The organism is Psychromarinibacter halotolerans (genome assembly GCF_029168315.1).
Classification (GTDB): Bacteria; Pseudomonadota; Alphaproteobacteria; order Rhodobacterales; family Rhodobacteraceae; genus Psychromarinibacter; species Psychromarinibacter halotolerans.
Genome location: NZ_JARGYD010000003.1, coordinates 1 through 222944, shown reverse-complemented (window position 1 = coordinate 222944; position 222944 = coordinate 1). Strand labels below are relative to the sequence as shown.

Annotated in this window: 221 protein-coding genes, 1 tRNA gene and 1 riboswitch (1 of these 223 running past the window's edge); of the genes, 98 read left to right on the top strand and 124 right to left on the bottom strand. The window is 65.8% G+C overall.

Annotated elements, in window-relative coordinates; translation table 11 throughout:
- Positions 1-376: the final stretch of an AbrB family transcriptional regulator gene (locus P1K30_RS09625; RefSeq protein WP_275632509.1), read on the top strand. 647 nt of this gene lie to the left of the window's left edge; the window shows 376 of its 1023 coding nt (coding positions 648-1023); its start codon lies off the left edge, out of view; the stop codon is at positions 374-376.
- A gap of 104 nt (positions 377-480) precedes the next feature.
- On the top strand, positions 481-660 hold the full coding sequence (locus P1K30_RS09620; protein WP_275632508.1) for a hypothetical protein: 180 nt from the start codon (positions 481-483) through the stop codon (positions 658-660).
- 360 nt (positions 661-1020) lie between these two features.
- Here P1K30_RS09620 and P1K30_RS09615 read toward each other — a convergent pair whose 3' ends face one another.
- The 7 genes from P1K30_RS09615 to P1K30_RS09585 form a co-directional block, all read right to left on the bottom strand.
- Positions 1021-1875, bottom strand: a complete 855-nt coding sequence (locus P1K30_RS09615) for an alpha/beta hydrolase (protein WP_275632507.1) — start codon at positions 1873-1875, stop codon at positions 1021-1023.
- A gap of 16 nt (positions 1876-1891) precedes the next feature.
- Entirely contained in the window at positions 1892-2602 is a 711-nt protein-coding gene (locus P1K30_RS09610) for a GntR family transcriptional regulator (protein WP_275632506.1), read from the bottom strand.
- Between the two features lies 1 nt (position 2603).
- Complete coding sequence (locus P1K30_RS09605) at positions 2604-3398, bottom strand: ABC transporter ATP-binding protein (protein WP_275632505.1); 795 nt, start codon at positions 3396-3398, stop codon at positions 2604-2606.
- Positions 3395-4096 carry a cysteine hydrolase family protein gene (locus P1K30_RS09600; protein ID WP_275632504.1) on the bottom strand — a complete coding sequence of 234 codons (702 nt, stop codon included), beginning with the start codon at positions 4094-4096 and terminating at the stop codon, positions 3395-3397. The genes P1K30_RS09605 and P1K30_RS09600 overlap by 4 nt, the downstream gene beginning before the upstream one ends.
- 9 nt (positions 4097-4105) lie before the next feature.
- Positions 4106-4945: an ABC transporter permease gene (locus tag P1K30_RS09595; RefSeq protein WP_275632503.1), complete on the bottom strand. Its 840-nt coding sequence runs from the start codon at positions 4943-4945 to the stop codon at positions 4106-4108.
- Between the two features lie 99 nt (positions 4946-5044).
- The gene (locus P1K30_RS09590) at positions 5045-6154 is read right to left on the bottom strand and encodes an ABC transporter substrate-binding protein (protein WP_275632502.1); all 1110 of its coding nucleotides are present in this window, start codon (positions 6152-6154) and stop codon (positions 5045-5047) included.
- 244 nt (positions 6155-6398) lie between these two features.
- Positions 6399-7055 (bottom strand): phosphoribosyltransferase, encoded by a 657-nt coding sequence (locus tag P1K30_RS09585; protein WP_275632501.1) that lies wholly within the window; start codon positions 7053-7055, stop codon positions 6399-6401.
- A 737-nt stretch (positions 7056-7792) separates the two neighbouring features.
- On the opposite strand from P1K30_RS09585, the gene P1K30_RS09580 reads away from it, so the two are divergent.
- The 3 genes from P1K30_RS09580 to P1K30_RS09570 are packed head-to-tail and all read left to right on the top strand — an operon-like array spanning position 7793 to position 10729.
- A complete protein-coding gene (locus P1K30_RS09580) occupies positions 7793-8845 on the top strand; it encodes a pyridoxal-phosphate dependent enzyme (RefSeq protein ID WP_275632500.1) in 1053 nt (350 codons plus the stop codon).
- On the top strand, positions 8838-10001 hold the full coding sequence (locus tag P1K30_RS09575; protein ID WP_275632499.1) for a M24 family metallopeptidase: 1164 nt from the start codon (positions 8838-8840) through the stop codon (positions 9999-10001). The genes P1K30_RS09580 and P1K30_RS09575 overlap by 8 nt, the downstream gene beginning before the upstream one ends.
- The gene (locus tag P1K30_RS09570) at positions 10001-10729 is read left to right on the top strand and encodes a maleate cis-trans isomerase family protein (RefSeq protein WP_275632498.1); all 729 of its coding nucleotides are present in this window, start codon (positions 10001-10003) and stop codon (positions 10727-10729) included. Before P1K30_RS09575 ends, P1K30_RS09570 begins: the two co-directional genes overlap by 1 nt.
- 43 nt (positions 10730-10772) lie before the next feature.
- Here the strand turns inward: P1K30_RS09570 and P1K30_RS09565 are convergent, their stop codons facing one another.
- Entirely contained in the window at positions 10773-11237 is a 465-nt protein-coding gene (locus P1K30_RS09565; protein WP_275632497.1) for a group III truncated hemoglobin, read from the bottom strand.
- Positions 11237-11842, bottom strand: coding sequence for a helix-turn-helix transcriptional regulator (locus tag P1K30_RS09560; RefSeq protein WP_275632496.1), 606 nt, complete (start codon positions 11840-11842; stop codon positions 11237-11239). The genes P1K30_RS09565 and P1K30_RS09560 overlap by 1 nt, the downstream gene beginning before the upstream one ends.
- Positions 11843-11993: 151 nt before the next feature.
- Here P1K30_RS09560 and P1K30_RS09555 point away from each other — a divergent pair, with 151 nt between their 5' ends.
- Positions 11994-12596, top strand: coding sequence for a superoxide dismutase (locus P1K30_RS09555; RefSeq protein ID WP_275632495.1), 603 nt, complete (start codon positions 11994-11996; stop codon positions 12594-12596).
- A 145-nt stretch (positions 12597-12741) separates the two neighbouring features.
- Here P1K30_RS09555 and P1K30_RS09550 read toward each other — a convergent pair whose 3' ends face one another.
- The 4 genes from P1K30_RS09550 to P1K30_RS09535 form a co-directional block, all read right to left on the bottom strand.
- Complete coding sequence (locus tag P1K30_RS09550; RefSeq protein ID WP_275632494.1) at positions 12742-14889, bottom strand: xanthine dehydrogenase family protein molybdopterin-binding subunit; 2148 nt, start codon at positions 14887-14889, stop codon at positions 12742-12744.
- 13 nt (positions 14890-14902) lie between these two features.
- The gene (locus P1K30_RS09545; RefSeq protein ID WP_275632493.1) at positions 14903-15349 is read right to left on the bottom strand and encodes a (2Fe-2S)-binding protein; all 447 of its coding nucleotides are present in this window, start codon (positions 15347-15349) and stop codon (positions 14903-14905) included.
- A 201-nt stretch (positions 15350-15550) separates the two neighbouring features.
- Positions 15551-16501, bottom strand: a complete 951-nt coding sequence (locus P1K30_RS09540; RefSeq protein WP_275632492.1) for an alpha/beta hydrolase — start codon at positions 16499-16501, stop codon at positions 15551-15553.
- 87 nt (positions 16502-16588) lie between these two features.
- Positions 16589-16939: a cyclophilin-like fold protein gene (locus tag P1K30_RS09535; protein WP_275632491.1), complete on the bottom strand. Its 351-nt coding sequence runs from the start codon at positions 16937-16939 to the stop codon at positions 16589-16591.
- 381 nt (positions 16940-17320) lie between these two features.
- Here P1K30_RS09535 and P1K30_RS09530 point away from each other — a divergent pair, with 381 nt between their 5' ends.
- The 12 genes from P1K30_RS09530 to P1K30_RS09475 all read left to right on the top strand — a co-directional run bounded on the left by P1K30_RS09530 (position 17321) and on the right by P1K30_RS09475 (position 28407).
- Positions 17321-17779, top strand: coding sequence for a (R)-mandelonitrile lyase (locus P1K30_RS09530; RefSeq protein ID WP_275632490.1), 459 nt, complete (start codon positions 17321-17323; stop codon positions 17777-17779).
- On the top strand, positions 17757-18782 hold the full coding sequence (locus P1K30_RS09525; protein WP_275632489.1) for a PQQ-dependent sugar dehydrogenase: 1026 nt from the start codon (positions 17757-17759) through the stop codon (positions 18780-18782). The genes P1K30_RS09530 and P1K30_RS09525 overlap by 23 nt, the downstream gene beginning before the upstream one ends.
- A gap of 88 nt (positions 18783-18870) precedes the next feature.
- Positions 18871-19767 carry a LysR family transcriptional regulator gene (locus P1K30_RS09520; protein ID WP_275632488.1) on the top strand — a complete coding sequence of 299 codons (897 nt, stop codon included), beginning with the start codon at positions 18871-18873 and terminating at the stop codon, positions 19765-19767.
- Between the two features lie 109 nt (positions 19768-19876).
- Complete coding sequence (locus P1K30_RS09515; RefSeq protein WP_275632487.1) at positions 19877-20638, top strand: carboxymuconolactone decarboxylase family protein; 762 nt, start codon at positions 19877-19879, stop codon at positions 20636-20638.
- Between the two features lie 103 nt (positions 20639-20741).
- Entirely contained in the window at positions 20742-22112 is a 1371-nt protein-coding gene (locus P1K30_RS09510; RefSeq protein ID WP_275632486.1) for an MFS transporter, read from the top strand.
- 152 nt (positions 22113-22264) lie between these two features.
- Positions 22265-22900: an NADPH-dependent F420 reductase gene (locus tag P1K30_RS09505; protein WP_275632485.1), complete on the top strand. Its 636-nt coding sequence runs from the start codon at positions 22265-22267 to the stop codon at positions 22898-22900.
- 25 nt (positions 22901-22925) lie between these two features.
- Entirely contained in the window at positions 22926-23321 is a 396-nt protein-coding gene (locus tag P1K30_RS09500) for a (R)-mandelonitrile lyase (protein WP_275632484.1), read from the top strand.
- Between the two features lie 262 nt (positions 23322-23583).
- Positions 23584-24351: an SDR family NAD(P)-dependent oxidoreductase gene (locus P1K30_RS09495; RefSeq protein ID WP_275632483.1), complete on the top strand. Its 768-nt coding sequence runs from the start codon at positions 23584-23586 to the stop codon at positions 24349-24351.
- A 174-nt stretch (positions 24352-24525) separates the two neighbouring features.
- Positions 24526-25386: an aldo/keto reductase gene (locus P1K30_RS09490; protein ID WP_275632482.1), complete on the top strand. Its 861-nt coding sequence runs from the start codon at positions 24526-24528 to the stop codon at positions 25384-25386.
- A gap of 314 nt (positions 25387-25700) precedes the next feature.
- Positions 25701-27197, top strand: a complete 1497-nt coding sequence (locus P1K30_RS09485) for an aminotransferase class V-fold PLP-dependent enzyme (RefSeq protein WP_275632481.1) — start codon at positions 25701-25703, stop codon at positions 27195-27197.
- A 17-nt stretch (positions 27198-27214) separates the two neighbouring features.
- Positions 27215-27784: a CMD domain protein gene (locus tag P1K30_RS09480; RefSeq protein ID WP_275632480.1), complete on the top strand. Its 570-nt coding sequence runs from the start codon at positions 27215-27217 to the stop codon at positions 27782-27784.
- Positions 27785-27798: 14 nt separating this feature from the next.
- Positions 27799-28407 (top strand): alkylhydroperoxidase domain protein, encoded by a 609-nt coding sequence (locus tag P1K30_RS09475; RefSeq protein WP_275632479.1) that lies wholly within the window; start codon positions 27799-27801, stop codon positions 28405-28407.
- A 63-nt stretch (positions 28408-28470) separates the two neighbouring features.
- Here the strand turns inward: P1K30_RS09475 and P1K30_RS09470 are convergent, their stop codons facing one another.
- On the bottom strand, positions 28471-29289 hold the full coding sequence (locus P1K30_RS09470) for an SDR family oxidoreductase (RefSeq protein ID WP_275632478.1): 819 nt from the start codon (positions 29287-29289) through the stop codon (positions 28471-28473).
- Between the two features lie 180 nt (positions 29290-29469).
- On the opposite strand from P1K30_RS09470, the gene P1K30_RS09465 reads away from it, so the two are divergent.
- Positions 29470-30195, top strand: coding sequence for a FadR/GntR family transcriptional regulator (locus tag P1K30_RS09465; RefSeq protein WP_275632477.1), 726 nt, complete (start codon positions 29470-29472; stop codon positions 30193-30195).
- A complete protein-coding gene (locus P1K30_RS09460) occupies positions 30195-30854 on the top strand; it encodes an RraA family protein (protein ID WP_275632476.1) in 660 nt (219 codons plus the stop codon). Before P1K30_RS09465 ends, P1K30_RS09460 begins: the two co-directional genes overlap by 1 nt.
- Before the next feature lie 34 nt (positions 30855-30888).
- On the opposite strand, the gene P1K30_RS09455 is transcribed toward P1K30_RS09460, so the two are convergent.
- On the bottom strand, positions 30889-31689 hold the full coding sequence (locus tag P1K30_RS09455) for an IclR family transcriptional regulator (RefSeq protein WP_275632475.1): 801 nt from the start codon (positions 31687-31689) through the stop codon (positions 30889-30891).
- Positions 31690-31833: 144 nt separating this feature from the next.
- On the bottom strand, positions 31834-32763 hold the full coding sequence (locus P1K30_RS09450) for a dihydrodipicolinate synthase family protein (RefSeq protein ID WP_275632474.1): 930 nt from the start codon (positions 32761-32763) through the stop codon (positions 31834-31836).
- Between the two features lie 288 nt (positions 32764-33051).
- On the opposite strand from P1K30_RS09450, the gene P1K30_RS09445 reads away from it, so the two are divergent.
- From P1K30_RS09445 to P1K30_RS09435, 3 genes are read left to right on the top strand one after another with little or no spacing between them, the layout of a single operon-like run.
- Positions 33052-34020, top strand: coding sequence for a tripartite tricarboxylate transporter substrate binding protein (locus P1K30_RS09445; RefSeq protein WP_275632473.1), 969 nt, complete (start codon positions 33052-33054; stop codon positions 34018-34020).
- A gap of 21 nt (positions 34021-34041) precedes the next feature.
- Entirely contained in the window at positions 34042-34530 is a 489-nt protein-coding gene (locus tag P1K30_RS09440) for a tripartite tricarboxylate transporter TctB family protein (RefSeq protein ID WP_275632472.1), read from the top strand.
- A gap of 3 nt (positions 34531-34533) precedes the next feature.
- Positions 34534-36042, top strand: coding sequence for a tripartite tricarboxylate transporter permease (locus tag P1K30_RS09435; RefSeq protein ID WP_275632471.1), 1509 nt, complete (start codon positions 34534-34536; stop codon positions 36040-36042).
- Between the two features lie 19 nt (positions 36043-36061).
- On the opposite strand, the gene P1K30_RS09430 is transcribed toward P1K30_RS09435, so the two are convergent.
- Genes P1K30_RS09430 through P1K30_RS09420 form a run of 3 tightly spaced genes read right to left on the bottom strand, consistent with a single transcriptional unit; the run spans position 36062 to position 38733 of the window.
- Entirely contained in the window at positions 36062-37564 is a 1503-nt protein-coding gene (locus tag P1K30_RS09430) for a tripartite tricarboxylate transporter permease (RefSeq protein WP_275632470.1), read from the bottom strand.
- Between the two features lie 3 nt (positions 37565-37567).
- Entirely contained in the window at positions 37568-38014 is a 447-nt protein-coding gene (locus P1K30_RS09425) for a tripartite tricarboxylate transporter TctB family protein (RefSeq protein WP_275632469.1), read from the bottom strand.
- The gene (locus P1K30_RS09420; RefSeq protein ID WP_275632468.1) at positions 38011-38733 is read right to left on the bottom strand and encodes an SDR family NAD(P)-dependent oxidoreductase; all 723 of its coding nucleotides are present in this window, start codon (positions 38731-38733) and stop codon (positions 38011-38013) included. Before P1K30_RS09420 ends, P1K30_RS09425 begins: the two co-directional genes overlap by 4 nt.
- Positions 38734-39036: 303 nt before the next feature.
- Between P1K30_RS09420 and P1K30_RS09415 the strand changes: the two genes are divergently transcribed.
- The 3 genes from P1K30_RS09415 (at position 39037) to P1K30_RS09405 (ending at position 41907) form a co-directional block, all read left to right on the top strand.
- Positions 39037-40485, top strand: a complete 1449-nt coding sequence (locus P1K30_RS09415; RefSeq protein WP_275632467.1) for an FAD-dependent oxidoreductase — start codon at positions 39037-39039, stop codon at positions 40483-40485.
- Entirely contained in the window at positions 40482-41435 is a 954-nt protein-coding gene (locus P1K30_RS09410) for a Bug family tripartite tricarboxylate transporter substrate binding protein (RefSeq protein ID WP_275632466.1), read from the top strand. Before P1K30_RS09415 ends, P1K30_RS09410 begins: the two co-directional genes overlap by 4 nt.
- 247 nt (positions 41436-41682) lie before the next feature.
- Positions 41683-41907 carry a hypothetical protein gene (locus P1K30_RS09405; protein ID WP_275632465.1) on the top strand — a complete coding sequence of 75 codons (225 nt, stop codon included), beginning with the start codon at positions 41683-41685 and terminating at the stop codon, positions 41905-41907.
- Between the two features lie 103 nt (positions 41908-42010).
- Here the strand turns inward: P1K30_RS09405 and P1K30_RS09400 are convergent, their stop codons facing one another.
- Together P1K30_RS09400 and P1K30_RS09395 are read right to left on the bottom strand one after the other, a co-directional pair.
- Positions 42011-42922, bottom strand: a complete 912-nt coding sequence (locus P1K30_RS09400; protein WP_275632464.1) for an isocitrate lyase/PEP mutase family protein — start codon at positions 42920-42922, stop codon at positions 42011-42013.
- Positions 42919-43599 carry a GntR family transcriptional regulator gene (locus tag P1K30_RS09395; RefSeq protein WP_275632463.1) on the bottom strand — a complete coding sequence of 227 codons (681 nt, stop codon included), beginning with the start codon at positions 43597-43599 and terminating at the stop codon, positions 42919-42921. Before P1K30_RS09395 ends, P1K30_RS09400 begins: the two co-directional genes overlap by 4 nt.
- Before the next feature lie 253 nt (positions 43600-43852).
- Between P1K30_RS09395 and acnA the strand changes: the two genes are divergently transcribed.
- From acnA to P1K30_RS09375, 4 genes are read left to right on the top strand one after another with little or no spacing between them, the layout of a single operon-like run.
- A complete protein-coding gene (gene acnA, locus P1K30_RS09390; RefSeq protein WP_275632462.1) occupies positions 43853-46459 on the top strand; it encodes an aconitate hydratase AcnA in 2607 nt (868 codons plus the stop codon).
- Positions 46456-46860 (top strand): nuclear transport factor 2 family protein, encoded by a 405-nt coding sequence (locus P1K30_RS09385; RefSeq protein ID WP_275632461.1) that lies wholly within the window; start codon positions 46456-46458, stop codon positions 46858-46860. Before acnA ends, P1K30_RS09385 begins: the two co-directional genes overlap by 4 nt.
- Entirely contained in the window at positions 46857-48221 is a 1365-nt protein-coding gene (locus P1K30_RS09380) for a dihydroorotase (RefSeq protein ID WP_275632460.1), read from the top strand. The genes P1K30_RS09385 and P1K30_RS09380 overlap by 4 nt, the downstream gene beginning before the upstream one ends.
- Before the next feature lie 27 nt (positions 48222-48248).
- Positions 48249-48962 (top strand): isochorismatase family protein, encoded by a 714-nt coding sequence (locus tag P1K30_RS09375; RefSeq protein ID WP_275632459.1) that lies wholly within the window; start codon positions 48249-48251, stop codon positions 48960-48962.
- A 79-nt stretch (positions 48963-49041) separates the two neighbouring features.
- Here P1K30_RS09375 and P1K30_RS09370 read toward each other — a convergent pair whose 3' ends face one another.
- On the bottom strand, positions 49042-50223 hold the full coding sequence (locus P1K30_RS09370; RefSeq protein ID WP_275632458.1) for a GAK system CofD-like protein: 1182 nt from the start codon (positions 50221-50223) through the stop codon (positions 49042-49044).
- A 240-nt stretch (positions 50224-50463) separates the two neighbouring features.
- On the opposite strand from P1K30_RS09370, the gene P1K30_RS09365 reads away from it, so the two are divergent.
- The 4 genes from P1K30_RS09365 (at position 50464) to P1K30_RS09350 (ending at position 55108) form a co-directional block, all read left to right on the top strand.
- Positions 50464-50787, top strand: coding sequence for an SH3 domain-containing protein (locus P1K30_RS09365; protein ID WP_275632457.1), 324 nt, complete (start codon positions 50464-50466; stop codon positions 50785-50787).
- 133 nt (positions 50788-50920) lie between these two features.
- Complete coding sequence (locus tag P1K30_RS09360) at positions 50921-53071, top strand: Wzz/FepE/Etk N-terminal domain-containing protein (protein ID WP_275632456.1); 2151 nt, start codon at positions 50921-50923, stop codon at positions 53069-53071.
- 177 nt (positions 53072-53248) lie between these two features.
- Positions 53249-54010: a WecB/TagA/CpsF family glycosyltransferase gene (locus tag P1K30_RS09355; RefSeq protein WP_275632455.1), complete on the top strand. Its 762-nt coding sequence runs from the start codon at positions 53249-53251 to the stop codon at positions 54008-54010.
- 3 nt (positions 54011-54013) lie between these two features.
- Positions 54014-55108, top strand: coding sequence for an acyltransferase family protein (locus P1K30_RS09350; RefSeq protein WP_275632454.1), 1095 nt, complete (start codon positions 54014-54016; stop codon positions 55106-55108).
- A gap of 16 nt (positions 55109-55124) precedes the next feature.
- On the opposite strand, the gene P1K30_RS09345 is transcribed toward P1K30_RS09350, so the two are convergent.
- From P1K30_RS09345 to P1K30_RS09330, 4 genes are all read right to left on the bottom strand, one after another.
- Positions 55125-56366 carry a hypothetical protein gene (locus P1K30_RS09345; RefSeq protein WP_275632453.1) on the bottom strand — a complete coding sequence of 414 codons (1242 nt, stop codon included), beginning with the start codon at positions 56364-56366 and terminating at the stop codon, positions 55125-55127.
- Positions 56360-57217: a sulfotransferase domain-containing protein gene (locus P1K30_RS09340; RefSeq protein WP_275632452.1), complete on the bottom strand. Its 858-nt coding sequence runs from the start codon at positions 57215-57217 to the stop codon at positions 56360-56362. The genes P1K30_RS09345 and P1K30_RS09340 overlap by 7 nt, the downstream gene beginning before the upstream one ends.
- A gap of 3 nt (positions 57218-57220) precedes the next feature.
- Positions 57221-58504 carry a lipopolysaccharide biosynthesis protein gene (locus P1K30_RS09335; RefSeq protein WP_275632451.1) on the bottom strand — a complete coding sequence of 428 codons (1284 nt, stop codon included), beginning with the start codon at positions 58502-58504 and terminating at the stop codon, positions 57221-57223.
- 136 nt (positions 58505-58640) lie between these two features.
- Positions 58641-60842: a right-handed parallel beta-helix repeat-containing protein gene (locus tag P1K30_RS09330; RefSeq protein ID WP_275632450.1), complete on the bottom strand. Its 2202-nt coding sequence runs from the start codon at positions 60840-60842 to the stop codon at positions 58641-58643.
- Between the two features lie 187 nt (positions 60843-61029).
- Here P1K30_RS09330 and P1K30_RS09325 point away from each other — a divergent pair, with 187 nt between their 5' ends.
- Positions 61030-61998 carry an endonuclease/exonuclease/phosphatase family protein gene (locus P1K30_RS09325; protein ID WP_275632449.1) on the top strand — a complete coding sequence of 323 codons (969 nt, stop codon included), beginning with the start codon at positions 61030-61032 and terminating at the stop codon, positions 61996-61998.
- 3 nt (positions 61999-62001) lie between these two features.
- Here the strand turns inward: P1K30_RS09325 and xylA are convergent, their stop codons facing one another.
- The 10 genes from xylA to P1K30_RS09275 form a co-directional block, all read right to left on the bottom strand.
- Positions 62002-63267 carry a xylose isomerase gene (gene xylA, locus P1K30_RS09320; protein ID WP_275632804.1) on the bottom strand — a complete coding sequence of 422 codons (1266 nt, stop codon included), beginning with the start codon at positions 63265-63267 and terminating at the stop codon, positions 62002-62004.
- A gap of 195 nt (positions 63268-63462) precedes the next feature.
- Entirely contained in the window at positions 63463-64308 is an 846-nt protein-coding gene (locus P1K30_RS09315) for a LysR family transcriptional regulator (RefSeq protein WP_275632448.1), read from the bottom strand.
- Between the two features lie 143 nt (positions 64309-64451).
- A complete protein-coding gene (locus tag P1K30_RS09310) occupies positions 64452-66056 on the bottom strand; it encodes a glycoside hydrolase family 43 protein (protein ID WP_275632447.1) in 1605 nt (534 codons plus the stop codon).
- A gap of 100 nt (positions 66057-66156) precedes the next feature.
- Positions 66157-67206, bottom strand: coding sequence for an L-glyceraldehyde 3-phosphate reductase (gene mgrA, locus P1K30_RS09305; protein WP_275632446.1), 1050 nt, complete (start codon positions 67204-67206; stop codon positions 66157-66159).
- A 4-nt stretch (positions 67207-67210) separates the two neighbouring features.
- Complete coding sequence (locus P1K30_RS09300) at positions 67211-68350, bottom strand: Gfo/Idh/MocA family protein (RefSeq protein ID WP_275632445.1); 1140 nt, start codon at positions 68348-68350, stop codon at positions 67211-67213.
- A 12-nt stretch (positions 68351-68362) separates the two neighbouring features.
- Positions 68363-69109: a sugar phosphate isomerase/epimerase family protein gene (locus tag P1K30_RS09295; RefSeq protein ID WP_275632444.1), complete on the bottom strand. Its 747-nt coding sequence runs from the start codon at positions 69107-69109 to the stop codon at positions 68363-68365.
- Positions 69110-69181: 72 nt separating this feature from the next.
- The gene (locus P1K30_RS09290; protein WP_275632443.1) at positions 69182-70261 is read right to left on the bottom strand and encodes an ABC transporter ATP-binding protein; all 1080 of its coding nucleotides are present in this window, start codon (positions 70259-70261) and stop codon (positions 69182-69184) included.
- Between the two features lie 124 nt (positions 70262-70385).
- Positions 70386-71297, bottom strand: a complete 912-nt coding sequence (locus P1K30_RS09285) for a carbohydrate ABC transporter permease (protein ID WP_275632803.1) — start codon at positions 71295-71297, stop codon at positions 70386-70388.
- Positions 71298-71319: 22 nt separating this feature from the next.
- On the bottom strand, positions 71320-72285 hold the full coding sequence (locus tag P1K30_RS09280; protein ID WP_275632442.1) for a carbohydrate ABC transporter permease: 966 nt from the start codon (positions 72283-72285) through the stop codon (positions 71320-71322).
- A gap of 88 nt (positions 72286-72373) precedes the next feature.
- Positions 72374-73603, bottom strand: a complete 1230-nt coding sequence (locus P1K30_RS09275) for an ABC transporter substrate-binding protein (protein WP_275632441.1) — start codon at positions 73601-73603, stop codon at positions 72374-72376.
- A 173-nt stretch (positions 73604-73776) separates the two neighbouring features.
- Here P1K30_RS09275 and P1K30_RS09270 point away from each other — a divergent pair, with 173 nt between their 5' ends.
- From P1K30_RS09270 to P1K30_RS09250, 5 genes are all read left to right on the top strand, one after another.
- Entirely contained in the window at positions 73777-74820 is a 1044-nt protein-coding gene (locus P1K30_RS09270; protein WP_275632440.1) for a LacI family transcriptional regulator, read from the top strand.
- Between the two features lie 78 nt (positions 74821-74898).
- Positions 74899-76227: a CapA family protein gene (locus tag P1K30_RS09265; RefSeq protein WP_275632439.1), complete on the top strand. Its 1329-nt coding sequence runs from the start codon at positions 74899-74901 to the stop codon at positions 76225-76227.
- 280 nt (positions 76228-76507) lie between these two features.
- Positions 76508-78379, top strand: a complete 1872-nt coding sequence (locus P1K30_RS09260; RefSeq protein WP_275632438.1) for an FAD-binding monooxygenase — start codon at positions 76508-76510, stop codon at positions 78377-78379.
- A 52-nt stretch (positions 78380-78431) separates the two neighbouring features.
- Positions 78432-79727 carry a DUF2254 domain-containing protein gene (locus P1K30_RS09255; protein ID WP_275632437.1) on the top strand — a complete coding sequence of 432 codons (1296 nt, stop codon included), beginning with the start codon at positions 78432-78434 and terminating at the stop codon, positions 79725-79727.
- Between the two features lie 150 nt (positions 79728-79877).
- The gene (locus tag P1K30_RS09250) at positions 79878-82094 is read left to right on the top strand and encodes a DEAD/DEAH box helicase (RefSeq protein ID WP_275632436.1); all 2217 of its coding nucleotides are present in this window, start codon (positions 79878-79880) and stop codon (positions 82092-82094) included.
- Between the two features lie 62 nt (positions 82095-82156).
- On the opposite strand, the gene gcvP is transcribed toward P1K30_RS09250, so the two are convergent.
- From gcvP to gcvT, 3 genes are all read right to left on the bottom strand, one after another.
- On the bottom strand, positions 82157-85006 hold the full coding sequence (gene gcvP, locus P1K30_RS09245) for an aminomethyl-transferring glycine dehydrogenase (RefSeq protein WP_275632435.1): 2850 nt from the start codon (positions 85004-85006) through the stop codon (positions 82157-82159).
- Positions 85007-85083: 77 nt separating this feature from the next.
- On the bottom strand, positions 85084-85443 hold the full coding sequence (gene gcvH, locus P1K30_RS09240) for a glycine cleavage system protein GcvH (RefSeq protein ID WP_275632434.1): 360 nt from the start codon (positions 85441-85443) through the stop codon (positions 85084-85086).
- 16 nt (positions 85444-85459) lie between these two features.
- Positions 85460-86590 (bottom strand): glycine cleavage system aminomethyltransferase GcvT, encoded by a 1131-nt coding sequence (gcvT, locus tag P1K30_RS09235; RefSeq protein ID WP_275632433.1) that lies wholly within the window; start codon positions 86588-86590, stop codon positions 85460-85462.
- Positions 86591-86732: 142 nt separating this feature from the next.
- Positions 86733-86820, bottom strand: a riboswitch (glycine riboswitch).
- Positions 86821-86893: 73 nt separating this feature from the next.
- On the opposite strand from gcvT, the gene P1K30_RS09230 reads away from it, so the two are divergent.
- On the top strand, positions 86894-87457 hold the full coding sequence (locus tag P1K30_RS09230) for a gamma-glutamylcyclotransferase family protein (RefSeq protein WP_275632432.1): 564 nt from the start codon (positions 86894-86896) through the stop codon (positions 87455-87457).
- Positions 87458-87622: 165 nt separating this feature from the next.
- Here P1K30_RS09230 and P1K30_RS09225 read toward each other — a convergent pair whose 3' ends face one another.
- The 3 genes from P1K30_RS09225 to carB form a co-directional block, all read right to left on the bottom strand.
- Positions 87623-88777 carry a DSD1 family PLP-dependent enzyme gene (locus P1K30_RS09225; RefSeq protein ID WP_275632431.1) on the bottom strand — a complete coding sequence of 385 codons (1155 nt, stop codon included), beginning with the start codon at positions 88775-88777 and terminating at the stop codon, positions 87623-87625.
- Between the two features lie 8 nt (positions 88778-88785).
- On the bottom strand, positions 88786-89181 hold the full coding sequence (gene lfb1, locus P1K30_RS09220; RefSeq protein ID WP_275632430.1) for an LIC10280 family protein: 396 nt from the start codon (positions 89179-89181) through the stop codon (positions 88786-88788).
- A 66-nt stretch (positions 89182-89247) separates the two neighbouring features.
- Positions 89248-92586, bottom strand: a complete 3339-nt coding sequence (gene carB, locus P1K30_RS09215) for a carbamoyl-phosphate synthase large subunit (protein ID WP_275632429.1) — start codon at positions 92584-92586, stop codon at positions 89248-89250.
- Positions 92587-92792: 206 nt separating this feature from the next.
- Here carB and P1K30_RS09210 point away from each other — a divergent pair, with 206 nt between their 5' ends.
- From P1K30_RS09210 to P1K30_RS09200, 3 genes are all read left to right on the top strand, one after another.
- Positions 92793-93536 (top strand): SDR family NAD(P)-dependent oxidoreductase, encoded by a 744-nt coding sequence (locus tag P1K30_RS09210; RefSeq protein WP_275632428.1) that lies wholly within the window; start codon positions 92793-92795, stop codon positions 93534-93536.
- Between the two features lie 87 nt (positions 93537-93623).
- Positions 93624-94655, top strand: a complete 1032-nt coding sequence (locus P1K30_RS09205; protein ID WP_275632427.1) for a four-carbon acid sugar kinase family protein — start codon at positions 93624-93626, stop codon at positions 94653-94655.
- 3 nt (positions 94656-94658) lie between these two features.
- Entirely contained in the window at positions 94659-95372 is a 714-nt protein-coding gene (locus tag P1K30_RS09200) for a FadR/GntR family transcriptional regulator (protein ID WP_275632426.1), read from the top strand.
- A 10-nt stretch (positions 95373-95382) separates the two neighbouring features.
- On the opposite strand, the gene P1K30_RS09195 is transcribed toward P1K30_RS09200, so the two are convergent.
- The 10 genes from P1K30_RS09195 to P1K30_RS09150 all read right to left on the bottom strand — a co-directional run bounded on the left by P1K30_RS09195 (position 95383) and on the right by P1K30_RS09150 (position 104459).
- Positions 95383-95922, bottom strand: coding sequence for a hypothetical protein (locus P1K30_RS09195; protein WP_275632425.1), 540 nt, complete (start codon positions 95920-95922; stop codon positions 95383-95385).
- A gap of 75 nt (positions 95923-95997) precedes the next feature.
- Entirely contained in the window at positions 95998-96789 is a 792-nt protein-coding gene (locus P1K30_RS09190) for a creatininase family protein (RefSeq protein ID WP_275632424.1), read from the bottom strand.
- On the bottom strand, positions 96786-97706 hold the full coding sequence (locus tag P1K30_RS09185) for an isopenicillin N synthase family dioxygenase (protein ID WP_275632423.1): 921 nt from the start codon (positions 97704-97706) through the stop codon (positions 96786-96788). Before P1K30_RS09185 ends, P1K30_RS09190 begins: the two co-directional genes overlap by 4 nt.
- A complete protein-coding gene (locus tag P1K30_RS09180) occupies positions 97703-98329 on the bottom strand; it encodes an NAD(P)H-dependent oxidoreductase (RefSeq protein WP_275632422.1) in 627 nt (208 codons plus the stop codon). Before P1K30_RS09180 ends, P1K30_RS09185 begins: the two co-directional genes overlap by 4 nt.
- 159 nt (positions 98330-98488) lie before the next feature.
- Positions 98489-99070, bottom strand: coding sequence for an NAD(P)H-dependent oxidoreductase (locus tag P1K30_RS09175; RefSeq protein WP_275632421.1), 582 nt, complete (start codon positions 99068-99070; stop codon positions 98489-98491).
- Between the two features lie 10 nt (positions 99071-99080).
- Positions 99081-100484, bottom strand: a complete 1404-nt coding sequence (locus P1K30_RS09170; RefSeq protein ID WP_338052356.1) for an FAD-binding oxidoreductase — start codon at positions 100482-100484, stop codon at positions 99081-99083.
- Positions 100481-101740, bottom strand: coding sequence for a cytosine deaminase (locus P1K30_RS09165; RefSeq protein WP_275632420.1), 1260 nt, complete (start codon positions 101738-101740; stop codon positions 100481-100483). Before P1K30_RS09165 ends, P1K30_RS09170 begins: the two co-directional genes overlap by 4 nt.
- On the bottom strand, positions 101740-102594 hold the full coding sequence (locus P1K30_RS09160) for an ABC transporter permease (RefSeq protein WP_275632419.1): 855 nt from the start codon (positions 102592-102594) through the stop codon (positions 101740-101742). The genes P1K30_RS09165 and P1K30_RS09160 overlap by 1 nt, the downstream gene beginning before the upstream one ends.
- On the bottom strand, positions 102591-103376 hold the full coding sequence (locus P1K30_RS09155; RefSeq protein ID WP_275632418.1) for an ABC transporter ATP-binding protein: 786 nt from the start codon (positions 103374-103376) through the stop codon (positions 102591-102593). The genes P1K30_RS09160 and P1K30_RS09155 overlap by 4 nt, the downstream gene beginning before the upstream one ends.
- Positions 103377-103463: 87 nt before the next feature.
- A complete protein-coding gene (locus P1K30_RS09150; RefSeq protein WP_275632417.1) occupies positions 103464-104459 on the bottom strand; it encodes an ABC transporter substrate-binding protein in 996 nt (331 codons plus the stop codon).
- 225 nt (positions 104460-104684) lie between these two features.
- On the opposite strand from P1K30_RS09150, the gene P1K30_RS09145 reads away from it, so the two are divergent.
- Positions 104685-105077 carry a RidA family protein gene (locus P1K30_RS09145; RefSeq protein WP_275632416.1) on the top strand — a complete coding sequence of 131 codons (393 nt, stop codon included), beginning with the start codon at positions 104685-104687 and terminating at the stop codon, positions 105075-105077.
- A 20-nt stretch (positions 105078-105097) separates the two neighbouring features.
- Here P1K30_RS09145 and P1K30_RS09140 read toward each other — a convergent pair whose 3' ends face one another.
- On the bottom strand, positions 105098-106492 hold the full coding sequence (locus P1K30_RS09140; RefSeq protein ID WP_275632415.1) for an amidohydrolase family protein: 1395 nt from the start codon (positions 106490-106492) through the stop codon (positions 105098-105100).
- Between the two features lie 288 nt (positions 106493-106780).
- On the opposite strand from P1K30_RS09140, the gene P1K30_RS09135 reads away from it, so the two are divergent.
- On the top strand, positions 106781-108076 hold the full coding sequence (locus P1K30_RS09135; protein ID WP_275632414.1) for a flavin-dependent oxidoreductase: 1296 nt from the start codon (positions 106781-106783) through the stop codon (positions 108074-108076).
- 9 nt (positions 108077-108085) lie between these two features.
- On the opposite strand, the gene P1K30_RS09130 is transcribed toward P1K30_RS09135, so the two are convergent.
- On the bottom strand, positions 108086-108262 hold the full coding sequence (locus P1K30_RS09130; RefSeq protein ID WP_275632413.1) for a hypothetical protein: 177 nt from the start codon (positions 108260-108262) through the stop codon (positions 108086-108088).
- Positions 108263-108342: 80 nt separating this feature from the next.
- On the opposite strand from P1K30_RS09130, the gene P1K30_RS09125 reads away from it, so the two are divergent.
- Entirely contained in the window at positions 108343-109065 is a 723-nt protein-coding gene (locus P1K30_RS09125; protein WP_275632412.1) for a GNAT family N-acetyltransferase, read from the top strand.
- 54 nt (positions 109066-109119) lie between these two features.
- On the opposite strand, the gene P1K30_RS09120 is transcribed toward P1K30_RS09125, so the two are convergent.
- Positions 109120-109596, bottom strand: a complete 477-nt coding sequence (locus tag P1K30_RS09120) for a hemerythrin domain-containing protein (RefSeq protein ID WP_275632411.1) — start codon at positions 109594-109596, stop codon at positions 109120-109122.
- A 66-nt stretch (positions 109597-109662) separates the two neighbouring features.
- Positions 109663-110382: a response regulator gene (locus P1K30_RS09115; protein WP_275632410.1), complete on the bottom strand. Its 720-nt coding sequence runs from the start codon at positions 110380-110382 to the stop codon at positions 109663-109665.
- Positions 110383-110596: 214 nt separating this feature from the next.
- Between P1K30_RS09115 and mce the strand changes: the two genes are divergently transcribed.
- On the top strand, positions 110597-111001 hold the full coding sequence (gene mce, locus P1K30_RS09110) for a methylmalonyl-CoA epimerase (protein ID WP_275632409.1): 405 nt from the start codon (positions 110597-110599) through the stop codon (positions 110999-111001).
- Positions 111001-111294: a DUF1467 family protein gene (locus P1K30_RS09105; RefSeq protein ID WP_275632408.1), complete on the top strand. Its 294-nt coding sequence runs from the start codon at positions 111001-111003 to the stop codon at positions 111292-111294. Before mce ends, P1K30_RS09105 begins: the two co-directional genes overlap by 1 nt.
- Here the strand turns inward: P1K30_RS09105 and P1K30_RS09100 are convergent.
- Genes P1K30_RS09100 through P1K30_RS09090 form a run of 3 tightly spaced genes read right to left on the bottom strand, consistent with a single transcriptional unit; the run spans position 111230 to position 113686 of the window.
- On the bottom strand, positions 111230-111949 hold the full coding sequence (locus P1K30_RS09100) for an EI24 domain-containing protein (RefSeq protein ID WP_275632407.1): 720 nt from the start codon (positions 111947-111949) through the stop codon (positions 111230-111232). The two genes, P1K30_RS09105 and P1K30_RS09100, sit on opposite strands and share 65 nt — an antisense overlap.
- Positions 111946-112524 (bottom strand): nitroreductase family protein, encoded by a 579-nt coding sequence (locus P1K30_RS09095; RefSeq protein WP_275632406.1) that lies wholly within the window; start codon positions 112522-112524, stop codon positions 111946-111948. The genes P1K30_RS09100 and P1K30_RS09095 overlap by 4 nt, the downstream gene beginning before the upstream one ends.
- A gap of 49 nt (positions 112525-112573) precedes the next feature.
- Positions 112574-113686, bottom strand: a complete 1113-nt coding sequence (locus P1K30_RS09090; RefSeq protein ID WP_275632405.1) for a class II histone deacetylase — start codon at positions 113684-113686, stop codon at positions 112574-112576.
- A 72-nt stretch (positions 113687-113758) separates the two neighbouring features.
- Between P1K30_RS09090 and P1K30_RS09085 the strand changes: the two genes are divergently transcribed.
- Positions 113759-114007: a DUF167 domain-containing protein gene (locus tag P1K30_RS09085; protein WP_275632404.1), complete on the top strand. Its 249-nt coding sequence runs from the start codon at positions 113759-113761 to the stop codon at positions 114005-114007.
- Between the two features lie 155 nt (positions 114008-114162).
- On the opposite strand, the gene P1K30_RS09080 is transcribed toward P1K30_RS09085, so the two are convergent.
- The 4 genes from P1K30_RS09080 to P1K30_RS09065 all read right to left on the bottom strand — a co-directional run bounded on the left by P1K30_RS09080 (position 114163) and on the right by P1K30_RS09065 (position 118699).
- Positions 114163-116508, bottom strand: a complete 2346-nt coding sequence (locus P1K30_RS09080) for an aldehyde dehydrogenase family protein (protein WP_275632403.1) — start codon at positions 116506-116508, stop codon at positions 114163-114165.
- A gap of 141 nt (positions 116509-116649) precedes the next feature.
- A complete protein-coding gene (deoC, locus tag P1K30_RS09075) occupies positions 116650-117642 on the bottom strand; it encodes a deoxyribose-phosphate aldolase (protein WP_275632801.1) in 993 nt (330 codons plus the stop codon).
- Between the two features lie 185 nt (positions 117643-117827).
- On the bottom strand, positions 117828-118322 hold the full coding sequence (locus tag P1K30_RS09070) for an SRPBCC domain-containing protein (RefSeq protein ID WP_275632402.1): 495 nt from the start codon (positions 118320-118322) through the stop codon (positions 117828-117830).
- Entirely contained in the window at positions 118319-118699 is a 381-nt protein-coding gene (locus P1K30_RS09065) for an ArsR/SmtB family transcription factor (protein WP_275632401.1), read from the bottom strand. Before P1K30_RS09065 ends, P1K30_RS09070 begins: the two co-directional genes overlap by 4 nt.
- A gap of 158 nt (positions 118700-118857) precedes the next feature.
- Here P1K30_RS09065 and P1K30_RS09060 point away from each other — a divergent pair, with 158 nt between their 5' ends.
- From P1K30_RS09060 to P1K30_RS09035, 6 genes are all read left to right on the top strand, one after another.
- Positions 118858-119496 carry an ATP-dependent Clp protease proteolytic subunit gene (locus tag P1K30_RS09060; protein WP_275632400.1) on the top strand — a complete coding sequence of 213 codons (639 nt, stop codon included), beginning with the start codon at positions 118858-118860 and terminating at the stop codon, positions 119494-119496.
- A gap of 141 nt (positions 119497-119637) precedes the next feature.
- On the top strand, positions 119638-120903 hold the full coding sequence (gene clpX / locus P1K30_RS09055) for an ATP-dependent Clp protease ATP-binding subunit ClpX (protein WP_275632399.1): 1266 nt from the start codon (positions 119638-119640) through the stop codon (positions 120901-120903).
- Positions 120900-121292, top strand: a complete 393-nt coding sequence (locus P1K30_RS09050; RefSeq protein WP_275632398.1) for a RidA family protein — start codon at positions 120900-120902, stop codon at positions 121290-121292. The genes clpX and P1K30_RS09050 overlap by 4 nt, the downstream gene beginning before the upstream one ends.
- Before the next feature lie 235 nt (positions 121293-121527).
- Entirely contained in the window at positions 121528-121911 is a 384-nt protein-coding gene (locus P1K30_RS09045; protein ID WP_275632397.1) for an NADH:ubiquinone oxidoreductase subunit NDUFA12, read from the top strand.
- Positions 121912-121914: 3 nt separating this feature from the next.
- The gene (mlaD, locus tag P1K30_RS09040; protein WP_275632396.1) at positions 121915-122385 is read left to right on the top strand and encodes an outer membrane lipid asymmetry maintenance protein MlaD; all 471 of its coding nucleotides are present in this window, start codon (positions 121915-121917) and stop codon (positions 122383-122385) included.
- Positions 122382-122918, top strand: a complete 537-nt coding sequence (locus tag P1K30_RS09035) for a DUF2155 domain-containing protein (RefSeq protein ID WP_275632395.1) — start codon at positions 122382-122384, stop codon at positions 122916-122918. The genes mlaD and P1K30_RS09035 overlap by 4 nt, the downstream gene beginning before the upstream one ends.
- On the opposite strand, the gene aat is transcribed toward P1K30_RS09035, so the two are convergent.
- From aat to accB, 3 genes are all read right to left on the bottom strand, one after another.
- Positions 122882-123532, bottom strand: a complete 651-nt coding sequence (gene aat, locus P1K30_RS09030) for a leucyl/phenylalanyl-tRNA--protein transferase (protein WP_275632394.1) — start codon at positions 123530-123532, stop codon at positions 122882-122884. The genes P1K30_RS09035 and aat overlap by 37 nt on opposite strands.
- Positions 123533-123664: 132 nt before the next feature.
- Positions 123665-125011 (bottom strand): acetyl-CoA carboxylase biotin carboxylase subunit, encoded by a 1347-nt coding sequence (gene accC / locus P1K30_RS09025; RefSeq protein ID WP_275632393.1) that lies wholly within the window; start codon positions 125009-125011, stop codon positions 123665-123667.
- Positions 125012-125013: 2 nt separating this feature from the next.
- On the bottom strand, positions 125014-125514 hold the full coding sequence (gene accB, locus P1K30_RS09020; RefSeq protein WP_275632392.1) for an acetyl-CoA carboxylase biotin carboxyl carrier protein: 501 nt from the start codon (positions 125512-125514) through the stop codon (positions 125014-125016).
- A gap of 239 nt (positions 125515-125753) precedes the next feature.
- Here accB and P1K30_RS09015 point away from each other — a divergent pair, with 239 nt between their 5' ends.
- Together P1K30_RS09015 and P1K30_RS09010 are read left to right on the top strand one after the other, a co-directional pair.
- Positions 125754-126587: a glycosyltransferase family 2 protein gene (locus P1K30_RS09015; RefSeq protein WP_275632391.1), complete on the top strand. Its 834-nt coding sequence runs from the start codon at positions 125754-125756 to the stop codon at positions 126585-126587.
- Between the two features lie 4 nt (positions 126588-126591).
- Entirely contained in the window at positions 126592-127404 is an 813-nt protein-coding gene (locus P1K30_RS09010) for a glycosyltransferase family 2 protein (RefSeq protein WP_275632390.1), read from the top strand.
- Between the two features lie 261 nt (positions 127405-127665).
- Here P1K30_RS09010 and P1K30_RS09005 read toward each other — a convergent pair whose 3' ends face one another.
- Both P1K30_RS09005 and P1K30_RS09000 read right to left on the bottom strand, forming a co-directional pair.
- Positions 127666-128199 (bottom strand): SPFH domain-containing protein, encoded by a 534-nt coding sequence (locus tag P1K30_RS09005; protein ID WP_275632389.1) that lies wholly within the window; start codon positions 128197-128199, stop codon positions 127666-127668.
- 94 nt (positions 128200-128293) lie between these two features.
- Complete coding sequence (locus P1K30_RS09000) at positions 128294-128908, bottom strand: TetR family transcriptional regulator C-terminal domain-containing protein (protein ID WP_275632388.1); 615 nt, start codon at positions 128906-128908, stop codon at positions 128294-128296.
- Between the two features lie 398 nt (positions 128909-129306).
- Here P1K30_RS09000 and P1K30_RS08995 point away from each other — a divergent pair, with 398 nt between their 5' ends.
- The 9 genes from P1K30_RS08995 to P1K30_RS08955 all read left to right on the top strand — a co-directional run bounded on the left by P1K30_RS08995 (position 129307) and on the right by P1K30_RS08955 (position 137028).
- Positions 129307-130557: a Zn-dependent hydrolase gene (locus P1K30_RS08995; protein ID WP_275632387.1), complete on the top strand. Its 1251-nt coding sequence runs from the start codon at positions 129307-129309 to the stop codon at positions 130555-130557.
- Complete coding sequence (locus P1K30_RS08990; RefSeq protein ID WP_275632386.1) at positions 130554-130850, top strand: hypothetical protein; 297 nt, start codon at positions 130554-130556, stop codon at positions 130848-130850. The genes P1K30_RS08995 and P1K30_RS08990 overlap by 4 nt, the downstream gene beginning before the upstream one ends.
- 280 nt (positions 130851-131130) lie before the next feature.
- Positions 131131-132585 (top strand): dihydropyrimidinase, encoded by a 1455-nt coding sequence (gene hydA / locus P1K30_RS08985; RefSeq protein WP_275632385.1) that lies wholly within the window; start codon positions 131131-131133, stop codon positions 132583-132585.
- A gap of 34 nt (positions 132586-132619) precedes the next feature.
- Positions 132620-133036 carry a hypothetical protein gene (locus tag P1K30_RS08980; RefSeq protein ID WP_275632384.1) on the top strand — a complete coding sequence of 139 codons (417 nt, stop codon included), beginning with the start codon at positions 132620-132622 and terminating at the stop codon, positions 133034-133036.
- The gene (locus P1K30_RS08975) at positions 133033-133809 is read left to right on the top strand and encodes an ABC transporter ATP-binding protein (RefSeq protein WP_275632383.1); all 777 of its coding nucleotides are present in this window, start codon (positions 133033-133035) and stop codon (positions 133807-133809) included. The genes P1K30_RS08980 and P1K30_RS08975 overlap by 4 nt, the downstream gene beginning before the upstream one ends.
- A gap of 240 nt (positions 133810-134049) precedes the next feature.
- Complete coding sequence (locus tag P1K30_RS08970; protein WP_275632382.1) at positions 134050-134262, top strand: hypothetical protein; 213 nt, start codon at positions 134050-134052, stop codon at positions 134260-134262.
- The gene (locus tag P1K30_RS08965; RefSeq protein WP_275632381.1) at positions 134255-135112 is read left to right on the top strand and encodes an ABC transporter permease; all 858 of its coding nucleotides are present in this window, start codon (positions 134255-134257) and stop codon (positions 135110-135112) included. The genes P1K30_RS08970 and P1K30_RS08965 overlap by 8 nt, the downstream gene beginning before the upstream one ends.
- A 46-nt stretch (positions 135113-135158) precedes the next feature.
- Positions 135159-136004 carry an ABC transporter permease gene (locus tag P1K30_RS08960; RefSeq protein WP_275632380.1) on the top strand — a complete coding sequence of 282 codons (846 nt, stop codon included), beginning with the start codon at positions 135159-135161 and terminating at the stop codon, positions 136002-136004.
- 31 nt (positions 136005-136035) lie between these two features.
- A complete protein-coding gene (locus P1K30_RS08955; protein ID WP_275632379.1) occupies positions 136036-137028 on the top strand; it encodes an ABC transporter substrate-binding protein in 993 nt (330 codons plus the stop codon).
- Positions 137029-137107: 79 nt separating this feature from the next.
- On the opposite strand, the gene P1K30_RS08950 is transcribed toward P1K30_RS08955, so the two are convergent.
- Both P1K30_RS08950 and P1K30_RS08945 read right to left on the bottom strand, forming a co-directional pair.
- Positions 137108-137476 (bottom strand): CBU_0592 family membrane protein, encoded by a 369-nt coding sequence (locus P1K30_RS08950; RefSeq protein WP_275632378.1) that lies wholly within the window; start codon positions 137474-137476, stop codon positions 137108-137110.
- Between the two features lie 132 nt (positions 137477-137608).
- Entirely contained in the window at positions 137609-139153 is a 1545-nt protein-coding gene (locus tag P1K30_RS08945; protein ID WP_275632377.1) for an acetolactate synthase large subunit, read from the bottom strand.
- A gap of 169 nt (positions 139154-139322) precedes the next feature.
- Here P1K30_RS08945 and P1K30_RS08940 point away from each other — a divergent pair, with 169 nt between their 5' ends.
- On the top strand, positions 139323-139454 hold the full coding sequence (locus P1K30_RS08940; RefSeq protein ID WP_275632376.1) for a hypothetical protein: 132 nt from the start codon (positions 139323-139325) through the stop codon (positions 139452-139454).
- A gap of 50 nt (positions 139455-139504) precedes the next feature.
- On the opposite strand, the gene P1K30_RS08935 is transcribed toward P1K30_RS08940, so the two are convergent.
- The 7 genes from P1K30_RS08935 to P1K30_RS08905 form a co-directional block, all read right to left on the bottom strand.
- A complete protein-coding gene (locus tag P1K30_RS08935) occupies positions 139505-140623 on the bottom strand; it encodes a FliM/FliN family flagellar motor switch protein (protein ID WP_275632375.1) in 1119 nt (372 codons plus the stop codon).
- 121 nt (positions 140624-140744) lie between these two features.
- Complete coding sequence (locus tag P1K30_RS08930) at positions 140745-143435, bottom strand: ATP-binding protein (protein ID WP_275632374.1); 2691 nt, start codon at positions 143433-143435, stop codon at positions 140745-140747.
- Entirely contained in the window at positions 143432-143698 is a 267-nt protein-coding gene (locus P1K30_RS08925) for a hypothetical protein (RefSeq protein ID WP_275632373.1), read from the bottom strand. Before P1K30_RS08925 ends, P1K30_RS08930 begins: the two co-directional genes overlap by 4 nt.
- 10 nt (positions 143699-143708) lie before the next feature.
- Positions 143709-144077, bottom strand: coding sequence for a response regulator transcription factor (locus tag P1K30_RS08920; RefSeq protein WP_275632372.1), 369 nt, complete (start codon positions 144075-144077; stop codon positions 143709-143711).
- A 194-nt stretch (positions 144078-144271) separates the two neighbouring features.
- A complete protein-coding gene (locus P1K30_RS08915) occupies positions 144272-146107 on the bottom strand; it encodes an FUSC family protein (protein ID WP_275632371.1) in 1836 nt (611 codons plus the stop codon).
- On the bottom strand, positions 146104-146532 hold the full coding sequence (locus P1K30_RS08910) for a MarR family winged helix-turn-helix transcriptional regulator (RefSeq protein WP_275632370.1): 429 nt from the start codon (positions 146530-146532) through the stop codon (positions 146104-146106). Before P1K30_RS08910 ends, P1K30_RS08915 begins: the two co-directional genes overlap by 4 nt.
- 132 nt (positions 146533-146664) lie before the next feature.
- Entirely contained in the window at positions 146665-147969 is a 1305-nt protein-coding gene (locus P1K30_RS08905) for a helix-turn-helix domain-containing protein (protein ID WP_275632369.1), read from the bottom strand.
- Positions 147970-148191: 222 nt separating this feature from the next.
- On the opposite strand from P1K30_RS08905, the gene P1K30_RS08900 reads away from it, so the two are divergent.
- From P1K30_RS08900 to acs, 6 genes are all read left to right on the top strand, one after another.
- On the top strand, positions 148192-149535 hold the full coding sequence (locus P1K30_RS08900; RefSeq protein WP_275632368.1) for a substrate-binding protein: 1344 nt from the start codon (positions 148192-148194) through the stop codon (positions 149533-149535).
- A gap of 113 nt (positions 149536-149648) precedes the next feature.
- Complete coding sequence (locus P1K30_RS08895; RefSeq protein ID WP_275632367.1) at positions 149649-150680, top strand: branched-chain amino acid ABC transporter permease; 1032 nt, start codon at positions 149649-149651, stop codon at positions 150678-150680.
- Positions 150681-150686: 6 nt separating this feature from the next.
- Positions 150687-151892: a branched-chain amino acid ABC transporter permease gene (locus tag P1K30_RS08890; protein WP_275632366.1), complete on the top strand. Its 1206-nt coding sequence runs from the start codon at positions 150687-150689 to the stop codon at positions 151890-151892.
- 15 nt (positions 151893-151907) lie between these two features.
- Positions 151908-152663, top strand: coding sequence for an ABC transporter ATP-binding protein (locus P1K30_RS08885; protein ID WP_275632365.1), 756 nt, complete (start codon positions 151908-151910; stop codon positions 152661-152663).
- Complete coding sequence (locus P1K30_RS08880) at positions 152663-153445, top strand: ABC transporter ATP-binding protein (RefSeq protein ID WP_275632364.1); 783 nt, start codon at positions 152663-152665, stop codon at positions 153443-153445. The genes P1K30_RS08885 and P1K30_RS08880 overlap by 1 nt, the downstream gene beginning before the upstream one ends.
- Positions 153446-153531: 86 nt before the next feature.
- Positions 153532-155487: an acetate--CoA ligase gene (gene acs / locus P1K30_RS08875; protein ID WP_275632363.1), complete on the top strand. Its 1956-nt coding sequence runs from the start codon at positions 153532-153534 to the stop codon at positions 155485-155487.
- A 55-nt stretch (positions 155488-155542) separates the two neighbouring features.
- On the opposite strand, the gene P1K30_RS08870 is transcribed toward acs, so the two are convergent.
- The 12 genes from P1K30_RS08870 to P1K30_RS08815 all read right to left on the bottom strand — a co-directional run bounded on the left by P1K30_RS08870 (position 155543) and on the right by P1K30_RS08815 (position 166602).
- Positions 155543-156031, bottom strand: coding sequence for a prepilin peptidase (locus tag P1K30_RS08870; protein ID WP_275632362.1), 489 nt, complete (start codon positions 156029-156031; stop codon positions 155543-155545).
- A gap of 43 nt (positions 156032-156074) precedes the next feature.
- On the bottom strand, positions 156075-156932 hold the full coding sequence (locus P1K30_RS08865; RefSeq protein WP_275632361.1) for a tetratricopeptide repeat protein: 858 nt from the start codon (positions 156930-156932) through the stop codon (positions 156075-156077).
- Between the two features lie 13 nt (positions 156933-156945).
- Positions 156946-157530 carry a tetratricopeptide repeat protein gene (locus P1K30_RS08860; RefSeq protein WP_275632360.1) on the bottom strand — a complete coding sequence of 195 codons (585 nt, stop codon included), beginning with the start codon at positions 157528-157530 and terminating at the stop codon, positions 156946-156948.
- 13 nt (positions 157531-157543) lie between these two features.
- Positions 157544-158506 carry a type II secretion system F family protein gene (locus tag P1K30_RS08855; RefSeq protein WP_275632359.1) on the bottom strand — a complete coding sequence of 321 codons (963 nt, stop codon included), beginning with the start codon at positions 158504-158506 and terminating at the stop codon, positions 157544-157546.
- 12 nt (positions 158507-158518) lie between these two features.
- Positions 158519-159487 (bottom strand): type II secretion system F family protein, encoded by a 969-nt coding sequence (locus tag P1K30_RS08850; protein WP_275632358.1) that lies wholly within the window; start codon positions 159485-159487, stop codon positions 158519-158521.
- 3 nt (positions 159488-159490) lie between these two features.
- Complete coding sequence (locus tag P1K30_RS08845) at positions 159491-160957, bottom strand: TadA family conjugal transfer-associated ATPase (RefSeq protein WP_275632357.1); 1467 nt, start codon at positions 160955-160957, stop codon at positions 159491-159493.
- Positions 160958-160984: 27 nt separating this feature from the next.
- The gene (locus tag P1K30_RS08840) at positions 160985-162232 is read right to left on the bottom strand and encodes a CpaE/TadZ family protein (protein ID WP_275632356.1); all 1248 of its coding nucleotides are present in this window, start codon (positions 162230-162232) and stop codon (positions 160985-160987) included.
- A 382-nt stretch (positions 162233-162614) separates the two neighbouring features.
- Positions 162615-163268 (bottom strand): OmpA family protein, encoded by a 654-nt coding sequence (locus tag P1K30_RS08835; protein WP_275632355.1) that lies wholly within the window; start codon positions 163266-163268, stop codon positions 162615-162617.
- Between the two features lie 6 nt (positions 163269-163274).
- Positions 163275-164681: a type II and III secretion system protein family protein gene (locus tag P1K30_RS08830; protein WP_275632354.1), complete on the bottom strand. Its 1407-nt coding sequence runs from the start codon at positions 164679-164681 to the stop codon at positions 163275-163277.
- Between the two features lie 207 nt (positions 164682-164888).
- On the bottom strand, positions 164889-165749 hold the full coding sequence (gene cpaB / locus P1K30_RS08825) for a Flp pilus assembly protein CpaB (RefSeq protein ID WP_275632353.1): 861 nt from the start codon (positions 165747-165749) through the stop codon (positions 164889-164891).
- A gap of 245 nt (positions 165750-165994) precedes the next feature.
- Positions 165995-166189, bottom strand: a complete 195-nt coding sequence (locus tag P1K30_RS08820; protein ID WP_275632352.1) for a Flp family type IVb pilin — start codon at positions 166187-166189, stop codon at positions 165995-165997.
- A 218-nt stretch (positions 166190-166407) separates the two neighbouring features.
- Positions 166408-166602 carry a Flp family type IVb pilin gene (locus tag P1K30_RS08815; protein ID WP_275632351.1) on the bottom strand — a complete coding sequence of 65 codons (195 nt, stop codon included), beginning with the start codon at positions 166600-166602 and terminating at the stop codon, positions 166408-166410.
- A gap of 354 nt (positions 166603-166956) precedes the next feature.
- Here P1K30_RS08815 and P1K30_RS08810 point away from each other — a divergent pair, with 354 nt between their 5' ends.
- Together P1K30_RS08810 and P1K30_RS08805 are read left to right on the top strand one after the other, a co-directional pair.
- A complete protein-coding gene (locus tag P1K30_RS08810; RefSeq protein WP_275632800.1) occupies positions 166957-167778 on the top strand; it encodes a lytic transglycosylase domain-containing protein in 822 nt (273 codons plus the stop codon).
- Positions 167771-169204 carry a UbiA family prenyltransferase gene (locus tag P1K30_RS08805; RefSeq protein WP_275632350.1) on the top strand — a complete coding sequence of 478 codons (1434 nt, stop codon included), beginning with the start codon at positions 167771-167773 and terminating at the stop codon, positions 169202-169204. Before P1K30_RS08810 ends, P1K30_RS08805 begins: the two co-directional genes overlap by 8 nt.
- A gap of 46 nt (positions 169205-169250) precedes the next feature.
- Here the strand turns inward: P1K30_RS08805 and rimM are convergent, their stop codons facing one another.
- The 9 genes from rimM to P1K30_RS08760 form a co-directional block, all read right to left on the bottom strand.
- The gene (gene rimM / locus P1K30_RS08800; RefSeq protein WP_275632349.1) at positions 169251-169766 is read right to left on the bottom strand and encodes a ribosome maturation factor RimM; all 516 of its coding nucleotides are present in this window, start codon (positions 169764-169766) and stop codon (positions 169251-169253) included.
- The gene (locus tag P1K30_RS08795; RefSeq protein WP_275632348.1) at positions 169763-169930 is read right to left on the bottom strand and encodes a hypothetical protein; all 168 of its coding nucleotides are present in this window, start codon (positions 169928-169930) and stop codon (positions 169763-169765) included. Before P1K30_RS08795 ends, rimM begins: the two co-directional genes overlap by 4 nt.
- A 15-nt stretch (positions 169931-169945) precedes the next feature.
- Positions 169946-170341 carry a 30S ribosomal protein S16 gene (rpsP, locus tag P1K30_RS08790; RefSeq protein WP_275632347.1) on the bottom strand — a complete coding sequence of 132 codons (396 nt, stop codon included), beginning with the start codon at positions 170339-170341 and terminating at the stop codon, positions 169946-169948.
- 47 nt (positions 170342-170388) lie between these two features.
- A complete protein-coding gene (locus P1K30_RS08785) occupies positions 170389-170685 on the bottom strand; it encodes a chorismate mutase (RefSeq protein ID WP_275632346.1) in 297 nt (98 codons plus the stop codon).
- Positions 170682-171266 (bottom strand): GNAT family N-acetyltransferase, encoded by a 585-nt coding sequence (locus tag P1K30_RS08780; protein ID WP_275632345.1) that lies wholly within the window; start codon positions 171264-171266, stop codon positions 170682-170684. Before P1K30_RS08780 ends, P1K30_RS08785 begins: the two co-directional genes overlap by 4 nt.
- Positions 171263-171832, bottom strand: coding sequence for a GNAT family N-acetyltransferase (locus P1K30_RS08775; protein ID WP_275632344.1), 570 nt, complete (start codon positions 171830-171832; stop codon positions 171263-171265). Before P1K30_RS08775 ends, P1K30_RS08780 begins: the two co-directional genes overlap by 4 nt.
- Positions 171829-172380, bottom strand: a complete 552-nt coding sequence (locus P1K30_RS08770) for a GNAT family N-acetyltransferase (protein WP_275632343.1) — start codon at positions 172378-172380, stop codon at positions 171829-171831. The genes P1K30_RS08775 and P1K30_RS08770 overlap by 4 nt, the downstream gene beginning before the upstream one ends.
- Positions 172377-173894: a signal recognition particle protein gene (gene ffh / locus P1K30_RS08765; RefSeq protein WP_275632342.1), complete on the bottom strand. Its 1518-nt coding sequence runs from the start codon at positions 173892-173894 to the stop codon at positions 172377-172379. Before ffh ends, P1K30_RS08770 begins: the two co-directional genes overlap by 4 nt.
- Positions 173895-174102: 208 nt before the next feature.
- Positions 174103-175908 carry an SLC13 family permease gene (locus P1K30_RS08760; protein WP_275632341.1) on the bottom strand — a complete coding sequence of 602 codons (1806 nt, stop codon included), beginning with the start codon at positions 175906-175908 and terminating at the stop codon, positions 174103-174105.
- Positions 175909-176049: 141 nt separating this feature from the next.
- On the opposite strand from P1K30_RS08760, the gene P1K30_RS08755 reads away from it, so the two are divergent.
- From P1K30_RS08755 to P1K30_RS08745, 3 genes are all read left to right on the top strand, one after another.
- On the top strand, positions 176050-176763 hold the full coding sequence (locus P1K30_RS08755; protein ID WP_275632340.1) for a class I SAM-dependent methyltransferase: 714 nt from the start codon (positions 176050-176052) through the stop codon (positions 176761-176763).
- Positions 176764-176777: 14 nt separating this feature from the next.
- Positions 176778-177533: a glycosyltransferase family protein gene (locus P1K30_RS08750; RefSeq protein ID WP_275632339.1), complete on the top strand. Its 756-nt coding sequence runs from the start codon at positions 176778-176780 to the stop codon at positions 177531-177533.
- A gap of 101 nt (positions 177534-177634) precedes the next feature.
- A complete protein-coding gene (locus P1K30_RS08745; protein ID WP_275632338.1) occupies positions 177635-178522 on the top strand; it encodes a LysR family transcriptional regulator in 888 nt (295 codons plus the stop codon).
- A 6-nt stretch (positions 178523-178528) separates the two neighbouring features.
- Here the strand turns inward: P1K30_RS08745 and P1K30_RS08740 are convergent, their stop codons facing one another.
- Positions 178529-180157, bottom strand: a complete 1629-nt coding sequence (locus P1K30_RS08740; RefSeq protein ID WP_275632337.1) for an AMP-binding protein — start codon at positions 180155-180157, stop codon at positions 178529-178531.
- 118 nt (positions 180158-180275) lie between these two features.
- Between P1K30_RS08740 and P1K30_RS08735 the strand changes: the two genes are divergently transcribed.
- Complete coding sequence (locus tag P1K30_RS08735; RefSeq protein WP_275632336.1) at positions 180276-180923, top strand: sulfotransferase family 2 domain-containing protein; 648 nt, start codon at positions 180276-180278, stop codon at positions 180921-180923.
- A 170-nt stretch (positions 180924-181093) separates the two neighbouring features.
- Positions 181094-181807, top strand: a complete 714-nt coding sequence (locus P1K30_RS08730) for a Hint domain-containing protein (RefSeq protein ID WP_275632335.1) — start codon at positions 181094-181096, stop codon at positions 181805-181807.
- A gap of 109 nt (positions 181808-181916) precedes the next feature.
- Here P1K30_RS08730 and P1K30_RS08725 read toward each other — a convergent pair whose 3' ends face one another.
- The 8 genes from P1K30_RS08725 to P1K30_RS08690 all read right to left on the bottom strand — a co-directional run bounded on the left by P1K30_RS08725 (position 181917) and on the right by P1K30_RS08690 (position 190414).
- Positions 181917-184124: a 3-hydroxyacyl-CoA dehydrogenase NAD-binding domain-containing protein gene (locus P1K30_RS08725; protein ID WP_275632334.1), complete on the bottom strand. Its 2208-nt coding sequence runs from the start codon at positions 184122-184124 to the stop codon at positions 181917-181919.
- Positions 184125-184136: 12 nt separating this feature from the next.
- Positions 184137-185348 (bottom strand): acetyl-CoA C-acetyltransferase, encoded by a 1212-nt coding sequence (locus tag P1K30_RS08720; protein WP_275632333.1) that lies wholly within the window; start codon positions 185346-185348, stop codon positions 184137-184139.
- Between the two features lie 20 nt (positions 185349-185368).
- Positions 185369-186004, bottom strand: coding sequence for a glutathione S-transferase family protein (locus P1K30_RS08715; RefSeq protein WP_275632332.1), 636 nt, complete (start codon positions 186002-186004; stop codon positions 185369-185371).
- Between the two features lie 286 nt (positions 186005-186290).
- Positions 186291-187445, bottom strand: a complete 1155-nt coding sequence (locus P1K30_RS08710; protein ID WP_275632331.1) for an acyl-CoA dehydrogenase family protein — start codon at positions 187443-187445, stop codon at positions 186291-186293.
- Between the two features lie 17 nt (positions 187446-187462).
- The gene (locus P1K30_RS08705; protein WP_275632330.1) at positions 187463-187675 is read right to left on the bottom strand and encodes a hypothetical protein; all 213 of its coding nucleotides are present in this window, start codon (positions 187673-187675) and stop codon (positions 187463-187465) included.
- Between the two features lie 48 nt (positions 187676-187723).
- On the bottom strand, positions 187724-189502 hold the full coding sequence (locus P1K30_RS08700; protein WP_275632329.1) for an acyl-CoA dehydrogenase C-terminal domain-containing protein: 1779 nt from the start codon (positions 189500-189502) through the stop codon (positions 187724-187726).
- 30 nt (positions 189503-189532) lie between these two features.
- The gene (locus P1K30_RS08695; RefSeq protein ID WP_275632328.1) at positions 189533-189931 is read right to left on the bottom strand and encodes a MerR family transcriptional regulator; all 399 of its coding nucleotides are present in this window, start codon (positions 189929-189931) and stop codon (positions 189533-189535) included.
- Between the two features lie 114 nt (positions 189932-190045).
- A complete protein-coding gene (locus P1K30_RS08690) occupies positions 190046-190414 on the bottom strand; it encodes a MerR family transcriptional regulator (RefSeq protein WP_275632327.1) in 369 nt (122 codons plus the stop codon).
- Between the two features lie 430 nt (positions 190415-190844).
- Here P1K30_RS08690 and P1K30_RS08685 point away from each other — a divergent pair, with 430 nt between their 5' ends.
- From P1K30_RS08685 to P1K30_RS08675, 3 genes are read left to right on the top strand one after another with little or no spacing between them, the layout of a single operon-like run.
- Positions 190845-191273 (top strand): PaaI family thioesterase, encoded by a 429-nt coding sequence (locus tag P1K30_RS08685; protein WP_275632326.1) that lies wholly within the window; start codon positions 190845-190847, stop codon positions 191271-191273.
- A complete protein-coding gene (locus tag P1K30_RS08680) occupies positions 191270-191782 on the top strand; it encodes a PaaI family thioesterase (RefSeq protein WP_275632325.1) in 513 nt (170 codons plus the stop codon). Before P1K30_RS08685 ends, P1K30_RS08680 begins: the two co-directional genes overlap by 4 nt.
- Positions 191779-193113: an MATE family efflux transporter gene (locus tag P1K30_RS08675; RefSeq protein ID WP_275632324.1), complete on the top strand. Its 1335-nt coding sequence runs from the start codon at positions 191779-191781 to the stop codon at positions 193111-193113. The genes P1K30_RS08680 and P1K30_RS08675 overlap by 4 nt, the downstream gene beginning before the upstream one ends.
- 44 nt (positions 193114-193157) lie before the next feature.
- Here the strand turns inward: P1K30_RS08675 and arsC are convergent, their stop codons facing one another.
- The 3 genes from arsC to P1K30_RS08660 are packed head-to-tail and all read right to left on the bottom strand — an operon-like array spanning position 193158 to position 194895.
- Complete coding sequence (gene arsC, locus P1K30_RS08670; protein WP_275632323.1) at positions 193158-193505, bottom strand: arsenate reductase (glutaredoxin); 348 nt, start codon at positions 193503-193505, stop codon at positions 193158-193160.
- Positions 193502-194560 carry a quinone-dependent dihydroorotate dehydrogenase gene (locus tag P1K30_RS08665; RefSeq protein ID WP_275632322.1) on the bottom strand — a complete coding sequence of 353 codons (1059 nt, stop codon included), beginning with the start codon at positions 194558-194560 and terminating at the stop codon, positions 193502-193504. The genes arsC and P1K30_RS08665 overlap by 4 nt, the downstream gene beginning before the upstream one ends.
- Entirely contained in the window at positions 194557-194895 is a 339-nt protein-coding gene (locus tag P1K30_RS08660; protein WP_275632321.1) for a DUF952 domain-containing protein, read from the bottom strand. The genes P1K30_RS08665 and P1K30_RS08660 overlap by 4 nt, the downstream gene beginning before the upstream one ends.
- 121 nt (positions 194896-195016) lie before the next feature.
- Here P1K30_RS08660 and P1K30_RS08655 point away from each other — a divergent pair, with 121 nt between their 5' ends.
- Positions 195017-196252, top strand: coding sequence for an Hsp70 family protein (locus P1K30_RS08655; protein WP_275632320.1), 1236 nt, complete (start codon positions 195017-195019; stop codon positions 196250-196252).
- A 57-nt stretch (positions 196253-196309) separates the two neighbouring features.
- Here P1K30_RS08655 and minE read toward each other — a convergent pair whose 3' ends face one another.
- The 5 genes from minE to P1K30_RS08630 all read right to left on the bottom strand — a co-directional run bounded on the left by minE (position 196310) and on the right by P1K30_RS08630 (position 200738).
- Positions 196310-196594, bottom strand: coding sequence for a cell division topological specificity factor MinE (minE, locus tag P1K30_RS08650; RefSeq protein ID WP_275632319.1), 285 nt, complete (start codon positions 196592-196594; stop codon positions 196310-196312).
- Positions 196591-197439: a septum site-determining protein MinD gene (gene minD / locus P1K30_RS08645; RefSeq protein WP_275632318.1), complete on the bottom strand. Its 849-nt coding sequence runs from the start codon at positions 197437-197439 to the stop codon at positions 196591-196593. The genes minE and minD overlap by 4 nt, the downstream gene beginning before the upstream one ends.
- Positions 197436-198182, bottom strand: a complete 747-nt coding sequence (minC, locus tag P1K30_RS08640) for a septum site-determining protein MinC (protein ID WP_275632317.1) — start codon at positions 198180-198182, stop codon at positions 197436-197438. The genes minD and minC overlap by 4 nt, the downstream gene beginning before the upstream one ends.
- Before the next feature lie 236 nt (positions 198183-198418).
- Positions 198419-199213: a glutathione S-transferase family protein gene (locus P1K30_RS08635; RefSeq protein ID WP_275632316.1), complete on the bottom strand. Its 795-nt coding sequence runs from the start codon at positions 199211-199213 to the stop codon at positions 198419-198421.
- A gap of 4 nt (positions 199214-199217) precedes the next feature.
- On the bottom strand, positions 199218-200738 hold the full coding sequence (locus P1K30_RS08630) for an MORN repeat-containing protein (protein ID WP_379561676.1): 1521 nt from the start codon (positions 200736-200738) through the stop codon (positions 199218-199220).
- A 139-nt stretch (positions 200739-200877) separates the two neighbouring features.
- On the opposite strand from P1K30_RS08630, the gene P1K30_RS08625 reads away from it, so the two are divergent.
- Positions 200878-202536 carry an NAD+ synthase gene (locus tag P1K30_RS08625; protein ID WP_275632315.1) on the top strand — a complete coding sequence of 553 codons (1659 nt, stop codon included), beginning with the start codon at positions 200878-200880 and terminating at the stop codon, positions 202534-202536.
- On the opposite strand, the gene P1K30_RS08620 is transcribed toward P1K30_RS08625, so the two are convergent.
- Complete coding sequence (locus P1K30_RS08620) at positions 202533-203297, bottom strand: alpha/beta fold hydrolase (RefSeq protein ID WP_275632314.1); 765 nt, start codon at positions 203295-203297, stop codon at positions 202533-202535. The genes P1K30_RS08625 and P1K30_RS08620 overlap by 4 nt on opposite strands.
- A gap of 269 nt (positions 203298-203566) precedes the next feature.
- On the opposite strand from P1K30_RS08620, the gene P1K30_RS08615 reads away from it, so the two are divergent.
- The gene (locus tag P1K30_RS08615) at positions 203567-204157 is read left to right on the top strand and encodes an NAD(P)H-dependent oxidoreductase (protein WP_275632313.1); all 591 of its coding nucleotides are present in this window, start codon (positions 203567-203569) and stop codon (positions 204155-204157) included.
- Positions 204158-204238: 81 nt separating this feature from the next.
- Here P1K30_RS08615 and P1K30_RS08610 read toward each other — a convergent pair whose 3' ends face one another.
- Together P1K30_RS08610 and P1K30_RS08605 are read right to left on the bottom strand one after the other, a co-directional pair.
- The gene (locus P1K30_RS08610) at positions 204239-205189 is read right to left on the bottom strand and encodes a 1-phosphofructokinase family hexose kinase (RefSeq protein ID WP_275632312.1); all 951 of its coding nucleotides are present in this window, start codon (positions 205187-205189) and stop codon (positions 204239-204241) included.
- 64 nt (positions 205190-205253) lie between these two features.
- On the bottom strand, positions 205254-205673 hold the full coding sequence (locus tag P1K30_RS08605) for a metallopeptidase family protein (protein WP_275632311.1): 420 nt from the start codon (positions 205671-205673) through the stop codon (positions 205254-205256).
- A 181-nt stretch (positions 205674-205854) separates the two neighbouring features.
- On the opposite strand from P1K30_RS08605, the gene P1K30_RS08600 reads away from it, so the two are divergent.
- Together P1K30_RS08600 and gltX are read left to right on the top strand one after the other, a co-directional pair.
- Complete coding sequence (locus P1K30_RS08600; protein WP_275632310.1) at positions 205855-206283, top strand: DUF1801 domain-containing protein; 429 nt, start codon at positions 205855-205857, stop codon at positions 206281-206283.
- Between the two features lie 119 nt (positions 206284-206402).
- Positions 206403-207731, top strand: a complete 1329-nt coding sequence (gene gltX, locus P1K30_RS08595; RefSeq protein WP_275632309.1) for a glutamate--tRNA ligase — start codon at positions 206403-206405, stop codon at positions 207729-207731.
- A gap of 48 nt (positions 207732-207779) precedes the next feature.
- On the opposite strand, the gene P1K30_RS08590 is transcribed toward gltX, so the two are convergent.
- The 6 genes from P1K30_RS08590 to P1K30_RS08565 form a co-directional block, all read right to left on the bottom strand.
- Positions 207780-209366, bottom strand: a complete 1587-nt coding sequence (locus P1K30_RS08590; RefSeq protein WP_275632308.1) for an alpha-glucosidase — start codon at positions 209364-209366, stop codon at positions 207780-207782.
- A 180-nt stretch (positions 209367-209546) separates the two neighbouring features.
- Positions 209547-210287 (bottom strand): ATP-binding cassette domain-containing protein, encoded by a 741-nt coding sequence (locus tag P1K30_RS08585; RefSeq protein WP_275632307.1) that lies wholly within the window; start codon positions 210285-210287, stop codon positions 209547-209549.
- Positions 210287-211309: an ABC transporter permease gene (locus P1K30_RS08580; protein ID WP_275632306.1), complete on the bottom strand. Its 1023-nt coding sequence runs from the start codon at positions 211307-211309 to the stop codon at positions 210287-210289. The genes P1K30_RS08585 and P1K30_RS08580 overlap by 1 nt, the downstream gene beginning before the upstream one ends.
- 76 nt (positions 211310-211385) lie before the next feature.
- Positions 211386-212315 (bottom strand): substrate-binding domain-containing protein, encoded by a 930-nt coding sequence (locus tag P1K30_RS08575; protein WP_275632305.1) that lies wholly within the window; start codon positions 212313-212315, stop codon positions 211386-211388.
- A gap of 258 nt (positions 212316-212573) precedes the next feature.
- Positions 212574-212649: transfer RNA gene (locus P1K30_RS08570), tRNA-Ala, on the bottom strand.
- Positions 212650-212732: 83 nt separating this feature from the next.
- Positions 212733-212948, bottom strand: coding sequence for a hypothetical protein (locus tag P1K30_RS08565; protein WP_275632304.1), 216 nt, complete (start codon positions 212946-212948; stop codon positions 212733-212735).
- A 260-nt stretch (positions 212949-213208) separates the two neighbouring features.
- On the opposite strand from P1K30_RS08565, the gene P1K30_RS08560 reads away from it, so the two are divergent.
- The 9 genes from P1K30_RS08560 (at position 213209) to P1K30_RS08520 (ending at position 222823) form a co-directional block, all read left to right on the top strand.
- Entirely contained in the window at positions 213209-213772 is a 564-nt protein-coding gene (locus tag P1K30_RS08560; protein ID WP_275632303.1) for a biliverdin-producing heme oxygenase, read from the top strand.
- Positions 213759-216320 (top strand): HWE histidine kinase domain-containing protein, encoded by a 2562-nt coding sequence (locus P1K30_RS08555; RefSeq protein ID WP_275632302.1) that lies wholly within the window; start codon positions 213759-213761, stop codon positions 216318-216320. The genes P1K30_RS08560 and P1K30_RS08555 overlap by 14 nt, the downstream gene beginning before the upstream one ends.
- Positions 216321-216584: 264 nt before the next feature.
- The gene (locus tag P1K30_RS08550) at positions 216585-217292 is read left to right on the top strand and encodes a FadR/GntR family transcriptional regulator (protein ID WP_275632301.1); all 708 of its coding nucleotides are present in this window, start codon (positions 216585-216587) and stop codon (positions 217290-217292) included.
- Complete coding sequence (locus tag P1K30_RS08545) at positions 217289-218437, top strand: aminotransferase class I/II-fold pyridoxal phosphate-dependent enzyme (RefSeq protein ID WP_275632300.1); 1149 nt, start codon at positions 217289-217291, stop codon at positions 218435-218437. The genes P1K30_RS08550 and P1K30_RS08545 overlap by 4 nt, the downstream gene beginning before the upstream one ends.
- A 68-nt stretch (positions 218438-218505) precedes the next feature.
- Positions 218506-219756, top strand: coding sequence for an ABC transporter substrate-binding protein (locus P1K30_RS08540; RefSeq protein WP_275632299.1), 1251 nt, complete (start codon positions 218506-218508; stop codon positions 219754-219756).
- On the top strand, positions 219753-220694 hold the full coding sequence (locus P1K30_RS08535; protein ID WP_275632298.1) for a carbohydrate ABC transporter permease: 942 nt from the start codon (positions 219753-219755) through the stop codon (positions 220692-220694). The genes P1K30_RS08540 and P1K30_RS08535 overlap by 4 nt, the downstream gene beginning before the upstream one ends.
- On the top strand, positions 220694-221536 hold the full coding sequence (locus P1K30_RS08530; RefSeq protein ID WP_275632297.1) for a carbohydrate ABC transporter permease: 843 nt from the start codon (positions 220694-220696) through the stop codon (positions 221534-221536). The genes P1K30_RS08535 and P1K30_RS08530 overlap by 1 nt, the downstream gene beginning before the upstream one ends.
- A gap of 4 nt (positions 221537-221540) precedes the next feature.
- On the top strand, positions 221541-222587 hold the full coding sequence (locus P1K30_RS08525; RefSeq protein ID WP_275632296.1) for an ABC transporter ATP-binding protein: 1047 nt from the start codon (positions 221541-221543) through the stop codon (positions 222585-222587).
- 113 nt (positions 222588-222700) lie between these two features.
- Positions 222701-222823 carry a hypothetical protein gene (locus P1K30_RS08520; RefSeq protein WP_275632295.1) on the top strand — a complete coding sequence of 41 codons (123 nt, stop codon included), beginning with the start codon at positions 222701-222703 and terminating at the stop codon, positions 222821-222823.
- The last annotated feature ends 121 nt before the right edge of the window (positions 222824-222944 follow it).

The following is a 222944-nucleotide window of genomic DNA, read 5'->3' as shown; positions in this document are numbered from 1 at the left end:
CCCGGTCCGTATTTCGAGCGTCCCGAGCGAGTTCGTGAATGTCGCACAGGTCATGATCGGTGTCGCGCTTGGCAGCCGCGTCGAACCCAAGATCCTGTTGCAGATGCGCAAATTCCTGCCCGCGACCGTCGGCGGCACGGTCTTCCTGATCCTTTTCAACGTGGTGCTTTCGTGGGGCGTAGCCGTGGCGACAGGGCTGGACTTCCAGACCCTCGCTCTTGCGACGTCGCCAGGCGGGGTGGCCGAGATGAGCATCACCGCCACCGCCCTGCATCTTTTGGCGCCGATGGTAACGGCATTTCATCTGGTGCGCATTCTGATCATCGTACTGATGAGTGCGCCACTATACCGTGCCTGCCGCAAGCTAGTCCGCTGAGCACTTCCCGAGGCCGCAATATGGGGGCGAACAGTCGAAGGCGCGTTCAACGCGGCGCAGAGACGGAAGACATCCTGCATTCGCTTGAACTTGTGCTGCGCGACATGCGCGAGCCGATCGAGAATGACGCGTCCGAAGAATGTTTCGCGGCTAACGTGCAGTTTGACGCGATCATGGTGTCGACGTGCCCGAACCGCAAATTGCGAGAGCGTGACGCCAATACGGCGCGCCACGCGTTCCGCAATCACATCCTTCGGGCCCGTCAGCGGATTGCTGAAAGCTAACGAAAGCTTGCCGGCAGTGTGCTGCGCAGGGGCGTCTCTTGGGCGTATGGTGTCTGACATCAGCGCCTACCGGACAGATTTAGGGGTTTGAGCAACGGAGGGGTTCTTGTTCGTCGAAGCCACTATGGAGCGAAGATGAACAAGAAACCCGAAACATCGAAGTATGCCGCTGACAAGCTGGTCAGGGGCATCAAGCGAAAGACGCGCGAACATTATTCGGCCGAAGAGAAGATCAGGATTGTCTTGGCCGGTCTGCGCGGCGAGGAGGGCGGGCGCTGGCTGCCGGGGCAGGTGGTGCTGGCCGATCTCGGCTTCAGGGTTCAGGCCGGCAACTTCCGTCCAGCAACCATGATTATGTTATCAAAGAAACTGGATCGCCCCGGCGACCTTGCCGAACAGCGCGCCCTTCGCGGTGGCGAACTCGTCCACAACGGAATAGTGGTTCCGGCCAGGTGCGGAATGCTCGGCAGCGTTGATCTCCTGTTCAGCACAGAAGTCCATCAGCGCGCGGTGCTGCCACTGGAAACCGGAAATCTCGTCACCGCCGACGATGGCCAGAAGATGCGACGGCGCGCGCTCGAACCTCTCCAGCGGTGACCATTCCAGAGCAGTTTCAGCGTCCAGCCCGATCTTGGCGTTGTAGATCGTGCCCATCACGGGCCGTAGGTCGTACAGCCCGCTGATCGGGAAGCAGCCCTTCACAAGATCCGGCTGACCGGCGTCGGCGGTCCAGTCACGGAACCCGAGGCTCAGCGCCAGGTGCCCGCCGGCGGAATGCCCGGCGACAGAGATCCGCGCCGGGTCGCCGCCGTGATCGGCGATGTTCGCATGGACCCACAGCAGCGCACGGCGGGCAGCCCGCACGATTTCCGGCATCCGCGCGTCGGGCGTCAGCGGGTAGGAAATCGCCACCACGGTTATCCCGGCCTGCACGTAGGGCGCGGCGACGAAGCTGAGCGACGATTTGTCGAGGAACTGGAACCAGCCGCCGTGGATGAACACAAGCACCGGCGCGTTCGGCACGGGGCTGGGAAAGATGTCCAGCCGTTCGCGCGGGCCGGGGCCATAGGCAAGATCCACCGCCGCGGCCATGTGCTTGCGCACGAAGGTCGCGTTGTCGAGCCACGCCTGCGAATAACGATAGTGGTCCGGCACGGCGAGCTGGTTGTTGTACGCCATTTCCATCGCGGCGGGGTCCAAGGGTTCGAGGGGCATGATCGTCTCCTGCGGTCTAGGACCGGCTTTTGGCGCGTTGCGCGATAACGCGCTCGACATGGATGCAAATCGCCTGCCCGATGCCTTCGAGATGGTCGCGCAGGGTCGCGACCGCGCCCTCGGTGTCACCCGCGCGGCACGCGGCCAGGATAGCGCGGTGTTCGGCATTGGTGTCGCGTTCGCGGTCGACGGCGCCCATGTGCAGCTGGACGTACCGCTGCGCATGGGTGTGCAGGCCCTGCAGCATCTGCAGCGACAGCTCGCGTTCCGACGGCGAATACAGCGTGGAATGGATCATCCAGTTGATCTGCCCCAGTTCAGCCGTGGGGGCGGTGTCGAACAGGTCGATCAGCCGCGCGGCCTCGTCCAGTGCGGCGGGGGTCATGACCGGCACGGCGGCGGCGATCAGGTCGGTTTCCAGCACGACGCGAAGCTGAAAGATCTCGCGGATCCGCTCGGCCCGCAGGTCGGTGACGAAGGCGCCGCGCCCCGGATGGGTAACGACAAAGCCTTCGCCCTCCAGTCGGGCCAGCGCCTCGCGCAATGGGATCTTGGAAATGCCGAACCGCTGGGCCAGCGGATCCTGCCGCAGCGCCATGTTCGGGGGAAGCTCACCGCTGACGATGGCATCCCGCAGAAGCCCGATGATCGTGTCCACCTTGGACTGCGGTCGCTGGTCCTCCCAGCGGGCGGCAAGGTCGGCAAAAGGATCGGGCGTGGACGTCATGTCAGCCTTTGTAGCCTTCTTCGATCTTGTCGCGAAGATCGGAAACCATCCGCACGAATTCGGGGTCCGTTTCGACATGGGCGTCGCGTGGGCGGGCGAAGGGCACGGTCACGTCATAGCAGATGGCCGAGGGCCGGCGGCTCATGACAAGGATGCGGTCCGACAGGAACACCGCCTCGCGGATCGAATGGGTGACGAACACGGCGGTCTTGTGGAACCTGTCCCAGATCGAGGCCAGCGCCACGTTCATCTCGTCGCGCGAAATGGCGTCGAGCGCGCTGAACGGTTCGTCCATCAGCAGGATGTCCGGATCGGTAATCAGCGCCCGGCAGATCGCCACGCGCTGGCGCATCCCGCCCGACAGCTGATCGGGCCGCTTGTCGCGGAACTCCCACAGGCCGACCATTTCCAGCAGTTCCCGCGCGCGGTCATGATAGGCGGATGTCTTGCCCTTCCGCAGTCGCACCGGGAACAGCACGTTGTTCAGCACGGAAAACCACGGCAGCAGCGTCGCGTCCTGAAACACATAGCCCATGTCGTCGCGCGGCTCGCGCACGGGGTCGCCGCCGATGGCGATCTGACCGGTGGTGGGGGTTTCCAGCCCGCCGATCATCGATAGCAGCGTGGATTTCCCGCAGCCCGACGGCCCGAGGATCGACACGAACTGGCCGGACGGAATGGTGAACGCGGCATGCTCGACGGCGTGCACCTCGGACCCGTTGGTCCGGTAGATCTTGCTGATGCCATTCAGCGTCAGGAAATCGGCGACGGCGGTGGTTGCGGCGGTTGCGGTCATGCCGCACCCCCTGCCCCGGCGGCACCAAGGGCTGCGACGACCTCGTCGGTGCTGGTGACCCAGCCCAGGAACTTCTCGATGTTATAGCACGTCGCGTAGAAGATCGTTTCGTCACCGGCCTGAAGCGTCGCGTCGGCGATCATCATGCAGAAGAATTCCTTGTGGAACCCGTCGCGAATGGTCGATTCCACGCAGACGTTGGTGTTCACGCCGGCCACCAGCAGGTGGGTGATGCCCCGCCCCCGCAGGATCGCTTCCAGCTGGGTCGAACAGAACGCGCTGTAGCGGGACTTGTGGATCACGATCTCGCCCGGCGCAGGTTTGATCGCGTCCACGAATTCATAATCCCAGCTGCCCTTGGTGATCAGCTTGCCGCGATAGTCGGGGTTCGCGCGCATGAACTTCAGCGGGTTCGACTTGTGATACACGGGCGAGCTTTCGGGCCCCGCCTGTGTCAGTTCGGGGTCGAAACCGTTCTGCATGTAGATGACCAGCATCCCCGCGGCGCGCGCAGCCTCGATCGTGCGCACGACCTGGTCGATCACGGGGCCCGAGCCGTCGACGCCGAAGCCGACAAGATCAAGATAGCCACCTTCCGACAGATAGGCGTGCTGCATGTCGATCACGATCAGCGCGGTCTTCGACAGGTCGCAGGTCAGCGGTTCGGGGCGGGCGGGAACGGGAACGATACCGGGCATGGTCACTCCTCAGGCGCCGAAACGGCGGCGCAGGTAGATTTCGGCAAGGGCGATGGCGCCGTAGAACACCAGCCCGAAGACGCACAGCACGGTGATCGATGCAAAGATCAGTTCTGTCTCGGCCTGCGCCGAGGCGAACAGCACCAGATAGCCAAGCCCCGCCTGGCTGGTGATGAACTCGCCCACGATCACCCCGATGATCGAAAACGTCGTGGCGATCTTCATGCCGCTGAAGACATAAGGCAGCGCGAAGGGCAGCCGCACGTCGCGGAACACCTGCCATTCGCTGGCTTTCAGCGCGCGGCACAACTTGATCAGTGACTTGTCGACGTTGTCGAGCCCGGCGAGCGTGGCGATCACCACGGGGAAGAAGCTGATGAACACCGCGAACGACAGCCGCGATTCCGCGCCGATGCCAAGCCAGACGATGAACAGCGGCGCCAGCGCGATCTTGGGGATCAGCTGAAAGAACACGACGTTGGGATACAGCGCCTCGCGCAGCAACCGTGACGAACTCAGCAGCCCGGCCAACGCGATGCCGACCACGGTGGATATGGCAAAGGCGATCAGGCTTTCCGTCATCGTCGGAATGGCGTGCCGCAGGATCAGCGGCAGGAACAGCTGTTCCAGCTTCACCCAAATGCCCGAGGGCGTGGGCAGCAGCACCGGCGGTATGTCCATCACCCGCACGACGATTTCCCACAGCAGCAACGCCAGCGCCGCGGTGCCCGTCGGCAGAAGGATCTGGCGCAGCGTCGCCATCCGCGCCGCCCGGCGGTCGCGTGCGATCTGGGGGTCGGCGGCCTGTTCGGGGGGCGCTATGGGCTTTGCGGCGGGGGTCATCGACATGGGGGCTTTCCTGAACTTCTAGGGCAGGGCCACGTGTGCGCCCCTGCCCCTTCTTTCCGCGGGCCGGCAGCGCCATGCGCCGCGCGGCCCGGATCGGTCTTAGCCAAAGTACTGCGCGTATTCCGCGTTGGCCGAGCGCACCGCGTCCCATTCCTCTGCGGACAGGGTCACGTTGCCGACGAACTCGTTGGTGATCAGCTGTTCCAGCGGCGGCACGACCGGGTTCTCGATGGTGCCCAGGTCCAGAACGCCCTGCATCATGCCCGGGATCTTTTCGAGATCAGAGTAGCCAAGCGCGTTTTCGATCGCCTCGGGACGGATCGCGACCAATTGCGCGATGCCTTGCGAGATCTTGGCGCTTGGCAGGCCGTTGGCGGTCAGGCCGACCTCGGGGACGATGCGGGCGAATTCGTTGATCGATTCCTCGGGGTTCTTCAGCGTATAGGCGAAGGACTGCAGCGTCGCGTCCACGACCTTTTGGCACAGGTCCGGGTTCGCCTCGTAGGTCTCGCGACGGGTGCAGATTTGTGCGGCGTATTGCTCGACGCCATATTCGCTCCACAGCATGAAACGCAGGTCCGCACCGGCGGCAACGATGTTCGGGATCGAGCTGGAGCCGATGGCGGTGATCGCGTCCACCTGCCCGTCGAGCAGTGCGCGTTCGATGACCTTGCTGTCCACCTGCACGATGTCGACCTTGTCGGTGTCGATCCCTGCAGCGGCGGCGAAGGCCGGGAAGAACGGCGCCTCGGCCGAGGTCGGGACCATGCCCAGCGTCTTGCCTTCAAGATCCTTCGGCGTGGCGATCGGGCTGTCGGCCAGCGTCGCGATCCCCATCGTCGCGTCATAATTCACGGTGCCCAGCACCATCAGGTCAAGCCCGCGCGCCTGCGCCAGCATGTTGCCGCTGGCAAAAACCACGCCGAAATCGAACTGGTCGTTCGCAACCGCCTGTGCCGCCGCGACAGAGCCGAAACCACGCGATACTTCGACGTCGATGCCGTTGTCGGCATAGATCCCCATCTCTTTGCCCAGCATCGGCCAGTAGTTCGAGCCGTTGGCGACCCACGGCAGCGTCAGTGCGACGCGGGTGGTCTCCTGCGCCCACAGCGGGCGGGTCTGCAAAGACAGCATCGGCGCCGCCAGCGCGCTACTGCCCAGGATCAGTGCCTGACGGCGCGATAGCTTGGAAGAAGTGGATTTGGTCATGTGTTTTACCCTGTTGTGTGTCCGCACGCTTGGTTCACGTCTGTTTCCTCTCCTCCCGAACGACCCATGCCGTGCCGTGTCCGGCCCGTGCAAAATCGTATACCGTATACGCGTTGAGGGAGCGGGCCGCAGGTTGTCCAGTGCGAAGGCCACGAAAATTGGACGGGACGCGCCCGCATCTGTGGGCAAGTCCAGCAATTCAGCAGTGGGTTGGCGCGGCTGCCCGGAATTTAAGCCGGTTCAGTCAGACGATGGATTCGGGGCTCCAGCCATCGGCTGTCCGCGTCAGGATCGGCGTGCGGAAGGCGCCCACGACGGGCCGGTCCACCGCATCTTCCCAGCGGGTGCCTTGCAGCATGGCCGCCCCAATCGCCACCGGGTCGACTTCGGCAAGGCGCAGCAGCTTCAGCACAGTGCCCATCGAGGCGCCCGACGACAGAACATCGTCCACGACCAGAACCCTCTTGTCCTGCAGCAGCGGCAGCATGTGCGGATCCATGTAAAGCCGCTTGCCGCCGCCCGGCGTGGTGATCGACGACAGCGGTAGCGATAGCGCCTCGTCGTACCAGAACTTGCGTGAATACCCCAACGGCACCAGCCGCGCATGCCCCAACCGCCGCGCGACGGCCTCGGCCAGCGGCAGGCCAAGGGTTGGCACGGCAATGACGACTTCGGGCGCATGGGGCGCGACGGCCTCGGCCAGCCGGTCGGCCAGCAGGTCGAGCACCGCGAACGACGCCTGATTCAAAATCAGCGAGACGACCGCCCGATCACCTTCGGGCAGGACACGGATCGGCAGCAGGATCTGAGTGTCACCGAAAGAAACGGCAAAGGTCTCTTGGTCCGGCTGCACTCCGGGTTGAAGATCCTCGTGCAGCGCCTGCCAGACGTCGAGTCGCATCCATCACTCTCCTTGGTTGTCCCGGAATTCACCCCCGGGACCGGGGTCGGGCGAATCGTGTTCTCGCAATAAGCCGGGGGCGTTGTAAATGCAGCTTGGCCAACAGGCGCGTTAGCCGTAGGTACTTTGCCTCAGTCTGCACGGCGCCCATGTCGTGGGGCTTCGTCGGCCGAAGAGGGCACTTTCGTCGTCAAAAGCGACGATTTTGGAGTTTCTGAACAATTCGGCCGGCAAGCCATTGAAAAGGAACGAGCGGATTTTTTGTTCATAGTACGAAAAAGGTTTTATTGCACAACGCTTTGGGCGCTCCTCCCAAGCGCGTCACTTTCCAAAACCTCTGAAACACCGCGAAAGCCCGCAGGCCTGTTTCGCTTCTTAAGCGGTGCCTTTAGCAACTTCGGTGCTTGGTTCGGACCCATCCGCCTCTGGTGTTCGCCCGACCGGTCGGTGTCGGTTTCTATCTGCCGGAGGTCCGCGTGACCCGGCAGGCGGCAAGTATCGCCAAGCATCTCAAGCTTGGTCAGTGGGGAAAGCTGACCTGTCCTTCCGCCGTCCTTGTCGATCCGCTGTCGTCTTAAATACGCAGGCGCATGTCCTGGTCCTTGCCGTTGTTGCGGGGCCAGGCGCCGACAAGGCGGTCCCGGCCTCCTTGGCCCGTAGCAGCCCGGCCACGACACTTGCGCGACAGGTTGATGTCGGTGCCTACTGTGCGTGATCCAAATCCAGCCAGGAGCAAGATGCCTGTTTCACTCGACAACCCGTGGCGCGGGGTGGGGCTTGACCCGGATGGGCTGATGCCCGTTGCCGATGCGTCAGGTGTCGCCGCTTTGCTCCGACTGTGTCCCGCAAATGAAGAGACGCCGCTGCGCGATGCACCGGGACTTGCGCGCCTTTCCGGAGTCGCGGCTGTCTGGGTGAAGGATGAACGCCAACGCATGGGGCTGGGCAGCTTCAAGGCGCTGGGTGCCACTCATGCGATCGCGCGTCTGGCGGCGGCGCGCGCGGGCCACGATCCACACGCCCTTCGACACGCCCTTGCCGGCCAGACCTTCGTCGCGGCCAGTGCCGGAAATCATGGGCTGTCGGTGGCGGCGGGCGCGCGGCTGTTTGGCGCGGCGGCGGTGATCTTCCTGTCCGAAGCCGTCCCTGACGCTTTTGCCAAACGGCTGGAATCCCACGGCGCACAGGTGGTCCGGGCTGGCGCGGACTATGAGGCGAGCATGACCGCCGCCGCCGAGGCCGCAGAGACCAACGGGTGGACGCTGCTGTCGGACAGTTCGTGGCCCGGGTACACCGAGCTGCCCCTGCGCGTCATGGAAGGCTACACGCAACTTGCCGCCGAGGCGGTCGCGCAGATGGATGCGCCGCCGACCCATGTGCTGTTGCAGGCCGGGGTCGGAGGATTGGCTGCCGCAGTCGCGGCTCATGTCCGGCTGGCATGGGGTGACGCTGTCACGATCGTGGTCGTGGAACCCGACGCGGCGCCCGCGTTGATCGACAGCATTCGCGCCGGACAACTCGTCACGTCAGAGGGGCCGGTTTCAAGCATGGGGCGGCTGGACTGCAAGACGCCGTCGATGATCGCGCTGGCCGGGCTTTCGCGGGACGCCGACCGTTTTGTCACCATCACCGAAGCCGAGGCGCGCTTTGGCACCGACACGCTGGCAGACCACGGCTTTGACACCACACCGTCCGGGGCCGCGGGTTTTGCCGCCTTGCTGGCGGGGCTTAACCTTGGGCCGGATGCCCGGGTGCTGGGGATCGTCAGCGAAGGCCCGGAGGATGGCTGAGCCGTCGCTTGTCTTTCCGGCGCAAGAGTTCCGCGGCCGCGTCGCGCGGTTACAGGGGGAAATGAAGACGCGCGGGTTGGACGCGCTGTTCCTGACGACGGCGGCGGACATCTTCTATGTCACGGGATTCCTCACGCGGTTCTGGGAAAGCCCGGCGCGTCCGTGGTTCCTGATCGTCCCGGCGGTGGGCAGCCCGGTCGTAGTGATCCCCAGTATCGGCGCCGCGTTAATGGGCCGGACGTGGATCGAAGAGATCCGGACTTGGGACGCGCCCCATCCCGAAGACGACGGTGTCAGTCTGCTGGTCGATACGATTTGCAGTCTGCTGCCGGAAACCGCGCGGATCGGGGTGCCGATGGGGCTGGAGACGCACGTGCGGATGCCCGCCGCCGACTATCAGCGGGTCGCGCAAGGCATCGCGCCGCGCGCCTTGGTCGATGGCACGGACGCTGTGCAGCGTGTCCGCGAGGTGAAAAGCGAAGCCGAGGTCGAGGCGATCCGCACTACCTGCGCAATTGCGGGACGTGCCTTTGCGCGGGTCGCAGAATTTGCATTTGCCGGTCAGCCGCTGGATCAGGTGTTCCGCGACTTTCAGACCGCGCTGCTGCAGGAGGGCGCGGACTGGGTCAGCTATGTTGCGGGCGGGGCAGGGCCCAGCGGTTACGCCGACGTGATCTCTCCTGCCGCAGCTGTCCCGTTGCAACGCGGTGACGTGCTGATGCTGGATACCGGTGCCGTCAGGAACGGATATTTCTGCGACTTCGACCGGAATTTTTCCATCGGCCCGCCGTCGGACACCGTGCGCAAGGCCCACGACGCGCTGTGGCAGGCGACCGAGGATACCCTTTCGACGCTGCGCCCCGGGATGCTGGCGCGTGACGCGCATCGCCTGCTGTCGGAAGCCTTGCACACGCACGGGGCGCGGCCCGCCGGGGGGCGGCTGGGGCACGGGCTGGGCATCACGCTGACTGAATGGCCGTCGTTCACACCGCTGGACACCACGCCGCTGCGCGAGGGCATGGTGTTGACGCTGGAGCCGGGCGCGGTGGTCGACGGCGACCGAATTCTTGTCCACGAGGAAAACATCGTCCTGCGGGCTGATGGCGTGGAACTTCTGTCCCCCCGCGCGCCGTCCGCACTGCCAGAGCTTTCCTGATGTCGTCCTTCCCGTATCACCTGCTTGAAAGCACGCTTCCCGCGATGGGGCTGATCGTGCTGCGGGTGGACGAGACGGTCGAAACGGACATCAGACGAGACGTGACGCCGGATCTTGCCCGGCTGCATGTCACCCGCGTCCCGTCCGGAGACGAACTGACCCCCGAAAGCATCGCTGGGATGGAACGCGAGCTGGTCGCCGCCGCGAGCCTTCTGCCACCGGCCTGTACGTTCGACGTTGTCGGATATGCCTGCACGTCCGGAGCGGCGCAGATCGGTCCGGACAGGGTTTGGACGCTGGTTGCGTCCGGTGCGAAGGCGCTGCAGGTGACCGATCCTTTGTCGGCCGCGCTTGCGGCGTTCGAACAGCTGGATATCGGGCGGGTCGGCATAGTTTCGCCCTACGTGTCCTCTGTCGCAGAGCCCATTCGGCGCGCCTTTGTGACCCACGGCGTTGCCGTGCCCGACATGCTGTCCTTCGGCGAAATGATCGAGGCCCGCGTTGCGCGCATCGATCCGCGTTCGATTGCAGAGGCCGCGCGCGCTTTGGCCGGTCGCTGCGCGCTGGACGCCGTATTCCTGTCGTGCACGAACCTGCGGACGTACGACATCCTGCCAGAGCTTGCGGACGATCTTCAGATGCCTGTCCTCAGCTCGAACCAAGTCCTTTCTTGGCACATGGCGGCTTTGGCGGGGCTATCTCCAGATCCGATTGGGCTGCGGCGCTGAATGTTCCCGGCCATCGCGCAGGTACAGCAGCCACCCGCGTCCCCTATGGATAGCTTTCCCGCTTTAGCGGCGGGTGGAACACAAGGTCTTCGCCGCGGTGCATCGCGATGTTGATGCGGAACGACGCCGCGATGCGTTCGGAACGGTCGATGAACAGTTGCGCCGTCACCGGGGGGCAGACGGTGCTGACCGTATGGCGGAACAGGGCCAGCCAGCGCATGAAGTGCGTGTCGTTCAGTTCCCTGATGGCAAGATGCTTCGGCATCGGCCGCCCCTCGTACCGGCGGGTGCCGAGAAGAGAGGCGGTCCAGAACGTTTCGATCTGATCAAGATGCGCGGCCCAATGGTCGTCGGGGACGCGATCGGGGAAGATCGGGCCGATCACATCGTCCTCTCGCGCCAGCGCATAGAATTGGTGGACGACCGTTCGGATCATCGCTTCGTCCAAACCTTCGGCGATGGCGTCCGCCGCCTTGGGGGACGTCGTTTCACGGGGATGCGCCGACATTATCCGGCCTCCGAAATGCGATAGGTGCAGCGGCGCCCGCCAGCGATGATGTGTTCCTCGCGCTCGACGCGGGCGCCCGGACCCAGCACGTTTTCGAACACGGCTTTCTCGGCGCGGCAGAAGCCTTGGCACAGGCTTGCGGCGGCGCAGATCGGGCAGTGGTTCTCGATCAGGAAGACAGAGCCGTCATCGGCCTCTTCGGCGGATGCCATGTAACCGTCTTCGGACCGAAGCTGGGCCAGCTTTTCGACCCGGTCCTTCAGGCTGGTGCAGTCCGACATGGCCGCCTGATACAGCGCCTGCGTGGCGCTTTCGCGGGCGCCGATGACCCGATCAAGCGCCTCGGGGCCCAGCAGGTCCCGCACGCTTTTCAGGATGTCGACGGTCAGCGCCGCGTGCGTGTCGGGAAAGCGGGCCTGCCCCTTTTCCGTCAGGTGCCAATACACCGACGGACGCCCGCGCCCGGCTGACCGCTTTTCTTCGCCGACAAGCCCGTCTTCGGACAGCCGGACAAGCTGCTGGCGCGCGGCCTCGCCGGTGATGCCCAGCTTTCCGCCCACCTGGGCCGACGTCTGCGCGCCGTGCATCTTCAGCGACAACAGCATGCGGTCAGAGGGCGCACGCGGCGACCAGCCATAATTTTCCAAGTCAGAGCTTGACATATTGCTCGGTTTATTTTTCAAAGCCATGGCTTGTTTAATTATCCGATCGCCTTGCGTTACGCAAGCGTCGGCTTCGAAGAGAAAGAGGAAAATCATGGCCTTCGAACTTCCCGCCCTGAACTATGACCACAGCGCGCTGGCCGCCCGCGGCATGAGCCAAGAGACGCTGGAACTGCACCACGACAAACACCACCAGACCTACGTGACCGCGCTGAACGGCTTCGTCGACGCCAACGCCGACCTTGCCGGCAAGTCGCTGGAAGAGATCATCGCCCTGACCTATGGCGACGACTCGCGTGCGCCGATCTTCAACAACGCGGGCCAGCACTGGAACCACATCCACTTCTGGAACGCGCTGTCGCCCACCGGCGGCAACATCCCCGGCACGCTGGAATCGAAAATCGTCGAAGATTTCGGCTCGGTCGGTCAGTTCAAGGATGCGTTCAAGGCGGCGGCCACCGGCCAGTTCGGGTCGGGCTGGGCTTGGCTGATCCAAGGCGCCGACGGCAAGCTGGCCGTGACCAAGACGCCGAACGGTGTAAACCCGCTGGCCACCGGCGAGGGCACGGCGCTGCTGGGGCTGGATGTGTGGGAGCACAGCTACTACGTCGATTTCCGCAACCGGCGCCCCGACTACGTGACCAACTTCCTCGACAAGCTGGCGAATTACGAGTTCGCCGAGTCGAACCTGGCCTGAGCCATATTAAACGGAAATGTCCGCCGCGGCCTTGGGCTGCGGCGGACATTTGTTTCGACCTACGGGCTCGGCCCGTTACGGCGCGGCGCGGGTTGGTTCCCATCCCGCGCGGGCCATGCTTCTGGCAACGAAGCCCGAAGGCGCCTTAACCGAAGTTGTGCTTCGACAGCGGCAGGCTGCGCACCCGCTGCCCGGTCAGCACCGCGACGGCGTTGACGATGGCAGGGCCCACGGCGGGCAGGCCGGGTTCGCCAACGCCACCCATGGCGGCACCGCTTTCAACGATATCGACGTGAACCTCGGGCATCTGGTCGGGCCGCAGGATCGGATACATGTCGAAGTTCCGCGCAGTGGGCTCGCCGTCTTCGTAGACCAGCTCTTCCACCAGCGTTTGCGACACGCCCAGCGCAACGGCGGACTGTACCTGTGCCTCGACCACCGCCGGGTTCACGATCTGGCCGGGGTCCAGTGCGACCCAGACCTGATGCACGCGCACTTCGCCGCCGTCGATCGAGACTTCGGCGATGGCCGCGGCCTCGGACCCGAAGGGCGACGCCATCGCCACGCCCCGCGCGCGGGTGGTGCCGTCGACCTCGTACGTGCCGGGTTGCCAGCCGCCCGACAACGCGCCGACGCGGGTCAGCAGGGTGTGCAGGCGGTCGTTGCCGGACAGCATTGACAGGCGCATCTCATAGGGGTCCAGACCCCCGGCGGCCGCGAGCTCGTCAAGGAAGCCTTCGTACATGAAATCATGCATCGAATGGCCGACGGCCCGCCAATAGCCGATCACCGCCGGGTTGGGCAGCGGCACCTGCTGGACCAGCGTGTTCTCGATCGCATAGCTCTTGCCCGAGATCCCTTCGCTGGCCGAGGCATCGTTGCCCGGAGGCGCGCCGTACCAGCGTTGCGTCGGGCCTTCGCCGATCACCGTGGCCTCCAGCGCGACAGGGCCTTCGGGGCCCATCGCGGCGCGGAAACGGGCAACGCCCAGCGGACGCGGAGCATCGCGAAGGAAGTCTTCCTCGCGGGTCCAGATCAATTTCACCGGCCGGCCCGTGGCCTGTGCCAGCGCGATGGCCTGCGGGAAGGGGTTCGCGGTGCGGTACAGGAAGTGACGCCCGAAGAACCCGCCCAGCGACTGGCTGTGGATGCGCACCTGAGCCGGCTCGAGCCCGGCGGCTTCCGCCGCAGCGGCCTGAAACTGGCCGGGCGACTGGTTCGGCATCCACAATTCAAGCGAACCATCGTCGTTGAACCGCGCGATGGTCGAGGGCGGCTCAAGCTGGCCGTGCACCACGAAGGGCGCGTCGTAGACGGCTTCGACCACGGTCCCAGCCTCGGCCAGCGCGGCGGCGGCGTCGCCTGTCGCCTCGATCTCGACCGCGTCGCCCGCGGCGTCTGCCAGCGTATCGCGGAATGCGGACGACGAGAAATCGGCCGGCATCGGCCATTCGGCGGTGCCTTCGGTCCATTCTACCTCGGCGGCTTCGACGGCGCGGCGGGCCTGCCAGAACTTGTCGGCCACCACGGCGACGGCCCCGTCCAGCAGGTGCACCGAATGCACCCCGCGCATCGCTTCGATGTCGGACTGGTTGGTGACAGAGGCCGGCGTCAGGCCAAGGCGCGGCGCGTGCTGAACGGCGGCCAGCAGCATGTTCTCGACCTCTTGGTCGATGGCGTATTTCGCGGCGCCGGTCGACTTGGCGCGCACGTCGATACGGGGCACCGAGGTCTTGATCCACCGGAACTCGGACGGATCGCGCAGGGTCATGTCGGTCGGCACCGGCAGGTCCATCGCGGCGGCGGCAAGGTCGCCGTAGGGCGCGCGGCGGCCGGTGGCATCGTGCAGCACCGCGCCGGGTTCGGTCGTCAGTTCTGCGACGTCGACGTCCCATTGTTGGGCGGCCGCTTCCATCAGCATGGCGCGAGCGGCAGCGCCAAGCTGGCGCATCGGTTCATAGCCGGACCGGGTCGAGGCGCTGCCGCCAGTCAGCGCGGCACCCGCGCCGGGGGCGGCGACTTCGACGGTGAACTGCTCGGGCGCAAGGTCCAGTTCCTCGCCCACGATCTGTGCCATCGCGGTGAAAATGCCCTGACCGCCTTCGACGAAAGGGCTGCGCAGCAGCGCGGTTCCGTCGGGCCGCAGTTCAAGCAGGGTTTGCACGGCAGGGGCTTCGGCACCCTGCGCCCGGACCATGCGGGCGGGCAGGGCGGTCGACAGCACCAAAGCGCCGGATCCGGCAAGAAAGCCGCGGCGCGAGACGTTCATGGGGCGGGAGGTCAGTTTCTGCATCAGGCCCATGGGGTCAGGCCTCCGACGCGCTGCGGACGGCGGCGCGGATCTTGTTGTAGGTGCCGCACCGGCACAGGTTCGACATCGCGCCCTCGATATCGGCGTCGGTGGGGTTCGGCGTTTCGGTCAGCAGAGCGGTGGCGGCAAGCACCTGACCGGACTGGCAATAGCCGCACTGCGGGACCTGATGGTCCACCCAAGCCTCGACCACTTTGCGGCCCGTTTCGGTTTCCTCGACGGTTTCGATGGTGCGGATCTCGGCGCCTTCGACGCTATCGGCGGGGGTCACGCAGGACCGGGTGGCGTAGCCGTCGACCAGCACGGTGCAGGCGCCGCAGGCCGCGATGCCGCAGCCGTACTTGGTGCCGGTCAGGCCCAGTTCCTCGCGGATCACCCACAGAAGCGGGGTGTCGGGCTCGACGTCCACGTCGCGTGTGGTTCCATTGACGGTCAGCTGCATTTCGGTGGCTCCTTGATCGCTGCGGCAGCCCAGCGGCGTGCGCGCGGCAGTGTGGCTTCTGCCACTAGGTAAGCGACCGGCCGGGGGCCAGACTATGCGGCGGGAACCCATAGTAAGCATGAGGCTGGCTCATCAATGCGGCCCCGGCCTTGGCGGGCCGGGAAAAGAGGGGGCCGGTCACGCGGCCCCCTCCCGATATTGTTACTTCAAAGCCTTGCCGAAGAAGTCCTCGAGCTTGGCAAAGGGGATCTTGTCCATCTTGTCGTACAGATCGACGTGGTTCGCGTTCTCTACGATGTACAGTTCCTTGGGCTCGGGCAGTTCCTTGAACACGTCTTCCGAGAAATAGCGCGAATGCGCGTCGTCACCCATCACCAGAAGGGTCGGGCGGCCGTCCAGCCAGTCGAGGTCGTTCAGCAGCGCGAAGTTCATCCACGACGCGGTGCTGGTCATGGTGAACTGCGTGATCGAACGCGGGTGATAGCCACGGGGGCGCGAGTAGAATTCACCAAACTCGGCGCCCACAGGGTTTTCGTCCGCGTTCCAGTCCAGCGGCGCACCGCGACCCGTCAGTGCCGGCTCTTCCGTTTCGAAGTCGGCCCAGCGTTGCTCGGCCAGCGTCTTCAGCAGATCCTTGCGGTCGCTATCGGTCATGCTGTCGCCGAAGCCCATCTTTTGCATCCGGCTGATGTCGTACATCGACACCGTGGCGACGGCCTTGATGCGCGGGTCGACCTTCGCGGCGGACAGGGCGAAGCCGCCCGAACCGCAGATGCCGATGGCGCCGATCTTCTCACGGTCGACGAAGGGGCGGGTGCCAAGAAAGTCGACCCCGGCCATGAAATCCTCGACCATCTGGTCGGGCGACGACAGGTGATGCGGATAGCCTTCCGACGCACCGTTGTAGGCCGGGTCGAAGGTCAGAACGACATAGCCCTTCTGGGCCAGTTCGTTGGCGTAGATGCCGGGGCCTTGTTCCTTCACGCCGCCATAGGGCGCGCCGACGATCAGCGCGGGATAGCTGGCGGTCTCGTCGAAATCGGCGGGGCGATACAGATCCGCCGAGATGCCGATGCCATAGCGGGTGTCGAAGGTGACCGGCGTGCGGGTCACGTTGTCGGAAAGGTCGAAGATATAGTTGTTGGTGGTCATGGGTCTTTCCTGTTTTCAGGCGCACAAGGCGGCCAGCCCGCCGCACGCAGGCAGCAGGATCGGTCGCGCGATGGCGCCGTGTTGGGGCTAGTCGGCCAGCTGGATGCGGACCGGCACGTCGCTGGCGCGGTCAAGCGCGTCGACGGGACCGTCGAACTGTCCCAGCCGGATCAACCCGGCAGAGGACTGGAACGGCTTGAGGAAGATCGCGAGATTGCTCCATGGGCGGTACTGGGTGATGTCACCCGCCTTTGGCTCGTAAGCCTTCGGCATACCGGAATTGTCGAGCTGGCGGCCAAGGTCGGCCACTTTCTCGATCCCGTGGAAGTCGGACAGCGACAACTCCAGCGGCAGCATCGCGGCAAAGTCGCGGGCCGGCGCGCTGTCGTCGAGCGTGGCGCTGAGCGTTTCGGTTTCGACAATGACGTCAATCTTCATCTTGCCATCCTCGTTCATGGTCTGGTCTTGGGCGGCCTGCGCCGCCGGTGCCAGGGTGAGACAAAGAGCCGTAAGCGCGGCTGCGGGGCGGTTCATGTCGCCGCCCGTGTCACGGCGTCTCTGCATTGCGGTCAAGACAGCATTTAACCGGCCCAGCCGCGCCGACTATCCCCGCATATGAACTGTCTCCCATGAGGCGGCTTCATCAATCCGGCCAGTCAACGCCGCATCAACCGGCAACATTGATGAGTCGCCCTCATCGGTGCCATCCGCTTTCCGGCCATTATAACACGTCGCCTTCGCCATAGGTCTGTCTCGCAGGTCGGGGATGTTCCCCGGCGCAGGCCCTCAGGCCGCCTCATCAAAAGGAGACGACCCGACATGAAACGTACGCTTACCGCACTCGCCTTGACCATTGCCGCCACCGGTGCATCCGCGCAGCAGATGGAACACACGACCGGCCTTGAACGCGGCGGCCAGATCGGTTCCGCCGAAACCTTCACCGGCACCGTGTTCGTCGCGCCGGTTTTCGGCGGGAACATGAACGACGTCAGCGCCGGTGAAGTGACCTTCATGCCCGGCGCGCGCTCTGCTTGGCATACGCATCCGATTGGCCAGTATCTCGTCGTGACCGCTGGCACCGGCTGGTATCAGGAAGAAGGCCAGCCGAAGCAGATCATGCGCACCGGCGACGTCGTTTTCGCGCCCGCCGACGTGAACCATTGGCACGGCGCGACCGACAGCACGTCGGTGACGCACTACGCCATTCAGGCGGCCGAGGACGGAAGCGCCGTGACATGGGGCGAGTTGGTCACCGATGAAGAGTACAACGGTGACTGATCGGGTTTCCCGACTGCGCGGCCTAGCTTTGGCCGCGCTTCTCCTGCCCGCCCCGGTGGCGGCGCAGGAGACCGTGCTGGACGGGCTCGACTATCCTTGGGACGTCGAGGCCGCGTCCGGCACGCTGTACGTCACGGAAAAAGCCGGGACGCTTGGAATTTTCGAATCCGGTGACTTCCGTCGCCTGCCGGTCGAGACCAGCGCGCCGATCCTGAACGACCGGGGCGGCGGGCTGATGGGGCTTGCGCTGACGCCGGACTTCGCCACCACGGGCCGGGTCGTTCTGTACCACCACACCGGCACACCCGACGCGCGCAGCAACCGCGTGATCGAGGCGGTGCTGGACGGCGACCGCTGGCGCGAGACGCGGGTGCTGCTGGACGGCATTCCGGGCCACCCGCTGTACAACGGCGGTCGGGTGGCGTTTGGCCCCGACGGGATGCTGTATGTCACAACCGGCTGGACCGAGAACCGCGCGCTGCCGCAGGACCTGAACAGCATTGCGGGCAAGATCCTGCGTCTGACGCCGGACGGTGCCATTCCGGCTGACAACCCGTTCCCGGACTCGCCGGTCTACTCGCTGGGCCACCGCAATCCGCAAGGGCTGGCGTGGGACGACGACGGCCAGCTGTTTGCTGCCGAGCACGGGCAGTCCGGCAATGACGAGGTGAACCGCATCGTCGCGGGCGGCAACTATGGCTGGCCACTGGTGCAAGGTGACGAGACGGGCGACGGCATGACGTCCCCGCTGGCGCATTCAGGCCGCAGCACTTGGGCGCCGTCCGGGCTGGCATGGGACGGTGACACGCTTTTGCTGGCCGCGATGCGGTCCGGTGCGGTGCTGGCGGTGACGCCGGATGGCGATGTCTCGACCGCGTTTGATGCAGGCGAACGTATTCGCGACGTGCTGGTCGTCGATGGAACGGTTTGGGCGATCACGACCAACCGGTCGCCGCGCCGGGATGGGCCGTCCAGCGACCGCCTTCTGCGCCTGAAACCGTGATCGTACAATCGTGGACGTCATGAGCGTCACGCATATATCGTAGGGGAGACCGCCCATGATACTGGAAAGACAGACGCAGGCCTCCCTTATGCTTCGCGAGAATATCAACGACCTCATCGCGCTGGCCGCCGTCGCGGAAGAGCGCAGCTTCACCAAGGCCGCCGCACGGCTGAACGTGTCGCAATCGGCCCTGAGCCATACGATCAAGGGGCTGGAAAAGCGCCTTGGCCTGCGGCTGCTGACCCGCACGACGCGGTCAGTCGCGCCGACGCTGGAAGGCGAGGACCTGCTGGCCACGCTGAATCCCTGCTTCGAAAAGATCGAGGCGCGGCTTCAGGCGCTGAACGATTCGCAGGACCAGCCCACGGGCACGGTGCGGATCGTCGGGGTGGAATACGCGATCGAGACGATCCTGTGGCCCAAGCTGTCGCCGGTGCTGAAGCAGTATCCCAGCGTGAATATCGAACTGGTGATGGACTATGGCTATACAGACCTTGCGTCGTCGCAATGCGATGCCGGGGTGCGGTACGGCGATCAGGTCAGCGACGGCATGATCTCGATGCGGATCGGGCCGGACGAACGGATGATCTGCGTTGGCGCGCCCGACTATTTCGACGTCGCGGGCGTTCCGCAGGCGCCGCAGGACCTGACCGACCATCGCTGCATCAACCTTCGTCTGTCGACGCACGGCGCGCTGTACGCGTGGGAGTTCGAGGATCAGGATGGCAACGAGATCAACGTGAAGGTGCAGGGGCAGGCGTGCTTCAACACCATCCATCCCGTGATGCGGGCGGCAGTGGACGGGCACGGGCTGGCGCTTGTTCCCGACCGGCTGGCCGCGCCCGAGATCGCGGCGGGGCGGTTGCGCACCTGTCTCGAGGATTACTCGCCAGCGTTTCCGGGGTTCCACCTGTACTATCCCAGCCGCCAGCGCCCGTCCTCGGCCTTTCAGGTCGTGCTGGACGCGCTTCGCCACAAGGACTGACGGGGCATTGATGAAGGGGAGTCATAGCTGGATTGGCGGGGGTCGGCATTAACCGGCGGGGCGCAGGGCCTAGATCCTAAGGCAGATGACACGCAACAGGGAGCACCCCATGAAGACCCGTCTCGCCGCATCCGCCTTCGCCCTTCTCGCCTCGGGCGCAGTGGCCCAAGACCTTGAAACCACCATCCCCTCTTCGGTCGGCGCGGTGGCCCCGGCCCTGCAGAACCACCTGAACGAGGACATCTTCGACGGCGTCTGGAACGACGAAGCCCTGTCGATGCGCGACCGCGCGCTGGTGACCTTCGCGGCTCTGATGACCCGGCACGAGGTGAACAACATCGAAAGCCACGTCGCGCTGGCGCTGGACGCCGGTGTGACCCCGGCCGAGATCTCGGAAACCATCACGCACCTCGCCTTCTACACCGGCATGGGCAACGCCATCGCCGCCGCCGAGGCGACCGCCCCGGTGTTCGAGGCTCGCGGCATCACCGCCGACGATCTGCCTCCCGTTGACCCCGAGCTTCTGCCGCTGAACGAGGAAGCCGAGGCCGCGCGCGAGGAAACCGTGCAAAGCAACTATGCCAACGTTTCGCCGGGCGTGGTCGATACCACGCGCGAGATCCTGTTCCTCGACCTGTGGCTGCGCCCTGATCTCGAGCCGCGCGACCGTTCGCTCGTCACCGTGGCCGCCCTGATCGCGGCGGGCCAGCCCGAGCAGATGACGTTCCACCTGAACCGCGCGATGGACAACGGCCTGACGCAGGAAGAAGCAGGCGCGATGCTGTCGCACCTTGCGTTCTATGCTGGCTGGCCGCGCGTCTTCTCGGCCATGCCGGTCGCGAAAGAGGTGTTCGAGTCGCGCGCCGAGTAATCGGGCGGACGACCGCACCAGAAAAGATAGTGCGGCGGGGGATCCTCCCCCGCCGCATCGCTGGCTGGCTGGCCGGCTTTAAAAAGATACTCAGAGACCCCAGATGGCTGACCCACGCCCCGCGACCCCGACAGATCTTCCGCTGATCATCGTGGCCATCGCGACCTGCCTCGCTCTGGTGGTCTTCACCGCCCCTCTCACGACACTGGACGCCATGACGGACGCGCTAGGGCTAAGCCCCGGCGCGCAGGCATGGATCATGAGTGGAATGCCCCTTGGCGCGGCGTGCGGGCTGCTGACCGCTGGCGCGCTGGGCGACACGCTGGGACGGCGCCGGACCTTCGTGGCCGGGCTTTGGCTGACGGCGGCGTCCTCGGTCGCCGCGGCGCTGTCCGTGAACGGGCTCATGCTGATCGTGATGCGGGTCGTGCAGGGACTGGGCAGTGCGGGGATCATGGCCTGCGGGCTGGGTCTTCTGGGGCAGGTCTACGATGGGCAGGCCCGGCGGCGGGCCGCAGCGGTTTGGGCCGCCGCGCTGGGCGCGGGTGTGGCGGTGGGACCGCTGATCGCCTCTGGCCTTCTGGCTGTGTCCGGCTGGACCGCAACGCACTGGGCGGTCGCGGCGGTCTCTGCCGCGTTGGCGGTCATGGCGATGTCGCGACTTCCCGAAAGCGACCGGACCGGCGACCGGGTCGACATTGGGGGCAGCGTTCTGCTGATCGCCGGGCTGGCCTGCCTGATGTCCGCTTTGATCGAGGTCCGTGTCGGCTCGACAGGGCTTGTCACCGCGCTGCTGATCGGGGCCGTGGTCCTGCTTGGCCTGTTTTGGCGCATCGAGCGAAGGACCGGGAACCCGATCCTCGCGCTTGAGCTGTTTCGCTATCCCGATTTCTCCGGCGCCACGCTTGCGGCCTTCGCCTCTGGCGCGGGCGTGCTGGCGCTGATGTCGATGGTGCCCACGGCGCTTGTCCGGGGAATGGGCCAAAGTCCGATGAGCGCCGCGGTGATCCTGCTGGCGTGGTCGGGTGTCACCGTGGTGGCCGCGCTGGCGTCTGGCCGTTTGCCCGAACGCCTGACACCGCGCCAGCGGGTCATCGGCGCCATCGCTGGCTGCGGCGTGGGACAAGCCCTGATGCTGGCCGCTGGCACCGGGACAAGCTGGGCGGTTGTGCTGCCGGGCCTGCTGATCGCGGGCGTGTCGAACGGGATCTTGAACGCATCGCTGGGACACGAGGCGGTGCAAACCGTGCCACCGGAACGCGCCGCGATGGGCTCTGCCGCCAACAACACGGCACGCTATCTTGGCTCTGCCCTTGGTATCGCGCTGATTTCCGTCCTGATCGCGCAGAAATCCGGTGCCGGGACCGATTTCTTTGACGCTTGGCACGCGGCTGTCATTGCCAGCACCGCGTTCAGCGTCCTTGGCGTGCTGGCCATGCTGGTGGTGTCGCGCCCGCGCGGAGTCGTCCGCTAATGTGGGACTGATGAGTTTGGTTCATGACTGGGGTGCTTTAAACTATCATTTACCTGGTCAGGCCCAAACCCACATCTGACTCATGACCGGCGACGGTCGAAGCATCGCGAATGCGGCTTCCTGCGCGTCGGCCCTTGAAAAAGGAGACCCACATGAAAATCGGCATCCTCGGTTCCGGACTGATGGGCGGCAAGCTTGGTACGCTTTGGGCCAAGTCGGGCCATGACGTCACCTTTTCTTTCGCCCGGACCGAGCAAAAGCTATCCCGTCTCGCGGAAGAGGCGGGCGCACGCTATGGCAGCGTTGCCGACGCGGTAAAGGACGCCGATGCCGTGCTTCTGGCGGTTCACTGGTCAAAGGTCGATGACGTGCTGGACCAAGCGGGCGATCTGGCGGGCACGGTCGTGCTGAACTGCTGCATCCCTTTGAACGACACCGACAGCGAACTGGTGCTGGGCCTGACCACGTCGGGCGCCGAGGAACTGGAAAAGATGCGCCCCGATGCCCGCTGGGTCGGGTGCTTCTCGACCACGCCGTCGGAAAGCTTCTTTCCCGTCTTCGACCGCAAGGGGCAGCCAACGCCGCCCCACGTCATGGCCTATGGCGATCACGACGATGCCAAGGACGTCGCCTTTTCCCTGATCCGCGACATCGGATTCGAGCCACAGGACACAGGCGGGCTGCGCAATGCCCGTTACGTCGAGCCCTTCGCCATGGCGACGGTCGAGCTTGCCTATGTCCAGCCGGGGCCCGCGTCGTGGACCTACCGTTTCGAAAAACTGCGCTAAGGCGCACCACAAAAGGAGAAATCCAATGAAAATCATCCGCGCAGGCAGCAATCCCTCTTCGCAGGGCCCCGAAGACTACTTCACCGGCACCGTGCGTCTGGACCCGATGTTCCAAGCTGACGAGCCCGGCCGCACCTCGGGCGCGCATGTCACGTTCGAACCGGGCGCGCGCACCGCGTGGCACACCCACCCGGCAGGGCAGACCATCATCATCACCTTCGGCCGCGGCCGCGTTCAGCGCGAAGGCGGCCCGGTGGAAGAGGTCACGTCCGGCGACGTGGTGTTCTTCCCCGCCGGTGAAAAGCACTGGCATGGCGCCGCGCCCGAGAACGCGATGAGCCATATCGCGATTCAGGAAAGCATCGACGGCAGCCCGGTGACGTGGATGGAAAAGGTCGCCGACGAAGACTACAACGGCTGATCCCAAAGACCTTTCCGGCGGCGATACATCGTCGATGGATGGGGCGGACGCGGAAACGCGCCCGCCCTTTTTCATCCTGCGTCCCGACACGCGGTGCAGCGGCCACGCCCCCCGTTCTTTGATGAAACTGCGTCATGAATGACGTGCAGCGCGGCGCCGTAGTCCGGCCCGGGGCCGTGGCTATCTGTGCTCAGAGCGGCGCGAACGCCGTGCCGCACGTTGCGAAACCAGACGCAACGATCTGGATAAGAAGGAAAAACCAATGAAACAGCTGCTAAGCGGAAAAACCGCGGTGATCACCGGGGCCAGCAAGGGCATCGGCTTCGCCATTGCCGAACTCTTCTCGGAAGAAGGGGCGAATGTCGTCCTGACGGCCCGCGGCAAGGACGGGCTCGACAAGGCGGTCGACGCGATCGAAGCCAAGGGCGGCAAGGCGATCGGTGTCGTGGCCGACAGTGCCGACCGCGATGCCCCTGCCAAGGTGTTCAAGCAAGCGATCGACGCCTTCGGGCAGATCGACATCATGGTGAACAACGCGGGCGTCGGCGAAATGTACGCGGTCGAGAAGACGACCGACGACCACTTCGACGACATCATGCAGATCAACCTTGCCGGTCCGTTCCGGTACTGCCGCGAGGCGATCAACCACATGATGCCGCGCAACGAGGGCCGGATCATCAACGTGTCGTCGGTCAACGGGACCAAGCCGATTTGCGGCGTGGCCTATACGACGACGAAGGGCGGCATCAACACGATGACGCTGAACATCGCGATCCGCCTGTCCGGCACCAACATCCGCTGCAACGCCATCGCGCCCGGCGTGACCGACACGGACGCCGCGCGTGCGTGGGCCGCTGGTGAGCAAGAGGGCGGCGGCGAGATGCTGGAATTCTCGGACAAGTACACCAACACCACCGTACCCTCGACCGAGCCGATCGATCAGGCCTATGCCGCGCTTTACCTTGCCTCCGATATGGGGCGCGCGGTCACCGGGCAGGTCATTCAGGTCGACAACGGTCAGTTCCTGTAAGATCGGGGCGCGCGTGGCCGAGTCTCATTGATGAGTACCGATCATGGGTGAGAGTGATTTTCCGGCGATTATCGCAGCCGGTCCGCGCGCCTATCTAGCAGGTCAGATGAACGGCACTGCTCGTTCCCACCTGTAACCCGGCTTTGAAAAGCCAGCAAAGAAAGGACGAACGTTATGATCCTTCAAGAGACTCAGACCCTGCCGAACGGCGTGGCCGTTCCGAAAATCGCCCTTGGCACCTGGATGATCGACGATGACAAGGTCGGCGAAGCCGTCGTTGCCGCGATCAAGCTGGGCTACCGCCACATCGACACCGCGCAGGCCTATGGCAACGAACGCGGCGTCGGCGAAGGCATCCGCAACAGCGGCGTCGCCCGCGAAGAGCTGTTCGTGCAGACCAAGCTTGCCGCCGAGGCGAAAGACTACGACTCGGCCAAGGCCGCCATCGAAGGCTCGCTGGAAACGATGGGCCTTGATTACATCGACCTGCTGATCATCCACAGCCCGACCCCGTGGGAAGACTTCGGCGGCGAAGACCGCTTCTTCGAAGGCAACCTTGCCGCGTGGAAAGCGATGGAAGAGGCGCTGGACGCTGGCAAGATCCGCGCCATCGGCGTGTCGAACTTCCAGAAGCAGGACCTTGATAACCTGCTGCAGAACGCCACGACCAAGCCGATGATCAATCAGGTGCTGGCCCACGTCGGCAACACGCCGTTCGAGCTGATCGACTATTCCAAAAGCAACGGCATGCTGGTCGAAGCCTATTCGCCCATCGGCCACGGCTCGATCCTTCAGAACGAAGAGATCGGCGAAATGGCGAAGAAATACGGCGTGAGCATTCCGCAGCTGTGCATCCGCTACATCCTGCAGCTCGACCTGCTGGCGCTTCCGAAGACCGCCAACCCCGAGCACATGAAGACCAACGCCGACGTCGATTTCGAGATCTCGGCCGAGGACATGGATGCGCTGAAGGCGATCAACGCCAGCGACTACGGCGACGCCAGCGCCTTCCCGGTTTTCAGCGGCGCGAAGTAACTTCGCGGTTCTGACGATCCGAAAATGGCCCCGGGCCTTTGGGCGCTTCCGCACTGCGGGAGCGCCCTTTTTCGTGCGCGGTGCCCTTAGTTGTCGGGCACGGACAACCGATTGTCGTAACCATATTGCACCGCCGGACGCCGTGGACATCTGCGCGGCAGTTTCCCGAACCGATTGTTGCGCGAAACGAATTTCGAAGCCGCGCGCGGCATGTGGATATGCGCGCCTGAAAATTCCGGTATGGAACCCAAGTACGCAAAAAATTTTCGCCAATATCCAGCTATGATGTATCGAGTATGTCGAGATTACCGGAAATGACGCAAAATCACACCACACCCACAGCGCAGCTCGCCGACCTGCCCAGCCTGCCGCGTTTCCTTAAGTCGGTTGCGGACCATCCCGACCCGATCCCGGACCTGCGCGCCGGCGTGATCGGCGACGGCGTCCTGTTCGATGCCGGATTCGGCCCGCAGTCCCTTCTGTATGCCGACTACACCGCATCGGGTCGCGCCCTGCGGCAAGTCGAAAGCTTCATGGCAGAGCAGGTGCTGCCATTCTATGCCAACACCCACACCGAGGCCTCGTTCTGCGGCGGTGTGATGACCCGCCTGCGCGAAGCAGGGCGGGCCGAGGTGGCGCGTCTGACTGGCGCGGGGCCTGACTGTCACGTCATCTTCACCGGCTCGGGTGCCACCGGGGGGCTGAACCGGATCGTGGCGGGGCTGGATCTTGCTGCGCGGGCCGCGCGGGGCGAACGCGTGGCCGTGCTGACCGGACCTTACGAACACCACTCTAACATCCTGCCGTGGCGCGAAAGCGGCGTCGAGGTGATCGAAATCCCCGAAGCCGCGACAGGCGGCCCGGACATGGCGGCGCTGCAAGATGCACTGGCGCGCGTTGCCGGATACGATCTTGTCATCGGCACCTTCGCGGCGGCGTCCAACGTGACCGGCATCCTGACCGACACCGACGCCGTGACGCGGGTTCTGAAGGCCGCAGGTGCCGTGGCGGTCTGGGACTATGCCGCCGCCGCCCCCTATATCCCCATCGACATGAGCAGCGGGGACGCGGCGAAGGACGCCATCGTCTTTTCGCCGCACAAGTTTCCCGGCGGGCCCGGGGCGACCGGCATCCTTGTGCTGCGCGATGGCATCGGCTGGCGCGAGACGCCGACCGCGCCCGGTGGCGGATCGGTTCGCTTCGTGTCGCCGTGGGATCACCTGTACTCGACCCGCATCGAGGCGCGCGAAGAAGCGGGCACGCCGAACGTGGTCGGCGACATTCGCGCGGCGCTGGCGCTGCTGGTGAAGGACGCAGTCGGCTGCGACCGGATCGCCGAGCGGGACGAGGCCTTCCGCCTGCGCGCGCTAGAGGCGTGGTCGAAGGTGCCCGAGATCGAAATCCTCGGCCAGCGGGCCGGGGCGCGGGCGCTGCCGGTGTTCTCGTTCCGGGTGCGCGACGGCAAAGGCGGGCTGGTGCATCACCAGCTGTTCACCCGGATGCTCAGCGACATGTACGGCATTCAGGTGCGCGGCGGCTGCGCCTGCGCTGGCCCCTATGCGCACCGGTTGCTGGACCTTGATCAGCCTGCCTCGCAGGCGGTCACGGCGCAGCTTGACGCCGGGTGCGAACTGGACAGGCCGGGCTGGGTGCGGCTGAATTTCAGCTACCTGTTCAGCGACGAGCAGGCCGACCGCGTGATCGCGGCGGTGGCAGAGCTTGCCCGCACCGCCTCTAGTGTCGCGGAACGATATGTCGGCGACCCGGCCACGGCGCGTTTCGCGCCCGCTGCGGCTGCCGTGGACGGTTGATAGATATAGAGGATGACATGACGGACGTGATCGACATGCTGGCGGGGCTTCCGTCGGATGCGGACCTGCGCGCGGCGCGGCCCACGGCGCGGGAATCCGCGCAGAAAAGCCACGAGGCGCTGTTCGTGACCGTGCGCGACGGGCTGATGCCGGTCGGCGAACGGCTGGCGGTGGCCTGTTTCGTGGCCGGGCTTCACGGCGACGCCCCGGCGATGGAGATGTACGCGGGCTTGCTGGCCGAAAGCGATGCGGCGGGCCTGTCGGATGCCATCGCCGCAGCGGTCAAGGCTGGGCGCACCGAAGGCCCCTATGGCGCGTTCCCCGAAGGCCCGCTGAGTGTCGAAGACACGCCCGGCATGACCTTCACGGCCGATGCCGATGCGCTTGGCGCGCGGCTGGCCGCCGCGTTCGATCATGCGCATCTGCTGGTGTTCCATCCGCGTGACGCGGGCCGCGATGCCATCGTGGCGCTGACCGAGGCCGGGTGGAACGCCACCGACATCGTGACGCTGTCGCAGTTGATTTCCTTCCTCAGCTTCCAGATCCGCGCCGGTGCCGGCTTGCGTGTTCTGGCGGCCACCCGCTGACCGGAGCCGCGCCGATGACCGAGACCGTGCTGACCCACGACAACCCCGACGAACCGAACGTCTTCACGCAGGACATGCTGGGCTGGGAGCCGTGGCTGCCGCCGATGGCAGAGGCCGACCTGACCGACCGCCACTGGGAGGCGCTGGTCCAGAAGGGCCGGTCCAAGATGCCCTATTTCATGCTGCTGGCCCGTGATCCGGATATTCTGGAATACCGGACGCGCACCGACATGGACATCTTCTATAACCCGGATGCGGGCCTGCCGCGCGCCGACCGCGAGATGGCTGCCGCGGCGACCTCGCGCTTCAACGGCTGCATCTATTGCGCCTCGGTACATTCGCGCTTCGCCACCCAGCATTCCAAGCGCAAGGACGAGGTCCAGACCTTGCTGGACGAGGGCGTCAGCGCCCGGATCGACCCGCGCTGGGATGCGATCACCGACGCGGCGGTCGCTTTGACCTCGATCCCGATGACCTTCGGTCCCGAACATGTCGAGGCGCTGCGCGCCACCGGGATGGACGATCAGGCGATTGCCGACGCGATCTACGCGATCTCGTTCTTCAACTGGGCAAACCGGCTGATGCTGTCGCTTGGGCCGACACTGCCGGGCGACAGCGCCTAGGCCCCAAACGAAAAGGCGCGGCGCCCGGGTCCGGGGGCCGCGCCGATGTTTCGCCGCCGTGGCTCACCAGGCGGTGAAGCCACCGTCCAGCACAAGGTTGGCGCCGGTCATGTAGGAAGAGGCGTCCGAGGCAAGGAACTGCACGATGGGGCCGAATTCCTCGATCTCGGCCTGACGGCCCATCGGGACGCGCTGCAGGAAGGCGTCGATGAATTCCTTGTCGAACGATCCGGTCTTTACGCCCCCGAAGGTGACAAGGTTCGTGCGCACGCCCTTTTTCGCCCAGTAGGTCGCAAGATAGCGGGTCATGTTCAGCAGCCCCGACTTCGACGCGGCATAGCTGATCGCCTTGACGAAGGGCTCGCCGTCGCGTTCCTCGCGGTAGGCGTACAGCGCCTGATTGGGCGACACCATGCCGTACATCGACCCGACCATGATGATCGACCCGCGCCCGGCCTCGGCCATGCGGCTACCGATCACCTGGCTGCACAGCATGCAGCCGGTCAGGTTCGTTTCGATCACGTCGTCCCAGTATTTCTTCGGGTAAACCTCGAACGGGCTGTTCTGATCCGCGTCGCCGTCCGGTTTGCTGTCGATCCCGGCGTTGTTCACCAGCACATGCGGCACGCCCCAGTCGGCGGTCACCTGATCCGTCGCGGCGATCAGGCTGTCCTTGTCCTTTACGTCGGCCTTGTAGACGCGGACGTTGTCGGACAGGCCGGGAAACTGCTCTTCGATTTCCTCTTTCGTGCGGGTGCGGCGGGCGAAGATCGCGACCTTCGCGCCGTTTTCGGCAAGCTGCTTGGTGAATTGCGTCCCAAGCTGTCCCAGCCCGCCTGTCACGATCGCGACCCGTCCTTCGATATTGAAAAAGTCCTGCATGCGCGTGGTTCCTCCCTGATCATTCCATTCCGCGAAGGGCGGCCCGGCGGTCGGGCGGCGCGCGCTTCGCTGGTCGCGGCAAGTGTTGACATATGACTTATGTCATGAGTAGGGATAACCACGGGCCGCCGGAGCGTCAACAGCAGGACGCACCGCCGGACGGCCGCAAAGGGGGGAGCGATGAGCGTCAGCAGGGGCAAACTGCACACGACCGTGTCGTCGGCACTCGAGGACCGAATCCTCGGGGGGGAACTGAAGGTCGGCGACAAGCTGGGTTCGGAAAGCGCGATCGCGGACGAATTCGGCGTTTCGACCCGCTCTGTCCGCGAAGCGATCCAGACGCTCGAAACCAAGGGCCTTGTCCGCCGCCGCCACGGGGGCCGCACCACCGTCGTGCGCGAGGACGTGCACGAATTCATCGACACGCTTGCCGTCACCGTCCGCCAGCAGCTTGCCGCCGATCCGGGGTACCTAGAGCAGCTGATGCAGGCACGGCGGATGATCGAGACCGAGACGATCGAATTGCTGATGACCCGCGACCCCAGCGTGACGCCGGATGTCGAGGCGGCGCTGGACCGGATGCGCATCGCGCGGGACGAGGGCGATTTCACCGGCTTCGTGGTGGCCGACGCGGCCTTTCACCTTGCGCTGGTGCATTCCTCCGGCAACCGCATCCTTGCGATCATGTACGACAATTTCGCCAACCTGATCGGCGAGATGATCCAGCTGTCCAGCCGGGTGCCGACCAAGTCGCTGGACGAAGCCTATGCCGAACACGCCGAGATTTTCGCCTGCATCCGAGACCGCGACGAAGCGGGGGCGCAGGCCCTGATGCGGGCCCAGATCGACCGCAGCGCGGACTATCTTCGCGTTGCCATCGCGAAAGCACAGCAAAAGGAAGACTGATGTTCGACTACGACTATTCGCCCGCAGAGAAGGACGCGATGACGCGCCTGTCCAAGTGGTACTCGGGCGACATCCACGACAGCATGGAGGCGCTGGGCCTGTGGGGACATCTTGAGGGGATCTCGTTGCTGGGATCGCTTGCCGACGGCGATGTGGTCTGCGGGCCCGCCGTCACCGTCCTGTTCGAACCGTCCGACCGCAAGGGCGAGCCGCAGGACGTGTATCACAACGCGATCGACAACGTGCCGCCGGGCGGCATCATGGTGGTCGATGCGTCCTGTGCGCCGGGGTCGTGCTCGGGCGAGCTGATGAGCACTGGCGCCAAGACCGCGGGCGCGGCGGCGACCATCGTCAACAGCACGGTCCGCGATCTCGCGCAGGTGCGGGCGCTTGGCTATCCGCTGTTCGGCACCGCGCCCAGCCCGGTCGGCGTGACCGGCAAGAAGGAACCGATGAAAAGCCAGGTGCCCGTCACCCTTGGCGGCACGACCGTGTCTCCGGGCGATTTGATCTTCGGGGATGTCGATGGCGTCGTGTGCATCCCGCGCGCGCATATGGTGGCGGTTGCCGATCAGGCCGACGCGCTGGGCCGGGACGAGGCGTCCGCTCGCGACCGGATCCTTGCGGGTGAAAAACTGCAAGCCGTCTGGCCGGCCTGATCCGATGGTCGTTTCCTGCCACGCCCCGGTGTCGTCAGCGGTTGTAGCCCAACCGCTGCGAGATCAGGTTGGCGTGGTAGGTGACCACTTGGCTGAAGTCTTCGATCCGCGTGCTGCCCAGTTCCCAGACCGGGGCGCTGACGCTGATCGCGGCGAAGACGCGGCCCGAGGCGTTGCGGATCGGCGCGCCGACGCAGCGCAGCGACGGCTGGTGTTCGCCATCGTCAAGGGAATACCCCCGCTCTCGCGTGGCGGCCAGATCGGCGCGCAGCGCGTCCGGATCGGTCAGCGTGGTGTCGGTCAGCGGTTTCAGTCCCAGCGCGATCACCCGGTCGACGGTCTCTTCGTCCTGGTGGGCAAGGATCGCCTTGCCGACGCTGGTGCAATAGGCGGGCGAATTCTCGACAAAGCTGCTGGGGGTCATCCCGTCCTTGCCGGATTCGGTCCGCTGGATCACCACCGCGCGCTGGCCGTCGAACACCGCAAGGTGGACGGTGCGGTTCGTCAGTTGGTGCAGCGCGTTGACGATCGCGCTGCCCTCGCGGTGCAGTTCAAGGTTCGCCAGAACGGTCGAGCCCAGTTCGAACAGGCGCAGCCCCAGCCGGTAGGCGTCGCGCTCGTGTTCCTGTTCCAGAAACCCGACCTCGCGCATCGAGGCGGCAAGCCTGTGGGTGGTCGAGCGGGGAAAGCCGGTGATCTCGCAGATCTCGGCCAGCGACAGCGAGCGCCGGTTCAGGTCGAAGCAATCCAGGATCTTCGCAACCTTGTTCAGCGACTTCAGGCTGTCCTCTCCCGACTTGCGGGGCGGTCTGGCGGATTGCGCGGGGCTGTCCATGCGGGCTGTCTCGTTTCCTTTCCTCGGCAGGGCGCGGGGGGCCTGTCCTTTCCCCGTATACCCGTCCGATACGCCGCGCGGCAATCCGCGGCTGGCGGACGCGGGTCCAAAGCCCCGCGCCGCGCCGTGACGTTACGCGCCGGATCAGGCCGCGCGGGCGGCTTCCGTCGCTTCCAGAACCGGGTCCAGCGCCGCGTCGATCAGGCGCTGCCGGTCGGCGTCGACCTTTTCCATCGGCGCGCGCGGGTGGAACAGGGGCAGACCCTGCCGCGACTGAACGTACTTCACGCAGGCCGGCAGCTGGTCGTGCGGCATCGCGTTCCACAGGGCGTTCAGCTTGAAGTGCAGGTCGCGCGCCACGGCGTCATCGCCACGCTGAACTGCGTCGAACATCGTGACGGTGGTGCCGGGAACGGCGCAGGTCAGCGCGCTGATCGCACCGTGCGCACCCATCGAGAACGCCGGGTACAGCAGGGCGTCGATACCGCTAAGAACAAGGTTCTCGGGCTTTGCGCGCAGCAGCAAGTCGGTGACGGATTTCAGGTCGCCCGAGCTTTGCTTCATGCCGACCACGCCGGGCACTTCGTCCATGATGGTGATCATGTCGTCGACGCTGAGATAGTTCCACGGGATCACGTTGTAGATCAGGATCGGGATCTGCGTGGCTTCCCAGATCTCGCGGAAGTGCTTGATCGTGGCCTTCAGGCTGGTCTTGAACAGGTAATAGACCGGGGTGACCTGCAGCGCGTCGATCTTGATGTCGCCCAGCATTTCGACGCGCTCGATCGCGTCACGGGTCGAGTTGACGATCAGGCCCGCCACGAACGGCACGCGGCCGGCGGTGGCGCTGTGGGCTTCGGTCATCGCGGTGACGAATTCGCTGTGCGACAGGGTGTGCCCCTCGCCGGTCGAGCCGCCGGCGACGACACCGCGCACGCCCGCGCCGACCATCATGTCGATCTGCGGACCGATGGCGTCGGCCACCAGCTTGCTGTCGTCGTCGAAGGGCATCGCCAGCGGCGGCAGAATGCCCGTCAGTGTGTTTCGGACCGAAAGAGCTACTTCGTTCGGCATGTTCCATCTCCTCCTTTGGGGGGTGGCGCGGGCTGGGTTGGCCAGCCGGCGCCGATGCACGGTGCTAATTCAAAATTCGAACTTGCATCCCGGAATGCGGAATGTAGATCTGGAATTCAGGAATAGGAGGGCTAGCTCGACTTGTCAAATGGCGATGTAGCATCGTCATTCTTAACTTTCTGTGCGGTAACGAATTAACTTTTGCCGGTTGAAAGTAAAAATATGGGATGTTAATCCCGCAATACGGAATGGCGTGGAGGCGCCGGATCGACCCTTAGGGAGGAACTCATGGGAATCTTGAAGAACGCGGCTCTCGCCGCAGCAACCGTCGTCGCCGGAGCGGGCGCCGCTTGGGCCGAATACCCCGAAAGCCCGATCACACTGATCGTGCCGTGGTCCGCCGGTGGCGGCACCGACGCAACGGGCCGCCTGATCGCTGGCCAGTTGGAAGAGACGCTGGGCCAGCCGGTCAACGTCGTGAACCGCACGGGCGGCGGCGGCATCGTCGGCCATACCGCGCTGGCCGAGGCAGAGCCGGACGGCTACACGCTGGGCATCATCACCACCGAACTGTCGATGTACAGCGCCGTCGGCTCGGCCGAGCTGACCTACGAAGACTACAGCCTTGTCGGCCTGTACAACGCCGACCCCTCGGCGATCTTCGTCAAGGCGGACTCGGAATTCGAAACGGTCGAGGATCTGGCCGAAGCTATCAAGGCGGACGTCAGCGCGCTTAGCACCAGCGGCGCGAACTTCGGCGGCCTGAACCACCTGTCGTGGATCAGCCTTGTGCAGGGTCTCGGCGGCGAGGCAAGCGCGGTGAACTGGGTGCCGACCGACGGCGGCGCACCGTCGCTGCAGCTGCTGGTCTCGGGCGCAATCGACGTGGTGGTCGCGCAGTTCCCCGAAGCCAAGGCGCTGATCGAGGCGGGCGAAATCCGTCCGCTGGCCTATCTGGGCAGCGAGCCCAACGAAGGCTTCCCGGACGTGCCGACGGTCAATGACGCGCTGGGCGTCGACTTTGCCATCGCCGGCTGGCGTGGTCTTGCCGGTCCTGCCGGTCTGCCCGACGACATCACCGCCACCCTCGTCGAGGCGCTGGACGGCATCGTGCAGTCTGAACCCTTCAACGAAGCGATGGGCAATCTGAACTACGGCGTTGTCTGGGAAGGCGGCGACGACTTCATGGAGTACCTCGCGCAGCGCGGCAAAGCCTTCGGCGATGCCATCTCGTCTGCCGGTCTGGACAACCAGTAAGTCCGGATAACGGGTGATAGCATGACAAAGGCCAATTCATACGGCGAACTCGTCATCGGGTTGGCCTTTGCCCTCGGCGGCGTGGGTATCTATATCCACGCCGCCGGATTGCGCTCGATGCCGGGCATGGCCGTCGGATCGGGACTGTTCCCGAAGATCACCGGCGTGCTCATGGTTCTGTTCGGGCTGATGCTGGCGGCGACCGCCGCCCGCGGCTTGCTGCGCGACAGCGGATCGCGGTCGGACAGCGGCGGCCCCGGCATTTCCCTGTCGGGCTATTCCATCATCGTCTTTCTCGGCCTGATCGTACTGACGGCGATCCTGCCGTCGATCGGCTTTCTGCTGGGGGGCATCGTCTTCACGGCGCTTGTGTGCCGGTTGGGCGGCGCGGGCTGGATCGGCAGTGCGCTGTTCGGCATCGGCATGACGGTCGCATTATACGCCGTTTTCGTTCACGGCCTTGGCGTTCAGCTTCCGCGCGGCGTGCTGGGCGGACTGCTGGGAGTCTAGACGATGATCGAATCCCTTCTTTCCGCCGCCGCACTGGTGTTCACCGCAGACACGCTGCTGGTGATCCTGCTGGCCTCGGCCTTCGGGCTGTTCGTGGGGTCGATGCCGGGACTGACCGCGACGATGGCCGCGGCGATCCTTGTGCCGATCACCTTCTACATGGACCCGGTCCCCGCCATCGCCGCGATCATCTCGTGTACCGCGATGGCGATCACGGCGGGCGATCTGCCGGGCACGCTGCTGCGCATCCCGGGCACGCCGGCTTCTGCCGCCTATGTCGAGGACGCCTACGGCATGACCAAGCGCGGCAAGGCCAGCCTTGCCATCGGCGTCGGCATCACTTCGGCGACCATCGGCGGCCTTGTCGGGTCGCTGCTGATCCTGTTCGCCGCGCCGTTCCTTGCGAAATTCGCGCTGGGCTTTTCGAGTTTCGAATATTTCTGGCTGGCGCTTCTGGGCCTTAGCTGCGCCGCGCTTGTTTCGGGCGGCGGTGTGGCGAAGGGCCTGTTGTCGCTGCTGCTGGGCCTGTTCATCGCGCAGGTCGGGCTGGACCCGTTGATGGCGCAGCCGCGGTTCACCTTCGGGTCGTCCGAACTGGCAGGCGGCATCAGCTTCATCCCCGCGATGATCGGGATGTTCGCGCTGGCCGAGATCCTGCGGAACGGCCGCTCTGGCGCCACGTTCAAGGATCAGGCGCGCGTCGGGAACCCGTTCAAGGGCGTCGGCGGCGTCCTGTTCAAGTTCCGCAAGAACCTGTTCCGCGGCGCGGGCATCGGTGCCGTCATCGGCGCGTTGCCGGGCGTCGGCGGCGACCTTGCCGCGTGGGTCACCTACGCGCTGGCCAAGCGGACGTCCAAGACGCCAGAGAAATTCGGCACCGGCCACCCCGAGGGGCTGGTCGAGGCGGGCGCAACCAACAACGCCGCGCTCAGTTCCGCGTGGATTCCCGCGATGGTCTTCGGCATCCCCGGCGACGCCGTGACCGCCATCGCGGTCGGCGTTCTGGTGATGAAGGGGATGGACCCCGGCCCGCAACTGCTGACCCTGAACCCGCAGAACTTCTACGCCGTGCTGTTGGTGTTCTTCCTTGCGAACCTGCTGCTGCTGCCGTTCGGCTTCGCGGCGGCCAAGGCGTCGCGCTACGTGTTCAGCGTTCCGCGCGCCTATCTCAACGCCGCGATCCTGCTGTTCTGCATCGTGGGGTCCTACGCCATCAACAATTCGATGTTCGGCGTCTGGGTGATGATCGTGCTTGGTCTGGTCGCCTACCTGCTCGAGGCGCACGGCTTCGCGGTCGCGCCCATCATCCTTGGCATCGTGCTGGGGCCATTGCTGGAAACCAACTTCACCACGTCGATGATGATCGCACGCGGTGATCTGCTGGCCTTCTTCGGGCGTCCGGTGGCGGCGGTGCTGGGGGTTGCGACGCTTGGGATCTGGGCGATGGTGATCACCTCGGCGGTCGTTCTGGCGCGCCGTCGCAAGCGCGAGACCGAAAGCCAGACCGCCTAGGCGGTCTGGCAGGTTCGTTTCAGTCCTCGGCCAGCCGCGCCCGGCGGCGGGCGATGTAGCCGGGGATCGCGATGCTGGCCACCAGCAGCAGCGTCAACACAAGGAACGCGGCCGAGATCGGACGGTCGATGAAGGTGGTGATGTCCCCGCGAGAGAACAGCAGCGCGCGGCGGAAATGCTGTTCCAGCATTGGCCCAAGGATGAAGCCCATCAGCATCGGCGCGGGCGGATAGCCATAGGCGTTCATCAGGTAGCCGACGATGCCGAACACGATCACCGTCATCACGTCGAACGGGCTGTTGGCGACCGAGTAGACACCGATGCAGATGAAGAACAGGATCGCCGGGAACAGCAGACGCTGCGGCACGGTCAGGATGCGGACCCAGAAGCCGATCAGCGGGATGTTCAGGATCAGCAGCATCAGGTTGCCGATCCAGAAGCTGACAACAAGACCCCAGAACAGGTCGGCGTTGGTGGTGAAGAACTCGGGGCGCGGGGTGATCCCGTGGATCATCATCGCACCCAGCAGCACCGCCATGCCCGCGTCGCCCGGAATGCCCAGCGACAGCGTCGGAATGAACGCGGCCTGCGTGGACGCGTTGTTGGCGGCCTCGGGGGCCGAGATGCCTTCGACAGCGCCTTGGCCGAATTTCTCGGGCGTGCGCGAGACGCGCTTTTCGAAGGCATAGGCAAGGAAGGCGGCCAGCGTCGGACCGGCGCCGGGCAGGATGCCGACGAACGACCCGATGATCGACCCGCGCACCGTGGGCTTCCACGTTTCCTTCATGTCCTTCTTGGTGGGCATCAGTTCCCGCAGACGCACCTTCTGCGGCGCAAGATCGCGCGGCTTGCCCGCGTTCTTCAGGATCTCGGCCACGCCGAACAGGCCCATCGCCATCGCAACAAGGCTTAGGCCGTCCTGCAGTTCCAGGATGCCAAACGTGTAGCGGATCGCGCCCGATGTCGGGTCCATCCCGACCGTGGACAGCAGCAGCCCCGCGACCACGCTGATCAGGCCCTTCACGGGCGAGCCCAGCGACATCGTCGCAGCGGCGACCAGACCCAAGAGCATGATCGAGAAATACTCGGCGGACGAAAACTTCAGCGCCATCTGCCCAAGCGCCGGCGCGAAGCTCATGACTAGCACGATGGCAAAACAGCCGCCGACGAACGAGGTGATCGTCGTGATGAACAGCGCGACACCGGCGCGGCCCTGCTTGGCCATCGGATAGCCGTCCAGCGCGGTGACGGCGGTGGTCGAGGTGCCCGGCAGGTTCAGCAGGATCGACGCGGTCGAGCCGCCGTATTGGGCGCCGTAGAAGATACCGGCAAGCATGATCAGCGCGCTCATCGGTTCAAGGTGGTACGTGATCGGCAGGGTCATCGCGACTGCGGCCAGCGGGCCGATGCCGGGCAGGACGCCGATGAACATGCCGACGGAAACGCCGATCAGGCAGAACAGCAGGGCCTCGCCGGTGATGGCGACATCAAGCCCAAGGGCGATACCGGACAAAAGATCCATGTGTCAGCTCCCGAAGACGGCGATCGGGATGCCGATGCCACGAATAAAGATGAGATAGCCGACCAGCGTGACGCCAGCGGCCAGCAGCACGGTTTCCAGCAGTGTGATTTCGCGCTCGGACTGGGCCGCGATGGCGACCAGCGCGAAGGTCGAGACGACAAAGCCCACGCGGTCGATCAGCAGCACCCAGATAACGATGGCGCCCATGATCAGCGCGAAGGGCCGGAACCGCAGGTCCAAAGTGACCTTGTCGGCCAGCCTCCCTTGCCACGCCGCGATCAGGCCCAGCAGCACCAGCATCACGCCAAGCGCGATGGGGACAAAGCCGGGGCCCATGCGGACGATCGTGCCGAAGGCGTAGTTCCCGGCGATGACGATGGCGGCAAGTCCGATGACGGCCCAGACAAGGGCTGCCGCGATTTCCTGCCGGTTGTGTTCGGGGCGCTTCATGTCGGCGACCTCTCTGACTGGGACGCGACGAGCGAGGCTCCGCCGCACTGGGTTATGGTCTGCCCGGTGATCGCGCCCGCGTCCACCGAGGTCAGGAAAGCGACCGTGGCCGCGACCTCTTCGGGGCGGATCACGCGGCCGAAGGGAAGCGGGCGCACCGGCGCGTCGGCACGGGCGGGGTCGCGAAGCTGCGGTGTGTCGGTGGCGGCGGGGGCCACCACGTTCACGGTGATGCCGCGCGCCACATGCTCTGCCGCAAGCGAACGTGCAAGCCCGTCCAGCGCCGCCTTGCTGGCGGCATAGTATCCACGTCCGGGCCTGCCTTGGGCGGCGCGGGACGACAGCAGCACGACGCGGCCGCGCCCGTCGGGCATGTCCGGGATCAGCATCCGTGACAGCCGGTGCGCCGCGCCGACGTGCAGGGTCCACAGCGCGGTGCCCGCGTCTGCATGGGTCTGCGCGTTGTCCGCGCGCATGATGCCTGCGGCGTGAACGAAAGCGTGGGCGGTCGTGCCGGCCAGTTGCGTCACGGCGTCTTCGATCCCTGCGACGGTGGCAAGATCGGCGCGGACGCAGCCGGTCAGGGGCGTGTCGGCGGGGGGCTCGGAAATGTCGACGCCAAGGACGGACCAGCCGTCAGAGGCAAGCCGATGTGCCACCGCGCGGCCAATTCCCGACGCAACGCCGGTCACCACGGCAAGGGGGGCGGAACCGCTCACGGGTTGAACCGGATGCGACGGTTGCACGGGGAAGGAAACGGACGTTGCGAGGGCATGGGCACCAGTCGTTACAGTTGTCTCTGGAATGGCAAGACCGGGCGCAACTGTCAACAGTATGAGCATCAGGTGCCCGTCGGGTCGGGGGGAAGTTGTCGGAATGGATAGCGATTTTCTTTCCTTATCGTGCGAAAATGCACTGCAATTGCGCGGAAACCTGTGCGCGAGGGCCAAATGCACCGTCTTTCACAGAAGGCGTTGACCTCCAGCGCGACTCTCCGCATAGTGTTGACACTTTGAAAAGGTATGACCGTGACCCTGACGACCGCTGCGACGCCGGAAACCCCTGATATCGAGGTCGACGTTCTTGTCGTCGGCGGCGGTGGCTGCGGTCTGGTTGCCGCGATTGCAGCCGATGCGGCGGGGGCCTCGGTCGCGGTGCTGGAAAAGCAGTCCCGGCTGGCCGGGAACACGGCGCTGTCCAGCGGTTCGATCCCCGGTGCGGGCACGCGGCTTCAGGCCGCTGCCGGTGTCACGGACGGGCCGGACGTGTTTCGCAACGACCTGATGCGCGTCAGCGGACCCCATGATGCAGACCACCTGACCGAGCGGCTGGCCGGACTTTCGGCAGAGCTTGTTGAATGGCTGATCGACGAGGCCCACGTCGGCCTGACGCTCGTCGCCGGATACAAACACGTCGGCCATTCCGTCACGCGTCTGCACGCGCCGCCCTCGCGCACGGGCGCGGAACTGATGGCGGATCTCGAGGCAGAGGCCGAGCGGCGCGGCATCCCCGTGGCACCCGGCCAGCCCGTGGTCGAACTGACCGTGGCCGATGGTCGCGTGACGGGCGCGATTGCCCGCGACCCGGATGGCCGCGAAAGCCGGATCGGCGCCAAGGCTGTGATCCTTGCGGCGAACGGCTTCGGCGGCGCGCGCGATCTGGTGGCAGAGCTGTGCCCAGGCGCGCAGGCGGCGACCTATGCGGGTGCGACCGGCTCGACCGGCGAGGCGCTTCGCTGGGGCAGGGCGCTGGGCGCCCGCACCGGAAATCTTGGGGCGTATCAAGGCCACGCCGGACTGGCCGCGCGCAGCGGCGTGCTGGTGACGTGGACCGTGGTCGAGCGTGGCGGCTTCGTCGTCGACGCAAGCGGTCAGCGCATCGGGGACGAGACGCTGGGCTATTCCGCCTTCGCCGGGGTCGAGCTTGCCGCCACCGGGCCGCTTTTCATGGTATATGATGCAAGGATCGAGGCCGACGTGGCCGCCGGTCAGCCCGAGTTCGCCGAGATCGCGCGGATGGGCGATGCGGTGGCCGGGGCGACGGCGGGCGAACTGGCACAGGCCATCGGCGTGCCGGGCGATGCGCTGACCGCGACCATCGACGCCGCGGCCGCCGCCGCCGCCGGGCAGGCCGATGCCTTCGGCCGGACGGCGTGGGGTCTTGGCGCGCTACAGGCGCCGTACCGGGCGACACGGATCACCCCGGCGCTGTTCCACACCCAGGGCGGCCTTGCCGTGGACCGGGACGCCCGCGTGATCGGCGCGGACGGTGCACCGATCCCCGGTCTGTATGCCGGGGGTGGTGCTGCCACGGGGATCAGCGGCCGCGATGGCGGCAATGGATATGTTTCGGGCAACGGGCTGCTTTCGGCGCTCGGGCTCGGGCTTATAGCCGGACGAAGCGCGGTGGCGGATGCCGCTGTGCCGGACGGCGAACCGAACCTTAAAGTTCAACAAGGAGTAACGACATGAACACCAAACTCACCGGCCTTCTCGCCGGCGCCGCGCTGGCGCTGGGCGTGACCGCGGCCGCTGCGCAGGACTATCCGACGCGTGCGATCACGATCATCGTGCCCTATTCGCCGGGTTCGACCGACACCATGGCCCGCACGCTGGCCGAAAGCATGTCGCAGGAACTGGGCCAGCCCGTCGTGGTCGAGACCCGTCCCGGCGCCGGTGGCACCGTTGGCGGCGCTGCCGTCGCGAATGCCGATGCCGACGGCTACACCCTGCTGTTCGCGGTTTCGTCGGTTCAGACCGTTGCGCCGCACCAGCGTGACCTGCCCTACGGCTTCGACGATCTGGCGCCGGTGGCGCGGGTCGCTGTCGGTCCGAACATGATGGCCGCCCGCAACGGCGCGCCGTTCTCGACGATCGAAGAACTGGTGGCCTACGCCAAGGAAAACCCGGGCGCGGTCAGCTACGGTTCCGCCGGCACCGGCGGCGCGACCCACATCGCGGCCGAAGCCTTTGCCCGCGCCGCCGGGATCGAGCTGTTCCACATTCCCTTCGACGGCGTGACCCCGGCGGTCGCTTCGACCGTTGCCGGTGACGTGGATCTGGTTCTTGGCTTTGCCTCGGCGATCCTGCCGCAGGCCGAAGGCGGCAACCTTGTCGCGCTGGCCCAGCTGAGCGAAGAACGTACCGCCGTCGCGCCCGACACGCCGACCCTGATCGAAGGTGGCGTCGAACTGGCCCTGCCGCCCAACACGGGCCTGTGGGCGCCGGCCGGCACTCCCGAAGACGTGATCGCCACGCTGTCGGCCGCTGTCGAGGTTGCCGCGTCCAGCGAAAGCTTCACCACCTTCACCACCAGCGGTCTGACCGCCGTCGACTATGCCGACTCGGCCGAGTTCACCGAGGTTCTTAAGGCCGAAGACGCGTTCTTCGCGGACCTTCTGCCGACGCTGAACATCGAGTAATCGGCCCACGCGTTTCTCTTCCCGCGTAGACGGCCGAGGGGGCGGACAGCAATGTCCGCCCCTTTTTCTCGTGTGCGTTTCGGTTCCCAGAGGGCAGGGGCCGCGGGCCACTAAGCTTGACAAAACGCGGTCGATGGGGCGGATTCCGGGCGTGCGGTACGTTCCGGCCTTGGGCGATGCGCCCGGCCAACACCGCACCGCGCCGAAGCCGACCGCTTCGCGTGACGCCAGAATAGGGAAGAATGCGATGCTTCGTCTTTCATCGGTCTTGATCGGGTTGACCGTGGCCCTTGCCGGGTGCGGCGGGACCGTGTCCTACAGCCCGGACGAAGGCATCCCGGTCCCCGGCGTGCGGTTCACCGGCACTGCCGTAATGGGCGTGTCCGGCGGGTCCGACCGGCCGACGCGGTTCCTGTCGGGCTTGAAGCGCAACAAGCGCGAGATCGAGGGCAGCGGATACAGCGGCCCCTGACGGCGGTACGACCGCCCGACCACAGTTCCGTTCCACGAAAAAGGGGGCACACGGTCAATCCGCGTGCCCCTTTTTTCACCGTGAGTGGTGTGCGTGGCGGACCTTAGTCCGCCGGAATTTCCACGCCGTCCAGATCGTTGAAGCGCGCCTCCAGATCGCGGAATTCGTTGAAGCCCATCAGGCCCCAGATGTCGTCGATCGACGCCATCAGGTCGGGGCGGTCGACCACCTCGCCGGTGGGGATCGCTTCCTTCAGGGTGGCCAGCACCGTTTCCATCGCCTTCAGCGCGGCGGCGGGCAGCATCCGGGGCAGGGTGACCCGGCGCACGCCCAGTTCCTTCATCCGCGCGATCGGGATCAGCGGCGTCGTGGGGCGCGACCGCAGGCCGAAGCCCATGTTGACCGACACGGGGATGTCCACCGCGTCGACCAGCGCCTTGATCTGGTCCTCGCCCTTGATGGCGTCGGCAAAGATCAGGTCGGCGCCCGCCTTCTCGTACAGCTTGGCGCGCTTGATGGCGCCTTCCAGCCCTTCCAGCGCGATCGCGTCGGTGCGGGCGAGGATGACAAAGTCGTCGTCACGGCGCGCGTCGCAGGCGGCCTCGATCTTGCGCGCCATCTCGCGCATGTCGATGACGTCCTTGCCCGCCATGTGACCGCACCGCTTCGGCGATACCTGGTCCTCGATGTTGATGCCGGCGACGCCGGTGTCCTCGAACCGGCGGGTGGCGTGCCACACGGTGGCGGGGTTGCCATAGCCGGTATCGGCATCGGCCATGACCGGGATCGACACGCTGTCCGCGATCATGCGGCAGGCGTCGAGGTTGTCGGTCAGGCCCATGATGCCGACGTCCTCCATTCCCATGCGCGAGTTGGCAAGCCCCGCGCCGGTGGTGCAGGCCGTCTTGAAGCCCATCTTCTCGACAAGGCGCACGCTGTAGCCGTCGTAGACGCCGGGCGAGACAAGGATGTCGTCTCCGGCAAGAAGTTCGCGAATGCGCTTGGTGGGTTTCACGCGTGGGTGTCCTTTCTTCGCCGCCCCGTGGCGCCCTTTGTCGGGGGCTGGGCGGGTTCTGTATCCAGAAGGCGCTGCAGCGCCTCGGTGGCGCGGGCGATGTGCGCCCGCATGAGCGACTCGGCCAGTTCGGCATCGCGCGCTTTCATGGCGCGCAGGATCTGCCAGTGTTCTGCCGAGGCGTTGTCGTGCCGCCCCGGTGTCGAGCCCGAGCGGGCGCGATACAGGCGCAGCAGGTAATAAAGTTCGTCGCACAGAAGCGACTGGATGCGGCTGTTGCCGCTTTCCTCGGCGATGCGGACGTGCAGGTCCAGCACACGGCCGTTGCCGCCCGCCTGTTCGAAATCGTCCAGCAGCCGCTGCATTGAATCGTCGCTCATCGCGCGCGTGGCCAGCTTAACGCTCATGCCCTCAACGCTTTCGCGAAGCTGAAAGATCTCTATCATGTCGTGGACAGACAGATCGACGACTCGCGCTTTGAAGTACGGTTCCTTGGTGACAAGGCCGCGCCCCTGAAGCGCCTTGACGGCCTCGCGCACGGGGCCGCGGCTGACGCCGAAACGGTCAGCAAGAGACGCCTCGTTCACGACGCCCCCAAGCGGGATCTCACCGCTTAGGATCAACTGGAAGATGGCATCGAATACAGTGTCGACGCGCGTGCGCTGTTGGCCGGTCATTCCTTCCCCATTCTGTCAACACTTTTGGGAAACTTACCGTGTTCAACGCGAAAGTAAACGAGAAGATCGCTCGGCACAAGGTTCGAGAGGCAATACTGTTGACACTTTTTGGTTCGCCGCCTATCCAGATCACATGCAGCACACGCAGCCTAAAGATTCCGCAGTGATCGGTCTGACCGATCTTCGGGTGAACGGGGCCCCGGGGGGCCGCTTCATCGACGTGTCCTCTTTGCTTTCGCACCGGGATCGGCCCTTGCCGAAATCGTTGCGCGTGGTGCTAGAGAACCTTGCCTATCAGTCGCTGGATGGCCGCGATGTCGCGTCCGAGATCGCCGCGCTGTGCGACTGGTCCGCGCAAACGGCAGAGATCGCGGTGCCGCTGGCGGTGTCGCGGGTGATGCTGCCCGACAGTTCCGGCCTGCCGGCGCTGATGGATCTTGCCGCCGCGCGGGACGCACTGGTGGAACGCGGGATGGACCCCGGCGGCGTCGAGCCTGCGGTGCCGGTGACGCTGGTGATCGACCACTCGCTGATCGTGGACGTCGCGGGGCACCCGAACGCTCGCGCCCGCAACATCGCCAGCGAATACCGGCGCAACGCCGAACGGTACGCCTTTTTCAAATGGGCCGAACAGGCGTTCGACCGTCTGAAAGTCGTCCCGCCGGGATCCGGCATCATCCATCAGGTCCACCTTGAAAGCATCGCGCAGGTCGCGGCAAAGCGGCCGCTGGCCGATGGGCCGGTGACCACGACCGAGTTCGTGCTGGGCTGCGACAGCCACACGACGATGGTCGGTGGGATCGGGATGATGGCGTGGGGCGTCGGCGGGATCGACGGCGAGGCCGCCGCGCTTGGCCTGCCGTATCAAGTGCGCATTCCCCGCGTCGTGGGCGTGCAACTGACCGGGGAAATGCCGGCCGGTTCCACCACGACGGACTTGGTTCTGACGGTGACCGAACGCCTGCGGCAAGTGGGCGTCGTCGGCGCCTTCGTCGAATTCTGCGGCCCGGGCGCCGCCAGCCTGTCCGTGCCGGACCGGGCGACGATCGCCAACATGGCGCCCGAATACGGCGCGACCTGTGCGTTCTTCCCGATCGACGCGCGGACCATCGATTACCTGTCCGCCTCGGGGCGCGACGCCGATCACGTGGCCGGGGTTAAGGCTTATGCCCGCGCCAGCGGCATGTGGGCCGAGCCCGACGATCCGCTGCCCGAAGTGACAGAGATGGTCGAAATCGACCTGTCCGCCATCGTGCCCAGCGTCGCCGGTCCCAAGCGCCCGCAGGACCGGGTGCCGCTGGACCGCGTCGCCCCCGCCTTCCGAGAGGCGCTGACCGCGCCGGTGGGTCCGGGCGGATTCGGCCTGTCCGACGATGCCCTGTCCGCCGAGGCGCAGGTCACGGTCGACGGCGCGCCGGTCACCCTGCGCCACGGCAGCTTGACCATCGCCGCGATCACGTCGTGCACCAACACCTCGAACCCGACGGTGATGCTGGCGGCCGGACTGTTGGCCCGCAACGCCGTCGCGCGGGGGCTGGACGTGCCGCCGCAGGTCAAGACCTCGCTTGCGCCGGGGTCCCGGCTGGTCGAGGACTATCTGGCCGACGCCGGTCTGATGGCGCCGCTGGAACAACTGGGCTTCCACGTCGTCGGCATCGGCTGCACCACCTGCTCCGGCAAGTCCGGGCCGTTGGCGCCGGGGATTTCCGAGGCCGTTGCGGAAAACGATCTTGTCTGCGCGGCGGTGCTGTCGGGCAACCGCAACTTCGAAGGCCGCATCCACAAATCGGCCCGTGCATCCTATCTGGCGTCGCCGCCGCTGGTCGTGGCTTTCGCACTGGCGGGACGTGTCGACATCGACTTTGCCACGGAACCGCTTGGCACGGATGCGGATGGCCGCCCGGTGATGCTGTCCGATATCTGGCCCGACCGCGACGAGGTCGCCGCGCTGGAACGCGACAGCCAGACGCCGGGTCGCTTCCGCAAGGTCTATCGCACGCTGTTCGATGGCGCGACGCTTTGGGACGAACTGGGCAACCCGCGCGGGCCGGTCTTTGCGTGGGACCCGTCGTCGACCTACATCAAGCGCCCGCCGTTCATCGAACTGGGCAGCGACGGGATGCCGGACGCGCTGGACGACGCCCGCGCGCTGGTCGTGGCCGGGGACTCGCTGACCACCGACTTCGTGACCCCGTCCGGTGAAATTCTGCCGGACACGCAGGCCGGGCAATACCTGATCGACGCGGGCGTGAAGCCTGCCGACTTCAACGCGGTGACGCAGCGGCGCGGCAACCACGAATTCATGGCCCGCGTGACCTTTGCCAACCAGCGGATGAAGAACCGTCTTGCCGGCGGGATTGAGGGCGGGTTCACCCGCCGCGCCCCCGACGGCGAGGTGCAGACGATCTTCGACGCCGCGCAATCGATGCGCGCCGAGGGGCAGCTGCCGGTGGTTCTGGCGGGCAAGGACTATGGCATGGGCTCCAGCCGCGACTGGGCCGCGAAGGGTCCGAAGCTGCTGGGCGTCGCTGCGGTGCTGGCCGAAAGCTTCGAACGTATCCACCGCGCCAACCTGATCGGCATGGGCATCGTTCCGCTGGTGTTCCAGCCGGGGGACAGTGTCGAAAGCCTTGGTCTGACCGGGTTCGAACGCTTCCGCTTCACCGGTCTGCACGCGGCCGTCACCGATGGCGCGCCCGTCTCGGTCCGGGCCGAAAGCACCGACGGAACGGTGACGGCGTTCGACGTGCGCCTTGACGTCGCCAGCAAGCACGAAACCGACCTGCTGCGCGAAGGCGGCATCTTCGGCGAAATCATGAAGGCCGCCCTTGGCGCCAAGCAGGAAAGGCAATCGGCATGAACATCCGTGGCTCTGCCATCGACCGTGCCGTCGCCTATCTGGCGGCGATGCAGGACAGGGATCTTGACCTTGCCCGCCGCTACGTCGCCGACACCGGCCTGACGCTGGTCTTCCCAGGGGGGCGCCGGTTCTCTCGGCTGGAAGACATCCGCAGCAACTCTGCCGGGCGTTATGAGATTGTGAAGAAACATATCCTCGACTGTCACGCGTGGGAACACGAGGGCGCCGAACGGGTGATGATCACCGGAACGCTTTACGGCAAATGGCTGGACGGCAGGTCGTTCGACGGCATCCGCTTCATCGACTGGTTCGAGATGCGGGACGGCCTGATCGTGCGGCAAGAGGTCTGGAACGATACCGGCGAGAGATTGCTGGAGATGAAGAAGGGAACGAGCGAGTGAGCTACGATCTTATACTGAAGAACGGCGAGATCGTGTTTCCGGGCGAGGGCGTCGCCCGCGGTTCGGTCGCGGTGAAGGGCGGCAAGATCGCCGCTATTCTGCAACCCGGCGAAACCGCCGAGGCCACGCGCGTGATCGACTGCACCGACCGCTGGATTATGCCCGGCGCCATCGACCCGCACACCCACGTCGGTTTCGGCGCCAAGGAAGACGACTGGACGACCGAAACCCGCACCGCCGCGATGCAGGGCGTGACCGGTCTGATGACCTTCTGGCGGTCAGAGGATCTGGACAAGACCACGCCGGAATGGCGCGACGCGGGCGAGGCGCGGTCGGTAATCGACTTTGGCTTCCACTTCGGCGTCACCGCGCGGCGGCATGTCGAGGATTTCCCGAAGCTGGCCGCCAAGTACGGCGTGACCTCGCTGAAGGTCTACCTGATGTACAAGGGCGAGACAGGCCGCGCGAAGGGCTTCACCGAGGTGGACGACGCCCTGCTGTTTCAGGCGCTGCAGGCGGCGGCGACCGTCAAGGGGGGTGTCGTTGGCGTGCACTGCGAGAACACCGAAGTGATCCCGGTGTTCCGCGAACCCGTGAAGGCGTCGGGCCGCATGGACCTTGGCGCGTGGGACGACCAAAGCCCCGGCTTCCTAGAAACCGAGAACGTGTTCCGCGTCGCCTATTTCGGCGAAAAGGCGGGCTGCCCGGTGAACATCGTGCACATGTCGGCGGGCGAAAGCCTTGACCTTGTGCGCAAGATGCGCCGCCCCGACCGCCCCGCGATCAACGTGGAAACCTGCATCCACTACCTCGCGCTGACCCGCGACAGCGACATCGGGGATCTGGGCAAGGTGAACCCGCCGCTGCGGTCGCAGTCCGACGCCGATACCCTGTGGGAAGGCGTGCGCGACGGCGCGGTGCAGACCATCGGGTCCGACCACGTCGCGCGCAAACGGGCGACCAAGGGCCCCGACATCTGGCAGGCCTCGGCCGGGTTCCCCGGTCTGGCGCAGATCTGGCCGGTGCTGGTGTCCGAAGGTTTCCACAAGCGCGGCATCCCGATCGAGACGCTGTCGGCCGCCACCAGCCGCAACGTGGCCAAGCTGTACAACCTGTCCGGCAAGGGCCGCATCGCGCCCGGCTATGACGCCGACTTCGCGATCGTCGACCCCGACGGCGAAACCACCGTGCGGCACACCGACTATCCGTCGCACTCCGATTACTCGCCCTACGAAGGCACGACGTTCCGCGGCGCGGTGACCCACACGGTCCTGCGCGGGATGCTTCTGTCCGAGAATGGCGCGCTGGCCGAAGGCGTCGATGCCGCGCCCGCCGGCAAGTACCTGTTCCGGGCCAACTAAGCCCGTCCGACCAAGAAAGAGAGACACATGAGCGAACGTATCTGGGACAAGTTCCTGACCGACAAGGACAAGCGGATCTTCCAGTTGGCCGGTTATGGCAAACGCGGCGGGTTCGGCACGCGCCCGGCGCTGTTCATCATCGACGTCCAGTACAACTTCACCGGCGACGAGCCGGGCGAGGATCAGGAAGAAGGCGTCAAAAAGTACCGTACCCACTGCGGTGAAGCCGGCTGGAAGGCCGTGCCGCACATCGAGCGCCTGCTGAAGATCGCCCGCGAGAAGAACCTGCCGGTGTTCTACACCGTGTCCGAGCGTCGCCCCGACATGATCGACAGCGGCGTGCAGGTCGGCAAAAGCCACCGTGGGCACGAGAAGACCTCGACCGAGGGCAGCCACGCGACCCAGACCGTCGCCCCGCTGTCGCCGCAGCCGCAGGACATCCTGATCGGCAAGCGCAAGCCGTCGGCCTTCTTCGGCACGATCTTCATGAGCCACCTGAACTTCCTTGACGTGGACACGCTGATCATGACCGGCTGCACCACCTCGGGCTGCCTGCGCGCGACCACGGTCGATGCGTATTCGCTGAACTTCAAGGTCGTGATCCCGGAAGAGACCGCGTTCGACCGGTTCGAAGCAAGCCACGCGATCAACCTGTTCGACCTGAACTGCAAGTATGCGGACGTGATCCCGACCGACGAGGTCGCCGCCTACATGGAAAGCCTGCCGGTGCGCGAAGCCTAAGGCACGCCCCATCCAAGCTATGTGACGCGGTCGCCCCCGGCGGCCGCGTTTTTCGTTGCGGGCCCATCCGTCTTTCGGCTCAGCACAGCGACACCAGCACGCGGGCCACACGGTCCACGTCGTACCGTTCCTTTCCGTTTTCGGCGAGCGGCAGGCGCACACAGGGGATGCCGTGGGTCTGCTCGACCCGCGCACAGTCTTCGGCGGGCAAGGACGTGTCGCACAAGACATGGCTTACAAGGTCGCGCGGCGCGGTCTTCGGGCCTGCGTCGTGCAGCATCGGCGCAAGGATCGCGGCGATCTGGTCGGTCAGGTCGTGTCCCAAAGCCTCGGGGTCGCGCCCAAGGCTGGGCAGGTACACCTTCGGCACCCGCTGTTTCGCCACAGCCCGGCCGACGCCTGCGGGCAACAGGTTGGCCACCACGCTGGAATACAGGCTGCCGGGCGGATAGCAGATCACCTCTGCCTGCTCGATCAGGCTGCGGTTCCGGTCCGGCAGCGGCACCGCGTCGGGGGACAGTTCCGTTTCGCCGTCGCTCAGGAACAGGCGGGCGATCGGGCTGTCGATCGCCGCCGTCTCTTTGCCGCTGATGTGGCGCTGGCCGATGATCCTGCGCCCGTCCCGCAGGTCGACGCCAAGCTGCAGGTTCTCGTCCACGACGGCGCGGACCGTGCCGCGCACATCGACCATCTTCGACATCAGGAACAGCACCGGTTCCAGCGCGCGGCCGTTGCCAAGATAGCCGCCGGCAAGGATCAGGTTGCCGATGCTGGCGCCCCGGTAGTCGAAGTCGTCGGTGACCTCTTCGGCGAACCGGGCAAGCTGGGTGCGGATCAACTGGCGCATCGGCTTGGCGATGGCGGTCAGAAGCGGGTGCTTGCCATCGACCATTTGCGCGACCTCGTCCCGCAGCACGGCGTTGTCGGCGCCCTTCGGCAGGCGGTGGCTGAACAGATCATAGACGTCGGGCTGACCAAGCACCGTCTCATCCGCCAGCGCCATCAAGCGCGAACGCAGGTCGCCCACGGCCGGGATGTCGAACGCCCGGCGCAAAACCTGCGAACTGCCGCCGCTGTCGAACGGGGTGATCAGGTGCATCGAGTTGAAGGTATAGTGCTTCAGCCGCCGCGAAATCCCGTTCAGCGCGCTGCCGCCGCTGAAGAACAGGATGCGCGGCCCAAGGTGCGGCGCGCTTTCCGCCCGCGCGACCCGAAGGTCGTCGGGCAGGGCCACCTCGTGCTCGACACGGATGAAGGTCATGTCTGTGCTGCCTCCCTGACAGACCGGATACCGTGGCGTCTGCACCGGTACGTCCGGCGACTATGGCACCATGACCAACGAAGATGCCATACGCCTGTCTTCCGCTGCAGCCATCCGGGCGGGGTGTCCGGGCGTGGAAGGGATCATGCCGATCCGGCAATGACGCCGGGTCGTTCTCTTGTTAGGCTTCCGGTCAGGCGCGGCCAGTGTCGGCCCGCGCAGTTTCAGAAGGTTCTTTGTATGCCAAGATTACTAACCGCCGTGGCGCTTGCCCTGTTCGCGACCGCCGTGAATGCCCAGCAGATCTATGTCCCGCCCGGGCCCTACAGCAACGACAGCGGCTGTCTGGTGCAGGGGCTAGACCCCAACGGCGACGGGTTCCTTGCGCTGCGGGCTGGACCCGGCACGAACTATGCCCAGATCGGCAGCCTTCACAACGGCGACGCCGCCTATCTGCGCAAGTGCGAGGGGCGCTGGTGCTATGTCGAAAACGGTGCGATAGGCGGGCAAGAGGCGCGGTTCCGGGGTTGGATCTATACGGCGTGGTGCCAGTTCTATCCCTGACCAAAGCCCGACGTCGGTAACCCCGATCCTGCGGCTTTTAATCAATATTTAACCCTTAACCTGTCCTCTGGCCGAAGGTGCCCGTGGCGGAAAACGCTTTCCAACCGGGCTTTTCGCAGGTGGCGGGGCAGGGATGGCGGATATCGGATTGGTCAGTCAGCCGGGGGCAAGGCCGGGGCAGGACACGGTGGTCCGTCCCCTGTCGCCCGGCATCGTTCCCGCCAGTGGTGCGACCGCCGATACGATGGTGGACCTTGGTCACCTTGCCTCGGCCCTGTGGCGGGGCCTGTGGCTGATCGCGGCCTGCGTGGCGCTGACCGTCGGACTGGCAATGTGGTATCTTCTGGACGTGGCGGTGCCGAAATACACCGCCGAGGCCCGCATCGTCATGGAAGCGCGGGATCAGAACGTCGTCGACCTTGAAAGCGTGATCTCGGGGCGCGGTACGGATGAGGCGTCGCTGAACACAGAGATGTCGGTGATGACCTCGCGCACCTTGCTGGAAACGCTGGTCCGCGATCTGGACCTGACCGCCGACCCGGAGTTCAACACGCGGCTGGAACCCGCACCGGCGCTGTCTGCGGTTGGCGTGGTGGACCGGGTGCGCGGCTGGCTTGGACTGCCGTCGCTGGATGCAGAACCCCGCACCGAGCAAGAGGTGCTGCTGGACACGGTCGATGCGCTGGCCGAAGTCGTCTTCGTCCGGGTCGAGCCTTATTCCTATGTGTTCAGCATCCGCGCCAAGACCGGCGACCCGCACAAATCCGCGCTGATCGCGAACCGGCTGGCGGCGATCTACCTTGACCAGCAGATCTCGACCAAGTTCTCGGCCACGGAATACGCCGTCGACTGGCTGTCGCAGCGGGTGACCGAGCTTGAGCTTGAACTGAAACAGAAGGAAGAGGCGGTGCTGGAACTCAGCTCGGTCTCGCTTCTTATGCCGGAGGCCTCGCTTGAGGCGCTGAAAGCCCGCGCGCGCGAGGCTTACGACCGGCTTGCCGAACTGGAAACGGCGGCCCTTGTGGCGCAAGAGGCGGCGGATGGGTTTTCTGCCCGGCAGGCGGATGGGGACCTGCGGGCAGCGGCAGAACTCGCCCGCGACCCCGAGGTGTTCGCCCTGCTGGACAGCGGCGACACCACCGGCGCGCTGGACCGCCTGCGCGCGGCGCTGGAGCGGTTGCGCCAGGCGGATGCCGACGCGGCCGAAGCCGTGGCCGCCGCGCGGGCAGAGCACGACACGCTGACCGCCCGGATCGAGGCCGAGGATGCGCAGCGACAGGACCTGACGCAGCGGATCCGGGATGCCGACGCGACGCGGGTGCTGTACCAGACCTTTCTTGCGCGGCTGAAGGAAACCTCGATCCAGATCGGGCTTCAGCAGGCCGACAGCCGGGTGTTGTCCGCTGCCGTGCCCGGCGAAGAGGTCGCGCCGCGCCGCGCGATGATCCTTGCGGTCGCGGCCCTGCTGGGCGTCGTTCTGGGCGTCGGGATCATCCTGCTGCGGCAGTACCTGAACCGGGGGTTTCGCACCGCCGACGATCTGGAGCAGGCGACCGGTTATACCGTGCTTGGCCAGATCCCGAGGATGCCGTTGCGGCGGCGGCGCGGCGTGCTGGACTATCTGCGGCGCAAGCCGACCTCCGCCGCGGCAGAGGCGATCCGCAACCTGCGAACCTCGGTCCTTCTGTCCGACGTCGACACGCCGCCCCGGGTGATCATGTCGACCTCTTCGATCCCTGGCGAAGGCAAGACGACACAGTCCATCGCGCTGGCACAGAACCTTGCGGGCCTTGGCCAGAAGGTGCTGCTGGTCGAGGGCGACATCCGCCGCCGCACCTTCGCGCAGTACCTCGATGCCGACGCGCCGGGCAGCCTTGTACAGGTGGTGTCCGGCACGCTGACGCTGGCAGAGGCCGTGGTCTCTGACCCGGCGCTGGAGATCGACGTGCTGATGGGCGACCGGTCGTCGGTCAACGCGGCGGACATGTTTTCGTCCGACAGTTTCCGGCGGTTCATCCTGTCGGCGCGCAATGCCTATGACTACGTCGTCATCGACACGCCGCCCGTTCTGGTGGTGCCGGACGCGCGGGTTCTGGGCCGGTATGCCGACGCCATCGTCTATTCGGTGCAGTGGGACAGGACCTCGAAAGAGCAGGTGACAGCGGGCCTGCGGATGCTGTCTTCGGTGCATCTGCGGATCACGGGACTGGTCCTGTCACAGGTCGATCCGAAGGGAATGCGACGGTACGGCTATGGCAAGGCGTATTACGACGCCGGCGCCTAGCCCAGCCTGCGCCAAACGGCAGGCGCGTGAGGGCGCATTCACCCGTTTAGATTTCGTTAGCAAATATTAACGTAAAATATTGAAATTAAGGTAAAAATTTAACCTACCATTAAGTGTTCATCTTCGAAACTGGGGTCGCTGACGGAGTCAGGGGTGACTTGTTTCGAGGAACTGACAGTGGATCGCATCAATGTTGGCGGCTATGAAACCGTTACGGCGGATCGCAAGGAACTTTCCGCATGGATCACCGGACAATGTCTTGAACGACGAACGGCGGCGGCCCCGCCGGCGATGGTCTTTTCGTCCAACGGGCAGGGCATCGCGCTGCGCGGGCGGAACCCGGACTTCGACCGCGCGATGCGCGCGGCGGACGTGGTTCATGCCGACGGGATGTCCGTCGTGATGGCGTCCCGCCTGCTGGCCCCGCAGGCGATCCGGGAAAGGTCCGCGACGACGGACCTGTTTCACGACGTGGCGCGGGACGCGGTGGCGCACGGGCTGAACTTCTACGTGCTGGGCGGGACCGAGGATCAGAACCGCCGCGCCGTCCACGCGATGCTGGCGCTGTATCCCGACCTGCGGATCGTCGGGCGGCGCAATGGATACTTTGGCCGGGACGAGGACGCAGAGGTCTGCCGATCCATCGTCGCGGCGGGAACGGACGTGTTGTGGGTCGGACTTGGCAAGCCGCTTCAGGAAACATGGAGCCACGCGAACCGCGGACGCCTGCACGGCGTCGGCTGCATCAAGACCTGTGGCGGGCTGTATTCCTACCTGACGGGCGATGCCGCCCGCGCGCCGCTGTGGATGCAGCGGACCGGGCTGGAATGGCTGTTCCGGCTGGCGCAGGAACCCAACCGGCTGATGCGCCGCTATCTGGTCACCAACACGGTCAGCGCCTGGCGGCTTCTGACCCAGACCGGCTCGCGCGGGACATAGGGCATGTACCAGGGCTGGTTCCGTCTGTTTCTGGCGTTGCTGGTCGTCTATGCGCATTACTTCCCGAACATCGGAAACACGGGCAAGTACGCCGTGTTCAGCTTCTACCTTGTGTCGGGATATCTGATAACGGCCGTGACCTGCGGCCGTTATTCGGATGGGCTGCGAGGCTTCGCCGCATTCCTGCTGAACCGGGTGCTGCGGATCTATCCCGCCTATTTCGCGGCCTCGGTGTTCTCTGTCGCGGTGATCCTGCAGGCGCCGGATGTGGCGGCGCGGATCTCGCCCTACATGCACCTGCCGGACAGCCTGCAGGGCTGGCTGCCGCAGGTGGCGATCTTCGGCGCGCTGACGCCCTCGGGCAAGGCCGACGCGCTGTTGGTCCCAGTGGCATGGAGCCTGAATGTCGAACTTGTCTACTACCTGCTGATCGCGGGGCTTCTGGGCCGGTCATTGGTGATCTGCACCGCGTGGTGGTGGGCATCGCTGGCGGTGGCGCTGGGCTATGGCGTGCTGGGCGACATCGACCGGCACTATTTCTCGTTCATCAGCCCGTCGATCAGCTTCGCGACCGGCGCGATGCTGTACCACCACCGGACCGCCCTGTTCCGTCGGCTTCGGTCCGTGTCGGCCGCGCCCGCCTTTGCCGCCAGCCTTGCCGTCTTCGCGGTCTTCGTCTTCTGGCCAGAGCCGATCGCGCTGTACCTGTACGCCGTCCGCGGCTTGCCGCTGGCAGAGGTGCAGGCCCGGCTGTGGATCGTGGATGCCTTCTGGCTGGTGCTGCTGATCGTTCCCTTCGCCGCGCTGTCCCTGATGCTGTCGCTGGCCCCCGTTCCGGGGCCGGGCGCGCGGGACCGCCGCGCCGCCCGTCTGGCCGGTTTCTGTGGCGACCTGTCCTATCCGATCTTCCTGTTGCACTGGCCGGTGCTGGTCCTTGTGACCGCGCTGTGCGGCGGCGCGGGCGGGATCGGGCCCGACCGCGAATGGATCTACTCAGTGATCGCCCTGCCGGTCGTCATAGCGCTGGCTGCGCTGGTCGTGGTGCTGGTCGAACGGCCAATGGCAAAGCCCCGCGCGCGGGTCCGGCTAGCGGCCTAAGCCGCGCGTCCGTGCCTTAGGCCGGGACGGACGCGGGCCACGTTCGCGGCAGGGCGCGCGCCTGCGGACGCGCCAACCCGTTCACCGCGATCAACAGCAGACCGAACCACGGCAGGTCGTGGACCCGGTCCACCAGCATCAGCGTCAGCGCGAAGAACCCGAAGGCCGCCATCGACAGGTCGCGCGGCGCGATGACGAAACGGTATGTGATCATCCCAAGGACCAGCGCGGTGAACGGCAGCCCGAACTCTGCCAACAGGACGGTGATGCTGGAATACGGCTTGTTGGAACTGGAACTGATCGCCCAGATGTCTTGAAGGAAGGTGGCCATCACCGCCTGCAAATGGCGTTCGTGGTATTCGGGCGTGAACATCCCCGGCAGTTGCGGCACCGAGAACGAGGACAGCTCGGCCGTCAGGTGGCTTGTCCAAAGCGCGGCCTGCCCGCCGTACTGCCCAATGCCGCCGCCGATCCACAGCGTCAGGGGTACGTCGTCGAACATGCGGGCGATCAGCACGAACTGGTAGACCTTGGGATGCAGCCCGAACAGCTGGGAGAAGGTGGTCGACACCGTCTGAAGACGGAACGACAGGTAGGACCCGATCAGCGCCAGCAGCAGGGCCAGCACCACGGCGGCCTTCACCGGGCGGCGCAAGGCATAGCAGGACAGACCGGCGATCCCGGCAAGGATGCCGATCAGGTAGTTCGGCATCAGAAAGTTGATCGCCGCAAGCAGCAGGAATCCGCGCCGCATCCGCCTGCCAAGACCGCGCTGCCGCAACTCGCACACAAGGCCCGCAAAGCCGAATAGCGTGACGATCCGCGCGCCGCCGAGGCCGAAGGTGGCATAGTAATAGTCGGGCAGGAAATGCACATAGGGCAGCCTGAAGGGAAAGCCCATGCGGATCAGGCTGACAAGGCTGGTGGCCGCGATCACCAGTTGGAACAGTCGGATCAGCGTCGTCGGGTCGATCCACCGCCGGTCTGGCCCGGCCCCGAAGGCGCCGATCAGGAAGGCAAGGCACAGCGCGTATTCCAGCACCGCCACCGTCCCCGAGACATTGGCGGTCAGCGTGTTGACGGCGAAGGCGCAGGTCAGGAACAGCAGCAGCGGAATCTGCACCGGGATCCAGTCGCGCGCCCGAACCAGCGCCAGCGGCGCAAGGCTGTAGGCGGGATAGCTTAGCGCGGTGCGCGGCAGGAAGGTCAACAGCGTGACGGCCCCGTAGGCCAGCGTTCCGGCGCGGATGCTTACCACGGCAGCGGCCCGTTCAGCAGGTCCGCAAGGCGGGCGTTGTCGTTACGAAACGTGTCGGCCAGATGCGCGGTGATCTCTGGCGCAACGCGGCCCGCATAGACACCCACGTTGCGCGGCCGGACCGGCGGCGGGGCGTGGTCGGCGAGGCCGAGGAAGGCATGAACCTCGGCCAGCACCGCGCGCGGCTCGGCGAAGAACCTGTCGCTGGTCTCGATCAGGAAGTTCTCGCGCGGGAATAGGGCGAAGTACCGCTCCAGCTGCTCGGCATAGCGCCCCCGCCCGACGTAGGCAAAGCTTTGGCCCTGCGTCCGGTGCTCGTGTCGGCGGCCCAGCAGGACAGCGGCCTCCTGTCCGGTGCGGGCGGGCTCGGCCTCCAGCGCCTCGGCCAGCGGCAGCCGTTCGTAGCCAAGGCGGCGCTCGTGGAAATAGTGCGAGATCGCGCGGTCCACCGGGTTGCGCAGCAGGATGACGAACCGTGTCGTCTGGGGCAGGGTGTCCGCGATGCGCCGTGCCGCCTCGGGCACGAACAGATAGCACGGCGTCGCCTCGCCGGTCAGGCCGGGACCGCTTGGGAAATTGGACCTGTACCAGTCGGCACCCCAGTTATGGAACCTGTCGAAATACGAGATTTCCTTGGTGCGCGCCGGGGCGGTGCCGGGGTGGCGCATGATCAGGTCGTACAGGGTGGTCGTCCCCGCCTTCTGTGCGCCCAGCAGCAGGAAGTCGGGCAGTCGGCCGGACTGCCCCGTGAGCTGCCGCAGCTTCTGGACGCCGCGACGGGCAAGATAAACCTCGGGCCGGATCAGGTTCCGGACCTGTTGCGGCAGCATCTTGCGGGCGACAGCATCCATCGTTCAGCCCGCCCGCAGTCGCCGTGTCGACCACGGCAAGATGCCCAGCCGCGCATGGCAGATCCAAAGCACGTTCAGGTTCCAGCCCGCCATCGCCACCGCCGCCGCTCCCGCCGCGCCGGTCAGCCCGCCGGTCGTGGCCCCCAGCCCGACAAGGGCAGGCGTCGCCACGCTCCACGCGCCCAACACCAGCGTCCCCTGTTTCTCAAGCCCCGCCATGTTCAGCAGCATCGCGTTGGGTCCGCACAGCGTGTTCACGACCTGCCCGAGGATCAGGAACGCCAACGCGGGAAAAGCGGCGCGGTAGCTGTCCGAGAACAGGCCAAGCGCGAACGGCCCCGCCGCAGCAAGGACAAGGCCGCCGCAGATCGCGATCCCGCCCGCCATCACGGCGCCCAGCGTCATCAGCCGTCCGACCGCCTCGATGCGGCCAGCGTCGAACTCACGCGAGAGGACGGGCGCCATCGCCTGATTTACCGCGATCAGGGCGATGGACAGCAGCTTGGCGATCCGGTCGGCGGCGAAGTAGGCGCCCGCCGCAGCCGGTCCAAGGGCCAGCGCGACCACGACCGTCCCGCAGTGACTGCCCAGCGGTCCCGCCGTGGCGCCCGCCCACAGCCAGCCAGACGTCCGCGCCATCGATTGCCGGTCCTCGGGGGACAGCGCCCGGTCCGGCGCTAGCGTCCAGACGAGGCCGGCCAGCTGCGCGGTCGAAACCACGGCCAGCGTCGCCGCGGCCACCCACAACAGCGTCGCGCCCGTGAGCGTGCCCAAACCGAGGATTCCGGCGATCGCCAGCACCCGCCATCCGATCTCGCGCCCGGACAGCGCCAGCACGACAGATCCCCGCGCCCGCAGCGCGGCTTGGGCGACTTCGCTCAGGGCGAAGGCGACGGTCATGGCACCAAGCGCCAGCGGGGCCTGCAAGATGGCCGGGGCCGAAGGCTGTAGCCCAGCGGCCGCAAGGCAAATCAGCGCAAGGGCGCCGCTGCCCAGACCGCAGGCCAGCGCCGTGCGGCGCAGCGACCAGCGCAGCGCGGCATCGGCGACCCCGCGCCCCTGTGCCTCGTCCAGCGCAGGCCAGAACCGAAGCACGGCAAGGTGCTGCCCCCCCGTGAAGGCAAAGCCAAGGATTGTCGCAAGCGAGAATGCGGCAGCGAATACGCCGTACTCGGCATCCGTCGATGCCCGCGCAGCGACCAACAGGAAAACGAAGGCCAGGAAAATGCCGGCCAGCTTCAGCAGGCCCGCAATCAGCGTGGTACGAAGCAGGTGCCGTGTGTGCACGGGCGCGGCCTTTCGCGAACGGCGGCGGCGCCCTGCCATTTCAAGTCATGCTGAAATAACGACGGCGCACCGGGTTTCCCGTTAAACTGTCGTTCGCAATGCTTAAGAAAGCGTTACCGTGACCCGGTCGCGCGGGTTACCACAGCAGCCCACCCACAAGCTTCACGGAATGTCCGCCGGTGTTTTCGACCGACAGCGTCAGGGCGTCCCCGAACGGCGCCACCTCGGTGACGGTCAGCACGATATCCGTTCCGCTGGTCCCCACCGTCAGTCCTGCATCATGCGTGGTCACGGTGCCGATCGTGGCCAACGTCGCCGCCCCGCCGTCGCGCCGCAAAAGGATCGGCACCTCGACATAGGCGTCCGCGTTCGTCGTGGCCTGCCGCAGGCTCAGCGCCAGCTTGACGTGCGACCGAAGGTAGGTGCTGGAATGCATCGCCGCGTCGCGCAGGTTCAGGGCGAATGTCTTGGTCTGTCCAGCGCTCAGGGTCTCGCGGGCAAGGGCGCTGCGGTAGGCATCGGTCGCGACGTCGCCGGCGTTGTCGAACCGCACGCTGTCCTTGTTGTAGTACAGCCGCAAATCACTCGCCATCGTCGGCGTGCCGGACGGCAGGCGGACATAGACGGTCTGGAACCCCAGCCCGTCGTTGTCGCCGAAACCCCACTGCCCGGTGGCAAGCGACCCAAGCGTGCCCGCCGCAAGGTCTGCCGCATCGTGCAACACACCGTCGGGCCCGTCGATATAGGGCTCGGGCCCGTCGCCATAGTCGTTGTTGTCGCGCAGATAGTATTCGTCCGTGCCGCTTGCCGACGGTTCCCATTCGTAAATGTCCGCGAAATCGGGCTCGCGCAGGTCCATGACGGGCAGCAGGCCGGTCGCGTTGTTGCCTTGCCAGACAAGGCCGTCGTGCTGCTCGCAATGTGCCGCGATCAGCGGGGACGGGGCCCCCTTGGACGGCGAAGGCTTCGACGACCGGGTCTGGAACACGTTGTTGGTCAGGCTGGAACAGGTGGACCCCAGCATGTTGATCGACCGGCGGGCGTCGGGTGTCAGGTCGGCGCCCCAACCGGCACCCTTGAAGATGTTGCCGCACACGTTGATGTGGCGCGGCTTGTCCGTGCCCGACCGCTCGAAATAGATGTCGTTCCCGGCGTTCCGGTCGAAGGTGCAGTTGGCGATCAGGATCTCGTTGGCGTTGCGGCCAAGGTAGATGCCGGTGGCGGCCTCATCCAGATCGGGACCGGACCGCTGGAACTCGATAAAGCAGGTCTGCACCGTCACCTGCCCGCCGTTCAGGTACAGCGCGCGGTTGCGGTTGGCCGAGAAGGTCGACCGCAGCAGGAAGCTGTCCTTGCAGTTCCGCAGGCCCCAATTGTTGTTGCGGACCACGCAGAACCGCATGTCGAGCCCGCCCAGCGGCGACCCGACACCGCCGTTGATGCCATAGTGGAAATCCAGCAGCTTGACGCCTTGCAGTTCCAGCCGGCTGGACCCCTCGGCCTCGATCCCGTTGCCGGCCTCGGCATCGGTGGCCCCGTTGCCGTCCATGTCGAAATTGGTCAGCCGGACCCGGTTGCCAACGGTAAATATCGCGCCGGCGTCGGCCTTGCGGATCAGCCGTGTGCGCCCGTTGTCGGTGACGTTCTCGTAAAAGGAATACAGTGTTCCGTCGATCCAGACATCATCCGGTACGGTAAGGTCGCCCACCACCATCGACCCGGGCGGCAACAGCACAAGCCCGCCGCCGGACGCCGCCGCACGGTCGATGGCCTTCTGCACCGCCGCGCTGTCGTCGGTCACGCCGTCCGCCGCGGGGCCGAACTGCGCGACCGAGATCCGGCTGGCCCCGTCCGGCGCGGCCTGCAGGCCGATGCCGCCCTGCGTCGTGCTGTCGGGGTCTGGCGCGCCGTTGTCGGTCACTTCGAAGACGAACCCGCCCTCTTTCACCTCGACCAGATCGCCTGCACCGATCTTCTGCCGTCCGGTTCCCTTGTCGTATGCCAAAGAACGGTCGGCCAGCAGATCGGACATACGCCGGAAGCTGCGCACGACGTCGCCGCTGTCGCTGCGGATCGCGATGTCTCCGGTCTGCAGGATCGGGTCGCCCTTCCGCGTCTGGATGACCACGCGATAGTCGCCGTCGACCAGAAAGCATCGCTCGAACGTGCCGGTATCATCGGCCCGCAGAGGGTTCGACAGCATCGCCGTCAGGTCGGCGTCGCGAAACAGCTGCGCCAGCGTGTCGGTTCCGGCGATGTAGACGGACAGCCGCGCGAACGGAACCGTCGAGGGGTAATAGGCAATCTGGCTTGGATCGTTGGGGTTCAGCTGGCCCATGCTTGGTGTTTCCCGCGTTGTCCCCTCGACCGGGGGTGAATGTCGTGCAGCGTCGGTGCGGGGACTAAGTGTGTTCAGGCATCGTTAAATTGCCCCGAAGCCAGCGCACGGTGGGTGCGCAAATCGGGGCTGTCGCGGGGCCGGGCAATCTGGAATTGTGCAGGCGGAAACCGACGGGACGCGCAGCATGACCAAGGCAAGGATCTGGAAGGAAAGGCTGATCGGCGTCTGGCTGGCCGGCACCGCCGCCGTACTGGCGCTGGGCCTGTTCAGCCATGTCTTCCCCTCGGCCGATCCGCTGCTGGGCACGCTGGCGCGGATGACCGACAGCGCGCGCGTCCACCTGCTTGGCCTGTCGGTGCTGCTTGCCTTGGGGCTTGCCCTGCTGCGGGTGCGCTGGATCGCGGCCGGGGTCGCGTTGGCGGCTGCGCTTGGGCTGGTGCTGATCGTCGTGGACTACCGCGCCCGGATCGCCCCGGTGGGCGAGCGGGCCGACCTGACGGTATTGTGGCACAACGTCTTTAAATTCAACGCACTGGACGTGCCCGCCTTCGCCGATGGGCTGCGGGCCAGCGGCGCCGATCTGGTGGTCTTGGCCGAGGCGGAACCGGCGATGGATCTGCCGCCGCTTGTCGCGGATATCTACCCCCACCGCCTTGGGTGCGACGGGGTCGATCCCGAGGACTGTAACCTGATGATCCTGTCGAAGGTGCCGCTGGACAACGCCGATCTGGCGCCCCTGTCGATGGGCCCCGAGAGGCTGGCCCGTATCCGGGTCGAAACCCCCGAGGGACCGATCGACGTCATCGCGGCACACATGATCAAGCCGTGGATAATCGCGATGAGCCTGCGCGACGAAACCAGCATCTGGCGCGCCATCCTGCGCCGCGACCAGGTGCCCTACATCCTTGTCGGCGACCTGAACGCCGCCCCGTGGAGCGCCCGGTTGCGCCGGATGCAGGACCGCCACGACCTGCGCCACTGGCGGCGGCCGGAACCGACGTGGCCGGTCAAGCTGGGGGCCGCAGGGCTTCCGATCGACCATGTGCTGGCCAGCGAAGGCGTCGCGATCACCGACTACGCCACATGGAGCGGTTACGGGTCGAACCACATGGGCATCACCGCGTCGGTCCAGCTTGAGGGCGGCGCGGACTAGCCGTCAGACATAGCGGTTGACGATGTTCTCAAGGATTTCCTGCTTGCCCGAACGCGGCTGCGGATCGATGCCCTCTGCCTCGACCTTCGCGGCGATGGTGGCAAGATCGGACGACAAAAGCTCGGTCGAGGCGGGCGTTTTCCATCCGGCATACCGCTCGCGGCGCATCGTCTCTAGCGTGCCGTCCTCCAGCATCCGCGCCGCCGCCTTCAGGCCACGGGCGCAAACGTCCATCGCGCCGGCATGGGCGGCCAGCAGGTCCTCGGGGTCCAGCGACTGGCGCCGCAGCTTGGCGTCGAAGTTGGTGCCGCCGGTCTTGAACCCGCCGCCGCGCAGGATCTCGTAATAGGCCAGCGCGACCTCGGGGACGTTGTTCGGGAACTGATCGGTGTCCCAGCCGGACTGATAGTCGTTGCGGTTCATGTCGATCGACCCGAACACCCCCAGCGCGTTGGCCAGTGCGATCTCGTGCTCGAAGCTGTGCCCGGCAAGGATGGCGTGGCCCTGCTCGATGTTCAGCTTGACCTCGGTCTCCAGCCCATACCGTTGCAGGAACCCGAACACCGTCGCCACGTCATAGTCGTACTGGTGCTTGGTCGGCTCTTGCGGCTTCGGCTCGATCAGGATGGTGCCCTTGAAGCCGATCTTGTGCTTGTAATCGACGACCATCGACAGGAAGCGGGCCATATGGTCCATCTCGGCCTTCAGGTCGGTGTTCAGCAGGGTCTCGTAACCCTCACGTCCGCCCCACAGCACATAGTTCTGTCCGCCCAGTCGGTGCGTCGCATCCATGCAGTTTTTCACCGTCGCCGCCGACCACGCGAACACGTCCGGGTCGGGGTTGGTGGCGGCGCCGGACATGAAGCGGCGGTGCGAGAACAGGTTCGCCGTGCCCCACAGAAGCTTCGTCTTGGACGTCGCCATCTTGCGTTCGAAGATGCCGATGATCTCTTCGAAGTTCTTCCGGCTTTCGGCAAAGCTGGCGCCTTCGGGGCGGATGTCGGCATCGTGGAAACAGAAGAACGGCACGCCCAGCAGATCGAACATCTCGAACGCCGCTTCGGCCTTCAGCCGCGCCCCGTCCATCGTGTCCGGAAACCACGGCCGGTCGAACGTCTGGCCGCCGAATGGGTCGCCACCGGGCCACGCGAAACTGTGCCAGTAGGCGACAGCGAACCGCAGGTGATCCTCCAGTCGCTTGCCCATCACGACCTCGTCCGGGTCATAGTGACGATAGGCCAGTCCGGTCGCGTCGGGGTCAAAAGTCAGGGGCGCGGCGTCCCCGAAAAATCCGGTGGTCACGTTCGGGGTCCTCCTCAGAATCCTGCAGGAGGCGGCACTTTCACCGATCCCTTCGGTGGTGTGCCGTGACGTCCTCCCGCGCGAAGCCTGACGCGGCGGGGCAGGGGCGTCAAACCGTTTCTGCCCCCTTTGCGCACCGGGCTGATCGGGGCTGGCCGGGTGCTATCCGGCCAGCGCCTCCCACGCGCCGGGAACGACCCGGTCGGCGGTGTCCTTCAGGCGCAAAAGGCGGATGTCCAGTTCCATCAGCGGGCCCGCGCCCGCGTGCTGCACAAGGCGTCCGGCGCGCAGGTCGCTCTCGACCATCGACAGCGGCAGCCACGCGACGCCCATGCCCTGCGTGGCAAGGCAGTACGCCGTCTGGACGTCGGCGGTTTCGGCGACGGGGACCGATTTCGGCCGTTCGCCGCTGCGGTACAGGGCGCCCGCAAGGAAGGTGTCCGGCGCGTACTCGATCACCCGCGGCGACCCGGGGCGGGTCAGGTGGCTGGGTGTGCAGACGGGGGCGAAGGTTTCCTGCCCGATGGTACGCGCAAGGAACCCGGCGCGGGCATCCGCCCCGGCCTGATCATAGGCCACCAGCAGGTCCGCCTTCTGCGACAGCAGGTCCAGCAGGCCGCCGTCGCGGTCGCAGGCAATCAGGCGCACCGGGCCGAAGCCGCGCTTGCCCAGATCCTTGGTCAGTTGCGGCGCGATACTGGCCGCCAGATCGGTCTGGCAGGCCACCGTAATCGCCCGCGTGTTCGACACCACGGGCCGCGTCAGCGTTTCGCGCAGACAGCGCATCTCTGCCATGAGACGGCGCATCTGGGTCTCCTGCTCGCGCAGCGCGCGCCGCAGGGCAACGGGTTTGGAGCCCCGGTCAAAAAGCTCCACACCAAGCAGGTCCTCGATGGCGGCGATGCGCCGGGTGAAGGTGGACCTGTTCACGCAACGCCGGTCCGCCGCCCCCGAGAAGGAGCCGGTATCCAGCACTGCCACTACGTCTTCAAGCCAATCGTGTTGCATGACCCTGCGATAAGCGGCGTCGCCCGCTTGTTGCAAGACTTGCAACGTATAGGCGGTAAATGACCTACGTAGTTGCAGTAAGTGCGCAACAATCCGCCTATGCGCGCCGTTTTGGCGATTTCGGGTGTGACGGGAACGTGGCCTTAGCTTGGCGCCTTCGGGATGTAGGAGAAATGCGCGAATCGTGCCTCGCGTCCTAGCCCGCTGATGTCGAAGGCCATCATTCCCACGAACGCCCCGGTGAACGAGCCGTGCTCGCCCCGACCGCCTTCGTCCGAGATCACCGCAGCGTCCAGCACCGGCCCGATCTTGTGCCAGTCACCCCCCTGTCGCCATGCGAACTGCTGTTCGGCATGATCGACCGTCACCCGCATCTCGACCGGTCTGTCTTTCACCGGCACCGGATCGCCAACCATCTCGATCCCGCCGTCGGGGAAGTTGCCGGGACAGGACATGACAACCAGCGCGCGGCCCGCGTCGGGGTCTTGCGTGACCAGCAGGGCGTGGAACTTGTAGCGGTTGTAATAGGTCGTCAGCCCGGCGTTCTGCTGGTAGGTCAGCGGGTCGAAATCCACCTCTGTCTCGGCGGTATAAGCGAAATCTTCCTGCCGGCGGGCGACCAGCGCCTGCTCGAACCACGACCCGGGGCTTTCCCGTCCGATCAGGACCAACCCATGGTCGAGCCGAAAGATCCGGTCGGTGTCGGGGGTCCGCAGCCACTGGAATTCGGGCGGAAGGGCAGGGCCGGCGAAGTTCGTCTTCGACGGCGCGGGCGGTGGGGCGCTGGCATCGGTGGGGCCGGGCAGTTCGGTGCGGGGCAGCATCCCGCCGTCCTCCAGCCACAGCCAGTCGTCGCGCCAGACCACCCGTTCGATCCCGGTCTCGCGGCCCAGCGGACAGAACCGCCCCGCCCCGTCGGGCCCGGCAATCGGGCGGCCCATCAGGAAGGTGTGGTATCCCTGTCCATCCGGCGTTTCGACATATTGTCCATGCCCGGTGCGCTGGATCGGGTGGTCGGGTGCGTCGCGGGTCGAGATCAGGTGTTTCTGCGGATGCGTCTCGTACGGCCCCCAGATGTCGCGGCTGCGCGCCATCGTCACCGCGTGATCATAGCCCGTGCCGCCCTCGGCCACGGTCAGATAATACCAATCGCCGCGTTTGAAGATGTGCGGACCTTCGGTCAGGCCCCGGTCGGTGCCGTCATAGATCTTCTGCATCGGCCCCGTCAGGCCGCCTTCGGGCGTCCATTCCTGTAACAGGATGCCGTCAAAGCTCGCGTGTTTCGGGTTGCCCCCGGTGCCCCGGCCCCGGTGGTTCCACTGCAGCACCATGAAATACGTCGTACCGTCCGCATCGTGAAACAACGACGGGTCGAAGCCGTGGTTGCAGACGAACCAAGGGTCGGTCCAGTCGCCGTCGATCGTCTCGCAGGTGGTGATGTAGTTGGGCGCGTCCTTGAACGACCCGTCGTAGCGTTTCACGTCGGTGTAGACGAGCCAGAAGCGCCCGTCGGCATGGGACAGGCAGGGCGCCCAGATGCCGCAGCTGTCGGGATTGCCGCGCATGTCCAGCAGGCCGGCTCGGTTCAGCGGGCGGGCGACGAGCGTCCAGTTCACAAGGTCGCGCGAGTGGTGGATCTGCACGCCCGGATACCATTCGAAGGTCGAGGTCGCGATGTAATAGTCGTCGCCCACCCGGCAGATCGACGGATCGGGGTTGAACCCCGGCAGGATCGGGTTGCGGATCATGCGCGCCTCCTCTCGCGTCTGACCGGCAGGGGGCGGCACGATCTACTAACAAATCGTGCCGCGCAGAATTTTCTGGAAAATTCTGTTGCGTCGCGGCCTCCTACCGCTCTGCCGCCCCTTCGGTGGTTTCCGACGACTTCGCCCAAAGGTTGATCTTCTCCTCGTCGGCATAGTCGTCGATCAGTTTCAGCTCGCTTTCCGTGAACTCGAGGTTGCCGACCGCGCCGACGCAGTCTTCCACCTGGCTCGGTTTCGATGCGCCGATCAGCGCCGAAGTGATCCCGCCGCCGCGCAGCACCCATGCAATCGCCATCTGCGCCAGCGTCTGCCCGCGCGCTTCGGCGATTTCGTTCAGCTTGCGAATGTTCTCGACCGCGTGTTCCGACAGCATGTTCGGGTTCAGCGACTTGCCCTGCGTGGCGCGCGACCCTTCGGGGATGCCGCCAAGGTACTTCTTCGTCAGCATCCCCTGCGCCAGCGGGGTGAACGCGATGGACCCGATGCCAAGTTCGGTCAGCGTGTCCTTCAGCCCGTCGCGTTCCACCCAGCGGTTCAGCATGTTGTAGCTGGGCTGGTGGATCAGGCAGGGCGTGCCCAGATCCTTCAGGATCGCCGCCGCTTCACGGGTGCGTTGGGCGTTGTAGGACGAGATGCCGACATACAGCGCCTTGCCGGCGCGCACGATGGCGTCCAGCGCACCCATCGTTTCTTCCAGCGGCGTGTCCGGGTCGAAGCGGTGCGAATAGAAGATGTCGACATAATCGACCCCCATCCGCTTCAGCGACTGGTCGCAGGACGCCATCACGTATTTGCGCGAGCCCCACTCGCCATAGGGGCCGTCCCACATCAGATAGCCCGCCTTAGACGAGATGATCAGTTCGTCCCGGTATCCCGCGAAGTCGGTCTTCAGAATGTCGCCGAACGCCTCTTCGGCGCTGCCGGGGGGCGGGCCGTAGTTGTTGGCAAGGTCGAAATGGGTGATCCCGTTGTCGAACGCGGTGCGGCAGATGTCGCGCTTGGTCTGGTGCGGCGTGTCGTGGCCAAAGTTGTGCCACAGCCCCAGCGAGATCGCAGGCAATTTCAGGCCGGATGCGCCGCAGCGGCGATAGACCATCCGGTCATAACGGGTCTCGGAGGGGCGGTAGCTCATGGGGTCAGTCCTTCAGCAGTTTTGCGGCGGCCTCCGGTCCCAGCGCGTCGGGGCGAGCGCAGGTTGTGGTCAGATCGACCCACTGGCCGGTCTCGCCCGCGCGAAGGATAGAGGTCATGACGTCCACCGCGTGCAGCGAAAGATCCAGCGAACAGCGGTGGTCGCGCCCATCCATAATGGCCTCGGCCATGTCGGCAAGCCCCGATGCTCGGTAATTCGCCAGCGGGCCGTGGCTGGGATGCTCTTGGTTCGGTCGCCCGAACGGGTGATCCCAAGGCGCAAGCGGCGCGATCGCCCCGTCGCGCCCCGCGTGCTCGACCGTGCCGCCGAAAAAGTTCGGATCGGGCAGAAACAGCGAGCCCTCGGTGCCGTAAAGCTCCATCGGCTGGTGCCGGTGGGCCCAGACATCCCAGCTGGCCGAGAAGGTGATCGTCGCACCGGACGCGAAATCCAGCAGCGCGTGGATGTTGGTCGGCGTCGCCACCGGGATCTCTTCGCCCCGGCGCGGACCCTCGGTCAGGATGGTACGTGTCGGCGTGGCAGACGTAGCCAGCGACGCCACCCGCTTCACCGGACCCAGAAGCTGGACAAGGTTCGTGATGTAATAGGGGCCGACGTCCAGCACCGGCCCGGCACCGGGCTGGAAGAAGAAATCGGGGTTCGGATGCCAATGCTCCATCCCGTGGCTCATCACGGCGGCGGACCCGGCGGTGATCTCTCCGACCAGCCCCTCGTCCAGCCGCGCGCGGGCCAGCTGATGCGCCCCGCCAAGAAAGGTGTCGGGCGCCGAACCCACCCGCAGCCCGGCCGCGCCGGCGATGGCGCGCAGGTCCTCGCCTTCGTCCAGCGTCAGCACGAAGGGCTTTTCCGAATAGACGTGTTTGCCCGCCTGCAACGCCTGTTTCGAGATCGCGTAATGCGCCTCGGGGATGGTGAGGTTGACGACCACGTCGATCTCGTCCGAGCCGAACAGATCCTCGACCGACAGCGCCTTCACGCCGAATTCGTCGCCACGCTGGCGCGCGGCCTCCATGTTGATGTCGGCCACCGCGCGAACCTCCAGCGCGTGGAACAGCGGGGACAGCTTCAGGTAGGCGGTCGAGATGTTGCCGCACCCGACGATGCCGATGCCAAGCTTGCTCATGTGTCGTGACCCCTAAAGTGTCTTCGCGGCCGCCAGCGAGCGGCGGGCGAAGCGCGCCGGATCGCTGGGGTTGTCGTGTTCCATCACGAAATACTGGCAGGGCGTCCGGCGCAGCGCGGTCATGATCGTGGGCCAGTCCATCGTCCCGTGCCCCACGTCCGCCCAGCCGTCTTCGTCCTCGCATTCGCCGTCCGGGGCGATGTCCTTGATGTGCGCGGCATACAGACGGTCGCCGTATTTCTCGATCCAGTCCAGCGGGTCCTGACCGCCCACGACCGCCCACGCCACATCGAATTCAAGCGCCAGCGGGCCGCCCTGCAGGATCAGGTCCAGCGGCGTCTCGGCGCTGTCGATCTCGGCGAACTCGAAAGCGTGGTTGTGCCAGCCGAAGGTCAGCCCGGCGTCCTGCACCGGCTTGCCGATCCGGGCCAGCACGCGGCCCAGCTCTGCCCAACCGGCGGCGTCCTTCACACGCTCCTCCGGGCCGACCGCCGGCACGAAGACCCCCTTCATCCCCAGCACGGTCGCGATCTCCAGCACCCGGCCGGGCTCGTCCCGCACCATCTCAAGGCTGAAATGGCCGGTGGGCATGGTCAGGCCGTTGCCGTCAAGCTCGGCCTTCAGGTCGCCGACATCGGCCTCGGCGAACAGCCCGCCGTAGCCCTCCACCTGCGTATAGCCCAACTCGCCAAGCATCTTCAGCGTGTCGGACAGGGGGTGATGTCGTGACGAATACAGCTGATAGGAAAAATCGGTCATGGTGCTGTCCTTTCTTGAAGACCGGAAGACGACGTCCGGCCGTTGTCTAAATCGCTGCGTCGGGCGCGCGCGCTACAGCCGCAGTTCGGTGTCCTTGCCGAACAGCGATCCGCGCGCCGCGTCAAAGCCGATGGTCATGCGGTCGCCGGTGGCCACCTTGTGCTGTCCATCAAGGTTGAAATGGAACGGCTGGCCCGCAAGCGTGGTCCAGACCAGCGTGTCGGCGCCCATCGGCTCGAACAGTTCGACGGTGATCTCCTGCCGGAACGATTTGCCCGCGGCCAGCTCGCCGGACACGACGTGCTCGGGCCGGATGCCCAGCCACGCGGGCCCCTGCCGCACACCGTCGGCCCAGCCATAGCCGTCCAGCGGGATGGTGGTGTCGGCCGCGATAAATCCGCGCTCGGTGACCGTGCCGTCCAGGAAATTCATCGCGGGAGACCCGATGAACTCGGCCACGTACTTGGTGCGCGGCCGGTTATAGATCTCGTCGGGCGAGCCAAGCTGCTGGATCGCGCCGCTGCGCATGATGGCGATCCGATCCGCCAGCGTCATCGCCTCGATCTGGTCGTGGGTGACGTAGATCATCGTGTTCCGCAGTTTCTGGTGCAGCCGCTTGATCTCGACCCGCAGATCGGCGCGCAGCTTGGCGTCGAGGTTCGACAAAGGCTCGTCGAACAGGAAAACGTCGACGTCCCGCACCAGCGCCCGCCCGATGGCGACGCGCTGGCGCTGGCCGCCGGACAGGGCGGCGGGCTTGCGGTCCAGAAGCGGCTCGATCTGAAGAATGCCGGCGGCGCGGGCGACGCGCTCTTCGATCTCGGCCTTCGGAATGCGCGCGTTCTTCAGCCCGAAGGACAGGTTCCCCTTCACCGTCATCTGCGGGTACAGGGCATAGCTTTGGAACACCATGCCGATGCCGCGCTGGCTGGGCTCGGCCCATGTCACGTTCCGGTCCTTGATGAAGATCTGCCCGCCCGTGATGTCCAAGAGCCCCGCGATGCAGTTCAGCAGCGTGGACTTGCCGCAGCCCGACGCGCCCAGAAGCACAAGGAACTCGCCCTCTGGGATCTCCAGCGTCAGGTCCTTCAGAACCTCCACCGCGCCGAATGCCAGATCCAGCCCGCGGATCTCTACCGAATTTGCTGTCACCAGCCCCTCCTCCCTGCACCGGGGCAACCCCGTCCCCGGCTTCTTCTCTTCTGAAATACCTCGGGGGAACCGCCGCAGGCGGTGGGGGCAGAGCCCCCGACCCGTGCCGCCGCGATCCTCCGGCTCATCCCTTCACGGCCCCGGCGGCGATGCCGCGGACGAACAGCTTGCCCGACACGAAATAGATCGTCAGCGGCACCAGCCCGGTCAGGATCGTCGCCGCCATGTTGACGTTGTATTCCTTCACCCCCTGCACCGAGTTGACGATGTTGTTCAGCTGAACCGTCATCGGGTAGGTGTCGGGCTTGGTGTAGACCACGCCGAACAGGAAATCGTTCCAGATGCCGGTGACCTGAATGATCATCGCGACCACGAAGATCGGCAGCGACATCGGCAGCATGATCTGGAAATAGATCCCCCAGAACCGCGCCCCGTCCACCCGCGCCGCCTTGAACAGTTCTTCGGGCAGCGAGCTGAAATAGTTCCGGAACAGCAGCGTCAGGATCGGCATCCCAAAGATCGAGTGCACGATGACCAGACCCCACAGCGACCCGTACAGGCCGATCTCGCGCAGGATGATCACGATCGGGTACAGCATCACCTGATAAGGGATGAAGGCGCCGAAGATCAGGATGGTGAAGAACGCCTCGGCGCCTTTGAACTTCCAGTTGGCCAGCGCGTAGCCGTTCACGCTGGCGATCGCGATCGACAGGAACACCGATGGCACGGTGATCCTGACCGAATTCCAGAACCCGCGTGACAGCCCCTCGCAGTTCAGGCCGGTGCAGGCCTCGGACCACGCCTTCACCCACGGCTGAAAGGTGATCTCGACCGGCGGGGCGAAGATGTTGCCCAGCCGGATCTCGGGCATGCCCTTCAGCGAGGTCACGATCATCACGTACAGCGGCAGCGCATAGTACAGCGCCACAAGCCCCAGCGTGCCGTAGATGAAAATGTTGCGGCGCGAGAACCGTTTGCGCGGCTTCGGGCCCTGCGGCCCCTCAAGGCGGGATGCGACGGCATCGGCGCCGGCGATGGCGGTGGACAGGGTGGTCGGATCAGCCACGTTTCCGGCTCCCGAATTCAAGGTACGCCCAGGGGATGATCACGATGGCCACGGCCAGCAGCATCATCGTCGACGCGGCGAAGCCCTGCCCAAGGTTCTGCCCTTGGAACATGTAGTCATAGACGTATTTCGCGGGCACCTCGGACGAGATGCCGGGCCCGCCAGAGGTCTGCGCGACGATCAGGTCGTAGATCCGCACGATGCCCGAGGCGATGATCACCAGCGTGGTGATGAACACGGGCCGCATCATCGGGATCACGATGAACAGATAGGTCTTCCACGCCGGGATGCCGTCGACGCGGGCGGCTTTCCAGATCTCTTGGTCGATGCCGCGCAGGCCGGCCAGCATCAGCACCATGATCAGGCCGGTACCCTGCCACAGCCCGGCGATCAGCACGCCGTAAATCACGATGCTGGCGTTGTAGAGCGGGTCGAAGGTGAACCCGACCCAGCCCATGCCGCGGATCACGGACTGGATGCCGAAGTCGGGGTTCAGCAGCCACTGCCAGACAAGGCCGGTGACGATGAAAGACAGCGCGAAGGGATACAGGATGATGGTGCGGAACGTGTTCTCGAACCGGATCTTCTGGTCCAGCAACGCGGCAAGTATGAAGCCGATGACGAAGGACAGCACCAGCGAGCACAGGCCGTAGATCAACAGGTTCTCGATCGACACGATCCAGCGGTTCGTGCCCCACAGCCGTTCGTATTGCTGCAGGCCGACGAAGCTTTTCCAGACGATGCCGGTCGGGACGGACAGCGACCAGTCCCCGATGTTGAACAGGTCGGTCCATTCGAACAGCTTGCGCGGCAGCAGCTTCGAACTGGTGAAGGAATAGATGACGGTCCATACCGTGCCGCCGACGAAAACCACCAACGCGGTCACGATCATCGGGATGGCCGCGATCTTGGCGCTGAGGTTCCTGAACAGCGGGTTCGGGCGTCCGGTGGTGTCCATGCGGTCCCCGGGTCCTTGCAGTTGCGTGAAGGGAGCCGGCGCCCGGAACAGGGCGCCGGCGGATCTGGTCACACCTTAGGGTGCTGCGTCAGTCGGCGTTCTCGATGATCGAGACGAACCGTTCCTGCGCGGCTTCCGGGGTAATGCTCTTGTCGTTGAAGAACTCCACGAACAGGTCGTTTAGCTGGTTGTTCGTGTCCTCGGTGTTCAGCATGTTCACGTCCGGCAGGGTGTTGCCCGCCGCAAGGATCTCCAGACCCTTCTTCATGCAGTCGTTCGCGGTGGCAAGGTCCACGTCGCCCCGGATCGGAAGCGAGCCCTTGGCAAGGTTGAACGACACCTGCGTCTCGGGCGACAACAGCACCTTCGCAAGCTCGTCCTGCGCCGCGGTGATCTCGGGGTCGTCGACCACCGGGAAATAGAACGCGTCGCCGCCGGTCGAGATGACCTCGTTCACGCCCAGCCCCGGAAGGCAGGAATAATCCTCGCCCGCCGTCTCGCCCGCGACTGCGAACTCGCCTTGGGCCCAGTCGCCCATGACCTGACCGCCAGCCGCATCGGTGATCACCATGTTGGTGGCCTGGTTCCAGTCCTGAACCGAACTGCCGTCCGCCATCTCGCGGGCATCGGCCGCGGCGTTGAACACCCGCGCCATCACATCGCCCGCGGCGAGGTCGGTGTCGTGGTCGCCGTAGACCGCTTGGAACACGTCAGGTCCGGCCAGCGCCACGATCAGCACGTTGAACAGCCCGGCGCTTTGCCACGGTTGCCCGCCAAGGGCCAACGGCTGAATTCCCGCTTCGCGCAGGGCAGGGCCAGCGGCCACGAACTCGTCCCACGTCGTGGGAACCTCAAGCCCAGCCTTCTCGAAAGCGCCGTTGGACAGCCACAGCCACTGCCACGAGTGGATGTTGACCGGGGCGCAGTAGATCTTGCCGTCCACCGTGCAGGCGTCCAGCAGCGACGGCGGGTTGACGATGTCGGTCCAGCCCTCGGCCTCGGCCACGGCGGTCATGTCGCGCAGCAGCCCGGCTTCGATCAGTTCCTCGGCCTGACGGCCGTGGTTGAACTGGAACGCGCCCATCGGATCGCCGCCGATGATGCGGCTGACGATGATCGGGCGGGCGGTGCCGCCGGACCCGGCGATGGCGCCATCGACCCATGTGTTGTCCGTCGAGGCGTTGAACGCCTCGGCGAATTTGGCGACGGCTGCGGCCTCCCCTCCGCTGGTCCACCAATGCGTGACTTCCAGGTCTGCGGCCTGTGCGCTGACACTTGTCAGGGCGGTTGCCGCAAACAGACTAGCCAGTATTCTCATCGAATCCTCCCTTTGGCTAAATCGTTTACGGGGAGCCTATAACGTTTTAGATTTTTGGATCAAGCGTTGACATGCGACATTAAACAACTTGCAATTCCTTGCCTGTGGCGCGATTGGAAAGCCAGTGTCCGGCCGTTCATGCCGCACCGCGGAGAGGGTGGGAAAACAACAAGATGGCTGCACGGGATCGCAAGAAACCGACATTGAAGACGATCTCGGAACTGGCCGGTCTGGCCGTCCCGACCGTCAGCCGTGCGCTGCATGACGCCCCCGACATCGGCGCCGAGACCAAGCAAAAGGTTCGCCGGATCGCCGCCGAGATCGGCTATGTTCCGAATCGCGCCGGGGTGCGTCTGAAGACCGGCAAGACGAACGTCATCGCCCTGATCCTGTCGACCGAGCATGAGATCCTGAACCACACGGCGCGGATGATCTCGGCCATCGCCGGCGGGCTAAGTGGGACCCGGTACCATCTGAACGTGACGCCGTACTTCCCCAAGGACGACCCGATGGTCCCCGTCCGTTATGTGGTCGAGAACCGCTCGGCCGACGCGGTGATCCTGAACCAGGTCCGCCCCGAGGATCCGCGCGTGCGCTATCTGCTGGACGAGGAATTTCCGTTCGCCACGCACGGCCGCTCGAACTGGCGTGAGGGGCACGCCTATTTCGACTATGACAATGAAACGTTCGCCGACCTCGCTGTCACGCGGCTGGCGGCGCGGGGACGTCGGAATGTCGTGGTCGTCGCGCCGCCGATTGAACAGAACTACGCACAGGACATCGCGATTGGCACCGCCCGCGCCGCGAAGACCGCAGGGATCGCGGCGCGCATCGCCAAGGACGTCACCAGCGATGACAGCACCGACCGGATCGCCGCCACGCTGTCGGCGATGCTGGACCGCGACCCGACGATCGACGGCATCCTCTGTGCGTCCACGACGGCGGCGATGGCGGTGGTCGCGACGCTCGAAGCGCGCGGGCGGGTGCTGGGCGTCGATGTGGACGTGATCGCCAAAGAGGCGGTGAACTTCCTGACCCTGTTCCGCCCGCAGATGCTGTCCCTAAGCGAGGATGTCGTGCGCGCGGGCGATTTTCTGGCCAAGGCCGCGATCCGCGCGGTCGAGCATCCGACAGCGCCGCCGCTACAGGGGCTGGAGGTGCCGGACCATTCGTCGTTCCGCACCGGGCCGGACGCGGGGCTGAAACCGGCGTCGTAAAGGGGAGCACCGTCTTGGCTTTCCGCGCGTAAGGGGATTTGATGGCCCGTGGCATCCCTTGATCCGAAAGGCCTTTTCATGACGTCGAAGCTGCCCGCCACGCCCGCCGAGGCATTGCAGATCTCGGTCCCGCCGCTGCGGTTGGTGGTTCGCGCTGTCACCGGGCTGGCGGACCGGCTGGGGTTCTGGCGCGCGCCGCTGGCCGGGGCCGCCGCGGCATCGGACGAGATGACGACGCTGGACACGCTTTACTGGGTGCAGAAGTCCCGCGCGCCTGTCACGCAGCCCGGCGCGGACGTGCCGGACATGCGGGCCGATCCGGTCGCGCTGCCCGAGGGGTTCGTTCCCGACACCCGGGTCACACTTGCGGCGGCGGGGGACATCCTGCGCTCGCGCGGGATCGACGGATCGAAGGATGTCGTGTTCGCGCGCATCGCGGACGTGCTGTTCGACGCCGACCTGTCGATCGCCAACTTCGAGTCGCCCATCACCACCCAGCCGCTTGTCGAGGAGGTGATCGGCGACAAAGGGCCGCCGCTGGAATGCTGCGACCGGGCCCAGTTCGACATCCTCAAGGGGCACGGCGGGCGCCGGTTCGACGTGCTGAACACCGCCAACAACCACCGCTTCGACATGGGGCTGGAGGGGATCGAGACGACCAGCCGCGTGCTGGCCGAGGAGGGCATCCTTGAGATCGGTACCAATGCCAGCCCCGACCAGCAGGGCTGCGGCTGGGTGATCGAGCGTGACGGCCTTCGCATCGGGCTGGTGTCGGACACCTTCGGGCTGAACGGCCATAAGCTGCCCGCAGACGAGGGCTGGCGGATCAACGTCTCGGCCCTGTCGCCCAAGCGCGGCGACCCGGACTTGTCTTCGTTGAAGCGACAGATCGACGACTGCCGGGCGAAGGGCTGCGATTTCATCCTTGCGACGGTGCATTGGGGCTGGGAGTTCGAGATGTTCCCGCGGGCGGGGCAGGTGGCGGCGGCGCGGGAGCTGGCCGAGTACGGCGCCGACAGCATCGTGTCGCACCATCCGCACGTGATCCAGCCGGTCGAGACCTACCGCACCGCGCGCGACCCGGACCGGGTGGCGGTGATCGCCTATTCGCTGGGCAGCCTGACCTGGGGCTTCACCGCGCCGCATATCGTGCTGAGCACGGTGCTGAACATGACGCTGACGAAGGGCCGGGTGGGGGGCGAGACCCGGACCTATCTGGAACGGCTGTCGGTCACGCCGGTGTTCCGCACCCATGTCGAGGAGGATGGCGTCGCGCTGACGCGGATCGAGAAGCTGGCAGATCACGCCGATGCGGCGGACAGCCCGCTGGACCAGGATCACGTGGCGCAGGTCGCGGCCCATGCCGACCGGGTGCTGGGTCCCGGCTGGCGGACGCAGGGCGGCTGAACGCCGCCCCGCGCGGTCGCGCATCCGACGGCGCCGCCGCTAAAGGGTCATAAGGTTCCCGACGTGGATTCGGTCCGCACCGGCGGTGTCTTAGCGGCATGAGGTGGCTGATAAGTCTGCGGCGCAGGCTGGTTTCTGGATAGCTATTTCAGTGACTTATGCCACCTTAATAGTTTACGCATAAATTATATTTGGCGAACGGCTGAACTTGAGGTAGCACTTTCCTCAGCGTCGGGCGTCGGAGGACACGCCCGAACCGCGCTGACGGAGGAGGTCGATCATGCAGTTTTACCAGAACGGATTTCGCCCCGGTGACCCGGATGTCGCACAGCCGCTGCCGGACGCCGGACGCCGCGATACTGTGCCGGACGAGGTCGACGTCCTGATCGTCGGCTGCGGTCCCGCCGGGCTGACGCTTGCCGCTCAGATGGCCGCCTTCCCCGACATCCGCACCGCCATCGTCGAGCGCAAGGACGGCCCGCTGGATCTTGGTCAGGCCGACGGCGTGGCCTGCCGCTCGATGGAGATGTTCAACGCCTTCGGTTTCGCCGAACGTCTGACCCGCGAAGCCTATTGGGTGAACGAGGTCGCCTTTTGGAAACCCGACCCCAAGACCCCCGGCGGCATTTTCCGCAGCGGCCGTATTCAGGACGTGGAAGAGGGGCTGTCCGAGTTCCCCCATGTCATTCTCAATCAGGCCCGCGTGCACCAGTTCTACCTCGACGTGATGCGCAACAGCCCGTCGCGGATGGAACCCTATTACGGGCGCGAGATCACGGATCTGGCCGTCGGCGATGGCGACGGGCCCGTTACCGTCACCCTGTCTCACGGCGACCGGACAGAGACGGTACGTGCGAAATACGTGGTCGGCTGCGACGGCGCCCGCAGCACCGTGCGCCGGTCCATCGGCCGCAGCCTGAAGGGCGACAGCGCGAACCAGGCGTGGGGTGTGATGGACATCCTTGCCGTCACCGACTTCCCCGACATGCGCCTGAAATGCGCGATCCATTCGGATGCGGGCAACGCGGTGCTGATCCCGCGCGAGGGCGGTTATCTGGTGCGGCTGTATATCGAGTTGGACAAGCTGGCCGAAAACGAGCGCGTCGCCAGCCGCAACATCGACGTCGACTACATCATCAAGGCGGCGCAGCGGATCTTCGCGCCCTATACGCTGGATGTGAAAGAGGTCGCGTGGTGGTCCGTCTACGAGATCGGCCAGCGCCTGTGCGACCGGTTCGACGACGTCGAACCCGGTGATGGCCGCCTGCCGCGCGTGTTCATCGCGGGCGATGCCTGCCACACCCACAGCCCCAAGGCGGGGCAGGGGATGAACGTGTCGATGCGCGATACCTTCAATCTGGGCTGGAAGCTGGCGGCGGTGCTGCGCGGGCGCGCCGACCCGAAGCTGCTGTTGACCTATTCGGCCGAGCGGCAGGCGGTGGCGCAGGAACTGATCGACTTCGACCGCGAACTGGCCGCGATGTTCAGCCGCCGGCCCAAGTCCGCGGACCACGCCGACGGTGTCGACCCGGCAGAGTTCCAGCGGTATTTCCAGAAGCAAGGGCGGTTCACGGCGGGCACCGCGATCCGCTATGGGCCTTCGGTCCTGACCGGCGACGGCACGCACCAGTCGCTGGCGCGCGGGCTGGTCACGGGCGAACGCTTCCACTCCGCCCCGGTGATCCGGCTGGGCGATGCCAAGCCCATGCACCTTGGCCATGCGGCCAAGGCCGACGGGGTCTGGCGGCTGTACGTTTTCGCCGACGCCGGCGACCCGACAGATCCGGACGGTGCGCTGTGGCGGGCCTGCGATGCGGTGGCGCCGGTGATCGCGCGGTACACCCCCGACGGCGTCGAGGTGGACGGTGTCATCGACCTGCGCGCCGTCATGCAGCAGACGCACCGCGCGCTGGACTACGGCGCGATGCACCCGGCGCTGCGGCCCGCGAAGGGCAAATACGGCATGACCGACTACGAAAAGGTGTTCTGCGTCGATCCGAAGGCGGGCGACATCTTCGACATGCGCGGCATCGACCGGGGGCAGGGCTGTATGGTTCTGGTCCGGCCCGACCAGCATGTCGCGACGGTCCTGCCGCTGGACGGTGCGGCGGCGCTGGACGGTTTCATCGGGCAGGTTCTGCACCCGGCGTGATAGCCCCGCGCGGTCTTCGTGCTATGTGTCCGGCACAAGCTCGGAGGGCGCGATGCTGTCGAAACGTCTCTGGAAACTGCTGCAGCTGTCCCGAAAGATCTGGGTCCGCGTCACGCTGATCGCGCTGCTGGCGGTGATTGCCGTCGCGGCCTCGTCCCCGCTGGGCCGCCTGATCCCCGACGAGATCGCCGACCGCCTTGGGGCAGAGGCGGTGCTGCCGGTGCTGAACGTGCTGGCCAGTTCCATGCTGGCGGTCGTGACCTTCTCTTTGTCGGTCATGGTGTCGTCGTTTCAGGCCGCGTCCAGCCAAGTCACGCCGCGCGCGCATCGCCTGCTTCTGGAAGACACGACGACGCAGACGGTTCTTGCGACCTTTCTTGGCGCTTTCATCTTCGCGCTGCTGGCGCTGGTGCTGTTCCGTGCCGGGTTCTACGGCGGCCATGCCTCGGTCGTGATCTTCGCCTTTACGGTGCTGGTGATCGCCTTGGTGGTCATCGCGATCCTGCGCTGGATCGCCCACCTGTCCCGGCTGGGCAGCATGGACGAGACGATGCAGATGCTGGAAAACCGCGTGCGGCGGACAATGGAAAACCACCGCAAGTGGCCGGGTCTGGGCGCGAAATGCTACGACACGTACGAAAAGATCCCGACCGGCGCGGTGCCGGTTCCGGCGAGCGAGGGCGGATACGTGCGTCACATCGACGTGGCAGCCCTTCAGTCCAGCGTCGAGAAAGCCGACTGCCGCGTCTGGCTGCACGCGATCCCGGGCGATTGGGTCGGCGAGGGCGAGGCGCTGGCCTATCTGAACCACGCCAGCGAACCCGCCGCAGAGGCCGTGCGCGACGCCTATGTCTTCTCGCCCCTGCGGAACTTCGACCAGGACCCGCGGTTCGGCCTTTTCGTGATCGCCGAAGTCGCGGAACGGGCGTTGTCGCCTGGGGTGAACGACCCCGGCACCGCCATCGAGGTGCTGGCCCGGATGGAGCGGCTTCTGTCGCGGTATTCCCCGGACAAGGTCGTTGCGGAAGAACCCGACTATGACAACATCCGTGTGCGGCGGCTGCCCGAGGCCGACTTGATCGACGAGGCGTACACCATGATCGCCCGCGACGGGGCGGCGATGGTCGAAGTCTCGACGCGCCTGTTGGGGACGTTGCGGCGTCTTGCCCGCAGCCGCGATGCGGAACTGTCGGCCGCGGCACGCGAGCTTGCCAAGTACGCGCTGGCGGCGGCAGAGGATGCGATGTCCCGTGAACACGACCTGAAGCGGCTGCACGCCGCGGTCGAAGGATGGGGCGGGTTCAGCCGCGAGGAAGAACCCGAGCCGAAGGTGATCCAGAGGTCCTGACCCCTGTCAGTCCTGCGTCCGGATAATGCCGGGCATTCGATATGCGCTGTGTACACGGTCGCGGATATACGTTAGAGCGTGCCGCTTTCCCCCTGCCGCAACGGCAGATCACGACGCGACCGCGCGTCCCAGATGCAGAACGAACCCCGGATGATCCAGACCCTCGCCAATGCGCTCGCCGAGCGCGGCTACGACAAGCTGACCCCCGTACAGGAAGCCGTGACGAACCCCGAACTGGAGGGCGCAGACCTTCTAGTGTCCGCACAAACGGGGTCCGGCAAGACGGTGGGGTTCGGTCTGGCGATCGGGCCCACGCTTCTGGAAGACGACGGCACGCTTGGTCCGGCGGCGGCGCCGCTGGCGCTGATCGTGGCGCCGACCCGCGAACTGGCGTTTCAGGTCAGCCGCGAACTGGGCTGGCTTTATGCCGGTGCGGGCGCGCGGGTTTCGACCTGCGTGGGCGGCATGGACATGCGCGACGAACGCCGCGCGCTGGAACGTGGCGCGCATATCGTCGTCGGCACGCCCGGCCGTCTGGTCGACCACATCAAGCGCGGCTCGCTGGAACTGGGCGATATCCGCGCCGTGGTGCTGGACGAAGCGGACGAGATGCTGGACCTCGGCTTCCGGGAAGACCTTGAATTCATGCTGGGCGAGGCGCCGTCGGAACGGCGCACGCTTCTGTTCTCGGCCACCGTGCCGCCGATGATCGCCAAGCTGGCGCAGCAGTTCCAGCGCGACGCCGTGCGCGTCACGACGCTGGGCGAAGCCCGCCAGCACGCCGACATCACCTATCAGGCGCTGCGCGTTGCGGATTCCGATGCAGAACACGCGATCATCAACGTGCTGCGCTATCACGAGGCGCAGAACGCCATCGTCTTCGCCAACACCCGCGCCACCGTCAGCCGTCTGACCGCGCGTTTCGCGAACCGGGGTTTCTCGGTCGTGTCGCTGTCGGGCGAGCTTAGCCAGACCGAGCGCAGCCATGCGCTTCAGGCGATGCGGGATGGGCGCGCGCGGGTTTGTGTCGCCACCGATGTCGCGGCGCGCGGCATCGACCTGCCGAACCTTGAGCTGGTGATCCACGCCGAACTGCCGTCGAACTCGGAAACCCTGCTGCACCGTTCGGGCCGGACCGGTCGGGCCGGGCGCAAGGGGACGTCGGCGCTGGTGGTGCCGCCGAAGTTCGTCAAGAAGGCCGAGCGCCTGCTGAAATTCGCCAAGATCACCGCCGAATGGACGACCGCGCCCACCGCCGAAGAGATCCTGCGCCGCGACGAGGAACGGCTGCTGTCCGATCCCGCGTGGTCCGAGCCGATCACCGAGAACGAGGCCGAGTTCGCCGCCCGCCTGCTGGAAGCCCAGTCGCCCGAGCAGATCGCGGCGGCCTATCTGCGGCTGTTCCGGTCGCATCATTCCGCGCCCGAGGAACTGTCGGATCCCAACACGCGTTCCGCCCCGCGCGAGCGTGCGCCCTTCGGTCCGTCCGCGTGGATCAGCCTGTCCGTTGGCCGCGACGACCGGGCCGAGCCGCGCTGGCTGCTGCCGATGCTGTGCCGTGCCGGTGGGCTGGACAAGGACCAGATCGGCGCGATCCGCATCCGCCCGTCCGAGACCTTCGTGGAAATCTCGGCACCCGCGCTGCAAGGCTTCCTTGACGGCCTGAACGCCGGCGGAGAACTGGAACGCGGCGTGAAGGCCCGCGCCGCCGATGGCCCGCCCGAGGACGACCGCCGTGGCCCGCCGCCGAACCGTGACAAGCGCCCGCCGCGTCCGCGCGACAGCGACCGCTCGGACAGCCGCCCGCCGCGCAAACCCGCGCGCGAAGACGCTCCGGCGTCGCATGCCGCAGACGCGCCGCAGACCGACGCGCCCCGGTCCGACGCGCCGCGCCCCCGTCGCGACGACGAGGTGCACCGCCCCCGCAAACCGCGCGAAACGACGGACCGCCGTTCGGGTGACAAGGGCAAGCCGGGACCGAAGAAATCCTTCGGCGGCAAGCCTGCGGGTCCGAAAGGACGGTTCGGCGACGGCGAGGGCAAACCGCGCCACCGCGACGGCGACAAGCCCAAACGCCGCGACGACGACAGACCCAAGCGCTGGGACGACGACAAGCCGCGCGGGCGTGATGGCGACAAGCCCGCGTTCAAGGGCAAGCCGAAGGGCGGCGACCGCGCACGGGCGTCCGATACGTCGAAACGCTTCGAGCCGCCGCACCGCGCGGGCGGCAAGCCCGGTAAGCCCGGTGGTAAGCCCGGTGGTAAGCCAAGTGGCAAACCGGGCGGAAAAGGCGGCTTCAAGGCGGGGCCCAAGGGCGGCAAGAAGCCGTTCGGCGGCGACGCCCGGCCCAAGCGGCGCGATAGCTGACAAAAAAGCCTGCGGGGATCACTCCGCAGGCTTTTCTTTCTTCGACAGCAAGGCTGGCGCTGCTATTCGGCGGCTTCCGCGTAGGCCTCTAGCGGCGGGCAGGTGCAGATCAGGTGCCGGTCGCCGTAAACGTTGTCGACGCGATTGACCGGCGGCCAGTACTTGTCCACCCGGAACGCCCCCGGCGGGTAACAGCCCTGCTCGCGCGAATAGGGGCGGTCCCATTCCCCGATCAGGTCCTCGACCGTGTGCGGCGCGTGTTTCAGCGGGTTGTTCGCGGCGTCGATCTTCCCGGCTTCGATCTCCGCGATCTCGTCGCGGATCGCCAGCATCGCGGTGCAGAACCGGTCCAGTTCGGCCTTCGTTTCCGACTCGGTCGGTTCCACCATTAGCGTGCCCGCCACCGGGAAGGACATCGTCGGTGCGTGGAACCCGTTGTCCATCAGACGCTTGGCGATGTCGTCCACGGTGACGCCCGCCGATTTCTCGAACGGCCGCGTTTCAAGGATGCACTCGTGCGCGACGTGCCCGGTCTTGCCCTTGAACAGCACGTCATAGGCGCCCTCTAGCCGTTTCGCGATGTAGTTGGCGTTCAGGATCGCCACCTTGGTGGCCTGCGTCAGCCCGTCGCCGCCCATCATCAGGATGTAGGCCCACGAGATCGGCAGGATCATCCCAGACCCGAACGGCGCGGCGGACACCGGCCCTTCGTCGCCCCCGGTCGCCGGGTGGCCGGGCAAGTAAGGGGCAAGGTGCGCCTTCACCCCGATCGGGCCCATGCCGGGGCCCCCGCCACCGTGCGGGATGGCGAAGGTCTTGTGCAAGTTCAGGTGCGACACGTCGGACCCAAGCTCGCCCGGTTTCGACAGCCCGACCATCGCGTTCATGTTCGCGCCATCAAGGTACACCTGCCCGCCGTACTGGTGGGTGATGTCGCAGACCTCGCGCACCGTTTCCTCGAACACGCCGTGGGTCGAGGGATAAGTGATCATGCAGGCGGCCAGCGTGTCGCCCGCCGCTTCCGCCTTGGCGCGAAAATCGTCCAGGTCGATGTCGCCGTTCGCCGCCGACTTCACCACCACGACCTTCATACCGCACATCTGGGCCGAGGCGGGGTTGGTGCCATGCGCCGAGGTCGGGATCAGGCAAACCGACCGCTGGGTGTCACCGTTCGCACGGTGATAGGCGGCGATGGTCAGCAACCCGGCATATTCACCCTGCGCGCCAGAGTTCGGCTGAAGCGACATCGCGTCATAGCCGGTGATCTCGCACAGCTTGGCCGACAGATCCTTGACCAGCGCGGCATAGCCCTGCGTCTGGTCCGTCGGCGCGTAGGGGTGGATGTTCGAGAATTCAGGCCACGTGATCGGCATCATCTCGGCCGCGGCGTTCAGCTTCATCGTGCAGGACCCCAGCGGGATCATCGCCCGGTCTAGCGCAAGGTCGCGGTCCGCAAGACGGCGCATGTAGCGCATCATCTCGGTCTCGGCGCGGTTCATCTGGAACACCGGGTGCGTCAGGTATTCGGTCGTGCGGATCAGCGCGTCGGGCACGCAGATATTGGCCGACTTCGCGCCATAGGTTTCTTCGACACCGAACGCCCGCCACAGCGCCTCGACAGAGGCAGGGCGGGTGGTCTCGTCGATCGACAGGCCCAGCTTCGTGCCGCCGACCCGGCGCAGGTTGATGCCCTCGGCCGCGGCGGTTTTCAGAATGGCGCCCTGCAAGGCGCCGACCTCGACCGTGATGGTGTCGAAGAAGGCGTCCGGTTCCACGACATAGCCCGCCGCCTTCAGCACCTCGGCCACGCGTACCGTTTTGCGGTGCACCTCTTGCGCGATGGCCTTCAGCCCGACGGGCCCGTGAAACACGGCATAGAACGACGCCATCACCGCCAGCAGCGCCTGCGCGGTACAGACGTTCGAAGTCGCCTTTTCGCGGCGAATGTGCTGCTCGCGCGTTTGAAGCGACAGGCGGTAAGCCTTGTTGCCGCGCGCATCGACAGACACGCCGACGATGCGGCCGGGCATCGCCCGCTTGTGGGCGTCGCGGCACGCCATGTAGGCGGCGTGCGGCCCGCCGAAGCCCATCGGAACGCCGAACCGCTGGGTCGAGCCCACCGCGATGTCGGCGTCCATCTGCCCCGGTTCCTTCAGCACGGTCAGCGCCAGCGGATCGGCGATGACAATGCCAAGCGCCTTCTGATCGTGCAGCGCGGCCATCTGGCCGGTAAAGTCGCGCGCGTGGCCATGGGTGCCGGGATACTGGAAGATCGCACCGAACAGCCCCTCGGACGGCATGTCGTCGGGCGCGCCGACGATCACCTCGAACCCCAATGGCTCGGCGCGTGTCTTCATCACCTCGATGTTCTGGGGGTGGCAGTTCTCGTCGATGAAGAAGCCCATCGCCTTGGTTTTGGCCACCCGCTGCGCCATCGCCATCGCCTCGGCCGCGGCGGTGGATTCGTCCAGCAGCGAGGCGTTCGCGACATCCAGCCCCGTCAGGTCGCAGATCATGGTCTGGTAATTCAACAGCGCCTCCAGCCGGCCTTGGCTGATCTCGGGCTGATACGGCGTATAGGCCGTGTACCACGCCGGGTTCTCGAGGATGTACCGCTGGATCGCCGGGGGCGTGACGGTGCCGTAATAGCCTTGACCGATCATCGTCACCAACACGCTGTTCTGCTTGGCGATTTCCCGCATGTACCAGATCAATTCACGCTCTGATTTCGGCGGGCCGAAAGACAGCGGTTCCGCCTGCCGGATCGAACCGGGGACGGTCTCGTCGATCAGCGCATCAAGGCTGTCGCAGCCGATCACCGACAGCATCTCCTCCATTTCGGCCGGGGAAGGGCCGATGTGGCGGCGGTTGGCGAAATCGTGCGGATTGTAGTCGTCGGGCGTGAAAGGCATCGGGTGTCCTTAGTGGCGGAAGCGCGGAACGAGCCCCCCCGGGCAGGGGGGCTCCGGAAGGGCATGCAGGCAGGGGCCTAGCCGACGAAATCCTTGTACTCGGCTTCGTCCATGAAATCGTCCAGCGCGCTGGCGTCCTCGATCTTCATCTTGAAAAACCACGCGTCGCCCATCGGATCCTCGTTCACAAGGCCGGGGTTGGCGACGATGGCTTCGTTGACCTCGACGATCTCGCCATCCAGTGGTGCCAGGATGTCGGACGCGGCCTTGACCGACTCGATCACCGCGACCTCGTCATCCTTGGACACGGTGGTGTCTGCCTCGGGCAGCTCTACGAACACCACGTCGCCCAGCTGCTCGCTGGCGTGTTCGGTGATGCCCACGACGATCAGGTCGCCTTCGGGCCGCAGCCATTCGTGTTCTTCGGTGAATTTCATCTGGGTCTCCTGTTGGTCATCTTTTGTAGGTTGAAGGACGGAACGGCATCGGCACGACCCGCGCGGGCAGGCGCTTGCCCCTGACTTCACCGAACAGCTCGGTGCCGTCTGCGGCATGAGCGATGTCGACATATCCCATCGACATCGGGCCCTCGATCGACGGGCCGAACGCGCCCGATGTGACCGCGCCGATCGGCGAGCCGCCCTCGGCGCTGGCGTAAATCTCGGTCCCCGCCCGCATCGGCGCGCGGCCACCGGGCAGCAGGCCCACGCGGCGGCGGGTGGCGCCGGTTTCCAGCTCGTTCAGAATGCGCGCGGCGCCGGGGAAGCCGCCGGCGCGGTCGCCGCCGGTGCGGCGGGCCTTCTGGATCGCCCATTCCAGCGCGCCCTCGACCGGGCTGGTGGTGGTGTCGATGTCGTTGCCGTAAAGGCACAGCCCCGCCTCCAGCCGCAGCGAGTCGCGGGCGCCAAGGCCGATGGGCTCGACCGCTTCATCGGCCAGCAGCTTGCGCGCAAAGGCCTCGGCCTGCGCCTCGGGCACGGAAATCTCGTACCCGTCCTCGCCGGTGTAGCCCGAACGCGAGATCCACACCTCGCCCCAGTCGCTGTCCGTCACCAGAACGTCCATGAACCGCATCTCCGCTGCAGCGGGAACCAGCGCCGACAGCGCCGCTTCGGCCGATGGGCCCTGAAGCGCCAGCAACGCGCGGTCGGTGATCTCTTCGATCCGGCAGCGGTCGGACAGGGCCGCACGCAGGTGGGCGATGTCGGCGTCCTTGCAGGCGGCGTTCACCACCAGAAACAGGTGATCACCCCGGTTCGCGACCATCAGATCGTCCAGAATGCCACCCGCGTCATCGGTGAACAGCGCATACCGTTGACGGCCCGGCTTCAGCCCGAGGATCGCCTGCGGCACCAGCGTTTCAAGCGCGGCGGAGGCGCTTGCGACATCGCCGTCCAGCGGGGTCAGCAGGACCTGTCCCATGTGGCTGACGTCGAACAGCCCGGCGGCGGCGCGGCAGTGCAGGTGTTCCTTCATCACGCCCAGCGGATACTGCACCGGCATGTCATACCCGGCGAAGGGCACCATCTTGGCGCCAAGCTCTACGTGCAGATCGTACAGACAGGTCCGTTTCAGCTCGGCCATGCCGCCCCTTTCATAGCTCGCCGGAAAACGATGCCGGCACCGAAAAACGCGGTCGCTCCGCGCACGATGCCCCCTCTGTCCTTTCGCCTGAGATCGTTATCCCTTCGGCGGACGCCCATTGCGCCTCTCTCCAGAGTTTGTGACCGACCAGCAGGTCCTGTTGCCTGAGAGTTTACCGGGGCGGTTGCTCCTTCGGCACCGGTCTGAACCGGTTCTCCCTGGGTCGGTGTCGCAACGCTACGCGATGTGCCGCGGTGCGGCAAGGGGTTGTATTCCGGGCAGGGACGGGCGACCAGTCGGGCCATGACCGACCCCTTCTTTTTCGGCTACGGATCGCTTGTGAACCGGGCCACGCATGTCTTCTCGGATGCCCACCCCGCCACGCTGACCGGCTGGCGCCGGGTCTGGCGGCACACCCGGCTGCGCCCCGTGGCGTTCCTGACCGCCGAACCCGCCGACGGCGTCGAGATCGAAGGTCTGGTGGCCCACGTTCCGGGCGACGACTGGGTCGCGCTGGACGAACGCGAGGCGGCCTATGACAGGTCGGTCGTGACCGACCGGGTCGGCCACGCCGTGCCCCGGCCGATCGAGGTTCAGGTCTATTCCATCCCGAGCGGCAAGCACGGCGTCCCGGACGACTCGCACCCTGTGCTGCTTAGCTATCTCGACGTGGTGGTGCAGGGCTATCTGCGCGAGTTCGGCGAGGCGGGCGTGGCGCGCTTCTTCCACACCACCGGCGGCTGGGACGCGCCGATCCGCGATGATCGCGCCGCGCCGGTCTATCCCCGGCACCAGACGCTGTCGCCGGACGAACGCGCGCTGGTCAACGACTGGCTGCGTGAAGTGGACGCGCGGGTCATCGCGTGACGCTGGGGCCGGGGCGAGGGGCCAGCCCCTCGCGCTCCCCGAGGTATTTTAAAAGAGAAGAAGGGCCCGGAAGATGCTGCTTCTTCTCTTGAACAATACCTCGGGGGAGTCACGCGGCAGCGTGACGGGGGCAGAGCCCCCTTCGCCGGACCGATGTCGCAAAGCCTAGTAGCTGCGGCCGCGGGCGGATACCGGCCAGAGCACTTCGACCACGCCGTTCCGGACCCCCACGTACCAGTCGTGCAGGTTGCAGGTCGGGTCGCAGTGGCTGGGCACCAGTTTCAGCTTTTCGCCGGATTTCAGCACGTTGGCCGGATCCTCCAGCGTGCCGTGCTCGTCGGAGGGCTGGATGTAGGTCACGTCGGTTCGGCCGAAAACATGCGGCACGCCGCATTCGAACGTGGTCGATTTCAGCCCCGCATCGCAGACCGCGCGCCCGGGCTGGGCGGTGCTTAGGATCTGCGACAGCACGAACAGCGCGTTCTCCCACGTGCCGTCGTCCAGCCGCCGACCGTCCTTGTCCAGCACGCGGCCATAGTCGCCGTCCATGAAGGCGTAGGAGCCGCACTGCAGTTCGGTGTACAGGCCCGACGCGGTTTCGAATTCGAAACTGCCGGTGCCCGCGCCGGTGACCGTTTCGGCGGGAAGGCCGGCTGCCTTCAGCGTGTCCAGAACGCCCGACAGCAATCTGTGCAGCGCCGCGAAGATCTCGGCGCGCTCGGCGTGGGTCGGGACGTGCTGCAGGGTGCCGTGATACGCTTGGATGCCCGCGAACCGCAGGCCGGGTGCATCGTCGATCGCGCGGGCCAGCGCCAGCGCCTCGTCCGCGGTGCTGACGCCGCAGCGCCGCATCCCGCAGTCGAGCTCGACAAGGCAATCCACCGTCACCCCGTGCCGCACCGCCGCCGCCGACAGGTCCGCCACATTGCCTGCGTCGTCGACACAGACGGACACGGTGCCGCCCAGCGACGGCAGCCGCATCATGCGGTCGATTTTCACCGGGTCGACGACCTGATTGGTGATCAGCACGTCGGTCACGCCGCCGCGCACGAAGGTTTCCGCCTCGGCCACCTTCTGGCAGCAGACCCCGACCGCGCCGCCCAGTTCCATCTGAAGCTTCGCGACGTCGACGGACCGGTGCATCTTGCCGTGCGCGCGATGCCGAATGCCATGCGCCCGGGCGTGGTCGCCCAGCTTGCGGATGTTGCGTTCCAGCGCGTCGAGGTCCAGCACCAGCGCGGGTGTCTGGATGTCGGCGGCCGCCATGCCGGGTTCGGCGGGGATGTCGTACCCCACCTGAAGGTCTTGCAGGTCTTTCATCGGATCCCTCAGTTGGGCGAAAGTTTCTCTAGCGCGCGGCCATCGGCCCATGTGCCGTGCAGCTCGCCGTCGGGCATCAGGACGTAGACGATCGGGTCCTCGGCGCCCCAGTCGACGGTCAGCACGCGGCCGTCGATCCTGCCTTCGCCGGTATAGGTCTCGCGGCCGACACGCCAGAACACGCGGACGGTCGCGCCCTGCTGTTCCAGCCGCGCCTGACCGTAATATTCCGTCCCGTCGAAGTTGAGGCCGCGCAGTTCGTAGGTGCCGGCGACACCGCGCAGGGCGGACCCGCCGGCGTTTCCCTGTCCGCCGCCCTGGCCGCCTCCCTGTGCGAAGGCGGGGAAGGCGGCAAGCGAGACAAGCGCAGTCAGTCCGGCGGCGAATTGGCGGCGGTTGGGCATGTGGGGCTCCTGTCTGGACAGGGCCGAGTGTGGGTCAGGCCTTGCGGGAAGGCAAGACGCCGCCCGCTACTGAAGCGAGCGGACGCCGATTTCGCCTTCCTGGCGGGCTTTCATCGCCAGCGCCGCCGCATGGCTGCCCGCAAGCGTGGTGAAGTAGGGGATTTTGTCCATCAGCGCGACGTTGCGCATCGACCGCGAATCCTCGACCGCCTGTGCGCTCTCGGTGGAGTTCATCACCAGCGACACGCCGCCGTCCTTCATCACGTCGACGATGTTCGGGCGGCCTTCATAGGCCTTCTTCACCACCTCGGCGCCGATGCCCTGTTCCTTCAGGAAAGACGCGGTGCCGCGTGTGGCGAGGATCTTGAAACCAAGGTCGGTCAGGATCTGCGCTGTCTCGATCAGTTCGGGCGACTTGTCCTCGTCCTTGATCGACAGGAATGCGGTGCCGCCTTCGGGCAGGACGGTGCCTGCGCCCAGCTGGGCCTTGTAGAACGCCTGCGGGAAGGACCGGTCCCAGCCCATCACCTCGCCGGTGGACCGCATTTCCGGGCCAAGCAGCGTGTCGACGCCCGGGAAGCGGGCGAAGGGCATCACGGCTTCCTTGACCGAGAACCACGGCATGTTCGGATCGGCCAGCGTCATCGGGTCGGCCAGTGGCAGCGGGTCGTCGGGGCTGGTGTCGGGCGTGTAGGGCGCGCGGGTCGGGAAGGTCGACAGCGGCTCACCCGCCATCAGGCGCGCCGCGATGGACGCGATGGCCGAGTCGGTGGCTTTCGCGACAAAGGGCACCGTGCGCGAGGCACGCGGGTTCACCTCGATCAGGTAGACCTCGCCATCCTTGACCGCGAACTGCACGTTCATCAGGCCAACGACGTTCAGCGCCCGGGCCAGAGCGACGGCCTGACGTTCCAATTCCTCGACGATCTCGCGCGACAGGGTGTGCGGCGGCAACGAGCAGGCACTGTCGCCCGAATGGACGCCGGCCTCTTCGATGTGCTGCATGACGCCCGCGATATGGACGTTCTCGCCGTCGGACAGGCAGTCGACGTCGACCTCGGTCGCGCCCGACAGGTAGCTGTCCAGCAGGACCGGGCTGTCACCCGACACCACGACCGCCTCGGCGATGTAGCGCTCCAGATGCGCCATGTCGCGGACGATCTCCATCGCGCGGCCACCCAGAACGTAGGACGGCCGGATCACCAGCGGGAAGCCGATCTTCTCGGCGGCGGCCAGCGCCTCGGCGTCGGTCGAGGCGATCGCGTTGGTCGGCTGCTTCAGGTCCAGCTTGTACAGCAGCGCCTGGAACCGCTCGCGGTCTTCGGCAAGGTCGATCGCGTCGGGCGTGGTGCCAAGGATCGGAATGCCGGATTCGTGCAGCGCGTTGGCCAGTTTCAGCGGCGTCTGCCCGCCGAATTGCACGATCACGCCATGCAGCGTGCCCGCTTCCTGTTCGACGCGCAGGATCTCCATGACGTGTTCGAAGGTCAGCGGTTCGAAATACAACCGGTCCGAGGTGTCATAGTCGGTCGACACCGTTTCCGGGTTGCAGTTGATCATGATCGTCTCGTAGCCCTGATCGCTGAGCGCAAAGCAGGCGTGACAACAGCAATAGTCGAACTCGATGCCTTGGCCGATCCGGTTCGGACCGCCGCCAAGGATCACGACCTTTTTCTTGTCCGACGGACGCGCTTCGTCCTCGACCTCGCCCATCACCGGGCTTTCGTAGGTCGAGTACATGTAGGGCGTTTGCGCCTCGAACTCGGCGGCGCAGGTGTCGATGCGCTTGAACACGGCGGTGACACCCTGTGCCAAACGTGCGGCGCGGATGCTGGCTTCGGTCCGGCCGGTCAGCTTGGCCAGCCGGGCATCGGTGAAGCCCATCATCTTCAGCTTGCGCAGTCCGGTTTCGTCCTGCGGCAGGCCGTTTTCGCGCACGGCGGCTTCGGCCTCGACGATCTCGCGGATGCGGTCAAGGAACCACGGGTCGAACTTGGTGACGTGCTGGATCGTGTCGTTGTCCAGACCGTGCCGCATCGCCTGTGCGATCATCCGCAGGCGGTCGGGGGTCTGAGCCGACAGCGCCTTGATGATCGCGGCCTCGTCGGGGGTGCCGTCGGTGCCGGGGATGGTGATCTCGTCGAAGCCGGTCAGCCCGGTCTCCAGCGACGCCAGCGCCTTTTGCAGGGATTCGTGGATCGTGCGGCCGATGGCCATCGCCTCGCCGACCGACTTCATCGCGGTGGTCAGTTCGGGTTTCGAACCCGGGAACTTCTCGAAGGCGAAGCGCGGGATCTTGGTGACGACATAGTCGATGGTCGGCTCGAACGAGGCGGGCGTGACCTTGGTGATGTCGTTGTCCAGCTCGTCCAGCGTATAGCCGACGGCCAGCTTCGCGGCGATCTTGGCGATCGGGAAGCCGGTGGCCTTCGACGCAAGCGCCGACGACCGCGACACGCGCGGGTTCATCTCGATCACGACCATGCGGCCGTCTTCGGGGTTCACGGCCCACTGAACGTTCGAGCCGCCGGTTTCCACGCCGATCTCGCGCAGGACGGCGATCGAGCCGTTGCGCATGATCTGGTATTCCTTGTCGGTCAGCGTCAGCGCCGGGGCCACGGTGATGGAATCGCCGGTGTGCACACCCATCGGGTCCACGTTTTCGATGGCGCAGACGATGATCGCGTTGTCCGCCTTGTCGCGGACGACCTCCATCTCGAATTCCTTCCAGCCCAGCAGGCTTTCATCCACAAGGATCTGCCCCACCGGAGAAGCTTCCATGCCGGACCGGCAGTACAGCTCGTAGTCTTCGCGGTTGTACGCCACGCCGCCGCCGGTGCCGCCAAGGGTAAAGGCGGGGCGGATGATCGCAGGCAGGCCGATGTGTTCCAGCGCCGCAAGCGCGTCTTTCATGCCCGCCGCGATGTCGCGCTTGCCGTTCTCCATCTTCGGAGAGGTCACGATCGTCGCCTTCGGGTTTTCAAGCCCGATCCGGTCCATCGCGTCGCGGAACAGCTTGCGGTCTTCGGCCATCTCGATGGCGTCGCGCTTGGCGCCGATCATCTCGACGCCGAACTTGTCCAGCACGCCCATCTCTTCCAGCGCCAGAGAGGTGTTCAGACCGGTCTGGCCTCCCATCGTCGGCAGCAGCGCATCGGGGCGCTCTTTCTCGATGATCTTTGCGACGACCTCGGGGGTGATCGGCTCGATATAGGTGGCGTCGGCAAGACCGGGGTCGGTCATGATCGTCGCGGGGTTCGAGTTCACGAGGATGACGCGGTAGCCTTCCTCGCGCAGCGCCTTGCAGGCTTGGGCGCCGGAATAGTCGAACTCGCACGCCTGACCGATGATGATGGGTCCCGCGCCGATGATCATGATGGACTGGATGTCTGTTCTTTTCGGCATGGCGTTTCCCCGGGCATGACAGCGGGCGCGTGACGAGCAGAGTCGCGCGCAAAATTGGCGCGGTCTTAAGGCCCCGCCGGGTCCGCTGCAACCCCCAACGGGGAAACCCCGGGCAGCTTCGCGAGCGTCACCGGCGCTGAAGGAAAGCCTTGCACAGCAGGCGTTCGATTTGGCAACGGAAGCAGGACGCAAAACGGGAGGCAGGTATGCTTGCAGAGAAGAGAGCAATCGTCAGTGGCGCAAGCCGGGGCATCGGTCGGGCCATCGCCCTGCAACTGGCGCGGGCGGGCGCGGACGTGATGGTGCACGGCACCCGCGCAGAGTTGCTGCAGGAGCTGGCAGCAGAGATCGCCGCGCTGGGCGTGCGGTCCGCGTGGATCGCCGGGGACGTGGCGCAAGAGCAGACGGCGCGGGACGCGGTCGCACAGGCGACAGAGGAGTTCGGCGGTGTCGATATCCTTGTCTGCAACGCGGGCATCAACACGCGGTCCTCGACGCTGGACATGGCGCTGGACGACTGGCAGCGGGTGATGGACGTGAACCTGAACGGCACGCTGCATTTCTGCCGCGCGGTCCTGCCGGGCATGATCGCGCAGGGTGGCGGCAAGATCGTCAACGTGTCGTCCACCACCGCGAAGACGCCGCACAAGAATGCCGCGCCGGCGTATGGTGCGTCGAAGGCGGCGGTGAACTATCTGACCCAGCACCTTGCGCGGGAAATGGCGCCGCATGGCATCTTCGTGAACGCCGTCTGCCCCGGCCCGGTCGAAAGCGACATGACCGCCCAGTGGGACGACGACTATCGTCAGCGGGTGCTGGCCGGGGTGCCCATCGGTAGGCTGGGAACGCCCGAGCAGATTGCCGAAACCGTCGTTTTCCTTGCTGGTCCGGGGTCGGATTTCATCACCGGAGAGACGGTGAACGCCAATGGCGGCACCTATATGAACTGACTTAATGTAAACTTGTAAGTCCCACGAATGCGTTGACTGTAAAGGGTCTGTGGTATTAGCTCTAACAACTTCCAGGGAGGATGGGAGATGATGGTGCCGCGGCTGGCGATCATTGCAGACGATCTTACGGGCGCTTTGGACAGCGCCGCGCCCTTCGCCGGGATCGACGGCGGAGTGGTCGTGGCGACACATCTGATGGCGCTTCCGTCCGCGCTTGAGGCCGGGGGCGGCGTCGTTGCGGTCTCGACCCGCTCGCGCGAGATTCCGGCCGCCGAGGCGCGGGGCCGCGTTGCGGCGGCGCTGGCCGCCTTCGGGCCTAGCGTGCGGATCTTCAAGAAGATCGATTCCCGCCTGAAAGGCCATCTCGAGGCCGAGCTGGACCCGCTGAAGGGTCGGCTGACGGTTCTGCCCGCGATCCCCGAGTTCGGTCGCGTTGTGAAGGGCGGCAGCTTGCAGGGATTCGGGGTCGAAACGCCGATTTCGGTGGGCGCGGCGCTGGGTGCGGCGGCGGCACGCGCCACGGTGCCGGACGTCGCGACGGACGCCGACATGGAGGCCGCGTTGGCCGCAGCCGAGGACGCAACAACGAACGAGGGCGCGCTGGTCGGCGCGCGCGGTCTGGCGCAGGCGCTTGCCGCGCGCTGGGGGCTGGCGCCGGTCGCGACGGGCGGTCTGCCCGCACCCGCCTGCTTGGTGGTCGGCTCGACCGACCCGATCACGCGCGCACAGGTCGCCGCCCTGTGTGACGGCCGCAGCGACGTGCACGTCGTCGCCGCGCCCGGCGGGAAGGTGCCTCAAGGCGAGTTACGGTTGGGGATCACGGTGATCATGGCGGAACCCGGGGACGAAACCCGGCCAACGGCGGTGGCCGCCGCGCTGGCCGACGGCGCTCGCTCCTATCTTGCGGCGGCGAAGGGCGCGCTGCTGACGGGCGGCGCCACGGCAGAGGCAGTGCTGGACGCGGCGGGCATCGACTGCCTGCGCGTGGCAGGAGAGGCGATGCCGGGCTTGCCGCTGTGCCGCGCACAAGGCCGTGTCATCGTGACGAAATCCGGTGGCTTTGGCACCGAAGACGCATTACTCCGCCTCGCACCGGCGGCGATCGGGGCGGAAGGTTAAACGATGGCTCAGGATGCGGAAAAGAGCGTAGCGCAGCGCAGAAGTCTGGCGGACGGCGTGTTCGACAGGTTGAACCGGGCGATCAAGTCCGGGGCTTACGGCGCGGACGAACGCCTGCCGACGGAACACGACCTTGCCGCCGAGTTTCAGGTCTCGCGCCCCGTGGTCCGCGAAGCCCTGCGCCGCCTGCGCGAACATGGCCTGATCTATTCCCGCCGCGGCGCGGGCAGCTTCGTGCGGCAGTCCGGCCTGAAAGAGCCGCTGGGCTTCGGTCACGTCGCCAGCATCTCTGACCTTGAACGCTGCTACGAGTTCCGCATCACGCTGGAACCCGAGGCCGCCGCCGCCGCCGCGCGTCGCCACGACGATGCGGGCATGGACGGGATCATGACCGCGCTGCGCGAAATGCGCGAGGCGACCGACCGCAACCGGCACCGCGAGGACGCCGACTTTGCCTTCCACCTGTCGATCGCCAAGGCGTCGGACAACGGGTACTTCGCAACGGCGATGGAGGCGCTGGAAGACCATATCGCGGTCGGGATGCAGTTTCACGGCGCGTCGCTGAAGATCACCCCGGACGGGCTGGCGCATGTCTACGCGGAACACAGCGCCATCGCCGACGCCATTGGCAACCGCGATGCCGACCGCGCGCGCGACCTGATGCGCAGGCACCTGATCGGGTCCCGCGACAGGCTGTTCGACGGCCGCAGGGGCTAGGCGCCCGCCGCTACCACAAGGCCCAGTGACTGCCCGCGAAGGCGTGACCGACGAAGTGGACGAAGGCGTTCAGGTAGAGGATGCCAAGCACCACTGCCGCCACGCGCTGAGCCTTCTTGCGCGACCACAGCACCCACAGGCAGACGGCCGTCAGTACGGCCTCTAACAGCCCGAACAGACGGCCGTGGTGGTCTGCATCCCAGAACGACACGGGGCTTTGCCACGGCTGGCTGGTGATCGGCCAGAAATGCGCGTGGGCGTCTCCGGCGTGGAACGGCAGGTCGAACGCGATGTGCAGAAGCGCGGATGCCGCCAACAGCACGACCCGCCGCCGGTTGGTGGCCAGCGCCCCGATCAGCAGCACGGCATAGACCGGGACAGAGTTGAACACGTCCACCAAAAGGCCCGCCGTTCCGCGCCCTAGAAAATGCTCGGCGTACAGGAACAGGTCGGGCAGCAGCGCGCCGCCGAGGATCCACCAGATATCTCCCTTGCGCGCCCGCCGTCCGAGGGCGGCAAGGGACAGGGCCATGTGGGCTGGCGTGTTCATGCGGCGCTCCGTGTGGTTGCCGCGCAGGGACCACGCGGCGCGCCGCGATGCAAGAGCCGTGCGCGGCCGAGCGCCCTAGTCGAAGGGGCGCGCGTCGACCGAGGGCAGGGGCATGTCGCGCACCTGCCGCAGCAGTTCGATGAACCCGGCGACCTGATGGGCGCAGGTGGCCGCACCCTTCTCGGCGGTGGCGATCGAGGCGTTGCCGACCGTGCCGTCCGGGTTCATGTCCGCCGCGATCCAGCCCCGGCTGATCGGGCCCGTGGGCGGCACGGGGTCGGTCTCGGCCGCGCTGCGGAAGTCGATGGCCTTGGACATGTCCACGCAATCGGGATGGAAATTCAGCATCAAAGACGTTTCGACGTCGCCGCCGTGGATGCCGTACTGCCGTTCGTGATCGGTATACATGCCCTCGGGCGCGCCGAAGTTACCCCACTGGCATTTCACCGCCAGCATCCCGGCCTCGACCCGCAATTCGCGCGACAGGATCGACACAAGGTCGAGGTTGCCGCCGTGCGAGTTCACGATGACGATCTTGCGGTAACCGGCGCGCGCGACCGACAACCCGATCTCTGTCCATGCCGCCAGCGCGGTTGGCGCGGACAGGGTGAGGGTGCCCTTGGCCCAAAGATGTTCGTTCGACTTGCCCACCGCCATGACAGGCAGGATCGCGACGTTCAGATCGTCGGGGCAGGTGGCGCGGAACTGGTCCAGCATCCCGCCCGCGATCATCGTGTCGGTGCCGACCGGCAGGTGCGGCCCGTGCTGTTCGATGGCGGCGGTGGGCAGGATGGCGATGGCCGTCTGCGGGTCGATGTCGGTGAATTCGGGGGCGCGGCGCTGGGCCCAATCGTATCTGTCGGTCATTCCACGGGATCCGGTGTGTATGTGGCGTCAAGGCGCGACCGCAGATAGTCGGCGCCGGTGACGGGGGGATATTTCGCCTCGCCCGTGCCGGGCAGCGCGCGGATGACGCTGTCGGGGTTCGGGTCAAGGAAGAACGCAATCGAGCGGCGCCGACGTTTCGGCGGCAGCACCCGGTGCGGGGTCGAGACGTAGATGTCGTTGGACCACCGCATCAGGCAGTCGCCGATGTTGACGACATAGGCGCCCGGCACATGCGGCACGTCGGTCCAGTCGCCGCCGCGCGGTTTGACCTGCAGACCGGCCTCGCCGTCGGTCATCAGCAGCGTGACCGAGCCATAGTCGGTATGCGCGCCCGCGCCGATCTCGCCTTCGGTGCCCTTCGCCTCGGGGTAGGCAAGGATGCGCAGGATGGCGAGCGGGGCGTCGAAGTGTTCGGCGAAATAGTCGGCATGCAGGCCGAGGTCGGTGGCGATGGCGTGGTGCAGGTCGGTCCCAAGGCGCCAGACTGCGTTGTAATAGGCCAGCATCGTGTCGCGGAATCCGGGCTGGTCGGGCCAGACGTTCACGCCGCGAAACGGCTCGCCCGCCAGAACGCGGGGGTCGTCTTCGGCAAGGTCGAGGCCGACGTTGAACGCCTCTTTGCTGTCGATCTGGCCCGAGGTGTCGTCAAGACTTTCGGACCCGATCCGCGCCCAGCCCCGGTTGTGCGGGTTCTTCGAAATCGACAGCGGCTGCTTTTCGGCGTCCGGTTTCGAGAAAAAGGTGTCGGCCTGCGCGAAAACGCCCGCGATCAGGTCGTCGGGAACGCCGTGTCCCTTCAGCAGGAAAAAGCCGGTGTCGCGGCAGGCTTGGCCGAGCTTGGCGGTGAAACCTTCGGGGTCGGTCGCATAGGTCGACCAATCGAGCACCGGGATCATGCTGTCGTCTCCTCGTTGACTGTCTTGCCGCGCAGAAAGCGGTCCATCTGCTTGTGCACCTTCGCAAGGTGAACGGCCCGGCTGGCATCGCTGGAGCTGTCCATCAGGTAATGCGCCGCGAAGGCGGTCTTGCAGCGTTTCGCGCAGATCAGCCGCAGCCCGCGCAAGATCGTCCGCCGGCCCGGCGCCCCGACAAAGCGCGTCAGCCACCAGCTTGCGCCGCAGGTGGTGAACACGCCCAGCCGGGTGATGTTGGTCATGCCGGGGCGGATCGTCTCGTTCTCGGCCTGCGGCATCAAAAAGGCGATGCCGGGCACCAGCACCCGGTCCAGCCAGCCCTTCAGCATCGCGGGCAGACCGTACCACCACGTCGGGTAGACGAAGATCAGCGTGTCGCACCATTGCAGGTCGGCGATGTAGGCCTCGTGCCCGATCTGGTTCTGCGTCTCGTCGAGGTAGATCTCGTGCTCGTGCGCCGACATGACGGGGTTGAACCCTTCGGCGTAGAGGTCGTGCAGCCGCACCTCGGCGCCGTCGTTGTGCAGGCGTTCCAACACCTTGTCGCGGACGGCGGCGGTGAAGCTTCCCTCGCGGGGGTGGCAGTAGATGACGAGTGCGCGCATGGGGTCAGGGTCTCGGACGGGAACTTGGGGGGCTTGATTTGGGGGCTCTGCCCCCGTCGCACCGAAGGTGCGCGTGGAAGGGTGCGGTGGGGGCTCTGCCCCCGTCGCGCTGGCGCGCGGCTCCCCCGAGGTATTTGGAAAGAGAAGAATAGGCGGCCATCACAGGCGTTCCATCTCGCTCTTTACCCGGTCGAGGTGGGCGGTCAGTTGTGTGTCGGTGTTGTTGTTCATGTCGTAGAGCGCGACGTAGCGTTTCTTGGGCATGCCGCAGGCGTACCAGACCGCGCGGGTGACGCATTTCCGGGGCGGGTCGCCGTTCATCATGGCGCGGAAGCGGGTGCCGCCGTAGGTGGTGCAAGCGGCAAGCTTCTTGATGTTGGTCAGGCCGGGGCGGACGCCGCCGTCCTGCAGCTTGAAGCTGACGCCGGGCAGGAAGACGCGGTCGAGGAACCCCTTCAGGATCGCCGGGTAGCCGAAGTTCCAGACCGGGAAGACCATGACCAGCGCGTCGCAGGCGCGGACGCGGTCGACATAGTCCTTCACCGGTTCGATGTTGGCGGGCTGGTCGTGGTAGCCGCGGCGTTCCAGTTCGGTCAGGACGGGGAAGAAGCCCTCGGCGTTCAGGTCGCAGTCGTCGACCTCCCACCCGCGGGCGGTCAGCGTGTCGACCACGGTGGTGTGAACCGCCGCGTTGAAGCTTTCCGGCACCGGGTGGGCGTAGAGGACGAGGGCCCGGGTCATGCGCCGCGCCTCATTCCGCGGCCTGAAGATGCGGGTAGGCGTACATGCGGTCGTAGCTCCAGTCCGGGTCGTCCCACGAGATCATCTTGCCGGGGTTCAACAGGCCCTTGGGGTCCGCCTCGCGCTTGAAGGACAGCTGCGTGTCGTCGGTGTGCTGACGGCCGCCTTCTTCCAGCGTGTAGCGGTGCGGGTTGAAAATCAGCGCACCGGCTTCTTCGTGCAGGCGGATGATCTCGTCCAGCCGTTCCTCGGTGGTGAACTTCACCATCGACAGCCCGGCGAAGGCGATCTTGCCGTTCATGCGGATCGCTTCGAGGTGTTGCAGGACCTCGGGCGAGAACTCGGTCCGCATCTTTTCGACCAGTTCGCGGTGCTCGGGGAAGGCATAGCGCACCTGCAGGTAGGTGATCGACGGGTCGACCTTCAGCGCGCGCAGGGTGGTGTGGTTCCAGCCGTATTCGAAGATCGGGCCGGGATCGCGGGGCCAGTCGTTGTCGTCCGAGCGGTAGATCAGCTTTGCCTTGGGGCGGCGGCCGAGGAAGGTCAGGAAACCGTCCATCGACTGCGGCGCGACCATCAGGCCGACAAGGTGCGTGCCCTCGTCGACATGGGGCTTTACCCGCTGGAAATAGGCGTGTGCCGTGGGCGCCTCGTAGACAGAGGCGATCTTCAGCAGAATGCCGTCCTCGTTCGCGAGGTCGTCGGCGAAGCCCATCGCGTCGCCGAAATCGTCGAAGGCAACGAAAAGGCCGGTCCAGTCGTAGGCGGGGGCCAGCGGCAGTTCCAGTTCGGTGATGATGCCGTTTGTGCCGTAGGCGTGGCTGACGCGGGCCAGTTCCTCGCCGCGGAATTCCAGCACGCGGGGCTCTTCCTCCATCGTCACGACGCGCAGGCGGATGATGTTGCCGAGATCGCGCAACGACCCCCAGTGGACGGACCCCACACCGCCCGAGCCGCCGGCGATGAAGCCGCCGATCGTCGCGGTGGCCCATGTCGACGAGAACATGCGCAGTTCCTGCCCCGAGGCTTCCTTGGTCTGCGCGTCGAGGTCCTTCAGCAGGATGCCCGGTTCGCAGATCACCCGGCCCGGCGCGATCTCCCTGACCTTGTCCATGTGGCGCAGGTGCATGACGCAGCCGCCCGCCAGCGGCATCGCCTGCCCGTAGTTGCCGGTGCCCGCGCCGCGGGTGGTGACCGGCACGTCGTGGGCGTAGCAGACCTTGAGGATCTCGATCACCTCGGCCTCGTTGCGCGGGCGCACCACGAAATCGGCAAGGACGTGGTCCAGCCGTGTCTTCAGCACCGGCGAGTACCAGAAGAAGTCGCGGGAGGCAGTCTTGATGGCGGCCTCGCGCTCCTCGATGTCGAGGTGGGCAAGGGCGGCTTTCGCGGCGGCGACGTTGTCTTTCATCATGTCCTCATCAGGTCGTCGAGTTCGGCATAGTCCGGCAGGGTGCGGTCGATGGCCAAGCCACCGCGCAGGACGATGCGGTCGGATTGCGGGCGCGCGAACAGCTCGGTCCATTCGCGGGCGCGGAAAACGGTCAGGTCGGCGGGGGCGCCGGGGCTCAGGGTCGGCACCGCGAAGCCGCACGAGGCGGCGGGCGTCGCGAGGCAGGACTGCACCCAGTCGGTGTCGGAGTGGTCGAGATGCGCGATGCGGGTGGCCTGCCGCAGCACCTCGAGCATGTCGAGATCGCCGTAGGCGTAGAACGGATCCCGCGTGTTGTCGCTGGCGAAGGACACCGCGATGCCGCGCGCCTTCATCTCGTGCACCAGCGTGACGCCGCGGCCGCGCGGGGTGCGGTGGGGTTCGCGGTCTTGCAGGTACAGGTTGCACATCGGCAGGCTGACAACGTTCAGGCCCGCTTTGGCGACAAGGTCCAGCGTGTCCATCGCGCGGCTGACGTCCTGCGTCGACAGCGAACAGCAGTGGCCCACCACGACGGGGGCGTCAAAGCCGGTTTCCATCACTACCTCGGCAATGGTGCGCAGGGTTTCGGAACTGGCGTCCATCGTCTCGTCGACGTGGAAATCGACATTCAGCCCGCGTTTGGCGGCCATGTCGAAGAACTGGCGCAGGATGTCGGCCAGCCCGTCGACCGGATAGGTCACCAGCCCCAGCGTGCCCTTGTGCGTGGCGACCGTGTCGGCAAGCTCGGCAAAGTCCCCGTCCGGGGTGAAGGTATCGCAGGCGGCAAGGCTGGAGGCCTGCAGGTCGATCTTCCCGGCCCATTCGTCCCGCATTTCGGCGAAGACCGGCCAGCTGCGGCGGAACTGGCCGTTGGCCGCGTCAAGGTGGGTGCGGATCGCCTTGGTGCCGTGGGCGTAGGCGCAGCGCAGCGAGAAATCCATCCGTGCGCGCACGTCGTCGGGCGTCCAGTTGGCGTGGTCCTCTCGGACGGTGGACAGCGCGCCCGCGAAGGTGCCGTCAGGGTTCGAAGCGCGGGGCCAGATGTGCCCCTTGTCCAGATGGGTGTGCATGTCGGTGAAGCAGGGCAGCACCATCGCCCCGCCCATCGCGACGTCGGTGCCGCCGGGCGCGGCGATCAGCCCGCCGTCGATGCCGATGTCGGTTCGCACAAGGTGACCGGGCTGCCCGACAAGGCAGGCGGGAACCGTCACGTCACGCAGGGTGAAGCGACCCTCGGGGAGTGTCTTGAAGTCCATTATCGTTCTCGTTTTATCGCGCTTTCGTGCCACTTGTGCAGCGCGAGGTAGCTGATCGTGCTCATGATGGCGAAGATCACCACGCCCATGAGCGAGATCAGGATGAGGGCGGCGAACAGCCGTCCGAAGTTGAAGCGGTACGATGCCTCGAGCAGGGTCGAGGCAAGGCCGAGGCCGGTGCCGGACCGGCCGATCACGAATTCCGCCACCACCGCGCCGATCAGGGCGAGACCACCGGCGATCTTCAGCCCGCCAAGGAAGAAGGGCAGCGCCGAGGGCGCATAAAGATAGCGCAGCTTCTGCCAGCGCGAGGCGCCGTAGATCGAGTACAGGTCTTCAAGGTTGTGGTCTGCCGACTTCAGCCCGATCGTCGTGTTCGACAGGATCGGAAAGAAGGCCACGATCCATGCGCACAGCAGCGCGGACATGAAGGCGCTGTCGACGTAGATCTTGATCAGCGGCGCCACCGCCACCACCGGCGTCACCTGAAGGATGACGGCGTAGGGGAAGAACGACATCTCGATCCATTTCGACTGGGTGAAGGCGACCGCAAGCGTGACGCCTCCGATCACCGCCATGATCAGCGCAAGGATCGTCAGGCGTCCGGTGATCAGGATCGCGGGCCAAAGGATCGCCCAGTCCTCGACCATCTTCTGCGCGATCAGCACCGGGCCGGGCAGGATATAGTGCGGCACCTCGCCGATGGTGACGTAAAGGTGCCAGGCGACGACGGCCAGAACCAGCACCAGCGAGGGTAGGAACCAGCGGGCGATCTTCATCAGCTTCTCGCGCCGGGCCTGCGCCAGTTCCTCGGCGTCGACATGGGTGGCGGGGGCGGTGTCGGCGAGGGTCATGCCGGTTCTCCCATGGCTTCGTGCAGCGCGTCGGACGCGTTGCGGCAATAGGCTGCGTATTCGGCCGAGGTGCGGAATTCCTCGGTGCGGGGGTAGGGGGCGTCGACTTCCAGCTCGCGGATCACGCGGCCCGGGCGGGCGGCCATGACCACGATGCGGTCAGACAGAAAAACGGATTCGAACACCGAGTGGGTGACGAATATGACGGTGCAGCCGATCGCCTCGCGCAGGGCCAGAAGGTCCTGGTTCAGCTTGTGGCGCGTGATTTCGTCCAGTGCGGCAAAGGGTTCGTCCATCAGGATCAGGCGCGGCTTGGTCACCAGCGCGCGGGCGATGGACACGCGCATCTTCATCCCGCCCGACAGTTCGCGCGGGAAGGCGCGCTGGAAATTCTCGAGGCCCACCAGCTTCAGCGCCTCAAGCACGTCGTCCTTCACCTCGCTGTAGGACTTGCCGCGCAGGCGGAAGGGCAGCCAGACGTTGTCCTGCACCCGGGCCCACGGCATCAGCGTCGGTTCCTGAAACACGACGCCAAGGTCGCCCGCGTTCTGGCCGCCGGTCCATTCGATACGGCCCGTCGTGGGCTTCATCAGCCCGGCGATCAGCCGCAGCGCGGTGGATTTGCCGCAGCCCGAGGGGCCGAGCAGCGAGATGAAATCGCCCTCGTTCACCGTCAGGTTCATGTCCTTGAGCGCGACCACGTCGCCGCGGAACGTCTTTTCGACGTGGCTCATCTTCAGGAGCGCGGGGCGCTGACCGAGGGGGGCGCGGGCCGTTGGCATAGGTATCTCCGGTCGGGTTGTGTTGATTTTGTTCGTGTGCCGGCGAAAGGTGCGGGGCCTGTGGCGGCCCCGCCCGGTGGTTTGGTCTTACTGCTTGATGTCCATGCCGACGCCGTTGCCCACGAACTCGGTGGTGAAGGCGGCCTGCCAGTCGAGATCGGCGTCGATCACGCCCGAGTCGACCATCTTGGTGTAGAAGTCTTCGACCTTGGTCTCGGTCATCACGCCGATGCCCATTTCCTCGGCCTCGCCCGAATCCACGATGCCTTCGGACAGCATCTTCTCGATGGCGAAGTCGATCTTGTCCTGCGTCATCTCGGGGTTGTCGGCCATGATCATCTCGTCCGCGGCCGAGTGGTCGCCGTACAGGTAGGTGTACCAGCCCTTGATCGAGCCCTCGACGAAGCAGGTCACTTCCTCGGGCTTGTTGGCGATGGTGTCGGCCATCGTCTCGATCGTGGTGGCGTAGGTGGAATAGCCCGCGTCCGCGATCAGGTAGATGTCGGGCGCAAAGCCACCTTCTTTTTCAACCAGATAGGGTTCGGACGACAGATAGCCCTGCATCCCCATCGTGTCGTCGGCAAGGAACGGCGCCGGGTTGAAGGTGTAGGGCTCGCGCTGTTCGGCGGTGAAGCCGTATTCCGCGATCATCCACTGGTAATAGGACTGATAGCCGTTGTCGCCGATCAGCAGCGTCAGGTCTTTCAGGCCCTCGAAGCTGTCAGCCGCGCCGGGGTGGGTGATGATCACCTGCGGGTGCTTCTGGAAGATCGCGGCGACGGACACGACCGGAACGCCTTCTTTCACGGCGTTGAACGCCTGAAGCAGGTCGCCGCCCATGTGATAGTCGATCCGGCCGGCCAGCATCAGCGCGCGGTTGTTCACCTGCGGGCCGCCGGGAACGATGGTGACGTCCAGACCGCAAGCTTCATAGGTGCCGTCTGCCACGGCCTGATAGAAACCGCCGTGCTCGGCCTGAGCCAGCCAGTTGGTGCCGAAGGACACTTCGGTCAGGTCCTGCGCATTGGCAGCGCCGGCGATCAGCAGCGTCGCGGCGGACGCCAGAAGGTAGGTGCGTTTCATTGGTCTCTCCTTGTTGGGTCTTTTGTCGTGAAGCATCGGCTTCTGCCGCGGCGAAGGACAGAAGGTGCCGATAGTGTCGTGCCGTCGTTTCGGGCAGATGCCTGTTTCGCGGGCGTGCGCGCCCGAAAGATGGGCGATACGGAAACCAGCCCGTGTCGTCGCGCTTTCCCTGTTGCGCCCGCCCGTGCGCGCGGCAACAGAGAGGCGAAACAGGAGGCCCGTTCCATGCTGAAAAGTCTTGTCCCCGCGACCATCGCCCCGCCGTTCGCCCGCTATGCACACGGGGTTGCCGGGGCGGGCGTCGTCGTTACCTCTGGCCAGCTTGCGCTGGCCCCCGACGGCACCGTGCCCGACGGCGCCGAGGCGCAGGCCACGATGATCCTTGCCAACATCGACGCGATCCTCGCCGAGGGCGGGACCGACCGCGAACACGTCATGCGGATCAACGCCTACGTCACCGACCGCGCGCATATGGCGGGATACATGGCCGCGCGGGATGCGTGGCTGCGGGATGTCACGCATCTTCCCGCCTCGACCCTTGTGATCGTGTCCGGCTTCACCCGCCCCGAGTTCGTGGTCGAGATCGAGGTCACCGCGGCCCTTCCCGGCGCCGCCTGACGTCTGCGCAGCGGGGCGGGTCATGCCCGGCCCGGCCGCGCGGCGGCCGCCTCCTGCTTTCTGCGCGAGATCCGTTCGGTCGTGCGCAGGGCGTTCTCGGCCAAGTCTTCCAGTTCCAGCCCCGGGATGCAGCCGTCGACAACCAACGGCCGGCCCCCGACAAAGCTGTGCCGCACCGGCGCGCCGCCGGTCAGCACCGGGGCCAGCGCGGGGTCGTGCAGGCCAAGCGCGCGGGGCGTCGTGATGTCGAACATCGCGATGTCGGCCGCCATGCCCGGCGCCAGCCTGCCGATGCCGTTCCAGCCCAGCACCTTCGCGCCGCCCTCGGTCGCCCAGTGCAGCACCGTCTCGGGCCGAAGCGACGCGACGCCCTTCGAGGCGCGGTGCAGCGCAAAGGCCGAATACATCGCAGCGCCCATGTCGGCGGCCTCGTTCGCACCGGCGCCGTCGACGGCCAGCGACACCGCGCCGCCCTCGGCGTGCAGTTCGTCGGCGGGCGCGATGCCGGACCCCAGACGGGCGTTCGCCTGCGGGCAATGCGCCATGCCGGTGCCGGTTTCGGCCAGCAAAGACACCTCTGTCGGGTCGCAATCGACAAGGTGCGCGAACCACACGTCCCGCCCCAGCCATCCATGCTCGGCCAGCCATTCCACCGGACGCTTGGAATATTTCTCCATCGTGAACCGGGCATAGGCGCGGTTCTCGGACAGGTGCGAATGCAGGCGCAACCCTTTGGCGCGGGCGGTCTGCGCCACCTCTGCCAGTTCCACCGGGGCAAGGTTGAAGGTGGGCGTCGTCGGCGCGACGGCGACACGGGTCATCGCGAAGGGCTGCGGGTCGTGCCAGCGGTCGGCGGCGGCCTCGACCCCTTGCAGGAACCTGTCCAGCGGCTCGACCGGCGACGGCGGGATCGACGGGTCGTCGAACGCGCGCCCCCGTGTGCCGCCGCCGCGCGCCAGCATGAACCGCAGGCCAAAGCAGCGGGCGGCGTCGAACAGCACCTCGGCCGGGTCATAGTCGTAGCGGTCCGAGAAGACATAGTGATGATCGGCCACCGTGGTGGTGCCGGTCAGCGCCAGTTCCGCCAGCCCGACGGTCGCGGAAATCCGCAGCGCCGTCTCGTCCAGCAGCGGCCACCACGTATAGGGCACCTCGCGCAGCCAGTCGTCCAGCCCGTCGTTCAGCGCCAGCCCCTTCAGGATCGACTGGAACAGGTGGTGATGCGTGTTGACCAGCCCCGGCGTCACCGCGCAGCCGGTGGCGTCGATCACGCGCTCGTCCGGCTCGGGGTCCAGCGTGCCCATCTCGGCGATCTGCCCGTCGCGCACCCGGATCGCCGGCGGAAGCCGGGTGCCGGCCGCGTCGCCGGTCAGGCCGTGCCGGATGTTGACGATCAGGAAGGCGAGGTCGGTCATTCGGTTCATCTGTGGTTGCTTGCGGCCCGTTTCGGGGCCGTGGCGTGGGTCAGATGAGCAATGATCAGGATCGGGTCAGGCCCCGGTCCGCCGCTTCTACTCGGCGGCCATCAATCGCGGGCCGGACCCGCCATGTCATGAGATTCCGTGCGTGGGCGATGTATCTTACGCCATATGCCCAATTCCTGTGCGGTGCAGGCGCGGGCCTGCCGGGGACGGTGGCGATTCTAAGATTGAAACACCGGCCAAGCTTGGTAAGACCTTCGGACCTTGGTGGAAGGATGCGGGATGACGAAACCCTTGGTCATGATTGCGGGCGGCGGCATCGGCGGCCTGTCGGTCGCGCTGACGTTGCAGCAGATCGGTGTGCCTTGCGTGGTGTTCGAGGCGGTGCGCGATCTGAAGCCGCTGGGCGTGGGGATCAATCTGCAGCCCAACGCGGTGCGCGAGCTGTACGACCTTGGCATCGGCGCGGATGCTCTGGACGGCGTCGGGGTGCCCGCGAAGGAATGGGCGCTGGTCGGCCTGAACGGCAACGACATCTATTCCGAACCGCGCGGAGAGCTGGCCGGTTACGACTGGCCGCAATACGCGGTGCACCGGGGCAAACTGCATATGCTGCTGCACGACACCTTCGTCGCCCGTGCGGGCGCGGACGCGGTGCGGCTGGGGCACCGGGTGACCGGCTATCGCAAGAACGACGACGGCAGCGTCACCGCGCTGATCGAGCGGGCGGACGGCAGCACCACGGAACAGACGGGCACGCTGCTGGTCGGTTCGGACGGCATCCATTCGGCGGTGCGGGCGCAGATGCACCCCGACCAGCCGCCAATCCACTGGGGCGGCGCGGTGATGTGGCGCGGCACGACGCAGGCAAAGCCGATCCGCACGGGGTCAAGCTTTGTGGGGCTGGGCACGCACCGGCAGCGGATGGTGATCTATCCGATCTCGCACCCCGACCCGGACACCGGGCTGGCGCAGGTCAACTGGATCGCCGAAGTGACCTATGACGACCCCGCCGCCCGCGACAGCGGCTGGTTCCGGCAGGTCGAGATCGACGATTTCGCCCATCATTTCGACGGCTGGGAATGGGATTGGCTGAACGTCCCGCAGCTGATCCGCGGGGCCGACGTTGCCTATGAGAACCCGATGATCGACCGCGATCCCGTGTCGACGTGGCAGGACGGTCCCGTCGTGCTGATGGGCGACGCGGCGCACGCGATGTATCCCACGGGGTCGAACGGCGCGAGCCAAGCGGTGATCGATGCGCGTGTGCTGGGGGCCTGCCTGCTGGACCACGGGGTCCGCCCCGATGCGCTGGCGGCCTTCGACGCGAAGCTGTGCGGCCCGATCTCGGAAGTGATCCTGCGCAACCGCGGGGCGGGGCCGTTCGGGCTGTTGAACATGGTCGACGACCGCTGCGGCGGCGAATTCGACAGCATCGACGACGTGATCCCGCCCGACGAACGCGCGGCGTTCATGAAGGCGTATCAGGCCGCTGCGGGCTTTGCGAAAGAGGCGCTGAATGCGGCGCCGCCGACGATTGCGGCGGGCGCACGGGTGTCGCTGGACGAAACGGTCTAGCGCGACGGGTCAGCCGATGGTGGGGGCCTGCTCGGTGATCTCGATCGGGCGCTCGGCGAAGCGGTCGTGCACCTTCACGGCAACGGTGGCCGCGACGGCAATCCCAAGGCTAAGGACGCCGATGGCGAAAATGGTCCAGTCCATCGTCGATTCGACGCGGGCGGCAACAGCAGTCTGACCCTTCATGTGTTCGACATCCCCTATTGGTCTTCGTTTCCCCTAAGTGCAGGCTGCGGTTCGAATCTGGCGCGATTAAGGTGAAAGCGGTGCAACAATCTGTGGAATGCGAAGAGAACCTTGGTAACTGGCAGCCGCCGCGCTGGCCGGACCAAACCTCTTTCGACGGGCGATACGTTCGGCTAGCGCTTTTGTCGCGCGACCATGCGCCGTCGCTGCACGCCGCCAACCTCGCGGATGACGCGATCTGGGATTGGATGCCCTACGGCCCCTTCGCGTCCGAATCCGGCTATGCCGACTGGGTGGACAGCGTCGCCGACGGCCCCGATCCGCGCTTTCATGCCATCTTCGACAAGGAACACGGCGACTGGGGCGGGGTGGCCAGCCTGATGCGGATTGCGCCCGCCGCCGGGTCGATCGAGGTCGGGCACATCAACTTCGCCCCGCGTCTGCAGCGCACCCGCGCCGCGACCGAGGCGATGTACCTGCTGATGCGCTGGTGCTTCGAGGCGGGATATCGGCGGTACGAATGGAAGTGCAACGCGCTGAACTTGGGCTCGCGCCGGGCGGCGCAGCGGCTGGGGTTCAGCTATGAGGGCGTGTTCCGGCAGGCGGCCGTCGTGAAGGGGAAGAATCGCGACACCGCGTGGTTTGCCTGTATCGACAAGGAATGGCCCGCGCTGAAGGCGGCGTTCGAAACATGGCTGTCGCCGGACAACTTCGACGCGGACGGACGCCAGCGGCAAAGCCTGTCCGACCTGACCGCCCCGGTGCGCGTGGCGTCCGACCCGCTGCTTCGGGACACGGCCTAGGGTCAGACCGCAAGGGCGTCGCGGCCCCGGTCACCCCGGGGCCGTCTGTTGCGATCAATCTTCCAGATGGTCCTGCAGCTTCTGGTCGACCAGTTCCCGTTCCTTGGTTTTCCGCCGAAGGAAGCGGGCACCGAAATCCTCGATCTCGGCATCGTCGATCTCTTGCTTGGCGCGGCCGAAGACCTCGTCTTCTTCCTCGTCGATGTGGTGCAGGTAATCATGTTCCAGCGTGTGGAACTTGTTCAGCCAGCCGGGGCTGGACATATCCATCTCGTTCAGTTCGTCCATCAGGTCGTCGAGCTCTTTGTGCTCGTGCACCGAATGGCGCGCCGCGTCCTGACCCCATGTTTTCGAGATCAGCTTGGAATAGAACGTCTCTTCCTCGGCGGCGGCGTGGGATTTGACCTCGTGATAGAACTCGAACCACGCCTGACGCCGCTCGGCGCTGTCGCCCTGCGTGGCCTTGATCCGCTCGATCATTTCGCGGTGTTTGTCGTGGTCTTCCTTGATGGCGGTGTAGATGTCCGGCATTGGGTCGCTCCAGCTAACTTGCGTTGACGCAAAGTTAGCGCCGCGACCGCACCGGTCCATTCGCCGCTAGATCACCGCGCGGCTTTCCAGCCGTTCCTGCAGCAGCCCGGCAAGTCGGGCGAGATCCGGCCCAAAGCTTCGTCCGGTTTCCCGGCTAAGTGCAAGCCGCTCCGCCGCCTGTTCCAGCACGTCGTCATGCGCCGACCGGGCCACCCCGGCAAGGAAGCGCGCGGCATAGTCCAACGTCGGTTCATCCTCGGACCCGTTCAGCACCTCGGCGATATGGGCGAGGTCGTCGTGATAGGCCACGGGATCCGGCGCGACGATCTCCGAGGGGACGATGCGCGGGCCGTCAAGGCGCTGGGCCGGGGGCAGCCGGTCAAGCACCGCCTTCTGGAATACCGCCAGACTTTCGATCGGCTTCGACAGCAGCCCGTCCGCCCCGGCATCGGTGGCGTCCTTCAACAGGGAATCGTCCCCCGACGTGGCAAGGATGACCGGAATCCGCTGCGACGCCGCAGACAGGTTTCGGATCAGGTCCAGCCCGGACCCGTCCGGCAGGCCAAGGTCGACGATGACGACGCTGGGCAGATAGACGGTCAGGTGCCGCTGCGCCGCCATCAGGCTGTCGGCCCGTCGGATGCGCGCGCCGCTTTTCAAGCACAAAAGGCGCACCGCTTCCGAGGCGAATCTGCTGTCCTCGATCATCAGGACGGTCAGCCCGGCAAGGGGGCGATCCGCGCTGGCGGCGGGCATATAGGCGGGGTAGGCGAGGGTCGAAGGCATGTGTCTATCCTTTCAACTGGCCCGTTCAGCCTAGGTCGGGAAAGATGAATCCACGGTTAAGAAAGACGCCGATACCGGGAACGGCGCGGCGGACAGGCGACTTTCCCGCGCAAAGGCCGAACCCGCTTTCGGTTTCGAGGGATGCGACCTTGCGGCGCTGGCAATTTCCGCCCGGCTTTGGCATTGCAGAGGCGTTGCAGGGAAGGAGACCACCATGATCGGCCGCCTGAATCACGTCGCCATCGCCGTGCCGGACCTAAAGGCCGCGTCGGCGCAGTATCGCGATACGCTAGGCGCCAAGGTCGGCGCACCGCAGGACGAACCGGACCACGGGGTCACGGTGGTGTTCATCGAGCTTCCGAACACCAAGATCGAGCTTCTGTACCCGCTGGGAGAGGCCAGCCCGATCCGTGGGTTTCTTGAAAAGAACCCGTCCGGCGGCATCCACCACATCTGCTACGAGGTGGACGACATCATCGCCGCGCGCGATCACCTGAAGGCCGCAGGCGCCCGGGTGCTGGGCGATGGCGAACCCAAGATCGGCGCGCACGGCAAGCCGGTGCTGTTCCTGCATCCCAAGGATTTCAACGGCAGCCTCATAGAACTGGAGCAGGTCTGATGGGCATCACGTCCGCAATCGTACTTTTCGCGGTCATCTGGTTCATGACCTTGCTGATCGCGCTTCCCATCCGCCTGAAGACCCAGGGCGACACCGGAGAGATCGTGCCAGGCACGATGCCCGGCTCTCCCGAGGAACATCACCTGAAGCGGAAGTTCGTGATCGTCACCATCGTCTCTGTCGTGCTGTGGGCGATCATCGCCGCGATCATCCTGTCGGGGATCATCTCTATCTGTGATCTGGACTGGTTCGGGCGCGGGAACTGCCCTGTACCCGATGGAAGAGGTGCGTAAACGTCGCCGCGCCAAGGATCGGCACGATCAGGTTCAGCAACGGCACCGATAGCGGTACCGCCATCAGCCCGCCCGCCAGCCAGATCTGCCCGACATTGGCGCGGAACGCCGCGCGCGCGCCCTGCCGCCCGATGCGCCGCATCGCCGCGACCTGAAAATATTCCCGCCCCAGCAGAAAGCCGTTCACGCCGTAGAAGATGAACGGCGCGAAAGGGGCGAAGAACAGCGCCACCACGAACGCCACGACGTTCACCACGATCAGCAGAACCAAGAAGTTCAGCGTGTCGGTCAGCGCCTCTGTCCACGGGATGTTCCGCGCCGGGGGCAGCGCCGGATAATGCCGGTCTTCGACCGCCTGCGCCACGTCTTCAAGGAACAGGCCCGTGAAGGCCGAGGCGACCGGCACCATCAGGAAAAAGCTGAGCAGCAGCATCAGCAGGATCGAGCCCCAAGACAGCAGGTCGTCGACCCAGGTGACCTCTCCGACGAAGGGGATCGTCACAGTGTCGGGGGTGACCCACTGGATGCCGTACAGGAACACCGCGTAGAACCCGAACAGCAGCGCCACGGTCAGCGCAAGGCCCAGCCAAAGCACGCGGCGAAACCGCCTGTCGCCCAGCTGGCCCACCGCCTTCAGGAAATCGGACAGGATCACGCGGAGACCCAGGTGGTGATCGCGTCCAGATCCGGGCGCGGACGATCGGGCGGCGCGCTGGTCTCGGTGCCGATGTGGATGAAGCCCGCCACGGTCTCGTTCTCGAACAGGCCAAGGCCTTCGGATACGAAGCCCCGGTCGTGCGACGGCCAGCCGGACAGCCAGTTCGCGCCCCAGCCCGCGGCAAGCGCGGCGTTCAGCAGCGCAAGACAGACGGCCCCGGCGGAATAGACCTGCTCGATCTCGGGGATCTTCTCGGACGGCTTCGGGCTGCTGATCACCGCGACCGCCAGATCGGCATCGGCGAATTGCGCCTGGCTTTTCGCGATCTTGTCCTCGGGCTGGCCCAGCTTTTCGCCATGCTGCGGCACCAGCGCCGCCAGTCGGGTCAGCGCGGCCTTTTCCAGCACGATGAAGCGCCACGGCTCCAGCTTGCCGTGGTCGGGCGTCCGGGCGGCGGCGGTCAGCAGCGGCAGCAGCGCGTCACGGTCCGGCACCGGGCCGGTCAGGGTCTTGGCCGAGCGCGACCGGCGCGTCAGCAGAAAGTCGAGGGCGGCCTGATTTGGGGCGGGCATAGTGTCTCCGTCGTTGTCGGATGGGATGTCGGGGCGGATGGGCCCGTCGTCAAGTCAGGCCAAAGTAGCCGACAAGTTCGGTAAGGTAATCCGAATAATGCGCCCGCATCCGCGCGTTCGGCTGCCGGATCTCCAGCGCATTCGCCAAGGGGTCGGGCGCATCGATGGCGCTGCCCGACATCTCTTGCAGAACGGCGTGCCCGCAGAACGGCACATGCGCTTCGGAATAGCCGCCCTCGTGCACCATCAGAACCCGGCCATCGCACATCCGGTCGGCGGCGGACATCAGCAGGCGCGTCATCTGGCGGAAGGTGTCCGAGGTGCACATCATCCGCGCCAGCGGGTCGAAGGCCGAAGCGTCGAACCCGCAGGCCACGATGATCACCTCGGGCTCGAACGCGTCGAGCTTCGGAAGGATCAGCCGCTCCATCGCTTCGAGATAGGTGTGATGCCCCGCGCCGGGCGGCAGCGGGATGTTCATGTTCGCGCCCTTGCCTTCGCCCTCGCCGATGTCTTCGATGTCGCCGGTATCCAGCGGGTAATTGTGTTCCTGATGGATCGAGATCGTCAGCACGTTGGGATCGGACAGGAAAATCGCCTCGGTCCCGTTGCCGTGGTGCACGTCCCAGTCGACCACGGCGACTTTCTTGGCCAGACCTGCGGCGCGCGCGGCCTCGATGGCGATACCGATGTTGGCCAGCAGGCAGAACCCGTTCGGCCAGTCGGGCAGACAGTGATGCCCGGGCGGCCGCGACAGGGCATAGGCGTTGTCCAGCTCTCCCTTCAGCACCGCCTGCAACGCGCCGACGGCGAGACCTGCGGATTGCGCCGCGATCTCGTAGCCGCCCTTGCCGAACGGCGTGCGCAGGCCAAGCTCGCCGCCGCCCGCGTCGGAGGTGTCCTTGAACCGGTCGAGGAAATCGGCGGGGTGCACCCGTTCAAGATCGGCGCGCGTGGCAGGCGCGGCGGACTGCGGGTGCAGGTCGCGGATCAGGCCGGTGACATCCAGCAGGTTTTTCAGGCGGCGCTTGGTCTCGGGGCTTTCGGGCAGACCGCCCGCCGCCAGCGGCTGCACCAGCCCGCCCACCGGGAAGGTCAGGGCGTAATTCCCGCCCGAATGCCAGAAACAGCTTTCATCCCAGAAAAATCCCGTGCGGCGCATCGCGTCCCCCAAGTCGGTACTGTCGGTTCCGTCGGCGGGACACTAGAACGGCGGGGTGGAGGTTCCAACCCGATGACCGACCTGTCGCACCTTGCAGACCCCGGCGCCGAGATCGCCGTCCGCGTGACACCGAAGGCCTCGCGCAACGCCGTCGTGCAGGACGCCGATCAGATCCGCGTCTACGTGACCACGGTGCCCGAAGGCGGCAAAGCCAACGCGGCGGTGCAGAAACTGCTGGCAAAGGCGCTGGGCGTCCCGAAATCGCGGCTGGACCTCGTGCGGGGCCAGACATCGCGCGACAAGGTCTTCCGCATCACGTGACGCCGGGGCCGAAGCGAGGGGCCAGCCCCTCGCGCTCCCCGAGGTATTTTTAAAGAGAAGAAAGGGCGCCGTGCCTGTGCTTCTTCTCTTGTCCAATACCTCGGGGGGAGCGCGCAAAGCGCGCGGGGGGCAGAGCCCCCTGTCACATGCCGGGGCTATTCGCCGTAGGGGACCCAGACCGTCTTGACCTCGGTTGCCGCGGCCAGCCATGTGCGGCCCTCGGCGGCGCTCCAGTCCGTGTTGCGGCCGTTGTTGACCCACGTGCGTTTCAGGTTGCCCGCCGCCTCGCGCTCGATCACGCCGGAGATGTCCGAGGACGAGAAGCTCCAGACCGCGTCCACGTCCATATGGCCGGCCAGTTGCGGGGCCAGTTCCTGGTGGCTGCCGGTGACGATGTTGGCCACGCCGGCGGGGACGTCGGAGGTTTCGAGCAGTTGGTAGAAGTCGGTGGCGGCCAGCGGGTAGGGTTCGGATGCCACGGCGACCAGTCGGTTGCCCATCGCAAGCGCCGCCCCAAGCACGGACACCAGTCCCAGAAGCGGCGCGTCGTCGGCGCAGAAGGCGCCGATCACCCCCACCGGTTCATTCACGGCGACGGCGAGGCCGCGCAGCGGCACGCCTTTTGCGGCGCCGTCGTACTTGTCCGCCCACGCGGCGCTGGAGAACAGGCGCGAGACCGAGGCCGCGACCTCGGCGTCCGCCGCCTTTGCCCCTGCGCCGGTCATGTCGTGCAGCCGCCCGGCGAATTCGTCGGCGCGGGCCGAAAGGTTCTCGGCAAGGTAGTACAGGATTTGCGCGCGCAGGTGGCCGGTGGATTTCGACCAGCCCGCCGCGCCCCGCGCGGCCTCGACCGCGTTGCGCAGGTCCTTGCGGTTGCCGATGGGGGCGTGACCCAGCAGTTTGCCCTTGGGCGACCAGACCGGGCGGGAATAGCCGCCGTCGGGCCGCGCCTGTTTGCCGCCGATGTACAGTTTGGCGGTGCGGTCCAGCCCGTCCACGCTCGCGTCTTTCGGTGCGGCGACCGCAGTGACCGGTTTCAGCGCCTTGGTTTCGGTCGCCGGGCGGGTGTAGGCGGCAAGGCCTTCCCAGCCGCCCTCGCGCCCGAAGCCGCTTTCACGCACGCCGCCGAATCCCGCCGCCGCGTCGAACATGTTGGTGCCGTTCACCCAGACCACGCCGGCCACCAGCTTGGGCGCCACGTCCAGCGCGAGGTTCACGTTTTCGGACCAGACCGACGCGGCCAGCCCGTAGCGGGTGTTGTTCGCCAGTTGCACCGCCTCGGCCGGGGTGCGGAAGGTGGTCGACACCAGAACCGGGCCGAAGATCTCTTCCTGCATCAGCGGGTCGGCTGCCTCGAGCCCCGAGATCAGCGTCGGCGGATAGAAGCACCCGCCCGCAGGCATTGCGCAGGCGGCGTGGTGGACGTCGCCCGCCGTGGTCTTCACCATCGCGGTGATCCGGTCCAGCTGCGCCGGGTCGACGATCGCGCCGACGTCGATGCATTTGTCCAGCGGGTCGCCCAGCCGCAGCCCGTCCATCCGGCGTTTCAGCTTGTCGTGGAAGCGGTCGGCGATGCCTTCCTGCACCAGCAGGCGCGAACCCGCGCAGCAGACCTGTCCGCCGTTGAACCAGATGGCGTCCACCAGCCCTTCGATGGCGCTGTCCATGTCCGCGTCGTCGAACACGATGTAGGGCGACTTGCCGCCCAGTTCGAGCGTCAGCGCCTTGCCCGACCCGGCGGTTGCCTTGCGGATGGCGCGGCCCACCTCGGTCGAGCCGGTGAAGGCGATCTTGTCGATGTCGTCGTGGCCGACGATCATCTCGCCCACCGCGCCGTCGCCGGTGACGATGTTGACCACGCCCTTGGGCAGCCCCGCCTCGCGGCACAGGTCGGCGAACAGCAGCGCGGTCAGCGAGGTGTATTCCGCCGGTTTCAGCACCACCGTGTTGCCCATCGCGATGGCGGGCGCGACTTTCCATGCCAGCATCAGCAGCGGGAAGTTCCACGGGATGATCTGGCCGCAGACGCCAAGCGCCTCGCGGTCGGGCAGCTCGGCCTCCATCAGCTGGGCCATGCCCGCGTGATAGTAGAAATGGCGCGCGACGAGCGGCACGTCGATGTCGCGGCTTTCACGGATCGGCTTGCCGTTGTCGAGCGTCTCCAGCACCGCCAGAAGGCGGGAGTGTTTCTGCACCAGACGGGCTAGGGCATATAGGTATTTTGCCCGTGCGTGCCCCGGCAGCTTTGCCCATTTGGGCTGTGCCTTCCGGGCGGCCGCGACGGCGGCATCGACGTCGCCCTGCGTGGCTTGGGTGATCGTGGCAAGCACCTCTCCGGTCGCGGGGTTCTTCGACGGGAAACCGTCGCCCGCGTCGGTCATCGCGCCGTCGATGAAATGGCCGAACCGGTCACCGCCGTCGACCAGCCACGCCAGCGCCTCGGCGGCGCTTTCGGGGGCGGGGCCGTAGTCCATGCTGTCGAAGATCTCGGGTACGTTCATCAGTTCAATCCCTCGCCTCTGAGGTCCGGTCCGCCCGGCGGGCACCGCCGGGCAGCGCCCGACCCGCCTCATGGGCGGGCGCTTTCGCGCCCACCCCGGGTCGGGCGCCGCCCTTGTTCAGGTTTTCGGGCACCGGGCCCATCATGCCATCGCGTGGCGATAGCTGGCCGAGTAGCGGCCGGTGACGTGGTGTTCCAGCTGCCGTTCGATGTCGCCCAGCAGCGACGAGGCGCCGAAGCGGAACAGGTCGGGCTGAAGCCAGCGGTTGCCCAATTCGTCCTTGATCAGCGCCAGATAGGTCAGCGCGTCCTTCGCTTTGGAGATCCCGCCCGCGGGCTTGTAGCCGATGCGATAACCGGTCTCGTCGAAGTAATCCCGCAGCGCGCGGATCATCACCAGCGACACCGGCAGGGTGGCGTTGACGCTTTCCTTGCCGGTCGAGGTCTTGATGAAATCCGCCCCCGCCATCATGCAGACCAGCGAGGCGCGGGCCACGTTGCGCAGCGACCCCAGTTCGCCGGTGGCAAGGATCGCCTTCACGTGGGCGTCGCCGCAGGCTTCGCGCATCGCCTTCATCTCGTCGTACAGCGCCTGCCAGTTGCCGGTCAGGACATGGCGGCGCGAAATCACGATGTCGATCTCGCGGGCGCCCGCCTTCACGCTTTCGCCGATCTCGGCAAGGCGCAGCGGCAGGGGCGACAGGCCCGCCGGAAAGCCGGTGGACACGGCGGCGACCGGGATGCCGGTGCCGTCCAAAGCCGCCACGGCGGTGGGCACCATGTCGTGATACACGCAGACGGCGCCGGTGTGGATCGGCCCCATGCCCATCGCGTCCAGCAGGTCCTGACGCACGGGCTGACGGGCCTTGGCGCACAGGCGCCGGACGCGGCCTGCCGTGTCGTCGCCGGCCAGCGTGGTCAGGTCGATAAGCGTGATGGCTTTCAGCAGCCACGCCGCCTGATAGTCCTTCTTGACCGAGCGGCGTCCCGGGAGGGTCGCGGCGCGGCGCTCGATGGCGGAAGTGTTGGCACGGGCCGACATCACCCAGTCGAGGTCCAGCGCCATGCCCGGGTTGCGGGCTTCGTGGACCTGCGGCAGGTGCGCGTCCGTGTCGTCACGGCCGACTTCGCGGATGGTGGACTGTTTCACCGCGGCTCCTCCGTTCGCGCTGTTGTCGGCAGCGAAAGTCGCATGCGGCGGTGTCGATGACAAGATGTGGACAGGCCCGTGGCCTGCCAGAACGGGACGTCACGGGACAAGTCGGAACGACAGGGGGCTTGGGGCAGGGGGCTTGGGGGCAGGGGGCGCCCCGATACCGGTCAGACCGTCACAAGCATCCCGGCCGCCGCGCCGTACCGGGCGGCAAGCACCATTTGCCAGCCCGTGACATACCCGGCGTGGCGTTCTGCGGCTGTTTCCCCGTGGGCGTCCCAGTTGTCGTGCACAAGGGTCACCTTCGTGCCGTCGGCGACCACGTCGAAGCTGACGCTGACGTGGCTTGCGTTCTGCTCGGGCTGGCCGACGTGCCATGACATGGCGAACCGTTTGCCCGGGCTCCATTCGGTGACGCGGCCCCACGGCGCGGTGGTGCCATCCGGCTTTGTCTCGAAGACCGGACCGCCCTTGGTGGGCGTCACCGTCACGCTGCGGGCCGGTGTGCCGTCCTGTGCCGACAGCGAGTGGCTGTCCAGCGGCCACCAGTCGGACATTTCTTCGGTGAACAGCCGGAACGCGCGCTTCGGGTCCAGCGGGACGGTGACCGTCTTGACGATGGGGGCAAGCGGGGTCGGGGCTGTCTTGGCAGAGGCGGTCATCTGGGGGGCTCCTTTCGAACGGTGTCGGGGCCAACGCTGGGGCCAACGTCGAGGTCAGCGTCGTCGGCAAGGTCGCGGGCGATCTCTTTGGCGCGGGCGGCGAAGCTGTCCAGCGCGTCACCCCACAGCCGGTCGAGCCACGCGCGCAGGTCGTTCAGCCCTTCGGGCGCCAGCCGGTACAGGCGGCGCGTGCCCGCCGGTTCCACCAGCAGCAACCCGGCATCGGACAGAACCTTCAGGTGCTGCGACACGGCGGGCCGGCTGATCGGAAGGTCACGGGCCAGGGCGCTGACCGCAAGCGGGCCGTCGCGCAGCCGCTCGACAAGGTGGCGCCGGGTCGGATCGGCCAGTGCGGAAAGGGCGACTTCGTAAGGCATGACTTACCGTAAGTGCAGACTTACACTTGTGTCAAGCGCATGTTAGCCTAGATTCGGTTACCAACCCGCCCGGGGTGCCCTTGCAGGCCTCCGCAGGCGTGAATAAGACTCTGTTGACGCATCACCGGGTAGACCGGTGCAGGGAAAAGGCAGGCACGATGAGAGACCCGATCGACCAGTTCAACGATTTTACCAGCAACCTCGTCCCGATGGTGGTCGAACAGACCAGCCGTGGCGAGCGTGCGTATGACATCTTCTCGCGCCTCCTGAAGGAGCGGATCATCTTCCTTAACGGGCCGGTCCATGACGGCATGGCGTCGCTGATCGTGGCGCAGCTGCTGTTCCTGGAATCCGAGAACCCGAAAAAGGAAATCTCGATGTACATCAACAGCCCGGGCGGCGTCGTCACCTCGGGCCTGTCGATCTACGACACGATGCAGTACGTCCGCCCGCCGGTGTCGACGCTGATTGTGGGGCAGGCAGCCTCGATGGGTTCGCTGCTGGCCTGTTCCGGCGCCGCCGGGATGCGGTTCGCGCTGCCCAACGCGCGGATCATGGTTCACCAGCCGTCCGGCGGGTACCAGGGTCAGGCGACGGACATCATGATCCACGCCAACGAGACGCAGAAACTGAAGCAGCGCCTGAACGAAATCTACTCGAAGCACTCCGGCCAACCGGTCGAGGCGGTCGAGGCGGCGCTGGAACGCGACAACTTCATGTCGCCGCAGGAAGCACTGGAATGGGGCCATCTCGACGAGATCGTCGAAAGCCGCGTCCAGCCCGAAGGAGAAAAATGAGCACGGAATTCGTGACCTGCGCGTGACAAGTTTTGCGTTGTACCCCTTTGGGGTCTGTCCTAGGCTTTAGGGCAAGCAGGTACATTGAGGTTCGGCGCGGCCAACCGGCCGCGGGGCTATCGGGCTCAGAGGTTTGAGATAATGGCGAACAATTCATCGGGCGACAGCAAGAACACCCTCTACTGCTCCTTCTGCGGAAAGAGCCAGCACGAGGTGCGCAAGCTGATCGCAGGGCCCACGGTGTTCATCTGCGACGAGTGCGTCGAGCTGTGCATGGACATCATCCGGGAGGAGACGAAATCCTCTGGTCTGAAGTCGTCGGACGGTGTGCCGACGCCGAAAGAGATCTGCGAGGTTCTGGACGATTACGTGATCGGCCAGTTCCACGCGAAGCGGGTGCTGTCGGTGGCGGTTCACAACCACTACAAGCGGCTGAACCACGCGGGCAAATCCGACATCGAACTGGCGAAGTCGAACATCCTGCTGATCGGCCCCACGGGCTGCGGCAAGACCCTGCTGGCGCAGACGCTGGCACGGATTCTGGATGTTCCGTTTACTATGGCGGACGCGACCACGCTGACCGAAGCCGGTTACGTGGGCGAGGATGTCGAGAACATCATCCTGAAGTTGCTTCAGGCGTCGGAATACAACGTTGAACGTGCGCAGCGCGGCATCGTGTACATCGACGAGGTCGACAAGATCACCCGCAAGTCCGACAACCCCTCGATCACCCGCGACGTGTCGGGCGAGGGGGTGCAGCAGGCGCTTCTGAAGATCATGGAAGGCACCGTCGCTTCCGTTCCGCCGCAGGGCGGGCGCAAGCATCCGCAGCAGGAATTCCTGCAAGTGGACACGACGAACATCCTGTTTATCTGTGGTGGCGCCTTTGCCGGGCTGGAGAAAATCATCAGCCAGCGCGGTCGCGGCTCGGCGATGGGCTTCGGGGCCGACGTGAAGGACGAGGAATCCCGCACCATCGGTGACATGTTCACCGAGTTGGAGCCGGAAGACCTTCTGAAGTTCGGCCTGATCCCGGAATTCGTCGGTCGTCTGCCCGTCATCGCGACGCTGCAGGATCTCGACGAAGAGGCGCTTGTCACCATCCTGACAGAGCCGAAGAACGCTTTGGTCAAACAGTACCAGCGCCTGTTCGAGCTTGAGGATGTCGCGCTGACCTTCACCGACGACGCGCTTGCCGCGATCGCCAAGCGTGCGATCGAACGCAAGACCGGCGCGCGGGGCCTGCGGTCGATCATGGAAGACATCCTGCTGAACACCATGTTCGATCTTCCCGGCATGGACTCGGTCGAGGAAGTGGTCGTCAACGAAGAGGCGGTGACCGCTTCGGACAGTGCACCGCTGATGATCTACGCCGAGACCAAGAAGGAAGGCGCGAACGCGGGTTGAGCCCCGTGAAGCGCGTCTTTTCCGGCACGCCTTACGAGGCACGAATCGGATACTGCAGAGCCGTCCTCGCGGGCGGCTTTGTGCATGTTGCGGGCACCACCGGCGCGGACCTTGAAACCGGGGACATGCCGGACGATGTCGTCGCCCAATGCCGCAACGCGCTGGACCGGATCGGTTCGGCTCTGGCAGAGGTCGGCGCAAGATTCGAAGACGCGGTCCGGGTCCGGTACATTCTGCCGAATCCGGACGACTTCGAACCGTGCTGGCCGCTTCTGCGCGAAAGATTCGGCGACAATCCGCCGGTCGCGACCATGATTGTTTCGGGTTTGCTCGATCCTTCCATGAAGATCGAGATTGAACTGATGGTCCTTGCGCCGCCAGACGCCTGAGCCATCCGCTTGCACGTCTGCGGCAGCTCACAACCGGGCTGTCCCCCGGGCCGCCGGACTGCGACGGGTCATCCCCGCGCACAATCCCGGCAGCTTTGGCGGCGCATCCGGCGCAAGGCCCGGTTCACCTTTTCCTGATAGCAGGGGCCCGGTCCACGCCGTGCCGCGCGGCCTTGTCACTGGACCTCCGCGCGCGCATGGGTCATACCGGGGCCAGCAATTTCCGGAGGTGCCGATGGGCATTCTGAACACGCTGCTGCGGGCCGCGACCTGGTGGAACGGCCAGACGCTGAATACCCAGTTCTGGACCTGGCGCAACGGCACCAGGGTTGGCGAGGACGCGGAAGGCAACGTCTTCTACCAGTCCAAGGACGGCAAACGCCGCTGGGTCATCTACAATGGCGAAGCCGAGGCAAGCCGCGTCGGGGCCGAGTGGCACGGATGGCTGCACCATACCTATGACGCGCCGCCGACCAAGGCGCCGCTTAAGCATAAGTCGTGGGAAAAGCCGCATCAGGAAAATCTGACCGGCACGATGCTGGCCTACGCCCCCCCGGGTTCGATCCGCAGGCCCGACCCGGTGGAGCGGTCCGACTACGAGGCGTGGCAGCCGGAGTGATCGATGGCTGAACGCGCAACCGAAGTCATCGTCGGAGGGGCTGTGCTGGCCGTTGCCGCGGCCTTCCTCTTCTACGCGGGGCAGGTTTCGGGCGTGACGGGCGGCGGCGGTGCGCTGGCGGAATACAACGCCTCGTTCCGGTCCGTCGAAGGCGTGTCGGTCGGCACCGACGTGCGCATGGCCGGCGTAAAGGTCGGCACGGTGACCGGGCTGCAGCTTGATCCGACCACATTCCGCGCCGAAACCGTCTTTACCGTAGACGACAGCATCCGCCTGCCGCAGGACACCGCCGTGGCGATCAGCTCCGAAGGACTGCTGGGCGGGAACTTCCTCGAAATCGTGCCGGGCGGTATGCTCGAAGAATACGAACCCGGGGACGAGATTTACGATACGCAAAGCTCGGTCAGCCTGATCAGCCTGCTGCTGAAATTCGTCGGAGGTGGCGGCGACAACGCGGGCGGGGCCGCCGAATGATCCGCACGCTTGCGCTGGCCGCCGGGCTTGCGCTGACGGCCGTGTCGGCCGCGGCGCAGCAGGACAACGGCGTTCTCATCGTTCCGCCGGAACAGGACGGCACCCTGATCCCACCGGGACAGCGCCTTCAGGACGGCACGGTGCTGGAACGGATGGACGACGGTTCGCTGCTGGAACCGGACCTCGACCTTGAATTCATCCCCGACGATGTCGAACCCGTGGCGCCCCCGGTGCGCGCGGTCAGCGCCTCGGGCGGCGTTGTGCGGGTTCTGGACCGCACCGCCAACCAGGTCGTCGATATCGACATGGCCAATGGCGATACGCAGGGTCTTGGCAAGCTGCAGGTCACGCTGGGGGGCTGCCGCTATCCCGAGGACAACCCGTCCGGCGACGCCTTCGCCTATCTCGTGATCCGCGAGGCCGGAGAGGAAGTGCCGGTGTTCGAAGGCTGGATGGTCGCGTCCTCCCCCGCGCTCAACGCGCTGGACCATCCCCGCTATGACGTGTGGGTCCTGCGCTGCAATATGTCCTGAGCGCGCGGCGCTGACGCGAACTTGCCGAAATCCGCCTGCGTCTCCAACGCCGCCTGCAAGCGTTGGTGATAGACGCGTCGGCTGATCTCGACCGCACCCAGCGACGCAAGGTGCGGCGTCAGGAACTGCGTGTCGAACAGCACGAAGCCACACCGCGACAGGTGCGCCACAAGGTAGGCCAGCGCGATCTTCGACCCGCCCGTCGCGCGCGAGAACATGCTTTCCCCAAAGAATGCCCCGCCCAGCGTCACGCCATAGACCCCGCCGATCAGCACACCGTCGCGCCACACCTCGATGGAATGGGCGTTGCCGCGTTTGAACAGCGCCATGTACAGCGAAAAGATCGTCCCGTTGATCCAGGTCTCGTCCCGGTCCGCGCAGGCGCGCACGACGCCTTCGAAATCGCGATCCAGCGACACCTCGTAGTCGCAGCGGCGGATCGCCCGCGCCAGCGACCGCGAAACATGGAACCCGTCCAGCGGAAACACCCCGCGCCGACGGGGATCGACCCAGAAGATCTCGTCCGACTCCGCCGTCTCGGCCATCGGAAAAATTCCGGCGCCATAGGCGCGCAGCAGGGTTTCCGGTGTGATCGTGGGCGTTTGCGGGTGCATGGGCAGAAAATGAGCGCTCGCGGACCCCAAGTCCAGTCCTGCCGCGACGCCTGTTTCTTCTCTTTGGAAATACCTCGGGGGTGCGGGGGCGGCGCCCCCCGCGGGTCGCCGCGCGTCAGCGCGGCGAAACCCTCAGCCCAGGTTCTCGGCCAGCCACTTTTCCAGCCAGTGGATGGAATAGTCGCCCGTCTGCACCGCCGGATCTTCCAGCAGTGCGTGGAACAGCGGCACCGTGGTGTCGACACCGTCCACGATCAATTCGCCCAGCGCCCGATGCAGCCGTGCCAGCGCGGCGGGCCGGTCCTGTGCGTGCACGATCAGCTTGCCGATCAGGCTGTCGTAGTAGGGCGGGATCGAATAGCCGTCATAAAGGCCCGAATCCATCCGCACACCCAGCCCGCCGGGGGCGTGGTACTGCGTGATGCGCCCCGGCGAGGGGGCGAAGTTCGGCAGCTTCTCGGCGTTGATCCGCACCTCGATGGCGTGGCCGTTCACCTGCAGGTCGTCCTGCGAGAAGGACAGCGGCTGGCCTGCGGCCACCCGGATCTGTTCGCGGACTAGGTCCACGCCGAACACCGCCTCGGTGACCGGGTGTTCCACCTGAAGGCGGGTGTTCATCTCGATGAAATAGAACTCGCCGTCTTCGTACAGGAACTCGATCGTCCCCGCGCCGGAATAGCCGATCTCGGCCACGGCGTCGGCACAGACCTTGCCGATGCGGGCGCGGGTCTCGGCGTCGATCGCGGGGCCGGGGGCCTCTTCGAACACCTTCTGGTGGCGCCGCTGCAGCGAACAGTCCCGTTCGCCCAGATGCACCGCATTGCCCTTGCCGTCCCCGAAGACCTGAATCTCGATATGGCGCGGGTTGCCGAGGTATTTCTCGATATACACCTCGTCGTTGCCGAAAGCGGCTTTCGCCTCGGACCGCGCGGTGCGGAACGCGGTTTCCATCTCGGCCTCGGACCGCGCCAGCTTCATGCCGCGCCCGCCGCCGCCGGCGGTGGCCTTGACGATCACCGGATAGCCGAACTCGGTACCGATGGCCTTCGCCGCATCGACGTCCGCCACGCCGCCGTCGGACCCGGGGACGCAGGGCACGCCCAGCTTCCGCATCGTGTCCTTGGCGGTGATCTTGTCGCCCATCAGGCGGATGTGTTCCGCCGAAGGGCCGATGAACGTGATCTCGTGGTCCTCGACGATCTGCACGAAGGCCGCGTTCTCGGACAGGAAGCCATAGCCGGGGTGGATGGCCTGCGCGCCCGAAATCTCGCACGCGGCGATGATCGACGGGATCGACAGGTAGGATTGCGATGCCGAAGGCGGGCCGATGCAGATCGCCTCGTCCGCCATGCGCACGTGCATGGCATCGCTGTCGGCGGTCGAATGCACCGCGACGCTGGCAATCCCCATCTCGCGGCAGGCGCGGACGACGCGCAGGGCGATCTCGCCCCGGTTGGCGATCAGGATCTTGTCGAACATAACTACTCGATGACCATCAGGGGGGCGCCGTATTCGACGGGCGACGCGTCCTCGACGAGGATACGCTTGACCGTGCCGGACTTCGGCGACGGGATCTGGTTCATCGTCTTCATTGCCTCGACGATCAGAAGCGTCTGGCCTTCGGACACGGTGTCACCGACCTTCACGAAGGCTGCGGCGCCGGGTTCGGGCGACAGATAGGCGGTGCCCACCATCGGCGAGGTGACCGCGCCGGGCAGGCTGGCCGGATCGCCGCTGGGTGCGGGGGCGTCCGACGCCTCGGGGGCGGAGGCCGCCGGGGCAGGGGCCGCGGCGGGCGCGGCGCTGGCCTGCTGCACCATCGGCGCCGGCGCCGTGCGCGCTACGCGGCTCAGGCGCAGGGTCAGCTTGCCGGTGTCCTTGGTTCCGCGCTCGACCTCAAGTTCCGCAAGGTCGTTGCTGCGCAGGATTTCGGCCATTGCCTGAACAAAGGCCACATCATCATCGTTCGTCGGTTTCGCCATTTTACTCGCCTCGGAATCCCATGACCGCGCAGGTGAGTGACATGCGCGGTGCTGGCGCCTTATAGGACAGCGACTCGCGACATAAAAGTCCGTTTCCGCTTGGCAAGACAGGTCGGCTTGACATCGCGGACCGGGCCAATGACAACCAAAAGCCGCAGCAGCCCGAGGCGCGGGGGCGCGGTCAAGGGCCGGCCTGTCGTGCACGGGGGCGCCTGCATCTTGCATTTAAGGGATCGCCCGTGACCATCATTTCGCTGTCCTCGATCCCCAGCCGGTTCGACAAACTAGAACCGACGCTGACCTGCCTGTTGCGTCAGGACGCGCAGATCGACGCGATCCAGCTGCATATTCCTTGGAAGTATCGCCGTTTTCCCGATTGGGACGGGGTCTTGCCCGACGTCCCGAAGGGCGTCGAGATCGTGCGGGTGGAAGAAGACCTTGGCCCCGCGACCAAGGTTCTGTTCGCCGCGCAGGCCCATCGCGGGCAGGACGTGGACATCATCCTGTGCGATGACGACCGGCGCTACAAACCGCATTGGGCGCAGACCTACATCGACGCGCGCCGCGATCACCCCGACTGTTGTCTGGCGATCGCCGGGTTCGAGGCCGACCGGTACGGCCAGTCTCAGATGAAGAACCGCATCCAGCCGCGTGCCAAACGCCGCAGCCGGGGCATGGACTGGGGGTTCCAGCTGAAGATGGCGTGGGAATTCCTGTTCCCGCCGGTCGAACGGAAATACCTGCGCGAACCGACCCGCCGGCTGTTCCGGCAATCCGGCTATGTCGACTGTTTCGAAGGCTTCGCGGGCGCGATGGTGCGTCCCGAGTTCTTCGACGACGAAGCGTTCGACATTCCGCCGGTGGTCTGGACCGTGGACGACGTCTGGCTGTCCGGTCATCTGGCCCGCATGAATGTGCCGATCTGGATCATCGCCGGTCAGCACGACACGCAGCACACGCCTGCGGGTATCTCGGACGCGCTGTACATGGCCGAGATCGAAGGCGCCGACCGCGACGAGGCCAACAAACGGTGCATCGCCTACCTGCGCGACACCTATGGGATCTGGCCCTGATCCGATGCTGGTCGTCTCGCTTTCCTCTGTCCCGCCTCGCTTCGGCAAGATCGGTGCGACGCTGCGGTCCTTGGTGGTGCAGGGGGCCGATCGGGTCGAACTGCAGATCCCGCATGCGTACCGCCGCTTCCCCGACTGGGACGGGACTCTTCCCGACGTGCCCGAGGGCGTGACGATCCGGCGGACGGCCGAGGATTGGGGCCCCGCGACCAAGCTGCTGGGTGCGCTGGCGGCATGGCGGGACGCCGACACGCGCATCCTGTTCTGTGACGACGATCAATATTATGCGCCCGACTGGGCGTCGCGGTTTCTGCGGCTGTCCGATGCACGGCCCGATACGGCCATCGCGATGCTGGGAATGCAGGTGGACGAAGACGCGCAGGCGTCCCGCCCGCTTCAGCCCCGGATGCAGCGGCGCTGGCGGATCACCGATGCCGAGTTTCAGGTGCGCTATCTGTGGCAGGATCTGACCAAGGGCCGTGACCTGCCCGCGCCGGGCCGCCGCGTGGTGAAACGGTCGGGGTATGCCGACGTGTTCGAGGGGCGCGGGGGCGTGCTGGTGCGGCCGGGTTTCTTCGGCCCCGAGGTGTTCGACGTCCCCGATGCGGCTTGGGCCGTGGACGATGTCTGGCTGTCGGCCTGCGTGGCGAAGACGGGCGTGCCGATCTGGGTGCAGGGCGGGTATCGCGACCCCACCGACACCGAGGCCGAGGTCGAAGACCCGCTGTGCCGGACCGAGGTCGGGGGTGTTCGCCGGGACGAAGCGAACCGGCGGGCCGTGGATCATGTGCGCACGCGCTTCGGGATCTGGCGATAGGCGAGGGACGTCACCGACGTCCGCCAGCGCGGGCGGATGTGGGCGGGGGGGTGAGGGCCGACATTATACTCGGGCCGTCGTGATCCTGGGCCGTCGTTCGTTCGGCCCCATTGTCAATTCAAAGCAGTCGAAATTGGGGCCCGTCGTGAAAACGGGCTTCGTCCTTGCGGGTGCGTGCAGCGCATCGGCGCGCTATCCGGCGCGCGGGCGATCCGGCCTAATTGGCCCTGACCGGGCACGGTGCAGGCGGTCAGCTTGGCGTCAGGCGTCCGTCGTTTCGGGCGGTTCCGGCGTCTCGGCCTCTGTCGGTGCGGCGACCTGCGGCTCGGCCGCTTTCGGAACGTCCGGGGCAGGCGCGGGCGCGGGCGTCGCGATCTCGGCAGAGGCTTTGGCGTCCTCGGCCGCTTCGACCTGGGCTTCGGCCCTTTCGATCTTCAACGCGGCTTCCGCCTCGGCGCGGCTGCGTTCGCTTTCCAGCCGCTCGATGGCGCGGCGAAGGTCGCGTTCCAGTTCCAGCACGTTGGCCTGAAAGGCGGGCGATGGGCCGATCAGCGTAAAGTCGTCGATCTCGGGCCGTTCGCGATAGGCCGGGCCGCTTTCGGTTTCCGCCTGTTCCCGGCCGCTACCGCGACCGGCAAGGCGGACGGACTGCGGGTCGGCGTCCATCCGCGCCTGCGCCCCGCGTCCACCCGACGAGGATTCCACGGGGGCGAGCGCGTTGGCGTTCACCGCGTGATGCGCGCGGATCGGAATGAAGCCCCCGCCCAGCGCGTTAATCGGGGCAAATTCACCCATCTTGATGCTCCTGCAATAGGACTGTGATCAGGGATCAGCATACGACGTCCGGCTGCCGGAAATCGTTAAGACAAGGATGAATTTCACAGGACGGTTAACGAGGTGTAAGCGCGCTGCGGTACAGGTGGTCCAAGAACGTGGCCGCATCGTCGAACCGCTGTTCGGACGGCCCAAGGATGCCCTGCACCTGCACGTCGAAATCGGCATAGTGCTGGGTGGTCGCCCAGATCGAGAAGATCAGGTGATGCGGGTCGACCGGTGCCAGACGCCCGGCGTCGATCCAGCCGCGGATCAGCACGGCCTTTTCGTCGACCAGCTCTTTCAGGGGGCCCTCGATGATGCCCAGCACCCGGGGCGCGCCCTGTACGATCTCGTTCGCGAACAGCCTGCTTTCGCGGGGAAATTCCTGCGCCATCTGCAGCTTGCTTTGGACGTATCCAAGGATCGTGCCGACCGGATCGCCGCTTGCGTCGATGGCGCGCAGCGGGTCCAGCCACAGGTCCAGCATCCCGGACAGCAGGGTGACGTGAATGGCTTCCTTGGACGGAAAATAGTAAAGCAGGTTCGGCTTGGACAGCCCGGCGGTTTTCGCGATCTGGTCAAGCGTCGCGCCACGGAACCCGGCCTGAGAGAAGACTTCCAGCGCCGCCTCGAGGATCGCCGCGGTGTTCTTTTCTTGGATGCGTGTCCGGGGCGCTTTTCCGTCCATTTTTATCCTTTTTTCCGGGCAGGTTTGCGACGGCAAGGTGCCGCACCGCAATGTTCTTGACGTCCCATTGGGCCGTGGTAGCGTCTTCCTGACCAATTGGTCAAACCTTTTGCAGCCAGTTCCGGAGCTTTGCCGTGGCGCCTGACCCCACCGCCGAAACACTCGTTGCCCCGCCGTTCCGGCCCGGCCGCGCGGCGCGGGTCTAAGCGGATGGAGGCCGATTTGGTTAAGCACGGTCTTCGGCAGATCCGCAAGCGGGGCGCGGCACTGACGTCTGCGAACCGTGTCGTCCGCGCATCCGCAGGGGCGGTGTGCTGCAAACGGTGATGGATCAAAACGAACAATATCGGCGCAGTCTTGCGCCAAGACGTCAGCAGGCTTGAAGTAAGGACACAATCATGGCGGCACCGGGAGAGAACCTTCGCATCAACGGCGAACGGCTTTGGGACAGCCTGATGGACATGGCGAAGATCGGTCCGGGTATTGCGGGCGGTAACAATCGTCAGACCCTGACCGACGAGGATGCCGAGGGACGCGCGCTTTTCCAGAAATGGTGCGAGGCCGCAGGCATGACGATGGGCGTCGACACGATGGGTAACATGTTCTTCCGGCGCGAAGGCACGGATTCGGACGCGCTGCCGGTCTATGTCGGCAGCCACCTCGACACCCAGCCCACCGGCGGCAAATACGACGGTGTGCTTGGCGTTCTGGGCGGGCTTGAGATCGTGCGCACGCTGAACGACCTCGACATCAAGACGAAGCACCCGATCGTGGTCACCAACTGGTCGAACGAGGAAGGCACCCGTTTTGCGCCGGCGATGCTGGCGTCGGGCGTGTTCGCCGGTGTCCACGAACAGGACTGGGCCTACGAGCGCGAGGACGCCAAGGGCAAGACCTTCGGCGCGGAATTGGACCGGATCGGCTGGAAGGGTGAAGAAGAGGTCGGCGCGCGGAAGATGCACGCCTTCTTCGAACTGCACATCGAACAGGGCCCGATCCTGGAGGCCGAGGGCAAGGACATCGGCGTCGTCACGCACGGGCAGGGGCTGTCGTGGACGCAGGTGACGATCACCGGGAAAGAGTCGCACACCGGCTCGACCCCGATGCCGATGCGGCGCAACGCGGGTCTTGGCATGGCGCGGGTGCTGCAGCTGGTCGACGAGATCGCGTGGTCGCACAAGCCCGACGCGGTCGGCGCCGCCGGTCACATCGACGTCTACCCCAACAGCCGCAACGTGATCCCCGGCAAGGTGGTCTTCACGGTCGACTTCCGGTCCCCCGACCTGTCGGTGATCGAGGACATGGAAGCCCGGATGAAGGCCGGGGCGCAGAAGATCTGCGACGAGATGGAGCTGGAGATCGAGTTCGAGAAATCCGGCGGCTTCGATCCGGTCGCGTTTGACGAAACCTGCGTTTCGGCGATCCGGAATGCGGCAGAGCGCCTTGGATACTCGCACAGAAACATCATTTCCGGCGCCGGGCACGATGCCTGCTGGATCAACCGCGTCGCCCCCACGGCGATGGTGATGTGCCCCTGCGTGGACGGGCTGTCGCATAACGAGGCTGAAGAGATCAGCCCGGAATGGGCCCGCGCGGGCGCGGACGTCCTGTTCCACGCGGTTGTCGAGACGGCGGAGATTGTCGAGTGAGCGACGAACCGGAATTCGAAGAAGTGCAGATCACCGCAGCCGACGCGCGGCGCGCGAAGATGGCAAGCGCCCTGATGCTGGGCGCGGTCCTGCCGGGCATGGCGGACGTGCTGCCAGAGGCCTCGCACGGCCCCGACGCAAAGCCGGCGGCGGAACAGCTTGCCTCGGCCGGGGCGGCGACGCCGGCGCTGCGGTATGTCGCGGTCGGCGGCACGGTCATCGCGATGGTCGACGGGGTGCCAGAAGAATACGCACGGATGGCATCGCTGTTCCGGACCGCGGGGGTTGCGTGATCGCGGTCGATACGCATATGCGTTCCACGCCAAGGCCGGGTTTCCCGGCCCGTGCACCGCTTGCACATCGGTCGAGCGTGCGCCTGCAAGGGGCGGTCCAACACCTTTCAACCTGCGCTGCGACACGGTCGCGGCCTGAAACGGGGATGGCGGGGCTGGAAAGTCCGGCCAATCCCCGACAACAATCCGAATTGGAAAGACATGACCCGCCTGATCCCCTGAACGCTGCCGGCAGAAGACCGGCGCGGGGACGGACCGGGCAGAAGACAGGGAGCACTACATGACCACAGTCATCAAGAACGGCACCGTCGTCACGGCCGACCTGACCTATAAGGCGGACGTAAAGGTCGACGGCGGCAAGATCATCGAGATCGGCCCCGACCTGTCGGGCGACGAGATCCTCGACGCGTCCGGCTGCTATGTGATGCCGGGCGGGATCGACCCGCACACCCACCTGGAAATGCCGTTCATGGGCACCTACAGCTCGGACGATTTCGAAAGCGGCACGCAGGCCGCGCTGGCGGGCGGCACCACGATGACCGTCGACTTCTGCCTGCCCGATCCGGGGCAGGGGCTGGTCGATGCGATCAAGCGGTGGGACAACAAGTCGGGCCTTGCCGCCTGCGACTATTCCTTCCACATGGCGATCACGTGGTGGGGCGAGCAGGTCTTCAACGACATGGAAACCGTGGTGAAGGACCACGGGATCACCACCTTCAAGCACTTCATGGCCTACAAGGGCGCGCTGATGGTGAACGACGACGAGATGTTCGCCTCGTTCCAGCGTTGCGCCGAACTGGGCGCACTGCCGCTGGTCCATGCCGAGAACGGCGACGTGGTGGCAGACCTTCAGGCCAAGCTGCTGGCCGAAGGCAACAACGGCCCCGAGGCGCACGCCTATTCCCGCCCCCCGGCGGTCGAGGGCGAGGCGACCAACCGCGCGATCATGATCGCCGACATGGCGGGTGTGCCGCTGTATGTCGTGCATGTCAGCTGCGAGGAAAGCCACGAAGCGATCCGCCGGGCCAAGATGCAGGGCAAGCGCGTCTGGGGCGAGCCGCTGATCCAGCACCTGACGCTGGATGAAAGCGAGTATTTCGACAAGGACTGGGACCACGCCGCGCGCCGGGTGATGTCGCCTCCGTTCCGTAACAAGCAGCATCAGGACAGCCTGTGGGCCGGCCTTGCCAGCGGCACGCTGTCCTGCGTCGCCACCGACCACTGCGCCTTCACGACGGACCAGAAACGCTATGGCGTCGGCGACTTCACCAAGATCCCGAACGGGACCGGCGGGCTGGAAGACCGGCTGCCGATGCTGTGGACCTATGGCGTGTCCACGGGCCGGATCACCCCGAACGAGTTCGTGGCCGTGACCTCGACCAACATCGCGAAAATCCTGAACTGCTATCCGCAGAAGGGTGCGATCCTTGTGGGCGCGGACGCCGACCTTGTCGTGCTGGACCCGGAAAAGTCGAAGACGATCACCGCCGCGTCGCAGGTGTCCGCCATCGACTACAACGTGTTCGAGGGCAAAGAGGTGAAGGGCCTGCCGCGCTTCGTCCTGACCCGCGGCAAGGTTGCCGTGATGGACGGCGAGCTGAAGGCCGAACCGGGCCACGGCAAGTTCGTCAAGCGCGAGCCGGTGAACCCGGTGAATAAGGCGCTGTCGACGTGGAAGGAGCTGACCGCGCCCCGCAAGGTCGAGCGTACGGGCATCCCCGCCAGCGGCGTGTGATGCCCGGCCGTCCGGGACCGGGGCTGGCACCCGCATGTTGAAATGGCCCGTACATACGCTGGCCGGCCTGATCGCCGGCTACGTCGCCGGGACGTGGTTCATCGTGCTGGTGTCGGCGCTGCCGACGGGCGCGGGGATCGTCGAGATCCTCCGGGTCCCGTTCCAGCTGATGGTGCCGGTCGGTGCGCTGTCGATCGCGCTGGGGGCTGTCGTGGTGTTCTTCCTGAACCAGTGGAACCTTACGACGCTTGGTCCCTACGTTGTCGCGATGGCGCCGCTGCCCATCGTCACGCTGGTGGTCCTGCGCGGGATGATGGGCGTGTCGATGATCGACGGCGTGTTCACCAGCCTGCCGTTTCTTGCGGTGCTGCTGGCCGGCGGCGCGGTGTCGGGCGCGGTGGTGTGGGTCGTGCGCGGCTGGGGACTTGAGAAGAAAGAAGACGAGACGTGAGCGTCATCGAAGCGAAGAAGCTGGAACTGACATTCCAGACCAACGACGGCCCGGTCCATGCGCTGGCCGATGTGAACCTAGAGATCGCGAAGGGCGACTTCGTCTCGTTCATCGGCCCGTCGGGTTGTGGCAAGACGACGTTCCTGCGCTGCATCGCCGGGCTGGAAACGCCGACCGGCGGCACGCTGTCGGTCAACGGCATGACCGCCGACGAGGCGCGGCGCAGCCGGGCCTATGGCTATGTCTTCCAGGCGGCGGGGCTGTACCCGTGGCGGACGATTGCGGGAAATGTGCGCCTTCCGCTCGAGATCATGGGCTATCCGAAGGCGGAATTGTCGGATCGTGTCGCGCGCGTGCTGGAGTTGGTCGAGCTTTCGGGATTCGAGAAGAAGTACCCGTGGCAGTTGTCCGGCGGGATGCAGCAGCGCGCCTCGATTGCGCGGGCGCTGGCGTTCGACGCGGACATCCTGCTGATGGACGAACCGTTCGGCGCGCTGGACGAGATCGTGCGCGACCACCTGAACGAACAGCTGCTGTCGCTATGGGCCCGGACCGAGAAGACCATCGCGTTCGTCACCCACTCGATCCCCGAGGCGGTGTACCTATCGACCAAGATCGTCGTGATGAGCCCGCGTCCGGGGCGGATCACCGACGTGATCGACAGCCCGCTGCCGAAGGATCGGCCGTTGGATATCCGCGACAGCAAGGAGTTCCTTGAGATCGCGCATCGGGTGCGCGAAGGGCTGCGGGCGGGGCATGCCTATGATGAATGAGGCTGTCGTGCTTGGGGCTTCGGCCCCCCTCCCGACCTCCCCCTTGCAGGGGGAGGAGGGACGGATCGCGGACGTGGTGCTTGGTCGTTTGGGATCGTGTCTGGCTGACCCCCTCCCGGCCTCCCCCTTGCATGGGGAGGAGAGGCGGATCGCGGGCGTGGTGCACGACCCGTCGCTCGCAGAGCGACGGTCCTCCCCCCGGCGGGGGGAGGTGGCGCCGAAGGCGTCGGAGGGGGGCCGATGACCGCGCGACGCTGGCTTCTGATCATCGGCGCCGTCCTGTGGCTGGTCCTGCTGATCCTGTGGGTTCTTCGTGGCGGCACCGCCGAAACCGACGGTGGCTGGGATCTTCTCAGCCTCGGCCTTCTGTTGCTGCCCTTGCTGCTGGCCAACGAGATCTTCGGCCTGATCCAGCGTCGGATTCGCGCCCGCAGGGAGAACCGCGATGCGTAACGTGCTGCCCGTTCTTACCGTGCTGCTGGTGATCGTCGGCATCTGGTACGCCGCCGCGATCTGGATGAACAGCGCATGGACGCTGGACCGCGCCGACGGCCCGCTGACGTTCTCCGAGATCGTCACCGACACAATGAGCCAGGACCGACCGCGCCTGCCCGCGCCGCATCAGGTCTGGGCAGAGTTCCGCAAGACCGTGTTCGACACCAAGGTCACGTCCAAGCGCAGCCTCGTGTTCCACGGCTGGATCACCCTGTCCTCGACGCTCGCCGGCTTCGCGCTGGGCACGCTGACCGGTATCCTGATGGCCGTCGGCATCGTCTATAGCCGTCCGGTGTCGATGAGCCTGATGCCGTGGGCGATCATCAGCCAGACGATCCCCATCGTGGCGCTGGCCCCGATGATCATCGTCGTGCTCGCCTCGCTCGGGGTCGATGGCCGCGCGGTGCCGAAGGCGATCATCAGCGCATACCTGTGCTATTTCCCGGTCCTCGTGGGCATGGTGAAGGGGCTGAAGTCGCCCGACGCGATGCAACTGGATCTTATGAAGACGTGGTCCGCGACCGGCTGGCAAAGCTTCTGGCGGCTGCGTTTCCCGTCTTCGGTCCCGTACCTGTTCACCTCGCTCAAGGTCGGCATCGCCGCGGCGCTGGTCGGCACCATCGTCGGAGAACTGCCGACCGGGGCCGTCCGGGGTCTGGGCGCGCGAATTCTGATCGGCGACCAGTTCGGCAACCCGATGATGATCTGGTCGGCGCTGATCGCCGCCGCCGTTCTGGCCGGGGTGCTGGTGACGGTGGTGTCGCTGATGCAGACGGCGGCCATGAAACGGATGGGGTTCGCACGATGACACGACCGATGCGACCGACCGGATACGACGGAACGGAGGCCGCCACATGGACTCTGTGATCTTGGCCCTTGTCGTCTGGGCGGCGGGGACCTTCGTCGCGGTGCAGATCTCGCGGTCGCCCGGACACGATACCTTGCCGGCGCGGATCGCCGTGCCGGTGGTGTTCGGCATCATGCTGCTGGTGATGTGGGAACTTCTGGTGAAGGGGCTGAACGTCAGTCAGGTCATCCTGCCGGCGCCCTCGGTGATCGCGGCGACCTTCGCGCGGTCCACCCCGACGCTGTGGGGCGACTTCCTGCAGACCGCGTTGAAGGGTGGCGTGTCCGGCTATCTGATCGGCTGCAGCGCGGCCTTCGTGGCGGCACTGGCCATCGATCGCGTGCCGTTCCTGCAACGCGGGCTGCTGCCGATCGGCAATTTTGTCGCCGCGCTTCCGATCGTCGGCATCGCGCCGATCCTTGTCGGGTGGTTCGGGTTCGACTGGCAGTCCAAGGCGGCGGTGGTCGTGGTCATGGTGTTCTTCCCGATGCTGGTGAACACCGTGCAGGGGCTGGCCGACACCACGGCGATGCAGCGCGACCTGATGAAGACCTACTCGGCCGGGTACTGGCAATCGCTGTTCAAACTGCGACTGCCGGCGGCGATGCCGTTCATCTTCAACGGGCTGAAAATCTCGACAACTCTGGCGCTTATCGGGGCAATCGTGGCCGAATACTTCGGCTCGCCCACGCGCGGCATGGGGTTCCGCATCTCGACCGAGGTAGGCCGGCTTGGCCTTGATATGGTCTGGGCGGAAATCACGGTGGCAGCCATCGCGGGCTCGGTCTTCTACGGGCTGGTGGCGCTTATCGAACGGGGGGTGACCTTCTGGCACCCGTCACAACGAAGCTGAGAAAACAGCGAAGGACAACAAGGAGGTAACGATGAAAAAACTACTGATCGGCGCACTGGCGCTGGGCCTGGGGACCGGCGCCGCGCAGGCGGCGGACGAGGTGACGCTGCAGCTGAAGTGGGTCACGCAGGCCCAGTTCGCGGGCTACTACGTCGCGCTGGAAAAAGGCTTCTACGAAGAAGAAGACCTGGACGTCACGATCAAGCCGGGCGGCCCGGACATCGCGCCCGAGCAGGTCATCGCCGGTGGCGGTGCCGACGTCATCACCACATGGATGGCTGCCGCGCTGGCCGCGCGTGAACGGGGTCTGCCGCTGGTGAACATCGCACAGCCGTTCAAGTCGGGCGGCCTGCAGCTGACTTGCCTGAAGGAATCCGGTGTCGAAAGCCCCGAGGACTTCCCCGGCCGCACGCTGGGCGTCTGGTTCTTCGGCAACGAGTATCCGTTCTACGCGTGGATGGCCAAGCTGGGCGTGCCCACCGACGGCAGCGAAGACGGCGTCGAGGTGCTGAAGCAGGCGTTCAACGTCGACCCGCTGCTGAACAAGCAGGCCGACTGCATCTCGGTTATGACCTACAACGAGTATGGTCAGGTGCTGGACGCGGGCATCTCGGAAGACGAACTGGTGACCTTCAACTACCTCGACGAAGGCGTCGGGATGATGGAGGACGGCCTGTACGTTCTTGAAGAGAACCTTGAAGACCCCGAGTTCGCGGACAAGATGGTGCGCTTTGTGCGGGCCTCTATGAAGGGCTGGAAATACGCCGAAGAGAACCCCGAGGAAGCCGCCGAAATCGTGGTGGATTCCGACGAAACCGGCGCGCAGACGCTTGACCATCAGATCTACATGATGGGCGAGGTCGCCAAGCTGACCGCCGGTTCGAACGGTGCGCTTGATCCGGCCGATTTCGATCAGACCGTCGCGACGCTGCTGTCCGCCGTGTCGCCCGACAATCCGGCGATCACCGAAGAGCCCGGCGAAGGCGCGTGGACCCACGCGATCACCGACGAGGCGCTGAACTAAGCGCACTCCGCTTCGGCGAAAGAAACATCGTAAGCGCCCCCGCGACCCCGCGGGGGCGTTTTCTTTTTCCGGTGCGCGATCAGTACAGGATCAGGGGCTTCTGCTCTGGGTCTTCGTCCTGCACCGGGACCGCAACCGGCATCGCGGTGGCGTCCATCAGCGCCGTGTCCGTCTCGGTCGGGGCGGCACCGTGGCGGGGGCGCAGCCGCGCGTGCATGGCGAGCACCGAGATCGCCATCCAGAACACCTGCGTCAGGGCCGAGGCCAGATTGAAGCTGTTCGACAGTCCGATCAGCACCAGCGCCGCGGCAAGGAAGTTCAACGCGAAATGCCGCCAGTCGTGGCTGTCGATCCGGTGCACGCTAAGCAGGATGTAATTGATGACGTAGACGAAGAATCCGACCAGCCCGATGACTTCGACAAGAAGGGGAGGGACGGGAAAAGGCACCGGAATGGCTTCCTGAAATGGGTGGCAAATAAAGGCGCGGGGCCGATACGTGCCACCCTAACAGGGCCGCCGGGTCTGTCAGGTTCGGTATTCCTTACCTAAGGTCACTTTTGGATCGGTTCAGCGGATATGTCAGCCCATAACCAGCTCGATCAGAGACGGTCCGTCGGCTGCGACCCCGGCCCGCAGGGCGGCGGCGAAGGTCTCCATGTCTTCGGCGCGGGTGCCCGGTACGCCGTGGCCCTTGGCCAGCGCGACCCAGTCCAGCTGTGGGCCGTCCACGTCCAGCATCGCCTGCGCGTTCGCGCCGTAGCTTGTGACGCCGACGTTGCCCATTTCGTTGCGCAGGATCTGATAGCCCCGGTTGGCCAGCACGATGACCGTCACGTCCAGCCCCTGCCGTGCCATCGTCCACAACGACTGAGCCGTGTACATGCCAGAGCCGTCGCCCGTCACCGCGACCACCTTGCGGTCGGGGCAGGCCGTCGCCGCACCCACGGCGCCCGGCAGGCACCACCCGATGGACCCGCCGGTGCTGCCCAGCACGTCGATCGGCGCGGCCTCGCGCAGCATCTGGGAATAGTTGCGGCCGTTGGACACCGCCTCGTTCAGGAAGATCGCGTTGTCGGGCAGCAGGGCGGCCAAGGCCACGCCAACCTTGTCGGCAGTCACGGCGCCAGTCGGCGCATCGGGTCGGCTGCCCGCGCAGCGGTCGGGGTCCACACTGTCGGCGTCCAGTTCGTCCACCAGCGCACGCAGGGTCCACAGGATATCCATCTCGGGGCGGCACAACGGGAACACGCCGGCCTCGGGCGGTTCGGGCAGGCTGGGCTTGCCGGGATAGGCGAAGAAAGTCACCGGACGCCCGACGCCCACCAGCGTGATCGAGCTTGTGCCCTCTAGCGCGGCGATCTTCGGCGGCACGGGGTAGGGCAGTTGCGTGACCACCGGCGCGCCTGCCCCGGTCCGCAGCCGCGGCAGCGACGTGTCCGAGAACAGCCGCGCGCCGGTCTTGGCGGCGATCTTGCCGGCCAGTTCCAGCCCCTCGCCGAACAGCGCGTCGCCGCTGACGATCAGCACCGCCCCCGGCGCCGACAGGCGGGCGGCGGCGGCGGTGATTTCCGCGGGCCAAGGACGCACGAGGTCTGCGGGCGCGGTGGCCACGGTTGCTGCTTCGGCCTCGTTCCACGCGGTGTCGGCGGGCAGGATCAGCGTCGAGATCTGGCCGTTGTTGGCGCGCGCAGCCCGGATGGCGGCGGCCCCGTCGCCCGCGACGGACACCGCGTCCTCGGCCCGGCGGGTCCAGTGGCTGATCGACTGCGCCACGCCGTCGAGGTTGCCCTTCAGCGGCGACTCGTAGGCAAGGTGATAGGTTGCGTGATCGCCGACCACGTTCAGCACGCCCGAATTGGCCTTGCGCGCGTTGTGCAGGTTCGCGAACCCGTTGGCGAGCCCCGGCGCAAGGTGCAGCAGGGTCGCCGAGACATCGCGCTTCATGCGGAAATAGCTGTCGGCGGCGCCCGACGTGCCGCCCTCGAACAGGCACAGTACGCAGTTCATTTCGGGGTGGCTGTCCAGCGCGGCGACAAAGTGCATCTCGGACGTGCCGGGGTTGGCAAAGACGGTATCGACGCCGCTCGAAAGCAGGGTTTTCACAAGGGTTTCGGCGCCGTTCATCTAATCCTCCTCTGTCCAGCCGGGCGAGTGTGGGCGAGCAGGCGGGCAGGCGCAAGGGGCGGGCGGGTAGTGAAAATGTATATACAAAGTATTGACAAAATAATGGGCGGAACTTACCTAAGGTCCGACGCGCAGGCATCTGCGCCCGTTTAAAAGAAAGGATTGAGACATGACTGTCGTAACTGCCCAAGCGCTTCTGCCGTTCGCCCCTGTCAAGCGGAACGGACGTTTCGTGCTGACCTATTTGCCGGCATCGGTTTACCTGTCGACCCGTGCCTTCAAGGCGTTTTTCGCCCGCTGACGTAACCGCGCAGGGGCTGGCGCAGGGGCGAGCGTTCTAAGCGGGCGATGTTAATCCGGCAGGTCGATGCCCGGCATCGGCACCGGATCAAGCGCCGGGATGTCGTCCAGTGCCATCGGTTCCGGTGCGGGGAAATCCGGCGTGGATGATGCCGGGTCAAGCGGCGCAGGGTCGAGCGGGGCAGGGTCGAGCGGGAGGGGGCCGGGGGCGTCGAAATCGGGTGCTGCGAGGTCTGCGGGCGCAAGGCCGGGCGCGGCCGGGCCGGTCGCTGCGGGCATCGCCGGGGCTGCCGACATCGGCCCGAGGCCGGCAGACAACGCCGGTTGCGGGGGGGGCGCATCGCCGGACCGCAGGCGCACGGCGCGCATCGCACCGGATCGCCCAAGCCGCGCGCCCATCAGCTTGCGCCCGTCCATCCCCCGCAGTTCGACCCCGTCCAACGTGGCCTGTTCCAACGGAAGAACCTGATCGACGTGCAGGCGCGACACCTCTGACAGCGGCAGGCGCAGGCGACACAGCCGTGCTTCCAGCGATACGGGGCTGGCCATCACCGCCTTTTCCATCAGGTCGGGCCAGTCACCCGGCTCTTCGGCGGTGCCGGGCATTGCGGCCCGGGTGCGGTTGGGCAGGACGAAGTGCAGCTGCCCCGTCTTGACGCCACCCGAGAAATCAAGCTCGGCAATCAGGTGCAGGTGCGCGGCATCCTGCAGCGCCATCGCGGACACGCGGGCGTCGGGCATCCGCCCCGCGAAGCCGTATCCTTCCATCGCGGGCAGTCCGGTGCAATCGGCGGCGAGGGACGCGAAGCTTTCAAGCGTCATCTCGACAAGGTCGCGCATCAGCAGGGCGTCGGTTGCCGTCGGCTTGCGGTCGGGGGCGGCGCCGGGCAGGACCTTGCCCAGCGTCTGCGCCTCGATCGCGGCGGCGACGGCCTGCGGGCACATCACCGCCAGCCCCACCGCGCCACCGGGGCCGTCCAGCCGCAGGATCAGCGCCGGGTCGGGCAACGCGGCGGCAAGGTCGTCGGGCATCAGCGACTTGCGGCCAAGGTCCTTCAGGACGATCGGCACCCCCAGCGTGCGGTCGCCGGTCTTGGCCAGCGACAGCCGCATCGCCTTGGCTGGCGTCATTTCGGACAGCCCAAGCGCCGCGCGCCTTGCGCCCAGCATACGTCTTAGAACAGGTGTTTCGGCAGTTTCCGCCATTCCGTCTGCCTGCAAGGGAGTGTTCACGCCGTGACACCCCCGGATTTGCCAGATCCAAGTTACCAAAGCGTTAGGATTTACGTGGTCACGCGGTGGCGCGGGCCTTCAGCCGGGGCAGGGTGACCCGGAAGGCGGTGCCGCCCTGACCGGGCAGATAGGACACCGAGCCGCCCAGCCGTTCCATGATCTCGCGGCAGATCGCCAGCCCCAACCCGGCGCCGCCCGCGCGGCCCTGATCGGTAAGACGCGAGAATTTCTCGAAGATCACCGCCTGACTTGCCTTGGGGATGCCGCTGCCGTTGTCGATGAAATCGACCCGGACCTCTCCGTCGTGGCGGGACACCCGGATGCGCAGGTCCGGCGCGTCTGCGTCACAGTATTTCCGCGCGTTGGCGATCAGGTTGATGAACACCTGCGCCAACCGGTCGCTGTCGGTCACGACCTCTAGCCGCTCGGCCGTCGGATCGCGGCGAATCCGCAGTTCCGGACCCTCGCGGGCCGAGGTCGCGGCGACGGCGCGGTCGATCACCTGCCCAAGCTCGGCCTCCTGCCAGTTCAGCGAAACCTGTCCGTTTTCCAGCACGCTCAGGTCCAGCAGGTCGTCCAGCAGCCGGGTCAGGCGGATCGTCTCGTCGTGGATGATGGTGGCGAAGCGTTCCTGTTCTTCCGCCGCCATCGGTCCGCCGGACATAAGGATCTCGGAAAACGCGCGGATCGACGTCATCGGCGTGCGCAGCTCGTGGCTGATCTGGCTGAGAAACGCGTCCTTCTGGATCGACAGCTGGGTCAGCTTCTCGTTCGCCTCGCGCAGCTGCCGGGCGGTGCGCGACAGCTCTTCGCGCTGCGCCTCTAGCTGGGTGGTGTGTTCCATGATCTGCGCGGTTTCGTCCGCCACCGCCATCAGGTCCTCGACCGAGACGGCGATGCCGCCGGTGATCTGACCGACCATCGCGTGCGCCGTCGCCGCGCCGACCGACCCGGCAAGCTGGCGTTCCAGCGTTTCGATGAAGTCGGGCGTGGTGTCGGGCAGGTAGCCGCCGGTGCCCTGCCGCGCGGCCTCGGCGCGGAACAGCGCCTGCGCCTCGTCCGGGCCAAGGATGCGTTGCGACATCATCAGCAGGTCCTCGGCTTCGGCTGAACTGGAAGACCAGCCGCGCGCGTTGCTTGAATGCTCGTAGACGTTGACGAACTGCGCACCCTGCAGCCGTTCCAGCGGGCGCGGGAAGCTCAGCAGCGACACGACGACGAACGCGCCGGTGTTCAGCAGCATCGACCAGAAAACGGAATGCACCACCGGGTCCAGCCCGCCAAGGCCGAACAGCGCCTGCGGCCGCAGCCAGCCAAGGCCGAACGGACCCTCGGCCAGCAGGCGCGCGGGCATGACGAAGCTTTCGCCGAAGCTGGGGATGAACAGCGTGTAGGCCCATGTGGTGAACCCAAGCGCCAGCCCCACCGCCGCGCCGTTGCGGGACGCGCCGCGCCAGAACAGGCCGCCCAGCATCGCCGGCAGCACCTGCGCCACGCCCGCGAACGAGATCAGGCCGATCGCCGCCAGCGCGGTGCTGCCGCCCGACAGGTGAAAGTACAGGTATCCCAGCAAAAGCACCGCCGCGATCGAGATGCGGCGCGCGGTGATCACCACGTCGCGGACGTCCCCCGACACCGTCGCGGTATCGCGGCGGACGGACAGCCAGATCGGCATGACGATGTGGTTCGACACCATCGTCGACAGCGCGATGGCGGCGACGATCACCATCGAGGTGGCGCTGGAGAAGCCGCCAAGGAACGACAGCATCGCCAGCCCGTCGCGGCCCTGCGACAGCGGTACGGTCAGAACGTAAAGGTCGGGATTGCCGTTCGGCAGGACGCTAAGCCCCACCACCGCGATCGGGATCACGAACAGGCTCATCAGGAACAGGTACAACGGGAAGGCCCAGCTTGCGACGGCAAGGTGCCGTTCCTCGGGGTTCTCGACCACCATGACCTGAAACATTCGCGGCAGGCACAGGAAGGCGGCTGCCGACAGGAAGATGAGCCCGGCCCAGCGTCCCGGCGCCGGAGACCATTCCGCCAGCGCCGATGTCCTGATGCGCTGCGCGATGTCGGCCGGACCGTCGGCGACGCCCCAGACCACGAACACCCCCACCGCCAGCAGCGCGAACAGCTTCACGACGGCTTCCAGCGCGATGGCGGTGACGACGCCGTGGTGGCGTTCGTTGACGTCCAGCGTGCGGGTGCCGAACAGGATGGTGAACACGGTCAGGCCCGCCGCAACGGCCAGCGCGGTGGTGTCCAGCTGTTCGAAGGTCGGCGCGTCACCCGACCCGTTGCCCGAGAAGACCGAGAAGGACAGCGTGACCGACTGAAGCTGCAACGCGATGTAGGGCGTGGTTCCGATCACCGCCAGCAGCGTGACGAACACGCCCAGCAGGTTCGACTTGCCATAGCGGCTGGACACGAGGTCGGCGACCGAGGTGATCCTTTGCGACCGCCCGATGCGCACCAGCTTGCGCAGCACCGACCACCAGCCGACCAGCACCAGCGTCGGCCCAAGGTAGATGGTCACGAACTCCAGCCCCGAGTTCACCGCGTAGCCCACAGCGCCGTAAAAGGTCCACGCAGTGCAATAGATCGACAGCGACAGCGTGTAGACCCAAGGCGAGCGTAGCCAGCCGATCATGCCCAGCTCTGCCCGGCGTTCGGCGGCAAAGGCGACGACGAACAGCAGCACCACGTACAGCAGGCACACAACGACCAGCAGGTTAAAGCCGATCATTCGTCCCGATCCTTCGGCGGGCGTTCCTCGTCCGGGCGCAGCAGGATGCGCGAGAAGACCAGCGCCACGACGATCAGGCCAGCCCACACCGCGAACAGGTAGATCCCGCTTCCGGCGGTGCCCAGCAGACGGCCGGGCGTCACCCCCCAGACCAGCGGCATCAGCAACAGGAACGCGCCGATCACCGGCAACAGCCGTGCGCCGTCCATCACCCGCCTGCGGCGATAGCTGCGACGTTCCAGAAAGACGGGGCGGCGGGTCATGCGGCGGGCCCTATTGCAGCACGAGGTCCCGCACCGCCTCTAGCACTTCGGCGTTGGAGAACGGCTTGGTCATGAAACGGCTGGCGCCCATGCGCTCGGCTTGCTCGCGGTCCTTGGCGCGGCCACGGGCCGTCAGCATGAGAACCGGCAATGCGGCTGTTTCGGGCGCGGCCCGCAGATCGGCGAGGATCTCGAAGCCGCTGCGGTTGGGCAGCATCACGTCAAGAATCACCAAGTCGGGCGCGCGTCGAGCGATCTCGTCCATCGCGGTCCTTCCATCGGCATGGGTGTCCACCGCCCACCCGTCGCGGGACAGGATGAAGCTGATGGCCTGAATGATGTTCGGCTCGTCTTCGATAAGCAGAACACGTTTTTCCATACTCCGAACCCCTCCCCTGGCCCGTGCCGGATACTCCGCGCGTTCCGCAGACTATCGGGGAACGCGCGCGGGGTGTCAAAACCGTTGCGGGGAAGGGGCGCCGAATTCCGACGCAAGGGCACCGGAAGGGCACAGGCGGAACGGGACGGGCGGTCAGGGTGCGGTCAACGGCGCCGTCGTCAGCAGGGGTGGAGTCAGCAGATCCGGGCGCCCTGCGCGGCGCGGGTCATGCGAAGCCGGTCGGAACCGGCCAAACGCCCGGCCAGCCGTTCGAAGGCGCCGCCTGCGCGATCGGGGCGTCCCGACAACGCGCGGGTGCGGGACAGGGCGGCCTGTGCCGCGCGGCGCACCGGGGCGGGGGTCGATGCGTCGGCCAGCAACGCATGGCAAGCCATCACCCCGCGGCCAAGGTCGAACAGCCCGCCCGCGGCTTCCATCGCCTCTGCCTGCGCGCGGGGGGCGCCGTCGGTCATCCGCACCAGCCGCAGCGTGCGGTGGTACAGCCGCGCCCGCCACAACAGCGGCGCGTCCAGCGCCTCGGGATGCCCGGCCAGCGCCGCGACGTCGTTCAGCATGGCAGCCAGCAGCGCGTCGGTGCGCCGTCTGCGGGTCACCGGGTAGATCCAGCGATACGCGGCCATCGCGGCAGGCGGGGCGGCGGCGACCGCAAGCCCGGCGGACACCGACCCGGCGAAGCTGCCGGTCAGCGGGAAATGGGGCTGAAGCATCAGCAGCAGCACCATGTTGTAGTCGAAGCTCATCGCTTGCGACCGGCGGTGCGCCATCAGCAGCGGGCCCAATAGGACGAAGGGCACCAGCAGGGCCAGCATCTCGGCTTCGCTTCCGGCCATCGGCCACACCAGCCAGCGGCACGCCAGCGCGCCCAGCACGCCCGCGACCTGTCCCAGCCAGACATTGCGCATTTGCAGCACCGGGTTCTCGAAGGTCGAGAACAAAGAGATCATGACGGACAGGCCGAGCAGAAGGTAGTTCCCCGCCTCCCATCCGGTGATCAGCCACAGCGCCCCGAACAGCAGCAGTGTGCCACCGGCGCGCTGGGCGGCCTCGGTCGCGCCCGTGCGGTCGCGGTGCAGGACGACCGGATGATCCGCGTCATAGCCGGGGGCTTCCGCCCGCGACCAGCGGTCCAGCGTCACCCGCAACCGGCCCAGCACCGCGGCAAGGTCGTGGCCGTCCGGCAGGGCCTCGCGCGCCCGATCCAGTTCGGCGACAGCCCGGTCGGGGGCATCGTCGCGCAGCGCGGTGGCGGCACGGTTCAGGGCAAGGCTGGTTTCGGCAACCGGTTCGCCGTCGCGGCGCCAGAACACCAGCGAGATCGCCGCCAGCAGCATCGACCGCACCGCCCGGACCGCGCGACGCGACCGAAGCGAGCCTGCGGCATGCGCTTCCAGTTCCTCGTCCAGCGCAGCGAAGCGGGACAGCAGCGCGCCATCGGTTCCCAGATTGCCCTTCGCGTCGGCGATGTGGTCCAGCAGGTCCGCCAGCACCACCCGCAGCCGGTGTTGCAGCCCGCCGCCGTTGGTGGCGCCCGCAAACAGCAGCCCGATGACGGTGGCCGTGGCGACCCCGGTCAGGACCGTCGCCATGCGGTCCAGCCCAAGCGCCAGCACGCCGCCATGACCGCTGTCCAGCAGCGACACCATTGCCGCCGTGTACCCGGCCAGCACTGTGCCGTAGGCCACGAAGCCCCGCAGAATGTTCCCGGCCCACGTGCACAGGGTGACCCACAGCGCCAAGCCGGCCACCAGCAGCCACGGATGAACGCCCGACGCCAGCACCAGAACGACACCGACGGCCGAACCGACGATGGTGCCCGTAAAGCGGAAGAACGCCTTTTCGATCAGTTGCCCCCGCAGCGGTTGCGACGCGGCCCAGACCGACATGCCGGCCCACTGCGGATGCTCCAGCCCCGCCAGCCACGCGATCAATACGGCAAGGCAGGCCGCCAGCGCCGTGCGCAGTCCAAAGCGCAGGCGCGCCGGATCGAAGCCAAGTCCCGCAAGTGTCATGATGCGCGCTTCCCGTCGCCGTGATCCGCCAGCACACCTTCGACCCGCTGTTCGATCAGCGCGAAGGCGCGGGTCATGGTGGCGATGGTGTCCTCGTCGAGGTCGGCAAGGAACTGTTCCTCGGCCTCCGCGATCCGTGCGCGGATGCGGCCAACCTCGGCATGGCCCGCTTCCGTCAGGACGACGCGTTTCGCGCGGCGGTCGGCGGGATCGGGTTTGCGTTCGACCAGCCCGGCCTCGGACAGCAGGTCGACAAGGCGCACCAGCGTCGAGCCGTCGATGCCCACGCGCCGCGCCAGTTCCTTTTGCGTGATCGCGTCGCCGGATTCGCTGAGGTGGATCAGCGGGGTCCATGTCGCGTCGGTCAGCCCGGACGCAACCAGCTCAAGATCGACAGCGCGGCGCCATACGCGCGCAAGCGTCACGAAACGAAATCCGAAGCGCGTTCGAAGCGCCGTCATATCTGTCTGTGTTCCAGTCATCGGCGGGATATGCCCCAGATAGATGGAATCTCAAACTATTTGAGATGCAATTCACCGTCCCGCCCGGCGCAAGGCTCAGGCTGCTTCCGCAAGGATCGAGGGTTCGCGCCGCGCCGGGCAGTCGGCCTGCGGGCAGATCCGGCAACTGGTTCCGACCTTCAGCGCGGCGGTGTCGCCGGATCGCGGGTGGGGCAGGATCAGCATGACGGATTCGAACACCGGCGGCGCGTCGAACCGGGCCGGGCCCACGGGGTCCGCCACCGCATAGGCCACGAACCTCTCTGCGTCGCGGCCCGCGGTCTCGACCACGCTGCGGACCGGCGACAGCGGACGGCTGAGGGCTTGGTACAGCGGCCACAGCGGGCAGGCCGCGCCGAAGCGGGGTAGGGGAAAGCCGTTGATCGGTTTGCGGGCGGTCAGCGTGCCCGAGCCGTCACAGATCACAAGCCCCGTCGGGACGCCGATGACATCCTCGGGCATCGCTGCAAGACGGCGCAGCACCACGCCCATGCCGACACCGAACCGCGCGGCCAGCGCGGCGGGGTCGCCGCCGGTTTCGCGCGCCGCGTCGGCAAAGGCGGGCAGGGGAAGGGCGGTTGCATCCTCGCGATAGCGCCGGGCCCAGCCCACGGCCAGCGACCGGCCTGCGGCGCTTGTCAGGTCCGGCGTCTCGGCAACCACGTCCTGCGGGTCGGCGGGGGCGTCGCCCTCAAGCGCCGCAAGATGATAGTCCTGCGCCGCAAGCCACGCTTCCAACTCTTCCTGCGGGGTGCCGGTCGGCTGCGCGGCTTCTGCCGATGCTTCCAGATAGGACACCAGCGCGCGGCTGGTGTCGGCCAGCCGTTCGCTGTCTTCGTGGATGTTGCGGTGGAAACGGTCGCGCCACTCGGACTCGATCTCGCCGGGTTCGACAAGGATGGACGACGTGGCGTTGATCGCGGTCACGGTAGACAGCAGTTCGTGCAGCGAGGCGGCAAGGTGGGGGTCGTGGCCCAGCCGGTCGGTCAGGCTTTCGGCCACGCGTTCCAGATGCCGGATGCGCCGCCGTTGCAGCGTGACAAGCCGCGCCCAGCCGGGAAAGCGGCCTGCGAATTCCTCGGCCCGCGTTTCTTCGGCGGCGGCTTCGGGGAAGGCCGCGGCGGCGTCGCGCATCTGCCCCACCAACGCGGCACCCGCGCCCTCGGCCAGCGCCGCGGGATCGACGCCCAGCGTGCGGGCGATGTCGGCCAGCAACTTCCCCGCGATTCTGCGTTTGTTATGCTCGATAAGATTCAAGTACGCCGCAGATATTCCAACTGTTTGCGCAAGCATTGACTGCTTTAGGCCCATCGCGACGCGTCGTTCCCGAATCCGACTGCCTGTAAGTGTTCCGGCCGGCATCCCGCATCCCCCTGATCTTGCAGGCTTTCCGCGGCGCGCAGATAAAAAATTTACAAATGCCGCGTTCGCATTGTGTAATTCTTTACAGCTTTTTCCTTTAAGTAAAGGTGCTTGTTGCGAAGTTTTCGGCATCCGCTCATAAATTTGAGCATCCTGTAAAAGGGACTTGCCGGATCAGGGAGGAAACGGTCCGGCGCCAAATGACGTAACGGGAGGAACTTCATGACCAGAACGACTCTGACTCGCCGCGGGCTGCTCAAGACCGGCGCCGTAACCGGCGCGGGCCTTGCGGTCCCGACGATCTTTACCTCCGGCGCAGGCGCGTTCACGAACGAGCCCGGCTCCAGCGAGGTCGTGCTCGGCTTCAACGTGCCGCAGACCGGGCCCTACGCTGACGAGGGTGCCGACGAACTGCGCGCCTACGAACTTGCTGTCGAGCACCTGAACGGTGGCGGCGACGGCGGACTGCTGAACACTTTCTCGTCGAAGGCACTGGACGGCACCGGCATCCTGGGCCGCAAGGTCGCCTATGTCACCGGCGACACGCAGACCAAGTCGGACGCCGCGCGCGCCTCGGCGAAGTCGATGATCGAAAAAGACGGTGCCATCATGATCACCGGCGGCTCGTCCTCGGGCGTTGCCGTTGCCGTGCAGGGCCTGTGCCAAGAAGCCGGCGTGATCTTCATGGCGGGTCTGACCCACTCGAACGACACCACCGGCAAGGACAAGAAGGCCAACGGCTTCCGCCACTTCTTCAACGCCTACATGTCGGGTGCCGCTCTGGCGCCGGTGCTGGCCGCGCGCTATGGCGCCGACCGGAAGGCCTATCACTTGACCGCCGACTACACCTGGGGCTGGACCCAGGAAGAGTCGATCAAAGCCTCGACCGAGGCGCTGGGCTGGGAAACGGTCAACGCCGTGAAGACCCCGCTCGCCGCGACCGACTTCTCGTCCTATATCGCGCCGGTCCTGAACTCGGGCGCCGACGTGCTGGTTCTGAACCACTACGGCGGCAACATGGTCAACTCGCTGACCAACGCCGTGCAGTTCGGCCTGCGTGAAAAGCAGGTGAACGGCAAGAACTTCGAGATCGTCGTGCCGCTGTACTCGCGCCTGATGGCCCGTGGCGCCGGCGAGAACGTCAAGGGCATCCTTGGCTCGACCAACTGGCACTGGTCGCTGCAGGACGAGGGTTCGAAGGCTTTCGTACAGTCCTTCGGCACCAAGTACGGCTTCCCGCCGTCTCAGGCGGCGCACACCTGCTATGTGCAGACGCTGCTGTACGCCGACGCCGTGACCCGTGCCGGGTCGTTCAACCCCTGCGACGTCGCCGCGGCGCTGGAAGGGTTCGAATTCGACGGCATGGGCAACGGCCCGACGCTGTATCGCGCCGAAGACCACCAGTGCTTCAAAGACGTTCTGGTCGTGCAGGGGAAAGAGAACCCCACCTCGGAATTCGACCTTCTCGAGGTCGTCGAGGTCACGCCGGTCGATCAGGTCACCTACGCGCCGGATCACCCGATGTTCTCGGGTGGCAGCCTCGGGTCGTGCAACCCGGGCGCGTAACCGCCTGAAACCTCAACAGTGCCGCAGGGCGGGGAAACCCCCGCCCTGCCATGCAAGTCGCCGCCGCGGCTTCTGTCGGCGTGCGCATCCTTTCCAGAAAATGGGTCGGGACAATGGACGCAGTCATTCTTCAGGTGCTGAACGGGCTCGACAAGGGCTCGGCCTACGCGCTGATCGCGCTCGGGCTCACGCTGATCTTCGGCACGCTCGGTGTCGTCAACTTCGCCCACGGGGCAATCTTCATGCTTGGCGCGTTCTGCGCCGTCACGCTGCAGCGTATCCTGTCGCTGAGCTATACCGTGATCGACGAAACCCAGACCGACTTTCTCGGCAACCCGCTGAAGGTCGACGTGCCGTATGTCGAATCGTGGTTCGGGCCCGAGATGGGGCAGTCGATCATTGACTGGTCGGTGCCGCTGTCGATCCTGTTCGCGATCCCGGTTATGCTGATGATCGGCTACGCGCTGGAGCGCGGGCTGATCAAGCACTTCTACAAGCGCCCGCACGCGGACCAGATCCTTGTGACCTTCGGCCTTGCCATCGTGTTGCAGGAACTGATCAAGTATTTCTTCGGCGCCAACCCGATCCCGACCCCCGCGCCCGACGTGTTCCGCGGGTCGTTCGATTTCGGCCAGCTGATCGGCTTCCAGGCCAATGCGATCATCTATCCCTACTGGCGGATGATCTACTTTGTCTTCGCGCTGATCCTGATCGCCGGTGTCTTCGGGTTCCTGCAGTTCACCACCTTCGGCATGGTCGTTCGCGCCGGCATGGCGGACCGCGAGACGGTGGGCCTGCTGGGCATCAACATCGACCGCAAGTTCACCATCATGTTCGGCATCGCAGCCGCCGTCGCCGGTCTGGCGGGCGTGATGTACACGCCGATCAACTCTCCGAACTACCACATGGGGATGGACTTTCTTGTCCTCAGCTTCGTCGTGGTGGTCGTCGGCGGCATGGGCAGCCTTCCGGGCGCCGTGCTGGCGGGCTTCATGCTGGGCATTCTCGAGGCCTTCGCTTCGATGAACTGGATCAAGGACATCATCCCCGGCATCGACCAGATCATCATCTACCTGATTGCCATCGTCATCCTGCTGACCCGGCCGCGTGGCCTGATGGGTCGGCGCGGCGTGATGGAGGAGTAAAGACCAATGTTCGGCCTTTCCAAAAAAGACACTTCGTTCCTGCTGATCGTCGTCGCGCTGACGCTGCTGACCCCGATCTTCCTGCAACCCTTCCCGGAAGGCTCGGCGCTGGCCACCTTCAACGCGGGATACCCGGACCTGATGCAGCGGTTCGCGATCTTCGGCATCTTCGCCATCGGCTTCAACATCCTGTTCGGTCTGACCGGCTACCTGTCCTTCGGCCACGCCGCCTTCCTTGGTGTCGGATCGTACTCGGTGGTCTGGATGTACAAGCTGCTGGGCTACAACATCCTGCCGGGACTGGCGCTTGCCGTGATCACCTCGGGGATCTTCGCACTGGCGATCGGCTACGTCTCGCTGCGGCGCACGGGCATCTACTTCTCGATCCTGACGCTGGCCTTCGCGCAGATGTCGTTCAACCTTGCCTACTCGGTGCTGACCCCGCTGACCAACGGCGAGACCGGCCTGCAGGTCTATAGCAACGACCCGCAGATCCTGATGGGCGAGGGCGCGCCGAACTCGCCGCACCTGTTCGGGCTGGTGATGCGCGACAGCGTGCAGGTCGACGTGGGCGGATGGCTGTTCACCTTCAACATCGGCTACTACTTCTGCGCCGTCGTCGCGATCCTTGCCTTCTACCTGTCGCTGCGGATCTTCCGGTCGCCCTTTGGCCTGATGCTGCGCGCGATCAAGTCGAACCAGACCCGGATGAACTATACCGGCCTGAACACCCGGCCCTACACGCTGGCGGCCTTCGTGATCTCGGGGATGTACGCCGGTCTGGCCGGTGGCCTGATGGCCTCGATGGACCCGCTGGCCGGTGCCGAGCGGATGCAGTGGACCGCCTCGGGCGAGGTGGTGCTGATGACGATCCTCGGCGGCGCGGGCACCCTTCTGGGTCCGGTGCTGGGCGCGGGCTTCATCAAGTACTTCGAGAACATCTTCTCGAAGATCAACGACAACATGCTGCACCAGTGGTTCGGCTGGATGCCCGATGGCATGGAAGACGCGCTGATCTGGGTGTCGCACTTCTTCGTCGGCAAGTCCTGGCACCTGACCCTTGGCCTGCTGTTCATGCTGGTCGTGATCTTCCTGCCCGGCGGTCTTGTCGAGGGTGGCCAGCGGATCGCACGGTGGATGCGCAGCCGTAAGAAAGGCTCGGGGAACGACCCCGAGCATCACCCGAAACCCGCCCCGCACGTGGCCGAGTAAGAGGAGAACGGAGCAATGGGAATCCTCGAAGTCAAAGGTGTCGGCAAACGCTTCGGCGGCCTGCAGGCACTGGGTGACGTGAACCTCTCGGTCAAGGACCAGAGCGTCCACGCGATCATCGGGCCAAACGGGGCCGGCAAGTCGACACTGCTGAACTGCCTTGTCGGACGCCTGATCCCCGATACCGGATCGGTCATGTTCGACGGTCAGTCGGTGCTGGGCCGCAAGCCGCACGAGATCAACCAGATGGGCATCAGCCGGGTGTTCCAGACCCCCGAGATCTTCGCCGATCTCACGGTGATGGAGAACGTCCTGATCCCCTGCTTCGCCAAGCGCGACGGGGCATTCCGGATGCACGCCTTCGAAACGGTGGCCAACGAGTCAGAGCTGAACGACACGGCGGAAACGATCCTTGCGGACGTCAACATGCTGGAAAAACGGCACATGCTGGCCTCGTCCCTGTCGCGCGGCGACAAGCGGCGGCTGGAAATGGCGATGTGCCTTGTCCAGCGTCCTAGGCTTCTGCTGTTGGACGAACCCACCGCCGGCATGGCGCGGGCCGACACCAACAACACGATCGACCTGCTGAAAGAGATCCACGAGAAGCGCGACATCACGATGGCGATCATCGAGCACGACATGCACGTGGTCTTCTCGCTTGCAGACCGGATCACCGTTCTGGCCCAGGGCACGCCGCTGGTCGAGGACACGCCGGAAAACATCAAGGGCCATCCGAAGGTCCGCGAAGCCTACCTCGGGGAGAGCCACTGATGACCCTGACCGAAGATCAGCTGTCGACGCGGGAACCGAAGGATTTCTCGTCCCATTCCAACAAGGCCGCGACTGCGCCCGCGTTCTTCTCGGCCTATGACCTGCACGCCTATTACGGCGAAAGCTACATCGTGCAGGGCGTCAGCTTTAACATCCACGAGGGCGAGATCCTTGCCCTGCTGGGCCGCAACGGGGCTGGCAAGACCTCGACCCTGCGGGCGCTGGCGCGGCTGGACGATCCGCAGGTGACCCACGGCGAGATTTGGCTGGACCACCAGCCGTTGCACAAGATGTCCAGCTATCAGGCGGCGTCGTGCGGGCTGCAGCTTGTGCCCGAGGACCGGCGCATCATCCCCGGCCTGACGGTCGAGGAAAACCTGCAGCTGGCGCAGATCGCGCCGCCGGTGGGCTGGTCGATCGACCGGCTGTACGACCTGTTCCCGCGTCTTGGCGAACGCCGCAAGCAGGAAGGCGTGACGCTGTCGGGAGGCGAACAGCAGATGCTGGCCATCGCCCGCGCCTTGGCCCGGGACATCAAGGTGTTGCTGCTGGACGAGCCCTATGAAGGTCTTGCGCCTGTTATCGTGGACGAGATCGAGAAAACGCTTAACATCATTAAGCAACAGGGTATCACGACTGTGATCGTCGAACAGAATGCCGTTCGGGCGCTGATGCTTGCTGACCGGGCGGTTATCCTTGATACCGGAACGGTTGTGTTTGACGGCACCGCGAAGGAGGTTCTCGACAACGCAGAGCTTCGGGCAGAGTATCTGGCTATCTGACGCCGGTGCCCCGACGGGGCTGCCCTGCACAGCACAGCGCCTTGCCCGCCGACGCGGGCGGCGCCTTACGGGATGGAGGAATAGCGATGCTGGATAATCCGGAAAACATCTATAAGCCGAGCGCGGAGTTCATCCAAAACGCGCACGTCGGCCCCGACAAGTACAAGGAAATGTACACCGTTTCGGTCGAAGACCCTGAAACGTTCTGGGGCGAACACGGCAAGCGGCTGGACTGGATCGAGCCCTATACCAAGGTCAAGAACACCTGTTTCGACTTCGGCAAGGTGTCGATCAAGTGGTTCGAGGACGGCGTTCTGAACGTCGCCGCAAACTGCGTCGACCGCCACCTTGCGACGCGCGGCGACCAGACCGCGATCATCTTCGAGCCGGACGATCCCAACGCCGAAGCGCAGCACATCACCTACAAGGAACTGCACGAGAAGGTCTGCCGCATGGCGAACGTCCTTCTGTCGCAGGGCGTGATGCGCGGCGACCGCGTGGTGATCTACCTGCCGATGATCCCGGAAGCCGCCTATGCGATGCTGGCCTGCGCCCGGATCGGCGCGGTGCATTCCATCGTCTTCGCCGGGTTCTCGCCCGACGCGCTGGCGAACCGGATCAACGACTGTGGCGCCAAACTGGTGATCACCGCCGACACCGCCCCGCGCGGCGGCCGTGTCACCGCGCTGAAATCCAACACCGACGCGGCGCTGCTGCACTGCTCGGACAAGGTGCGCTGCCTTGTAGTGAAGCACACCGGCGACCAGACCACCTGGATCGACGGCCGCGATGTGGATGTGAAGGCGCTGATGGAAACCGCAGCGCCCGATTGCCCGCCGCGCCCGATGGGCGCCGAGGATCCGCTGTTCATCCTGTACACGTCGGGGTCGACCGGCAAACCGAAGGGCGTCGTGCACACCTCGGGCGGCTATCTCGTCTATGCGGCGATGACGCAGGAATACACCTTCGACTATCACGACGGCGACGTGTTCTGGTGTTCGGCGGACGTCGGCTGGGTCACCGGCCACAGCTACATCGTCTATGGTCCGCTGGCGAACGGCGCGACCACGCTGATGTTCGAGGGCGTGCCGACCTACCCGGACGCGGGCCGGTTCTGGGCCGTGTGCGAGAAGCACAAGGTCAACCAGTTCTACACCGCCCCCACCGCGATCCGCGCCCTGATGGGGCAGGGGCCCGAGTGGGTCGAGAAGTACGACCTGTCGTCGCTGAAACTGCTGGGCACCGTCGGCGAGCCGATCAACCCGGAAGCCTGGAACTGGTACAACGAGTTGGTCGGCAAGGGGAAACTACCCATCGTCGATACGTGGTGGCAGACCGAGACCGGCGGCCACATGATCACGCCGATCCCCGGCGCGGTCCCTGCCAAGCCCGGTTCGGCCACACTGCCGTTCTTCGGCGTGAAGCCCGTGATCCTTGATGCCGAGAAGGGCACCGAGATCGAAGGCAATCCGGCCGAGGGTGTGCTTGCCATCGCCGACAGCTGGCCCGGTCAGATGCGCACCGTCTGGGGCGATCACGAACGGTTCGAGGCGACGTATTTCCAGCAATACAAGGGCTATTACTTCTCGGGTGACGGCTGTCGTCGCGACGAGGACGGCTATTTCTGGATCACCGGCCGCGTCGACGACGTGATCAACGTCTCGGGTCACCGGATGGGCACCGCCGAGGTCGAAAGCGCGCTGGTGGCGCATGCCGACGTGGCCGAAGCCGCGGTGGTGGGCTTCCCGCACGACATCAAGGGGCAGGGCATCTACTGCTACGTGACCCTGATGAACGGGATCGAGCCGACGGACGAGCTGAAGAAGGACCTTGAGAAATGGGTCCGGACCGAAATCGGCCCGATTGCCAAGCCCGATCACATCCAGTGGGCCCCCGGCCTGCCGAAAACCCGGTCCGGCAAGATCATGCGCCGCATCCTGCGCAAGATCGCCGAAAACGACTATGGCGCGCTGGGCGATACCTCCACGCTCGCGGATCCCTCGGTGGTGGACGACCTCATCGAGAACCGCATGAACAAGTAGCGGCAGTCACGGTCATGACCGGAAAAGCGCGCCCCTCCCGGCGCGCTTTTTCTGTTCAGGAGATCAGCCCGAGGACGAGATAGAAGATCAGCGCCGGACCCAGCGCGAGGCCCATCGGGAAATCCTGAATTTCGAAAGACTTCCAATCGGTTGCCCGCTGTAACGCCGGGATCTTCCGGGCGCCCCGGTGCGTGACATAGGCCGCCAGCAGGACCGCGCCGAACAGAAAGGCGAAGGTGCGGGCATCCGCCAGTGGAATGAACGGGGCCATCGCGGCGGCGAACTTGGCGTCGCCCGCGCCGATCATGCGGATCATGTTCATCAGGAAGCCCACCACCAGCACGACGACCAGTTGCAGCAGGCGCCACGGGTATTCGGCCAGCGGAACCGCCAACAGCCCGACGACAAGGAACACAAGCGTCAACGCATAGACCGCTTTGTTCGGGATCTTCATGAACTTCACGTCGTTCCACGCCACCCAGATGCCGATCGGCACCGCGAAGGGCAGGAACCAGAGAGCTTGGCTTGCGGGCAGGGTCAGCATCGCGAGGTCCGTGCGGCTGACGGGGCCCGCAGGCCCCGCCGGATCAGTTGGTGACGTTCGCTTCCAGCGCGCGCAACGAGCGCACGGCGGCCTCGAAATGCTGCGGGTGGGTGTCGATCGCCTCGCGCAGCAGACCTTTGCCGATCTCGATGTCGCCCTGCTTGATCGCCGACAGCGCCAGCGTGTGCAGAAGCTGCGCGCGCTCGATCTGTGACATCGGGACGACGGGCAGTTCGTAGTCGCGCTGGGCGCCACGGGCGAGTGCGAGGTTGTTCTTCGCGGTGAACAGGCTGTCGTCGTAGGTGATCGCCTCGCCGAACAGGCGCTCGGCCTCAGAGTATTCGCCGCGCGACAGCTTGGAATAACCCCAGTTGTTCAGCACGCTGCCGGGCTTGGTCGTCAGGCCGACGGCGATCTCGTAGAATGCGTCCGCATCCTGCCACTGCTGGTTGGAGTCGGCGATCATCGCCTCAAGCTTGTAGCGTTTGAAGGTCTCGTAGGTCGGCGGAATCTTGTCCAGTTCAGCCTCTGCCGTGTCCCATTCGCTGGTGCGGATCAGGGCGTCGGCGTATTCGACGCGGTCGGCATTGGTGACCTCGGCATGTTCGACGACGGCCTTCCATGCCACCGCGCCCTCGGTGTTCCGCTTGGCGCGGACCAGCGACAGCGCGTGTCCGCGCAGCAAGTCGATCCGGTCCGGATGTTCGGCCAGCGAACGCCTGAAATAGTTCACCGCCTCGTTCGGGTCCGCGACCGTCAGCATGATGTCGTTGAGATTGCTCTCGTCGATTACGTTCACGGTGTCGAACGCCCGTTCGACATCCGCATCGCCCGCCTTGTCGCCACAGGCCGACAACAGCACGGCGCTGCCGAGGCAGACCACCCCAACCAACTTGCGCATCTTTGGCGTCCTTTTACTGCTCGTTTTCCGCCTCTGGAGTGGAGAGAAGCAGGTATTCACCGCCTCCCCGCCGGACCAGGGCGAATTGGGTATTGTTTTCTTGATCGTAGTCCGGATTGTCCATTTTTGCGAGTGCTAAGCGCAAATTGTCCCGAATAGCGGCGCTTTCGCCGTTATCCAGCGCGAATGCGGTATGAAAGACACGCTCGGCCTCGGGAATCTGGTTCAGTTCCATCAGCACGACGCCAAGGTTGTTCCATGCTGGGACGAAGGTCTGATCCTCTTCGACCGCCCGGCGCAGGATCTGCTCGGCCTGATTCAGGCGCCCCAGCCGCAGGTTGGCAGAGCCGATCGCCGACAGGACGTCGACGTTCAGACCCTGATCGGCGGCGGCGCGGTAATAGGCGCGCAGGGCCAGTTCGTATTCGCCCGACGCCATCAGGCGGTGCCCCACCAGCAAGCCGTCGACATCCTCGCCGCTGCCGTCCACGGACGGCGCGTACAATCCGTCCCCGTCTCCGGGTGCGCGCTGACCGCCCGGTGAACAGGCGGTCAGCGCGAAGATGACCAGGATAATCCCCGGCCAGCGATATGACATTGCAGTGCCCTGCCTAGTAACCTGTCTGCGTCGCCGTCAGCGTCAGGTAGATGCCGTAGACCGAGGGGCCCACGAGGATCACCAGAAGCGGCGGAACCGTAAGCATCATTGTGGCAAGGGTCATCTTGGTGGGCAAGGTGTTGGCTTTCTCTTCGGCCCGCATCACGCGTTTGTCACGCATCTCGGCCGAGAAGACCCGCAGCGCCTCGGCGATCGAGGTACCGAAGCTGGCGGATTGGATCAGCACGGTCACGAAGCTGGCCACGTCCGATACGCCGCAGCGTTCCGACATATCGCGCAGGACCGAAATGCGGTCCTTACCGGCTTTCATCTCTTGGCTGACGGTGTCGAACTCGTCCGCCAGCGCCGGATAGCCTGCACGGATCTCACGCGCCACGCGCAGGATCGCCTGATCAAGCGACTGGCCCGCTTCGACGCAGACCAGCATCATGTCGAGCGAATCCGGGAAGCCGTTGATGATCTCTTCCTCGCGGGCCGCCACGCGGCGGGTGACCCAGTACTTCGGGGCCATATAGCCCGCGGCGCCGGGGATTAGGATCGACAGGATGATCTGCTGCGTCGTCGGGTCCTGCGTCATCTGCAGCAGCAGGGCATAGGCCGTGCCAAGCACAAGGCCGCCAGCGCCAAGGGCGAACTGGGCAAAGTGGTACATCCGCACCGCGTTCTTTTGCCGGTAACCGGCGCGAAGCAGCTTCAGCTGGATGGCCGAGTATTCCTCGGCGTCCTTCGGTTCGAGGAAGTCGGAGTATTTCTCCAGCTTGTCCTTCTTGGTCTGCGCGCGAAGCTGTGCCTCGGGGCGCGCATTCGGTGTCTGCGCCTGTTCCTTCAGCCGGTCCAGCGGGTCCTTCTGTTTCCGCAGAAAGACGGGCAGGGCGATCAGGATCAGCAGGATGCCAAGGAACCCGGCGGCCAGAAGCGGGCCGAGAGGGCCGAATGTTTCGGTCAGAAAGCTCATTGCCGTTGCTCCTCAGACCTTGATGTTGACCAGCATCTTCATGACGAAGACGTTGGCGATCAGGAAGCCCGCGACCACAAGACAGGCGGGAATGAACACCGGGGTGCCCATCACCTGATCATAGTAGTTCGGCTGCGCGACGTTGATGCCGACCAGCGCCAGCAGCGGGAAGCCCGACAGGAACTTGCCCGACCATTTCGCTTCGGCGGTGATGGCGGTCACTCGGCGGAACAGCTTGAACCGCGAGCGGATCACCTTCGCCAGACCTTCGAGGATCTCGGCAAGGTTACCACCCGAGGTCTGCTGGATCGTCACGGCGACCGCGAGGAAGCGAAGGTCCTGCATGTCCAGCCGTTCGGCCATCGCCTTCAGTGCCTCGCCCACGTCCCGGCCATAGGCGGATTCGTCGGCGATCATGCCCATCTCGGTGCCAAGCGGGTCGGGGACCTCTTTGGCGACGATGTTCAGGGCCGAGCTGAACGGGTGGCCGACGCGCAGGCTGCGGACCATCAGTTCCACCGCGTCGGGAAGCTGCTCTTCCAGCAGCTTCATGCGCTTGGTGGCCTTGTTGTTGATCCAGACATAGACCGCGCCGATGCCCATCAGCACCGACACGCCAAGGCGGATCTGGATCGAGGCGCCGGTGCCGATGGTCAGGCCGACGAAGGCCACCGCCGACAGCAGAAACATCACCAGAACCAGCTGAATCGGGGTGAAGGCGATGTTCGCCTTCTGCGCCTTTTCCGCAAGGATCGCGTACAGCGGGATCGTCCGAGACTTCAGGTGCTGCGACATCTCCTTGCGGAGCTGTTCCAGCACCTGTTCGCGGCCGACGCCTTTTTCCAGCATTTCCATCCGGCGGTTCAGCCGGCTGTTCAGGCTGATCGATTTGCCGAAGACGGTCAGGTAGATGCCTTCGACAAGAACCAGCACGGCCACGAAGATCAGGCCGTAGATGATCAGTTCTATGGGGACGCCCATGAATTACAGTCCTACAGAAGGTTCGAAGATCTGCGGCGGCAGGTCGTAGCCCCACTGCCGGAAACGCTCCGAGTAGTGCGACCGCACGCCGGTCGCTGTGAATTGCCCGATGATCTTCCCGTTCGGTTCCAGGCCAAGGCGCTGGTACCGGAAGATCTCTTGCATCGAGATGACTTCCCCTTCCATCCCGGTGATCTCTGTAATCGAGACCATCCGGCGCGAGCCGTCCTGCAGACGGCTTGCCTGCACGATCAAGTTGACGGCCGATGCGATCTGAGAGCGCACCGCCTTCAGCGGCATCTCGATCCCGGCCATCGCGATCATGTTTTCAAGACGCGAAACACCGTCGCGGGCGCTGTTCGCGTGGATCGTGGTCATCGACCCGTCGTGGCCGGTGTTCATGGCCTGCAGCATGTCGATGACTTCCTCGCCACGCGTTTCGCCGACGATGATCCGGTCCGGACGCATCCGCAGGGCGTTGCGCAAACAGTCGCGCTGGGTGACGGCGCCCTTGCCTTCGACGTTGGCGGGGCGGCTTTCCATCCGGCCGACGTGGGTCTGCTGCAGCTGAAGTTCCGCGGTGTCCTCGATCGTCAGGATCCGCTCGCTGTCGTCGATGAAGGACGACAGGGCGTTCAGCGTGGTCGTTTTACCGGAACCCGTACCGCCCGAGACGATGACGTTCAGACGGCAGGCCACCGCCGCCTCGAGGTACATCGCCATGTCCTCGGAAAAGGCGCCGAAGCCCACCAGATCGCGGATGCCCAGCTTGTCCTTCTTGAACTTACGAATGGACACCAGCGACCCGTCGACCGCGATCGGCGGAACCATCGCGTTGAAACGCGAACCGTCGGACAGACGGGCGTCGACATACGGGTTCGATTCATCGACGCGGCGACCCACGGCGGACACGATCTTGTCGATGATCCGCAGAAGGTGGCGTTCGTCCTTGAAGGTGATGTCGGTCAACTGCAGCTTGCCCGCGCGTTCCACGAAGATCTGCTGCGGCCCGTTGACCAGAATATCGTTGACGCTGTCGTCCTGCAGCAGCGCCTCTAGCGGGCCAAGGCCCGTCACCTCGTTGTAGAGGTCCTTGATCAGCGTCGTGCGCTCGTCCTTGTTCAGAACGATCGACAGCTCTTCCAGCGCCTCGGCAGAGATCGCGGCGATCTCTTGGCGCAGGTCCGCCTCGGACGCGTGTTCCAGCGCCGCAAGGTTCAGGTTGTCGAGCAGACGCTTGTGCAGCTCGACCTTGATCTCGCCGATCCGCTCTTTGCGCTTGCGCTCTTTGTCGGCAGGAGAGGGCGCGGCGGGGGCTTGCCGCGCGGCCTGCTTGGGGGTCGGAGCTGCCGCCTTCGGGGCAGCTTTCGGAGGCGCCTTCGCCGGCGCGGCCGCTGCCGCCTCGGCGGTGGCTTCGGCCTTTACGGGCTTGGCAGTCTCGGTCGTTTTCTTGCTGTACCGGGCAAACACGTGGCAGCTCTCCCGAAAGGGTTCTGGTTACTCGGCCTCTAGTGCGGCCTGTTCGATATTGTGCTGGTGGATCGACCCGGCGAGCTTCGCGATCTCTTTGCGCAGCGGGTTCTTCGCGGCGCTCGCGGCAAGCGGCGTGCCGTGGTCGCAGGACTGCATCACCTGCTTGCCGCCGTCGGGCATCAGGATCTCGATGTCGATGTCCAGGCTTTCGGCCATCCGCTTGACCCGGCTCTTGCCGGTCAGGTCGGTGAACTTCGGCGACCGGTTCAGGATATAGCGCAGCTTCTGGTGCGGCAGATCCTCGGACTTCAGCGCCCGCAGCATCCGCAAGGCGTTCTGCGCCGACCGCATGTCCAGTTCCAGCGCGGTCAGGTAGACGTGGCTTTCGTTCAGCACCGTCTCTGTCCAGTTCACCACGGTCGTCGGCATGTCGATCACGACGTAGTCGAAGTTCGCCGTCGCCACCTCCAGCAACCGCTCGATGTCCTCGGGGCCGATGAAATCAAGCGGCAGGATATCGGCGGGGGCCGTTAGGACGTGCATCTTGTCCTGATACGACGCAAGCGCGTGGACGAAGGCCTCGCTGTCCATCGACGCGGTGTCGGACAAAAGCTCGTACACCGCTTCGCGGCGCGGCAGGTCGAGGTAGGTCGAGACCGAACCGAACTGCAGGTCGAGGTCCAGCATGGCGACCCGGGGCGGCTTCTTGTCGTCGACGTTCGCCAGTTCCCACGCAAGGTTGGTCGCCACGGTGGTCGCGCCGACACCGCCGGCAAGCCCGTGGACCGTCACGATAACGCCGTTGCGGTCGTGTTTGCTGGGGTGCGCCGTGTTCAGGTTCGCGATCTCGCCGCCGGTCGGTTCCGGCTTGCGCAGCCGTTCGATGGCGTCATGCAGCGTCCCCTCTGGCAGCGGGTAGGGGCAAAATTCTCGCGCCCCAAGCCGCAGCAGCTGGTGCAGCGCGATGGGGCTGACGTTTTCGGCGATCAATATCACCTTCAGCCCGTTCGCGTTCGCGGTCTCGATCAGGTCGGCGATACCGGCAAGGTTGGTCTCGTCCTGGTCGTCGATCGCAATCGCAACGAATTCCATAAATTTAGCGTCTGGCTGGGTAAAAAACACCCGCGCGTCGTCGAATGACAGGTCACCCCAGGCTTCGCCCAGTTCGGTTTCCATGTCCTCGATGAGAAGATCGAACTTCTGCACGTCACGCGCGACGGTGCACGCGAGGATCGGCTCCGGATCGCTCTGCAAGGCCGCGTTTGAACTCATCGTCAAAATCCCTTCTGCCCGATGCGACCGGATAGGCGCACGTTCCTGCACCCCGGCTGCACCGGAATTCGGCCCCCCTCGGGCCGAAAGCACTGCTCCGATGGTGTTAATCTGCTGAGAAATGTGGGCGAGATTGCGGCCAAAAAATCATCATTATTCGGTCTTTTGGAACGGACCCGGCCAGACCGGCGGATTGTTCCTGACCTGATGAAACAGGCTGTCGCGGATGGAAGGCGGGCCGCCCTTTTACAAAGGCGGCCCGAGTTCGCTGTCCCTTGCGGCCGTTTTCGGCCCTTGTTGCGCCGTTCCCGGCGATGGCCCCCGCGCCGTCCTGGCGGCGCAACCCTTCGGAAGGGTGGGGAAAAGTCTGTTCGACCGGGTCTTAGAAGTCCGCTTCCACAGAGCCGCCGGTCGGGATCTCGGTCGCGCTGTCGACGTATTCGCGGAATATGACTTCGGCGTATTTTCCGTTCAGCACCAGCGGATGGTTCTTGACGAAGCCAGTCACTTCGGTCACCGCGCGGCGGTTCCGCATCTCGGGCTGCTCGGTGTAGATGATCGGCTGCGTCTCGCCGAAGGACACCATTGCCTCCAGGCGCGAGCGGCTGATTCCGCGGCTTACAAGGTAGTTGACCACCGCGTTGGCGCGGCGCAGGCCAAGCGACTTGTTGTAGGCCTGCGATCCGACAAGGTCGGTGTGGCCGTAGACGCGGAAGCGAACCTCGGGGAACTGCGCGATCCAGCGGGCCTGCGCGTCCAGCGCAAGCCGGGCGGCGTTGTCGATCTGGGACGAGTTGAACGCGAACTCGACGACGGTGGGGACCTCGCGGTTGAACCGGGCATTCAGGTTCATGACGTAGGACAGGTCACCGTTGTGGATGCCGACGTTGTTCATCGTCGGGTTGCCGAAACCGCCTTCGTCGATCTCGGCACCGGCTTCGTTGTACCAGCTGGAAAAGACCTTGCGGTCACCGCACGCGCCAAGGGCCAGAAGGCTGGTCGCGGCGAGAAGGATCTTGGTGCGTGTGCGTGCCATTCGTCCTTACTCCATCACATAGCCGTAGGATCCGTCGAAGTCCTGCTGCGAGACTTCTCCGGCCGGTCCGGGCGTGGGGCCATTGGGGTTGCCGACGGTCTTGCCGAACAGGAACAGTTCGGATTCGGTCGGCGGGCGGATGCGGTCGGTCGGAAGCGCCAGGGCGTCTCCGCGCGTCGGGGTCACAAGGTGCGGGGTGATGATGATCACCAGTTCGCTCTGCGACCGCTGGTAGCTGGCCGAGCGGAACAGCGAGCCCAGCACGGGCACGTCACCCAGCCACGGCACCTGACTGTTCAGGTCCTCGAAGTCGTCTTGCAGCAGGCCGGCGATGGCGAAGCTTTCCCCGTCGCGCATCTCGACCACGGTCGAGGTTTCGCGGCGCCGGAAGGCGTTCACAGAGATGCCCGACTGTTCCACAGTGATCGACGGGTCGATGCCCGACACGGCGGCGTTGAGCTGCAGGTTGATGCGGTCCTTGTCCACCACGCGCGGGGTGAACTGAAGCTCGATGCCGAAGGGCTTGTACTCGATGGTGACCGAGCCGTCGTTGTCGACGACCGGGATCGGGTATTCGCCACCGGCGAGGAAGCTGGCTTCCTGCCCGGACAGGGCGGTCAGATTCGGTTCCGCAAGCGTGCGGACGACGCCCTTGCTTTCCAGAGCTTCCAGAAGGATGCCGAATTCGAACGACCCCGCCGAGAACCCCAGCGCCAGCGCGCCGTTGGTGCCGGCCGTGACTTCGATCGGGTTGCCAAGGCCGTTGTCGCCGTCCAGCCAAGTGCCGGTTTCACTGGCGACGCCGAAGTCGGTGCCACCGTTGATCGCCAGCGAGGACGACAGGCTTTTCGAAACCGACCGTTCCATTTCGGCGAAGCGGACCTTCAGCATCACCTGGTGGGTGCCGCCGACGACCATAAGGTTCGACACGCGATCCGGGGCGTAGCGGTTGGCAAGGTCCAGCGCGCGGTCGAGCTTTTCGATGCTGGACACCACGCCCGACAGGACGATGCCGTCGTTCGCGGTGCGCACCTCGATCTGCTCGCCGGGCAGGATCTGCTGCAGGCGCTCTTTGAACTCGGCGACGTCGGGCGCGACCTGCACCTCGACGTTGGCGATCAGGTCGCCTTCGACACCCAGCAGGGTCAGCGTGGTGCGCCCCGGTGCCTTACCGAGCACATAGATCGTGCGGTCGGAGAGTGTGGAGATATCCGCGATGGAGGGGTTCGCGATCGAAAGTTCCGCGAAGGGAACGTCGCTTTCCACCACAACGGCCCTGTTCATCGGAACGTTGAGACTGCCAGAGGCAGCCCCTCGCAGCACACGAAGATTCTGTGCCGATGCTTCCGGGACGGATGTGCTCAGGACGGACAGCCCCAACAGGGCCATCCCAAGGTATTTCGCAATGTGCATGTGACCTGCCTCTATGATCACTCAAGTCCCGGTCGTTGCGCCGGATTAAGGGAAAGGTGCAGGAAATTTAGAATTTAATCAATAATCAAGTATTTGGAGAGCAAATCTTATGTGGATATATCGCAACAGAATCGCTTAATTTGTTCATATTCAACGCAACAGGCCCCGCATATTGCGGGGCCCTTGAATGTTCGAATCGTGTTGGTATCAGTTCGTGCAGGGGATCGGCGTCTCGATGTACTGACCGCCGCGGCTGACGCGGATGGTGCAGACCTCGGGGACTTCGATGACCTCGGCCACCTCGGGCTCGGGTTCCTCTTCGACGATCTCTTCGATGCCAAGCAGACGGTTCTGGTCAACCTCTACCTCGCTGTCGATGATGGTGTTGTCGGTGGCGCCAAGCAGGGACAGCGACAGGCGGCCCGAGCTTTGCGCCTGCGCCAGCGCGGCGACCTCGACCGGCGATGCCTCGACCGTGACGGTGCGCGCGATGGTGGGCGCGGCCCGTTCGCCGTCGGCGGTCTGGTCCACGGCAACAAGGGTCACGCCGGACATGATCAGCTTGGTCACGTCGCGGTCGCCGCCACCAGAACGGCCCGGCAGGCGGCCCGTCCAGTAAACATCGACCCGGTCACCCGGACGCAGGAAGCCGGACACGCCGGATGCGACGTCGACCTTGATGGCGAAGGCGCGCATGCCCTTCGTCAGTCGGGTGCTGACGCCCGCGTCCTGCCCGGGCTCGGTGATCTTCACCACCATAAGCGGTTCGTCTTTTTCAATCGTGCGCAGCGCGACCCGGAATACCTCGGGGCCCTTGCTGAACACGGCGTCGACCGAGGGGAACGCCCCCTCGGGGATCGACGAGGCCGGCCATCTGATCACGCGGATGTCGTCAGCCTGAATCGGCTCGCCGTATTTCAGCTGCTTGTTCGCGACGACCACGTCGACCGTGGGCACGATCTGATCGCGCGCGACGCGTTCGCTTTCCAGGTAATCCTTGGCCATGTACACGGCAAAGCTCGCAAGTCCGAGACCCGCGATCAGTACCAGTCCGAAAATCGCTCTCATTCCGGTCCCTTTCCCAAAAGGCACTTGCACACCGCGCGACGGCGCGGCGGACGTAACTTTCCCCTATCCGACAAAGGTTGCTTTCTGATTGCGGCGAAAGCGTGCAGGGGCCACGGCGAAGCTGTGATTTCTCCACGCTCCGGTAACAGTCGCGCGATCCTTGACGTAATGGACCGGCGGTTCCGGTAGCGGGCAGAGGGGTCGGCGCGGTGCGGCGCCAACCCGGTCGATCCGGAGGGGCCGGATCAGTAGGTCGTCTTGATGCCCTGCGACGACAGGTGCGACCCGATGGTCTGGCCATAGTCATCGGTGGCGCCGCCGACGGTGGTCAGGACCGCGATGCCAAGGCCGACGATGGCGGCGGTCAGCACGACCCAGTCAACGGTCACGGCACCGGCCTCTTCCCGGTCGAACCGGCGGATCAGGCGTAGGATCTTCATAATGTCATGCTCCGAATTCTGCTCAATATTGTGCTCCGCCCTTCTGATCGGGCGACTGGTCGCGAGCATGGCGCGCCAAATACGGCGGGAATTGGGCAATTCGGGAACAATGCCGACCTGCCGGGCCAGACTTGTGTTCCGGCGGCAACAATTCAGGTCGGTAAGAAGAAGGCCGCGCCCCCGGTGGGACGCGGCCTTTTCGGTAATCGCTGAGACGATCAGTAGGTCGTCTTGATGCCCTGCGAGGACAGGTGCGAGCCGATGGTCTGGCCATAGTCGTCGGTGGCGCCACCAACGGTGGTCAGGACGGCGATGCCGAGGCCAACGATGGCAGCGGTCAGCACGACCCAGTCGACGGTCACGGCGCCATCTTCGTCGGCGCGGAAGCGATTGATCAGGTTGAACAGTTTCATGGTTTTCTCTCTCTCCAAAGAAGCTAAGACGCTTGTCTCGATTACCGCCACAAGCGTCGGGAAAATTCTTAACCCGTTGCCCGTCTTGGCATGGTGTCATTACACTTTTGGATTTGGGCGACACTGTGTCTGGCGTCGTACATTTTCGGCCCGGCCACATGGAATTTTAAGGGAAGCCTGAACCGGCATTATTCCGCCCGTATCGCCATCAAACGCGGTGCGGTTGGGGAGCAGAATGTCAATTTTGACACATCGGCGGTTCAATCCCTGTGTTCCGGGGTGAAGAACTGGCCTTGCATCATGGCTTTTGCAATGCAGAAGCAGGGCAGTTACGGGGCAGGGCGCACCCGCATGATGAAAATCATTCCGATACTGGCAATTGCCGGCGCCGCGGCGCTGTTGCCTGCCGGTGTGTTCGCCCAAGACCCGCCCGCTTTCCGGGATTTCACCTTCAAGCGGGTCAAACCGCCCTCTGGCGCGGGGCCCCGCATCAATATCCAGATCGAACCCCAGCCCGATCTGCCCAAGGCGCCCGACCCGGAGCCCGAGGCCGAAGTGGCCGCGCCGCCGGTCAGCGGGGCCTTCGCGTGGTACTGGGAGAAGGTCCGGCCAGAGCTGGAAGCCGCCGGACCCGGTCGGCTTGAAACCGCGCTGAACGAGCTGGTGAACGGCCCCGGCGTTCCCACGCCCCGGTTGGCGTCGATGCAGAAGATCGCCGACCTTTATGGCCGCGAGATCCTTGCCGCCACCATCGGGACCAAGGTGTCGCCGGCTTTGGTGCTGGCGGTGATCGGAATCGAAAGCTCGGGCCGGGTGGATGCGATCAGCGGCAAGGGCGCCACCGGGCTGATGCAGCTGATGCCTGCCACGGCTGAACGGTTCGGGACCACCGACATCACCGACCCGGCCGACAACATCCGAGGCGGGGTCGCCTATCTTGACTGGCTGATGGGCGAGTTTGGCGAGGACCCGCTGCTGGTGCTGGCGGGCTATAACGCGGGCGAGGGCGCGGTGTGGAAGCACAACGGCGTCCCGCCCTATGACGAGACGCGGGCCTATGTGCCCAAGGTGCTTGCAGCATGGACGGTGGCGCGGGGCCTGTGCCAATCGCCGCCGATGTTCGTCAGCGACCCCTGCGCGTTGCGTATCGTGGACAGGATTGCCGCCGATGAGTGAAGAAAGGCCGCTGGTGCTGGACGTGGATGGCACGTTCCTGCGCACGGACATGCTGTACGAATGTTTCTGGGGCGGCCTTGGCCGCGACCCGATCCAGACGATCAAGACCGCCGCCACGCATTTCAACGACCGTTCGGTTCTGAAACGGCGCATGGCCGAGATCGCGTCGCCGCGCACCGACCTGCTGCCGGTGAACGAAGACGTCCGCCAGCTTGCCCTGAAGGCGCAGGCGGAAGGACGCGAGGTGGTGCTTGCCTCGGCCTCGGACAGCGCGCTGGTGCAGGCCGTCGCGCGCGAGCATGGGCTGTCGGGGCGGGTTTTCGCGTCCGAGCCGGGCCATAACCTGAAGGGCGCAGCCAAGGCCGACGCGCTGGTCGAGGCCTATGGCGAGGGCGGCTTCGACTATGCCGGCAACGAGCCGGTGGACAAGGCGATCTGGGACCGCGCCCACGGTGCGGTGATCGTGGGGGACTACCCCGAAATTGCCGCCGAGCTGGAAGCCAAGGGCAAACAGGTCACCCGGATCGACGACGGCTGGACCGCGCGCGGCCTGCTCAAGGCGCTGCGGCCGCACCAGTGGGTGAAGAACATCCTGCTGATGGTGCCGATGATCGCGTCGCACTATTTCGACTGGTCGACGGTGTTCACGGTGATGATGGGGATCGTGGCCTTCTCGTTCGCGGCGTCCTCGATCTATATCGTCAACGACCTGCTCGACCTCGAAGCCGACCGGCTGCACGCGACCAAGCACAGGCGCCCCTTCGCCAGCGGGCGCGTGCCGATCCGTGTCGGAATGGCGGCGTGGGCGGTGCTGACCGCGCTGGCGGTGGGCATAGGGCTGGCGATCAGCGCGGGTTTCCTGGCGGTCGTGCTGCTGTATATGCTGCTGTCGCTGAGCTATTCGCTGAAGCTAAAGCGCCTGCGCTGGGTGGACATCGCCACGCTGGCCGGGCTGTACACCCTGCGCGTCGTCGCGGGCGCGCTGGCGGTGGATGTGTACGTGTCCGGCTATCTGTTGGTGTTCATCTTCCCGACCTTCGTCACGCTGGGCTGCGTCAAGCGGCTGACAGAGGTGACGCTGGCCGTGAATGACGAACGCCTGCCGGGGCGCGGCTATGGCCGGCCCGACCGGGGCGACCTGTTGAACGTGGCGTGGCTGGGCACCTTCGGTGCGCTGCTGACGTTCTTCCTGTACACCTTCACCGAGCAGGCGCACGACCTGTACCCGACCCGCTGGTTGCTGTGGGTGGCGATGGTGCCGCTGTTCCTGTGGCTCTGGCGCATGGTGCGGCTGGGCTATCAGGGCAAGCAGGACTATGACCCCATCGTGTTCGCGCTGCGCGACAAGCACGGGCTGGGGCTGATCTTCATCATGCTGGCGATCATGTTCTATGCCGCCGGGCTGTGGCAGGTCTGGTTCGGCTAGGCCGCGCCGCAGCCGGTCTTCGGCAATGGCCCTCGGCCGCTGACGGTCAGCCCTCGGGGAACAGCCCGTCCGGCGGGTCGGCGACGATCCGGCCGCTGGTCAGGTCGACGGTGGGCACCGCCGCCATCGTGAAGGGCAACAGGACCGGTTCGGCGATGCCGGGGCCGGTGATCTCTAGCAGGTCGGTAGCGCCGTGGTTCAGCACCGCCTTCACACGTCCCAGCAGCGCGCCGCCGGTGTCGCGCACCTCTAGCCCGATCAGGTCGGCGTGATAGTATTCGTCGTCCGGCAGGACGGGCAGGGCGTCCCGGTCGGCGTACAGGCGCACGCCCTTCAGCGTATCGGCCTGTTCCTTGGTCTCGATACCCGACACACGGGCGGCGAAGCCCGTCTTGATGGCTTGGGTGATCGACACGGTAATGCTGCGGTCGCCCGCCTCGGTCCACAGGGGACCATAGTCGGCGATGGCCTCGGGCTCGGCGCAGAAGCTTTTCAGGCGCACCTCGCCACGGACCCCGAACGACCCCGCAAGGGCGCCGACACAGACACGGTTATCGGTCATGGGCGCACCTTTGGCGTCACGTCATCGGGGATCGCGGTCCGGCAGTGTGGCGAACGGTCCTTCATCGGCGCACGGCGCCCGTGGCACGCCGCGACGCCGCCCGCGATGCGGGCAACGTGCGGAAGCCGGGCGTGCGACACGCCGATGAAGGTCCGGACCGCCAAGTCAGGTCGCGCGGATTACTCCGCGCTTTCCTCTGCGGGCTCTTCTGCCGGAGCGGCAGCAGCTTCGGCTGCGGCAGCAGCTTTCGCGGCTTTCTCTTCAGCGCGCTCTTCGGCTTTCTTGCCCGGCTTCGCCTTGTTCGGGTTGCTGCGGGTCTTCTTGGTCAGGACGCCGGCGGCTTCCAGCATGCGCTGGATACGGTCGGTCGGCTGCGCGCCTTTGTCCAGCCAGTGCTGCACGCGCTCCATGTCCATCTTGACGCGGTCTTCCGAGTCTTTCGCCAGAAGCGGGTTGTAGGTGCCCAGCTTTTCGATGAAGCGGCCATCGCGCGGCATGCGCGAGTCGGTCGCAACGATCGAGTAGTGGGGGCGCTTCTTGGAGCCGCCGCGGGCCAGTCGGATCTTCATTGCCATTGTTGTTCTCCTTTGAATGGCGGTCGTTTGGCGCGAGTGATGCGCCGTCAGGATTTGTGTTTCTTGTGGTGGCGGATCACTTCCTCGATCACGAAGTTCAGGAAGGACTTCGCGAACTCGGGGTCGAGACCCGCTGATTTCGACAGCGATTCCAGCCGCGCGATCTGGATCTCTTCGCGGGCGGGGTCGCTGGGGGGCAGGTCGTGGGTGGCCTTGAGGACGCCCACTTCCTGCGTGTGCTTGAACCGTTCGGCCAGCGTATAGACAAGGATCGCGTCCAAGCGGTCGATGCTGGCGCGATGGTCGGCCAGAATTTCGGCGGCGCGGGCGGCGTCGGTGGTCATGCGGTGGCTCCGGTCAGGTCGTAACGGTAGACGTTGGTGTCGTGGCGGTCGGGGTCGGGCAGCAGGTCCTCTGCCGCCGCGTCGCGCGCGCCGCCAAGGCGCAGGGCAAGGGCGATCGACCGCGCGTTGTCGCGGGCGACGTAGCTGACCAGCGTGGTCATGCCCAGCGTCTCGTGGGCGTGGGTCATCACGGCGCGGGCCGCCTCGAAGGCAAAGCCGCGGCCTTCGAACGCCGCGTCGAACAGAAAGCCCAGTTCGGGCTCCATGTCGCCGGGTTCAAAACCGATCTGCACGAACCCGATGGCGCGGCCGCCATAGCACACCGTCCAGCAGCCGGTGCCGCGCAAGTACCATGTGCCGGTCATCTGCATGAACTCGGACCACGCGGCTTCGCGGGACATCGGACCGCCGATGCCGGCGGCGCGGCCGGACCCGGCGATTCCCGCGAACAGGTCGAAGTCATCGATCTTCGGCGCACGCAGCAGCAGGCGGTCGGTGCCCAGCACCGGGACCAAGGACTGCATCCGGCCCGCAAGGGCGGCGGCGGCGCCGGTCGGCGAGAATTCGTGCGGGTGCATCATGCGTAGGCCTCCATGCCGCCCTCGGCGTCGGTGCCGGAGGGGCGGGCGTGGCGATAAACAAGCAGGTCAGTCTCGTCGTCGGGCTGCGCGGCGGTCGGGTCGACCGTGGCGCCCATCCGCTCGGCCAAGGCAATGGACCGGGCATTGTTGGCGTCGATGTAGCTGACGCAGGTGTCCCAGCCCAGCGTGTCGAACGCATAGTCCAGCGCCGCGCGCGCGGCTTCGGCAGCATAGCCTTTGCCCTCGGCCTCGGGGGCCCAGATCGACCAGCTCATTTCGTGTTCGGGCCAGCCCTCGGGGAACCACGGGCCGATGCCGCCGATGGTCTTGCCGCTGGACCGCTCGACGATGGCGAAAATACCGCAGCCGTGGATCGCCCAGTGACCGATCAGGGATGCGAAGGCGCGCCATGCCTTGCCGCGCGGAAGTTCCGTTCCGCCGCCCACGAACGCGCCGCGGTCCGAGGTCAGGAAGTCCACGAACAGGTCGCAGTCCGACGCCTGCACCGCGCGCAGCGTCAGACGCTCTGTCTGAAGCACGGGGGTTCCGGTCAACTCGACAGTCATGCCGCCACCTCGTCAGCGGGCAACTCGACCGGGTGGCGCCAGATCTCGACCGGCTTGCCGCTGTCGGGGTCGCCGAAGGGCTGGCCGGTGTTCTTCGCGCCAAGCCGCTCTGCCAGCCGTGCCGACCGCAAGTTGCTTGTGGCGATCAGGCTGATCGCGGTGGTCCAGCCCAAAGTCTCGTACGCCCAGCGGCGCGCGGCAGAGACGGCCTCGAACGCGACGCCGCGGCCTTCGGCATTGGCGAAGACCGACCACGCAAGTTCCGGCTCGGGCCAGCCCTCGGGGTAGTACGGCCCGACGATGCCCAGCGGCTCGTCGGTGTGGCGGTCGGCGACAAGGAAGCGGCCGAAGCCGCGCAGCTGCCAATGGCCGACGATCTCTGCCATCTGGCTGAACGCGGTGTTGCGGGTGAACGGGCCGCCAAGGAAGGCGGTGCGCTCGGCATCGCCACGGAACGCCGCATAGGCCTCGAAATCCTGCCAGCGCGGGGCGCGGAGGACCAGACGCTGGGTTTCCAGCGTGGGGATATGCAGCGTGGTGCCGGTCATTTCTTCTTGCCGAAGCCCGACAGACCGGGCGGCAGGGCGGACCCGGCACCGGGCATTCCGGGGAAGCCTTTGGGCAGACCGCCCGCCATGCCGCCGGGCAGACCGCCACCGGCGCCCATCTGCTTGGCGGCGGCTTCCATCTCGGCCTCGGACGGCATTCCGGACTTGCCGAACATGCCCTTCATGGCCTGTTTCAGCATGCCGCCCTTCATCTTGCCCATCTTCTTCATCATGTCCGACATCTGCCGCTGCATTTTCAGCAGGCGGTTCAGGTCGGACACTTCCATCCCGGCACCGGCGGCGATGCGCTTTTTGCGGCTGGCCTGAAGGATCTGCGGGTTGGCGCGTTCCTTCTTGGTCATCGAGTTGATCAGGGCGATCTGCTGGCGCAGCACGGAATCGTCCATTCCGGCCTCGTCCATCTGGCCCTTCATCTTCTTCATGCCGGGCATCATCGACATGATGCCTTCCATGCCGCCCATCTTCATCATCTGCTCAAGCTGCATCTTCAGGTCGTTCATGTTGAACTGACCCTTTTGGAAGCGCTTCATCATGCGCTCGGCCTGCTCGGCCTCGATGGTCTGCTGAGCCTTTTCCACCAGCGAGACGATGTCACCCATGCCAAGGATGCGGCCCGCGATCCGCTCGGGGTGGAATTCCTCGAGCGCGTCCATCTTCTCGCCCAGGCCGACGAACTTGATCGGCTTGCCGGTGACGGCGCGCATCGACAGCGCGGCGCCGCCGCGGCCGTCGCCGTCCATCCGGGTCAGGGCGACGCCGGTGATGCCGATGTCGCGGTCGAAGGCCTCGGCGACGTTGACCGCGTCCTGACCGGTCAGACCGTCGACGACAAGGATGGTTTCACGCGGGTTGGTGATGTCGCGGACATCGGCGGCCTGCTGGATCAGCTCTTCGTCGATGTGCAGGCGGCCGGCGGTGTCCAGCATGTAGACGTCATAGCCGCCAAGGCTGGCCTGCGTCTTGGCACGCTTGGCGATCTGCTGCGCGGTCTCGCCCTTGACGATGGGCAGGGTGTCGACGCCGATCTGCTGGCCAAGGATTGCCAGCTGCTCCATCGCCGCCGGGCGGTTGGTGTCAAGCGACGCCATCAGCACGCGCTTGCCGTTGGTCTGGGTCAGGCGGCGGGCCAGCTTGGCGGTGGTCGTCGTCTTGCCCGAGCCCTGCAGGCCGACCATCAGGATCGGCGCGGGCGGGTTGTCGATCTTCAGCTCGCCGGGGTTCGCGTTGTCGCCCGCCAGCACGTCGATCAGGGCGTCGTGCACGATCTTGACGACCTGCTGGCCCGGCGTCACCGACTTGGTAACGGCCTGCCCGGTCGCCTTGTCCTGCACCGCCTTGACGAAATCGCGCGCCACCGGCAGCGAGACGTCGGCCTCCAGAAGCGCCACGCGCACTTCGCGCAGGGCGGTCTTGACGTCATCCTCGGACAGCGCCCCCTGCTTGGTGAGGCGGTCGAAGACGCCGGAGAGGCGGTCTGACAGGGTCTCGAACATGGGCCACGGGCCTTTGCGTCTTGTTTCGGTTGCTTCCCACGTAGGAAGCGATCCGGAATGCGCCAAGCGCCCCTGCGGGCGAAACTCGCTGGCAGGGGGCGATCTTTGCAACACGCAAAGACCGGAAGCTTTGGCACTTCCGGAAAGTCGTGCGGTCCTTAGGGCAGCGGGGGTGCCGGAGTCAAGGCAATAGTCCGCCGCAGCAGGTCTACTGCGACAGCGGGAAGAACGCGGAGATCGCAAGCACGGCGGCGATCCCGGTCACGATGTTCATGGGCACGCCGACGCGCAGGAAGTCCGCGAAACGATAGTTCCCCGCGCCGTAGACCAGCGTGTTGGTCTGGTAGCCGATCGGCGTCGCGAACGAGGCGCTGGCGCCCATCATCACCGTCATCACCAGCGCGCGCGGGTCAAAGCCAAGCTGCCCCGCCAGCGCGATGACCACAGGGGTCAGCACCACCGCGACCGCGTTGTTCGTCACCGTCTCGGTCATCACCGACGCGGTGGCATAGACCACGGCCAGTACCAGCCACGGCGGCAAGGTATCCAGCAGCGGGGCAATGGCGCCCACTACCAGCTCGACCGCGCCGGTCAGTTCCAGTCCCTTGCCGACGATCAGCATCGCGAAGATCAGCACAAGGATGCCGGCGTCGATGGAATCCCACGCCTCGTCGTTGTCGATGCACCGCAGCACCAGCAAGGCGGCAACCGCAAGCAGGGCGGCGATCAGGATATCGGCCATGCCGATGGCGGACAGGGCGACCACAAGGATCAAGGCCAGCAACGCCAGCGGCGCCTGACGACGGCGATAGCCCCGGCCCGAGGTGCGGGTGATCGCAACCACGTCGCCCTGCTGGGCCAGCTGGTCGAAGCTTTCGGGCGGGCCTTCCATCAACAGCCGGTCGGCGGCGCGCAGACGGACAGAGTTCAGATCGGCCCCGGCGACGTGGTGCGGGCGGTGCACCCCCAGCAGCCGGATGCCATAGCGCGACCCAAGCCCCAGTTCGGACAGGCGTGCACCCACCGCCGCGCGGGCGGGGGTCACGATGGCCTCGACCCGCACCATCTTGGTGTCGTCGGCCCGGCGGGCCTGGTTCGGCGCGTTCCGGCGCATACCGACGCGAAGGCCCTTCGTCTCGTGCAGGGTCAGCACCTCGGCCACATGGCTGACGACGATCAGCGTGTCGCCGACCTGCAGCACCTCGTCCGACAGGTCGCCCCGCCGGATTCGGCCCCCCCGGCGCAGACCGGTCACGCGAATGCCTGGCCGGTTCAGCGGCGCGACCTCGGACAAGGGCACGTCCTCGTAGGGCGACTCTTCGGCGACGGTGACTTCGGTCAGAAAGGGCCAGCCCTCGGAGCGTTCGTCGATCCGGCCGGTGTCATCGCGCGCGGGCAGCAGAAAGCGTCCGAACACCAGCATGAACCCCATCCCGGCGGCCGCCGTCACAAGCCCGACGGGGGCGATCTCGAAGATGCCGAAGCCCTGCATCCCCGCATCCTGCGCCACGCCGTCGACCAGAAGGTTGGTCGAGGTGCCGATCAGGGTGCAGGTGCCCCCAAGGATCGCGGCGTAGCTTAGCGGTATAAGGTACTTGGTCGACGGGCTTTGCCGCGCCTGCGCCAGCTTGATGACCACGGGGATCAGGATCAGCACGACGGGCGTGTTGTTGACGAAGGCCGACGCAAGCATCGTCGCGCTGAAAAACAGCGCAAGCGTCTGGATCGGCCGGTCTTCGGCCCGCGAGACGATCATCTGCGCCAGCGCGTCCAGAAGACCGGTCCGCACCAGCGCGCCAGAGATCACGAACATCGCCGCGATGGTCAGCGGCGCCCCGTTCGAGAAGGCGGCGGACACCTCTGCCGCGGGCACGAAGCCGATGGCGATGAACACCGCCGCACCGGCGGTGGCCGTGACTTCGGGGGGATAAATCTCTGCCACGAAGGCTGCGAAAAGCAGGACAAGCAGTCCTAGCGCGATCACGGCCTCGTGGCCGGCGATCAGGTCGAACATTTATCAGGCGCTCCGCCGGTTCCGTTGATTGCCGATCGCAACGGGGCCGTCTACCACGAGGGCCGTACCGATGCGAAGAGCGAAACGCGTGGGCCGGGGCGGTGGTTCCGCCGGTGACGCTGGGTCGGCGGAGGATGGCGCATGGACAACGGTTGGGACGCGTCGGCAGACGCGTGGATCGCGGATCAGGGCGACGCGGGCGATTTTTCCCGCCGCCATGTTCTGGATGCGCCGATGCAGGCGCGGGTGCGCGCCGCCGCCCCCGCCCGCGTGCTGGATGTGGGCTGTGGCGAAGGGCGGTTCTGCCGATGGCTGGGATCGGCTGGCTTCGCCTGTGTCGGCGTGGACCCCGCCGAGGCGCTGCTGGCCGAGGCGCGCCGCCGCGATCCGGGCGGCGACTACCGCGCCGGGCGGGCCGAGCGGCTGGACGTCGGGGACGCCAGTTTCGACATGGTCGTGTTCTACCTGACCCTTATCGACATCGAGGACATGCGCGCGGCCCTGACCGAAGCCGTACGCGTGCTTGCGCCGGGTGGGCGGGTGCTGATCGCCAACCTGCAGGCCTACAACACCGCCAGCGCCCTTTTCGAGAAGCTGGACAGCGGGGCGCGGCGGCTGGTGATGGCGCGTTATCTAGAAGAACACGACCGCTGGGACGAATGGCGCGGCATCCGCATCCGCAACTGGCACCGGCCACTGTCGGCGTACATGACCTGCCTGCTGGATCTTGGCCTGTCCCTGACCTGTTTCGAAGAACCGTGCGCCACGGGTGGTCCGGACCGGGCCCGTGCTTCGTATAACCATGCGCCGTACCACTTCATGATGGAGTGGCGGCTGCCGGCACCGACCGGCTGACGCAGGAGACGGGGATGCAGACTGGCGTAATCTACGTGGCGACGGGCGAGGATTATCTCGACCTTGCGCGGGCCTCCGCGGAAAGCCTGCGCCAGACCAACCCCGGCTTGCCAGCAGACCTGTTCACCGATTTGCCGGACGCCGCTGGGCTGGAGATGTTCGACCGCGTGCACCGCATCACGCAGCCCCACGACCGCAGCAAGCTGGACTGCCTGCCGTTGACCCGGTTCGACCGCACCCTGTTTCTTGACGCCGACACCCTTGTCCTGCGCCCGCTCGGCGATCTGTTCGATGTGCTCGACAGGTTCGAGATGGCGATGGCCCACGACGTGCGACGCGCCTCGGCGCTGGTGCAAGAGGGGTTGCGGCACAAGACACCCTACGCGGTGCCGCAGTTGAACTCTGGTGTGCTGCTGTATCGGCGGTCCGACGCGATGCTGGCATTCCTGCGCGAATGGGCGGCCCGGTTTCATGCCGAACCGCAGGTCGACCGCGATCAGGTGATCCTGAAAGATTTGCTATGGGAAAGCGATCTGCGCTTCTGGGTGCTGCCGCCCGAGTTCAACCTGCGTCGGGTCACCAAGCTGGACGCGTGGGAGCCCTTGGACGTGATGCCCACCATCCTGCACAGCCATCGCCTGCTGGACCATTTGCGCGTGCCCGGCGCGGACCGGGTGCGAACGCTGGCTCAGGTGGTTCGGCTGGAACGTCTTGCATTGGAACAGGAATGGGCCGCCGTCGGCGGTCGCCCGCCGGACTGGGGCGTCTGACGCGCGGCGTATGACAATCCAATGACCGCAAAGGTTGCTCTTGCCCGAGCGAACAGGCATCGGTTATCCGAACGCAAGATGTTTATGGGCGCACAGATCACATGGCCGTAGGAAACTGGGATGAAGTCCGCACCGCTTATCAGGTGGCGCGGTTGGGAACCGTCAGCGGCGCAGCCAGCGTGCTGGGCGTGCACCACGCCACGGTGATCCGCCATATCGACGCGCTGGAAGAGCGGCTGGGCGTCAAGCTGTTCCAACGCCACGCGCGCGGCTACACCCCGACCGAGGCGGGGCGCGACCTTCTGCAGGTGGCGCAGGCGACCAACGACCAGTTCGGCCAGCTTGCCAGCCGCATCCGCGGGCGCGGCGAAGAGGTCACAGGCGAGTTGCTGATCACCACGCTGGCCGGGGTTGTTCCCGCGATCATGCCGGTGCTGGTGAAATTCCGCGCCGAACATCCCGGCCTGATCGTGCGACTTCTTACCGGCGAACGCCTGTTCCGGCTGGAATACGGCGAGGCGCATGTCGCCATTCGGGCCGGCGCCGCGCCGGAAGAGCCGGACAACGTCGTGCAGTCGCTGGGCCGCGAGATGGGCACGTTCTTTGCCGCCCGCAGCTATGCCGACGCGCATGGCCTGCCGAAGGACGAAACGGAAGCGGACAAGTTCGACTTTGTCAGCAGCGACGTCGACGTCCCGCGCGCGCCGTTCGACATCTGGCTTCGGAATACCGTTCCGCTGGACCGGATCGTGTTCCGCTCGACCGATCAGTCGGTGACCAAATCGGCGATCCGCGCCGGGGCGGGCATCGGTTACATGGCACTGTGCGAGGGCAGGGCCGACCCCGATCTCGTCGAAGTCTGGCCCGCTCGCACCGAATGGGCCGCGCCGCTGTGGCTTGTCACCCATGTCGACCTGCACCGCACGATGAAGGTGCAGGCCTTCACCTCGTTCCTGAAGGAAGAGGCGAAGAACTGGCCGACGTGCTAGGGCCGCTTAGCCGCCCCTGACCTGATTGCGCAGCTCGAACTTCTGGATCTTCCCGGTCGAGGTCTTCGGCAGGTCCTGAAACACCACCGCTTTCGGCGTCTTGAACCCGGCCAGTTCCTTGCGCGCGAAGGCGATCAGTTCTGCCTCGGTCAACTGTCGGCCCGGCTTCAGTTCGACGAAGGCGCAAGGCACTTCGCCCCATTTCTCGTCCGGCTTGGCCACCACCGCGCACAGCAGCACGTCGGGGTGGTGCATCAGCACGTCCTCGACCTCGACCGAGGACACGTTCTCGCCGCCCGAGATGATCACGTCCTTCGAGCGGTCGACAATCTTCATGTAGCCGTCGGGATGCTGGATCGCGATGTCGCCGGAATGGAACCAGCCGCCTTCGAACGCCTTCTCGGTGGCTTCGGGGTTTTTGTAATACCCCTTCATCACGGCGTTGCCGCGGAACATGATCTCGCCCTGCGCGGCGCCGTCCATGTCGATTTGCGCACGCATTTCGGGATCCAGAACGGTGCAGTCCTCCAGCATCGGCATCACCACGCCGGTCCGGGCCTTGATCGCATAGCGTTCCTTCGACGGAAGCGCGTCCCAGTCGTCTTTCCAAAGGCACTCGGTGCCGGGGCCGTAGACCTCGGTCAGGCCGTAAACCTGCGTGACGTTGAAGCCCAGCGGCTCGATCGCGGCCAGCGTCGCGGCGGGGGGCGGGGCGCCGGCGGTGAACACCTCGACCGTGTGGTCGAAGGCACGCCGGTCGGCGTCGTCCGCGTGGATCAGCGTGTTCAGCACGATGGGCGCGCCGCCGAAATGGGTTACGTTCTCATCCGCGATGGCGTCGTAGATGGATTTCGCATCGACGTGACGGCAGCACACCACGGTGCCGCCCAGCAGCGGCATCATCCATGTGTGACACCAGCCGTTGCAGTGGAACAGCGGCACGATGGTCAGGTAGACCGGGTGCAGCACCATGCGCCACGACACCACCTGTCCCATCGTCGACAGATAGGCGCCGCGATGGTGATAGACGACGCCCTTGGGGTGCCCGGTGGTGCCCGAGGTGTAGTTCAGCGCGATGCTTTCCCATTCATCCTGCGGCAGGATCCAGTCGAAGGCCGGATCGCCGCTTGCGATGAACTCTTCGTATTCGGGATAGCGGCCGGTGGCGGGGAACCCCGAGTCGGGGTCCGCAACCTCGACGATTTGCGGTTTCGGCCCTTCCATCGCCGCCAGCGCGGCCTCTGCCAGCGGCAGGAACTGGGTGTCGACCAACACCAGCTTCGCCTGTCCGTGGTCAAGGATGTAGGACACCGTATGCACGTCCAGCCGCACGTTGATCGTGTTCAGGATCGCGGCACACGCCGGCACGCCGAAATGCGCTTCGGCCTGTGCGGGGATGTTGGGCAGGATCGTTGCCACCACGTCGCCGGGCGCGATCCCGGCCCCCGCAAGGGCAGAGGCCAGCCGCGACACCCGCGCGTGATAGGCGGCATAGGTGTGCCGGACCTTGCCGTAGACCAGCGCCTCGCGGTCCGGGAACAGGCGGGCGGCGCGGTTCAAGTGCGACAACGGTGTCAGCGCCACATGGTTCGCGGCGCATTTGCCTAGTCCGCTTTCGTCTGCCAGCCAGCCCATTCCGATCTCCTCCCTCTGCCGGATCGAAGCTGACGTTAGTGCCCTTCCGCCCCAGAGGGAATGCCGGACCTGCGGCTTTGCCGTTCCGCGCCGTGCCACGGTTTGCTAGCCTTCGCCCATGATCATCTCGCACGGCCGGCGCTTCGTTTTCGTCCATATTCCAAAGACCGGCGGCACCTCGCTTTCGCTGGCACTGGAAGCACGGGCGATGAAGGACGACATCCTGATCGGGGACACGCCGAAGGCGAAGCAGCGGCGCGGGCGGCTGAAGGGCGTCCAAACGCGCGGCCGTTTGTGGAAGCACTCGACGCTGGCGGACATTGACGGACTGGTGTCGCCGCAAGAACTGGACGAGATGTTCGTCTTCACGCTGGTGCGGAACCCGTGGGACCGGATGGTCAGCTATTACCACTGGCTACAGACGCAGGAATTCGACCATTCCGCCGTCCGTCTGGCCAAGCGCGTGCCATTCCCGGATTTCGTCCGCCACCCGACGACGCAGATGGCGTTCGCCAGTTCAAGCGCAGCCAGCTATGTCACCGACGCCACCGGGCGCGAGCGGTGCGACGCCTTCGTACGGCTGGAGCATCTGAAGACCGATCTTGTGCCCGTCGAGTCACATCTGGGTTTCGCCCTCGACGTGCCTTATTTCAACGCGTCCAACCGCGCGCGGGACTATCGGACCTACTACGATACGGACCTGACAGAAATTGTCGGGTCCCTTTGTCGCCACGATCGTAAACGCTTCGGCTACACGTTCGGATAGAAATCCGTTTCGCTGGTGGAAAGGATCGGCGTTAACGCGGGTTAACTAAAAACCACATCGAAACTGTGACACATTCTTACCGTTATCGTGCCGAACTCGCGTCGTCCGAATCGAACGTAGTGTTGATCAAACATAAGCACACGCGACACGAACCATTCGGAGACACAAACATGTTCGGCCTCGGCAAGGCTGCGTCCACTACACATCCACGCGCGCTCCGGCAGGAGACGGGCGAAGGGCTGGGCGCCGACCGGATCAAGGCGATGCCGTCCGTCGTCCCCGGAATGCTGGCCGGCACGAAGGTCGCGACCGCCAAGGGCTGGTGCCCGGTCGAGTCGCTGACCGAGGGCGATCTTGTTCTTACCTTCGACCGTGGTCTTCAGCCGCTGCGCCGCCTGACGAAGGTGCGCACCTCGGCCATCCAGAACGTCCCGCAGGCCGAATGGCCGCTGTTCGTCCCCAAGGACGCATTGGACAACGCGCATCCCCTGATGCTTCAGCCCACGCAGCCGGTGATGATCGAATCCGACGCCGCCGAAGTGTTGTACGGCGACCCCTTCGCGCTGATCGACGCGTTCACGCTGGAAGGTTATCGCGGCATCGCGCGGCTGGAACCGCAGGGCCCGATCGAGTCCATCGGACTGTGCTTTGACCAAGACGAGGTCGTCTTCGTGAACGACGGCGCGCTGGTGTTCTGCGGCTCGGTTCGCGAGATGTCTGTCGAGGACCTGCTGACCGGCGACGCAACTCCGGGAACCTACACCAAGCTTGATGCGGACGAGGCGCTGTACCTTGTAGAGTGCCTTGAAACGGCGGATGCCATCGAAGACGGCGTTCTGCACGATCCGCACGGCGGCCAGACCTATTCGGCGTTGTTCGCCTGACGTTACCCATTTCGACTCGGAATTCCCTCACACTCACAACACCGAGCGAAACTGGAAAGGGCGGCCCTGGGGCCGCCCTTTTCGATTTTGATATGCCTTGCGCCCCGCGTCAGGCGGCGGCCTGTGCCGGAGGGCCGAAGCGGCCATAGAACGTGTCGCCCTTCTCGGCCATTTCGCGCAGCAGGGGCGGGGTGGTGAACCGGGGGCCGTGGCGCTCGGTCAGGCCGTCGCAGATCTCGACCGCCTTCGCCGCGCCGATCATGTCCAGCCACGAGAACGGACCGCCCGACCACGGCGCGAAGCCCCAGCCAAGGATCGCGCCCACGTCGCCTTCTCGGATGTCGGTCAGAACGCCTTCGTCCAGTGCCCGCACCGCTTCCAGAACCTGCGCGAACAGCAGGCGGTGCTGCACCTCGGTCACCTCGGGCTGGGTGTCGGCCAGCGGGAACTGCGCCGCCAGCCCGTCCCAAAGCCCGGTGCGCTTGCCCTTGTCGTCATAGGCATAGAAACCCGCGTTCGACTTGCGGCCCAGACGGCCTTGATCGGCCATCCAGAACAGCACCTCGTCCACCGCGTCATCGGGATAGGCATCGCCCATCGCGGCCTTGGTCGCCTTGGCGATCTTCACGCCAAGGTCGATCGAGGTCTCGTCCACCAGTTGAAGCGGCCCCAGCGGCATCCCCACAAGCTTCGCGGCGTTTTCCACCAGCGGCGGGGTGATCCCCTCGGCCACCATCCGGATGCCTTCGTTGATGTAGGGGATGATGCAGCGGTTGGCGTAGAAGAACCGTGCGTCGTTCACGACGATGGGCGTCTTGCGGATCTGCCGGACGTAGTCCAGCGCCTTGGCCACGGCCCGGTCGCCGGTTGCCTTGCCCTTGATGATCTCGACCAGCATCATCTTCTCGACGGGCGAGAAGAAGTGGATGCCGATGAACTGCTCGGGCCGCTTCGAGGCCTTGGACAGCATCGTGATCGGCAGCGTCGAGGTGTTGGTGGCGAAGATGCAATCTTCGTCGATGACCGCCTCGACGGCCTGCGTGACCTCGGCCTTCACGCCCGGATCCTCGAACACGGCTTCGATGATCAGGTCACAGCCCGCCAACGCCGCATAGTCGGTGGTCGCGGTGATCAGCGACAGGACCTGCTCTTTCTTCTCGGGCGTCGCCTTCTTCCGCTGAATGCCCTTGTCCATGTAGGTCGCGGTATAGGCCTTGCCCTTGTCCGCTGCGTCCTGGCTTTGGTCCAGCAGCACCACCTCGATCCCGGCCTGCGCCGAGACCAGCGTGATGCCCGCGCCCATCATCCCAGCGCCCAGCACGCCGACCTTCTTCACCGTCTGGTCCGGCGCCTCGGGGCGGTTCGCGCCCTTCTCCAGCGCGCCCTTGTTCAGGAACAGCGACCGGATCATCGCCCCCGAGGACGAGTTCAGGATCACGTTTGTGAACCACCGCGCCTCGATCTTCAGGGCGGTGTCGAAGGGCACCAGCGCGCCTTCGTAGACGGCCGACAGCAGCGCCTTGGCGGCGGGATAGACGCCCTTGGTCTTGCCGTTCACCATCGCCGAGGCCCCGACGAAGGTCATGAAGCCCGCCGGATGATACGGCGCGCCGCCGGGCATCTTGTAGCCCTTCTGATCCCACGGTTTGACGCAGTCGGCGTCCTTTGCCGACAGCACCCATTCCTTCGCTTTTTCAAGCAGGTCTTCCGGCTCGACCACCTCGTCGACCAGTCCGGCCGACTTGGCCTTCTTCGGTTCGACCGTCTTGCCCTCCAGCAGGTACGGAGAGGCCGCCATCGCCCCCATCTTCCGCACCAGCCGCGTCGTGCCGCCGGCGCCGGGGAACAGCCCGACCATGATCTCGGGCAGGCCGATCTTTCCCTTCGGGTTGTCGGCGGCGAAAATACGGTGGCAGGCCAGCGCGATTTCATAGCCGATGCCCATCGTGGTGCCGGGCAGGGCGCAGGCGATGGGCTTGGCGCCCTTCAGGGTCTTCGGATCCATCCCGGCGCGCTCGATTTTCCGCAGCACGCCGTGCATCTGCATGATGCCGTCGAAGATCCCCTTGGCCGGGTTGTCTCCGGCGGCGTTCTTCAGGTCGGCCAGCACGTTCAGGTCCATCCCGCCCGCGAAGCTGCCCGGCTTGCCCGAGGTGATCACGACGCCCTTCACGGCCTCGTCGGCCAGCGCGGTGTCGATATGCGCGTCCAGCTCGCGTAGACCCTCGAAGGTCAGCACGTTCATCGACTTGCCGGGCAGGTCCCAGGTGATGACGGCGACGCCGTCGGCGCCGGTTTCATAGTGGAATTCGGTCATGTCGCTTGCTCCTCACACGCGCTCGATGATGGTGGCCGCGCCCATGCCCGACGCGACGCACAGCGTGGCAAGGCCGGTGCCCTTGCCGGTGCGCTCCAGCTCGTCCAGCAGGGTGCCAAGGATCATCGCCCCGGTCGCGCCCAGCGGGTGCCCCATCGCGATGGCGCCGCCATTGACGTTCACCTTGTCCGCATCGACGTCGAACGCCTGCATGAACCGCAGAACCACGGCCGAGAACGCCTCGTTCACCTCGAACAGGTCGATGTCGCCGATGGACATGCCCGTTTCGGCCAGGATCTTCTCGGTCACCGGAACCGGGCCGGTCAGCATGATGGTCGGATCGGTGCCGATCTTGGCGCTGGCGCGGATGCGGGCGCGGGGCGTCAGGCCGTGCGCTTCGCCGAATTCCTTCGACCCGATCAGCAGCGCGGCGGCGCCGTCCACGATCCCGGACGAGTTGCCCGCATGGTGGATGTGGTTGATCCGTTCGAGATGCGGGTACTTCATCAGCGCCAGCTGATCGAAGCCGGGCATCGTCTCGCCCATGTCCTTGAACGACGCCTTCAGCGCGCCAAGCGCCTGCATGTCGGTGCCGGGCCGCATGTACTCGTCCTTCGACAGGATCGGCAGGCCGTTGATGTCCTTGATCTCGACGATTGACTTGGCGAACCGCTCGTCCTCCCACGCCTCGGCGGCGCGGGCCTGGCTGCGGACGGCAAAGGCATCGGCATCGTCGCGGCTGAAGCCGTATTCAGTGGCGATGATGTCGGCCGAGATGCCCTGCGGCACGAAATACTGCGCCATCGCGACCGACGGGTCGACCGCGACGGCGGCGCCGTCCGACCCCATCGGCACGCGGCCCATCATCTCGACGCCACCGGCGATATAGGCCTGTCCGGCCCCGCCGCGCACCTGGTTGGCGGCAAGGTTCACCGCCTCCAGCCCGCTGGCGCAGAAGCGGTTGATCGACAGGCCGGGCACGGCCTCGTCAAGGTCCGAGGCCAGCACGGCGGTGCGCGCAAGGCAGCCGCCCTGTTCACCCACCTGGGTGACGTTGCCCCAGATCACGTCCTCGACGCCGCGGCCGTCCAGACCGTTGCGCGCGTTCACCGCGTTCAGGATGTCGGCCGACAGCCGGACCGCGGTCACCTCGTGCAGCGCGCCGTCCTTGCGGCCCTTGCCACGCGGAGAGCGGACGGCGTCGTAGATATAGGCTTCTGTCATGGGAAGCGTCCTTCTTGTCGTCAGGCCCGGTCCGACGGGTTGCCGGGCATCAGGTCGTAGGGGTGTTTCCAGCCGTCCAGCGACTGGATGTTCGACAGCCAGCGGTCGATCGCGGGATAGGCCGCGCGGTCGAAGCCGAAGGGCTCGGGATAGTAGAGATAGCCGCAGCAGGTCAGATCGGCGTTGGTGACGCTGTCACCCACCAGCCAGTCGCGGCCCTCGAGATGCTTGTCGAGGATGCCATAGGCGCCGCTCAGCCGGCCTTGCAGGAAAGCGATGGTGTCGGCGGGGCGCTTGTCCTCGGGGAGGAAGTTCATCAGGAAGCGCGTGATCCCCGCAAAGCTCGAAAGCTTGTGGTTGTCCCACAGCACCCAGCGCAGAACCTCGTACTTATCGGCGCCGTCGCCGCCCAGCTTGCCGGTCTTGTCGCTCAGGTATTGCTGGATCACGCCCGACTGCGTCAGCCGCACGTCGCCGTCCACCAGCACGGGGACCTCGCCCATCTCGTTGACCTCGGCGCGGTAGGCATCGGATCGGGTCTCGCCGTTGAAGAAATCCACGAACACCGGCTCCCAGTCGAGCCCGTGAACCTGCAGCGCCAGCGCCGCCTTGTAGGAGTGTCCGGATTCGCCGAAGCAATAGAGCTTTATCGTCATGGTCTGGTTCCTGTGGCCAATGGCGGCGTGGGGGTGTCGCACCCCCACACCCCCGCGAGGTATTTTCCAAGAGAAGAAGGGGCCCGTTTACGGACTGTTAAGGATGGGCGCGCAGGATCGGTGGCGCGGTACAGGCTGAGGAGCCGATGACCGCAAGAGGAGAAGCCTCGCCGGTTTCCGCGGCTTCCGGGCGCGGACCGGCGGGGCGGACAGGTGCCGTCCCCTGCTTCTCCTCTTCCCAAATACCTCCGCCGGAGGCGTCCCGAGGTTTCCGCGCGCGCGAGGCTCATTGTTTTTCCACCGCGAAGCCGCGCGCGATCAGTTCCTTCATGATCTCGTTCGTTCCGCCATAGATCCGCTGGATCCGGGCGTCGGTCCACATCTCGCCGACCTCGTATTCGGTCATGAAACCGTAACCGCCGTGCAGCTGGACGCATTCGTCGAGAATCTCGCCCTGTGCCTCGGACAGCCACAGCTTGGCCATCGCGGCCTTTTCGACCGACAGCTTTCCGTCAAGATGCTCGCGGATGCATTCGTCCAGAAACGCGCGGCTGACGGCGGCCTTGGTCTGGCATTCGGCCAGCTTGAAGCGGGTGTTCTGGAACTGCATCAACGGGCCGCCGAAGGCCTGTCGTTCGCGGCAATAGGTCATGGTGCGGTCCAGCGCGCCGTCGATGGCGCCCATCGCGGTGCAGGCGATGATCAGCCGTTCCTGCGGCAGTTGCTGCATCATCTGATAGAAGCCTTGCCCTTCGGCTTGGCCCAGCAGGTTCTCGGGCGGGACCTCGACGTTGTCGAAGAACAGCTCGGACGTGTCCGAGGCGTGGCAGCCGATCTTGTCGAGGTTGCGGCCGCGCGTGAACCCCGCCGCGCCGTCGGTTTCGACCACCACCAGCGACGTGCCCTTCGCCCCGGCCTTGGGGTCGGTCTTGGCGGCGACGATCACCAGGTTGGCGTGCTGTCCGTTGGTGATGAACACCTTCTGGCCCGACACGCGGTAGGCGTTCCCGTCGCGGACCGCCTTGGTCTTGATCGCCTGCACGTCCGAGCCCGCGGCGGGTTCGGTCATCGCCAGCGCGCCGACCAGTTCGCCGGACACCATCTTGGGCAGCCAGCGGCGTTTCTGGTCCTCGGTGCCGTAAGCGAGGATATAGTGCGCCACGATGCCGGAATGGATGCCGTGCCCCCAGCTGGCGAGGTTGGCGCGGGTCTGTTCCATCAGGATCACCGCCTCGTGGCCGAAATCGCCGCCGACGCCGCCGTATTCCTCGGGGATCGAGGGGCACAGCAGGCCAAGCTCGCCCGCCTGCGCCCAGGTCGAGCGGTCCATTTCCCCCTGCTCGCGCCAGCGCGCGAAATGGGGCTTCCATTCCTCGGTTATGAACTTGCGCGTCATCTCGGCGAGCATGTCGTGCTCGTCCGTCCTCCAGCTGGCCCGCATGCCTGTCTTCCCCTCCGTTACCGTTTGCGCGCGTCGAGCTCCGAGTTGAACAGCCGCAGCCGCGCGACGAGGTTGTCCTCGTTCGTCACGCTGTCGAAATGTTCGAACAGGAAGGACAACGCCTCGCCCTCGGTCAGCCCCGCTTCTTGCGAGAACTTCCGAAGCCGGCGATAGCCGTCTTCCGTCATGCCGACGGTAAAGTGGCGTGTCAGTCGGAACCGTTTCGGCATCTTTCCTCTCTCCCGGTGCGTTCGGGCGAGAGGTGAGATCCCCGCGCCCTAAAAGCCGCTTGCGTCCAGCGCCATCACCGGGTCCGCGCCGGACTGGATCCGGGCGAGGTGCGTCGCGGTCGCTGGCAACTGTCGTGCCATATAGTAGCGCCCCGTGGCGAGTTTCGATTCGTAGAACGCTGCGTCACTGGTTTCGGCGTCCAGCGCGGCGCGGGCGGCCTTCGCCATACGGGCCCACATCAGGCCAAGGCAGACGTGCCCGAACAGCAGCATGAAGTCGTAGGACCCGGCCAGCGCGGCGTTCGGATTCTTCATGCCGTTCTGCATGAAGAACATGCCCGCCGCCTGCAGGTCCTTGGACGCCGCCTTGAGCGGATCGAGGAAGCCGTCCTTCAGGTCGGCATCGTCCTCGTTCTCCTTGATGAAGGTCTTCACCATGTCGAAGAAGGCCATCACGGTCTTGCCGCCGTTCTGCGCCAGCTTGCGGCCGACGAGGTCCAGCGACTGGATGCCGTTCGTGCCCTCGTAGATCATGGTGATGCGCGCATCGCGCACGAACTGCTCGATCCCCCATTCGCGGGTAAAGCCCGAGCCGCCCAGCGTCTGTTGCGCCAGCACGGTGGTCTCGAAGCCCTTGTCGGTCAGGAAGCCCTTGATGACCGGGGTCAGCAGCGAGATCAGCGCCTCGGCGTCCGCGTCCTCGGCCCGGTGCGCCTGGTCGATCAGCATGGCGCCCCAGTACATGAAGGCGCGACCGCCCTCGACGAAGCTTTTCTGATCCATCAGGCCGCGTCGCACGTCGGGATGCACGATGATCGGGTCGGCGGGGCCATCGGGGTTCTTCACCCCGGTCACGTCGCGCCCTTGCAGACGGTCCCGCGCGAAGCCAAGCGCGTTCTGGTAGGCGACCGAGCCCTGCGCCAGACCCTGTACGCCGACGCCCAGCCGGGCCTCGTTCATCATGGTGAACATGGCGCGCATGCCCTTGTGAAGCTCGCCCACAAGGAAGCCCTTGGCACCGTCATAGTTCATCACGCAGGTGGCGTTGCCGTGGATGCCCATCTTTTCTTCGAGGCCGCCGCAGGACACCGCGTTGCGCTCGCCCAGCGAGCCGTCGTCGTTCACCATGAACTTGGGCACGATGAACAGCGAGATCCCCTTGGTGCCTTCGCCGCCGCCGGGGGCCTTGGCCAGCACGAGGTGGATGATGTTCTCGGACAGGTCGTGTTCGCCGGCCGAGATCCAGATCTTCGAGCCGGTGATGGAATAGCTGCCGTCGTCCTGCGGTTCGGCCTTGGTGCGGATCAGCCCAAGGTCGGTGCCGCAGTGCGGTTCCGTCAGGTTCATGGTGCCGGACCAGCGGCCCTCGACCATGTTGGGCAGGTACATGGCTTTCTGCTCGTCCGATCCGTGAGTGTGGATCGCCGAGTAGGCGCCATGCGTCAGCCCCTGGTACATGTTGAGCGCCATGTTCGCAGACACGAACATTTCGCCCACGGCAGAGGACAGGAGGAAGGGCATGCCCTGACCGCCATAGTCCGGATCGGCGTCCAGCCCCATCCAGCCGCCTTCACGCAGCTGGTCGTAGGCGGCCTTGAAGCCGTCCGGCGTGCGGACCACACCATTTTCCAGCGTGCATCCCTGGCGGTCGCCCACCGGGTTCAGCGGCTGAAGCACCTCGGACGCGATCTTTCCGGCCTCTTCCAGAACCGCGCCGGTGAAATCCCGGTCCAGTTCGTCGTAACCGGGAATCCCGGCGTCAGAGACTTTCAGGACCTCGTGCAGCAAAAACTGCTGATCCTTGAGCGGCGCGGTGTAGCTGGGCATGTCGGGCCTCCCTCCCGTCGTGTCCGGATTTTATTCTGCGGCGGCCTGCTGATTGTAGGACGTCAGCACGTTCGCGCTCCACTCGATCTCGGACTTGAGTTCTTCGATCGTGCCGGTCAGTTCGTCGCGCTGGCGCTCCATTTCGGACAGGCGATCCTTCGCGGCTTCGTGCGCACGCTGAAGTTGAGCCTGCTCGCCGCCCTCGGACTCGTACAGGTCCAGGATCTGGCGGATTTCCTCAAGCGAGAAGCCGAACTTCTTGCCGCGCAGGATCAGCTTCAGCCGGGCGCGATCGCGGCGCGTGAACAGCCGCTTGCTGCCTTGGCGGATCGGGGCGAGAAGCTCCTTGGATTCATAAAACCGCAGTGTGCGTGGGGTCACGTCGTACGCGTCGCACATCTCTCGGATGGTCATGACTTCGTCGGTCATGTTGGCCTCATTCTTGTAATCTTAGACGCCCCACATGACCGCAGATCAAAGGCGCTTCAAGCGCGGTTGACCCTACGGCCGGTGTAACGTGACGTCATTTGTGAAGATTGCTGGCTACGCCAAATCGGAAGCGGTTTCATCCCGCAACGACTGCAATTCGGCGATGGCTGTCTCAAGATCCTCGCGCTGGGATTTCAGTACCTTAAGTTGGCGGTCAGCCATTTCTACCAGCACTTCCATCTGCGCGCGGGTTCCCGATCTTTCGTAAATTTCAAGCCACTGGCGGATCTCTTCGAGTGAGAAGCCCCACCGGCGGCCGCGAAGGATCAGGGTCATTCGCGCGATCTCTTTTGGTCCGTAGAACCGTGAGCGGCCCTCCTTTTCGGGCGAAAGCAGTTCGATGTACTCGTAATACCGCAAAGTGCGCGCCGTCACGTCGAACTTGGCGCACATTTCTTTGAAGTTCAGCCGGGGCTCGGACATCGGTAACTCCCTTGCATGACTAGGATAATGCCGCGGGCGCAAAGGATCAATTGCGTTCCGCGCCCTAGGGGTAACTGGCGCCGAATGTGTGGCCTCTGGGGCTGTGGCGGATGTGGAAATCAGCCGTTTAAGTCGCAATCAGGACGCCCTCAATACTACCATAGGGCGAAACTGGCGTCGGGACACGGCGCGAACAGACAAATTTGCGGCAATTGAAGGCGTATTGCTTAACGTTGTTATATATTTTTGGCACCGGGCCGTGTTAGCGGAAACAAATTGTCGTGATCTTCCCGGATTGCGTCCGGACGGCTTCGTGACGCGGGCGGCTTGCAACCAAGGCGCCGGGGCATCTGCCCCCTTGCGGCCCGGACGCCAACGGTCGATTAATCGGCGTCGGCCATTCCAAAGAGCCATCAGGCGGGGCGGGATCTTGGATCAGAACGCGAAAGACCGGATCATCGATCAGTTCATCGGCGCGCTGCCGCATGCGCGGGCGCTGGGGCTGCGTGTGGTTTCGATCGCGCCCGGCGTCGTCGAGGTGGCGATGCCCTATGACGAACGGCTGATCGGCGATCCGTCGCGTGGGGTGATCGCGGGCGGCGCGGTTTCAGCGTTGATGGACACCTGTAGCGGCGCGGCGGTGATGAGCCATCCCGAAGCGCCCGCGATGACGGCGACGCTGGACCTGCGGATCGACTACATGCGCAGCGCCGAGCCGGGGCAGGAGATCGTAGCGCGGGCCGAGTGCTATCACGTCACCCGCTCGGTCGCCTTCGTGCGGGCGCAGGCGATGGACGACGACCGCGACAACCCGGTCGCCACCGCGACGGGCGCTTTCACGGTGGAGCGGCGCGCATGACCCGGCAACGCCCCGAACCCGTGCAGGTGGTGAAACAGCGCCGCGACGCCGCGCTGGCGGCGCTGGTCGATGGTGTGCCCTACATGCGGTTCCTCGGGATCACCTTCGAACGACACGGCGACGAACTGACCGGCCTGCTGGCCTATTCCGACAAGCTGATCGGCAATCCGATGCTGCCCGCTCTGCACGGCGGGGTCACGGCCGCGTTCCTTGAATTCACCGCCATCGTCGAACTGTCATGGTCCTACCTTTGGGAGGACATCGAAAGCGGCAAGCTGGACCCAGCGACGATCCAGCCCGGTGTGCAGCCGCGCCTGCCGAAAACCATTGATTTCACGGTGGATTATCTGCGCTCGGGTCTGCCCCGCGACGCTTACGCCCGGGCGCGGGTGACGCGGTCGGGCCGGCGCTATGCCAGCGTTCAGGTCGAGGCATGGCAGGACAACCGCGCGCGTCCCATCGCGCAGGCCGCCGCGCATTTCCTGATGCCGCAGTCGCCCCGCGCATGAGCACCGCCGAGGTCGGAGCCCTGACGCATCGCCGCGTCCTGCGCATCGCGCTGCCCATCGTGCTGTCGAACGCCACGATCCCCATTCTGGGCGCGGTCGACACCGGTGTGGTGGGCCAGATGGGCGCGGCTGCGCCGATCGGCGCCGTGGGCATCGGGGCGGTGATCCTGACGACGATCTACTGGGTCTTCGGCTTCCTTCGGATGGGCACCACCGGCATGGTGGCGCAGGCCAAGGGCGCGGGCGACACCTCGGAAACCGGTGCGCTGCTGATGCGCGGGCTGCTGTTCGGCGCCACGGCGGGGGCAGTGCTGGTTGCGGCGCAGGTCCTGCTGTTCTGGGGCGCGTTCCGGTTGGCGCCCGCGTCCGAAGAGGTCGAGACGCTGGCCCGGCAGTACCTGTCGATCCGGATCTGGGGCGCGCCCGCCGCCATCGGGATCTATGCCCTGACCGGCTGGCTGATCGGGATGGAGCGCACGCGCGGTGTGCTGGCGCTGCAGCTTTGGATGAACGGACTGAACATCGGGCTGGACCTGTGGTTCGTGCTGGGGCTTGGCTGGGGCGTGCAAGGTGTCGCCACGGCGACGCTGATCGCGGAATACAGCGGGCTGACGCTGGGCCTGTGGCTATGCCGCGACGCCTTCGCGGGCGACCAGTGGCGCGACTGGGCGCGGGTGTTCGACCGGGTGCGGCTGAAGCGGATGCTGGCGGTCAACACCGACATCATGATCCGCTCGGTGATCCTGTCGGTGTCCTTCACCACCTTCCTGTTCCTTGCGGCGGACCTTGGCGACGTCACCCTCGCCGCGAACCAGGTGCTGGTGCAGTTCATCGAGATCACCGCCTTCGCGCTTGACGGTTTCGCCTTCTCGGCCGAGGCGCTGGTGGGTGCGGCGGTGGGCGCCCGCGACCGCGCCGCGCTGCGCCGTGCGTCGATCATCAGCTCGCAATGGGGGGTCGCGGGTGCCGTGTTGCTGGGGCTGGTGTTCTGGATCTTCGGCGGCGCGATCATCGACCTGATGACCACGTCCGAAGCGGTCCGGGCCGAGGCGCGAACCTATCTACCTTGGCTTTGCGCCGCGCCGCTGATCGGCATCGGCGCATGGATGCTGGACGGGATCTATATCGGCGCCACGTGGACCCGCGAAATGCGCATCGCCGCGCTACAGTCGGCGGCGGTCTATGTGGTCGCGCTGGCGGTGCTGTTGCCGCTGATGGGCAACCACGGCCTGTGGCTTGCGCTGATGATCCTGAACGCGACACGGGGGCTGACCCTGTGGGCCAAGTACCACCGCAAGGAAGCTGGCGTGACCGATCCGGTGCCCGGCTGACAGGCGTCTTTGGTCCGGAAATATCCCCGCCGGAGGCAAGAAATCTAAAGGATTTCCAGCACAGCCTCGGGCGGGCGGCCAAGCGCGGCGCGGTCGTTCGCGAACACCACGGGCCGTTCGATCAGCTTCGGCGTCGCCGCCATCGCGGCGATCAGCGTGGCGTCGTCGGCGTCCTTGGTCAGACCCTGCGCCTTGAACTCGGCCTCCTTGGTGCGCACCAGCTTGATGGCAGGTACGCCCAGCAGGTCCAGCGCCGCACGGATCTCGTCCGCCGATGGCGCATCGTCGAGATACCGGCGCTCGGTGACGTCGCAGCCCTTGTCGTGCAGCAACGCCAGCGTCTCGCGCGACTTGGTGCAGCGCGGGTTGTGCCAGATCGTGACCTTGGTCATAGCCAGTCCTTCCGTCCTGTTCCCACCGCCTCTGCGACCGAGGCGAAGCCCTCGCGCGCCAGCAGCGCATCAAGCCCGCGCGCGATGTCCGGGGCCAGCGACAGGCCGTGGAACACCATCGCGGTGTAAAGCTGCACGGCGCTGGCGCCCGCCTTGATCTTGGCCAGCGCCTGTTCGGCACTTGCGATCCCGCCGACACCGATCAGCGGCAGCGCACCGGAGGTCTCGGCGGACAGCCGGGCCAGCACGCGGGTCGAGCGGTCGAACAGCGGCGCGCCGGACAAGCCGCCGGTCTCGCCCTTGTGGGCGCTGCGAAGGCCGTCGCGCGACAGGGTGGTGTTGGTGGCGATGATCGCGTCCACCCCGGACTCCTGCGCGACGCCCGCGATCTCGGCGATCTCGGCGTCGGTCAGGTCGGGCGCGATCTTCAGGAACACCGGGATGCGGCGGTCCAGCGCGCCACGGGTCTCGATCACCCCGGCCAGCAGACCCTTCAGCGCGGCGGCACCTTGCAGGTCGCGCAGCTTCTCGGTGTTGGGCGACGACACGTTCACCGTGGCAAAGTCGATATGCGGACCGGCGATGCGCAGAACTTCGGCGAAGTCGCGGGCGCGGTCGCTGCTGTCCTTGTTCGCGCCAAGGTTCAGGCCGCGCGGGATACCGGTCGGCGTGGCGGCAAGGCGGGCGGCAATCGCCTCGGCCCCGTCGTTGTTGAACCCGAAGCGGTTGATCGCGGCGTGGTCCTCGGTCAGGCGGAACAGGCGCGGCTTCGGGTTGCCCGGCTGCGGCCGGGGCGTCGCGGCGCCCAGTTCCAGAAAGCCGAAACCGGCGCGCGCCAGACCGGCGGTGGCGGTCGCGTTCTTGTCGAAACCCGCCGCCAGCCCGACGGGGTTCGGCAGCGCAAGCCCCGCGACCGTCGTGGCCAGCCGCGCCGAGGTGATGGGACCGGGCAGCGGCGCCAGACCCGACCGAACCGCCTGCAGTGCCAGCCCGTGCGCCCGCTCGGGGTCGACGGTGCGCAGAAGCGGCAGGCCGATGCGTTCAAGCAGTCTCATACCATCTCTGCCGGGAAAACGTGGGCGCCGTCTTCCAGCGGAAGCGGCCAAGCCCAGACCACGTCGTCCAGCCGCAGCGGCCGGTACAGGTGCGGGAACAGCGCGCCACCGCGCGACGGCTCCCATTTCAGGTCGTCGCCCAGCGTGTCGGCCTCGACCGCGGCCAGCCAAAGCCCCTCGACCCCGGCGAAATGCTTCGCGGCAGTCTCGGCGGCCTGTTCGGCGGTCGAGAAGTGGATGTAGCCGTCGGACAGGTCGATCGGCGCGCCAAGGGTCGAGCCATCGGCCTGCAGCGCCTGCCATTCGGGGGTGCGGAAAATCTTGTAGATCAGCATGGGCTCAGATGACCGGCAATTTCGCGCGGGTCAAGCGGCTGCGGGGCTGGGAGACGGGAATCGGCTTGTGCGGGCGCGCGCGATTGAGTAGCGGGGGCGCTTTCGAAAAAGGGCGCGCGTCATGGCCACGGATATTCTGTCAATCGACTTTGGCACCTCTAACTCGGCCGCCGCCGTCGCTGCGGGCAATGGCGTCTACCGCATCCCCATCGAGCAGGGCGCCGAGACGCTGCCGACCGCCGTCTTTTTTCCCGTGCAGGGGGCGATGCGGATCGGGTCGTCTGCCGGTGCCGCGCTGATCGCGGGCGAAGAGGGGCGGTACATGCGCGCGCTGAAAAGCGTGCTGGGCCTGCCGCTTCTGCATGAACCCCGCGTGCTGGGCGGCGTGCGGCGCACGCTGGCCGACGTGATCACGGTGTTCCTGTCCGAGGTGAAGACGCGGGCCGAAACGGCGACGGGACTGACCTTCCGCCGCGCGCTGTCGGGACGCCCCGTGCATTTCCACACCGCGGCGCCGGACAAGGACGCACAGGCCGAGGCGGACCTGCGCGCCTGTTACGCCGCCGCCGGGTTCGACGAGGTGTCGTTCCTGCCCGAACCCGAGGCCGCGGCGGTGGCCTGCCATGGCATGGGCGGCGGCGCAGGGCTGGGGCTGATCGTCGACATCGGCGGCGGGACCTCGGACTTTACCGTGTTCCGGGGCGGCGCAGGCGGGGCAGAGATCCTTGCCAGCCACGGCATTCGGCTGGGCGGTACGGATTTCGATCACGCGGTGTCGATGACCCACGCGATGCCGATGCTGGGGCTGGGGGGAGAGCTGCGGCGCGAGATGGGATCGGGCCTGCTGCCGGTGCCGCGCGCGCCCTATGTGGATCTTGCGACGTGGGCCAAGATCCCGTTCCTCTACTCGGCCGACACCCGGCGCATGGTGGCGGGCATGGTCCGCACCGCCGTCGACCGCCCGGCGATGGAACGGTTCGCCGAGGTGCTGGATCTGGAACTGGGCCACGAACTGGCCTTTGCCGTGGAACGCGGCAAGATCGGTGCGAATGGCGAGGGCGGCGCGGGCCGCATCGCGATGGGGTTTATCGAGCCGGGTCTGTCGGTGGCGGTCACGGGCGACAGTCTGAACGAAGCATTGACCGAGAACCGCGCCGCGCTGCGCGCCGCTGCCTCCGAAACGCTGGCACTGGCCGAGGTCTCGCCGTCCGACATCGGGCGCGTGATCCTTGTCGGCGGGTCGAGCCTGATGCGGTTCGTGTCGGACGAGGTGTCGGACCTGTGCCCCGACGCGGCGGTGCTGCGGTCGGAAGCGTTCACGGCGGTGGTCGACGGGCTGGCGCTGGCGGCCCGTTAGGCCAAGCCGGAATGAGGTGGGCGGCCCGGTTATCGTGAACCGGACCGCCCAGCAAAGTTAGCCGCGATCGCGGGCGTTTGTCACCGAAGCGGCGGGCATTTCGATGTTGATCTCAAGGCTCGACACCGCGTCGTCGCGCTGCACCTTGATGTCGACGTCCTGATCCTCGACCTTAACGTAGCGGCGGATCACCTCGAGGATGTCCTGCTGCATTTTCGGAAGGAAATCGGCCTGCGCCGCCCCATCGGCGCGTTCGTGCGCCAGAAGCAGTTGCAGCCGGTCCTTGGCGGTTTGCGCCGTGGCGGCGCGGCGGGGCCTGAGCGAGAAACCGAACAGGCTCATGCCGACCGTCCGAACAGCCGCTGCATGAAGCCGGGGCGCTTGTCCTCGGGCAGGCGCATCTCGACCTCTTCGCCGACCAGTCGCGCGACGGTGTCCTCATAGGCCTGACCGGCGTTCGACGGCTCGTCCAGGATCACCGGCGTGCCGATGTTCGACGCCTTCAGCACCGCCTGGCTTTCCGGGATGATACCCAGAAGCGGCACGGCGAGAATCTCTAGCACGTCGTCGACGGTCATCATCTCGCCGCGCTCGATCCGGCCCTTGTCGTGCCGGGTCAGCAGGACGCGCGCCTTGACCGGCTCGTCATTGCTGCTTTCGGCGCGCCGCGTCTTCGACGCCAGCAGGCCCAGCACCCGGTCGCTGTCGCGCACGGACGACACTTCGGGGTTGGTGACCACGACGGCCTCGTCGGCGAAGTACATCGCCATCTGCGCGCCGCGCTCGATCCCGGCGGGGCTGTCGCAGATGATGTAGTCGAATTCCTCGCGCAGTTCGTTCAGCACCGCCTCGACTCCCTCGGTCGTCAGGGCGTCCTTGTCGCGGGTCTGCGAGGTCGGCAGCACGTACAGCGTATCCAGCCGCTTGTCCTTGATCAGCGCCTGCTTCAGCTTCGCGTCGCCCTGGATCACGTTGATGAAGTCGAACACGACCCGGCGTTCGCAGCCCATGATCATGTCAAGGTTGCGCAGGCCCACGTCGAAGTCGATAACCACCGTCTTGTGGCCCAGCTTGGCCAGCCCGGCGGAGATCGCCGCCGCCGAGGTGGTCTTGCCCACCCCGCCCTTGCCCGAGGTGATCACGATGATCTTCCCGAGCGGGGCCTTTTCCTTCAAATCCGTCGTCATGTGAGCGGCTCCAGTATCAGTCTGTCGTCCTTGAGCACGACTTGCAGCGGCTGGTGCCGCATGTCGTCCCCGATGTTTTCGCTGGTGCGGTACAGGCCCGCGATGGCCAGCAGTTCGGCCTGTTGTTTCAGGCAGAAGATCCGCGTGCTTTCGTCGCCGTGCATCCCAGCGATGGCCCGGCCCCGAAGGGTTCCGTAGACGTGGATGTTACCCGACGCGACCAGTTCGGCCCCGGACGAGACCGAGCCGATCACCGTCAGGTCGCCGCGTTCGGCGACGATCACCTGACCCGACCGCACGGGCTGGGTGATCACCTTGTTGTCGGGCGGAAGCAGCCGGTCGGCGCGGCGTGTGGTACCGGTGCCGATCTTTTCCGGCGCGGTTTCGCGTCCGAAGGCGACCTCGATCAGGCCCATGTCCTCGGCCAGTTCGACCTGCGCGGGCGCCGGGTCCTGCACGCCGAACACCCGCAGCTTGCGGGCGCGAAGCTCGGCGACCAGCGCGTCCAGCGTGGCGCGGTCGACAAGGTGCTGGATGGTTCCAAGGTCGATGACAAGCGGCGCGTCCAGCAGGAATTGCGGTGCGCGGGCCAGATGGGCGTCGAGCGCATCGAAGAAATCGGCGTCGAAGGCGTCGGTGTCGAGCCTTAAAGAGATGGCCGTGATGAACCGCCCCCGGATCTGGAACGGCTGCGCCGTCACCGTCGCGGCGGCGCGACGGCTGGTCGTTCTTGGTCTCCGCACCTGTCGCGGCTCCTGCTCTGTCTCAAGTCGTGGCGCGCGATTCTGTCGCGCGCGGATTTTGACGGCAGACCTAGCCGGGATCGCGGGGGAAGTGCACTGGGAGACGGATCAAAATTCGCCCGCCAAGCGCGAATTTGCCGGGTGACTTCGCGTGAAGCAAAGCGCGATCCCGCCCGTTTGAGGAACCAGTCTGAGAGCCGGTGTCCGCCGGAACGTCGCGCTGTCCGGTGCGCGGCCTAGATCAGGCCAAGTTCCGCGTCGCTGGCGACCCGGTCGTACTTGTCGCGCGGCGGCATGGGACGGTCGCGCCAGTCCGGGTCGAAGGTAAAGCTGGACTTCGCGCGCCCGTCGGGAAGGGCCCCGTTCCCGGCGCCGACGGCATAATCATAATACAGCTTCACGATGTGATCGTAGCTGACCTGCTGCGCCGCCGGGTGGGCAAGGCAGGCTTCGCGCCACGCGCGGACGCGGGCGTATTCGGGGCCGGGGGGCAGTTCGAAGCCTTCGTAATAGTCGAGGAACCAGAACCGCATCATCAGCGGGGTGAACACCGTCTCGGCCAGCCCGAAATCGTCGAACAGGAACAGGCCGCCGGGGTTGTGGTGGTCAAGGAAATCGGAAAGCCACGCGTAATGCTCTAGCAGCGCGGCCTTCTTCGTTTCGGACGCGGTGCGGTCGCGGTTCAGGACATAAAGATAACCGGCCATGCCGAATGGCCCTTCGCGCGTGATCATCAGCCGTTCGATGCCGCGTTCGTAGGGGTCCGAGCGTGCCACGTTCGGGCCGCCAAGCGCCTCTTCGACATAGCGCAGGATGACAAGGCTTTCCTTCAGCACGCGACCGTCGCCAAGATCCATGATCGGCAGGGCCGTGGTCCCGCGCGAAAGCTCCAGCAGGGCAGGGTCGCGCGGCTTGGTGATATCGACGACGCGAAACTCGACCGCGTCCTGAAGACCCTTCAGCGCAAGCAGGATTTCAAGCCGTTGCGAGAACGGGCAAACCGGGATGTGGTAAACGACCGGCCGGCTCAATGGCTCATTCCGTCGCGCCGTCGGTGCCGCTGATCTCGGCCGTGCTTTGGTCGAGAACGCCATCGGTCCACATACCCGTCGCAACCTCGCCCGAGGCGTATTCGATCGTGCCTTCGCCCTGGCGGCGGCCGTCCTCGAACTCGCCCTCGTAGACGTCGCCGTTGTAGTAGATCGCGCGGCCCGTGCCCTCGATCTTGCCGCCGGCCCATTCGCCTTCGTAGGTGAAGCTTTCGTCTTCCTCGGTCTCGGGGTCGTCGGGAATGACGATCCGCCCCATGCCCTCGCGCTGGCCGTTCACGAAGCCGCCTTCATAGACGGTGCCGTCGGCATAGGTCGCGGTGCCCTGACCGTGACGCTGGCCGTCCTGCCATTCGCCTTCGTAGGTGTAGCCGTCGGTGTAGGTCATGGTGCCGGTGCCGTGGTTGCGGGCGTTCAGGAACGACCCCTCGTAGACCAGCCCATTGGCGTATTCCGCGCGGCCTTCGCCTTCGATCACACCGCCGCGCCACTCGCCCTCGTAGGACGATCCGTCGGGATAGATGATGCGGCCCTGACCGGCGGCCACGTCGTCGCGGAACTCGCCCACGTAGATCGAACCGTCGGGATAGGTGACTTGGCCTTCGCCTTCGATCCGGCCAGCGACCCATTCGCCAAGGTAGGCGTAGCCATCGGTGCCGTAGAAGCTGCCCTGTCCGTGGCGGCGGTCGTTCAGGAACTGGCCCTCGTAGATGTCGCCGTTCGCGTAGGTGACGGTGCCGTTGCCCTCGCGCTCGCCGTTGACGAAATCGCCCTCGTAGACGTCGCCGTTGGGCTGGGTCAGGGTGCCGGTGCCGTTGATCTGACCGGCGGACCACTCGCCCTCGTAGGTGAGGCTTTCGTCGGCGGGGGTGTCGGGGTTGTCTGCGGTGACAAGCCGTCCTTGGCCCTCGCGCTGGCCGTCGACCAGCGCGCCGGTGTAAACCGACCCGTCGGGATAGGTGATCGTGCCTTCGCCCTGCTTCACGCCGGCGACCCAGTCGCCTTCGTAGACATAGCCGTTCGGGCTTTCCATCCGGCCCTGACCGTCGTGCATCGCATCCACGAAGCCGCCGGTATAGGTCACGCCGTTCGCGTAGACCGCCGTGCCTTGTCCGTTGATCTTGCCGTCGACCCAATCGCCTTCGTAGGTGCCGCCGTCGGCGAAGGTGATCTTGCCCAGCCCCGACGGTTTGCCAGCCTCGAAGTTGCCTTCGTAGACCGACCCGTTGGGGAAGCGCGCGATGCCTTGTCCGCGGATCTCGCCCTCGACCCAAGCGCCGGTGTATTCATAGCCGTTCGGCAGCCGGTAAGTGCCGGTGCCGTGCTGCTTGCCGTCTTGGAACGTACCCTCGTAGACGCCGCCGTCCTCGTACTGTTTCACCTGCACGTCGCCGTCCTGCGCGAAGGCCGCACTGGCCGTCAGCAGGATCGCGCCGCTTAGCGCCAGATTATGAAAACGATTGTTCCGGTCGCGTTTAGCCCGGTAATTCTGCACCCTGCCTCCCATCGGACGGTTCACATCCCCGATCGTGTCGCCATGACCAAAACCTAAAGGCTTGCCCTTGAGCTAGCAACGCTTTTCGCCGCTATCGGCTTTCCTTGGCCGAGGGTTCTGGTTAGACGCAACTCACGATGCGGAGAGTGATATGGCCGACAGGTTTCGTCTGACCCTGGCACAATTGAACCCCACCGTTGGGGCTATTGCCGACAATGCGGACGCCGCGCACGCGGCTTGGCTGAAGGGCCGAGAGGCCGGCGCAGACATGGTGGCGCTGCCCGAAATGTTCGTGACCGGGTACCAGACCCAGGACCTTGTGATGAAGCCCGCGTTCCACCAGCACGCGATGCAGGCGGTCGAGGCGCTGGCGGTGACCTGCGCCGACGGGCCTGCGCTGGGCATCGGCGGTCCGTGGGCCGAGGACGGCGAACTTTTCAACGCCTATTTCATCCTGAAAGGCGGCAAGATCGTCAGCAAGGTGCTGAAGCACAACCTGCCCAACGATCATGTCTTCGACGAGGTGCGGCTGTACGATGCGGGCCCGCTTGGCGGCCCCTACGCCGTGGGCGACACGCGGGTGGGCACGCCGATCTGCGAAGACGCGTGGCACCCCGAAGTGTCCGAGACGCTGGCCGAAACGGGCGCCGAGTTTCTGCTGGTTCCGAACGGGTCGCCCTACTATCGCGGCAAGCTGGAAACGCGGCTGAACCACATGGTGGGCCGCGTGGTCGAGACCGGGCTTCCGCTGATCTACCTGAACATGGTGGGCGCGCAGGATGACCAGATTTTCGACGGTGCGTCCTTCGCGCTGAACCCGCATGGCGAGCTGGCGATGCTGATGCCGGCCTTCGACGAGGAAATCCGCACCATCGAGCTGGAACGCGGCGACGACGGCTGGTGCATCCTGCCAGCCGGAGAAACCCCGCAGCCGGACGAATGGGAACAGGATTATCGGGCGATGGTGCAGGCCACGCGCGACTATTTCGGCAAGACCGGGTTCCGCAAGGCGGTGCTGGGCCTGTCGGGCGGCGTCGATTCGGCGCTGGTGGCTGCTATCGCGGTGGACGCGCTGGGGTCCGAGAACGTGCGCTGCGTGATGCTGCCGTCCGAGTATACCAGCCAGCATTCGCTGGAGGACGCCGAGACTGTCGCAAAGGCGCTGGGCTGCCGCTATGACTATATCCCGATCAGCGGCGCGCGCGCGGCGGTGACAGAGGCGCTGGCGCCCTTGTTCGAGGGCACGACCCCCGACGTGACCGAGGAAAACATCCAGTCCCGCCTGCGGGGCCTGCTGTTGATGGCGCTGTCGAACAAGTTCGGCGAGATGGTTCTGACCACGGGCAACAAGTCCGAGGTCGCGGTGGGCTATGCCACGATCTATGGCGACATGTCCGGCGGCTATAACCCGTTGAAAGACCTGTACAAGACGCGGGTGTTCCAGACCTGCCGCTGGCGCAACGAAAACCACCGCGACTGGATGATGGGCCCCGCGGGCGAGGTGATCACCCCCCGCGTCATCGACAAGCCGCCTTCGGCCGAGCTGCGCGAGGACCAGAAGGACGAGGACAGCCTGCCGCCCTACGAGGATCTCGACCGCATCCTCGAGGCGCTGATCGACGACGAGAAATCGGTGGCCGAGGTCGTCGCGATGGGCTTCGAACGCGACGTGGTGAAGAAGATCGAGCACCTGATTTACATCAGCGAATACAAGCGGTTCCAGTCCGCCCCGGGGGCGCGGCTGACCAAGCGCAGCTTCTGGCTGGACCGGCGTTATCCGATCGTGAACCGCTGGCGCGATCCGTCCTAGGCGTGTAACGGCAGGTGCGCTTCGGCGGGGGCCAGCGCCTCGCGCCGGGCGACGTCGAAATGCTGTTCCAGCAGCAGGCGCAGCTTGCGCGGCTTTCGGGATATCGCCAGCCGCACCACGTCGCGCAGGATGTCGCGGTCCTTCATGTCCTGCACGATGTTGTGCCCCCGCTTGCGCAGGATGAAATGGTGCAGGCGCGCATCCTTCGGAAACCGCTGCCAATGGATACGCTCTTTCATTGCGTCGCCGTGGAAGATGAAATGGTCCCGCGCGGTCGGGTCCAGCGGGCGCACGGTCGGCACCCGGAAGTGCGTGATACCGGATCGCCAGCGCAACCAACGCTGTTCCTCGGGCACCTCGCACGGGTCGGCGGAGTACTGCGGCGAGAAGGCGATGACGCAATCGACGCGGGTCAGGCGGGGCAGGGCAAGCGCCATGAAGCCGCCCATGCTGTTCCCAAGGCACACGACCTCGCGGATGCCCAGCCGTTCGACATGGTGTGCGATCTGCGCGACCAGCATGTCGGCAAAGGCGGTATCGTTCAGCCATGTCCTGCGCCGCTCGGACGCCAGAAGGACGTGGTTTTCGCCGTCGTCCCACGCCGTGCCGATGAATTCGAACGGGGGAACGCTGGCGGGAAGCGTGCCCACGCCGGCCAGCGAGACAACCAGCCGGTCGGACCGCCCCTCGGCATAGCAGATCCGGTGGTCGCCGGTTTCCACAAGGGTATGAAGCAGCGCGGTGCCGGTGGAGCGGTTCAAGCCTGAAAGCCTTGTATGATAAGCCGCGAACGAGCCCTGATACTGTCTTTCGCGCCGATCCCCCAACTGAATCCGTTCGCAGGACAACGCGGCGCAGCCATCGTGTCGCGCGAGTCGCAGACGGGGGGCGGCGCAACCGAAAGGCTACGCTTGATCGCCTAACGTAAAGTGTGTGCAAAGACGAACGATATACGCGCTTTGCTGCACCGAACTGGCGGTGTACGCACCGACGGTTAGGTCATATGTCCTTCCCCAAAGGAGATACCACAATGACCGCACCCAAGATTACCATCGCTTACTATTCCACCTACGGCACCAACTATCAGGTCGCTCTGGAAGCCAAGGCCGCCGCAGAAGCCGCTGGCGCTGAAGTCCGCCTGCGCCGCTTCGCCGAGACCGCCCCGAAAGAGGTCGTCGAAGGCCAGGAAGCCTGGAAAGCCCAGCTAGAGAAGACCAGCGATATCCCGGAAGTCAGCCTCGACGACATGGAATGGGCCGATGGCTATTTCTTCCTGTCGCCGACCCGCTACGGTCAGCCCGCCAGCCAGGTCCGCGCGTTCATCGACACGCTTGGCTCGCTGTGGCAGGCCGGCAAGCTGATCAACAAGACCTTCACCGCTTCGACCAGCGCCCAGACGCTGCACGGCGGCCACGAGATGACCACGATGGCGCTGTACGTCTCGGCGATGCACTGGGGCGCGATCATCGTGGCGCCGGGCTACACCGACCCGATCCTGTTCGAAACCGGCAACCCCTATGGCTACTCGGCCATCGCCGGCGAACTGCCGGAGAACGGCAAGAAAGCCGTCGCGCACCAAGCCAAGCGTCTGGTCGAAACGACCGCGAAGATCATCGCCTGATCGCCTGATCGCGTCCTCTGCGACAGGTTACTGTCCGCGACCCGCCGGAGCAGTCCGGCGGGTTTTTTCGTGAGCGATGCGTCAGACGCGGCCCAGCGTGCACAGCGGCAGCAGGGTATCGACCGTCTCGATTTCGCACAGTCGGGTGCCTTCCGTTGTGCAGGCAGCAGCGGCGGCGGCCACGCCGAACCGCAGGCAGGACGGCAGCGTCTCTCCGCGCGCCAGAGCAAGCGAGAAGGCCCCGACAAAGCTGTCGCCCGCGCCGACCTTGCTGATCACGTCGACCTTGGGCGACACCGCGTGCCATGCCTCGGTTTCGGTGGCCAGCACCGACCCGTCCGCGCCGCGCGCGATGATCACGATCCGCGCCGACCCGCGCGTCACCAGTTCGCGGGCGAAGGCGGCGGTGTCCTCGCGGGTGGTCAGGGACCGCCTGGCCAGCTCCTCGGCCTCGACATCGTCCATGCGCAGGACGTGGATCGCCTCGTAAGAGCCGCGCACAAGGTTGAACAGCGCCGGGCCCGAGGTGTCCACGATCAGCCGCGCCCCGCGCCCGTCCAGGTGTTGCGCAAGGATCGAGGGGAATTCCTTCGCCACGCCCGGCGGCTGGCTGCCCGACAGCACCACCAGCGTGCCGTCCCCCGCCGCCTGATCGATCGAGTTCAGGCCGCGTTCCACGTCCGCCTCGGCCCAGATCGGGCCGGGCATCACGAAGCGGTACTGTTCCATCGTTTGCTGATCGGTCACCGAGAAGGACAGCCGCGACTCTCCCGGCCCCTGAAACGCAACGGTGGGCACGCCTTCCAACGCCAGCAGTTGCAGCAGTTGCGCCCCCGCACCGCCGCCGATGGCGATCATCGCGGTGGCCTGACCGCCCAGTTGCCGCACGGCCCGCGCCACGTTGATACCGCCGCCGCCCGGATCGATGTGCGGTTCGGTGCAGCGCAGCTTGTGCTCTGCGAAGACATGGGGCGAGGACGTCGCGAAGTCGACGGTCGGGTTCAGGGTGACGGTGACGATATCGGTGCGCATGGATCCTCCTGCCGGACGGTCGGGGCCGACACTGGACCGACACGCGCGAAGCCGCAAGCCGTGGTCATTCCCACCAGCGGTCGATCGAGGCGATGTCGTCGTCGGACCACCCAAGATGGTGCGCGATCTCGTGCACCAGCACATGAGTCACCAGCGCGCCAAGCGCCACGTCGCCCCGGTCGATCCATTCGTCAAGGATCGGGCGGCGGAACAGCCAGACCGTATCGGGCTGCAGCGGCTGGTCGAAGCTGGACTTCTCGGTCAGCGGGATGCCGTCGTACAGCCCCGTAAGCGCGAAGGGATCCTCGATCCCGAGATCGGCCAGCATGTCGTCGGGGGCAAAATCCTCGACCCGGATCGCGACACCGGCAACGGCGCGGGCGAAAGAGCCGGGCAGGGTGGCAAGGGCGGCCTCTGCCAGCGCCTCGATCCGGGCAAGGTCGGGGGCGATCTGGTCGGCGGTGTCGGGGGGCGCGTCTGTCATGCGGCGGATACTGGCGCGGGGTTGCGGCGGGGGAAAGGGGCATTCGGCCGGATGGGACGGCGTGGTCCCGGATGGTCGTCCGCTGGCGCACAGCCCAAAAAGCGGGTTCCGGGGCGACAGCCAGCGGGCCGGTCTGGTATCTAGGCGGTCATGGATGGGACGAAGTGGGATCGGTGCCGACATGAGCGGAAACAAGACACAGCCGACCGATGTGCGGGTCGCCGATTTCCTTCAGCAGGTCGAACCGGGCCGCAAGCGTGACGAGGCGCGGCGGCTGGATGCCATTTTCCGCAAAACGACTGGCTTCGCGCCGGTGATGTGGGGTCCGTCGGTGATCGGCTATGGCCGTTATCACTATGTCTACGCCAGCGGGCGCGAAGGGGATTTCCTTGCCAACGGGTTCAGTCCCCGCAAGTCGGCGCATTCGATCTACATCCTGCCGGGTTATGCCGATTTCGGTGACATCCTCGGGCGGCTGGGCAAGCACAAGACCGGCAAGTCCTGCCTGTACGTGACCAAGCTGGCGGATATTGACGAGGATGTCCTGCGCGAGCTGATCCGCGCCGGGCTGGCGGACCTTGCCACGCATTGGCCGGTGATGCCGACCTGATCGCGTGCCAGCAGCGGTCCGGGGCCGCTTGCACCACGTATCGGGCGCCATGCGCGCGGTGGCGATGTGGACAAGACCGCGGCCTTGTGACAGAGGAGCGCGCAAGGAGATTTCGCGCCATGACCATCACCCGTTTCGCTCCGTCGCCCACGGGCTACATCCATATCGGCAACCTGCGCACGGCGCTGATGAACTATCTCATCGCGCGCAAGGCCGGCGGCACCTTCATCCTGCGGATCGACGACACCGATCCCGAGCGGTCGAAAGACGAATACGTCGACGGCATCAAGCAGGATCTCGAATGGCTGGGCCTGACGTGGGACCGCTTCGAACGCCAGTCGCTGCGGCTGGACCGCTATGCCGAAGCGGCGGACGAACTGCGTGCAAAGGGCCGGTTCTACGAGGCGTTCGAGACGCCGACCGAACTGGACCTGAAGCGCAAGAAACAGCTGAACATGGGCAAGCCGCCGGTCTACGACCGCGCCGCACTGGCGCTGTCGGACGACGAGAAGGCCGCGCTGCGGGCCGAGCGGCAGGGCCACTGGCGGTTCAAGCTGGACCACGAGCGGATCGAGTGGACCGACGGCATCCTTGGCGACATTTCGATCGACGCGGCCTCTGTCTCTGACCCGGTGCTGATCCGGGGCGATGGACAGGTGCTGTACACGCTGGCGTCGGTGGTCGACGACATGGACATGGGCGTGACGAACATCGTGCGCGGCTCTGACCACGTCACCAACACCGCAACCCAGATCCAGATCATCGAGGCGCTGGGCGGCACTGCTCCGGGCTTTGCGCACCATTCGCTGCTGACCGGCCCGCAGGGCGAGGCGCTGTCGAAGCGGCTTGGCACGCTGGCGCTGCGCGACCTGCGCGAACGCGGCGTCGAGCCGATGGCGCTGTTGTCGCTGATGGCGCGGCTTGGGTCGTCGGACCCGGTGGAGCTGCGCGGTTCCATCGACGAACTGGTCGAGGGCTTCGACATCACCCGCTTCGGGTCTGCCCCGACGAAGTTCGACGTCGAGGATCTGTTCCCGCTGACCGCCCGCCACCTTGGTGCGCAGCCCTACGAGGCCGTGGCCGAAGACGTGCGGGCGCTGGGCGTGCCCGACGAGCAGGCAGAGCGGTTCTGGAACGTCGTGCGCGAGAACATCACGGTAAAGTCGGACATGGCCGGCTGGTGGGACCTGTTCCGCAAGGGTCCCGATGCCGATGGGGCAGAACTGTCCGACGAGGACCGCGCCTTCGTGGCAGAGGCCTTCGCGATGCTGCCGCCGCTGCCGTACACGCCCGAGACGTGGGGCGCATGGACGTCGGACGTGAAGGAAAAGACAGGCCGCAAGGGCAAGCAGCTGTTCATGCCGCTGCGCCTTGCCATCACCGGCCGCGCGCGCGGCCCGGAAATGGCGGACGTGCTGCCGCTGCTTCAGACCGCACCGAAGATCTGAGGTCGCGCGCCCCGGGGCTGACCCGGGACGCGCCACGCCGTCTTTGGCTTAAGCCAGGCGGGCGATCATCACACCGTTCGGCCCCAGCGCAAGCGTGTCGCCGGTTATCTCGGCGGCTTCTGCCAGCAGGGGCGTCACCTTGCCCGGAAGCGCGAAGGTCGCGGGATCGCCGGACAGGTTGAACACGCACAGGATGTCGTGGCCCCGCGTATAGGCCAGCACGGGTTCGTCTGTCTCAAGGAAGCTTTGCGTGCCGTCCCGCAGCGACGGCTCTGCCTTTCGCAGCGCCAGCATCGCCTTGTAGAACGCCAGCACCCCGTCATCGCCTTGCTGCGCGACGCCGCGGTCAAGCTGCGGCTGTTTCACCGGCAGCCACGTCTTGTTCGCGGTCGAGAAGCCGCCGTTCGGCGCCTTTCCGTCCCACACCATCGGCGTGCGGCAGCCGTCGCGGCCTTTGACCTCGGGCCAGAAATTGATGCCGTCAAGATCGGTCAGCTCGTGGTATTCCAGCTCTGTCTCGACCTGTCCCAATTCTTCGCCCTGATACAGGCAGACCGATCCCTCGAAAGTCAGAAGCAACCCGGCCGCGACCTTGGCGACCGACGCGGTGGTCGGCCCGTGCTTTGTCCAGCGCGAGACATGGCGCATCACGTCGTGGTTCGAGAAAGCCCAGCATGGCCAGCCGTCCGGCGCGCCGCGGAAGAATGCCTGTATCCGCGAGCGGAAGAACTCGGCCGAGAAGGGCGGGCCGAGAAGTTCGAAGGAATAGGCCATGTGCAGGCGGCTGCCGCGGGTGTACTGGCCCATCAGGTCGATGGAATGGTGGCTGTCGCCCACTTCGCCCACCATCGCGCGGGCATCGTATTCGTCCAGCAGCGCGCGCATCCGCTTGAGGTAGTCGAGGTTCTCGGGCTGGTTCTTCGAATGCAGGTGGTACTGCATGTCGTAGGGTTTGTTCGCCGGACCGTCGCGTTTCACCGGATCGGCCGGGTCGTCGGGCAGGCGGGCGTCGTGGAAATAATAGTTCACGGTGTCCAGCCGGAAGCCATCGACGCCCCGGTCCAGCCAGAAGCGCATGTTGTCGAGGTGAAAGTCCTGAACCTCGGGGTTGTGGAAATTGAAGTCTGGCTGTTCCTTCGCGAAGTTGTGGAAGTAATACTGCCGCCGCCGCGTGTCCCATTCCCACGCGGGCCCGCCGAAGATGCCTTGCCAGTTGTTCGGCGTCGCGCCGTCGGGCTTTGGATCGGACCAGACGAACCAGTCCGCTTTTGGATTGTCTCGCGAGCTGCGGGATTCGGTGAACGCCGGGTGCTGGTCCGAGCAGTGCGACAGGACTTGGTCGATGATCACCTTCAGGCCCAGCTTGTGCGCCGCCTCGACCATCGTGTCGAAATCCGCAATCGAGCCGAACACCGGGTCGACGCCGCGATAGTCGGCCACGTCATAGCCCATGTCGCGCATGGGCGAGGTGAAGAACGGGCTTAGCCAGATCGCGTCGACGCCAAGGTCGGCGACATAGGGCAGCTTGTCGGTGATGCCGGGCAAGTCGCCCACGCCGTCGCCGTTGCTGTCCATGAAGGAACGCGGGTAGATCTGATAGGTGACAGACCCGCGCCACCAGTTTTCGTCGGTCATCGCAGTCTCTTTCCAGGCCGCCGCGGGGGGATTCATCCGGAATCCCCGTGAGATACGGGCGGGTTCAGGTTCGAGACAAAAGGAAAGCGCGCCGCCGATCAACTGCGGATGCGCGCCGGGGTTCAGTTTTGCGTGAGGCCCCGCGCGCTGCCCGCGAAACAGGCAGCGGCGCGGGGCGGTTCAGGCGGTTTCGATGGCGCCGGTGATCAGGCCGGTGACCTCTTCCGGCGATGTGCTTGCCACCGGCTTGTCCGCCACCTTGGTGCCCCGCCGCAGGACCACCACGCGGTCCGCGACCGTGAACACGTCGGGCATCCGGTGGCTGATCAGGATCACCGCGTGCCCGGACTCTTTCAGCCGTCGGATCAGGGCCAGCACCTCGGCCACCTGCCGCACGCTGATCGCGGCGGTCGGTTCGTCAAGGATCACCAGCTTGGGGTCGGCCAGCCGGGTGCGGGCGATGGCCACCGCCTGCCGCTGCCCGCCCGACATCGACCGGACAAGGTCGCGGGGGCGGGTTTCCGACTTTAGCTCGTCGAACAGCTGCTGGGCGCGACGGCTCATGGCGCCGCGGTCAAGGAACCGGAATGGGCCGATCCCGCGCGTCAGCTCGCGCCCGAGAAACACGTTCAGCGCCGCCGACAGGTTGTCGCACAGGGCAAGGTCTTGATGGACAAGCTCGATCCCGGCCTCACGCGCCTCGGCGGCGCGCTGGAACCGGACCGGCTGACCGTCAAGGACCATCTCGCCCTCGGACGGCATGAAGCTGCCTGCGATGATGCGCACCAGCGTCGACTTGCCGGCGCCGTTGTCGCCCATCAGGCCGACGACCTCGCCATGCGCGATGTCGAGGTCGATGCCGTCAAGCGCCTGAATGGCGCCGAAGTGTTTCGCGATACCGCGCAGGGAAAGAACGGACATCAGGCCTTGCTCCTTGCGGCGGCGTACTGGTCGATGGCGACGGCGGCGACAAGGATCAGGCCGATGACGATCTGCTGCACGAACGAGGACACGTTCATCAGAACCAGTCCGTTGCGCAGCACCCCGATCAAAAGCGCGCCGACCACGGTGCCGAAGATCGTGCCCACCCCGCCGAACAGCGAGGTGCCCCCGATCACCACGGCGGCGATCACGTCCAGTTCCAGCCCCATGCCCGCGACCGCCTCGGCAGAGTTCAGACGGGCCGACAGCAGGAAGGTCGCCAGCCCGCACATGGCGCCGACGATGACATAGGCCGCCAGCGTGACGCGGCGGACCGGGATGCCGTTCGCTTCGGCCGCCTGCGCGTTGCCGCCGACCGCATAGACGTGCAGCCCGAAGCGGGTGTGCCGCAGGACGATATGGGCCACGATGGCGGCCGCGACGAAGATGATGACCGGAACCGGGATGGAGCCGATCCGTCCCTGTCCCCACCAGCCGTAGTCCGGGCTGAAGCCGCTGATCGGCCCGCCGCCCGAAAACAGCAGTGCCGCGCCGCGAAAGGCGGTCATCCCGCCCAGCGTCACGACGAACGGCGGCACCCTGAGCCGGGTGATCGCAAGCCCCTGCAACACGCCGCACGCGGCGCCCACCGCAAGCGCGGCAAGAAAGGCAAGGATCACCGGGTTTCCGGTGTCTGCGGCGGTGCCGATGGCAAAGCGGCTTTCCAACCCTCCCTTGGCCACGTAGGCGCCGACCAGCCCGGCCAGCGCGACGATGGCGCCGACCGACAGGTCGATGCCGGCGGTCAGGATGACGAAGGTCATTCCAATCGCGATCAGGCCCGAGATCGACACCTGCCGGAACACGTTCAGTACGTTCAGCGGGTGCAGGAAGCGCGGTTCAAGCACGGCGAAGGCCACGATCAGAAGCAGAAGGAAGATCGGGGCCGAGTGGCGGGACACAAGGTCGACGGGATCGATGCGGGGCCGGGCTGTCCCGCGCGATCGGTTCTGAATTGTCATATGGAAACGGGTCGCTGCTGAAGAAACGGACGTATCCGGCCCGCGCGCGGTGCGGGCGGGCCGGGACTTGCGGTGCTTACTCGATCTCGCTCAGGCGTTCGGCCTGATCGAGGTTGTCCTTCGTCAGCGCGAAGGGTTCGAGCAGGGTCAGCTTTTCGGGCTCTGTCCCGTCGCGCAGATAGGCCAGCAACGCCTCGAGCGCGCCGGCGGACTGGGCGCCGGGGGTCTGCTCGATGGTGGCGGTCAGGGTGCCGTCCCGGATTGCCGCCAGTGCCTCGGGAAGGGCGTCGAAGCCGATGATCGCGATATCCAGCCCCTGTTCCTGCACCACCTGCATCGCGCCAAGCGCCATGTCGTCGTTGGCAGCCACGATCACGTCCGGCGGGCTGTCGAGACCGGCAAGGATCGCCTCGGTCACGCTGGCGCCTTCCTCGCGGGCAAAGTTGGCGGTCTGCTCGGCGACGATCTCGTACTTGTCGGACATTCCGTCGAGGATGTTGTGCAGGCCCGCGTTCCGGTCGATGGCCGGGCTGGCGCCGGGCTGGCCCTGCAGGTTCACGATCCGCGCCCCGTCGGGGAACAGCTTGGTGATCAGATCGGCCTGCGCCTCGCCGCCCTTCACGTTGTCCGCGCCGACGTGACCCAGAACGTCCACGCCCTCCACCGCGCGGTCGACCGTGATCACGGGAATGCCGGCTTCGACCGCCTGCCGGACCGCAGGCGCCATCGCGACCGAGTCGAGCGGGCTGATGACGATGCCGTCGACGCCGCCAATAATCATCGCCTCGACATCGGACGTCTGCTTGGTGGTCTGGTTCTGTCCGTCGTAGTTCTCGACGGTGACGCCGAGTTTTTCACCTGCAGCATTGAATTCATTCTGCATGTGCACAAAGAACGGGAACCCGAGATTGGGGACCGAAAATGCAACCGTTTCATCCGCAGCAAGAGCTGGCGATGAGGCAAGCGTCAAGGAGAGCGCTAGGCCCTTCAGAAATTTGTGTTTCACAGTATCCTCCCAAAGATAACGCCGGTTTCGACGAATCGATGCCAGCGGTTAACTTTAGACCCATTCGCGCAGTATTTGCATTTTGATAATTTTGGGCCGGGAAGGGAGCTGAATTCGGTCGCGCAACAATATATCGCGGCCGTAACTTATGCTTTGGGATTCAGGTATTTGGCGCACGGACGCGAACGACAAGCTGCGTCGGCCGGATGAGACGCAGTCGGACATCGCGGTGCAGGGTCGCTTGGTCTGTCAGAGAATTGGTGGAGCCGATCGGGATCGAACCGACGACCTCGTCATTGCGAACGACGCGCTCTCCCAACTGAGCTACGGCCCCACTGGCGCGCTATTTGTCGGTTTTCGCATGCGGTGTCAAGCGGCGCGGCGTCCGTTGTGCAGGGCGTGACCGGGTGCTTTCGGTCAGTCCCGTTCGGCCCGTGCGCGGACCGCGTCGTCGTCCCAAGCGATGAAGAACTCCCACAGGCAGAATAGGCCCAACACCGCGAAGATTGCGGCCCAGCCGGGATTGCCAAGCGCCAGTTCCAGACCGCTCCACCCAAGGCAGGCGGCAACGGTGGCAAGCCGGCGCCAGACGGGGAGGAAAAAGGGGTGCTGCAGGTCGAAGAACTGTCTCATGCGGGTGTTTTAACCCGCGCCGCAGGCCGGCGCCATCGCGCAAAGCCGCGCCGTCCCCGCGATTGACGCGAAAACAGGCCTGTCCGGTCCAAAACCCTATCCGTGCGAAAAGTTTAGATAAATTTCCTCGTGCCGGCGCGGAGGCGAAAATTCTCTTTCAATTCAATGCATTTTATCTGATTTTTCCTTGCCTACGACAAATTTCGAAGCATCTTCAGCGGGCGTAGGCCCCTAGAATGGGCCTGGGATATGGATAGTCTGTGCTGAACGACGTTAATTTGCGCACCCGGCTGCGGGTGGGCACGCGGAAAGAACACGAAGCCTTGGATGCGAAGCTGGCCGGGTTGGACCTGACGTCCACGGACGGCCTGTCCCGTTTCCTGCAGGTGCAGGCAGCGGCCTTGCCGCGCATCCGCATCTCGGAGGGTGTCGCGCGTTCGGCAGAGCTTGCCGACGACCTGCTGGCCAGCCTGCGGCTGGACCTTGCGGTGCTTGGCGTTCCCGAACTTCCCGAAGGCCCGGACGTCGAGGTGCACGCGCTGGCGATGGACTATGTCGTCCTCGGCTCGCGTCTGGGCACGGCTGTGCTGCGCAAGACATGGGCGGTGGCCGATAATCCGCTGGTGCAGCGCGCCAGCCGGTATTTCGAGGCACCCGCGCGCCCCGACCTGTGGCGCACCTTCTGTGTCGAGACGGGGCAAATGGAAGCAAACGGAGCGCAGGCGGACCGGATGGTCGATGACGTCCGCGCGCTGTTCAGGCTGTATGACGACTGTGCCGGTCAGGCGCTTAAGGCAGGACGTACGATCAATGAACTCACCTGATCGGGGAGCGACCGATTTCGCCGTGGACCTGACGAACTGTGATCGCGAGCCGATCCACATTCTTGGCCACGTCCAGTCCTACGGCTGCCTTTTGGCGGTGTCGCCCGATTGGTTCGTGGCGCACCTGTCCGCGAACTGTCAGGAGATGCTGGGGCTGGACCCCGACACGGTTCTGGGCGTTCCGCTGACCGAGTTTCTGCCGACCGAAACGGTGCATGTCCTGCGATCCAAGCTGCAACTTCTGGATGCCGGCGACAGCGTGGGTCGGATCTTTGCCTTCGACGTGTTCGGTGACGGGCGGCTGTTCGACGCGTCGCTGCACAGGTCCGGACATTTCTATATCTTCGAATTCGAACCCCGCACCGCGACCGGCGCGGATGGCAGCGAGATGGCGATGGTGCAGGGCCTGATTTCCCGGGTGCAGCGCAATCGCACGGTCGAGGATATGGCGCAGGATGCGGCCCGGGGTCTGAAGGCGCTGATCGGAATCGACCGGGTCATGGTCTATCGGTTCGAGGAAGACGACAGCGGCACCGTGATCGCAGAAGCCCGCGAGCCGCAGCTAGAGGCGTATCTTGGACTGCACTACCCCGCGAGCGACATCCCCAAGCAGGCGCGCGAGCTGTACACCCGCAGCCCCCTGCGGCTGATCGCGGATGTGAACGACACGCCGTCGCCGGTGATCCCGGCGGTCGGGCCGGACGGCAAGCCGCTGGATCTTTCGCTTGCGGCGACGCGGGCCGTGTCGCCGATCCACCTTGAATACCTGCGCAACATGGGGGTCGAGGCATCGCTTTCGGTGTCGATCCTGCGGCGCGGCAAACTGTGGGGCCTGTTCGCCTGCCACCACTATGCGCCGTTCTATATCGGCTATGACATGCGCAGCGCCGTCGAACTGTTCGCGCAGCTGTTCAACTATGAACTCGCGCAGGCAGAGACCGATTTGGAACTGGCCGAAATTGACCGGGCGCAGGGCATGCACGACCGCGTGCTGGCCCAGATGTCCGATGGTCAGGACTTGGTGGACACGTTCGACTTCGTTGCGCGTGAAATGGCAGACGTGATCCCCTTCGACGGCATCGCGATCTTCTCGAACGGTCACTATCAGGCGCGCGGTCTTGCTCCGACGGAGGAAGAATTCATGGGCCTCGCGCGGTTCCTGAACACCGCGCAGATGAATCAGGTCTACGCGACCGATTGCATCGCCGAGAGGTATCCGCGCGGCGCCGACTTTGCGGAACGGGCGGCCGGGCTGCTGGCGCTGCCGATCTCGCGGTCGCCGCGCGACTACATCGTGCTGTTCCGGCAAGAGGTGGCGCGAACGGTGAACTGGGCGGGCAACCCGGAAAAACCGGCAGAGGTGGGGCCGAACGGCGTTCGGCTGACCCCGCGCAAAAGCTTCGAGGCGTGGCAAGAGGTCGTGAAGGGCCGCTCTGCCGCGTGGAAGCCGGGCGAACGGCGCGCCGCCGATGCGCTGCGCGTGACCCTGCTGGAAATCGTGCTGAAGCTGACCGACGAGGCGGCCGAGGCGCGCCAGAAGGCGAATGACCAGCAAGAGCTGTTGATCGCCGAATTGAACCACCGCGTCCGCAACATCCTGAACCTGATCCGCGGGCTGGTCAGTCAGGGCAAGGGCGGTGCAGTGAACATTCAGGCGTACGGCGAGGTTCTGGATGCACGTATCCATGCCTTGGCCCGCGCCCACGACCAGCTGACGCAGAAAGAATGGCACTGGGTTTCGCTCAAGTCGCTGATCCGGACCGAGGTCCGCGCCTTCCTGTCGGACAAGGCGGATCGCGTCCACATCGCCGGGCCGGACGTCGATCTGTCGCCGACCGCTTTCACCACGATGGCGCTGGTCGTGCACGAACTGGTCACGAACTCTGCGAAATACGGCGCGCTCAGTGACAGCTCCGGGTCGGTCGACATGGCGATCGAGCTTCGGCCCGATGGCGGTGCCGAACTGGGCTGGCGCGAAAAGGGCGGGCCTCCGGTTCAGGCCCCGACGCGTAAGGGCTTCGGGACCACGATCATCGAACGGTCGGTACCGTTCGAGCTGAAGGGCACGGCGCATGTCGAATACAAGGTGACAGGCGTGGTGGCGAATTTCGGCATCCCCGCCGCGCACGCCGAGGTGTCAGAGGATCAGGAAACGGACGCAACCGAAGCCGTCACGACGAACGACGTGTCCGACGCGAAGTTCGAGGGTACGGCGCTGGTGGTCGAGGACAACATGATCATCGCGATGGACGCGGCGGACATGCTGGAACACCTTGGCGCGTCTTCGGTCCGGACGGTTGCGAGCGTTGCGGATGCATTGCACGCGATTGAGGATGCGCAGCCCACCTTCGCGCTGGTTGACGTCAACCTTGGGGACGAAACCTCGCTGCCCGTGGCCGAACGGTGCAAGGAGCTTGGGGTGAAGTTCGTGCTGGCCACCGGGTACGGCGCAAGCGACGACATCATCGAAGCTTATCCGGGCGTTCCGATCCTGAAGAAGCCCTATACGATCGAACACATCGCCGAGGCTTTGGCGACCCTGTTCTAGGTCCGCCGGCCACCGGCCTTCCGTCGCACCATCCGTTTCACGCGATTCCCCCTTTGGCGCGCAGCCAAGGGGGGCTTTGGCGTTTGCCGTCCACGCCCGCCGCCGCCGTGACAGGCGGCTTGGGTTGGTGCTGACTTATACCCCTGCCGCTAACCTTCCCGCGCTGTTGGAATTTTTCCAGCTGCGTCAGGACGTCTGACATAGATTCCAACAATGTCCGACAAAGTGGATTGACTTTGTCGGACATTGTGAGACGTTTCATCCATGAATGACGACACCCCCGAACTTGGATCCGGCAAGCCGCGAGAGGTTCTCGACGCGGTGGCCGAGATGATCGTCGCCCGCGGCATCGGCGTGGGGGATCGTCTGCCGCCCGAGATCGAGCTGGCGCGCGAGTTGGGTGTGGGGCGGTCGACCGTGCGCGAGGCGCTGCGGTCGTGGCAGTCAATGGGGATCGTGACGCGCAACAAGGGGGCGGGGACGGTCCTGCGCGCGCCGATCAGCGCCCAGTCGATGCAGTTTCCGCTGTCGATCTCGCTTGAGGCGCAAAGCCTGATGCGGACGCTCGAAGTGCGCCGCCCGCTAGAAGTCGATTCCGCAAGGCTGGCCGCCGTGCGCGCCGACGAACGCCAGCGGCACGAGATCATGACCCGCATGTACGAACTGATGGACGCGTTGGACTCCGGCGCGGACTGGCGCCCGCAGGACCACGCCTTTCACGCCGCGATCCACGAGGCCACCGGCAACCCGCTTTACAAGCAGTTGGTCGATCAGCTGCAGCACGCGTTTCACGCCGTCTACGAGGCGCCGTTCGGCGAGCCGCAGTTGGGAACGGATTCGATCCCGCTGCACCGGCCCTTGGCAGAAGCGATCCGCGACGGCGACCCGGACGGCGCCGCACGGATCATGAACGACATTCTCGACTTGGTGGAAAAGGCCACGCAGTCGAAGATCGGAGACACCGACGCATGACCGACGACAGCATCGACACATTCCTCGCCCAGCCGTTCGGCGGGGGTGAAGGGTCGGTGACACCCCCGATCTATCAATCGTCGCTGTTCACCTTCGACGACTTCTCGGCCTTCGAGGCGCGGATGTCGGGGCAGGGGAACCGCACGCTGTATTCCCGCGTGCAGAATCCGACGCAGGACGCGTTCGAGCAGATGATGGCCAAGCTGGAAGGCGGCGAGGCCGCCGTGGGCTTTGCCAGCGGCATGGCGGCGATCTCGTCCGTGCTGTTCGCGTTCCTCAAGCCGGGCGACCGGCTGGCCTGTGTCGAGCACGTCTATCCCGACGCCTACCGCCTGATGGAACGGATGCTTGGGCCGTGGGGCGTAGAGGTCACGTATCACTCGGTGACCGAGCTTCAGGATAATCCGGATACGCTGAAGGGCGCGGCGCTGGCGTATCTTGAAAGCCCCAACTCGATGATGATGCAGGTGATGGACCTGCGGAAGGTGGCGGACCACGCGAAGGCGCACGGCTGCCTGACGGTCGTCGACAACAGCTGGGCGACGCCCGTGTTCCAGACGCCGCTGGCGCTGGGCATCGACATCGTCCTGCACTCGGCCTCGAAATACATCTGCGGGCATTCCGACACCGTGGCCGGTGTGGTTGTCGCGTCGGACGAACATATCGCCCGCATCCGCGACCTGACGCTGCCGCTGCTGGGTGGCAAGCTGGCGCCGTTCGAGGCGTGGCTTCTGGTGCGCGGCCTGCGCACGCTGCCGGCCCGGATGCGTGAACACCAGCGGACCGCCGACCTGTTCGTCGACCGGCTTGGCGCGCGCCCCGAGGTCGTGACCGTCAACTCTCCGGGCCCGAACTCTGTCCCCGGTCTGAAGGGGCGGTCCGGTCTGATGTCGATCGAGTTCACCAAGGACATCGACGTCCGCAAGTTCGCCGACGCGCTGAACCTGTTCCACTACGGCGTCAGCTGGGGCGGGTTCGAAAGCCTGATCGTGCCCACGGCGATCACGCTGGCGCAGGCCGGGCCGAAGAACTCGCTTCAGGCATTCGGGGTGCCGGACACGATGGTCCGTATCTCGCTGGGGCTGGAGGACGCCGAGGCGCTTTGGTCCGATTTCGAATCCGCTCTGGTCACGGCCGGAAGCTGAACAAGAAGGCCCGCCGAACGGGCCCCACGCACACAGAAAAACCCATTCAACAGGGAGCTAGAGGAAGAATGAGAAAACTGACAGGAACCACCGCGCTCGCGCTGCTGCTCGCCACCGGCGCGCAAGCTGCCGACCTGAAGCTGGTCGAGGTGATCACCAGCCCCGAGCGCACCGAGACGCTGACGGAAATGGTCTCGGCTTGGGAAGAAGAGACCGGCAACACGGTCGAGATCGTGTCGCTGCCGTGGGGCCAGGCGTTCGAGAAGTTCGCCACGATGGTCGCTGGCGGGGACATCCCCGACGTGGTCGAGATGCCCGATCGCTGGCTGGCGCTGTACGGCCCGCAGCTGATGGACCTTCAGCCCTACTTCGAAGGCTGGGAACATGCCGACACGCTGACCGAGACCACGGTCAACATGGGGTCCGCCACTGCGGACGGGTCGTTCAAGGAAATTCCCTACGGCTTCTACCTGCGCGCCATGTTCTACAACAAGGATCTGCTGGCCGAGGCGGGCGTCGAGGGCGTGCCGGAAACGATGGAAGAGTTCCGCGACGCCTCCGCCAAGGTGTCCGAGCTTGACGGCAAGTACGGCTACTGCCTGCGCGGCGGTCCGGGCGGCCTGAACGGCTGGATGATGATGGCCGCCAACATGATGGGCTCGCCCGAGTTCTTCGATGCGGACGGCAAGGCCACCATCAACTCTCCCGAGGCGGTCGAGGGCCTGCAGTTCCTGATCGACATCTATCAGGACGGCCTTGCCCCGCGTGACGCCGTGTCTTGGGGATTCAACGAGATCGTCGCCGGCTTCTATTCGGGCACCTGTGCGTTCCTCGATCAGGACCCGGACGCGCTGATCGCCGTGGCCGAACGGATGGACGCCGAAAGCTTCGCCGTCGCACCGATGCCGAAGGGACCGGACGGCAAGTCCTTCCCGACCATCGGCTACGCCGGCTGGGCGGCGTTCGACAGCTCGGAAGCGAAGGACGAGGCATGGTCGCTGATCGCGCACCTGTCCAGCCCCGACCAGAACCAGACGTGGGCGCAGCGGGTGGGGGTCATCCCGATCCACAAGGGCGCCGACCAGGACCCGTACTTCCAGTCCGAACAGTTCTCGGGCTGGTTCACGGAATTGAACGACCCGGCATGGGAACCGCTGACCATGCCGACGTACCTCGAGGGCTTCGGCTATTTCGCCGACTCGATCGCTCTCGAGACCTCCCAGCAAGCGTTGCTGGGTGAAATCTCCGCCCAGGACATGGCCGACGAATGGGCCGAGTTCCTGACCGAAGAGTACGAGAAGTATCAGGCGGCGAAGTGACTCCACTCACGGACACAACTGACGCGACCGGGGGCATCCCCCGGTCGCGCTTTGGCCGGGCCTACCTGCGCTATGCGGTAGAGCCTTGGATGTATCTGTCACCGGCGGTTCTGCTGATCTGCTTCGTGATGCTGATCCCTCTGGCCATCGGGATTTCCTATTCGGTGCAGTCAATCAACCTGCTGCGCCCTTTCCAGACCGGCTTTGTCGGACTGGAGAACTTCGCCGACCTTGGCGATGACAACAAATTCTGGCTCGCCTTGAGCAACACCTTCTGGTGGACCTTCGGCTCGGTGACGCTTCAGTTTCTTCTTGGCCTCGGGCTGGCTTTGCTGCTGTCGCGGCCGTTCCACGGCAAACGCGTGGTGCAGGCGCTGGTGTTCCTGCCGTGGGCCGTTCCGACCTTTCTGATCGCGCTGACGTGGTCGTGGCTTCTGAACCCGGTGATCGGGCCGTTGCCGCACTGGTGGGCGGCGATGGGCCTTTTGGAAGAGCCGTACAACATCCTGTCGAACCCCGACACGGCGATGTGGGGACCGATCATGGCGAACGTCTGGTACGGCGTGCCGTTCTTCGCGATCACCCTGCTGGCGGCGCTGCAGTCGATCCCGCACGAACTGTACGAGGCAGCCGAGATCGACGGCGCCTCGCGCTGGCAGAGCTTCACTAAGATCACCCTGCCGTTCCTTGGGCCGATGATCGCGATCACGGTGATGCTGCGCGCGATCTGGATCGCCAACTTCGCCGACCTGATCTTTGTGATGACGGGCGGCGGGCCCGCCAACTCTACGCAGATCCTGTCGACCTACATCTTCACGACGGCGTTCCGCAAACTGGACTTCGGCTATGCGTCGGCCATCGCGGTGGCGTTGCTGGGCGTGCTTCTGGTCTATGCCGCGATCCTGCTGTTCATCCGCGCAAAACTGGTGAAAACCTGATGGCCAGTATTTCCAGACCCTCGCCGCTGGCGGTCACCGGCAAGTACCTTGCCATCGCGGCCTATGTGATCTTCGCGCTGTTCCCGCTGTACTGGCTGCTGAAAATCGCGCTGACGCCCGACCGGATGATCTATACCGAGGGCACCGCGCTGTGGCCTTCGACGCTGACCTTCGACAATTTCCGCGCCGTGATCTTCACGTCGGACTTCCTGTCGTATTTCAAGAACTCGGTCATCGTCTCGCTGACGACCGCCGCCGTCACGGCGCTGGTCGCAGCCGCCGCGGGGTACGCCTTTTCCCGCTTCCATTTCCGGGGCAAGCGGTGGGTCGTCGTGCTGATGCTGCTGACGCAGATGTTCCCACTGCTGATGATCATCGCGCCGATCTACAAGATCGTCGCGGGGCTGGGGATGCTGAACTCGCTGACGTCGCTGATCGTCGTCTACGTGGCGTTCAACGTGCCCTTCGCGACCTTCCTGATGCAGAGCTTCTTCGACGGCATCCCGAAGGACCTTGAAGAAGCCGCGATGATCGACGGCTGCACCCGGTTTCAGGCGCTGTGGAAGGTGATCCTGCCGCTGACGCTTCCGGGGCTGGGCGCGACGCTGGGCTTCGTGTTCACCGCCGCGTGGTCCGAGCTTTTGTTCGCGCTGATGCTGATCAACTCGAACGACGCGATGACCTTCCCGGTCGGGCTGCTGACCTTCGTCAGCAAGTTCTCAGTCGATTGGGGGCAGATGATGGCCGCTGGCGTGCTGGCGCTGATCCCGTCCTGTCTCTTCTTCCTGTTCATCCAGAGGTACCTTGTACAGGGCCTGACCAGCGGCGCCGTGAAAGGATAATCCGATGGCCGAGATGGAACTGAAATCCGTGCGCAAGGCCTACGGGAACACCGAGGTCCTGCGCGACATCGACCTGAAGATCGAGGACGGCGAGTTCGTCGTTCTGGTTGGGCCGTCGGGCTGTGGCAAGTCCACCCTGCTGCGCATGATCGCGGGGCTGGAACCGATCTCGGGCGGTGCATTCACCATCGGCGGCCAGCCGATGAACGACGTGGCACCGCGCGACCGGGACATCGCGATGGTGTTCCAAAGCTACGCCCTGTACCCGCATATGTCGGTCGAGCGGAACATGGGCTTCTCGATGGAGATCCGGCGCGAGCCGGTGGCCAAGCGCAAGGGGCCGGTCGCCGAAGCGGCGCAGACGCTGGGCCTGGACAAGCTGCTGGACCGTTTCCCAAAGGCCCTGTCGGGCGGGCAGCGGCAGCGCGTCGCGATGGGGCGCGCCATCGTGCGCGATCCCAAGGCCTTCCTGTTCGACGAACCGCTGTCGAACCTCGATGCCGCGTTGCGGGTCGAGATGCGGCTGGAGATCGCCAAGCTGCACCAGCGGCTTGGTGCGACGATGGTCTACGTGACCCACGATCAGGTCGAGGCGATGACATTGGCCGACCGTATCGTTGTGCTGAACGGCGGCGACATCCAGCAGGTGGGGTCGCCCTTGGATCTGTACGATACGCCGGCGAACCTGTTCGTCGCGCAGTTCATCGGCTCGCCCAATATGAACGTGTTCGACGTGACACCCGTCGACGGTGGCGTGCGGCTTGGGAACGGCACCGTGCTGCCCGGACCCGCAGAGGCGCGCCATCTGGGCATCCGGCCCGAGCATGTCGAGATCGTCGAGGACAGCGGCGACGTCACCGCGACGGCGCAACTGGTCGAGCGGCTGGGCTCGGATACCAACATTTACACGGATATCGATGGGGCAGGGCCCTTGTTGGTTCGGGTCAGCGGGAATGTGGGGCTGAAGCCGGGCGACCGAGTGACCCTACGTTACAACCCCGCTCGGTTGCATTTTTTCGGCGCGGACGGAGCCGCTTTGCCGCGAACCTGACCGGGATTTTCGCTAATTCATTGAAATCTTTAACCTTTGCCGGAAAACCGGCAAGGGTGTCCTAAAGGATAGCTGTACTAAGGGATATGTATGCGCAGGTGATTAACTCGCTTATGACGTGCGCCATAGAGTTCATCACCAACTCAGGAGTATCCGAAATGTCGCTGTTCAAGAACGTCAGCCTGCCGATCGTCGAGATCGCCTTCTTCCTTGTCCTGATCGGAGTGTTTGCGTGATGACCATGCTGTCCCATGAGTTCGCTGCCGCCGAAGCCGTCGCCAAGCCGCTGGCCGCCCGTCTTGAAGACCTGCGCGCCGCCCAGATGCCCGTCGTCCCCGGCATGCCGCACCCGCCGCG

What these genes read in the sequence shown, in the direction of transcription:
- gcvT (WP_275632433.1), bottom strand. Translation starts at nt 86,590, where the DNA reads ATGGCCGAGCTGAAACGGACCTGTCTGTACGATCTGCACGTAGAGCTT.
- aat (WP_275632394.1), bottom strand. Translation starts at nt 123,532, where the DNA reads ATGCACCCGCAAACGCCCACGATCACACCGGAAACCCTGCTGCGCGCC.
- P1K30_RS08740 (WP_275632337.1), bottom strand. Translation starts at nt 180,157, where the DNA reads ATGGGCTGGCTGGCAGACGAAAGCGGACTAGGCAAATGCGCCGCGAAC.
- P1K30_RS09295 (WP_275632444.1), bottom strand. Translation starts at nt 69,109, where the DNA reads ATGACCGATTTTTCCTATCAGCTGTATTCGTCACGACATCACCCCCTG.
- P1K30_RS09560 (WP_275632496.1), bottom strand. Translation starts at nt 11,842, where the DNA reads ATGCTGTTGTCGCTGAAGATGCACGGCGCGCAGACGTCGGCCCAGGTG.
- P1K30_RS08665 (WP_275632322.1), bottom strand. Translation starts at nt 194,560, where the DNA reads ATGAGACTGCTTGAACGCATCGGCCTGCCGCTTCTGCGCACCGTCGAC.
- P1K30_RS08885 (WP_275632365.1), top strand. Translation starts at nt 151,908, where the DNA reads ATGGGAATCCTCGAAGTCAAAGGTGTCGGCAAACGCTTCGGCGGCCTG.
- P1K30_RS08870 (WP_275632362.1), bottom strand. Translation starts at nt 156,031, where the DNA reads ATGCTGACCCTGCCCGCAAGCCAAGCTCTCTGGTTCCTGCCCTTCGCG.
- minE (WP_275632319.1), bottom strand. Translation starts at nt 196,594, where the DNA reads ATGAGCCTGTTCGGTTTCTCGCTCAGGCCCCGCCGCGCCGCCACGGCG.
- P1K30_RS08830 (WP_275632354.1), bottom strand. Translation starts at nt 164,681, where the DNA reads ATGCACATTGCGAAATACCTTGGGATGGCCCTGTTGGGGCTGTCCGTC.
- P1K30_RS09210 (WP_275632428.1), top strand. Translation starts at nt 92,793, where the DNA reads ATGCTTGCAGAGAAGAGAGCAATCGTCAGTGGCGCAAGCCGGGGCATC.
- P1K30_RS09505 (WP_275632485.1), top strand. Translation starts at nt 22,265, where the DNA reads ATGAAAATCGGCATCCTCGGTTCCGGACTGATGGGCGGCAAGCTTGGT.
- P1K30_RS08545 (WP_275632300.1), top strand. Translation starts at nt 217,289, where the DNA reads ATGACCGACGACAGCATCGACACATTCCTCGCCCAGCCGTTCGGCGGG.
- P1K30_RS09185 (WP_275632423.1), bottom strand. Translation starts at nt 97,706, where the DNA reads ATGATCCCGGTGCTCGATTGGTCGACCTATGCGACCGACCCCGAAGGT.
- P1K30_RS08785 (WP_275632346.1), bottom strand. Translation starts at nt 170,685, where the DNA reads ATGACCACCGACGCCGCCCGCGCCGCCGAAATTCTGGCCGACCATCGC.
- P1K30_RS08820 (WP_275632352.1), bottom strand. Translation starts at nt 166,189, where the DNA reads ATGAAGATCCTACGCCTGATCCGCCGGTTCGACCGGGAAGAGGCCGGT.
- P1K30_RS09445 (WP_275632473.1), top strand. Translation starts at nt 33,052, where the DNA reads ATGGGAATCTTGAAGAACGCGGCTCTCGCCGCAGCAACCGTCGTCGCC.
- P1K30_RS09480 (WP_275632480.1), top strand. Translation starts at nt 27,215, where the DNA reads ATGACGGACGTGATCGACATGCTGGCGGGGCTTCCGTCGGATGCGGAC.
- P1K30_RS08720 (WP_275632333.1), bottom strand. Translation starts at nt 185,348, where the DNA reads ATGACAGAAGCCTATATCTACGACGCCGTCCGCTCTCCGCGTGGCAAG.
- P1K30_RS08960 (WP_275632380.1), top strand. Translation starts at nt 135,159, where the DNA reads ATGGACTCTGTGATCTTGGCCCTTGTCGTCTGGGCGGCGGGGACCTTC.
- P1K30_RS08920 (WP_275632372.1), bottom strand. Translation starts at nt 144,077, where the DNA reads ATGGAAAAACGTGTTCTGCTTATCGAAGACGAGCCGAACATCATTCAG.
- P1K30_RS08995 (WP_275632387.1), top strand. Translation starts at nt 129,307, where the DNA reads ATGGCGGCACCGGGAGAGAACCTTCGCATCAACGGCGAACGGCTTTGG.
- P1K30_RS08965 (WP_275632381.1), top strand. Translation starts at nt 134,255, where the DNA reads ATGCGTAACGTGCTGCCCGTTCTTACCGTGCTGCTGGTGATCGTCGGC.
- P1K30_RS09580 (WP_275632500.1), top strand. Translation starts at nt 7,793, where the DNA reads ATGCCTGTTTCACTCGACAACCCGTGGCGCGGGGTGGGGCTTGACCCG.
- P1K30_RS09540 (WP_275632492.1), bottom strand. Translation starts at nt 16,501, where the DNA reads ATGACCACCAACAACTATATCTTCGACCTTTCCGACAACGTGACCCGC.
- P1K30_RS09230 (WP_275632432.1), top strand. Translation starts at nt 86,894, where the DNA reads ATGACCGACCCCTTCTTTTTCGGCTACGGATCGCTTGTGAACCGGGCC.
- P1K30_RS09200 (WP_275632426.1), top strand. Translation starts at nt 94,659, where the DNA reads ATGGCTCAGGATGCGGAAAAGAGCGTAGCGCAGCGCAGAAGTCTGGCG.
- P1K30_RS09475 (WP_275632479.1), top strand. Translation starts at nt 27,799, where the DNA reads ATGACCGAGACCGTGCTGACCCACGACAACCCCGACGAACCGAACGTC.
- P1K30_RS08735 (WP_275632336.1), top strand. Translation starts at nt 180,276, where the DNA reads ATGATCATCTCGCACGGCCGGCGCTTCGTTTTCGTCCATATTCCAAAG.
- P1K30_RS08970 (WP_275632382.1), top strand. Translation starts at nt 134,050, where the DNA reads ATGACCGCGCGACGCTGGCTTCTGATCATCGGCGCCGTCCTGTGGCTG.
- P1K30_RS09605 (WP_275632505.1), bottom strand. Translation starts at nt 3,398, where the DNA reads ATGACCGCAACCGCCGCAACCACCGCCGTCGCCGATTTCCTGACGCTG.
- P1K30_RS08540 (WP_275632299.1), top strand. Translation starts at nt 218,506, where the DNA reads ATGAGAAAACTGACAGGAACCACCGCGCTCGCGCTGCTGCTCGCCACC.
- P1K30_RS09410 (WP_275632466.1), top strand. Translation starts at nt 40,482, where the DNA reads ATGAACACCAAACTCACCGGCCTTCTCGCCGGCGCCGCGCTGGCGCTG.
- P1K30_RS09595 (WP_275632503.1), bottom strand. Translation starts at nt 4,945, where the DNA reads ATGTCGATGACCCCCGCCGCAAAGCCCATAGCGCCCCCCGAACAGGCC.
- P1K30_RS08810 (WP_275632800.1), top strand. Translation starts at nt 166,957, where the DNA reads ATGAAAATCATTCCGATACTGGCAATTGCCGGCGCCGCGGCGCTGTTG.
- P1K30_RS09405 (WP_275632465.1), top strand. Translation starts at nt 41,683, where the DNA reads ATGCTTCGTCTTTCATCGGTCTTGATCGGGTTGACCGTGGCCCTTGCC.
- P1K30_RS09425 (WP_275632469.1), bottom strand. Translation starts at nt 38,014, where the DNA reads ATGAAGCGCCCCGAACACAACCGGCAGGAAATCGCGGCAGCCCTTGTC.
- P1K30_RS09300 (WP_275632445.1), bottom strand. Translation starts at nt 68,350, where the DNA reads ATGAGCAAGCTTGGCATCGGCATCGTCGGGTGCGGCAACATCTCGACC.
- P1K30_RS08750 (WP_275632339.1), top strand. Translation starts at nt 176,778, where the DNA reads ATGCAGACTGGCGTAATCTACGTGGCGACGGGCGAGGATTATCTCGAC.
- P1K30_RS08865 (WP_275632361.1), bottom strand. Translation starts at nt 156,932, where the DNA reads ATGCGCAAGTTGGTTGGGGTGGTCTGCCTCGGCAGCGCCGTGCTGTTG.
- P1K30_RS09615 (WP_275632507.1), bottom strand. Translation starts at nt 1,875, where the DNA reads ATGCCCCTCGAACCCTTGGACCCCGCCGCGATGGAAATGGCGTACAAC.
- P1K30_RS08880 (WP_275632364.1), top strand. Translation starts at nt 152,663, where the DNA reads ATGACCCTGACCGAAGATCAGCTGTCGACGCGGGAACCGAAGGATTTC.
- P1K30_RS09455 (WP_275632475.1), bottom strand. Translation starts at nt 31,689, where the DNA reads ATGGACAGCCCCGCGCAATCCGCCAGACCGCCCCGCAAGTCGGGAGAG.
- gltX (WP_275632309.1), top strand. Translation starts at nt 206,403, where the DNA reads ATGACCATCACCCGTTTCGCTCCGTCGCCCACGGGCTACATCCATATC.
- P1K30_RS09590 (WP_275632502.1), bottom strand. Translation starts at nt 6,154, where the DNA reads ATGACCAAATCCACTTCTTCCAAGCTATCGCGCCGTCAGGCACTGATC.
- P1K30_RS09520 (WP_275632488.1), top strand. Translation starts at nt 18,871, where the DNA reads ATGCTTCGCGAGAATATCAACGACCTCATCGCGCTGGCCGCCGTCGCG.
- P1K30_RS09080 (WP_275632403.1), bottom strand. Translation starts at nt 116,508, where the DNA reads ATGAACGTACCCGAGATCTTCGACAGCATGGACTACGGCCCCGCCCCC.
- P1K30_RS08760 (WP_275632341.1), bottom strand. Translation starts at nt 175,908, where the DNA reads ATGTTCGACCTGATCGCCGGCCACGAGGCCGTGATCGCGCTAGGACTG.
- P1K30_RS09340 (WP_275632452.1), bottom strand. Translation starts at nt 57,217, where the DNA reads ATGGATGCTGTCGCCCGCAAGATGCTGCCGCAACAGGTCCGGAACCTG.
- P1K30_RS09095 (WP_275632406.1), bottom strand. Translation starts at nt 112,524, where the DNA reads ATGCCCGCCCCAAATCAGGCCGCCCTCGACTTTCTGCTGACGCGCCGG.
- P1K30_RS08815 (WP_275632351.1), bottom strand. Translation starts at nt 166,602, where the DNA reads ATGAAACTGTTCAACCTGATCAATCGCTTCCGCGCCGACGAAGATGGC.
- P1K30_RS09045 (WP_275632397.1), top strand. Translation starts at nt 121,528, where the DNA reads ATGGGCATTCTGAACACGCTGCTGCGGGCCGCGACCTGGTGGAACGGC.
- P1K30_RS08955 (WP_275632379.1), top strand. Translation starts at nt 136,036, where the DNA reads ATGAAAAAACTACTGATCGGCGCACTGGCGCTGGGCCTGGGGACCGGC.
- accC (WP_275632393.1), bottom strand. Translation starts at nt 125,011, where the DNA reads ATGTTCGACAAGATCCTGATCGCCAACCGGGGCGAGATCGCCCTGCGC.
- P1K30_RS08625 (WP_275632315.1), top strand. Translation starts at nt 200,878, where the DNA reads ATGGCCGACAGGTTTCGTCTGACCCTGGCACAATTGAACCCCACCGTT.
- P1K30_RS08655 (WP_275632320.1), top strand. Translation starts at nt 195,017, where the DNA reads ATGGCCACGGATATTCTGTCAATCGACTTTGGCACCTCTAACTCGGCC.
- P1K30_RS08895 (WP_275632367.1), top strand. Translation starts at nt 149,649, where the DNA reads ATGGACGCAGTCATTCTTCAGGTGCTGAACGGGCTCGACAAGGGCTCG.
- P1K30_RS09250 (WP_275632436.1), top strand. Translation starts at nt 79,878, where the DNA reads ATGATCCAGACCCTCGCCAATGCGCTCGCCGAGCGCGGCTACGACAAG.
- P1K30_RS09490 (WP_275632482.1), top strand. Translation starts at nt 24,526, where the DNA reads ATGATCCTTCAAGAGACTCAGACCCTGCCGAACGGCGTGGCCGTTCCG.
- lfb1 (WP_275632430.1), bottom strand. Translation starts at nt 89,181, where the DNA reads ATGCCCAACCGCCGCCAATTCGCCGCCGGACTGACTGCGCTTGTCTCG.
- carB (WP_275632429.1), bottom strand. Translation starts at nt 92,586, where the DNA reads ATGCCGAAAAGAACAGACATCCAGTCCATCATGATCATCGGCGCGGGA.
- P1K30_RS08805 (WP_275632350.1), top strand. Translation starts at nt 167,771, where the DNA reads ATGAGTGAAGAAAGGCCGCTGGTGCTGGACGTGGATGGCACGTTCCTG.
- P1K30_RS09440 (WP_275632472.1), top strand. Translation starts at nt 34,042, where the DNA reads ATGACAAAGGCCAATTCATACGGCGAACTCGTCATCGGGTTGGCCTTT.
- P1K30_RS09600 (WP_275632504.1), bottom strand. Translation starts at nt 4,096, where the DNA reads ATGCCCGGTATCGTTCCCGTTCCCGCCCGCCCCGAACCGCTGACCTGC.
- P1K30_RS09115 (WP_275632410.1), bottom strand. Translation starts at nt 110,382, where the DNA reads ATGCCTTCGACCCTCGCCTACCCCGCCTATATGCCCGCCGCCAGCGCG.
- P1K30_RS09470 (WP_275632478.1), bottom strand. Translation starts at nt 29,289, where the DNA reads ATGCAGGACTTTTTCAATATCGAAGGACGGGTCGCGATCGTGACAGGC.
- P1K30_RS08925 (WP_275632373.1), bottom strand. Translation starts at nt 143,698, where the DNA reads ATGACCCGCCGCCCCGTCTTTCTGGAACGTCGCAGCTATCGCCGCAGG.
- P1K30_RS08660 (WP_275632321.1), bottom strand. Translation starts at nt 194,895, where the DNA reads ATGCTGATCTACAAGATTTTCCGCACCCCCGAATGGCAGGCGCTGCAG.
- P1K30_RS09500 (WP_275632484.1), top strand. Translation starts at nt 22,926, where the DNA reads ATGAAAATCATCCGCGCAGGCAGCAATCCCTCTTCGCAGGGCCCCGAA.
- P1K30_RS09310 (WP_275632447.1), bottom strand. Translation starts at nt 66,056, where the DNA reads ATGATCCGCAACCCGATCCTGCCGGGGTTCAACCCCGATCCGTCGATC.
- P1K30_RS09265 (WP_275632439.1), top strand. Translation starts at nt 74,899, where the DNA reads ATGACGTCGAAGCTGCCCGCCACGCCCGCCGAGGCATTGCAGATCTCG.
- P1K30_RS09330 (WP_275632450.1), bottom strand. Translation starts at nt 60,842, where the DNA reads ATGGGCCAGCTGAACCCCAACGATCCAAGCCAGATTGCCTATTACCCC.
- P1K30_RS08905 (WP_275632369.1), bottom strand. Translation starts at nt 147,969, where the DNA reads ATGCCGGCCGGAACACTTACAGGCAGTCGGATTCGGGAACGACGCGTC.
- P1K30_RS09145 (WP_275632416.1), top strand. Translation starts at nt 104,685, where the DNA reads ATGCTGAAAAGTCTTGTCCCCGCGACCATCGCCCCGCCGTTCGCCCGC.
- P1K30_RS08850 (WP_275632358.1), bottom strand. Translation starts at nt 159,487, where the DNA reads ATGGGCGTCCCCATAGAACTGATCATCTACGGCCTGATCTTCGTGGCC.
- P1K30_RS09085 (WP_275632404.1), top strand. Translation starts at nt 113,759, where the DNA reads ATGACCGACCTGTCGCACCTTGCAGACCCCGGCGCCGAGATCGCCGTC.
- P1K30_RS09105 (WP_275632408.1), top strand. Translation starts at nt 111,001, where the DNA reads ATGGGCATCACGTCCGCAATCGTACTTTTCGCGGTCATCTGGTTCATG.
- P1K30_RS09585 (WP_275632501.1), bottom strand. Translation starts at nt 7,055, where the DNA reads ATGCGACTCGACGTCTGGCAGGCGCTGCACGAGGATCTTCAACCCGGA.
- P1K30_RS08860 (WP_275632360.1), bottom strand. Translation starts at nt 157,530, where the DNA reads ATGTCATATCGCTGGCCGGGGATTATCCTGGTCATCTTCGCGCTGACC.
- accB (WP_275632392.1), bottom strand. Translation starts at nt 125,514, where the DNA reads ATGGCGAAACCGACGAACGATGATGATGTGGCCTTTGTTCAGGCAATG.
- P1K30_RS09130 (WP_275632413.1), bottom strand. Translation starts at nt 108,262, where the DNA reads ATGAAGGGTCAGACTGCTGTTGCCGCCCGCGTCGAATCGACGATGGAC.
- arsC (WP_275632323.1), bottom strand. Translation starts at nt 193,505, where the DNA reads ATGACCAAGGTCACGATCTGGCACAACCCGCGCTGCACCAAGTCGCGC.
- P1K30_RS09325 (WP_275632449.1), top strand. Translation starts at nt 61,030, where the DNA reads ATGACCAAGGCAAGGATCTGGAAGGAAAGGCTGATCGGCGTCTGGCTG.
- rpsP (WP_275632347.1), bottom strand. Translation starts at nt 170,341, where the DNA reads ATGGCAATGAAGATCCGACTGGCCCGCGGCGGCTCCAAGAAGCGCCCC.
- P1K30_RS08780 (WP_275632345.1), bottom strand. Translation starts at nt 171,266, where the DNA reads ATGATGCACCCGCACGAATTCTCGCCGACCGGCGCCGCCGCCGCCCTT.
- P1K30_RS08730 (WP_275632335.1), top strand. Translation starts at nt 181,094, where the DNA reads ATGTTCGGCCTCGGCAAGGCTGCGTCCACTACACATCCACGCGCGCTC.
- P1K30_RS09275 (WP_275632441.1), bottom strand. Translation starts at nt 73,603, where the DNA reads ATGAGAATACTGGCTAGTCTGTTTGCGGCAACCGCCCTGACAAGTGTC.
- P1K30_RS09575 (WP_275632499.1), top strand. Translation starts at nt 8,838, where the DNA reads ATGGCTGAGCCGTCGCTTGTCTTTCCGGCGCAAGAGTTCCGCGGCCGC.
- P1K30_RS08940 (WP_275632376.1), top strand. Translation starts at nt 139,323, where the DNA reads ATGACTGTCGTAACTGCCCAAGCGCTTCTGCCGTTCGCCCCTGTCAAG.
- P1K30_RS08690 (WP_275632327.1), bottom strand. Translation starts at nt 190,414, where the DNA reads ATGTCCGAGCCCCGGCTGAACTTCAAAGAAATGTGCGCCAAGTTCGAC.
- P1K30_RS08835 (WP_275632355.1), bottom strand. Translation starts at nt 163,268, where the DNA reads ATGGCACGCACACGCACCAAGATCCTTCTCGCCGCGACCAGCCTTCTG.
- P1K30_RS09205 (WP_275632427.1), top strand. Translation starts at nt 93,624, where the DNA reads ATGATGGTGCCGCGGCTGGCGATCATTGCAGACGATCTTACGGGCGCT.
- P1K30_RS09385 (WP_275632461.1), top strand. Translation starts at nt 46,456, where the DNA reads ATGAACATCCGTGGCTCTGCCATCGACCGTGCCGTCGCCTATCTGGCG.
- P1K30_RS09350 (WP_275632454.1), top strand. Translation starts at nt 54,014, where the DNA reads ATGTACCAGGGCTGGTTCCGTCTGTTTCTGGCGTTGCTGGTCGTCTAT.
- P1K30_RS09165 (WP_275632420.1), bottom strand. Translation starts at nt 101,740, where the DNA reads ATGGACTTCAAGACACTCCCCGAGGGTCGCTTCACCCTGCGTGACGTG.
- P1K30_RS09565 (WP_275632497.1), bottom strand. Translation starts at nt 11,237, where the DNA reads ATGTCGGCGCATCCCCGTGAAACGACGTCCCCCAAGGCGGCGGACGCC.
- P1K30_RS08855 (WP_275632359.1), bottom strand. Translation starts at nt 158,506, where the DNA reads ATGAGCTTTCTGACCGAAACATTCGGCCCTCTCGGCCCGCTTCTGGCC.
- P1K30_RS08630 (WP_379561676.1), bottom strand. Translation starts at nt 200,738, where the DNA reads ATGGGAGGCAGGGTGCAGAATTACCGGGCTAAACGCGACCGGAACAAT.
- P1K30_RS09260 (WP_275632438.1), top strand. Translation starts at nt 76,508, where the DNA reads ATGCAGTTTTACCAGAACGGATTTCGCCCCGGTGACCCGGATGTCGCA.
- P1K30_RS09365 (WP_275632457.1), top strand. Translation starts at nt 50,464, where the DNA reads ATGCCAAGATTACTAACCGCCGTGGCGCTTGCCCTGTTCGCGACCGCC.
- P1K30_RS08580 (WP_275632306.1), bottom strand. Translation starts at nt 211,309, where the DNA reads ATGACAATTCAGAACCGATCGCGCGGGACAGCCCGGCCCCGCATCGAT.
- acs (WP_275632363.1), top strand. Translation starts at nt 153,532, where the DNA reads ATGCTGGATAATCCGGAAAACATCTATAAGCCGAGCGCGGAGTTCATC.
- P1K30_RS09535 (WP_275632491.1), bottom strand. Translation starts at nt 16,939, where the DNA reads ATGAAGATTGACGTCATTGTCGAAACCGAAACGCTCAGCGCCACGCTC.
- P1K30_RS08700 (WP_275632329.1), bottom strand. Translation starts at nt 189,502, where the DNA reads ATGCCCAGCTACACCGCGCCGCTCAAGGATCAGCAGTTTTTGCTGCAC.
- P1K30_RS08710 (WP_275632331.1), bottom strand. Translation starts at nt 187,445, where the DNA reads ATGCGGGCCAGCTGGAGGACGGACGAGCACGACATGCTCGCCGAGATG.
- P1K30_RS09550 (WP_275632494.1), bottom strand. Translation starts at nt 14,889, where the DNA reads ATGCAGAAACTGACCTCCCGCCCCATGAACGTCTCGCGCCGCGGCTTT.
- P1K30_RS09415 (WP_275632467.1), top strand. Translation starts at nt 39,037, where the DNA reads ATGACCGTGACCCTGACGACCGCTGCGACGCCGGAAACCCCTGATATC.
- P1K30_RS09255 (WP_275632437.1), top strand. Translation starts at nt 78,432, where the DNA reads ATGCTGTCGAAACGTCTCTGGAAACTGCTGCAGCTGTCCCGAAAGATC.
- P1K30_RS09005 (WP_275632389.1), bottom strand. Translation starts at nt 128,199, where the DNA reads ATGGGTGAATTTGCCCCGATTAACGCGCTGGGCGGGGGCTTCATTCCG.
- P1K30_RS08945 (WP_275632377.1), bottom strand. Translation starts at nt 139,153, where the DNA reads ATGAACGGCGCCGAAACCCTTGTGAAAACCCTGCTTTCGAGCGGCGTC.
- P1K30_RS09120 (WP_275632411.1), bottom strand. Translation starts at nt 109,596, where the DNA reads ATGCCGGACATCTACACCGCCATCAAGGAAGACCACGACAAACACCGC.
- P1K30_RS09395 (WP_275632463.1), bottom strand. Translation starts at nt 43,599, where the DNA reads ATGACCGGCCAACAGCGCACGCGCGTCGACACTGTATTCGATGCCATC.
- P1K30_RS09525 (WP_275632489.1), top strand. Translation starts at nt 17,757, where the DNA reads ATGAAGAGTACAACGGTGACTGATCGGGTTTCCCGACTGCGCGGCCTA.
- P1K30_RS09155 (WP_275632418.1), bottom strand. Translation starts at nt 103,376, where the DNA reads ATGCCAACGGCCCGCGCCCCCCTCGGTCAGCGCCCCGCGCTCCTGAAG.
- P1K30_RS08525 (WP_275632296.1), top strand. Translation starts at nt 221,541, where the DNA reads ATGGCCGAGATGGAACTGAAATCCGTGCGCAAGGCCTACGGGAACACC.
- P1K30_RS09140 (WP_275632415.1), bottom strand. Translation starts at nt 106,492, where the DNA reads ATGACCGACCTCGCCTTCCTGATCGTCAACATCCGGCACGGCCTGACC.
- P1K30_RS09060 (WP_275632400.1), top strand. Translation starts at nt 118,858, where the DNA reads ATGAGAGACCCGATCGACCAGTTCAACGATTTTACCAGCAACCTCGTC.
- P1K30_RS09430 (WP_275632470.1), bottom strand. Translation starts at nt 37,564, where the DNA reads ATGGATCTTTTGTCCGGTATCGCCCTTGGGCTTGATGTCGCCATCACC.
- P1K30_RS08695 (WP_275632328.1), bottom strand. Translation starts at nt 189,931, where the DNA reads ATGACCGACGAAGTCATGACCATCCGAGAGATGTGCGACGCGTACGAC.
- rimM (WP_275632349.1), bottom strand. Translation starts at nt 169,766, where the DNA reads ATGACCGATAACCGTGTCTGTGTCGGCGCCCTTGCGGGGTCGTTCGGG.
- P1K30_RS09000 (WP_275632388.1), bottom strand. Translation starts at nt 128,908, where the DNA reads ATGGACGGAAAAGCGCCCCGGACACGCATCCAAGAAAAGAACACCGCG.
- P1K30_RS08680 (WP_275632325.1), top strand. Translation starts at nt 191,270, where the DNA reads ATGACCCGGCAACGCCCCGAACCCGTGCAGGTGGTGAAACAGCGCCGC.
- P1K30_RS09160 (WP_275632419.1), bottom strand. Translation starts at nt 102,594, where the DNA reads ATGACCCTCGCCGACACCGCCCCCGCCACCCATGTCGACGCCGAGGAA.
- P1K30_RS09485 (WP_275632481.1), top strand. Translation starts at nt 25,701, where the DNA reads ATGACGCAAAATCACACCACACCCACAGCGCAGCTCGCCGACCTGCCC.
- P1K30_RS09070 (WP_275632402.1), bottom strand. Translation starts at nt 118,322, where the DNA reads ATGACCGCCTCTGCCAAGACAGCCCCGACCCCGCTTGCCCCCATCGTC.
- P1K30_RS09360 (WP_275632456.1), top strand. Translation starts at nt 50,921, where the DNA reads ATGGCGGATATCGGATTGGTCAGTCAGCCGGGGGCAAGGCCGGGGCAG.
- P1K30_RS08745 (WP_275632338.1), top strand. Translation starts at nt 177,635, where the DNA reads ATGGCCGTAGGAAACTGGGATGAAGTCCGCACCGCTTATCAGGTGGCG.
- P1K30_RS09180 (WP_275632422.1), bottom strand. Translation starts at nt 98,329, where the DNA reads ATGCGCGCACTCGTCATCTACTGCCACCCCCGCGAGGGAAGCTTCACC.
- P1K30_RS08755 (WP_275632340.1), top strand. Translation starts at nt 176,050, where the DNA reads ATGGACAACGGTTGGGACGCGTCGGCAGACGCGTGGATCGCGGATCAG.
- P1K30_RS09545 (WP_275632493.1), bottom strand. Translation starts at nt 15,349, where the DNA reads ATGCAGCTGACCGTCAATGGAACCACACGCGACGTGGACGTCGAGCCC.
- clpX (WP_275632399.1), top strand. Translation starts at nt 119,638, where the DNA reads ATGGCGAACAATTCATCGGGCGACAGCAAGAACACCCTCTACTGCTCC.
- P1K30_RS09510 (WP_275632486.1), top strand. Translation starts at nt 20,742, where the DNA reads ATGGCTGACCCACGCCCCGCGACCCCGACAGATCTTCCGCTGATCATC.
- P1K30_RS09570 (WP_275632498.1), top strand. Translation starts at nt 10,001, where the DNA reads ATGTCGTCCTTCCCGTATCACCTGCTTGAAAGCACGCTTCCCGCGATG.
- P1K30_RS09465 (WP_275632477.1), top strand. Translation starts at nt 29,470, where the DNA reads ATGAGCGTCAGCAGGGGCAAACTGCACACGACCGTGTCGTCGGCACTC.
- P1K30_RS09495 (WP_275632483.1), top strand. Translation starts at nt 23,584, where the DNA reads ATGAAACAGCTGCTAAGCGGAAAAACCGCGGTGATCACCGGGGCCAGC.
- P1K30_RS08590 (WP_275632308.1), bottom strand. Translation starts at nt 209,366, where the DNA reads ATGACCGACGAAAACTGGTGGCGCGGGTCTGTCACCTATCAGATCTAC.
- P1K30_RS08555 (WP_275632302.1), top strand. Translation starts at nt 213,759, where the DNA reads ATGAACTCACCTGATCGGGGAGCGACCGATTTCGCCGTGGACCTGACG.
- P1K30_RS09370 (WP_275632458.1), bottom strand. Translation starts at nt 50,223, where the DNA reads ATGACCTTCATCCGTGTCGAGCACGAGGTGGCCCTGCCCGACGACCTT.
- P1K30_RS09065 (WP_275632401.1), bottom strand. Translation starts at nt 118,699, where the DNA reads ATGCCTTACGAAGTCGCCCTTTCCGCACTGGCCGATCCGACCCGGCGC.
- cpaB (WP_275632353.1), bottom strand. Translation starts at nt 165,749, where the DNA reads ATGAGAGCGATTTTCGGACTGGTACTGATCGCGGGTCTCGGACTTGCG.
- hydA (WP_275632385.1), top strand. Translation starts at nt 131,131, where the DNA reads ATGACCACAGTCATCAAGAACGGCACCGTCGTCACGGCCGACCTGACC.
- P1K30_RS09450 (WP_275632474.1), bottom strand. Translation starts at nt 32,763, where the DNA reads ATGCCGAACGAAGTAGCTCTTTCGGTCCGAAACACACTGACGGGCATT.
- mce (WP_275632409.1), top strand. Translation starts at nt 110,597, where the DNA reads ATGATCGGCCGCCTGAATCACGTCGCCATCGCCGTGCCGGACCTAAAG.
- P1K30_RS08520 (WP_275632295.1), top strand. Translation starts at nt 222,701, where the DNA reads ATGACGTGCGCCATAGAGTTCATCACCAACTCAGGAGTATCCGAAATG.
- P1K30_RS08725 (WP_275632334.1), bottom strand. Translation starts at nt 184,124, where the DNA reads ATGACCGAATTCCACTATGAAACCGGCGCCGACGGCGTCGCCGTCATC.
- P1K30_RS08900 (WP_275632368.1), top strand. Translation starts at nt 148,192, where the DNA reads ATGACCAGAACGACTCTGACTCGCCGCGGGCTGCTCAAGACCGGCGCC.
- P1K30_RS09435 (WP_275632471.1), top strand. Translation starts at nt 34,534, where the DNA reads ATGATCGAATCCCTTCTTTCCGCCGCCGCACTGGTGTTCACCGCAGAC.
- P1K30_RS09190 (WP_275632424.1), bottom strand. Translation starts at nt 96,789, where the DNA reads ATGACCGACAGATACGATTGGGCCCAGCGCCGCGCCCCCGAATTCACC.
- P1K30_RS09270 (WP_275632440.1), top strand. Translation starts at nt 73,777, where the DNA reads ATGGCTGCACGGGATCGCAAGAAACCGACATTGAAGACGATCTCGGAA.
- P1K30_RS08565 (WP_275632304.1), bottom strand. Translation starts at nt 212,948, where the DNA reads ATGAGACAGTTCTTCGACCTGCAGCACCCCTTTTTCCTCCCCGTCTGG.
- P1K30_RS09010 (WP_275632390.1), top strand. Translation starts at nt 126,592, where the DNA reads ATGCTGGTCGTCTCGCTTTCCTCTGTCCCGCCTCGCTTCGGCAAGATC.
- P1K30_RS09150 (WP_275632417.1), bottom strand. Translation starts at nt 104,459, where the DNA reads ATGAAACGCACCTACCTTCTGGCGTCCGCCGCGACGCTGCTGATCGCC.
- P1K30_RS09620 (WP_275632508.1), top strand. Translation starts at nt 481, where the DNA reads ATGCGCGAGCCGATCGAGAATGACGCGTCCGAAGAATGTTTCGCGGCT.
- gcvH (WP_275632434.1), bottom strand. Translation starts at nt 85,443, where the DNA reads ATGAAATTCACCGAAGAACACGAATGGCTGCGGCCCGAAGGCGACCTG.
- P1K30_RS08615 (WP_275632313.1), top strand. Translation starts at nt 203,567, where the DNA reads ATGACCGCACCCAAGATTACCATCGCTTACTATTCCACCTACGGCACC.
- P1K30_RS08775 (WP_275632344.1), bottom strand. Translation starts at nt 171,832, where the DNA reads ATGACTGTCGAGTTGACCGGAACCCCCGTGCTTCAGACAGAGCGTCTG.
- P1K30_RS08605 (WP_275632311.1), bottom strand. Translation starts at nt 205,673, where the DNA reads ATGACAGACGCGCCCCCCGACACCGCCGACCAGATCGCCCCCGACCTT.
- P1K30_RS09035 (WP_275632395.1), top strand. Translation starts at nt 122,382, where the DNA reads ATGATCCGCACGCTTGCGCTGGCCGCCGGGCTTGCGCTGACGGCCGTG.
- P1K30_RS09610 (WP_275632506.1), bottom strand. Translation starts at nt 2,602, where the DNA reads ATGACGTCCACGCCCGATCCTTTTGCCGACCTTGCCGCCCGCTGGGAG.
- P1K30_RS08675 (WP_275632324.1), top strand. Translation starts at nt 191,779, where the DNA reads ATGAGCACCGCCGAGGTCGGAGCCCTGACGCATCGCCGCGTCCTGCGC.
- P1K30_RS09175 (WP_275632421.1), bottom strand. Translation starts at nt 99,070, where the DNA reads ATGACCCGGGCCCTCGTCCTCTACGCCCACCCGGTGCCGGAAAGCTTC.
- P1K30_RS08840 (WP_275632356.1), bottom strand. Translation starts at nt 162,232, where the DNA reads ATGAGTTCAAACGCGGCCTTGCAGAGCGATCCGGAGCCGATCCTCGCG.
- P1K30_RS09530 (WP_275632490.1), top strand. Translation starts at nt 17,321, where the DNA reads ATGAAACGTACGCTTACCGCACTCGCCTTGACCATTGCCGCCACCGGT.
- P1K30_RS09090 (WP_275632405.1), bottom strand. Translation starts at nt 113,686, where the DNA reads ATGCGCCGCACGGGATTTTTCTGGGATGAAAGCTGTTTCTGGCATTCG.
- ffh (WP_275632342.1), bottom strand. Translation starts at nt 173,894, where the DNA reads ATGTTCGAGACCCTGTCAGACCGCCTCTCCGGCGTCTTCGACCGCCTC.
- P1K30_RS09170 (WP_338052356.1), bottom strand. Translation starts at nt 100,484, where the DNA reads ATGATGAAAGACAACGTCGCCGCCGCGAAAGCCGCCCTTGCCCACCTC.
- P1K30_RS08930 (WP_275632374.1), bottom strand. Translation starts at nt 143,435, where the DNA reads ATGATCGGCTTTAACCTGCTGGTCGTTGTGTGCCTGCTGTACGTGGTG.
- P1K30_RS08610 (WP_275632312.1), bottom strand. Translation starts at nt 205,189, where the DNA reads ATGCGCACCGATATCGTCACCGTCACCCTGAACCCGACCGTCGACTTC.
- mgrA (WP_275632446.1), bottom strand. Translation starts at nt 67,206, where the DNA reads ATGAGCTACCGCCCCTCCGAGACCCGTTATGACCGGATGGTCTATCGC.
- mlaD (WP_275632396.1), top strand. Translation starts at nt 121,915, where the DNA reads ATGGCTGAACGCGCAACCGAAGTCATCGTCGGAGGGGCTGTGCTGGCC.
- P1K30_RS08530 (WP_275632297.1), top strand. Translation starts at nt 220,694, where the DNA reads ATGGCCAGTATTTCCAGACCCTCGCCGCTGGCGGTCACCGGCAAGTAC.
- P1K30_RS09460 (WP_275632476.1), top strand. Translation starts at nt 30,195, where the DNA reads ATGTTCGACTACGACTATTCGCCCGCAGAGAAGGACGCGATGACGCGC.
- P1K30_RS09225 (WP_275632431.1), bottom strand. Translation starts at nt 88,777, where the DNA reads ATGAAAGACCTGCAAGACCTTCAGGTGGGGTACGACATCCCCGCCGAA.
- P1K30_RS09555 (WP_275632495.1), top strand. Translation starts at nt 11,994, where the DNA reads ATGGCCTTCGAACTTCCCGCCCTGAACTATGACCACAGCGCGCTGGCC.
- gcvP (WP_275632435.1), bottom strand. Translation starts at nt 85,006, where the DNA reads ATGCCTTTCACGCCCGACGACTACAATCCGCACGATTTCGCCAACCGC.
- P1K30_RS08980 (WP_275632384.1), top strand. Translation starts at nt 132,620, where the DNA reads ATGTTGAAATGGCCCGTACATACGCTGGCCGGCCTGATCGCCGGCTAC.
- P1K30_RS08770 (WP_275632343.1), bottom strand. Translation starts at nt 172,380, where the DNA reads ATGACCGGCACCACGCTGCATATCCCCACGCTGGAAACCCAGCGTCTG.
- P1K30_RS08715 (WP_275632332.1), bottom strand. Translation starts at nt 186,004, where the DNA reads ATGACGATAAAGCTCTATTGCTTCGGCGAATCCGGACACTCCTACAAG.
- P1K30_RS09375 (WP_275632459.1), top strand. Translation starts at nt 48,249, where the DNA reads ATGAGCGAACGTATCTGGGACAAGTTCCTGACCGACAAGGACAAGCGG.
- P1K30_RS09315 (WP_275632448.1), bottom strand. Translation starts at nt 64,308, where the DNA reads ATGCAACACGATTGGCTTGAAGACGTAGTGGCAGTGCTGGATACCGGC.
- P1K30_RS08890 (WP_275632366.1), top strand. Translation starts at nt 150,687, where the DNA reads ATGTTCGGCCTTTCCAAAAAAGACACTTCGTTCCTGCTGATCGTCGTC.
- P1K30_RS08915 (WP_275632371.1), bottom strand. Translation starts at nt 146,107, where the DNA reads ATGACACTTGCGGGACTTGGCTTCGATCCGGCGCGCCTGCGCTTTGGA.
- P1K30_RS08600 (WP_275632310.1), top strand. Translation starts at nt 205,855, where the DNA reads ATGAGCGGAAACAAGACACAGCCGACCGATGTGCGGGTCGCCGATTTC.
- P1K30_RS09195 (WP_275632425.1), bottom strand. Translation starts at nt 95,922, where the DNA reads ATGAACACGCCAGCCCACATGGCCCTGTCCCTTGCCGCCCTCGGACGG.
- P1K30_RS09280 (WP_275632442.1), bottom strand. Translation starts at nt 72,285, where the DNA reads ATGGACACCACCGGACGCCCGAACCCGCTGTTCAGGAACCTCAGCGCC.
- P1K30_RS08935 (WP_275632375.1), bottom strand. Translation starts at nt 140,623, where the DNA reads ATGCTGGGCGCAAGGCGCGCGGCGCTTGGGCTGTCCGAAATGACGCCA.
- P1K30_RS09135 (WP_275632414.1), top strand. Translation starts at nt 106,781, where the DNA reads ATGACGAAACCCTTGGTCATGATTGCGGGCGGCGGCATCGGCGGCCTG.
- P1K30_RS08585 (WP_275632307.1), bottom strand. Translation starts at nt 210,287, where the DNA reads ATGTCCGTTCTTTCCCTGCGCGGTATCGCGAAACACTTCGGCGCCATT.
- minD (WP_275632318.1), bottom strand. Translation starts at nt 197,439, where the DNA reads ATGACGACGGATTTGAAGGAAAAGGCCCCGCTCGGGAAGATCATCGTG.
- P1K30_RS08550 (WP_275632301.1), top strand. Translation starts at nt 216,585, where the DNA reads ATGAATGACGACACCCCCGAACTTGGATCCGGCAAGCCGCGAGAGGTT.
- P1K30_RS09515 (WP_275632487.1), top strand. Translation starts at nt 19,877, where the DNA reads ATGAAGACCCGTCTCGCCGCATCCGCCTTCGCCCTTCTCGCCTCGGGC.
- P1K30_RS08705 (WP_275632330.1), bottom strand. Translation starts at nt 187,675, where the DNA reads ATGCCGAAACGGTTCCGACTGACACGCCACTTTACCGTCGGCATGACG.